This is a genomic window from Sandaracinobacteroides sp. A072 (assembly GCF_052616365.1).
This window is the reverse complement of sequence record NZ_JBQXGU010000001.1, coordinates 555,571-781,629: the sequence shown is the minus strand read 5'-3', so window position 1 is coordinate 781,629 and position 226,059 is coordinate 555,571. Positions and strand designations below refer to the sequence as shown.

The window sequence follows — 226,059 nt, the reverse complement described above, 5'->3', positions numbered from 1 at the left end:
GGGCTGATGACGCGCGGCAAGGCGCACGCCATCGCCGCGATCCACCATCACGACAGGGGGAATCTTGCTCATGCTTCCCTTCTAGCGTCAGGCGGGGGTTTGCGCGACCGCGCGACAGCGGTTATTTTGCCCGTATGATCGCGCGCGGCATGCTGGCGTTTCTGGCGCTTTTTGCCCTCCTTCTGGGCGGTGTTCACGCCCATGCCACGCCCATGATCTCGCCCATGGTCACACCCATGTCGCAGGCCGGGACCGCCACGGCACAGGCAGGCATGGACCACGCGGCCTGCCACGCGGCAGAGGCCGCCGCCACGGATACCGCAGATGGCGACAGCCGCCAGGGCTGCTGCCCGGATGGATGCAGCGGCCTTTGCGCCCCTGTCGCCGCCATTCCGCCCATGACGGCCGAAGAGCAATTTACCGCCATCCTCATGCCCCATGCCCGGATGGCGTCTTCCGGCATGCCGCTGGCTGCCCCCGAAGGGCCTGAGCGCCCCCCGAGACCCGAGGCCTGACCGCCGCCCGCATCGATGCGGGCAGGTTCCGGTTGGACCAGAGGATAATTTACCATGAAGATCATGCTGGCGGCGATGGCCGCCTTGCTGCTCCCGTGGGCAGGCGCCGGGGCACGCCCCGTCTCCTACCCGGGCGGCATGACCCTGATGCAGGAACTGGACCCGATGATGGCATCCGCCCTGCTGCACATATCCCCGACACGCCATTATTCGCTCGGCGGCCGCCTGCTGCGCATGCGCGAGGAAGGCTGGACACTGGCCGGCGCTCAGGCAACCTGGCTTGCCCGGCGCTGGAACATGCCGGCAGCGCAGGCCAACATCTACATTGCCGGTCTGGCTGGCGGGGCCTGGAAAGACGGCGGCGCCCTGCGGCCGGCAGGTTTCCTGGAAGCCCAGGCCGACTGGGAAAACCGGCGCCTGATGGTGATGGGCATGGCCCGTATCATCCATGCCGAAGGCATCAGCACCTCAGACATGCAGATGGCCCGGCTGGGCTTCGCCCCCTACGAAGGCGATTATGGCGACATGCACCTGTGGCTCTTCGCGCAGGTCCGCCGCCAGTCCTCCGGGCATGATGAAATCCAGCCAGCCGCTGTTGCCCGCATCTTCTACCGCACGCTTCTCGTCGAGGCAGGCGTCACCGACCGTGGCGGCCTCATCCTCAACAGCGTGTTTCGTTTCTGAAAGGATTTCCGATGAAAAAGCTTGTGATCGCCCTGTTGATCGCCCCCGCCCTCGCCATCGCCGCACCAGCCCTTTCGGCACCGGCCGCGCAGATGGTCACCGTGAAGGTGAGCGGGCTGGTGTGCGATTTCTGCGCACGCTCCGTGGAGGCAATGATGAAGAAGCGTGCCGATGTGGCCGGCGTCCATGTCGATCTCGACAAGGGGGAAGTGCATCTGTCCCTGAAGGAAGGCGCCGCCCTCGATGACGGGACGCTGACGAAGCTCATCACCGACAGCGGCTACACAGTCACCGCCATCGAGCGGGCGAAGCGGCCATGACAGGCGGCTTCTCCCCGCGCGACACGCTGGCGCCGACCCTCAGCCTGTTCGCCAGCCTGTCCACGCTGCTGTGCTGCGCTCTGCCCGCCCTTCTCGTCACGCTGGGCCTCGGCGCAGTGCTGGCCGGGCTGGTCTCGGCCGCGCCCTGGCTGGTGGAGCTGAGCCGCCACAAGGTCTGGCTCTTCACCGGATCAGGCCTTCTGCTTCTGGGCGCCTTCCTGGTGCAGCGGCGTGCGGCAAGGCTTCCCTGCCCGGCAGACCCTGCCAGGGCGGCCGCCTGCCAGCGGCTTCGGGCGCTTTCAGCCGTGACGATGGGGCTTTCGGCCGCCATCTGGGTGATCGGCTTCTTCTTTGCCTTTCTCGCCGCCGACCTCCTTCTATAAGGGCGGCATGATTCGCGACCCCCTCGAAGCATTGCGTTCTCTGTTCGGCTTCGAGGGGTTCCGCGGCCCGCAGGCAGAGGTGATCGCCGACGTGATGGCGGGCCGTGACGTCGCGCTGGTGATGCCGACAGGGGCCGGCAAGTCGCTCTGCTACCAGATCCCGGCCATCTGCCGCCCCGGTTGCGGCATTGTCGTGTCGCCGCTCATCGCCCTGATGGCGGATCAGGTGCGCGCCCTTTCGCTTGCCGGGGTGCGCGCGGCAGCGCTGAACAGCCAGTCCGGAGACAGCACGGAAACCGTCCGCGCCTTTCGTGCCGGCGAGCTCGACCTTCTTTATGTCGCGCCCGAGCGGGCGGCGATGGAGGTCTTTCGCGCACTGGTGCGGCAGGCGCCCGTCAGCATCGTCGCGATCGACGAGGCGCATTGCGTCAGCCAGTGGGGCCATGATTTCCGCCCCGATTACCGCCGCCTGAAGGATCTGGCCGACCTGCTGCCCGGCGTGCCGCGTATGGCGCTGACAGCGACAGCCGACGCCATGACCCGGGCCGACATCTGCGACCAGCTCGGCATTTCGCCCGAAAGGCTGAAGGTCGCCGGCTTCGACCGGCCCAACATCCGCTATGGCGCGGAAGGCAAGCGTCGCCCGGCCGAGCAGGTGACGGCCTTCGTCAAGGCGCAGGGGCCCGTTGCCGGCATCGTCTATTGCCAGACCCGCGCCGAAACCGAGCGCATGGCTGCTCATCTCGAAGCCGCCGGCTGCCCTGCGCTTGTCTATCATGCCGGGCTTCCGGGCGAGACGCGGGCCGAAAACCAGAAGCGCTTCCAGCGCGCCGAACATGCCGTGATGTGCGCGACGGTCGCCTTCGGCATGGGGATCGACAAGCCCGACATCCGTTTTGTCGCCCACCTCGGCCTGCCGAAATCGATCGAGGCCTATTATCAGGAAACCGGCCGCGCCGGGCGTGACGGCCAGCCCGCCGAAGCCCGTCTCTTCTGGGGCCCGCAGGATGTGACGCTCGCCCGCCAGCGGATCAACGAGGGCGAAGCCGACGAGACGCGCAAGGCGCATGAGCTGCGGCAGCTGGCAAAGATGGCCGCCTGGGCGGAAACGCTCGGATGCCGCCGCGTGCCGCTGCTCAGCCATTTCGGGGAAGGAGACCCGAAGCCCTGCGGCAATTGCGACAACTGCCTCGAACCGCCGGCAACGCTCGACGTGACGGAAGAGGCGCGCAAGCTGCTGTCGGCTGTCTATCGCACCGGCCAGATGTTCGGCCTGCAGTATGTGGCGAAAGTGCTGCGCGGCGTGCCGGATGACCGCATCGGGCAATTAGGCCATGACAGGTTGGGTGTCTTCGGCATCGGCACGGGCCTTGCGGACAGCCAGTGGATGAAGCTGGGCAGGCTGCTGGAAGCCCATGGGGCGCTGGCGCGCGACCTGGGCCATGGCGGCCTGCGGCTGACGGCGGAAGCGCGGCCGATCCTGCGCGGCGAGGAACCGGTGCATGTGCGCGCGGCCGACTGGGCACCCGAGCGCCGCCGCCGCGCCGCCACCGCCGAGACCACCGAAAGCCTGCCGCCTGAGGACAAGGCGCTGTTCGAGGCGCTGCGCGGCTGGCGCCGGAAACTGGCCGACCAGGAGGATGTGCCGGCCTTCGTGGTGCTGAACGATGCAACCCTGCGCGCCATCGCCGCCCGCCGCCCGGCAGACAGGGCCGCCCTGCGCGACGTGCCCGGGATCGGCGCCGTGAAGATCGAGCGCTTCGGTGACGCCATCCTCGACCTGGTGGAGGCCGCAGGCTGAGCGAACAGGGAGGCCTGCTTCCCTATGGAAGCAGGCCTCGTTCAGTTCTTCATGACAGCATTTCGGGAATGAATCAGGCGATGGCGTGCCGGCGACGGCGCAAGCCGGCCCCCACCATTCCGAAACCTGCAATCATCATGGCCCAGGTCGCTGGCTCAGGAATGCCGGGTGTGGCCTGCCCACGCACAACCCAGGTTTCGGCAAGCGGGTCGGATCCGTTGGACGTGATGCCATACCCATAATCGAACAGATATCCCGATGGCTGAACGCCAACGACCGGGCTGTTCGGATAGTCCGGATCTCCATAGTCGCAGTGGCTGTGAACCGTACTGAACCAGGCCGACGCGCATTTGAAGCTGTCGGCGGTTCCGAAGTCGAACACTGTCGGACGCGCGAGGAACTCGTCATAGGTCGGGAAGCGCCAGCCCTGAGTGGACTGGTAGGTCATGTCCACGACACCACAGGAATCGCCATAGGCGGCGCAAGGCGCGGCCCAGGCCCAGTCAAGCCCGCCGAAGCTGATGTAATTGTCCTCCGGCACCGGCGCATTGATGAGCGCATGTGCTGGAACTGCGGCTGTGGCAGCAGCAAGGGCAGCGGCTGCAAGCAGAAGATGCGTTTTCATTCTGTCACCCTTTCCATCACTCAGGGTGTGGCCCGGGCTGAGCCGCACGGCAATTGCCATGCATCAAACATGCCAATTCAAGCACAGGCATAAGTCGCTGCAATGGAATGGAAAGGGCAGGTGTGAGAAACTGCCTTTGTAAGCTCCACCGACATGACCAGCCATGTACGCCGTAAATACTGGCGACAATGCTGACGACACTCCCGGCGACAATGCCGGCGGGGGGGATTCGACACCCCGGCCACAGCGTAAGGTTGCCGGGATACCGGGCAGGGCTTCTGTTGCCGCCGATGGCCTAGCGGCGGCGCTTGCCTTTTTCCTCGTCGAACAACTGGGCAAGCTGGTCGACGATAGCGCCGCCAAGCTGCTCGGCATCCATGATGGTGACGGCGCGCCGGTAATAGCGGGTCACGTCATGGCCGATGCCTATGGCGATCAGCTCGACCGGGCTTTTCGTTTCGATGCCATCGATCACCTGGCGCAGATGGCGTTCGAGATAATTGCCGCTGTTGACCGAGAGCGTGCTGTCGTCGACGGGAGCGCCATCCGAAATCACCATCAGGATGCGCCGGTCCTCCGGTCGGGCCAGCAGGCGGTTATGTGCCCAGAGCAGCGCTTCGCCGTCTATGTTTTCCTTCAGCAGCCCTTCGCGCATCATCAGGCCAAGGTTGCGCCGGGCGCGCCGCCACGGGGCATCGGCCTGCTTGTAGATGATGTGCCGCAGGTCGTTCAGGCGACCGGGCTTTGCCGGCCTGCCATTCGCCAGCCATTTTTCCCGTGACTGGCCGCCCTTCCAGGCACGGGTGGTGAAGCCCAGAATCTCCGTCTTCACGGCGCAGCGTTCCAGCGTGCGGGCGAGAATGTCAGCCGAAATGGCGGCGATCGAAATGGGCCGGCCGCGCATCGAGCCGCTGTTGTCGATCAGAAGCGTCACGACTGTGTCGCGGAACTCGGTGTCGCGTTCGAACTTGTAGCTGAGCGCATGTTCGGGGCTGATGACAACACGCGTGAGGCGTGCGGTATCGAGCAGGCCCTCCTCCAGATCGAAGTCCCAGCTTCGGCTCTGCTGCGCCATCAGGCGGCGCTGCAACCGGTTGGCCAGCTTGGTGACAGCCCCCTGCAGGCTGACGAGCTGCTGGTCGAGATAGCCACGCAACCGTGTCAGTTCCTCGGCGTCGCAGAGTTCCTCCGCCGTGATCACCTCGTCGAACTCGGTCGTCCAGGCCTTGTAGGCGAAATCCTGCGGCAGCTTCGATTCCGGCAGATTGGGCCGCCAGGGCATCATGCCCTCGTCGCCCTCGTCCCCCAGCCCGTCGTCGGATTCCATTTCGGACTCCGTCTCGACTTCGCGTGTCTCGCTGTCGGATTCGCTTCCTTCCTGCTCCTCCGTCCGGGTCTCGGAGGAATCCGTGGCGCTGGATGCGTCGCTGTCGTCGCTGCTTTGGCTGTCGCCCTTCTGCTCCTCTTCGCCCTCCTCGCCCTCGGGTTCCTGCTCTTCCTCGGCGGGATTGTCGGGGTTGTCGGCAAGGCCGAGGTCATGAAGCACGCGGACGAAGGCGTCGGCAAAGGCCTGCTGGTCGTCGGATGCGCCGGCAAGCGCATCGAGATGGGGGCCGGCCACCTCCTCGATCTGCTCGCGCACCATGTCCACGCCGGCCTTTGCCGAAGACGGCGGCGACTCGCCCGTCAGCCGCTCGCGCACCAGCAGGCCGACAGCAGTTGCCATCGGCACTTCCTCGGGCGTGCGGGCGCGGGCGATCGGGTCCGTGCGCATGCGCATCTCGAGCATGCGGCCAAGGTTGATGGCGACACCGGCCATATCACGGCCGCCAACCGCCTCGATCCGCGCCTGTTCGGCGGCGTTCAGCATTTCGCGTGCAAGGCCCGGGCCGACGGCGACCGACGCATGGGCGGCAGGGTCGTGCAGGCGGCGGCGAAGGGCGAAGCTGTCGGCCCAGCCACGGGCCTCGGCGGCCTGCTCGGCCGTCAGGGCGCGGCTGGGCTGGGGCACGCGCGCCTGGTCGCCATGGCAACTGGGTTTGTCGGCCGTGTAGGCCAGTTCGAACTCGGGCCGGCGGCCGAGCGCGCGCATGCTGGCTGCCAGAGCCTGGCGGAAATCCTCGATCGGATTGGGTTCAGACATGGCCAAGCCTTAGCGCAGGGAAGCCCATGCTTGCACCAAGCATTTTTGACGCTTCCCCGCGTCGGGCGAATGGCGTGAAGCACAGGCGGGAAAGACGCCCCCGCAGAACGCGGCGCTCCGCCACCGGGCAAGCCGGGGCCATCAGCGCCCCGGCACAGGTATCGGGACGCTCAGCGAGACTCGTCAGCGCGACTCGTCGGAGGAAGCTGGCGCCGGCTTCGTGATCGCGGCGGGCGCATCCTGTGCGGCATGGGCCGGGCTGTTGCCTGCCGTGGCGGCAACCGAGATGGCGAGAACGGAACCCGTCAGCAGCGTGCAGATGTTGATGGTCATGCGAACCCTTCCTGCAGATTGTTCATTCTGTTCTGCAATGTCTTTGTTTTTTGCATTTTTTATGTTCGTTAACAGCTCAGGCCAACACTCTTGTTCAATGCCCCTCAATTTTATGAGGTGCCGTAGCCCATTCGCCACAGGCCGCAAAGCCGCTAGCACGGAAACGGGAGACGAAAGGCCGCACCAGCAAGGGGGGGGAGCCGGATGCCCGCCGGAAAGACAAGCATGACCATGGGTGACAAACGCCCCGGCGTCGCAGCAAGGACCGCGAGGCCAGTCCTGCGACTCGCCCTTCTTCTTGTGCTGCTGCTGGTGCTGGCAGCCCTTGCCGCATGGTGGCACCTGGGCCGCAGCCTGCCCCTGCTGGAAGGCGAACTGGGCATGGCCGGGCTTTCGGCCCCTGCCAGAATATCCCGCGATTCCAATGGTGTCGTCACCATAGAGGCGCGGAACCGCGCCGATGCCGCGCGGGCGCTCGGCTTTGTGCACGGGCAGGAACGGCTGTTCCAGATGGACACGCTGCGACGGCTGGCCGCCGGCGAACTTTCGGAGCTGATGGGCGATACGACCGCCGATATCGACCGGCGCGTGCGGCTGCACCGCTTCCGTGCAAGGGCGCGCGCCATGGTGGCGGCCATGCCGGCAGAGGACCGGGCACTGCTCGACAGCTATGTGGCGGGCGTGAACCAGGGCCGCGCGGCGCTTGGTGCCCTGCCCTATGAATATCTCCTCCTCCGCGCCCGGCCCGAAGCGTGGACAGCCGAAGACAGCATCCTCGCAGTCTTTGCCATGTATCTGAATCTGCAACCGGCAACGCCGCAACGCGAACTGGATCGCGCCCGCGCGGCAAAGGCGCTTGGGGATGGCATGGCGGCCTTCCTCTACCCCGTGACCACCGGGCTGGACGCCCCCATTGACGGCAGCCGGCTCAGCCCGCCGCCGCTTCCGGCGGCCGTGATGCCGATGGAAATGCCGCCTGCCACCGCTACGCCGCTCGATGTGCGGCTTCCCGAGGCCGTCGGCTCCAACAACTGGGCCGTCGGCGGCGCACTCACGGCAAGCGGCGCGGCCCTTGTCGCCAATGACATGCACCTCGGCCTCGACGTGCCGTCCATCTGGTTCCGCGCCCGACTGATCGTGGGCAGCCGCGCCGGTGATGATGCCTTCATGGATGCCAGCGGCGTCACCCTGCCGGGCACGCCCTTCATCGTCACCGGATCAAACGGCCACATCGCCTGGGGCTATACCAACAGCTATATCGACACGTCGGACGCCGTGGTGATCGAATGGGTCGACAAGACCGCCGGCCTCTACCGCGTGCCTGGCGGCACCGCCCGCATCGAAAGCCTGGACGAGCGCCTGTGCATCCGGGATGCCTGCGAGATCCTGACGGTGCGGGAAACGATCTGGGGCCCGATCGTTGCCGAGGATGCATTTGGCCGCAGCATCGCCATGCGCTGGACGGCGCACCAGCCCGATGCCGTGCGCCTCGGCAGGGCGCTGGCGCTGGAACGGGCGCGCAGCGTTGCCGAAGCCATTGCCATCGCGCAGACATCGGCCATTCCGCAGCAGAACTTCACCGTCGGCGACGCCCTCGGCAACATCGGCTGGACCATCATCGGCCAGGTGCCGAAGCGCTATGGATTCGACGGGCAGCAGGCGGTGAGCTTCGCTGACGGCTCGAAGGGCTGGGATGGCCTGCTGACGCCGGCCGAAACGCCTGCCGTCATCAACCCTCCCGGCCACCGCATCTGGACCGCGAACAGCCGCGTGATGGGGGGCGAGGCCTTCGAAAGGCTTGGCGATGGCGGCTATGACAGCGGCGCCCGCGCCGGCCGCATCCGGGACCTGCTGATGGCCCGGGACCGTTTCGGCCCGGCCGATTTCCTCGTCATCCAGCTGGACGACAAATCCACCCGCAACATGTTCTGGCAGCAGCTTATGCTGGCCGAGCTTCGCAAGCGTCCGGCAGATTCACGCCTTTCGGCGATGCTCGCCCCTGTCGCGGCCTGGGGCGAACATGCCCGCCCGGATTCCACCGGATACAGGATGGTGCAGCATTTCCGGCAGACACTGGTGGAAGGGCTTTACGAGGCATGGCTCGGCCTGCCGCCCGAAGGTACGGGCCGGAAGACATGGGCTCCGTCCCAGGCGGAAGGCCCGGCGCGCCGCCTGCTGACGGAACGCCCGGCCGCCCTGATCCCGCCCGGACATGCCGGCTGGGATGACTATATCGAAAAGGCGCTGCTGAAGGTTGCCGAAGACATCGCGCGCGAGGCTGGCGGCGACCCCGCACGCTATCGCTGGGGCGATGTGGCGGTGGCGGGCGTTTCCCACCCGCTGGCAAGGGCGATCAGGCCGCTCGGCTGGCTGGTAAACCCGAAGGAACGGGAAGTGCCTGGAGACCGGACGACGGTGCGCGCGCAGGCGCCTGGCTTCGGTGCGTCCGAGCGCTTCGCCGTATCGCCCGGGCGGGAAGCCGAAGGGCTGTTCCACATGCCCGGGGGCCAGGCATCCAACCCGCGCGCGCCCTATTATCTGGCTGGCCACGCGGAATGGGTCGAAGGCCGCGCAACGCCCTTCCTGCCCGGGCCGGCACGCTGGACGCTGGACCTGAAACCCGCCGCGGGCGCACCTGCGCCGCGCGGCTAAGCTGCGGCCCTATTTGCGGGCGCGGGAGACGACGCTTTCGGGCAGTTCCTCGCCGAAGACGCGCTGGTAATATTCGGCGACGATGCCACGCTCGGCCTCGTCGCAGCGGTTCAAGAAGCTGACCCGGAAGGCGAAGCCGACATTCTTGAAGATGTCGGCGTTCTGCGCCCATGTAAGGACCGTGCGCGGCGACATGACAGTGGAGATGTCGCCGGCAATGAAGCCCTGGCGGGTCATGTCGGCCACCTTCACCATGTTGGCGATGATCTTCTGGCCCTGCTCGGTCTGGAAGGCCGGGGATTTCTTCAGGATGATCCCCGTTTCCGTTTCGGCCGGCAGATAGTTCAGCGTGACCACGATGTTCCAGCGGTCCATCTGGCCCTGGTTGATCTGCTGGGTGCCGTGATAGAGGCCGGAGGTATCCCCGAGGCCGACCGTGTTGGCCGTGGCGAACAGCCGGAAATATTTGTTCGGGCGGATGACGCGGTTCTGGTCGAGGAGGGTCAGCTTGCCCTCCACTTCCAGCACGCGCTGGATGACGAACATCACGTCCGGCCGGCCGGCGTCATATTCGTCGAACACCAGGGCGGTTGGAGTCTGCAGCGCCCAGGGCAGGATGCCTTCGCGGAATTCCGTTACCTGCTTGCCGTCGCGCAGGACGATGGCGTCCTTGCCGATGAGGTCGATGCGGCTGATGTGGCTGTCGAGGTTGATGCGGATGCACGGCCAGTTGAGGCGTGCGGCCACCTGCTCGATGTGGGTGGATTTTCCCGTGCCGTGATAGCCCTGCACCATCACGCGGCGGTTATAGGCGAAGCCTGCAAGGATCGCGAGCGTGGTGTCCGGATCGAACATGTAGTTCGGATCTAGGTCGGGCACGCGCTCGTCCGCCTCGGAGAAGGCGGGAACCTTCATGTCGACGTCGACGCCGAAGATCTCGCGGGCGTCGACCATCAGGTCGGGCTCGGTCATCTTCATGGGCGGGTGGCGATCGGTATCGGCGGACAGGTTGAGAGAAGTCATGCCAGCATCGCTAGCGCCATGCACGCCGGTATCGCAAGTGCCAAAGCAACGCAGAGGGCCTCATCCTTGCGGGAGGGTCCGGCCATCAGGAACAGTCATTGCTGGCCTTCGCCATGATCGCGCCGGCGATGGTTAACTTGCCGGCCCCGCGCGTCCACGTGTCGGGAATCTTTACAGGTGCGATGATGAGTGAAATCGCAAGTCATTGATATTCAGGAACATGTCGATTTGGCATGGGATTTGCATGAGCTTCTCACGCAACGCCTGAGTTGCTTGTGGAGGTTTATATGATCCGTACCCTGAAACTGGCGGCCGCAGCCGCCGTCCTGTCCGCCGGCCTGATGGCCGCCCCCGCGAGCGCGATGACGACCATCACCTTCGCGCAATTCTTCCAGGCTCCCGGTGGCGAGCTTCATCCGTTCAACCACGTCGGTGGCGACGGTGGCGCAACGCTGAACGCCGAATTGCCGACCGTCTTCGCCGTCCTCGATTTTGGTCCGCTCGGTATCTATTCGGCCGATCTCACGCTGAACGCGTCCTCGTCCGGCCAGGTCATCGACACCGGCCCGCAGTTCGAACAGACCGGCTGGAGCGGCGTTCTCAACTTCACCGATGGCGCCATCAACGTACTGACGGTGAACTTCACCAGCGGCGTGCTCAACGTCAGCAAGGATCCGCAGAACCAGTCGGCGAGCCTCGTCGTCTCGGGCCTGTGCGGCAGCTCGCTCTGCTACTCGTCCGACGTTCTGGCGGTTGCCGACCTCGTCGTGAACAACTTCGCCCTCAGCTTCTCCGGCGTCGAGAACTACACCGACGTCGGCGGCAACTGGATGGCGGCTGGCACCGGCACCTTCGCCGGCGCCGTTCCCGAGCCCCAGACCTGGGCGCTCCTGATCGCCGGTTTCGGCATGGTCGGCTTCGTTGCCCGCCGTCGCCGCATGTCGGTCGTCAGCGCCTGACACCCCGGGGGTTCGGATTACCGGACATGAGCTGCCGGGCCTCGAAAGGGGCCCGGCAGTTTTTTTGCGCATCACGAACACCGGCCTGAACAGGCTGCGGGCTTGCAAGCCCGGCGCCGCCGCGCAACAGATGCGCCATGCAACTTTCCGATTGCCATAATGTGTCGGACTTCCGGGCGCTCGCCCGCAAGCGGCTGCCCTACCCCGTGTTCCACTATATCGACGGCGCCGCCGACGACGAGATCACAAAGGGGCGAAACAGCACAGCTTTTGACAGCTGCGACCTCGTGCCGAATGTGCTGGCGGGCGTGGCGGATGTCGACATGTCCACCACCATCATGGGCAAGCGGGTGTCGATGCCGCTTTTCCTGTCGCCCACGGCGCTTCAACGCCTGTTCCACTGGGAAGGCGAGCGTGCCGTCGGTCGCGCCGCCTCGGCCTTCAACACTTGGTTCGGCATTTCCAGCCTCGCCACCGTCAGCCTCGAGGAAATCGGGGCAACGGTCACGGCGCCGAAAATGTTCCAGCTTTATGTCCACAAGGACGAGGGGCTGAACCGGGAGCTTATCAGCCGCGCCCGTGATTCCGGTTTCGATGCCCTGACGCTGACGGTCGATACCATCGTCGGCGGCAACCGGGAGCGCTGCCTCAGAACCGGCTTCACCTCGCCGCCGAAGGTCACGCCCAGGAATGCGCTGAGCTATGCCGCCCATCCCGGATGGACCCTCAACTATCTCTTCCGGGAATCCTTCTCGCTTCCCAACCTCGCCGGCCATCTGGCCGAAGGCTCGCGCGTGGCGATGAGCGTGGGGGACTATTTCACGAAGATGCTCGACCAGTCGCTCGACTGGAAGCGCGCCGAGGCAATCCGCGCCGCCTGGGGGGACCGGCCCTTCTGCCTGAAGGGTGTGATGAGCGTCGACGACGCCCGGCGGGCGATCGACATCGGGGCAAGCGCCATCATGGTCTCGAACCATGGTGGTCGCCAGCTCGATGGCAGCCGCGCGCCCTTCGACCAGCTGACGGAAATCGTGGATGCAGTCGGCGACCGGATCGAGGTGATCTGCGACGGCGGCGTCAGGCGTGGCACCCATGTGCTGAAGGCCCTTGCGGCCGGCGCGACGGCCTGTTCGGGTGGCCGGCTTTATCTCTATGCACTGGCGGCAGCCGGCGAAGCAGGGGTGCACCGCATCCTTTCCCGCCTGCGTGACGAGATCGAGCGCGACATGAAGCTGATGGGCGTGACAAGACCGGACCAGCTCGACCGCTCGCACCTTCGCTGGCGCTGAGGCGCGCCGGCCAGGCCCGGCTCCCGATGCTCAGCCGTTGCGGGCGAAGGTTTCGCTGGCCGTCAGATGGGCGTGCGCTTCCGTCAGCGCGTGAAAGCGCGCCTCATGCTCCCGGCTTCCCATGTTGGCATCGGGGTGGTAGCGGCGGGCCAGCTGGCGGAACTTCGCCTTCACCTCGGCCATGGTCGCGGTTTCGGGCAGCCCCAGCCTGGACAGGGCCTGCCGGTCGGCGCGGCTGAGGCGGCTGGCGGGCGGCCCGCCAGCCATTCCGGCGCGCCAGCGCAGAACGCCCAGCGCATCGACCACCCTGTCCGGCCCCGCGCCATCGCGGCCGAAGGCGTTGTGGGCAAAGGCGCGGGTTTCCCTGTCCCAGTTGGGATAAGGGGTCTGCGCCTGCCAGATGCTGTCCTCGTCCATGCCCTCGAAATAGTTCCAGCGGCTGTTGAACGCGCGCACATGCTCGAGGCAGAAATATTGCCACCGGGGCGGTCCGGACGGATCGGCATAGGCACTGCCCGGCTTGTGCAGGGGCGCGCGATAATCGCCGGGCTGGTCGCAACCGGGATGCGCGCAGCTGTGCCCGCCCGGAAACGCGCCGCCTCTTGCCTTCATGCCTGTCCTTTCCCTCTGATGGTGATTGATGATGGTGGTTGGCCGGATGATCCGCGCGGGGTTACATGCCCGCAGGAGTGCCCCATATAATGCGGGTTCGCCGGAATTGGAGCGGCAGGACGGGAGCTGGGCATGGGCGTGGTGAAAGACGAGATCGAATTGCGACTTCGCGAGAATTTCCACCCGCTGAAGCTGGTGGTCAACGACGACAGCGAAAAGCATCGCGGCCATTCCGGCCACGACCCGCGCGGCGAAAGCCATTTTTCCGTGGAAATCGTGAGCGAGGTCTTCCGCGGGATGAACCGGGTCATGCGGCAGCGCGCCGTGAACCGCGCGCTCGCAGACCTTCTTGAAGAGCGCGTGCATGCACTGGCGCTGAAGGCCAGCGCGCCGGAGGATAATGGCTGACCTTTTCGCCGAGACCGAAGCCCCGCCCGAACGGGCGCGCGCACCGCTGGCCGAACGCCTGCGCCCCGCCAGCCTCGACGAAGTGGTTGGCCAGCCGCAGCTGATGGGGCCGGATGGCGCCCTTCGGCGCATGCTGGCGTCTGGCCGGCTTCCCAGCCTGATCTTCTGGGGCCCGCCCGGCACCGGCAAGACAACCATCGCCCGCCTGCTGGCCGAAGCCGCGGGCTATCGGTTCGTCGGTGTCTCGGCGGTGATGACCTCGACGGCCGATCTGAAGCAGATCTTCGCCGCCGCGCGCGCCGCACGGGAGCGCACGCTGCTGTTCGTGGACGAGATCCACCGCTTCAACCGCAGCCAGCAGGACGCCTTCCTCGCCCCCATGGAGGATGGAACCATAACGCTGGTCGGCGCGACGACGGAAAACCCGAGCTTCGAGCTGAATGCCGCCATCCTCAGCCGCGCGCAGGTGCTGGTGCTGAACCGGCTGGACGAAACCGCCCTCGATGCGCTGCTGGCCCGCGCCGAGGCGGCCGAAGGCAGGCCGCTGCCGCTGGACCCGGATGCCCGTGCAGCCCTGCTGGCCGGCGCCGATGGCGATGGCCGCTACCTGCTGGGGCAGGCCGAAACCCTGTTCGCCCTGCCCCAGGCCAGTGATCGGCCGGAATGCATGGATCGTGCCGCCATGGCGGCCGTCCTGCAGCGGCGCGTTCCCGTCTATGACAAGGACCGGGACGGTCATTACGACCTCATCTCGGCGCTGCACAAATCATTGCGCGGCTCCGATCCTGATGCTGCCCTCTACTGGCTCACACGGATGCTGGTCGCTGGCGAGGAGCCGCTTTATCTGTTGCGGAGGATGGTGCGCTTCGCCAGCGAGGACATCGGGCTGGCCGATCCGCAGGCGCTGACCATCACGCTGGCTGCAAAGGACGCCTATGATTTCCTCGGCAGCCCGGAAGGCGAACTGGCGATCGTCGAAGCCTGTCTCTATCTTGCCACGGCCCCGAAATCGAATGCGGCCTATGTGGCGGCGAAGCGGGCGATGAAGGCGGCGCGCGAAAGCGGCTCGCTGCCGCCGCCCAGGCATATCGTGAACGCGCCCACGCGGCTGATGAAGGACCTGGGGCATGGCAAGGGCTATGCCTATGACCATGACGCCCCCGATGGTTTTTCAGGCCAGGATTACTGGCCCGAAGCCATGGGCCGCCGGCGATTCTACGAACCGACGGGCCGCGGGCGCGAGCGCGCGATCGCCGAGCGCCTGGCCGAGTGGGAGCGTCTGCGCGCCGAGCGCCGGAGATAGACGGCATGAGAGGGAATGAAGGCGGGCGGCCCGGAATGTGCCTGGGTGCATGCCTGTGAATAGCATGCCGGGCCGCCCGCCCTCTGTTCCGCTGGCAGCGCCTCCGACGGGGGAGGCAGAGGCACCGCCTTGGAATGCGGGGGGAAAACAGCGCTTGCGGCAAAAGGTTCCTGCCTTCGCCACTTATGTCGCCATCGACTGGTCGGGCGCGCGCGGTTGCCGCCACCCGGGCATCGCCGTGGCCATGGCCGAAGCCGCCGGCGGCGCGCCCCGCCTGCTGCCACCGCCCGATCCGCGCGGCTGGGCGCGCGCCGCAATGCCCGCCCTGCTGGCCGGCATTGGCGGGCCCCTCATGGTCGGCTTCGACTTTTCCTTCGCGCCGCCCTTCGTGAAGCGCGGCGCTTATCTGCCTGGCATGGAAACCGCGACACATGGGCCGGGCTTCTGGGCCTTTCTCGATGCGCAATGCCCGGACGAGGATCTGGGGGCCGCAAGTTTCACGCAAGGCGTGGCGCGCCCGCATTTCTGGCTGGGCGCGTCGGACGGGCCGAAACGGGATTTCCTCCATTTCCGCGCCTGCGAGGAGGCGTTCAACGCCGCCGGGGGCGGCAAGGCCTCTACCCTGTTCGACTGTGTCGGCGCGGCGCAGGTAGCCAAGGCGAGCCTTTCTGGCATGCGGCTGCTGCACCGCCTGCGCGGCGATTACGCAATCTGGCCCTTCGATCCGCCGGCCGAGCGCATGGTGGTGGAAATCTATACCCGCGCCATGCTGCGCCATGCCGGCGGCCGGGGCCTCAAGATCCGGGATCGCGCGGGGCTCGACGCCGCCCTCCTGGCCTTCGGCAGCCCGCCCTGGCCGGAAGAGCGGCTTCCAGACGATCATGGAACGGATGCCGTGGTGGCGGCGGCCGCCTTGCGGGCCATGGCGCCCGACCCGCGCTGGTGGTCGCCGCCGGGTCTTTCCCCGCTTGTCGCCAGCACGGAAGGCTGGACGTTTGGCATTGGCTGACGGGCAGGCTATGGGCCAGCCGTGAACGCATATCTTCTCGTCGGCATTGGCGGGGCCTTCGGGGCCATGGCGCGCCTGGGCGTTGGCCAGCTCGTGGCGGCCCTCGGCCTTGCCACCCGGCCCTTTCCCATGGCGACATTCGCCGCGAACCTCGCGGGCGGGCTGCTGATGGGCCTGCTGGCAGGCTGGCTTGCCCAGAGGGCCGGGGGAGCACAGGAAAGCCTCAGGCTGTTCCTGGGCGTGGGGATTCTCGGCGGCTTCACCACCTTTTCCACCTTCTCTCTGGAACTGGTGATGATGCTGCAAAGAGGCGCATTTTCTCTGGCCGCACTCTATGCGGCCCTATCCGTGGCATGCGCCACCCTCGCCCTCGGGGCCGGGCTGTGGCTTGCAAGGGGCATCTGGTGAGCCGTGAATATCGCATAGACGCCGAAGACGACGGCATAAGGGTGGACCGCTGGTTCAAGCGCCACCAGCCCGACGTGAGCTTCAACCAGGTGAGCCGCTGGGCCCGCACCGGGCAGCTCCGGCTGGATGGCGCCCGCGTCGGGCCGGGGGACCGGCTGGCCGAAGGGCAGACCCTGCGCGTGCCCCCAGTGGAACCGGCGGCCCTCATGGCGGCGAAGCCCCAGCGCGAGCGCCGGCCGCTGTCGGCCGATGAAATCGATTTCGCGCAGAGCCTCGTCATCCACAAGTCGCGGCACGCGATCGTCATCAACAAGCCGCCCGGCCTTGCCACGCAGGGCGGAACCGGCACGACAGCCCATGTCGATGGCCTGCTGGATGCGCTGCAATATGAAGCCGAAGCGCGGCCGAAGCTGGTGCACCGGCTGGACAAGGACACATCCGGTGTTCTGCTGCTGGCGCGCACGGCGCGGGCGGCGGCCTTTTTCGGCAAATGCTTCGCCACGCGCGACACGCGCAAGATCTACTGGGCCGTCACCGCCGGCTGCCCCCGGCTGGACGATGCGCTGATCGACCTTCCGCTTGCCAAGCAGCCCGGCACCGGCGGGGAAAAGATGCATGTGGATGAAACCGCCGGGCAGGTGGCGAAATCGCGCTTCCGCGTGATCGACCGGGCCGGCGACCGCGCCGCCTTCGTGGAAATGCAGCCGCTCACGGGGCGCACCCACCAGCTGCGCGTGCATGCGGCCGCCACCGGCACGCCGATCGTGGGCGATGGCAAATATGGCGGCGCCGAGGCTTTCCTTACAGGCGGCATTTCCAGAAAGCTCCACCTGCATGCCCGCAGGCTGGTGATCGCCCTGCCCGATGGCGGCAAGCTGGACGTGACGGCGGACCTGCCGCAGCACATGGCGGACACGCTGGCGACACTGGGCTTTTCCCCCGCCGATGCCGACCTGCCGGAACCTGTGGCCCCGGCCGGCCCGCCGCCCAAAAAGCGGCGCACATCCTCCGCCACGAGCGGCAACCGCCGCGGCGAACGGAGGAGCCGCAGCAAGTGAAGCTTGCGGTCTTCGATTGTGACGGCACGCTGGTGGACAGCCAGGCGAACATCCTGCGCGCCATGCACGACAGCTTCAGCCGCTTTGCCCTGCCGGATCCCGACCCGCATGCCGTGAGGCGAATCGTCGGCCTGAGCCTGGTGGAAGCGATGCAGGCGCTTCTGCCCGAGGCCGACGCCGAGCTCCACGCCCGCCTGGCCGAGGATTACAAGCTCGCCTTCCAGCGGCTGCGCGCCAACCGCCGGCTCGATCCGGAACCGATGTTCCCCGGCGTCAGGGATTTGCTTCTCGAGCTTGAGGCAGAGGGCTGGATGCTGGCCGTGGCCACCGGGAAAAGCGATCGCGGCCTGCGGCTGTGCCTTGAGCATCACGGCATCTTCGACCGCTTCGTCAGCCTGCAGACGGCGGACCGCCATCCCTCGAAACCGCATCCCTCGATGCTTCTGGCGGCGCTTGCCGAATCCGGTGTCGAAGCCGAACGCGCCGCCATCATCGGCGACACGGTGTTCGATATCGGCATGGGCGTCGCGGCCGACGTGCGCGCGATCGGGGTCGACTGGGGCTATCACGAGGCGGAGGAACTGCACGGGGCAGGCGCCGCCGGCGTGGCGCGCGATGCCGCGCACCTGAAGGCGCTGCTGGATGGCTGAGCGCGACCCGGCGGAAGCCCGGCTCTGGGCGCTGACGGGCTTGCGGCTCCTCGGCTTTCTTATTGTTGTCGGCGGCCTGGGGCTGGCAGGCACGGCGGGCGGCAAGGGTGTGTGGGCGGTGGCCGGCCTGGCGCTGATGGCGGCAGGTGCTGCGCTGCTGCTGCTGGGGCCGCGCGCGCTGGCACGAAAATGGCGGCAGTGAAATGGCGGCAGTGAGGTGGCGGCAATGAAACGCTTCTGGAAAGAGGCCCGGGCACAGGCAGGCGGGGAAGGCTTCACCGTCTCCCTCGATGGCAGGCCCATTCGAACCCCGGGGCGCCAGCTGCTGACGCTGCCCACGCAAGCCCTTGCCGAAGCCGTGGCCGGTGAATGGCAGGCCGTGGAGAAAGCGGTGACGCCGGCAGCCGTGCCGCTGACAGGCCTTGCCAATGCCGCGATCGACATCATCACCCCCGACACCGCCGCTTTCGCCGCCGGCCTGGCGCGCTATGCCGAAAGCGACATGCTCTGTTATCGCGCCGAAAGCCCTGTGCTGCTGGTGGACCGGCAGGCCGCCAGCTGGGACCCGCTGCTGGACTGGGCCGCGCGCCGGTTCGACCTGCGCTTCGCCGTGACGGCGGGGATCATGCATGTGCCCCAGCCGGCCGAAACGCTCGACCGCATCGGCAAGGCCTATGCCGGGCGCAGCGCCTTCGAACTGGCCGCGCTGTCACCGCTCACCACCCTGACCGGTTCGGCCATCCTGCCGCTGGCACTGGCCGAGGACGCAATCGACCCGGACCGGGCCTGGGCTGCGGCCCTGCTCGACGAACTGTGGCAGGCCGAGCAATGGGGCGAGGATGCCGAGGCGGGCCGCGGCCGTGACGACCGGCGGCGAAACTTCGATGCAGCGCTCGGCTTTCTGTCTGCGCTGAGAATGGACTGAAGACGCGCTGATGCAGGCGCAAGGCAGGTTTCAGGGCCGGACCCCATCATTCTTGCGGATGACAGGGGCGTGACAGGATGGCAGCGACGGGCTAGTCGCCTTGGCGCGAGGGGTCTTGCGGCCCTTGTCATCATGCTTCGGCCAGACGGCCATTGAGGGGATCGGTGAATGCTGAAAGTGCTTGAAGAGCTTGAACGGCGGCGTGCGCAGGCACGCCTCGGCGGCGGCGAAGCCCGGATCGCGGCCCAGCACGCAAAGGGAAGGCTGACGGCGCGCGAGCGTCTTGACATCCTGCTCGACGAAGGCTCGTTCGAGGAACTCGACATGTATGTCGAGCACAACTGCACAGACTTCGGCATGGAATCCCAGAAGATCGCCGGCGACGGCGTCGTCACCGGCTCCGGCACCATCAACGGCCGACTGGTCTTCGTGTTCAGCCAGGACTTCACCGTCTTCGGCGGCTCGCTTTCCGAGCGCCACGCCCAGAAGATCTGCAAGATCATGGACATGGCCATGAAGGTCGGGGCGCCGGTCATCGGCCTCAACGATTCTGGCGGCGCCCGCATCCAGGAAGGCGTGGCCAGCCTCGCGGGCTATGCCGAGGTGTTCCAGCGCAACGTTCTGGCCTCGGGCGTCGTCCCGCAGCTTTCGCTCATCATGGGGCCCTGCGCCGGTGGCGCGGTCTATTCCCCGGCCATGACGGACTTCATCTTCATGGTGAAGGACAGCTCCTACATGTTCGTGACCGGGCCCGACGTCGTGAAGACGGTGACGAACGAAGTCGTCACACAGGAAGAGCTGGGCGGCGCCATCACCCACTCCACCAAGTCGGGCGTCTCGGACCTCGCCATGGAAGACGATGTCGACGCCCTGCTCCGCGCGCGGGACTTCTTCGACTATCTGCCCCTCAACAACCGCACGGGCGCGCCGCACCGCGAATCGACCGACCCGTTCGACCGCGAGATCCCTTCGCTCGACACGCTCGTGCCGGCATCGGCCACCAAGCCCTATGACATGAAGGAGCTGATCGCGAAGGTCGCCGACGACGGCGAATTCTTCGAGCTGCAGCCGACCCATGCCGCCAACATCATCATCGGCTTCGCGCGCATCGAGGGGCATACGGTGGGCATCGTCGCCAACCAGCCGATGGTTCTGGCCGGCGTGCTCGACATCAACTCTTCCAAGAAGGCCGGGCGCTTCGTCCGCTTCTGCGATGCCTTCTCGATTCCGATCGTCACGTTCGTCGACGTGCCCGGCTTCCTTCCGGGCGTGGCGCAGGAACATAATGGCATCATCAAGCATGGCGCCAAGCTGCTCTTCGCCTATGCCGAGGCAACCGTGCCGAAGATCACCGTGATCACCCGCAAGGCCTATGGCGGCGCCTATGACGTGATGAGCTCCAAGCATCTGCGCGGCGACCTCAACTATGCCTGGCCAACCGCCGAAATCGCGGTGATGGGCGCCAAGGGCGCGGTGGAGATCATCTTCCGCAAGGACATCGGCGACGCCGAGAAGATCGCCGAGCGCACGAAGGAATATGAAGCCCGCTTCGCCAACCCGTTCGTGGCGGCCAGCATGGGCTTCATCGACGAGGTGATCATGCCGCACGCGACTCGCAGGCGGATCGCCCTTGGCCTGCGCAAGCTGCGCACCAAGACACTCGAAAACCCCTGGAAGAAGCACGACAACATCCCGCTCTGAGCAGGGCTTTCGAAACCGGGCTTCGGAACCGGACGAAATGAAAAAGGCGCGGCAGGCCCCCTGCCGCGCCTTTTATCGTATCCGCTGCTTGTGATGCGCATGAGGTGCACGCGTCGCACGCGTGGCGCATTGCCACGCACGGGAAACGGAGCCTTGCGCCGCGCACGGCGGGTTGCCACCTCCCGGCCATGAACGCAAAAGACAGGATCGTGGTGCTGGGCGCTGGCGGCGGCATCGGTCGCGCGCTGGCAGACCATGCCGAGGCGCTCGGGGCGGAGGTTATCCGCCTCTCGCGCCCGGATACCGACGTGAAGGACATGGAGGACGAGGCGCGCTTCGCCCGCGCAGCCGACGCCGCCGGAGACGGGCTTTCCCATGTCATCGTGGCGAGCGGCCTGCTGCATCACGGCCAGTCCGGGCCGGAGCGGGACTGGCGGCAGATCGATCCCGCCTGGATGCTGGAGAATTTCCGGGTGAACAGCGTGCTCCCGGCGCTGGCCGCAAAGCATTTCCTCCCGCGTCTGCGCCGGGATGCGCCATCCGTCTTCGCGGTCCTCACGGCCCGCGTCGGCTCCATCGCCGACAACAGGCTGGGCGGCTGGTACAGCTATCGCATGTCGAAGGCGGCGGCCAATCAGCTGGTGCGAACGGCGGCCATCGAACTGCGGCGCAAGAACCCCGAAGCCATCACCATCGCCCTTCACCCCGGCACGGTGGACACGGGCCTGTCCGGCCCCTTCCAGCGCAATCTGCGACCGGGCCAGCTGATGACGGCCGGGGACAGCGCCGCCCGGCTCTGGCAGGTGATGGAGGGGCTGACGCCGGCGGACAGTGGCGGCTTCCGCGCCTGGGATGGCGAAACCATCGCCTGGTAGGCCCGGATTCCGCCTGTCTTGCGCCCGTCTTAAGCCAGGCTTCATGTTCATGGCGTGTTTCGGGCGCGTTGCTGCCCCTTTCCGGTCGCAATCGCCCCCTAGCTCATGGGGCAGGATGCGCAACGACTCTCCACATGATGGCCTGAAGGCACGGCGGGACCGGCTTGCGGCGGCGGTGAAGCTGCCGCCTGCGGCACGGCGGCTGCTGTCGCTTGGCCTGTCGGCGGCCATCCTCGCCTATCTCGGGCATGCCGTCGCCGGGATCGGCTGGCGCGAAGTGCTCGACGTGCTGCCGGCCAATCCCCTTTTCTACCTGCTGGTCGGCATGTCCTACATGGCGACCCCGGTGACCGAGTTCATCATCTTCCGTCGCTGGTGGCCGCTGATGCCGCGCGCGCTCGCCATATTTTCCAAGAAGCGGGTGCTCAACGAGGCCGTGTTCGGCTATTCCGGCGATGCCTATCTCTTCATGTGGGCCCGCAACACGCTGGGTGGGCACAAGCTGCAGCCGCCCCCGCTCGCGGCCGTGAAGGATGTGGCGATCACCTCGGCCCTTGCCGGCAATGCGGCGACGCTCTTGATGCTGGCGCTCGCGCTCGGCATGGGCGGCGGCCCGGCGGTGGAACAGGCCTTCACCGGCAACGCCATGCGCTCGGTGGGGCTGGGCTTTGCCTTCGTCATTTCGGTCAGCCTCGGCATATTGCTGTTCAGCCGCAAGGTCATGAGCCTGTCCCGGCGCGAGAACAGCATTCTCTTCCTGCTGCACAGTGCCCGGTTGCTGATCGGCTCGGCCCTGCTGCTGCTGGCCTGGATCGTGGCGCTGCCCGAAGTGGCGGTCGGCACGTGGATCGTGCTGGGGGCTCTCAGGATGGTCGTCACACGCCTGCCCTTCCTGCCGAACAAGGAGCTCCTGTTCGCTGCCATCGGCGTCAGCCTGACTGGCGCTGCCGCGCCCGAAGTCGCGGCCCTGATGGCGGCGGCAGGCGCCCTGCACATGAGCGGCCATGTGCTTTCCTATCTGGGGGCTTCAATCATCGAAAGCCGGGGCGCCACCGTTGCCCGTGCCGGGCTGGGCGGCGAACCGGCCGCAAGGAGTGCCTGATGCTTAAGAAATCCGCTCTCACCCTGATGCTGCTGCCGCTGCTGGGCGCCGCCGCCCATGCCGGTGCGCTTGGCCCGGATGCCGCTGCCTGCAGCGCCGGTTCGGCAAAGGATGCCGTTCTGCTGACCGTCGATGGTTTCAGGAACCGCGAAGGGACACTGCGCGTCGAACTCTGGCCCGGGACCGAGGCCGACTTCCTGCGCAACCATCATGAACTGGTAGCCGAGGGCAAGGCCTATCATCGCGTGACCGTACCGGTGCCGCAAAGCGGGCCCGCCCAGGTCTGCGTGCCGCTGCCGGGGCCGGGCACCTATGCGCTGGGCGCCTTTCACTCGCCATCGGGCGTGCGGAAATTCAACTGGCGCCGCGATGGCGCAACCTTCACCCGCAACCCCCGCGTCGGGCTTTCGAAGCCCAAGGTGGAGGATGTGGCCGTCACCTACGGGCATGGCGTCAGCAAGGATTCGGTGACGCTCAACTACCTGCGCGGGCTCGCCTTCCGGCCGATCCCGAAGGACAGGCTGGACAGCAACAACCGGGACTAGGGGGCAGGCTTCACATGCATATCGTCGATGTCGCCGAATTTTACGCACCGCTTGGCGGCGGCGTGAAGACCTATATCGATGCCAAGCTCGCCTTCGCACACCAGAATGGCGTGAAGGTCAGCGTGATTGCCCCCGGCCCTGAAGACCGGGTGGAAAGCCGCGACGGCGGACAGGTCATCTATGTGAAGGCGCCGGCGATCCCCGTGGATACGCGCTACCACATCTTCTGGAACGCGGCGCCCGTCCACCGCCTGCTCGATGAGCTGAAACCCGACGTGGTGGAGGCATCCTCCCCCTTCCGCGGGGCATGGATCGTGGCCAACTGGAAGGGCCATTCCGCCCGCCGTGCGCACAGGGCGCTTTTCATGCACGCCGATCCGGTGGCCGCCCACCTCCAGGTCTGGACCCAGAGCATCATGAAGGCGGACACGGTGGACAAGGCCGCCTTCTGGTACTGGCGCTATCTCGCCCGCACCGCCCGGGCCTATGACAGCGTGATCGTCGGCTCCCGCTGGTTCGGCCAGCGAATCCAGCGCCATGGCGGCATCGCGTCCGAACTGGTGCCGCTGGGCGTCGACACGGATCTTTTCCACCCACGGCGGCGCGACAATGCGCTGCGCCGGCAGATGCTGGCTGATTTCGGCCTGCCGCCATCGGCCACCCTGCTGGTGGGCGTGGGCCGCCACCATCATGAAAAGCAGTGGCCAGTCGTGTTCGAGGCCGTGGGCGCCGTGCGCGACCAGAATGTCGCCATGATCCAGATCGGCAACGGCTTCGCCAACGAGCGCGTGACCCGCGCCGCCGAGGCCGCCGGGAACATCCGGCTGCTTGGCCATATCGGCGACCGCGAGCAACTCGCCCGCATCCTCGCCTCCTCTGACGCGATGATCCACGGCAGCAGGGCCGAAACATTCGGCCTCGTCGCATCCGAGGGACTGGCATCGGGCATTCCGCTCATCCTGCCCTCTGAAGGTGGCTGCACCGATGCTGCGGAACCGGCCTGGTCCGAGCTATACGAACCGGGCAATCCGGCGGCCGCGCGCGATGCCATCCACCGCCTGCTGAACCGGGATTCCGATGCGCTGCGGGTGGCGGCCATGGGTGCGCGTCACACCCACATCTCGACACCGTCCCAGCATTTCGAGCGGCTGTTCAGCCTCTACCGCGATGCCGCGCCACCACTGATGTCGCCCGCGCCCGCCAGCCAGCCGGAAACCGGCATGGGCCGGGTAGCAGCGGCCGCCTGAGCAACAGGGCGGGGCGCATGCCCCTGCCCTGCCGCCGGGCGATGCCGGCAAAACCGCTATTCGGCGGCTTCGGCCAGCGGCAGCGCTTTTACCGGGGCAGCGGGCGGAACAGTCGCCGTGACGGGCCCCGGCTTGCGGAACTGCAGCACGCCATCGTCGAGCGGAGCGTGGCGGATGCTCTTCCTGTCACGCAGATAATCCTGTGTATCGCGCCAGGGGTCCGTCGAGGACTGTCGCGGCAGCACATCCTTCGCCCGCTGCACATAGCCCGAGGTCAGGAGCAGCGGTTCGTCCTCCACGGCCACCGTGCGCACCGGCACGGCCACGGGGGTATCGCGGCTGTCCATCTCCTTCAGCAGGCGGCAGGCATATTCGCAGGTCAGATCGGCCCGCAGGGTCCAGGAAGCATTGAAATAGCCAAAGACGTACAGGAGGTTCGGCACCCCCTCCAGCATCATGCCGCGATAGACATAGCGTTCATTGGGTTCAACCTTCACGCCATCGACGGAAATGCCGGCGCCACCCAGCATCTGCATCCTGAGGCCCGTGGCCTTGACGATGATGTCGGCATCCAGCCGCTCGCCGGATTTCAGCACGATCCCGGCTTCGTCCAGATGGCCGACATGGTCGGTCACGACAGAAGCCCGCCCGGCCTTCAGGGCATCGAAGAAATCGCTGTCGGGCACGAGGCAGAGGCGCTGCTCCCAGACATTGTAGCGGGGCTGGAAATGCGCCTTCACCGTCTCTTCCGGCAGTTCCTTCAAAAGCATCTTCGTCAGCCGGGCATTCACTGTCTCAGGCCGCGTCCGCGCCCGCTTGAACACCAGATTCTGCATCACGACGTTGCGGAAACGGATGAGATTGTAGGCCATCATCGGCGGCAGGATCCGCCGCAGCGCATTGGCGAGCCTGTCTTCGGCCGGCCGTGACACCATCCATGTGGGCGAGCGCTGCAGCATGGTGACATGGGCCGCCTCGCGGGCGATGTTGGGCACGATGGTAACGGCCGTCGCCCCCGAGCCGATCACGACCACGCGCTTGCCGCGATAATCGAGATCCTGCGGCCAGTGCTGGGCGTGGAAGATGCGCCCGGCGAACCGCTCCTCGCCATCCAGATGCGGGTTGTGCGGATTGTCATAGCTGTAATAGCCGGCCGCCATCAGCAGCATCCGGGCGGAAAAGCGGCGCGCGCCATCGGGTGTATCGGCCGTCACGGTCCAGCGGGCGGTGGTGCTGTCGAAGCTGGCATCCACCACCTTGTGGCGAAAGCGGATGTGCTGCTCGATCCCGCCTTCGCGCGCGGTGTCACGCACATAGCGCAGGATGTTGGGCCCGTCGGCAATCGCCTTCTGTTCCGTCCATGGGCGGAAATTATAGCCCAGGGTGAACATGTCGCTGTCGGACCGGATTCCGGGATAGCGGAACAGATCCCAGGTGCCGCCGATCGCCTCGCGCGCTTCGAGGATGGCGTAGCGCTTGCCGGGGCATTTATCCTGCAGGTGCCATGCGGCGCCGATGCCCGAAAGCCCCGCCCCCACGATGAGGACGTCCAGTTCTTCCATTCCCAACCTCCCGATGGCGTGTTCGCCTTGCGGATACTCTGTCATGCGGAGTTCTGCTCCGCAAGTTTGGAGGAAGCGGCAGGCCAGAACGTCAGGGTCAGCCAAGATGCGAAAGGAAGCCCTCGGCCGGGGGGTGCTGGAAGGCGTGCGCGGGGGCGCCTTCCAGCCATGGCGCATGATCGGCGGCCGACAGCACGACCGGCATCGCCCTGGCATGGACGGGGGCGACCAGCCGGTCCGGCGCGCAGGTCAGGAAGGCGAAACGCGGCAGATCCTCGCCGGGCACGGGCCGCAGCAGCCCCGCAAAGGCGAAGGGCGCGCCATCGGCCCTGCCGAACCAGTGCCTCACCTTGCGGCCCGTTGCGGGGTCGGGCTGGTCTGTCCATTCGGCAAAGGCCGTTGCCGGCACAAGGCAGCGAAGCCCGGGCTTTGCCAGTGCGGCGCGCCAGAAGGGGCTATCCAGGTTACGGATATTGACCACCGGCCGTTTCCCCGCCGCCGGCGGCGGCACGCCCCAGCGCGCCGGGCAGAGGGTGCGCCCGCTGCCGGATATCCGAACGACAGGCGCGACACTGTCGGGAAAGGCGCTGGCCGTCGGTTGCAAGCCTTCCTCCGCTTTTGCGCCGAAGGTGGCAGCAATGTCGGCGAGGCTGCCATCCAGCCGGTAGTTGGTGCACATGGCTCCTTCTCCCTGCCCACGATTCCGGCCAGCAACCCGGCCGCGATTCCGGCCCTAGCGCGCGTTGAAGCTGATGCTGATCCTGTCGGCGCGGGCGGACGATGGCATCACCTCGTGCCGCAGCCAGCTTTCCCACAGGAACAGCGTGCCGGGCGCCGGGCGGGCATAGACGAAGGGCCGGGCCGCCTCGGGCGCGTCAGGCGTGCGGGTGGGGGCCGCCATCATCATCGGCAACCGCGGATCCTCGAGCTTCAGGGCGCCTGCCCCGTCCGGCACCTCCACATAAAGCGTGCCGGAAATGATGCTGTGCGGGTGGATGTGGCCGCTGTGCCCGCCGCCGGGCTTCAGCAGATTGACCCACAAGCTGTCGATCTTCGGCGCACGGCCGCCAAGATCCATGTGGGCGCCAGCCGCGAAGGCGAGAAGATGCGGCCGCAGCCTCCGCACAAGGGCGGAAAAGGCCGGATCGCGGGCCGGCAGATCATCGAGGGAGGCATAGCTTGTATAGCCCCGGTAGCCATTGGCCCGGCACCAGCGCCGCCCGGCGCCATCATCCTGCGCCAGCATGCGGACGCTGTGCGCCAGTTCGGCAAGCAGATCCCCGTCATCCAGCTGCGCCTCGTAGAAGGGCGTGGCGAAGAGCTGGCGCATGCCGGACGGGAGGCCCGGTTCCGGAACCAGTGAAGGGGAAGAGGATTGCGGTGCCATGCCGCCTTCAATCACGCTGCCGGGCAGGGCGCAAGGCACGCTGCTGACACGGATGGCGGGACGAGGGAATTCCGCACTGGCTCCCCGGGTAGGATTCGAACCTACGACCGTCCGATTAACAGTCGGATGCTCTACCGCTGAGCTACCGAGGAATGCCGGTGCGGAGGGCGCGCCATAATGCAGGCTTTTGGGGAAGGCAAGCCCTCTTCTGCCATTAGTGCAGGGGATGAGGGCGTGGGCATGAGGGCGTGGGCTTGCGGTTCGGGGGCTATCCGGCGGTCTTGCGGGTGGATGCCGTGGCCTGCGTGATGTCCGCCGAATCGTCCGGGCCTGTGCGCGGGCCTGTGCGCATATCGGTGCGCGGGCCGGCCACATGGCGGCGCTGTCCGCCATGCCTCATTACCTTGGCAGGGAAAGGCCTGCTTCGCCCCCGGAAACCCAGAATCCTGTTGGAACGTGGCGAAGCCGGGCATAGATGACCGGACGAGCACCTGCAAAAGGACGTAACATATCATGGCTACGGCCACACGCCTGCCGGACGAAGCCGGCGCAACACTACAAGCCGCCGCACCGGAATCGGTCGTGGTGCGATTTGCCGGGGATTCCGGCGACGGCATGCAGCTGACCGGTGGCCAGTTCACCCTCTCGACTGCCCTTGCCGGCAATGATCTCGCCACCTTCCCCGACTTCCCGGCCGAGATCCGCGCCCCGCAAGGCACGTTGTTCGGCGTGTCGGCCTTCCAGATCAATTTCGGCTCCGGCCGCATCGACACCGCGGGCGATGCGCCCGACGTGCTGGTCGCCATGAACCCGGCCGCGCTGAAGGTGAACCTGCCCGACCTCAGGGCCGGCGGCCTCATCATCGCCGACAGCGGCGAATTCGGCGATCGCAACCTGAAGAAGGCGCATTACGAGACGAACCCGCTGGAGGATGGCAGCCTTGCCGCCTACCAGCTCCTGGCGTTCGACATCTCGAAGCAGACGCTCGAATCGGTGAAAGCCTTCGGCCTTGGCAACAAGGATGCGCTGCGCTGCAAGAACATGTGGACTCTGGGCCTCGCGCTCTGGATGTTCGGCCGCCCGCGCGCGCCCATCATCGACTGGCTCTCGCAGAAGTTCGCCAGAAGCGAAGTGCTGCGCGACGCCAACATCGCCGCCCTCAACGCCGGCCATGCCTTTGGCGAGACGGCCGAACTTTCCGGGCCGCTGAAGCAGTTCCGCCTGAGCCCGGCCGAGGCCGAGCCCGGCCTCTACCGCACCGTCACCGGCGCCGATGCACTTTCGCTGGGCCTTGTGGCGGGCGCCAAGCTTTCGGGCCTGCCGATGTTCTTCGGCGGTTATCCGATCACCCCGGCCTCGGCCATCCTCCACTCGCTCGCACGGCTGCGCGAATTCAATGTCACGACCTTCCAGGCGGAGGACGAGATCGCGGCAATCTGCTCGGCGATCGGGGCGGCCTATGCCGGCAATCTGGCGGTCACCTCCTCGTCCGGCCCCGGCATCGCGCTCAAGACCGAGGCGATGGGCCTTGCCACGATGACCGAGCTGCCGCTGGTGATCGTGAACTCCCAGCGCGGTGGTCCGTCCACCGGCCTGCCCACCAAGACCGAACAGTCCGATCTTTATCAGGCAGTCTACGGCCGCAACGGCGATACGCCGATCCCGGTGATCTCCGCGCGCAGCCCGTCGGACTGTTTCGACGTCGCGATCGAGGCCTGCCGCCTCGCCCTGGCCTTCATGACCCCGGTGATCCTGCTGACCGACGGCTATATCGCCAATGCGGCAGAGCCCTGGAAGGTGCCCGACGCCGAGGCTTACGAGCCCTTCCCGGTGACCTTCCACGAGGCGATTCCGGAATCGGGCAAGCTCAACCCCTATCTGCGCGACCCAGAGACACTGAAGCGCGTGTGGGTGAAGCCGGGCACGCCGGGGCTGATGCACCGCATCGGCGGGATCGAGAAGAATTACGATACCGGCAACCTCGACTATTCGGCCGCCAACCACCAGAAGATGACGGATACGCGCAAGGCCAAGATCGACGGCATCGCGCGCTACATTCCGGCACAGACGGTGGAAACAGGGCCGGACAAGGGTCCGCTCGTCGTCGTCGGCTGGGGTTCCACCTATGGCCCGATCCGCCAGGCGGTGGAGCTTGTGCGCGCCAGGGGGCATGATGTCGCCCATATCCATATCCGCCATATCTGGCCTTTACCGGCCAACCTCGGCGACCTGCTGAAGGGCTATGACCGGATCTTGGTGCCCGAGATGAACACCGGCCAGCTGAAGACGCTGCTGCGCGACCAGTTCCTGGTTGATGCCCGGCCGCTCAACAAGGTTTCCGGCCAGCCCTTCCGCATCGCGGAAATCGAAGCCGCCATCCTGGGGATGCTGCAATGAACGAGATCACGAAGATCACACCCGCCACCAAGCCCGATGACTGGGCAACGGACCAGGAAGTGCGCTGGTGCCCCGGCTGCGGGGACTATGCCATTCTGAAGGCCGTGCAGCGCACCATGCCACAGCTTGGCGCCAAGCCTGAAAACACGGTTTTCATCTCGGGCATCGGCTGCTCCAGCCGCTTTCCCTATTATATGGAAACCTACGGCTTCCACACCATCCACGGCCGCGCGCCGGCTGTCGCCACGGGCGTGAAGCTGGCCAACCCCGAGCTCGATGTCTGGCTGGTGACAGGGGACGGCGATGGCCTGTCCATCGGTGGCAACCACCTGATGCACCTGCTGCGGCGCAACCTCGATTGCCAGGTGCTGCTGTTCAACAACGAGATCTACGGCCTGACCAAGGGGCAATATTCGCCCACCTCGCGCACCGGCACCCATTCGCCCTCATCACCGGCCGGCTCGGTCGAGCGGCCGGTTTCCCCCTGCGCCTTCGCGCTGGGCGTGAGCGCACGCTTCATCGCCCGCACGATCGACACGGCGCAGAAGCAGATGCCCGAGGTGCTGAAGCGCGCCTATGAGCACAAGGGCGCCAGCTTCGTGGAAATCTACCAGAACTGCGTCGTCTATAATGATGGTGCTTTCGAAGCCTTCACCGAGAAGAAATCCGCCCCCCTCAGCCAGATCTGGCTGGAGCATGGAAAGCCCATGCTGTTCGCCAATGGCACCAAGGGGCTGAAGCTCGACCGCGACCGCCTTCAGCTCGAAGTGATCGACGTGGTGGATGGCGACACCAGCGACGTGCTTGTCCATGACGAGACGAACAGGGCGATTGCCGCCATGCTGGTGGACATGCCCTTCCCGCAGTTCCCGGTGGCGCAGGGCGTCATCTATTGCGACCCGGCCCCCAGCTTCGACCAGGTGATGGAAGCCCAGGGGGAAAAGCTGAGCGCCGGCAAGGTTGCCGACCTCAATGCACTTCTGCGCCGTGGCCAGAGCTGGGAAGTGAAGCCGCAAGGCTGACAGCCCGGCCGGCGTGGCACTGGCCGAAGGGCTGAATGCAGGCTGCAGGCAGGGGAAACGGGGCGTTCATGACGTAAAGCCCATCATGAGGCTGTCATGCACGCCCTGAACCCTTCCGGTGCCCCTGGCGCAAGCCATGTGGCCGCAGATCGCCGCATTGCCGCAGAGCCCGAAGCCCTGCTCGCCGTTCGCGCCGGCAGCGGCGATGCACAGGCCTTCCGCGATCTGGCGCGCCTTGTCGCGCGCCCTGCCCTTGGCCTTGCCATCCGCATCCTCGGCGATCACGCGGCCGCGGAAGACGCGGTGCAGGACGCCCTGTCGAAACTGTGGCGCGAAGCCCATCGCTTTGATCCGTCGCGCGGCAGCTTCGGCGGCTGGTGGCGGAGCATGCTCGTGAACAGCGCACTCGACAGCCGCCGCAGGTTGCGCCCCGCCCTGAGCCGCACCGAAAGCCTCGATACGGCCATCGGCCTTGCCGATGGTGCGCCCTCCCCCGCCGATGCCGCGCAGTCGGCCGAAATCGCCGCGCGGGTGCAGGCCGCAACCGAAAGCCTGCCACCCCGCCAGCGGGCGGCGCTCTCGCTTTTCCATGGCGACGGCTTCAGAATGGCCGAAATCGCCGCGATGCTGGAGACGAGCGAAAAGGCCGTCGAAGGCCTGCTGCTGCGTGCCCGCGCCACCCTCAGAACGCAACTGCTTGACCTGAAGGACGAGCTGGAATGACCAGGCCACGCCCCTTTCCCATGGACCATGACGCAAGCCTTGATCGCGCCCTCAGCACCTGGGCGCGGCATGATGCGGGGGATGAGGCCGCCCTCATGCGTATACTCTCCCATGCAGATGCAATCGCCCAGACGAAACCGGCTCCTGCCCGCCACGCCCCGGCCGAACCGGGACAGGGCGGGCCACGCCGGGCTTTCTGGATGCTGGGCGGCGCGGTGGCGGCTTCCGTCGCCATTGCAGCCCTGCTGGCGCCTTCCCCCCGGCTGGCGTCGCCCATGGCGGGAACCGGCGCACTGGATGCGCAAGGCCTGTTGATGCTGGCCGAGGCAGACGCCGATTCAGGCCTTGCCTTTGCCCTGCTCTACACCCCGACCATCGAAGAGGAGTACCAGCTTTGAAAACCCTTATCCTTGCAGCCGCGGCGCTTATTGCCGCTCCCGCCATCGCCCAGACTGCCCCCGCCCAGACTGCACCATCCGCGACTCCGCAGGCGCAGAACGAAACCCAGGCCCAGCAACCGCGCATGAAGCGCATGGAAGCCGGCCGCATGAAGCACCGCCGCGGGCCGATGTTCGAGAATGTCTCGGCCGAAGGACGGGAAATCCTGTTCGCCGCCATGCGGAAGGACATGGGCGAGCATCGCGCGGAGATGCGCGCTGCCCGCGATCGCATCAACAGCCTCGTCGGCGCGGAAAAGCTCGATGTGGCTGCCCTGAAGAAGGCGATGGACGCCGAGCGCAAGCTGGTGGACGCCCATCATGCCAGGCGCCAGACGGCCATGCTGGAGGCCTTCCAGAAACTTTCCCCGGCTGACCGCAAGGCCTTCGCCGAGGATGCCGGCAAGAGCCGCGCCCGCGTGGAAGCCCGCACCAAGGAATGGCGCGAGCGCGCCGAGCAGCGGCGCGAGCGCATGCGCACGCAGGCGCCGCCCGTGACCAGCTGAGCTGCGGTTCTGCAGCAGGAATGGAAAGGGGGCCTCGCGGCCCCCTTTCTTTTTCCGACCCTGAAAATCCCCGGCTCAGAAGCGGACGCCGGCCGTGACGGCCACGGTGCGCGGCGGTCCATAATAGCCGATGACGGAATTGCCGAAGAGCGCGCCCGGGAAATTATAGCCACCCACGCGATAGCGCTCGTCGGTCAGGTTGCGGCCATGCACCCCGATCGAGAAGCGGTCATCGCCCGAAACCCAGTTGACCGAGGCATCGACCAGAACGGTCGCCGGCTGGTCGAGAAGCGGTGTCGGGATCTCGAACATCGCCTGCTCGGCCCTGAGGGCAACCGCCGGCGTGACGGAAAGGCGGCCGCCGGCAAGGTCTGCCGACCAGGTGGCCGACACATTGGCGACGAATTCGGGCGTGTTCTGGAAGACCCGCTGGTCGGCGACATCGACAGGAACCGTCCCGCCCTGGATGAAGGTCAGGAACTCCTTGTAGTCCGCCGAGGTGTAGCCGAACATCGCCGTGAACTGCAGATTGTCGGTCGGAACCGCGCGCATTTCCACTTCGAGGCCATAGATCACCGCCTTGCCGGCATTGTCCACGAAGCTCGCGATGCCGCCGAACTGGTCGGGCACCTGCACCGTCACCTGCTGGTCCTTGTAGTCGGAATAGAAGCCGGCGATGTTGAGGAACAGGGTGCGGTCGAGGAACGCGCCCTTCAGGCCCAGTTCCCAGCTGTCGATCGTCTCGGGCTGATAGCCATTGACGGTGGTGGGGGTCAGGATGGCGTCTCCGCGCATGTCGAACCCGCCCGACTTGAAGCCCCGGCCCCAGCTTGCATAGAGGTTGAGGTCGCTGTTCGGCTGGTAGCTGATGGCGACGCGCGGGGTGAATTTCTCGAAGCTGGCGCTGTTGGTGTAATCCGAGCGCAGGAGGCCCGGAATGGCGTCCGGGTTGCCGAATTCCGGCGAGCGGATGCCGGTGAAATTCTGCCGGTAGACGCTGCCGCGCTTGTCGTCCTTCGTCCAGCGCAGGCCTGCCGAAAGCTTCAGCTGATCCGTCAGGCTGTAGGAAAAGTCACCGAAGACGGCGATGGATTCGGTCTTCACCGTACCCGATGTCAGCGTCGTCAGATTGGCGAGGCCAAGCACCGTATCGAATGCGCCCGAGGCCTTGCCATCGAGGTAGAAGGCCCCCAGCACGCCCTGGAAACGCTCGGCCTCGACCAGCAGCTGGACTTCCTGGGTGAACTGCCAGTCCTTGTAATAGGCCGGCACGTCGAGAACGGGGCCGGGCGTGTTGTCGAAATCGATCAGCGTGTCGGAGCTGCCATCGCGATAGGCCGTCACCGACTTCAGGGTCAGCACGTCGTTCAGGCCGAACTCGCCCGTCAGGCTGATGCCCTGGGTGACAACCTTGTTGTCATCCCCGATGCCGGCGCGGGTATCATAGACGCTGTCGGTCGGCTCGAAATCGGGCAGGCCGAGGTTCCCGAGGATGCGGCTGCCATGGCGCGGGTTGGAGCGGTCTTCGGTACGGTCGGCGGCGATGCGCACGAAGATGTCGTCACCGGGTGTGAATTCGGCCGAGATGCGGCCCGCCAGCACGTCCTTGTCATAATGTTCGGCGCCCGTCGTCAGGTTCTGGCCATAGCCGTCGCGCTGCAGCCAGGCGACGGCGCCGCCGATGGCGAAGCTGTCGCCCATGGGGATGTTCAGGCTGCCGACGAGATCGATCTGATTGTAGCTGCCATAGGTGGCCCGGACCGAGCCGCCGAGCTCGTTGCCGAGCCGGCGGGTGACATATTTCACCGCGCCGCCGATGGTGTTGCGGCCATAGAGGGTGCCCTGCGGCCCGCGCAGGATTTCCACCCGCTCGATATCGAAGATGTCGAGGACGGCGCCCTGCGGACGGGCGACATAGACATCATCGATGTAAAGGCCGACACCCGGCTCGAAGCCCCACAGCGGGTCCTGCTGACCAACGCCGCGGATGAAGGCGATGAGGGTGGAGTTGGAGCCGCGCGCCACCTGCAGCGTGAGGTTGGGCGTCTGGCGCTGCAGGGCGGTGATGTCGGGCGCGCCCTGTGCTTCCAGCGTATCGCCGGTGATGGCCGTGACAGCGACCGGCACCTCGATCAGGCTTTCCGAACGGCGGCGGGCCGTGACAATGATGTCCCCGTCCGTCACGGTTTCGGCCGTGGTGGCCCGGGGTGTCTGGTCCTGGGCGAAGGCGGGGGCGGCCAGCGCCGTCGCCAGCGCAAACATGGAAAGGGTGCGAAGGGCGTGCATCTCGGTATCTCTCCCAAGGGGGCCTGTTCCGGCCTTGCGATATGGTTGGAATCATGACTAGTGAAACCTGAATCGCCTTTCAACTTCAAAACAGGTCGCGGAGAGTGGCAACGTGAATGACAGGCCAGCTGATGCAGAAGCGCCACAGTCGGAGGTGGCGCGCACGCCCCGCACGGCGCGTGGCCGCAAGACCCTGCGCGCCCTGCTGGATGCAGCGGCGGAGGAATTCGGCGCCAAGGGCTTTCACGCCACCGGCATCACCGACATCACGCGCCGCGCCGGGGTCGCGCTGGGCAGTTTCTACACCTATTTCCCCAGCAAGGAGGACATCTTCCGCGCCCTTGTGACGGACATGTCCGCCCAGGTCCGCGAAGCTGTCGGCCCGCATGTGAAGGCAGCGCCCGGCGCCCTCGAGGGTGAGCGTGAGGCGCTGGCCGCCTTCCTCCGCTTCGTGTCACGCCAGCAGCTCATCTACCGCATCATCGACGAAGCCGAATTCGTCGCGCCCGATGCCTATGCCGAACATTATCGCAGCACCGCCGCCCGCATTGCCGAACGGCTGCAGGCGGGCGCGGCGCGCGGCGAGCTGCGCGAGGACGTGGGCGAGGCCGAGGCCTGGGCCATTGTCGGCATGAACGTGTTTCTGGGGCTTCGCTACGGCGTATGGGAAAAGGACGCCGATCTCGACGGAATCATCGACCGGGCGAACCGCCTGCTCGCCGACGGGCTGCGCCGCCGCGACGGGGACTGAGCCGGAAGGCATGGCTGCCCGGCAGGCTGGGCGGGATGCGGGAAGCATCGCCCATGTCGTGGATGGCGATCAGGAAGGGCGCGACCAGCTGCGGCCCCAGCCCGACCCTGTCGGGCACAGGGCCGGAGGCCCGTTTATGCGCTCAAGGTCTCGGGGGTGCGGATCAGGAAGCGTTGCAGCGCCGCACGCAGGGCGTTCGACAGCGGGATGGAGCCAGTGGGCGTGGCCTGGACGAAGGTGGTCGTGCAGATGCCCACGCACTGCCCATCCTGGAAAAGCGCCTGACCAAGATCATAGGACGCCGTGCCAATCCGCAGGATGCCGGTGCAGACTTCCACCACATCGCGGTGAAACACTTCGCGCAGATAGGTCACGCGGCTGTCGGCGGTGACGATGCGGGACAGGTCATCTTGCCCGAGGCTGCTGAAGATATGGCGTGAAAAGCGCGCGCGCGCTTCATCGTAATAGCCGGCCACGGCGATGTTGTTGATGTGCCGCAGATGGTCCTCGTCGGAATAACGGGTCTGGATTTCGCAGCTGTGCGGATGGATTGCGCGGTCCTGCCGCCAGATGGGGGGCTTCATCGGTCGCCTGTCTCGCCTCTGTTCCTGTGCCGGAGCCACAAGCATGGCCAAGTCGTGGCCACGGTCGCTCCCGAACCGGACTAGTCCCGCCCCGGCCCCGCCTCAATGTCAAATATGGCAGTGTCTGCCGGTCGGCGGCGAGCCGGCGCCAGACGCCCCGTCACTCCCACTCCATAATTGAGATATTTTTTATCCATATAAATCAATTACTTATTAGGCCTAAATTTCAGTGTGTAACATATGTGTAAGACGCTTAAACCAAAGTATCTGTAAATTTTATGTTTTTTCAAAGAGCCCAATCCTGCAACCTTACACGCTGTGCAACCAGCGAACTACTCAAGTGCAGTAGCTCAAAAACCTCAAAATATCTCAATCTGACAGTCACTTATGGGTGCACCATAGACCGAATTATTGCAGTGCGCCAGTTCAATGATCTTGAGCCGCTTCGAATTTTGTGAAACTTTTTCGCGGCCTTGGATGGCTCGTGCAAGAACCATGTCGTGAGCGCACACGAGCCACGGACATAGGACCTGATTGGCGTCAAATCTGCATTTACAGCGGCGAGCAGGCTGGTTGTGCCGTGGGCCCGCTACGTGAGTAGCGGGCAATGGGTGCGGGCGCTGTACGCCGCTTAAAATCGCAGGCTACTGCGCCAGCCTATTGAGCCGTTATCAGCTTGCGTCCGCAACAACACGCCGTTTCCTTCGACGGGTCATATGCGGCTTCAGGTCCGCGTAGGAAATGCCATAGCTCTTGGCCAAATCGACGATCTGCTTGATGGCATCGGCCTGCTCAGCCTGCTTGGCAGCTTCAATCTGCTTTTCCAGCTCGGCTTTCTTGGCCATCAGCTCAGCAAGTTTGCTCATCTTGAGTTCCTTAAGGTGTTGTGGATTTGGACCTGACCATTCCCATTGTATTGTCGGGTGCTGATATGGACAATGACCTTGAGGCCTGTGCACGAAAGGATGCAGGGCCCAGCGTCATTTGCGCGGATTATATTTGCCCTGCGGCTTCGCGTAGACGGGGAATTTGCCGCGAGCGAGATGGTAAATCAGACGGCACGCCCCATCGAAATGCCCGGACATGAAGTCGGAAATGTCGTCTGGTGTCAGATATTTCAAAGACCGTGGCAAAATCAGGTCGTCATGTATGGCGCTAAAAATCTTCCCAAAGCTATCCGTCAATGGCGCTTTCATCACTGCATCGTAGACGACAAGCTTGTTGTACAAACCTTCAAGGTCATAACGCCGGGTGGCTAGTTCGTACTTCCGACGCATATCAGGACGGCGGTCATAATAGGTTAGCCGAGCGATTTTAAACGCCTCTTCGGCCTGCTTAAGCATATAAGGCAAATTGCCATCAAACGGAAAGAAGAAGGCCATGCCGTCCTTGAGGTCGGCAATCTGCTCTCGGTTCAGGTTTGTTGTCGGCTGCGCTTCAGTCTCAAACATATCACTGAAGAGCCAGCGACCTTTACGCTTCCACCAATCCTCGAAGCCCTCCCCTGATACGATGTCAAAATCGATGAGGATTTCCGCTGCATTTGGGGACGGCGCTGCCTTGGCTGCACTGCGATGGCGGACATACAGGATGTGGAAGTGATACCAGTAGTAATAGATGTTTCCTGAGTAAGGTTCACCGCTTGGCGCATTCGCCAATGGCTTGTTGTTGCCCGGCCTCCCTGGATCAGTTTTGCCGATGTCAAAGGGGGTAATATACTGACAGCAAAAGTTTTTATCGTCGAGCACCTTACGTCACTCCCTCTGACTTGCTCCATTACCCCCCGTTGTGGGATTTGCCCATGAGCCGGGGTTAGGATTGTTTCCCAACCTCAAGTCACTCCCATAGATGGCCTCCCCGTCAGCTCAAGCAAAGCTGATGCGTGATCTCAAGGACACGCTTTCTGACGAAGGGAAACTCATCATGAATATCGCAACTGAAACCACGACTTTCGCACTTCCGAAGCCTCCCACTGTTGATGACATGGAGGGCTTCATTGGCGAGGCCAAGCGTGAATATGCAAACCAGAAGAGCAGCGCAATGAGGTCCGCGGCCTATGCGTACCTGACGTGGCACTGGGGGGCGTCGGAACACGCCGAGCCGGAAATGCGCCTGTGGCTGTCTGAGCAGATCGACAAGGCAAACAAGGGCATCGAAAAGTTCAACAGCGATGTCGACAACGATAAGCGCCGCGCCAAAGAGCTTGCCGCGAACAAGATCAACGAGAACCTCTCTGACGAGGAAAAGGCCCGCCTCACTGCACTGCACAAGCGTACTTCTGCGCAGTGGGCACAGGCCAAGCAGGTCAAGATCGATGCCCGTGCGGGTGCCAGCAAGTTCACCTGCGTGGTCAAATATGTCTTCGGCTTTGTGAAGCCTTCGGATGCCAGCCTCGTGTCGCGCTATGCGAAGGTGCTGGAATACATTGAGCAGCACAAGGACCAGCTGGCAGGTGCGTTCACTGTGGATGCCATCGTTGACCTGCTCGATGACGCAGGTGGTTTCGAGGCCGCACTCGACAAGGTGCGCAACCCCGAAGCTGCCAACGATGACAAGGTGCGTGCCGCCACCCTGACCAAGATCAAGGAAGCAGTGGATCGCGTCGATGATGGCACCGAGCTTGCCATCAAGGCCAAGTATGAAACGGGCGGTTATGTCTTCCTTGTCGGACGTTCGACTGCAACGGGCGTGACTGTCTGCGGCCAACTTGCGATCAGCAATGACAATGAGGCCGAGGAGCTGCTGTTCAAGATCGACGAGGATGTCATCGGGTCGGCGGAACCCACCGTGGACTTCATGGCCCGCGTGGTCAGCATCGGTGAGCTGGTGCGCGAAGGCCGCGAGGGCAACGTCACCAAGGACGGCACCAACGCTGGCGAGAAGCACAAGGTCACGCGGACCTATTCTCTGACCAACTTCGGCGGCAAGCCGAACATGGTTGTGTCGGCGCGGTATGGCGAGGCTTCTGCCGTTGTGCATGCCTCGCCCAAGGCGGACATTGTCGTCGGTACGGTCGAAGAGGGTCAGGGCTTGCTGCTTGACCCTGAAACGTCCTCCAAGGCGACCAAGCTGTTCAGCAATGCCGCTCGCCGCCTGCTGATGAAGGTCAATGTCGGACCGGGCGATCCTGATGCGCCTGTGCAATGGGAAGTGGTCACTGACCTCGACGGTGACGAGGAAACGACCACGTTCGCATGGAAGTCGATGTACCACCAGATGCACTGTCCGATCGACATGCGCCGCTTTGAACACAACAGCACGATCTCGTTGACCCACGCCGACCTGCGTCAGGTTTACACCGACTATCTGCACGAGTGGCTGGGGACCAAGAAGGATGACAAGAAGGTCGGGAAGCCGCTGACGGTTGCCTTCGACGGCATCAACTTCGCGGTGGGTCACGAAGCGTTCGGGCACAAGTCCTACGCTTTCGGCAACAAGCAGGAAGCATCCGTCGCGCTCCAGATGCGTCCGCGCGATGTGGTAGACCTGTTCCGCAAGCTCGTCGAACTCAACGTGTCGCATGTGTCGCTGCAGGGCGACACTGATGGCATGCTGGCAGCGAGCTGGGGGGACGATGTGGGCGACTACATCATCTACCTTCCCACCATCGACAAGCGCGGCGGTCTCGACCGCACCTGCCTCGGGCAGATGAAGCCCAAGAAGTAAGCGTCTGGCATCTGCGAGGTGGCCGCGCTGTCACCTCGCAAGCCAAAAACATCTCAAGCAACTCAAAATCTGGAGAAATTCAATGGAAGCGATTTTCCACAAGGGCGAAGCTGTGTCTTATCCCAAGGTGCCCAACCACATCGTCAATGATCCCACGCCAAAGGATCAGGCAATCTACATTCCTTCGATCTCGCCGGGCTTTGCCATGGCCGTGCATGAGGGGAAGTGGCGTAATCTTCCCAACGGCGTGGTGCCCAAGGACCTCAATTTCCTCGATCCCAGCAACAAGCTCCTGCGCCTCAGCCATGCCATGACTTCTGCTGGTCAGGCACTGAACCAGACCAAACCCTGCATTGTCTCTACGCGGGATCGCGCTGCTACCCTGATCGTGGGTGATAGCGGCGGGTTCCAGATTGCCTCGGGACGCCTGTTCGTCGCTGGTGATGGCGATCGCCTGCGCATTCTTCGCTGGCTGGAAAACAATGCCGACGTGGCCATGACCCTCGACGTGCCGACCGGTCCCGTGGCGAAGAACCCTCATCTCTATCGCTACAAGACGGTGCAGGATTGTCTCGCAGACACGCTTGAGCACCTCACGTACTTCGCCGCTAACCGTAAGAATCCGCACACTCGCTTCCTGAATGTGTTGCAGGGGAACACGCCCGCCGAGGCGGATGCATGGTACGATGCGGTCAAGGTCTTCGAGTTTGAAGGCTGGGCGCTGGCTGGTTTCCTGCGCCACGATTTCTACGAGGTGTGCCGCCGCATTCTCATCATGGCCGACGAAGGCCAGCTCGATGACAAGAGCTGGATCCACATCCTTGGCACCTGCGAACTCGACACCGCCGTGTTGCTCACGGCATTGCAGCGTTCCATCAACCGGCACATCAACCCGAACCTGCGCATTAGCTACGATACCAGCAGCCCGTTCCGGATGCTGGCATACAATTCGGTCTACACGCTGCCGCAGTTCACCACGAAGACGATGACGATGGGCGCGAAGTTTGCGCCTGATGACACCTGCTTCATCAGCTCTCAGGTGCGCTGGCCGTGGCCTAGCCCGATTGGTGATCGCATGGTCATGGGCGACTTCTGTGTTCCCGGCCATCGTCACACCCGGCACTACCGTGATCACCTCAGCGAAACGCTGGCAGCGCATCACAATCTCGGTGCACTGTGCTGGGGGATTGCCACGGCAAACCGTGTGTTCGATGCGGAATGCCTGAACCACGACCACACCATTGCGCTTCCGGTTGGTGCCGCAGCCGAGGCCATTGAGAAGGTCATTGCTTCCGGGTCGATGCAAACGCTTTCCGGTTTTGCCGGGACGTTCGCCAACCTCCGTCACGGCAAGCTGCCCGACAGCGGTGATGAGGACCGCGCCTACTGAACCATAACATAACAACCTAGCTGCACGGTCTTTGCCAACGTGCAGCCACCTCGATGGCATGGTGCTTTGTTACCTTTGGCACCATGCCATCTTTTTTCACTGCACAATTCACTGTCTGGAATGACTTGGCTATCGTACCCCATGCGTGGCGATTACAATGGGGGGACTGAAGTGAGACTGAGCAAGCAACCGTATCCGATTACGACGCTAAACGGGCTCAGGAACGCAATTGACCCTACGCCGGACTATCAGCGACCGCCCGCGTGGAACCTCAAGCAGAAGCAGCTTCTCATCGACTCAATTCTTCGCGGCTATGACGTGCCAAAGATGTACTGGCACCGCCTACCGAAGGGCGAAGGGTTCAAGTTTGCAGTGATCGATGGTCAGCAGCGTCTCCGAACCATATGGGAATTCTGCGCCAACGAGTTCGCCCTCGCCAAGAATGCAGACCCGATTGATGGTGAGGCCGTCGCTGGCAAACGCTATTCCGATCTCGACATCGACCTCATGTCGAAGTTCGACATCTATCCCATCGACATCGTGATCGTTGAAGAAGCCGTCCAAAACGAGGACGAGGACGAAATCCGCGACATGTTCCTGCGGTTGCAGAACGGCACGACGCTAAAGGCGCAGGAAAAGCGCAACGCCATGCCGGGACAGATGCGCGATTTCGTCAAGGAGCTGGCCAAGCACCCATTCTTTGAGAGCTGCAAATTCAGCAATTCACGCTTCACGTTCGATCACATCGCAGCGCAGATGGTGTGTCTGGAGGAAGCTGGCGGTCCTGCAAACGTCAGGGACAGCGACCTCAACCGCCTCTACGCTGAGAACGGCCATTTCGATGTAAATGGGAAGCTGGCCAAGAAAGTCCGCCGCGTTCTCGACTATCTCAAGCGATCCTTCCCGGAAAAGACGCCCGAGCTGGAACGCTACAATGCGATCACACTCTACTGCCTCGCCTCGACGTTGTTGGAAGGCTATGTCCATCAAGGCACCGAACCGCAGCTGGCCCAATGGTTCATCAGCTTCGAGACAGAGCGGCGTCAGCAGAATGAGCTGGATGAAGAGCAGCGTGACCCGCAGTTGATCGAATATCTGCGCCTGACGAGCTATTCCACCGACACTGCCGAATCCATCAGAGGGCGGCTTGAGCTCATGGAGAAGCTGTTCTTCCTCGCCTACCCCGAGATCGAACCGCTCGACACATCGCGAATTTTCACGCCGGAACAGCGGCTGGCCATCTTCCGAAAGGATAACGGCCACTGTCAGCTCAAGATTGCCTGCAACGGCGACAAGCTGAGCTGGGGTGAATGGCACGCGGATCACATCGTGCCTCATTCCAAGGGCGGCAAAACCACCGTGGCCAATGGTCAGGCTGCCTGCCCGGCGTGCAACCTCGCGAAGAGCAACAAGACCTGAGCGCAGCCCTATTGAAGGGGCGCACTCGCTCGTAGGTGATGCCATTTTTCTTGGGTGTCTCAAGGTGACTTGACCTCGGAAGGCTACCGAAGGACAAGCCTTCTATGGACAAGAAAGCCCTCTCTGAGCGTGATATTTGCACGAAATTCATCACGCCTGCCGTAAAAAAGGCTGGCTGGGATGAAATGACCCAGATCAGAGAAGAAGTGAGCTTTACCAAGGGCCGCATTATTGTGCGCGGCAAGATGGTCAGCCGGGGACAAGGCAAGCGGGCCGACTACATCCTCTACTATAAGCCCAATATTCCCCTCGCTCTAATCGAAGCCAAGGACAACACGCAGGCCATTGGCGCAGGGATGCAGCAAGGGCTGGAATACGCTGCGACGCTGGACATTCCCTTCGTGTTCTCGTCAAACGGTGACGGATTCGTGTTTCACGACCGGACTGGCAATGCGGCCACTGTCGAAACGACGCTGAGCCTCGATGATTTCCCGTCACCGGATGAGCTGTGGCGACGTTATGCCGAAGCCAAAGGACTGACCGCTGAGGCGGAAGAGATCGTCCTCGAAGACTATTACGATGACGGCAGCGGTAAGACCCCGCGCTACTATCAGGTCAATGCGGTCAACGCTGCAATGGAGGCGATTGCCAAGGGGCAAAACCGCATTCTGCTCGTCATGGCCACGGGCACGGGCAAGACATACACCTCGTTCCAGATCATCTGGCGGCTGTGGAAGGGCGGGCACAAGAAGCGCATCCTATTCCTCGCAGACCGGAACGTGCTGGTCGATCAGACCATGGTCAACGACTTCCGGCCCTTTGGTCCAGCCATGGCCAAGCTGTCCGCTAACTCCAAAACCATCGAACGCGACGATGGCAGCAAGATCGAGCTGCCCACTGCCGTAGACAAAAAGCGCCGTGTCGATACGGCCTATGAGGTCTATCTCGGGCTTTACCAGTCGCTGACTGGCCCCGAGGAGCGTCAGAAGCTCTACAAGGAATTCTCACCGGGCTTCTTCGACCTCATTGTGATCGACGAATGCCACCGTGGCAGCGCCGCCGAGGACAGTGCGTGGCGTGAAATCTTGGAACATTTCTCGGACGCAACGCAGATCGGTCTGACTGCCACGCCCAAGGAAACCGAGTACGCCTCCAACATCGCCTACTTTGGTGCGCCGGTATACTCCTACACGTTGAAGCAGGGCATTCGCGACGGCTTCCTCGCACCCTACAAGGTCATCAAGGTGCACATCGACCGCGACGTTCAAGGCTACCGCCCTGAGAAAGGGCAGGTGGATCGCGATGGCAATGAGATCGAAGATCGCATCTATAATGCCAAGGACTTCGACCGGAATTTGGTGCTGGACGACCGCACCAAGCTCGTTGCCAAGAAGGTCACTGAGTTTCTCAAGGAAAGTGGCGACCGCTATCAGAAGACCATTATCTTCTGCGTGGATCAGGAGCATGCTGCACGGATGCGGCAGGCGTTGATCAATGAGAACGCCGACCTTGTTGCTGAGAACCACCGATACGTCATGCGCATCACGGGCAATGACAAGGAAGGGCTGGATCAGCTGGGCAACTTCATCGATCCCGAGGTTCGCTACCCCGTGCTCGTCACCACCTCCCGGCTACTCTCAACCGGCGTCGATGCACAGACCTGCCGTTTGATCGTGCTGGATCGCGAAGTGGGCTCGATGACCGAGTTCAAGCAGATCGTCGGTCGTGGCACCCGTGTTCACGAGGACACCCGCAAGTTCTTCTTCACACTCATGGATTTCCGAGGGGCGACCAACCACTTTGCCGACCCAGATTTCGACGGCGAGCCAGTGCAAATCTACGAACCGGGCGGCGATGATCCGATTACGCCACCGGATAACGAGCCCGTCATCGACGACGATGGCAATGAGCAGGCCGATAAGCCCGGCGAAGGTGAAACTGTCATCGATGATGGCGGCAGCACGGACATCAACATCGGCGATGATGGCGGCAAGAAAGGCAAAATCTACGTCGACGGTGTTCCCGTGGTCATCGTCGCCGAGCGGATTGAGTACCTCGACGAGAACGGCAAGCTGGTCACGGAAAGCCTGAGGGACTTCACGAAAAAGGCGCTGCGCAAGCACTTCGCTAGCCTCGATGAGTTCCTCAAGCGTTGGAATTCCACGGAGCGCAAGCAGGCTATCATCGATGAACTGGCAGCCGAGGGTTTGTCGCTCGACGTAATCGCCACCGAGCTTGGCAAAGACCTCGATCCCTTCGATGTCGTTTGCCACATTGCCTTCGACCGCAAGCCGTTGACCCGGCAGGAACGGGCGGCAGAGGTCAAGAAACGCGACGTTTTCGGGAAGTACGGGGATCAGGCACGAGCTGTGCTCGATGCGCTGCTAACCAAGTATGCGGATGAAGGCATGCTTAACCTCGATGACGCCAATGTGCTGCGCATTCCGCCGTTGAACGAGCTGGGCACGCCAGTACAGCTCATCAAAGCCTTCGGAGGCAAGGCTGGCTTTGAAGATGCCGTCCACGCTCTCCAGAACGAACTTTATCAGGCAGTCGCGTAGCATGGAGAAGATCGGCAGCCAATCGATCTGGTCGTTTTTTGACGCCAATCCAACGTCGCGGCCCGCCTCAAACCACGCAATCAGGGGTGGGGGCGGACATCCGGTGAACTCCTATTTGGAGCTAGCACGCAAGGTCGCAGAGCTACAGTTTCTCAATCGAGACCATGTGCTGCTTTTTAGGGGGCAGTCCAAGGATCACCTGACCACCAAAGGCAACAGTATGCTGAAGGCGAGCATCTTCCGACATGAGGGGAAGAAGGTTCCGTCAAGGGCGGTGTTAGAGCGACGGTTCGCCACTCTCCTGTGTGCTGAGAAGCTGCTCGTCGAAGCCTATGGCACAGCTAAGCTTAAGGGGCTCGAAAGGCTCCGTCGGCAACGTTTGATCCGGTGGTCGATCCTCCAGCATTATGAAATCTGCAAAACGCCGCTTCTGGATGTCACTCATTCGCTACGAGTGGCCTCGTCTTTCGCGACTGATGGGAATGATGGCGATGAGGCCTACCTCTATGCTTTTGGCGTTCCAAACTTGAGCGGCGCTATCACCGCGAGCTCAGAGGCAGGATTGCAGATTGTCAGGCTTTCAAGCGCCTGCCCTCCGGATGCTGTGCGGCCACATATCCAAGAGGGCTATCTCGTGGGGGAGTACCCTGAGATCCCTGATTATGAGCAGCAGAGCCACTACCAATTCCATGAGATGGATTTCGGAAGGCGTTTGGTCGCCAAGTTTCGCTTCAATCCGAAGTCATTTTGGGCGTCAGAGCACCATCAGCCAGCACCTCATGATGCTCTTTATCCGAGTGCACAGGACCCTCTACTTGAGATTGCACAACAGATAATCGCCACTCTCAACAAGGAAGTCGCATAACCAATGTCAGTCCGTACCCTCGTCAAATCCATTCAGGACATCATGCGCAAGGACAGCGGCGTCGATGGTGATGCCCAGCGCATCAGTCAGCTCTGCTGGCTGTTTTTCCTGAAGATCATCGACGATCAGGACCAAGAGCTGGAATTGATGCGCGAGGGCTATCGCTCACCCATCCCAGAGCAGTTTCAATGGCGCACATGGGCCGCTGACCCTGAAGGTTTGACCGGCGATGCCCTGCTGGCCTTCGTCAATGAAGAGCTGTTTCCCGCCCTCAAAGCCCTGCCCGTCACTGCGCAGCCTGGGGATCGTCGCCGCGTGGTGCGCGATGTGTTCGAGGACGCCTACAACTACATGAAATCCGGGCATCTGCTGCGGCAGGTGGTCAACAAGATCAACGACATCGACTTCAACAATCTCACCGAACGCCAGCACTTTGGCGACGTTTACGAGCACCTGCTCAACGATCTGCAATCGGCGGGCAATGCCGGGGAATACTACACACCCCGTGCTGTCACGGCGTTCATGGTGGATCGCATCGATCCGCGTCCCGGCGAGATCATCTTCGATCCGTCTTGCGGCACAGGCGGCATGCTGACCTGCGCCATGAAGCATATGCGGGATCGCTATGTGAAGCGGCCTGAGGACGAGGCGCTGATGCAGCAATCATTCCGGGCGGTGGAGAAAAAGCCGCTGCCGCACATGCTTTGCGTCACCAATATGCTGCTGCACGGCATCGAAGACCCAAGCTTCGTGCGTCACGACAATACGCTGGCCCGCCCCTACATCAGCTGGGAGCAGAAGGATCGCGTCGATGTCATCATCACCAACCCGCCCTTTGGCGGCAAGGAAGAGGATGGCATTGAAAGCAACTTCCCTGCGCATTTCCGCACCCGCGAAACCGCAGACCTGTTCCTAGCCCTGTTCATTCGCCTGTTACGCGATGGCGGTGTAGCTGCCGTGGTTCTCCCCGATGGCACCCTGTTTGGCGAAGGCGTGAAGACCAGGCTCAAGGAGCATCTGCTCGAAGAGTGCAATCTCCACACCATCGTTCGCCTGCCCAACAGTGTGTTCAAACCCTATGCCTCCATCGGCACTAACCTGCTGTTCTTTGAGAAGGGGCAGCCGACCAAGGAAGTTTGGTACTACGAGCATCAGGTTCCGGCAGGGCAGAAGGCCTATTCGATGACCAAGCCAATCCGGTTTGAGCATTTCCAGAGCTGCATTGACTGGTGGGGCGGCGCAGCTCGTGCAGGGCGCGAAGAAGGCCCGCAGGCTTGGAAAGTGACCATCGATGAGGTGAAGGCTCGCGGCTACAACCTTGACATCAAGAACCCACATAGCGTTGCAGCCGACCACGGCGACCCGGCTGAACTACTTGAGGCACTCAATCGAGCCGAGACGAAAACGGTGGAACTGCGCGATCAGCTCAAAGCCATTTTGGCCGAGGCGCTTGCACGATGAACGCTGCGCTATTGCTGGAACACTATGCGCAGATTGCCGATGCGCCCGATGCCATTGCGCGGCTGCGCCGGTTCATTCTGGACCTCGCAGTGCGCGGGAAGCTGGTTGAGCAAGACCCGAACGATGAGCCTGCATCGGAGCTGTTGAAGCGGATCGCAGCCGAACGGGCGCGGCTTGTGAAGGTCGGAGAAGCGCAGAAAGGCAAAGACCTATCTCCAGCTGCTGAGGATGCAGAATTCGATCTGCCACAATCATGGAATTGGGCCCGGCTTGGCTCGATCACATCATATATTCAGCGTGGAAAATCACCGACATATGCAGAGATCGACGGACTGCCGGTCGTTTCGCAGAAATGCGTCCAGTGGAGCGGCCTGAACCTTGGCGCAGCGCGGTTGATCACCAGGCAGTCTTTGGAGAAGTACGAGAAAATCCGTTTTCTCCAAGATGGCGATCTTCTGTGGAACTCTACAGGCACAGGCACCATCGGACGGATTATCCGGATCGAGAACGTTCCGGATAATTTAGTCTGCGACAGCCACGTTACAGTCGTGCGGTGCCTATGTGTTCTCTCCGAGTATATTCGCATATGGCTCCGCTCTGACCACGTCTATGGCGTCATTGAGGATCGCGCAGCCGGGTCCACCAATCAGGTCGAACTGACGGCCCAAATGGCGACGAACCAAGTCGTCCCCATTCCACCTCTTGCGGAACAGCATAGGATTGTTGCCAAAGTCGATGAGCTGATGGCGCTGTGCGATCAGCTTGAGATTGCACAGACGGAGCGTGAAACGGGCCGAGACAAGCTCACGCTGTCCACCTTCGCCAAGCTCAACGAACCCGATCCCGAAACCTTCGCCAACGATGCCCGCTTTGCGCTCGAACATCTTGAGCCACTCACGAAACGCACGGATCAGATCACGCAACTTAGGCAGACGATTCTGAACCTTGCTGTGCGGGGGAAGCTCGTTGAGCAAGACCCGAATGAGCTACCCTTATCGATTGATCTTGTGGCCAAAATTGATGAAGCCCCATGTGAACTTCCTCCTTCGTGGCAATGGGTACATTTCTCGGATGTCGCGAGCTTCGAAAACGGCGACAGAAGTAGCAAATATCCGAATCGGTCCGAATACGTTTCTGCTGGCGTGCCTTGGATAAACACAGGCCACATAAATCCGGATGGTTCGCTGTGCGCGGCGACAATGAATTACATCACGGAGGCAAAGTTCCGATCGCTTGGTGGCGGAAAGATCCGTCCTGGTGATCTCCTGTACTGCCTACGAGGTGCGACATTCGGCAAGACAGCATACGTCGAGCCTTACGAGGAAGGTGCAATCGCCTCATCCTTGATGATCATTAGGCCTTCGCCATTCCTTAATAAGCGATATGCATATTCCTACCTCACCTCGCCCCTTGGGCGACAGCAACTGAAGAGGTTTGACAATGGAACCGCGCAACCCAATCTTTCTTCGGCAAGTGTCAAACGCTACCTGATTCCCCTGCCGCCCCTCGCTGAACAGCACCGCATCGTGGCTAAAGTCGATGAGCTTATGGCGCTATGCGATCAGCTTGAGGCCAGCCTCGTCGAAGGTGAGCAGACCCGCTCCAAGCTGTTGGAAGCTGTGCTGCACGAGGCTTTGGAAGCGGCCTAATAAGGGAGCGTTTTCGCTTGCCCACTCCTAAGTACATGCTGCTCGTTTCAAAATCGCGAGCAGCCTGCCTGTCAGCTATCGAAACATACAATCGCGCCTCATCGCTTTACCGTGAGGAGACGTTTGCGATTCTTATGATTAACGCTTGGGAGCTTCTTCTCAAGGCCCGGATTATGCGGGAAAATGGTGGCAAGGTCAGTTCGCTTCATGAGTTTAAGCCGCGAAAGAGGAAGGATGGAAGCCCAAGCAAATTTCGGGAGGTGAAGCTCACTCGCTCGGGTGCTCCCATGACGATAGGCTTAGAGCGTTGCTGCAACCTCGTGGCCAGCTTTCCTCAAGACAAAATTGATAAGCACTGCATAGCTAATATCGAAGCGTTGTTGGAAATCCGTGACAGTGCAACACACTTCATTGCGACTGACGCCCTTTTACGTAAGGCGCTGACTGAAATTTCTTTAGCTTCGGTCAAAAATTATGTTACCGCAGCGCAGAAATGGTTCAGCGTCAGCTTTTCAGATCTGAACATTGCATCGATCCCTATATCTTTCGACCTTGACCAAAGAGAGGTTGAGGCGATTGCCAAAAAGTCTCCCGATGCAGTTGTGAAATTTCTTGCCCACATGCAGAAAGTGGATGCGTCTTTGGTCAAAGGGCCATCTGACTTTAACTTCACGGTCCGCGTCGATTTTGACCTAATCAAGAAGAAAGATGGGGCTGCTTTGCAGGCTTCAATCGTTCGTTCTGACGCTGACATTACGGTGGCGATTGAAGGGGACAAAGTGCCTCCCGGATTCAGTTGGACCTATGACGATCTAGTTGCAAAGCTCAAAGAGCGATACGACGACTTCAAGCAAAACACGAAATTCCATAATCTTATGAAGCCAATCAAATTAGATAAAAAACTGCATTATGAGAGATACCTCGATCCGGAACGGAAAAAGGGCGGAAAAAAGTCATTTTTCAATCCAAATGCAATCAAGGAGTTTGACGCCCATTATCAGCGAAAGGGCGCAACGTTGTTCGACCCTGAAAATGCGATCATATAGCATCTCTTACCCAGCGTTGGCCGCGTTCCTCAGCTGCTCATCCGACACCGCGCAATAAATGGCAGTAGTTTGAATGGATGAGTGCCCCATGAGCTGCTGGATCGTAGCCATGCCAATGCCCAGCTCATTCTTCCTCGTGGCAAACGTACGCCGCCCTGCGTGACTGCTCGTATCAATGCCCGCTGCGCGGTAGATGGATTTGAGCCTCATCGACAGCGTGACGGTGCACATGTGCCGCCCAGTGCGAGAGCTGGCGATCAAGGGCGCTGCATCAGCCAATTTTTGTGAGTTACTCAAGAAAACGGTCAAAATCTTGCGCAGCTCGTCGCCGACAAATACCCGCCGTGACCGATTGCCCTTGGTCTGGTGCTTGGCGAGGTGAATGATGTCCACTGCCCGGCCATCCAAGCCCCGCACATCGCCAATGGTAAGTGCGGCAATTTCACCCACTCGCATGCCGCCCATGATGCTCAGTGCCAATGCCAGCTTGTCGCGCTGTCCGTGACTGCCTGTTTCCGCAATGCGCAGCACACGACGCACCTCGTCCTTGGTGAGTACCTTTGCCTTTGCCATTGGAACCGCCTCTTGATGAACTTTTCTGCTGCGATCAGCATATTTTCATCAAAGGGACGTTCCTACCGAAAGGGGATCGGTGGAGACCTGTTCGATTTCAGTGGGATAACCGTGATCGGTGAACTTTTATGTATTTCTTCATCATTCTGACGGGATTGCCGAAGGGCACCCGGTCAAACGTCTGGCATCGATGCGGCCAGCTCGACCTGCGCCACTTTAAGGATTCCCTTGTGCCCAGAATCAAAGCTATAGAGGTATCGGCCTCATGTGAGATGGCTGAACTTTCGGCGGATGCATTTTGAATGAGCAAGGGGCTCAAAGCGACAGTCAACCCGAGCGTCCTGGTCTGGGCGCGGAAGACCGCAAGCTACACTGTGCAATCAGCTGCTGAGAAACTCGGCTACGACGAAGGCCGGATTGTTGGTTGGGAGCAAGGAACAGAGCAGCCGTCAATCCCACAGCTGCGCAAGCTTGCAGACCTATACAAGCGCCCCCTCGCTGTAATGTACCTTCCCGAACCTCCCATGACATTTCAAGCGATGCATGACTTTCGCAGACTGCCGGAGTCGGGGCATAGGGATTTTTCTCCCGGCTTGGCGCTTGAGATACGGACAGCCCAGCAACGACGCCAACTAGCCTTAGAGCTCTACGCCGAAGACGGGGAAGGCTTCGCAACATTCAATTTAAGTGCGTCCCTCAAATCCTCCACAGAAGCCATTGGTGAGAGCATCCGCAAAGCACTCGCAGTCTCACTCAGCGATCAAGCTAAGTGGAAAGATCCCCGTGTCGCCTTTCACGCTTGGCGATCTAAGATTGAAGAGCTTGGCGTCCTCGTCTTTCAGGCATCAAGAATCGACAGTGAGGAAGCATCTGGTTTCGCATTTTACGCGGAGCAGCTGCCGTTCATTGTCGTGAACAGGAAGGATGTTTGGGGAAGGCGGGTCTTTAGCCTGTTCCATGAACTGGCGCATCTAGCACTGCATAGAAGCGGTGTCTCTGATCTTGATTCTAGCGGAATACGTCATGCGTCTGATCAGCGAATAGAAGCGTATTGCAATCAAGTTGCCGCATCGGTTTTGATGCCTAAGAGCTCTTTTTTGTCTGAACCGATAATCGCCAACGGAGATGCTGATCGTCGAGATTGGTCTGACGCCGACATCGAAAATCTCGCTAAGACATATTCGGTTTCGCGTGAAGCAGTTGTTAGGCGGTTGCTTACATTTGGCCGAACGACTGAAGCGTTTTATATTCAGAAGCGGGCTGAGTATGCTCGCGAATATGCCGCTCTGAGGAGAAGGCAAAGGGAGCTACCCGAAAAGAAGCCAATTCCACGAAACATGCCTAGAGAGACAGTTAACGATGCGGGGAGACCACTCGTAATGAAGCTTCTTTCCCACTACCATTCAGAACGCCTTAGTTTGTCGGAACTGTCGGGTTATCTGGGAGTGAAGACGAAGCATATTGCCGGAATTGAGCAAGCTCTAGGACTCGCATGACGGGAGGAAATCGCGTGTACTGCATTGACACCAGCTCCCTATTACACGCTTGGCAACGAGCCTATCCTCCTCGACGATTCCCGGGTCTCTGGGCACAGTTTGATGCCTTGATCGACGCTGGTCGTCTAGTTGCTTCTCTTGAGGTTTTTCATGAACTTCAGAAAAAAGACGATGACGTTGGAAAATGGGCAAAGGAGCGCAAGGAATCACTCTTTCGCGATATCGATCAGGATATTCAAGATAATGTCGTAAGCATCATGACCAGCTACCCTAAGCTAGTTGACACGAGCACAGGAAAGTCTGGTGCGGACCCGTTTGTTATAGCCCTTGCAAAATGCCCGCCTCCAAGTGTTGTCGTTACGCAGGAAGGTTTTGGGTCGGCAAAAACCCCAAAGATACCTTTTGTTTGCCAACAGGAGGGTCTCAAATGCATCAACCTCCTTCAGATGATCGATCATGAAGATTGGGTGTTTTAAGCCTGATATTTTTCGTACATCTCGGCGTGTCAGATTGTGGGCTATGAGCAAACTTCCGCTACGCAGTAGCGTTCATTGAGATGCTCAAGCAGTAAGCCCTCTGCCTCTCGTAATGCACATAGTTGCACAATGTCTAACGCGGCTTCACGCTCTTTTTGTAAGCGGATGGAGCGAAGGCAATTGATCGCACCCGTTATGGAAAAGTCGCGCTTCATGTGCGCTTGATATGCGGACCAGTTCGGGTTCTTGCCCACATACTCCCGGCTGAACGCCTGTCGTGTCGTTGTAAGCTTGGCATTGCGCAATATGAGATAGATGTGATCGATGAGTGATGTTTTCATATCCATATTTATATGGACGACGCTGCATAACGCTTAGGGAGCGCGGAGAAGCGTGAACTCTATGTGATCGCGCTGTGAATATGCGTGGCTATCAAATGGGGAAAGCTGATTGGCTGCGGTGAAGGCACTGTGGCCTATGGTGGATCATTGTGCGCTATATGTAAGCTTCAATGTATTATCAGCGTGAGCGCATTGTGATGTTCAATGTGTGATTAATATGTGCTCATTGTGGTTCTATGTGTTTGATATGTAGGGAGTGTGTTGTTGTTTATTGTATAACGAGGATAGGCGGTGGAAATGCCCACAACCTACCTTCAATGCCAACGATGTAAGCCATAACAATGTGCCATGATGATGCCTTTTGAGAGCCGTATGCCTCGCACTTCGACCCCTAACCGTTGCTGTGTTCGAACCTGATAATGTGCCTTAAAGGATGCCTATGCGGTGCCTGAGAGAGCCTTGATGAATGTGCCTAAGTTTTTTGGGAGAGAAATTGCCTGAGTGATGCCATTGAGTTTGCCATGCGCTGTCCACGCTCACGGTCTTTGTTCGCTTGAGCCCGCTGGCGTTCGTTGAATTTGTGACGGATCAGAACCGAATGAACTGGAACATTGTCCAACGCAGCCTCGAACAAATCATCGGTTAGGTGATTTGCGATACGCTGGGCCTGAGCATCATTGCAGAATGAGGCATAAGCTTCGGGATCATCGTTGTGGTGATCGCAGTTGATGACAATGCTATCATCTCGAAAGCACCACATCTCCTTGGTGACATATTCCGCTATGGCCTGCTTGTCGTGAATTGGTGTGATCCAGTTGGATTTCAGGTCAGCGGTGTCATCATCGAGCGTATTCCACAGTACATTCAGGATAGCTGAGAATACCACAGGATCGATCATCGACTGCGCTACGAAGTGCACGTGGATGCACTTTTGGCTTTTGCCGAATTCCAGAAAGCAGAGCCGATTTATGCCATAGCCTTTGTCGGCTGCTCGGCCAAAGAACACGCGGTCGGCCTTGTGAAAGAATGCAGCGAACAGCTTCATGGCCTTCTCGGGGCAGATGCGCTCGCCATCCTTGAAGGCCAGCACACCGGTCACGTCATATGGACCTTTGACGATCTTCTTGATTGAGTTTTCGGCGATCTTCTTGCCCCAATTCATATCTGCATATCCCTTTGCAGATATTTATCCTTTGGCGGCAAATCCGGCCTATTTTCTGGCTCGGTTTGGGTGAAAAATCTTGCCTTTGGGTAAAACCAATCAGGCCGATAAAATTCATTCAGGGCTCGATTTTAACACGTTACGGTCTGCAAGCCACGCGAGCTACCGAAAGGTATATGCGCTGGCAAAAAACCTGCTGCGCAATTTTCAGCACATGCGGAGAACCGCACCACGCCTGATCTTATCTAACGCCACCGTCTGTGCGCTATGCGGCATCAAGATGGGATTATCGTGAGTGGCTCAATACTCCTCGGCCAGCATGATTGTCAGTACGCGGCAGGTGACAGCTGGATCGCTGGCGTCGGGCGAGTGCATGAGCAGGTCGACATCGTAATAGTCGAACTTCCAGAACACCGTCTGGCCTTCATGCTCGATGCTGCCGAAGTCGTGCTCGCCGTAGGGATCGTTGCGCTCGGTGAATTCGTTGAAAGCACGAACCTTGGCGTAGAGGCCATCGAGATCGTCCATGGCTGCAATGCCCTTGGTGATAACGACACGGCAGCCAATGAACGATGTGCGGGCAGCGTCATTGAGCTCGGCAATGTGTGCCACTGTCATCAGCTGGCCCGCGTGTAGTGAAGAACCTGCCCGCGCCCAAATTGGGCCTCACCGATCAGCTTGGCAGCGTAGTCGCTTTCGGCTGTGACGATGATGCGGGTCGTGGTTCCGTTGCTCAGGCGCACGAGCAAGCGATACCGCTTCATTGCCGTGCCTCCCGTTGGCGCTTGCGTTCGGCTTCCACGAATTCGGGCTTCCGCCGTGCCATAAAGATGATGCAGCCAACGCCGTGGAGGCTTTCGCAATACTGCCTTGCCTCCTCCTCGGTGTAAGCATCGACGACCACCGTATCGGTTCCTGTGGGCCGTACGCGGACCCATGCTCGGTATTGATCCATTGCCGTTACCCCTTCTTGCGTTCGGCAACGGCGGCCATTGCAGCATCAAGCTCACCGGCTTTGGCGGCAGCGGCAAAGGCCGTGAGCACGGCGGCCACTTCGTCCAGCTTGTTGACGAACACGGCGTTGTTGGTGGCGTTGAGCAGCAAGGGTCGGGCGCCGTATCGGCACTGCACATAGAAGCCACCATCCTGCGCAATCCACCATGGCCGCACTGCCTTGGCAGCTTTGCCTTCGGCCTTGGCTGGAATGGTGAAGGTTTCACCCTTGATGGCTGCTGCAAGCACCAGCTTCTGCTGCTCGATGGCTGCCGTGATTTTCTCACGGCGTCGTTGAATGGGATCGACCGGAGGCGCTTTGGCCAGCGTCTTGAACGTGAACTTGGAAAGCGATGACATTTCCGTGCCTTTCATCGTTGTTGATGAAGGCAGCGTAATGTCGGTCGGAATGGCCTTCCTACCGAAAATGGCTGAAAATCAGGCCTCTCATGGCCATTTTCTTGATTGTCCCAAGATGAATTGGCCCGCCAATGGGATGCAGGATCGGTAGAAAAATGCTGGTTTTCACGGTCAAAGCATGGGGCTCAACAAGAGCCCGCCCATTAGCGAGAGAGGCATAGCTGCAATGGTTAGCCCGTGCGGCGCTGCTGAGCTTTGCGCTGAGCCTCACGTTCCCGCGCCATGCGCTGTACGTCTTTCTCCCGCTTCAAAGCGGCTCGGCCATTTTCGACGTTCCGCTTGAGCGCAGCGATCCGGGCTTGTGCCGGGTTCAGGGGTTTGGTTGGCTTGATGGTTGAGAATTCGAAGAAGCGCATACAGCTATATTTAGCCTTGTTGCTACTCTTGCCTGCCAAAGCCGCGCTGGACGTCTACAAGGCCCGCAAAACGCAGATTTGACGCCATCTTGAGTGGCTCAAGCTGCCGGTCAGGTCGTAACGATCACGCCGTCCTTCGACACGAAATAGCCCGCCAGCGCATTCGAGATCATGATCTCTGTGTCGATGTGGAAGTATGTGCGCTCGATCTGCGTGACGCTGGTTCCGCACATTTTGGCGACATTGCCGTAGCTCAGGCCTGATTTGATGCGGTCTGTGATGAAATAATGCCGGAAGCTGTAGGGCACGAGATTGCGTTTCTCGTGATCTTTGACCTCGGCTTTCTTCAAGGCCCACGCGAAAGTTTCAAGGATGTCGTGCTCCTTGATCATGGCCTTGCCGTCGCGGCTGAAAATCAGGCAGTCTGACAGCTTCTGTTTGCCCATGAGGGGCTTCATGGCCTTGAGCAGGTTGTCGAACAGCTCGTCATCTTGGACGTAGAAAACACGCCGCTTGCGGACCTTGGATGTTTCCGCACGAACGGTAATGGCAACGACAGGGATTTCCTCTTCGTCGTCACCTTCACCCTTGACCACGGTGTCAAAGCGTATGTCACCCCACGTTAGCTGCCGTTGCTCGCCAGTGCGCAAACCGGTTATCGAAGCCACCATGAGATAGTATGCGGTGATGAACCGGGTGAGGTTGCGCTTGTTCTTGAGGTCTTTTGCTACCTCGGTCGCCTCATTGAAGAGCGCCTTTCGTAGGTTTGTGACCTCTTCCGGCGTGAACGTTGCGCGGCGAATGGCCTCTTCGTCGTTGTAAATGCGCGGCAGCTTTTTGAAGTCGAATTCGCGGATGGTGACTTCGTTGCGCTTGTACAGCCATTCCATCATGGCATTGATCGAGCTTTGCTCGTTCTTGATGGTGGACAGGCTGGCGCCGCCCTTGCCGTTCTCTTCTGACCGATGGTGGTAATAGTTTTCGCAATCGGTGCGCTCCAGCTCCTTGAGCTTGGTCTTCGCGCCGATGAAGTTTAGCCAGTGATTGAGGTGGAGGCGGATCGTGCCATAGCGGCCCTTGACGATCAGGCCCGCATCCACATCCTTCTTGCGTTGCTCAAGATACATGTCGACGCCTTGCTGCGCCGTCAGAGAGAAGTAGGTTTTGCCAGCAGTTTGGTTGGCTTTGATCTGGTGGAAAACGTCTTTGCCTTTGGCGATGGCCGCATCACGGTTTCGAGTGCGCAGGCTGACACGTGCGTACTTGTTTTCGCGTTCCAGCCACATTCGGAAGTGCCAGAATTCGCCGCGCTTCTGGATCAGGGCCTCGTCAAAAATGACGACTTCATCGTCTGAAAAGTGCTTCTTTTTCAGGCCCATACACTGCCCCCGTCTGCATGCCCCTTACGGGGTGCGAACACTATGGTCAGTAGCAGTTTCGCACCTGCGCAAGGTTTTGCGTAACATTGTTACCGTGGGGGCTGAAAATCAACAACAATATTTTAAGCGTGAAACTTTTGTGTAAGTTTTTTATTGTTATTTTTCAAAAGGATATAGGATAAAACCTACTCCCACTCTATTGTAAACAAGACATTTTTATCTTTTATATTCAATGGCTTATTTTCCTGCTAATTGGTAATACCATGAAAAATACCATGCTCAGAAAAGGCTTAACAATATTTTGAAAAATTGCCTACTGAGCGCTGCCGCACAGCTCCATAGGCCGCTTTCCTGGCTTTGCTTCCAGATGTATGCTCTTCTGCTCCTGCAGCTAATGGATCACCGCAAACAGGTTACTCGCCTGGGGATTCCCTTTCGACCCGAGCATCCGTATGAGACTCATGCTCGATTATTATTATTATAGAAGCCCCCATGAATAAATCGCTCATCATTTTCGGCATCGTCAACATAACCTCGGACAGTTTCTCCGATGGAGGCCGGTATCTGGCGCCAGACGCAGCCATTGCGCAGGCGCGTAAGCTGATGGCCGAGGGGGCAGATGTGATCGACCTCGGTCCGGCATCCAGCAATCCCGACGCCGCGCCTGTTTCGTCCGACACAGAAATCGCGCGTATCGCGCCGGTGCTGGACGCGCTCAAGGCAGATGGCATTCCCGTCTCGCTCGACAGTTATCAACCCGCGACGCAAGCCTATGCCTTGTCGCGTGGTGTGGCCTATCTCAATGATATTCGCGGTTTTCCAGACGCTGCGTTCTATCCGCAATTGGCGAAATCATCTGCCAAACTCGTCGTTATGCATTCGGTGCAAGACGGGCAGGCAGATCGGCGCGAGGCACCCGCTGGCGACATCATGGATCACATTGCGGCGTTCTTTGACGCGCGCATCGCGGCGCTGACGGGTGCCGGTATCAAACGCAACCGCCTTGTCCTTGATCCCGGCATGGGGTTTTTTCTGGGGGCTGCTCCCGAAACCTCGCTCTCGGTGCTGGCGCGGTTCGATGAATTGCGGCTGCGCTTCGATTTGCCGGTGCTTCTGTCTGTTTCGCGCAAATCCTTTCTGCGCGCGCTCACAGGCCGTGGTCCGGGGGATGTCGGGGCCGCGACACTCGCTGCAGAGCTTGCCGCCGCCGCAGGTGGAGCTGACTTCATCCGCACACACGAGCCGCGCCCCTTGCGCGACGGGCTGGCGGTATTGGCGGCGCTGAAAGAAACCGCAAGAATTCGTTAACTGCACATTCGGGATATTTCTCTATATTCGCGGTTCAGCAGGCATGTCCCCTTTGAGGGCGACCCGACGACAGGATAATCGACCTTATGGTGCGCAAATATTTCGGCACAGACGGTATTCGTGGCAAAGCCAACGAAGGCGCGATGACGGCGGAAACCGCCTTGCGCGTCGGCATGGCGGCTGGCCGTGTCTTTCGTCGCGGTGACCACCGCCATCGTGTCGTGATCGGCAAGGATACGCGCCTGTCGGGCTATATGCTTGAACCCGCGCTCACAGCCGGTTTCACCTCGATGGGCATGGACGTATTCCTTTTTGGCCCGCTGCCGACAACGTATAGGAAGAATAAACGCCCTTTTCACCCAAGTCCAACAGCTTTGGACCGCAGTTGACTCTTTCGACACCCCTGCGATGCAACCCAATCCGGCTGACGGGGAGCCAGCAACGCTGAAAATTTACCCTCCTCTTTCCCACTAGCGGCTCCTTTTCCGACAACCAGCACGGCGGATCCCTGCCGCGGCGCTGTGAACGCAGCATTTTGATTGGTATCGTTGGCCTTCAGGCTCGTCAGTCAAACAGACCCAGGAGCAGCTCAGCCGGTGGCGCCCGGCTTTCGGGTAACGCCCTGGTCCCGCTGGTTTCGGCTTTGTGCTTCAGGTGATCAAGGATCTGCTTGATCACTATAGGGTCTTCAATGCAGGCGATGACTTTCATGGCGCCGCCGCAGCCGCTGCAGGTCTCGATGTCGATATTGAAAACACGCTTGAGCCGTTGCGCCCATGTCATCGACGCTCGCCGTTGTGCTGGTGTTGCCGGTTCATCAGCCACCCTGACCTTGTTGCCCCTGCCCCGTTTTGCCGGCGTGACCAACGCCCGGTGCCGACTGTTGGGTGCGAACACCCCGTGGAAGCGGGTTAGGTTGACTCTGGGCTTCGGTACCAGGGCGGCCAGCCTTGCAATGAAATCCAATGGTTCGAAAATGACGTGCGTGGTGCCGTCCCGGTACGGCGTCTTGAGCTGGTAGCGCACGTTGCCGCCTCGTGTTAACGACAGCCGCTTCTCGGATACCGCCGGGCGGCTGATGTACCGGCACAGCCGTTCGAGCTTCTTGCGTTCATCGGCCCTGGCCGCCACGCCGGCGTGCAGGCTGGACCCGGCTACCTTGCCAATCCCGTCACCGAACGGATCACCACTGGTCGGCAGAGTTTGCAAAGTGAACACCTTTCGCCCCGCCTGTGAACCGACAGCGATACGGTAAGTGATCGAGTGCCCCAGCAGGGGTGTCATCGGGTCGTCATCCACCGCATCCGAGGCCAGATAGCTGTTTTCGACATCCCGTTCCAGCAGGCCTTGCCGTTCCAGATAGCGACCCACCCGGTGGGCGATGGTGTGCGTCAGCTGGGTGAGCTCTGGGCTGGTCGGCGCCTTGACCCAGCGGAAACGCGCTGAGCCGTGGGATTGCTCGACATACACACCGTCGAGAAACAGCATGTGGAAGTGAACATTCAGATTGAGCGCCGATCCAAAACGCTGGATCAGGGTGACCGCGCCCGTCTTGGCCACTTGGTGGGTATGGCCCGCTTTCTTGACCAGGTGCGTGGCAATGACGCGGTAAACGATGCCCAGCACCCACCCCATGATCTCGGGCCGGCTGGCAAACAGGAAACGCAGCTGAAACGGGAAGCTCAACACCCACTGACGCATGGGTTGTTCAGGCAGTACTTCATCAACCAGCAAGGCGGCACTTTCGGCCATCCGCCGCGCCCCACAGCTCGGGCAGAAACCGCGACGCTTACAGCTGAAAGCGACCAGGTGCTCGGCGTGGCAAGACTCGCAGCGAACCCGTAGAAAGCCATGCTCCAGCCGCCCGCATTGGAGAAATTCTTCAAATTCCCGTTGCACATAGCCCGGCAATTCCTTTCCCTGCTCTGCCATAAGCGCAGCGAATGCCGGGTAATACTCGTCAACGATCTGATAGAGAAGGGTTTGCTCGGGTCGGTGGCTCTGGTAACGACCAGTATCCCGATCCCGGCTGGCCGTCCTGGCCGCCACATGAGGCATGTTCCGCGTCCTTGCAATACTGTGTTTACATACAGTCTATCGCTTAGCGGAAAGTTCTTTTACCCTCAGCCGAAATGCCTGCCGTTGCTAGACATTGCCAGCCAGTGCCCGTCACTCCCACTCGATCGTGCCGGGCGGCTTCGAGGTAAAGTCATAGACGACTCGGTTGATGCCCTTCACCTCGTTGACGATGCGGGTCGCAACGCGGGCGAGGAAGGCTGGCTCGAAGGGGTAGATGTCAGCCGTCATGCCGTCGACCGAGGTCACGGCGCGCAGGGCGCAGACCTTGTCGTAGGTGCGGCCGTCGCCCATGACGCCAACTGTGCGCACAGGCAGCAGCACGGCGAAGGCCTGCCAGATCTCGTCATAGAGGCCGGCGGCGCGGATTTCCTCAAGGTAGATGGCGTCGGCCTGGCGAAGCACGTCGCAGGCTTCGCGGGTCACTTCGCCGGGAATACGGATGGCAAGGCCCGGGCCGGGGAAGGGATGGCGGCCGACGAAGGCGTCGGGCAGGCCCAGTTCGCGGCCAAGGGCGCGCACCTCATCCTTGAACAGCTCGCGCAGCGGCTCCACCAGTTCCATGTCCATGCGCTCGGGCAGGCCGCCGACATTGTGGTGCGACTTGATCGTCACGCTCGGCCCGCCGGTGAAGCTCACGCTTTCGATCACGTCCGGGTAGAGCGTGCCCTGGGCCAGGAACTTAGCGCCGCCGATCGTCTTCGCTTCGGCTTCGAACACGTCGATGAAGGTCTTGCCGATGAACTTGCGCTTGGCCTCCGGGTCGGTCACGCCGGCAAGGCCACCCAGGAAGGTGTCGCTGGCGTCCACGGCGACGAGAGGGATGTTGTAGTGATCGCGGAAGAGCGTGACGACCTGCTCTGCCTCGTTGAGGCGCATCAGGCCGTGATCCACGAACACGCAGGTCAGCTGGTCGCCGATGGCCTCGTGGATGAGGACAGCCGCAACCGCAGAATCGACCCCGCCGGACAGGCCGCAGATCACCTTGCCCTGCCCCACCTGGCGGCGGATTTCCGCGATCTTCGTTTCACGGAAGCTCGCCATGCTCCATACCGGCCTCGCTCCGGCAACGCGCAGCACGAAATTCTCGATCAGCGCCCGTCCATCGGGCGTGTGCACCACTTCGGGGTGGAATTGCACGCCATAGATGCGCCGGGCTTCGTTGGCGATGAAGGCGAACGGTGCGCCCTCGGAGCGCGCGACGACGTCGAAACCCTCGGGCAGGCTTTCCACCCGGTCGCCATGGCTCATCCACACCAGATGGCGGCTGCCATGCGCCCACACGCCCTCGAACAGGCCGCAGGGCGCAACGACATCGACCTCGGCGCGACCGAATTCGCGCGTCGTGCCCGGCAGGACCCGGCCGCCCAGCGCCTGCACCAGCGCCTGCTGGCCATAGCAGATGCCGAGCACGGGAACGCCCGCTTCCAGCACCTGAGGGGGAAGCGCCGGGCTTGTCGCCTCCGTGACGCTGGCCGGCCCGCCAGAAAGGATGATCCCCTTCGGCGAAAGCCGCTCAAGGGCGGCTGCGGCGCCGTGGAAGGGCACGACCTCGCAATAGACATGGGCCTCGCGCACCCGGCGGGCGATCAGCTGCGTGACCTGGCTGCCGAAGTCGAGGATAAGGATGGTGTTGGCGCTGGCTTCTGCGGAAACGGACATGCCGCGCCCTTACGCCATTCCCCCGCCCTCGGCTAGAGTGGTGAAGGCGTCTGGCGCGGGATCAGCATCACCAGCCTTCATTGGCCAGGATCGTCTCCAGCTTGCGCCGCCAGCCCTCGGGCAGTTCGCGCGGGCGGCGGCTCTGCCGGTCGACATAGACATGCACGAAGAAGCCCTGGGCCGCCGGATCGGCGGCGCCCTCGGTGAACAGCCCGATCTCGTAGCGCACCGAACTGCGCCCGATGCGGCTGACGGCGATTCCCGCCTGGACTTCGGCCGGAAAGGAAACCGGCCGCGCATAGGTGCACCCTGTCTCGACGACGAGGCCGATCAGCTCGCCATGCTCCATGTCGAGCATCCCCTGCTCGACCAGCCAGGCGTTCACGGCCGTATCGAACCAGCTGTAATAGACCACATTGTTCACATGGCCGTAGATGTCATTGTCCATCCAGCGGGTGGAGATGGGGCGCCAGGCGCGATAGTGGCGGCGCCCGCGCAACGGGGTGCGTTCGATCATGCGGCAATTCCCTGCCATGCCCGTTCATAAAGGCCGAGCGCATCGGCCTCGGCAATGGGAACGGGGTTGTTGATGAGAAGGCGCTGCTGCTTCATCGCCTCGGCGGCAAGAAGCGGCAACTGGTTGTGGCCGATGCCGACTGCGGCGAGATCGAGCGGCAGGCCGGTTTCGCGCATCATATGGTCAAGTGCCGCAATGAAGCCCGTAGCGCCGCCTTCAACCCCGATTGCCGCACCAAGTTCGGCATAAAGGCCCGATGCGCCGGGCAGGTTGTGATGCAGGACCTGCCGCAGCATCAGGGCGTTGGAATGGCCGTGCGGCACATGGAAATGCCCGCCGAGCGGATAGGCCAGGGCATGCACGCCGCCCACCGGCGCATTGGCAAAGGCAACGCCGGCAAGATGGCTGCCCAGCAGCATTGCCTCGCGCGCGGCGAGGTTGTCAGGCTCGTTGCAGGCTGTCAGCAGATTGGCCGACAGCAGCCGCAGGGCTTCACGCGCCAGCGCATCGGACAAAGGGTTCTTCAGCCGCGCCGATGTATAGGCCTCGATGGCGTGAACCATCGCATCGATGCCGGTGGCGGCCGTGACATGACGCGGAAGCCCCGTGGTGAGCCCGGCATCGAGAAGCGAGACATCGGCAAGCAGGACAGGCGAGACGACGCCCTTCTTCTCGCTGCCGCCGACCGTGACGATGGAGATGGGCGTTGCCTCTGAACCGGTGCCGGCGGTTGTCGGCACCAGCAGCAGCGGCAGGCGCGGCCCGCGCGCCATGTCGACGCCATAGATGGTATCTAGGCTTTCCTCGCCGCCCAGAAGGCAGGCGGCAAGCTTTGCAACGTCCATGGGCGAGCCGCCACCGAAGCCGATGACGCCGGTAACGCCGGCTGCCCTGCCCGCCTCGACCGCCGCCATGATCGTGGCGGCTGACGGGTCGGCCTCCACCGCATCGAAGATCACAAGCTCATGGCCGGCCTTGCGGAGCGCCGCCAGTGCGGAACGCGGAAGCCCGAGGCCCAGAAGGGCGGAATCGGTGACAAACAGCAAGGGGCCTTCCGGCGCATGATCCGCCAGCTGTGCCGCAACCCCAGCCCCCGCAATGACACGCGGCCCGTAGGTGAAGGTGAAGGACATGGGTGCAGGCGGCATCGGCAGGGCTCCCTCGGCGTTGCGGACATGGGTCTGGCCCATGCCAGGCCAGAGTGCCTTACAGCCTGTCGCGATGCTTTCGAAGCCCCCCGCGACCGATAGCGCAGACCCGGCGCCAGGAAAAAACCCTCCCCGCCTGAGCGGAGAGGGCTTTCCAATGCAATCGCTGTCCCGGCCGGAGACCGGGACAAACCTGACGATCAGGCTTCGGTCTCGGCCGCTTCGACCGGGCCGGAATCCTGGCCCTTGGCCGACACGTCGCGGTCGACAAACTCGATCACGGCCATGGGCGCCTGATCGGAGGCACGGAAGCCAGCCTTCAGCACGCGGACATATCCGCCCGGACGATCAGCGTAGCGCGGTGCGATAACGTCGAACAGCTTCTGGATCTGCGTGTCGTCCTGCAGGCGGGCAATGGCGAGGCGACGGTTGGAAAGGCCGCCCTTCTTTGCCAGAGTCACCAGCTTCTCGACATAGGGACGCAGCTCCTTTGCCTTGGGAAGCGTGGTGATGATCTGCTCATGCTTGATCAGCGAGGCAGACATGTTCTTCAGCATCGCGATGCGGTGCTCGGTGGTACGGCCGAGCTTGCGATGGGCAATCCTGTGACGCATTTCTTCTTCTCCGGTTCGTACGGGGGCCGTGCAAGGTACCCCGGTCCACGCTCCTTTGGCCCGGAGCGCTTCGGGCATGCGATGAAAGCCTGGGCCGCCGCCTCCACATCCGTGGCAGGCAGCGGCCCGGAAAAGGCCTTAGAATTCCTGTTCCAGCTTCTTCGCCAGTTCCTCGATGTTTTCCGGTGGCCATCCGGGGATGTCCATGCCGAGGCGCAGGCCCATCGAGGCAAGCACTTCCTTGATTTCATTCAGCGACTTGCGACCGAAGTTCGGAGTGCGGAGCATTTCCGGTTCCGACTTCTGGACGAGATCGCCAATGTAGATGATGTTGTCGTTCTTCAGGCAATTGGCCGACCGCACGGACAGTTCGAGTTCGTCCACCTTCTTCAGAAGGTTGCGGTTCATCATGATGTCGCCGGGCTCTTCCTCGGCTTCGCCGACAACCGGAGCCGGTGCGGCCGGGCGAGCTGCAGGTTCCTCGAAGTTGATGAAGAGCTGAAGCTGGTCCTGCAGGATGCGCGCGGCATAGGCCACGGCATCTTCAGGATTGACCGAGCCGTCCGTCTCGACCGTCAGGGTCAGCTTGTCATAGTCAAGGTCCTGACCGACGCGGGTCGGCTCGACCTTGTAGGCCACCTGGCGCACCGGCGAGAAGATCGCGTCAACCGGAATCAGCCCGATCGGTGCATCGGCCGGGCGGTTCTGGGCTGCGGGCACATAACCCTTGCCGGTCTGGACCGTCAGCTCCATGTTGAAGGTCGCGTCTTCGTCGAGGGTGCAGATCACCATCTCAGGATTGGAGATCTCGATGTCCCCAGTGACTGCGATCTGTCCTGCAGTGACTTCCCCGGGGCCGGTGGCAGACAGCTGCAGACGCTTGGGCTGGTCGCCCTGCATCTTCACAACCACCTGCTTTACGTTGAGCACGATGTCGGTCACATCCTCCCGGACACCGGGAAGGGACGAAAATTCATGCAGCGCGCTGTCGATCTTGATGGCGGTGACAGCAGCACCCTGAAGGCTCGAAAGCAGAACACGCCGGAGCGCATTGCCCAGCGTGAGACCGAACCCGCGCTCGAGCGGTTCGGCAACGAAGACCTTCTTCGAACGCCCGCCGGATTTCACCTCCAGCGCGTTCGGCTTTTTCAGTTCCTGCCAGTTCTTCGCATAGGCTGCTGACACGCTTGTTCACCTTCGGCTTGGCGGCGGACCCCCCGTCGGGAGCCGCCGCACTTGATTTCATTCCGTGTCGCGCGCGTTACGCGCTTGCCGGGCCGACAGCTTGCGCCACCGGCCCGCTCATGCCCGTCGTCAGACCCGGCGCCGCTTCGGCGGACGCACCCCGTTGTGCGGGATGGACGTGACATCGCGGATGGACGTGATCTGGAAACCGACTGCCTGCAGGGCGCGCAGAGCCGATTCACGGCCGGAACCCGGCCCCTTCACCTCGACTTCGAGGGTCCGCACGCCATGTTCGGCGGCCTTCTTGCCGGCGTCTTCCGCAGCAACCTGAGCTGCATAGGGAGTGGACTTGCGGCTGCCCTTGAAACCCATGGTGCCGGCAGACGACCATGCAATGGCATTGCCCTGCGCGTCGGTGATGGTGATCATGGTGTTGTTGAAGCTGGCATTCACATGCGCGACGCCAGCGGTGATGTTCTTGCGCTCGCGGCGCTTCAACCGTTCGGGTGCGCGTGCCATTACTTCTTCTTCCCTGCGATCGGCTTGGCCTTGCCCTTGCGGGTGCGGGCGTTGGTGTGGGTGCGCTGACCGCGGACCGGGAGGCCCTTGCGGTGGCGAAGACCACGGTAGCAGGCGAGGTCCATGAGGCGCTTGATGCTCATCGCCGTTTCGCGGCGAAGGTCACCTTCGACGACATAGCCGGCATCGATGGCCTCGCGGATCTGCAGCACCTCGGCGTCGGTCAGGTCCTGCACCCGACGCTCGGGCGCAAAGCCCAGCTTCTGGGTGATTTCCCGGGCGCGGGTACGGCCGATGCCGTGAATATAGGTGAGCGCGATTTCAACGCGCTTGTTGGTGGGGATGTTCACCCCTGCAATACGTGCCACAAACTACTCCTGCTCCACGGGGGGCCTTGGGCCGGGCACCCCATCTCCTTGCGTCGCCTTGTTTCCGGATGGCAGGCAAGAATCACCGGACGAGACCAGTGAAAATTGCAGACCACTCGGGAATCGGAATGCGCGCTACTATCGGCGACTACCGGCCTTGTCAAGGCAGGAGCGCCTGAAGCGCCCTGCCCCTGATGGATGCATCTACCCGGGTGCCGATGAAAAGCGCCGTCCCGGATTCCGCCGCCAGACTGGCTGGCAAACACCCCGGATCAATGCTGCCCGAGAATATCCGAAATGGCTTCGGCAACATGCTCCATGCTCGCCATGCCATCGACCCGCCGGACTATGCCACGCGCGTCGAAGATGGGAAGGATGGGCGCCGTCTTGCCGCGATATTCGGCCATGCGGGTTCGCACCGTGTCTTCATTGTCATCGGGGCGGCGCTTGAAATCCGTCGATCCGCAGGCGTCGCAGACGCCGGAGCGCGCGGGCAACTTGTGACGGTCGTGATAACCGGCGCCACATTGGGCACAGGAAAAGCGGCCCGTGATACGATCGACGAGGGCGTCCTCGTCGACAGCCAGTTCGATCACATGATCCAGCGTACGCCCGCGCTCGGCAAGGAGGCGGTCAAGGCTCACGGCCTGCTCGGCCGTGCGCGGATATCCATCGAAGATGACGCCAGTCGAAAGCGGAATCCGGTCCAGCGCCTCGCCGATGAGGCCGGACACGATTTCATCCGAAATGAGTTCGCCCCTGTCCATGACTAGCCTGGCTTCGCGACCCAGGGGCGTATCCGCCTTTACCGCCGCGCGCAGCATGTCGCCTGTCGAAAGCTGGACCATGCCTCGCTCTTCGACAAGGCGTGCCGCCTGCGTGCCCTTGCCGGCGCCCGGAGGGCCAAGGAGAATGATGTTGAGGCCGTGCGAACCCTTGCCGGCTTGTGCTTCAGTGCTCAACGACGTCCTCCCCTGAGCTTCGCCTTCTTGATCAGGCCTTCATACTGGTGTGCAAGCATATGCCCCTGGATCTGGGCAACCGTGTCCATCGTGACGTTCACGACAATGAGAAGCGACGTGCCGCCGAGATAGAAAGGAACGGCCATCTGGCTGATCAGAAACTCCGGCAGAAGGCAGACGAGCGTCAGATAGGCCGCTCCAACGACCGTGATCCGGGTAAGCACGAAATCGAGATAGGTCGCCGTCTTCTCACCGGGGCGGATGCCCGGAACGAAGCCGCCATATTTCTTCAGATTGTCAGCCGTCTCGTCGGGGTTGAACACAACGGCGGTGTAGAAGAAGCTGAAGAAGATGATGCCGGCTGCATAAAGCAGCATGTAAAGCGGCGCGCCATGCTGAAGCGAGGTGGTGACGGTGATAAGCCAGTCAGGCCCGCCCTCCTGGCCCATGAACTGCGCAATGGTCAGCGGCAACAGAAGAAGCGAGGACGCGAAGATCGGCGGGATGACGCCCGAGGTGTTGATCTTCAGCGGCAGGTGCGAGCTGTCGCCCTGGAACATCCGGCTCCCGACCTGACGCTTGGGATACTGGATGGGAATCCGGCGCTGCGCGCGCTCCATCAGGCAGATGAAAGCGACGACTGCCAGCGCGAGCGCGAGGATGGTGATGATGAAGCCGATGGAAATCGCCCCCGTGCGACCCTGCTCGAAAAGACCGCCGATCGCAGTCGGGAGCTGGGCGACGATACCGGCCATGATGATGAGCGAAATGCCATTGCCAATTCCGCGGCTGGTGATCTGCTCACCCAGCCACATCAGGAACATGGTGCCGCCCAGAAGCGTGATGATGGTGCTGATGCGGAAGAACCAGCCCGGATCGATCACAGCAGAGGTGGCATCCCCGGCGCCCCAGCTTTCGAGGCCGACGGCAATGCCATAGCCCTGGAAGATGGTGAGGACGACGGTGCCGAAGCGGGTGTACTGGTTCAGCTTCTTGCGCCCACTCTCGCCTTCCTTCTTCAGCGCTTTCCATGGCTCGTAGATGGAGCCCATGAGCTGCACCACGATAGAGGCCGTGATGTAGGGCATGATGCCGAGCGCGATGATCGACATGCGCTCGAGTGCGCCACCCGAGAACATGTTGAAGAAGTCGAGCATGCCGCCGGCCGTCCGGTTGAACAGCTGGTCGAGCGCAATCGGGTCGATGCCCGGAATCGGCACGAACGAACAGAGCCGGAAGACAATGAGAGCGCCAATGGTGAACCACAGGCGCTTCTTGAGTTCGGTCGCCTTGGAAAAATTGGCGAAGCTCAGATTCTGGGCAAGCGTATCGGAGGCCGTTGCCATCTCGTCATCCTAAACATGGGTCGCGGCGGAAATGCCCTGGGGGGCTGCAACCCTTGAAGGGGCCGATTTAGGCTGGGGCCCCGGAAATGGGAAGCCCGCAAGATGCAGCCAGGGCCACATCATGCGGGCTCCGGAAGCCAGGATCAGTCCTTGGCCGCAGTCTTTGCGGGAACGGTGACCGAGCCACCAGCAGCTTCCACGGCCGCGCGGGCAGCCTTGGTCACGCCGGCAACGGTCAGGTTCAGCTTGACGCTGAGTTCGCCCTTGCCAAGCAGGCGGACACCGTCGCGCGGCTGGGTGACAAGGCCGGCAGCCTGAAGCGCTGCAACGTCGAGACTGGCGCCAGCGTCGATCTTGCCGGCATCGACAGCGCGCTGCAGCGCGCCGATGTTGACTTCGCTGTACTCGGCACGGTTCGGCTTGTTGAAGCCGCGCTTGGGAAGGCGCATGTGAAGGGGCATCTGGCCGCCCTCAAAGCCCTTGATGGCGACACCCGAACGGCTCTTCTGGCCCTTCTGGCCACGACCGGCAGTCTTGCCGAGCCCGGAGCCGATGCCACGACCGACGCGGACACTGTCCTTGCGTGCGCCGGCATTGTCCCTGATTTCATTAAGCTTCATAGCACTCGCTTTCGCTGTTTTCGCGCTGGAGGAAGTGGAAGACCTCAGTCTTCCACCTTCACCATATGCCGCACCTTTGCAATCATTCCACGAACTTCCGGGGTATCCTGAAGCTCGCGGGTGCGATGCATCTTGTTGAGGCCGAGCCCGATTAGGGTGGCCCGCTGGTCCTGGGTGCGGCGGATCGGAGAGCCGGTCTGCGTCACCTTGATGGTCTTAACCTCAGCCATTGGTCACTCTCCTCAGGCGACTTGCGCGTCGGCGTCGGCCTGGGCCTGCGCGTGGCTGATGTCGCCACGGCGGGCCAGCAGGTCGGCAACTTTCTTGCCACGCCGCTGGGCAACCGAGCGCGGACTCGTCTGGCCTTCGAGCGCTGCGAAGGTCGCACGCACCATGTTGTAGGGGTTGTTGGAACCGGTGGACTTGGACACGACGTCCGCGATGCCCAGCGATTCGAAAACGGCGCGCATGGGACCACCGGCGATGATGCCGGTACCGGCCGTCGCCGAGCGCACATGCACCTTGCCAGCGCCGAAATGGCCATAGCCATCATGGTGCAGGGTGCGGCCCTCACGCAGCGCAACGCGGATCATGGCCTTCTTCGCAGCAGCCGTCGCCTTGGAAATGGCTTCCGGCACTTCGCGGGCCTTCCCGTGGCCAAAGCCGACGCGGCCCTTGCCGTCACCGACGACCACCAGAGCCGCAAAGCCGAAGCGCTTTCCGCCCTTCACCGTCTTGGAGACGCGGTTGATGTGGACGAGCTTTTCGATCAGCTCCTGGCCATCATCGCCCTCGGTTGCACGCGGGTCACGGCGGCGACGGTCGCCATCGCGACCACCACGTTCACCACCACGACCACGACCAGGGCCACGGCCACGGCGTTCGCCATCGCGGCCACGGCGTTCTTCGGTGGTTCCTTCGGCGGCAGGCGCCTGGATTTGGTTCGTTTCGTCGGTCATCTCAGAACTCCAGTCCGCCCTCGCGGGCAGCATCCGCCAGCGCCTTAACCCGGCCGTGGAAGATGAAGCCACCACGATCGAACACAACCTTGCCGACACCGGCAGCCTTGGCGCGCTCGGCCAGAAGCTTGCCGATGGCGGCAGCGGCCGCGACAGTGGCGCCCGAACCCTCGAAATCCTTTTCAAGGGTGGAGGCCGATGCCAGCGTGCGTCCGGCATTGTCGTCGATGACCTGCGCATAGATATGCTGCTGGGAACGATGCACCGAAAGGCGCGGACGCCCGGCGGACTTGGAAAGAAGCGCAGTCCGCACGCGGCGGCGACGGGCCTCGAAGGGGGAGAGATGCTTCACCATTACTTCTTCTTCCCTTCCTTGCGGAAGATGAATTCGCCGCGATACTTGATACCCTTGCCCTTGTAGGGTTCGGGCTTGCGCCAGCGACGGATCTCGGCAGCGACCTGGCCAACCTTCTGTCGATCGGATCCGGAAATCTCGACAGTCGTCTGGTCGGGCGTCTTGATCGTGATGCCGGCCGGGATGGGATACTCGACGTCATGGCTGAAACCGAGCTGCAGCTTCAGGGTCGAACCCTGGACTGAAGCACGATAGCCGACGCCGGTGATTTCCAGCACCTTCGTGAATCCATCGGAAACGCCGACGACCAGGTTCGAGACCATGGTGCGCTGCATGCCCCAGAAGGCACGTGCGCGCTTGGTTTCGTTGGCAGGATTCACACGGATTTCCTGGCCTTCGATCTCATAGCTGATATCGTTGACGAGCGGCATCGAGAGCGAACCCTTCGGGCCCTTCACCTCGATGATGCCTTCGTTGATGGCTGCGGACACGCCGGCAGGCATCATGACGGGCTTCTTTCCAATCCGCGACATATCAGAACACCTGGCAGAGAACTTCGCCGCCGACGTTCTCGACGCGGGCTTCCGCGTCGGAGAGAACGCCCTTGGGCGTGGAAACGATGGTGATTCCGAGGCCGTTCTTTACGCGGGGCAGGGACTGCGCACCGGCATAGACACGGCGGCCGGGCTTGGACACACGCGAAACGTGCTGAATGGCCGGCTGACCTTCGAAATATTTCAGTTCGATGCGGATGGTCGGCGTGGGGCCGCCCGTCTCTTCCTTGCTGTAGCCACGAATATAGCCTTCGCGCTGCAGAACATCGAGAACGTTGGCCCGCAGGCGGGACGCAGGCGTAAGCACGCTGTCCTTCCTGGCGGACTGGCCGTTGCGGATACGGGTAAGCATGTCACCCAGGGGATCGGTCATGTTCATGTGCGGCGGCCCTTACCAGCTCGACTTGGTGACGCCGGGGATAAGGCCTTTGTTGGCCAGTTCCCGAAGCATCACGCGCGACAGCTTGAACTTGCGATAATAGCCACGCGAGCGGCCAGTCAGTTCGCAGCGGTTCCGAACGCGCGTCGGATTTGCATTGCGCGGAAGTTCCGCCATCTTTAGGCGAGCCATAAGGCGCTCGCCCTCGTCGCGGCTCTCGTCATTCGCGATAGCCTTCAGCTTCTCGAATTTCGCCGCATACTGCTTCACCAGCGCCTTGCGCCGTTCGTTCTTGTTCACAGAACTCAGTTTCGCCATGACTTAAGTTCCTTGTCCGCTCAGGCCGCAGCCTGCTGGCGCGCTTCCGCGTCGCCAATGAAGGGCATGCCGAAGTGGCGCAGAAGCGCGCGCGCCTCGTCGTCCGTCTTCGCCGTGGTGGTGATGATGATGTCCATGCCGCGGATCTTGTCGATCTTGTCGTAGCTGATCTCGGGGAAGACAATCTGCTCTTTCAGACCCATGGCATAGTTTCCACGGCCGTCGAAGCTCTTCGGGTTAACGCCCCGGAAGTCCTTCACGCGCGGCAGGGCGATCGTGATGAGACGGTCGAGGAATTCATACATGCGGTCACGGCGCAGGGTCACCTTGCAGCCAATGGGCATGCCTTCGCGAAGCTTGAACTGCGCGATGGATTTCTTGGCCTTGGTGACCACAGGCTTCTGGCCGGCGATAGCCATCATCTCGGCAAGCGCGACTTCCACCTTCTTCTTGTCCTGGGTGGCTTCACCGACACCCATGTTGATCACGACCTTCTCGATCCTGGGGACCTGCATCGGGTTTGCATACCCGAATTCGGAGGTCATCGCAGCCTTGACGCTCTCTTCATAGAGTGTCTGCATGCGGGGCTTCACGCGTTCGTTAGCCATTGAGCACCTCGCCCGAGCCCTTCAGGACCCGCACCTTCTTGCCGTCGCGCACCTCAAAACCGACACGGGCGGCCTTGCCCGTCTGCGGATCCTTGATGGCCACGTTTGAAACATGAATCGGCGCCTCGCGCCGCTTGATACCGCCTTCCGGGTCCGACTGGCTCGGCTTGGTGTGACGGGCAATCATGTTGATGCCCGAGACGATCACCTTCCCATCCTTCGGCATGGAACGCAGCACTTCGCCTTCGCGGCCCTTGTCCTTGCCGGCAAGAACCACAACGCGGTCACCCTTGCGGATTTTCGCCATCGACATGTCAGAGAACCTCCGGCGCCAGGCTGATGATCTTCATATGGCCGGTCGAGCGCAGTTCGCGGACAACAGGGCCAAAAATACGGGTGCCGATTGGCTCCTCGTTCTTGTTGATGAGAACAGCAGCATTACCATCGAAACGGATCACCGAACCGTCAGCGCGGCGTATGTCCTTGGCGGTGCGAACGACGACAGCGCGGTGCACGTCGCCCTTCTTGACGCGGCCACGCGGGGATGCCTCCTTGACGGAAACAACAATCACGTCACCCACACCGGCAAAGCGACGCTTGGAGCCGCCGAGCACCTTGATGCACATCACGCGCTTGGCGCCCGAATTGTCGGCGACATCCAGATTTGTCTGCATCTGGATCATGTCAGCTCACCTTTTCCAGCACACGCCAGGTCTTCAGCTTGGAGACAGGCGCACATTCCTCGATCCGCACGACATCGCCTTCCTTCACGGAATTGGCTTCATCATGGGCATGATATTTCTTCGAGCGGCGGATGATCTTGCCGTAGAGGGGGTGCGGAACCTTCCGCTCCACGAGCACGACCACCGTCTTGTCGGTCTTGTCGGAGACCACGGTCCCCTGAAGCACGCGCTTGGGCATGGGGCCTCCTTAAGCCTGCGTGGCCTGGGCCTTGGCCCGGGCATTCTGTTCGGTCTGGATGCGGGCGATGGCACGACGCACCTCGCGCACGCGGGTTGCCTTCTCGAGCTGCTGCGTAGCGGCCTGGAAGCGAAGGTTGAGCTGCTCGCGCTTCAGCGCCTGCAGGTCATTCGCAAGGTCTGCGTCGGAGCGGGCCTTGTAATCAGTCTTGGCCATTGGCTCAGCCTTCCTTCTGCTCACCCAGTCGGGTGACCATCTTCACTTTGATGGGGAGCTTGGCTGCAGCACGCTCGAAGGCACCGGCAGCAATTTCATGGCTCACACCGTCAATCTCGAACATGATCCGGCCCGGCTTCACGCGGGCGGCCCAGAATTCGGGCGACCCCTTGCCGGAGCCCATGCGGACTTCGGCGGGCTTGCTCGAAACAGGAACGTCCGGGAAGATCCGGATCCAGAGGCGTCCCTGACGCTTCATGTAGCGGGTGATCGCGCGACGGGCGCTTTCGATCTGGCGGGCAGTGATCCGTTCGGGCGCAAGGGCCTTCAGGCCATAGGCGCCAAAATTCAACTGGGTGCCGCCCTTGGCATCCCCATGGATACGGCCCTTGAAGGCCTTGCGGAACTTGGTCCGTTTCGGTTGCAGCATCTTGTCTCGCCTTCAGACAGGGATTGGCCCCCCGATAAGGCGACGCGTGTATCGCGTCGCTTATCGGGCGGGGCGCACTCCCGACGTTTGGGATTCCATCATGAGCCGGTCCTGGGCCATCGGGTCGTGGCCGAGGATCTCACCCTTGAAGATCCAGACCTTGACACCGCTGACACCATAGGCGGTGTGCGCCTGGGCCTCTGCATAGTCGACATTGGCACGCAGGGTGTGCAGCGGCACACGACCTTCGCGGTACCACTCGATACGCGCAATCTCCGCCCCGCCCAGACGGCCGGAACAGGTGATCTTGATCCCCTCTGCGCCGAGCCGAAGCGCCGATTGAACGGCACGCTTCATGGCACGACGGAAGGCAACGCGACGCTCAAGCTGGTCAGCCACACTCTGTGCAACAAGCTTGGCATCGATTTCAGGCTTGCGGATCTCGACGATGTTGAGCGAAACTTCGCTCTTGGTCATCTTCTGGATCTGCTTCTTCAGCTTGTCGATATCGGCGCCCTTCTTGCCGATGATCACGCCGGGGCGTGCGGCATAGACACTGACGCGGGCAAGCTTAGCCGGCCGCTCGATGACAACCTTGGAAATCGCAGCCTGTGGGTGGGCCTTCTGGATGAACTGCCGGATCTTCAGATCCTCAAGCAGGAGGCGGCCATATTCATCGCCAGTCGCATACCAGCGCGAATCCCAGGTACGGTTGATCTGCAGCCTGAGGCCGATGGGTGAAGTCTTCTGACCCATGTTACTCGCCTGCCTCCTGGTTGATGTCACGCTCCTGCACAATGATGCGCAGGCGGCTGAACGGCTTGATGATGCGGCTGGAGCGACCACGGGCACGGGTCGCGAAGCGTTTCATGGTGATCGCCTTGCCGACGCTGGCTTCCTTAACCCACAGACGGTCCACGTCAAGGTTATGGTTGTTTTCAGCATTGGCAATTGCGGACTGAAGGCACTTCTTCACGTCCACGGCCATAGCCTTGCGGGAGAAGGCGAGCGCGGTGATGGCTTCCTCGGCCTTCTTGCCGCGGATCAGACCGGCGACGAGGTTCAGCTTGTAAGGCGAACCGCGAACGGTGGTCGCGACAGCGAGCGCTTCACGCTCGCCAACCTTGCGACCTGCTTGGGGTTTCGACATCGAGCTTACCTCTTCGACTTCTTGTCGGCAGCGTGGCCGGGGAAAGTGCGCGTGGGCGCGAACTCGCCGAGCTTCATGCCAACCATCTCTTCGGAAACGGAGACGGGGACGAACTTTCTGCCGTTGTACACGTTGAACGTATGACCAACGAACTGGGGGAGGATGGTGGAGCGGCGCGACCAGGTCTTGATCGGACCCTTGGCTCCGGATTCCACCTTCTTCAGCAGGTGCAGGTCGACGAACGGACCCTTCCAGACGGAACGTGCCATCGCTTACCTCTTCTTCTTCGCGTGGCGGGAACGGATGATCATGTTGTCCGTCGCCTTGTTCGAGCGGGTCTTCGCCCCCTTGGTCGGCTTGCCCCACGGCGTGACCGGATGACGGCCACCCGAGGTCCGGCCTTCACCACCGCCATGCGGGTGGTCAACCGGGTTCTTCGCAACACCACGGGTCAGCGGGCGAACGCCGAGCCAGCGCTTGCGACCAGCCTTGGCAAGCGTCTGGTTGCTGTTGTCCGGGTTCGAGACGGCACCAACGGTCGCCATGCACTCGGCGCGAACATACCGCTGCTCACCGGAGTTGAGGCGGATGATGACCATGCCACGGTCGCGGCCGACAACCTGAATGAAGGTCCCGGCAGCGCGGGCCAGCTGACCGCCCTTGCCGGGCTTCAGCTCGACATTGTGCACGATGGTGCCAACCGGCATCTGGCCGATTTCCATGGCATTACCGGGCTTTACGTCGGTCTTCTTGCCAGCGACGACGCTGTCGCCGGGGGCAAGACGCTGCGGAGCCAGGATGTAGGCCTGATTACCGTCAGGATAGGTGATCAGCGCGATGAAGGCGGAACGGTTCGGGTCATACTCGAGGCGCTCGACCGTGGCGGGAACGTCCCAGGTGCGCCGTTTGAAGTCGACGATCCGGTACTTCTGCTTGTGGCCGCCACCGATGCCGCGAGCAGTCGCATGGCCCATGTTGTTGCGGCCACCGGACTTGCTCTTGCCTTCGGTCAGCGCCTTGACAGGCTTGCCCTTCCAGAGCGCCGAGCGGTCGACGAGCACAAGCCCACGCCGGGCCGGGCTCGTCGGGTTGTAGGTTTTCAGTGCCATGGCGCTCAGATCCCCGTCGTCACATCGATCGACTGGCCTTCGGCCAGAGTCACGATTGCCTTCTTGGCGTCAGAACGGCGATAGGGCTTGCCACGCCAGCGCTTGGTCTTGCCCTTCTGGACGAGGGTGTTCACAGCCGTCACCTTGACGTTGAACAGCGCCTCGACCGCCGCCTTGATTTCCGGCTTCGAAGCGGTCTTGGCCACTTCGAAAACCAGCTGGTTATATTCACCGACCATGGTCGACTTCTCGGTGATGATGGGCTTCACCACCACGTCAAAGTGCTTCAGGTCGATCGCTTCGGGGGCCTTAGCCATTGAAACGCGCCTCCAGGCTTTCGACCGCGGCGCGCGTCAGCACCAGATGGTCATGGTTCAGGATGTCATAGACATTCGCACCGACAGCCGGCAGCACATCCACCTTGTGGAGATTGCGGCTGGCAAGCGCGAAGTTTACGTCGACGGCGGAACCATCGATGAAAAGGCCGCTGGAGACGCCAAGCTTGGCAAGGCTGTCCTTGAGCGATTTCGTCTTGGCAGCATCGAGCGCCAGATTGTCGAGGACGAGCAACTTGCCGTCACGGGCCTTGGCGCTCAGCGCGATCTTCAGGCCCAGCGCACGAACCTTCTTGTTCAGGCTGGGGTTGAAGTCACGAACGCGCGGACCGTGAGCCTTGCCGCCACCGATGAACTGCGGCGCAGCACGGTTGCCGTGACGGGCGGTGCCACCACCCTTCTGGCGACCAAACTTCTTGCCCGTACGCGAAACGTCCGAACGCTCCTTGGCGGCGCGGGCGGTGCCGCGGCGCTTCTCGAGTTGCCAGGTAACAACGCGGTGCAGGATATCGGCGCGCGGATCGAGATCAAAGATCTCGGGGTTGAGCGTCAGTTCGCCAGCGTCCGAGGCTGAGAGTGTCTTGACCTGAACCTTCATCACGCTTGCTCCTCAGCCGGGGTTTCGACGGCCGGAGCCTCGGCGGCAGGCGTTTCGGCGACAGCAGACCTGATTGCGGCGGGATAGGGCACATCAGCCGGGCGGGCGACCTTTACGGAGTCGCGCACGAGCAGCCAGCCACCCTTGGAACCGGGGACGGAACCACGAACGAAAAGCAGGTCGCGCTCAGGATCGGTCATCACGATCTCGAGATTCTGCTGGGTGCGGTTACGATCACCCATGTGACCGGCCATCTTCTTGTTCTTGAAGACCTTGCCCGGATCCTGGCGCTGACCGGTCGAACCATGCGAACGGTGCGAAACCGAAACACCGTGGGTGGCACGAAGACCTCCGAAGCCCCAGCGCTTCATGGCGCCAGCAAAGCCCTTGCCCTGCGTCGCACCCGTCACGTCGACAAGCTGGCCAACGAGGAAGTGATCGGCGCCGATACGGGCGCCGACATCAACGAGCGCATCCTCGGCAACGGAAAATTCAGCAAGTATGGCCTTGGGCTCGACTTCAGCCTTGGCGAAGTGGCCACGCTCGGGCTTGGTAAGGTTCTTGGCCTTGGCGCTGCCGGAGCCGAGCTGAACTGCGACATAACCGTCGCGATCAGCCGTCTTCTGGGCAACAACCTGGCAATTCTCGAGGGCCAGGACCGTGACGGGCACATGGACCCCATCCTCACGGAAAAGACGGGTCATGCCCATCTTCCTGGCGATTACGCCGGTTCGCATTTCCATTCCTTCAACAGAGGCCCCGTCGAACAACAATTGCCGTTCTCAGGGGCTTGCCACGACATTCGCGGAAATCAGCCCTGGAGCTTGATTTCCACATCCACACCCGCCGCAAGGTCGAGCTTCATCAGAGCATCGACGGTTTGCGGCGTCGGCTTCACGATATCGAGAAGCCTCTTGTACGTCCTGACTTCGAACTGCTCCCGCGACTTCTTGTCGACGTGCGGCGAGCGGTTCACAGTGAATTTTTCGATCCGGGTCGGAAGCGGAATCGGACCGCGCACATCAGCGCCCGTGCGCTTGGCGGTATCGGCAATTTCACCGGTCGCCGCGTCGAGCACACGGTGATCGAATGCCTTCAGCCTGATGCGGATATTCTGCGTTTCCATCTGGTCCAACTTCTTCCCTGGCGGCGCTGAGAGCCCCGCTTGTTCCGGTCTCGACAGTTCAAAAAACATCCCGCCCGGCCAGCGACGAATCACCGGCCGGGCGGGAGTGGTGCCTTACTACTTAATGATCGACGCGACAACCCCTGCGCCGACGGTCCGGCCACCTTCGCGGATGGCGAAGCGCAGGCCCTGGTCCATGGCGATCGGTGCGATCAGCTTCACACCGAGCGTGACGTTGTCGCCAGGCATGACCATCTCCGTGCCTTCCGGCAGTTCGACAGTGCCGGTGACGTCCGTGGTACGGAAGTAGAACTGCGGACGGTAGTTGGCGAAGAACGGCGTATGACGGCCACCTTCATCCTTCGACAGCACGTAGACTTCGGCCTTGAACTCGGTGTGCGGCTTGATCGAGCCGGGCTTGCAAAGCACCTGGCCGCGCTCGACGTCTTCACGCTTCGTGCCGCGCAGCAGGGCGCCGATGTTGTCGCCGGCCTGACCCTGATCAAGCAGCTTGCGGAACATTTCGACGCCGGTGCAGACAGTCTTCACCGTGTCCTTGATGCCGACGATCTCGACTTCCTCGCCAACCTTGATGATGCCGGTCTCGACACGGCCGGTAACGACGGTGCCGCGGCCCGAGATCGAGAACACGTCTTCGATCGGCATCAGGAACGGCTTGTCGAGCGGGCGCTCCGGCTGCGGGATGTACTCGTCCACGGCCTTCATCAGCTCGAGGACGGCGTCGCGGCCGATTTCCGGGTTCTTGTCTTCCAGAGCCATCAGGGCCGAACCCTTGATGATCGGAATGTCATCGCCCGGGAATTCATACTTCGACAGCAGTTCGCGGATTTCAAGCTCGACGAGTTCGAGGATTTCCGGGTCATCGACCTGGTCGACCTTGTTCATGAACACGACGAGAGCCGGCACGCCGACCTGACGGGCAAGCAGGATGTGCTCGCGGGTCTGCGGCATCGGGCCGTCGGTCGCGGACACGACGAGGATTGCACCGTCCATCTGCGCGGCACCGGTGATCATGTTCTTCACATAGTCGGCGTGGCCGGGGCAGTCGACGTGCGCATAGTGGCGCTGGTCGGTTTCATACTCGACGTGCGACGTCGAGATGGTGATGCCGCGCTCACGCTCTTCCGGGGCCTTGTCGATGTTCGCATAGTCAACGAACGTGGCGCCGCCGGTTTCAGCCAGCACCTTGGTGATGGCCGCCGTCAGCGAGGTCTTGCCATGGTCGACGTGACCGATGGTGCCGATGTTGCAGTGCGGTTTGTTCCGCTCAAACTTCGCCTTCGCCATTTTGGTTCCTCTTTGCGTTTCCAGGTTTTGCTTGTGTTGCAGCCAAAGCTCAGGCGAGCTTCGCCTTCACTTCTTCGGCCACGTTCGCAGGCACTTCGTCATAGTGGCTGAACTGCATCGTATACTGTGCCCTGCCCTGCGTCATGGAGCGGAGCTGGTTCACATAACCGAACATGTTCGCCAGCGGCACCATGGCTTCGATCACCTGCGCGTTGCCGCGGGTGTCGGTGCCCTGGATCTGGCCACGGCGACTGTTCAGGTCGCCGATGCAATCACCCATGTAATCCTCGGGGGTGACAACCTCGACCTTCATGATCGGCTCGAGCAGCTTGATGCCAGCCTTGGTGGCAGCTTCGCGCATCGCGCCACGGCCGGTGATTTCGAACGCCAGGGCCGAGGAGTCGACGTCGTGATAGGCGCCGTCAACGAGCGTTGCGGTGAAGTCGATGATCGGGAAGCCGATCATGGAGCCGCTGTCCGCGACTTCCCTGATACCCTTCTCGACGGCGGGGATATATTCCTTGGGAACGTTTCCACCCTTTACTTCGTCGACAAAGACGACGCCCGAGCCCCGTTCACCGGGTTCCACCACGATCTTGATACGGCCGAACTGACCCGAGCCGCCCGACTGCTTCTTGTGGGTGTAATCGACCTCGACCTTGCGGGCGAGCGATTCACGGTAAGCCACCTGCGGCGCGCCGACATTGGCCTCGACCTTGAACTCGCGCTTCATGCGATCGACAAGGATTTCAAGGTGAAGTTCACCCATGCCCTTGATGATCGTCTGGCCGCTCTCGATGTCGGAGTTGACCCGGAAGGATGGATCCTCCTGCGCCAGACGGTTCAGAGCGATGCCCATCTTTTCCTGGTCGGCCTTGGTCTTCGGCTCGACAGCCACTTCGATCACGGGCTCGGGGAATTCCATCCGCTCGAGAATGATCGGCTTCATCGGCGTGCAGAGCGTGTCGCCGGTGGTCGTGTCCTTCAGGCCGACCAGCGCGACAATATCGCCGGCATAGGCTTCCTTGATGTCTTCGCGGTTGTTCGCATGCATGAGCAGCATGCGGCCGATCTTCTCGCGCTTGTCCTTCACGGAGTTGAGCACGCTCGTGCCCGCCTCGAGCTTGCCCGAATAGATGCGGGCGAAGGTCAGCGTTCCGACGAAGGGGTCGGTCATGATCTTGAACGCAAGCGCCGAGAAAGGCGCTTCGTCGCTCGTCTCGCGGCTGTCGACTTCCTCGGTGTCGGGCTTGATGCCCTGGACCGGCGGAATGTCGAGCGGGCTCGGCAGATAGTCGATGACTGCATCGAGGAGCGGCTGAACGCCCTTGTTCTTGAACGAGGAGCCGCAGAGCACCGGCACGAAGTCGAACGCAAGCGTTCCCTTGCGGATCAGCCTCTTCAGCGTGTCGACATCCGGCTCCTGGCCTTCAAGATAGGCCTCCATGACGGCCTCGTCCTGCTCGACGGCGAGTTCGATGAGCTCGCTGCGGGCAGCAGCGGCCTCGTCCTTCATGTCCTCGGGAATGTCGCGATATTCGAACTTGGCACCAAGGGATTCCTCGAGCCAGATGATCGCGCGGTTGTGGACAAGGTCCACCATGCCCTTGAAGTCGCTCTCGATGCCGACGGGCAGGTAGAGGACGGCCGGGCGGGCGCCGAGACGGTCCTTGATCATCTGGACACAGCGACCGAAGTTCGCGCCGGTGCGGTCAAGCTTGTTGACGTAGCACATGCGCGGAACCTTGTACTTGTCCGCCTGGCGCCACACGGTCTCGGACTGCGGCTCGACGCCGGCAACGCCATCGAAGCAGGTGATGGCGCCATCGAGAACGCGCAGCGAGCGCTCCACCTCGATGGTGAAGTCCACGTGACCGGGCGTATCGATGATGTTGATCCGGTGGTCATTCCAGAAACAGGTCGTCGCAGCGGAGGTAATGGTGATGCCCCGCTCCTGCTCCTGCTCCATCCAGTCCATCGTCGCCGTGCCTTCATGCGTTTCGCCGATCTTGTAGGACTTGCCGGTGTAATAGAGGATCCGCTCGGTCGTGGTCGTCTTGCCGGCATCGATGTGCGCCATGATGCCGATATTGCGATACTTTTCGAGCGGGTTAGAGCGGGGCATGTTATACTCCGAGAGCTGTGCTTCGGTTGACTGGTCGTGCTTCTCGCGCTGTCGCCGTTACCAGCGATAGTGCGAGAATGCGCGGTTGGCTTCGGCCATCTTGTGCGTATCTTCCCGCTTCTTCACTGCGGAGCCGCGATTGTTCGCCGCCTCCATCAGTTCGGCGGACAGACGGGCCGACATGGTCTTCTCGGGCCGGTTGCGGGCCGATGCGATCAGCCAGCGGATGGCAAGCGCCTGCGCACGCTCGGGGCGGACTTCGACGGGCACCTGGTAGGTGGCGCCACCGACCCGGCGGGACCGGACTTCGACGAGCGGACGCACGTTCGCAAGGGCTTCATGGAAGACGCCGAGCGGCTCACGCTTGGCGCGGGCCTCGATGGTGTCGAGGGCGGAATAGACGATCGTTTCGGCGACCGACTTCTTCCCCTGATACATCACGAGGTTCATGAATTTGGTGAGCACCTGATCGCCGAAACGGGGATCGGGCAGGATTTCGCGCTTTTCGGGGCGACGACGACGGGACATGGTTCTGGCCTCCCCTTACTTCGGACGCTTCGCGCCGTACTTCGAGCGCGATTGCTTACGGTTCTTGACACCCTGCGTATCGAGGACGCCGCGCAGCACGTGATAGCGCACGCCGGGCAAATCCTTCACGCGGCCGCCGCGAATCAGCACGACCGAGTGCTCCTGCAGGTTATGGCCTTCACCGGGGATGTAGCCGATCACCTCGAAGCCGTTGGTAAGACGGATCTTGGCGACCTTGCGGAGCGCCGAGTTCGGCTTCTTCGGGGTGGTGGTGTACACGCGGGTGCACACGCCGCGCTTCTGCGGGCATGCTTCCATCGCAGGCACCTTGTTGCGCGCCTTCTGTGGCTCGCGGCCCTTGCGAATCAATTGGTTGATCGTCGGCATACGGTGTTCGCATCTTCCTGCTGTTCGACACTGCCGTACCGGCACTGCCTACTCCAGAACCCTTCCGCCCCTGGTCGCCAGCCTTGCGGGCAGCATGTCCACGGCATAAGCGCGAGCGAGCCCGCAATCGGGCTCCCACGCGCACGGATGGGTCTGTCGTTCCTTTGTTCACCCGCCCCGCGTGATCAGCCGGCATGACCGGAAAGCACCCGGGAGCGAGCGCGGCCCATACCCCCGGCACGATAGCGCGTCAACAGGCTTCGCACCGGCGCAAAGCTCGTGCATGAGTGTTCTGCATGTCTTCAAAGCCTCACAGAAGCGCCCGGATCGCGCGCGAAGCCATCACCGGCAAGGAAGTATCCCGCCACGCGCTCGTGCACCTCGGGTCGCTTCGCCCCGCCATTGCCGACATGATCCGGAACGATCATCCCGGCCTGGCCGACGACGCGCTCATCGCCTTGCAGACAGTCAACCGCTATCGGGGCCGATATGTCGAGCAGCTGTTGCGGACGGAGCGTGGCGCCTTCAGCGAACTGGACGCCGAAATCGTGCGCGCCATCGCAGACCAGGAGATGATGGTCGAAAATGTTGAGAAGGATTATGCGCGAACGCTGTCCCTGGGCGACCATGCGGCTGACCTGCTTGCCCGCTTCGGCGGCAGCTGGGCTTTCCTCATTACCTTCGCGGCCTTCATCACCTTCTGGATGATCCTCAATCATGCCGGCGGCAAGGAGGCCTATGATCCGTTCCCGTTCATTCTCCTCAACCTCCTGCTGTCGACACTGGCGGCCGTGCAGGCACCCATCATCATGATGAGCCAGCGCCGGCAGGAAGAACGGGACCGCATGCGGGCGCGCAGCGATTATCAGGTCAACCTGAAGGCCGAGCTCGAAATCCGCATGCTGCACGAAAAGATCGATCATCTCATCCAGCGCGAATGGGACCGTCTGGCAGAAGCGCGCTCCGTCCAGATGGAACTGCTGGATGCAATCGAGAAACGGCCCGGGCAGACATGAACCCGCGAGAAACGGCCCGGGCAGACATGAACCCGGGTCTGGCCCGCCCTATCTTGCCAGGCCTTGCGCGAATCAGCGCCGGTCAACCACCAGTGCGCCACCTTTCAGAACAGCCCGCGCCCGTTCGAGCGCAGTGACATCGGCAAGCGGATCCCCCTCGACCGCCACCATGTCGGCAAGGCGGCCCGGTGCGATTGCCCCGAGATCCTTCTCGCGGTTCAGCGCCTCGGCCGCCGTGCTCGTGGCAGCGCGCAGCGCCTGCAGCGGGCTCATGCCGTAGCGCACCATGACCGCAAACTGGCGCACTGCCTGGTCGTGCGGCATGACGCCGGCATCCGATCCGAACAGCATCTTCACGCCGGCGGCGCTGGCCTTGCGGAATCCTTCGCGCTGCACATCGGCCACTTCGCGGTCCTTGCGCAGATTATCCTCCAGAACGCCGTTCCGCGCGCCTTCTGCCTGCGTGTAATCGGTGTTGTAGATGTCCATTGAAAGATAGGTGCCATTGACCTTCGCCAGGCGGATGCCCTCGTCGTCGATCAGACTGGCATGCTCGATCGTGGTGATCCCGGCGCGAATGGCCGCCTTGATACCGGAAGCGCCATGGGCATGGGCCGCGCTGCGCAGGCCCCACATCCGCGCCTCGTCGGCGATGGCCTTCAGCTCTTCCTCGCGCAATTGCTGCTGGCCGACTTCGGTGTTGCGGCTGAACACCCCGCCCGTCGCACAGACCTTGATGACCTCCGCCCCATATTTGCGGATCTCGCGAACCTTCGCGCGCAATGCCTCGACACCATCAGCCACCCCGCGCGACCGGGCGTTGAAACTGGGCGGCAGGAAAGTGCTGTCACAATGCCCGCCTGTCGCGCCGAGCGAATAGGCCCCCGGCACGATCCGCGGACCCCGGATGCGGCCATCCTCGATCGCCTGCTTCAGCGCCACGTCGTCGAAATTCTCCGAACCGACGTTGCGAACCGTGGTGAAGCCCGTTTCCAGCATCCTGCCGGCGTTTGCGGCCCCGACGAGGGTCCAGTAATTGTCCGTCCGGACAAAGGCCTCCATCGGCGGCATCGCCGGGTCCGTCGTCAGGTGGACATGCATGTCGATGAAGCCGGGCACCAGGGTCAGGCCCTGCAGGTCGATGTGGCCGCCATCGGGCAATGTCACATCCGCCTGCGTTCCAACCCTGGTGATGCGGCCATCCTCGACAAGGATGGCCGGTTTTTCCACCATGCGCCCGCCCAGCACGTCGACCATGCGGTCGGCGGTGATCAGCACGCTCTCCGCCGCGACAGGGGCGGAGACAATGAGTGCTGCGATGATCAGGGCTGGTTTCACGGGCAAGGCCTTCCTACTGCTGACGGCCCCGGGCCTGCACCGCTTCGCGCCGCCGTGCAACCTCGTCCGGCGTGACGGCGCTGTTGGCGCTGGCAGACCGCTCCGTCTCGAGCGCCAGGGCGGCTCCGAAATTCGTCGCGAAACCGTCGTCGATCAGCTTCTTGTAGGCAGCGGAGAAACCGGGATCGATGGTCGCCATGTCGGCCGCGAGCCTGCGGGCGCTTTCGAGAAGCTCACCGGCCGGCACCACCCGGTTCACCAGCCCCCAGGCCTCTGCCGTCCTGGCGTCGAGGAAATTGCCCGAAAGCGAAAGCTCCTTGGCGCGATTGATGCCGATCAGCCGGCTCAGCTTCTGCGAAAGCCCCCAACCCGGCATGATCCCGACACGGGCGTGCGTATCGGCAAAGCGGGCGTTCTCCGATGCGATAAGCACGTCGCAGGCCAGCGCCACTTCGAAGCCGCCGGTGATGGCGACACCATTGATCGCGCCGATGACGGGCTTGCGGCACTGCTCGATGGCCTTGACCGGGTTGGCAAGCGGCGTCGTGCCCGTGGCATCGCCCATGGCCGTGGCATCCGAGCCCAGTTCCTTCAGGTCCAGCCCGGCGGTGAAGGCGCGTTCGCCAGCCCCTGTAAGGATGACGACGCGGACAGCATCATCCTCGTCCATGCGCTTCATCACATCGGCCAGTTCCGCGCGCAGCGCCTTTGACAGCGCGTTCATCGCGTCGGGCCGGTTGAGCGTGACGGTGGCGATCCCTTCAGAAACCGCGACTTCGACCAGTGCCATCTGTTCCTCCCTCATGTGCCTGCCGGTAGCCGGCTGCGAAAATGCTTGCGTGGCATGCCTGCCCTGCCTGCCCCCATAGGCCGGCGGCGGGCGGCTTGCACCCTCTTCCTCTGATTGGGGGAAAGCTGCACTCCCCTCTTTCCCGCCAAGCGCATCTGGCGCATTGTCGGTTGCATGTCAGCCACATCTCTTCTGCTCGCGCTTGCCGCATTGAATGGCCTCATGGCCGTGGGCTTCGGCGCCTTCGGGGCGCATGGCCTTGCCGATGCGCAGGCCCGGGCATGGGTCGAGACAGGCGCACAGTTCCAGCTGCCGCATGCAGCCGCGCTGCTCGCGCTCGTTGCGCTGGGCGGTGGAAAGCCCATGCGCCCCTTGATGGCGGCGGGCGGCTGGGCGCTCGGCCTTGGCAGCCTCGCTTTCGCGGGTGCGCTCTACGCGCTGGCCCTCGGCCTGCCGCGTGGTCTTGCCGCCGTGGCGCCGCTGGGCGGCACGGCGATGATGCTGGGCTGGCTCGCCCTTCTCTTCACCGTCATCCGCAAGAGCTGACAGGATTCTCTGAAAGGCGCTTCCGCCGGCACGGGGGCCGGCGGGATGCATGGGCCTCAGCCCGGCCTCAGCCGTTCAGGCCGTGGCAGTGCTTGAACCGGCTGCCGGAGCCGCAGGGGCACTGGGCGTTGCGCGGAACGCTGCGCTGCCAGGTCTCGGGATCCTCGGCCACGAAATCCGGACCGAACTGACCGGCGACGGCACGTGCCGATTCCACCTCGTCCGGGGAAAGCGGATCCCCCATGGCGAAGATGCCGGGTGCTGCCGGCGTGCCGATCCCGAAACCGGGAAGCGGCTGGATCCTGTTTTCCGGCTGTTCCGAAGGAAGCGGTCCCCCTTCCAGCTTCAGGAAATCCGGAAGGTCGGGCATGGGCATGGGTTCGGGCATGCGGAATTCGGCAAAGGCCAGCATCCGAGTCACATCCTCGCGCACCAGCCGCAGCATCCGCTCGAAAAGCTGGAAGGCCTCGGCCTTGTATTCGTTCAGCGGCTGCTTCTGGGCATAGGCGCGCAGGTGCACGACCTGGCGCAGCGCATCGAGCGTCGCCAGATGCTCCTTCCAGTGATGGTCGAGGCTTTGCAGAAGGAAGTTCTTTTCCATCTGCACCCAGTTTTCTTCCGGAATGCCCTTCTGCTTGCCGTCCATCTTCTCGTCGACAAGCGCGACGAGACGATCGACGAAGATTTCCTGATCGACCGCTTCTTCCTTCACCCAGTCGGCCAGCGGCACCTCCAGGTTGAGGGTGGTGGCAATTTCCATGCCCATGCCCTCGATGTCCCACTGCTCGGGATAGGTTCCGGGCGGGGCGAAGCGTTCGACAATGTCCTCGACGGTATCGCGGCGGAACTCGACCACGATATCGGAGACCTTTTCGGCATCCATGACGTCGGCGCGCTGCTCATAGACGACCTTGCGCTGGTCGTTCATGACATCGTCATACTGCAGCAGCTGCTTGCGGATGTCGTAGTTGCGGGCTTCCACCTTCTTCTGGGCGGTCTCGATGGCCTTCGAGATCCAGGGGTGGACGATGGCCTCTCCATCCTCGAGGCCGGAATGCATCACGCGGTGCAGCAGGTTCTGCTGGCCGAAGATCCGCAGCAGGTCGTCGTCGAGGCTGAGATAGAAGCGGCTGAGACCCGGGTCGCCCTGCCGGCCGGACCGGCCGCGCAGCTGGTTGTCGATCCGCCGGCTCTCGTGCCGCTCGGTGCCAAGCACGAACAGGCCGCCCGCCTCGCGCACCTTCTCGCGTTCGGCCTGCACCTCGGCCCTGATGGCGGCGATGCGCCGGTCACGCTCGGGGCCTTCGGGCACGCCCGAAAGCTCGTCCTCGATACGGAATTCGACATTGCCGCCAAGCTGGATGTCCGTGCCGCGGCCGGCCATGTTGGTGGCGATGGTCACGGCGCCAAGCCGCCCCGCCTGGGCCACGATATGGGCTTCCTGCTCGTGGTAGCGGGCGTTCAGAACCGAATGCTTCACCCCTTCCCTGGTCAGGAAGTTTGAAAGCGCCTCGGACTTCTCGATCGACACCGTGCCCACGAGCACCGGCTGGCCATTGGCCGCCGCTGCGCCGATCGCCTTGACGATGGCGGCGAACTTGTCGGCTTCGTTCTTGTAGAACTGGTCCTGATCATCCTTGCGCTGCACCGGAAGGTTGGTGGGAATTTCCACCACGTTCAGCTTGTAGATGTCGAAGAATTCGCCGGCTTCCGTCGAAGCCGTGCCCGTCATGCCCGAAAGTTTCGGGTAGAGGCGGAAATAATTCTGGAAGGTGATGGAAGCCAGTGTCTGGTTCTCGGGCTGGATGTCCACCCCCTCCTTGGCTTCCACCGCCTGGTGCAGGCCATCCGACCAGCGGCGACCTTCCATCATGCGCCCGGTGAACTCGTCGATGATGACGACCTTGCCATCGCGCACGATATAGTCGGTATCACGACGGAACATCATGTTGGCGCGCAGGGCCTGGTTCAGGTGGTGGACCACCTGCGTGTTCTCGAAGTCATAGAGATTGGCGCCCTCGAGCAGCCCTGCCGTTTCCAGCGCGCGCTCGGCAAATTCGGTGCCATCTTCCGTCAGGATCACGGATTTCGCCTTCTCATCCCGCTCATAATGGTCGGGCTGGAAGGTCTTCACGATCCTGTCGACCAGGATGTAGAGTTCGCTCTTGTCGTCGGTCGGGCCGGAAATGATGAGGGGGGTGCGCGCCTCGTCGATCAGGATCGAGTCCACCTCGTCGACGATGGCGTGGTTGAAGGCGCGCTGCACCATCTGCGAGCGCTCATACTTCATGTTGTCGCGCAGATAGTCGAAGCCGAATTCATTGTTGGTGCCGTAGGTGATGTCGGCGGCATAGGCATCGCGGCGCTGGATGTCGTGCAGGTTGGGCACGATGACGCCCACGGTCAGCCCCAGCCAGCGATAGAGCTGGCCCATCCATTCGGCATCGCGGCTGGCGAGATAGTCGTTCACAGTCACGACATGGACGCCCTTGCCGGGAAGGGCGTTGAGATAGGTGGCCAGCGTCGCGACGAGCGTCTTGCCTTCGCCGGTGCGCATTTCGGCGATTTCGCCGCGGTGCAGGACGATGCCGCCGATAAGCTGCACATCGAAGTGGCGCATGCCGAGAACCCGCTTCGAGGCCTCGCGCACGGTGGCGAAGGCTTCGGGCAGAAGCGCGTCCAGCTTTTCGCCATTGGCCAGCCTCTCGCGGAACAGGCGCGTCTGGTCCTGCAGCTCAGAATCCGAAAGGGCTTCGTATTTTGGCTCCAGCGCGTTGATCTGGCGGATGAGCGGCTGAAGAGACTTCACATACCGGTCGTTGGATGAACCGAAAATGGCCTTGGCGACCTTGTTCAAGCCGAGCATTGAGTGCCTTCACGAAAACCGGGCGGAAGGAAGGTTTCCCCGCCATCATGACCGCCGGGACATAGGAACCAGCCCGTTCGAAGTCAATCAAGGCGACACGCCCGAACCCTGATCCGCCGCCCTCTCGCACAGGGGAAAAAGGATGTTTAAGGAGTGTTGCGAACCACAGCCAGAGGCCCGATGACACACGCGATCTCCCCCCTTGCCCGCCCCTTCCCCGAGATGCCCGAAATCCCCGGCTGCCGCCGGGGAACGGCGACGGCCGGATACAAGCCCTGGGCGCGTGCCGATGTCACGCTCCTCGTCTTTGATCCGGGCACGACGGTCGCCGGGGTCACGACCCGCTCGAAATGCGCCTCGCCGGAAGTGGAGCTGTGCCGCCGCCATCTGCCGCGCGGGCAGGCGCGTGCACTGGTGGTGAACGCCGGCAACAGCAATGCCTTCACCGGCGCTGCGGGGGCCGAAGCGAACCGGCGGCAGGTGGCCGAGGTTGCGCGCCTCGTCGGCTGCACGGCGGAAGAGGTGTTCGCCAGCTCCACCGGTGTCATCGGCGTGCCGCTTCCGGCCGACAAGGCCGAAGCCGGCGCACGGGCGGCCCATGCCGCGCTCGGCACGGCAAGCTGGCTCGACGTTACACAGGCCATCGGCACGACCGACACCTTCCCCAAGGCCGCCTTCCGCGAAGCGATGCTTGGCGAAACCCGCGTCCGCCTTGCCGGCTTCATCAAGGGATCGGGGATGATCGCCCCCGACATGGCGACCATGCTGGGCTATGTGGTGACGGATGCCGCCATCGCCGCGCCGCTGCTGCAGCAGATGCTGGCCGATGCCAATGGCCGCACATTTTCCTGCATCACCGTCGATGGCGACACCTCCACCTCGGACACGGTGCTCGCCTTCGCGACAGGGGCGGCCGGAAACACGAGGCTGGAATCGATGGAGGATGCAGGCGCCCAGGCCCTTGTCGCGGCGCTCGAGGATCTCTGCCGCGAACTCGCCCAGCTTGTCGTGCGCGACGGCGAAGGCGCCAGCCGTTTCATCGAAGTCCGCGTCTCGGGCGCGGCATCCGACGAAAGCGCCCGGCGCATCGCCATGTCCATCGCCAATTCGCCACTGGTAAAGACCGCGATCGCCGGCGGCGACGCCAACTGGGGCCGGGTGGTGATGGCCGTGGGCAAGGCTGGCGAACCGGCCGAGCGCGACCGCCTGTCGATCCGCTTCGGCGGCATCGAGGTGGCGGCGAACGGCATGGTGCTGGCCGGCTATGACGAAGCGCCCGTGGCGGCCCATCTTGCCGGCCAGGACGTGGACATCGCGGTGGACCTGAAGCTGGGCGACGGGCGGGCGACCGTCTGGACCTGCGACCTCACCCACGGCTACATCTCGATCAACGCCGACTACCGCAGCTGACAGGGTCAGGCTGAAGGGCCGCAGCCGCGCCCGGCAGCGTCGGGAAAGCTCATGCCGCAAGGAAAAGGGGCCGCCCGGCCATGGCTGGGCGACCCCTTCCTTTTGCAGCTCTTGCCGGCGCGGTTCAGGCGCTGACGAGAGCCCGGCGACGGCGCGCCGCCATGCCGATGACACCGAAGCCCATGATCATCATCGCCCAGCTGGCCGGTTCCGGCACGGCGCCGGCACGCAGCAGGAACAGCTGGCCGCCCTCGACGAGCGCGCCATTGCCCAGCTTGATGCTGTGGGCCTGCACATCGCCGAGGAAGGCGGTGCCGGCGTCAAGGCCGAGAAGGGCCGAGATGTCGACGATACCGGAATTCTCCCAGTCGCCCACGTCCAGCGGATCGCTGTCCACCTGTCCTGCCGGAACGGCGGTACGGTCGATCGTGGCGACACGGGTCACCGAACCGTCGAGCCCGACTTCCAGCAGGCTGGATTCATTCGGGTTGATGCTGGCGACAGATGCCCAGTCCGCGGAACGGTCTTCCTGCACCATGATCTTGTCAGCGCCCGCCCAGTCCAGGTTGTCGGGGCTGCGCAGGGCATAGGTCGGGTCCGTATTGCCATTGTAGACAATGGTTGTCTGGCCGGACACGGGGTTGCCTTCCGCGTCGAAATCGAAGGCAATGGTGTAGAGCGTGCCCCAGGTATCGGCGCCATCCGCGAAGCTGGAGAGGCCGGTCGACGCGAAGGCGATCAGCTGGCCGTTCTCCGGATTGACGGCCACGTCTTCCGGACGGGAGAAGAGGAAGGCGCCCTTTTCGGCGGCTTCCGCCTTCAGCGTCGCCTGATCGGCGAAGCCCTGCGCATCATAGCCCGGCTCGCCGGCCTTGGAGGCATCGCGGACGGTCAGTTCGACCCAGGTTCCGCCGCGCGTGTCACCATTGGCGCCGTTGAACGTGCGGGGGTCCGCATCACCCGCATCGGACTTCCAGGCGTAGAGCTTGCCGCCGACAAGGCCGTTACGCTCCAGGATGCCGCCATTGGTCTGCTTTTCACCGACATAGAGATAGAGCGGCGCGGCCGAGCCACGGCACGGCATGCATCGTGCCGGTTTCCGGATCGAGCGCGAAAGCCGAGCCATTCGACGTTTCCTCGCCCGAAAGATAGAGACGGTCGGTGAGGCCGCGACCCTGACCGAACTGATGGCGCTCCACCAGCACGGACGAGCACAGGCGATTGAGACCGCCGCCGATCTGGGCCGAATCGGTCACTTCGGTTCCGAAGCGGTCGATGATGCTGCTGATGGCCTGTCCGGCATTGACGACACCGAGCGTCTTCTTGTCGATGTCGAAATAGGAAACCCGTGCCCCGGTCAGGCTGGTGCCGTTCGAAAGGCTGTAGGCATAGCCGCGCGAACCGGCGAGTTCATGGTTCACGAAGGCCCGGATGGTTTTGCCATCGAGGCTGTAGGCGCCGATGCCATCCATGATTCCGACCGGCTGATAACCGTTTGGCAGGGTTTCGCCGACGGTCACGAGACCGGTTATCGTCCAGCCGGATTCGACCTTCATCTGCGCCGGCTCAGGCGTGAAATAGGGAAGGAAGGAAGCAGCCTGCGCCGAGGCGGAAGCTGCGACAAGGGTAGTTGCAACGAGAAGTCTTGAACGCATCATGGTTTTGTCCCCTCTGTTTGGGTGAGGGGACAAATGCCATCCGGTCAATGACACTTCCGGGATGGACTCATTAATGAAAGTTTAAATTATTTTGTTAATCATGTTGCAAATTTATCAATGCATTTCAGCAGGTATCCCGCAAGCAAATTTGGGTCCAGGCTGAAAAACTATCCGAAAGGCTGCCCGCATGATCATCCTGCACCACTATCCCATGTCGCCCTGGGCGGAAGTGATCCGCCTCGCCCTTGGCCTCAAGGGCCTCGAATGGGGGTCGGTCATCATTCCGTCGATGCTGCCCAAGCCGCGCCTTGCGGTGCTGACCGGCGGATATGCCCGCACGCCGGTGCTCCAGATCGGCGCCGACATCTTCTGTGACACGACCGCCATCATAGACGCGATCGAGGCCGCAAGCCCCGAGCCATCGCTGTTTCCGGCGCCTGCCGGCAAGCTGCACCGCCTGCTGGCGGCCCAGGCGCAAGGCCCTGTCTTCTTCGGCGCCGTGGGCGCGGCGCTGGGCGACATGCCGGTCGAGGGGATGGAGGATTTCTGGAAGGATCGCGAAAGCCGCTTCGGCATGAAGCCCGAGGCGCTGAAGACCATGGTGCCCCACCTGAAGGCCCAGTTCCACGCCCATCTGGCCAATCTCGATGCCGCCCTCTCCGATGGCCGCGCCTTCCTCGGCGGGGACAGGCCAGGCCATGGCGACCTGGCGCAATATCAGCTCGTCTGGTTCCAGGGCCTGTCGACCGGCGGCGATGTGTCGGCGATCGGGAAGCGGCACGCGCATGTCGGCCAGTGGGTGGCCCGCGTCGCCGCCATCGGCCATGGCGCCCCACGGGAAATGGATGCGGAAGCCGCCATCGCAGCGGCAAAAGCCGCAACGCCCGACATGGGCGAAGCAGTGGATCCGGCCAGCGGCTTCACGGCGGGGCAGGCTGTGGCCGTCTCGCAGGAAGGGTGCCAGGACGCGCCAGTCTCAGGCCGCCTCCTCAGGCTGGACGACCGGCACATCGCCATCAGGCGTAATGACCTGGAAACAGGCGATGTCGTGGTGCATTTCCCGCGCACCGGGCAGATCCTGCGGCCTGCCTGAAGCCCACGCACCCACGCATTCTGGGTTGTGAAGCCCCCGCCCCGCCTTGCGGCGGGGCGGCACCGGGCCCTCAGCGGATCAGGCGATCGCGCCTTCGATCCATTTCTTCAGGTTGCTCTTCGGCTCGGCGCCAAGCTTGGTATCCACAAGCGCGCCGGCGCGGAACAGCATCATGGTGGGAATGGAGCGGACATTGAACTTGCCGGCCCATTCGGGTTCATCGTCGATATTGATCTTGGCAATGACGACCTTGCCGGAAAGCTCGTCGGAAATCTCTTCGAGCGCCGGGCCGATCATGCGGCACGGGCCGCACCATTCCGCCCAGAAATCCACTACGACCGGCAGGTCGCTCTTCAGCACGTCGGTTTCGAACGACGCATCGGTCACTTTGACGGTAGCCATGGTATCTCCTTGCTATCCTCGAAGAGATAGCCCCCCGCGTCCATCAATCAAGCGGCAACAGGCCCTCCAGCCCCGCCGCCTTCAAAATGAAGAGGCGCGGCCCGGCGGTGTAGAGCAGCTGCGCCTCCACCCGCCGGCCGGGAAAGGCCTGGCGCAAGACGGCGCAATAAGCCGCCATCTGCCGCCGGTAGGCAAGGGGCACCGCATTCTCATCCGCCGGAACCGACAACCCCGTCTTGAAATCTAGGACCAGGATCCGGTCATCCTCGACCAGCAGCCGGTCGACCGTGCCGGCGATCACCTGATCCCCGACGAGCCCGGCAACGGGCGCCTCGGCCAGCGATCGCGGCCCGAACAGCGGCTGCAGCGCCGGCATGGAAAGGATCACCTGCGCCTCGGCAAACATGGCGGCCGCTTCGGCTGCCGTGGCGCCCTGCCCTTGCAGCCAGCCCAGGGCAACGGCCTCGCGCCGATCGGGCGCAACATCGGGCAGGCGCTCGAAAAGCCTGTGCAAGAGCCGCCCGCGCCGCGCCGCATCCCTGAGCGCCGGAGTCGCCGGGCCAGTGGCCGGCGCGTCCGGCATGGCCGAAGGGGTGAGCGGGCGCGGCGGACGGGCAGGCGGCGGGGCCGGCGTGACCACGACATCATCGCGTATGGCGTGGCCGCTGCCTTCGGCCCGCACATCGGCCAGGGTGGGGTCGCGTGGCGCAGTCCATTCGCCGCGCCGGATGCGCAGCGCCGTGCCCCATTCCGCCCAGGCCGCGCAGCCGGCAGGCTCCGCGCCCGGCAGGCTGTCGAACAATGGCCGCAGCCGGCCGTACCAGCTTTCGTCCTTGTCGGTGCCAAGCACCGTTGCCCCCCGTGGGCCGACAGCACCGCCGATGTAGAGATGATCGGCAGCCCGGGTCAGCGCCACATAGAGCAGGCGCAGATCCTCCTCGGCGGCACGGGCGTCGCGCCTGTCGCGCAGGGCGATGAGGGCCTCGGGCATGTCGGCCGTGCGGGCGTGGAACAGGGGCACATCCCCGGAAGCGCCGGGCAGCCGCACGGGCAGCCAGCCCTCGCGGCTCTTCTGCCGCTGGTGGGCGGTATCGGCCAGAACCACCACCGGAGCTTCCAGCCCCTTGGCGCCATGAACCGTCATCAGCCGCACCTTGTCTGAAGGGCCGTCGGCATCACGCTTCACGTCCGAACCGTCAGCCTCCACCCAGGCCAGGAATGCAGCGAGCGAAGGCGGGTGCCGCACTTCATAGGCAAGCGCCTGCGAAAGCAGTTCGTCTATCGGGTCACCGGCTTCCGGGCCAAGCCGTTCCAGAAGCCGCCGACGCCCGCGGATGGGGCCGGACAATATGGTGTCGAGAAAATCATAAGGCCCGGCCGTATCCGCCAGCGCCAGCACCGTGTTGAGCAGCGCGCGCGCTTCGGCGGCCGCGCCGCCACCGGCCGCCGCGCGGCCCAGCGCCGCCCACAGGTCGGCCGGACGGTTGCCTGACAGGGCGCGCACCGCCTCATGGGTCCAGCCTAGGAAGGGGGAAACCAGAAGGCAGGCAAGGTTCAGGTCATCTTCCGGCTGCACCGCAAAGCGCACCAGGGCCAGCAGGTCGAGCACGGCATAGGGCTCGGTCAGCAACAGCCGGTCCACCCCGGCAACAGGCACGCCCTCGCCATGCAGCGCCGCGACCAGCCCGCCCATCAGCTGGCTGCGCTTGCGCACCAGCACCAATATGTCGCCGGCATTGGCATGGCGGCCATGGGCAGGCAGCCACAGCCTCTCGGGGTTGCCCGGCTCCAGCCATGCAGCGATCTGGCTGGCCAGCACCCGCGCCATGCGCCGGTCGGCGGCCTCGGTGCCGGAATCGCCGGCGTCTTCTGCGTCATCGCCTGCGGCTTCGCCATCATCGCCCCCGGCTTCCGTTTCGGGCGGCGTCAGCGCCGGCCACAGCACCACTTCGCCCGGCGCTTCGGCGCGGCTGCTCAGATGCGGCGCCTGTGCGCCCGTCATGCCAAGGGCTGCGGGCGTCACGGCGTCGATGAAGGCATTGACGAAATCGAGAACCGCCGGGCCGGAACGGAAGGAGCGGTCAAGCGGGACCAGGGCCAGCGGGCTGCCGGCGGCCTCGGCCAGCGGCACGATCCGCTTCGCCTCGGCTTCGAACAATTCCGGGTCGGTGCCCTGGAACCCATAGATCGCCTGCTTGTGGTCGCCCACCACGAACAGGCTGCGATGGCGTTCGCTGGCGCTGTCGAAATAGTCTTCCACCAGCCGGCCGATGATGGCCCACTGGCGGGCGTTGGTATCCTGCGCCTCGTCCACCAGCACATGGTCGAACCGGCTGTCGAGCTTCCAGCCGACATAGTTGGGCAGCCCTGCCGGCCCCAGCAGCCGGGCGGTGCGGGCGATCATGTCGTCATAATCGATGGCGACCGCCGCGCGCTTCAACCGCTGGTAGCGCGCCACCACCCGCGCCCCGCCCCGAAGCGCCCGCGCCCCGATATCCGCCGCCAGCAGCCGCCGTTCGGCATCCTCGATGGCCAGCACATGCGCCACCGCCGCATCGAGAAGGCCCTGAAGCGCTGGGTCCTTCTTCACCGCATGGCCATGCTTCAGCGGAGCGCCATCCTTCTTCAGCACAACGCCGCGCGCCATGTCCCATGCGTCGATACGCTGCCGGGCATCGGCCTTCAGCCAGGTGCGGGCCGCATCCGCAATGGCAAGGCCCGTTTTTGCCCCCCAGTGTTCCATGGCCTCGGCAATGCCGGCAAGCAGCGGGTCAAGCGGGCCGCCGGGCGCAGCGCCATCGCGACGCGCATCCCCCGGCATGGCATCGGGCGGCACGCCAAGGAACTGGCGCACGGCAAGGGCAATACCCGGTTCGGCGGGAAGGGCTTCCATTCCCTCGGCATGGGCGATCATGCAGCCCAGCGCCTGCATCACTCCGCCCTCCCCCTTCATCACGGAAAGCTCGGCCAGATCCTCGAGCCAGGCCACATCGCCCGCGCGCTGCGCCTCGGTGATGGCCTCGGCCAGCGCCTGCTGGCGAAGCTGGCGGCTGTCGCGCTCGTCAAGCGCGGTGAAGCCCGGCGGCAGGCCGGCTTCCAGCGGGAAGGCTGCGAGAAGCCCCTGGGCAAAGGCATGGATGGTCTGCACCTTCAGGCCGCCGGGCACATCGAGCGCAAGCGCGAAAAGCGACCGGGCACGGCCCAGCATCTGCGGTGAGGGAGCGCAGCCAAGCGCTTCAAGCTCCGCTGCAAGGGCTGCATCATCCAGTGTCATCCAGCCGCCAAGGCGCGCCGTCACCCGGTTCTGCATTTCGGCGGCGGCCGCCCGCGTGTAGGTCAGCGCCAGGATCCTGTCGGGTGCGGCGCCTGCCAGCATCAGGCGCAGCATGCGGTCGGTCAGCACCTGTGTCTTGCCCGTCCCGGCGGAAGCGGACACCCAGACATGGCGGCCCGGGTCGGCTGCCAGAAGCTGGTCGGGCGTGCGCCGGAGCGGCCCCTTTCGGACAGGGCTGGCCCCGGCGTTGCGGGTAGCGGCCCCGCTCACCGGCCCAGCCATTCCGCGACACGGGCGAGAAGATCATAATCGCCCCAGTTGCGCGCCTGCGCCATGTTGAGCTTCGCCTCGAAGGGCCGGTCACCCAGGAGATAGCTGCCGGCAAGCGCACGCCAGTCCGCGACGGCTTCGGCGATGTGCGCCTCAACATCCGCGGGCCTGGCCCGCTTGCCCAGCGCCGGCCTGACTTCACCAGGGGACTGGCCGCCCGAAAGCTTCAGATAGAGCAGGTCCGTCACCTTGCCCGGTGGCACGCCCGGAAAGGCGCCCGCTTCGGCCATGGCGGCCAGAAGCGCCAGCTGCGTCTGCCACAGCGTCTTCACATCGGCGATGCCCGGCACGCCGCCCGTCTTGTAATCGACAATGCGCAGGCCTTCGTCAGCGGAATCGATGCGATCAGCCCTGCCGTTCAGGGTCACGCCCCGCCATTCCATCACGCCGCTTTCCTCCCACGCCAGCGGAGTCCAGATGTCATCCTCCCGCAGGCGGTCGAGCACGAAGCGCACCATCCGCATCACGCGCGGGCGCCACAGGGCGGCAAGATCGGGCCGGTCGCCCAGCTTCGCCAGTTCCGCATCCACCAGCCCATCGAGGGCGGCGATGTCGCTGTGGCCTTCCTTCAGCCAGCGTTCCAGAATGTCGTGCACCACCCGCCCGCGCTCGCCCGCCGTCGGCTCGGCATCGCGCGGGTCCAGCTGCCTGAGCTTGAGCATGTGGCGGGCGTAAAAGCTGAAGGGGTCGGCCTTCAGCGTCGCCACTTCGGTCACGCTCATCCGGCGCGGGCGCTGGCTGGCGGGGGGCGCGGGGGCCGGGCGGTCGATGAGGACAGGCCTTTCCGGGCGGTCAAGCTCCCGCGCGGCGGAAAGCAGCCCGCGCCCGCGCGGTGAAAGCCTGCCTTCATCGGGCAGGCCGCCGGCAGCGGCAGCAAGCCGCTGCCAGAAGCGCGAGGGGACGGATGGCGCCCCGCCTTCCCGCGCCGACCGGGTGAGAAGCACCTCGGGCGCGCCGAGGCCCATGGCGAAGTCATGCGCCTGCATGCCCGTGCGGCGGGCAAGGCCGGGCAGGCCGAGCACGCGGCGGATTGCGGGCGCCAGAAACGGATCGGGTGCCGGAACGCCGGGCCACACCTGCTCGTTCAGCCCGCCCATGACAATCAGATCCGCCGTCTGCAGCCGCGCCTCCAGTGGCCCCCAGATGGACAGTTGCGGATGGCGGCGCCAGCGCGGCCGCACGCTCTGGCCCGCCATCAGGCCCTGCACAAGGGCTGCGGCATCCTCCGGCCGCACGGACAGGCGCGAAAGATCGGGCCGCGATTCCTCCAGCGCATCGAACAGCCCGGAAAGCGCGGCGCCAGCCTCCCCCTGCCACAAGGCGGGGCCGGCAAGGCGTTCAGCCACTGCACGCAGACAGTCCATGAGGGCGGCCGCATTGCCGGGCAGCGGCTCCAGCGGGGCCAGAAGCGGCCTTGCCTCCTCCTCCCACCAGGCAGCGATTGCCTTCAGCTCTGAAGATGCAAGTCCGGAAGACGCAAGCCGGGCCGATACACCGGCCAGCCCCGGCGCCGGCCGCAGCCCGCGCAGGGCCTTCCTGTCAAGCGCGCGCACATGGTTGAGCCAGCCAAGCCGGCCGTCGCCTGTCATGGCGAGCGGATGCTGCAGGGCCGCCAGCAGGCGAACGGGGGCAAAGGCCTCTCCTGCAGCAGCCGCCAGCGCAACAAGGAAGCTGCCCGGCCAGGTCGCGGCAAGCGGCTCACCTGCGCTGTCGTCGATATCGATGCCGAAGCGGCGCAACTGCACCACCACCCGCCGCGCGAGTGTCCTGTCCGGTGTCACCAGCGCGCCGGTCGCGCCTTCGCGCTCCACCAGCTTGCGCAGGGCAAGGGCGATCACCAGCGCTTCTTCGGCCGGATGGGCTGCTTCCACCATGCGCAGGCCGGAAAGCGCCTCGGCCTCTGGCGCGGCCAGCCGCGCGCCGCTCAGCGCGGGGGGGTGCATGGCCAGCGAGACAAGCGCTGCCCGCGCCGGCGGGCTGCCGGAATGGCCGGGCGCTACATGGGGCCAGGGCCGCGCTTCCGCCAGCGCCAGCCCGCAGGCATGGATCAGGCCCAGCATTCCATATTGGGGGTGGGTTTCCAGCCCCTCGCGGATATGGCTTGCCACTTCTTCGTCGAGCGCAAGGTCAAGCCCGGGCAGCAGCAGCAGGCTGCCCGGCATGCGCACCACCACACGCGCCAGCCGGGCGACAGCTGGCGGCGCGCTGGCGAAGCCCGCCATCACCACCCCGTGCGGCGGCGGAGAGGCAGCCCAGCGCGCGGCAAGCGCATCGAGCATCCGGTTGCGCCGGGCGGCAGGATCCAGAAGGCCGCGCGCCTCCAGCACCTCGGGCCAGGCGCGGTAGAGGGTTTCAAGGATGCGGGCATTGACCTCCCAATGCGCCTGCAACGCTCCTTCGGGCGCAGCCTCGGCCAGCTCGGCGGCAGAGCGCCCCTCGATCTCAAGTGTGTCGAGCGCCGAGGCCAGCTGGGCGGCAAGCGCCAGCGCCTCGGGGCTTTGCAGCTGCCGCGCCGAGGACAATATGGCCGCCAGAGCCACCTGCCGGGCAAGAACCGGCATGTCAGGCCGTCCGGCGGCTGGCCCTTCCAGCGTTTCGGCGAAACTGCCCGTGGCGAAGGCGTCCCCGGCCATCTCGTCGAGGTCACCGGCCGGGGCCATGCGCGGAAGCAGCAGCGCCTTCCCGGCCGACTGGCGGACAAAGGCGTCGGAAAGCGCCCGCACCGCCCGGCGGCTGGGCAGGATGACCAGCATGCGCGCCAGATCGAGCGGATCGGCATGGCGCGCCAGAAGGCCGGCGGCGAGATCGTCGGCAAACGGCCGCCAGGCCGCTATGGTGAACAGCCCGACCCGAGGGTCAGAGCCACTCAAGCAGCATCTCCGTCTGCTTCACGGCGGCGGCGGTGCCCACATCGAACCACAGGCCCTGATGCACCACCCCATAAAGCCGGCCTTCGGCGGCGGCCTTGTCCCACAGGCGGTTCATCGAAAAGGGGGTGGGCGTCTCGCCCTCGAAGAGCCGCTTCGACAGCATCTGCAGGCCGGTGAAGACGAAGGGGGCAACCCGGCCCGGCCGGCGGCGGATGAGCCTTCCTGCCGGGTCCATGTGGAAATCGCCCTGGCCCTGATGGCAATTGGCGCGCGCCAGCGGAATCATCAGCAGCAGCGCGTCCATTTCGTCCGGGTTCCAGCGGCCGGCCAACAGCTCCACCGCGCCCACCGGCCCGTCGATCCAGATGTTGTCGGCGTTGATGGCAAGGAAGGGGTCCGCGTCGATCAGCGGCAGCGCCCGGGTGATTCCGCCGCCGGTTTCCAGAAGCTCGGCGCGCTCATCGGAAATGCGGATGTCGAGCCCTGAGGGCCTCGCCGCCAGATGCGCCTCCAGCCTGTCGGCCATATAATGCACATTCACCACGGCCTGCCGGACTCCGCCGGCGCGCAGCGTGTCGAGCGCACGATCGAGCAGCGTGCGCCCCGCCACCTGCACGAGCGGCTTTGGCCGGGTGGCGGTCAGCGGCCGCATCCGCCGGCCGAGGCCGGCTGCCAGCACCATCGCGGCGGACGGCGCTTCTGACCTGACGCTGCCGCTCATCGCCCTGCCCCTTCCATGCACCAGCCGGCCCGCCGCTCCTGCGGCACATGCGCGTCGAACCAGGCCTTCACGGGCGCAAGCGCCGGGTGGGCGAAATTGCGGTCGAGATAGGCCCACACACGCGGCAGCCGCTCGACATAGCCGGCGCGGCCATCACGATCGCGCAGGCGGACGAAGACGCCCAGGATCTTCACGTTGCGCTGGGCGCCAAGCACTTCATAGGCGGTGCGGAAGGCCGCCCGGTCATCGACACCGCCATCCAGCATATACTGGTCCAGCATCTGCTTCTCGATCCGGGGGGACACGTCCCGCCGGGCATCCTGCAGCAATGAGACAAGATCATAGGCCCGGTGGCCCGCCAGCGCGTCCTGGAAATCCAGAAGGCCAAGCCCCCGGATGCCCGGCCTGCCGGGCAGCAGCATCAGATTGTCCGCATGATAGTCGCGCAAGGTGACGACGGGCGCCCTGTCCGTCTCTGCCAGCACATCGGCCCATGCCTTGTCCCAGGCGGCCAGATAGGCGTTCTCGTCGATGTCCAGCCCGGCCGCCCGGCCATACCATTCGGCAAAGACCATCACCTCGCGCGCAAGGGTTGCACGGTCATAGGGCTCAAGCTCCAGCGGCGGCGGCAGGCGGTGCAGTTCGTTCAGCAGGCGCACGGCCAGCCCATAGACAGCATCCTCGCGGCCCGGCTCCGCCTTCAGCACCGGGCCGACGAGATCGTCGCCGAAATCCTCGATCAGCAGAAAGCCCGCCTCGAGATCCCCGGCGAGGATGCGCGGCGCTGAAAAGCCGGCCCCCACCAGAAGATCGGCAATGCGGATGAAGGGGCGCACATCCTCATGCGCGGGCGGCGCATCCATCAGCACCGCCTGCCTGCCACGATCATTCACGCGGAAATAGCGTCGGAAGCTGGCGTCGCCCGCCAGCGGGGCGATGTCGGCTGCACCCCAGCCATGGCGCGCCAGAAAGTCCCTGGCGCCGTCACGCACCTGCATTGTCACTCATCTCCGGCAGGGCCGGAGACAATCAGGAGGCGTTGCCCGGCCACCGGCCTTTCCAAGCCGGGGATGCATGGGAAGTCAAGCGGCGGTCTGGCCCGCCAGCGCCATCCAGCCTGATCCAGAGGCGTTCCGGCCAGAAGGCCGCGCCGAGGCGTTCCGGCCATTCGACCAGCAGCGCGCCATCAGCCAGCCAGTCATCAAGGCCAAGCGCCTCCACCTCCGATGGCCGTTCAAGCCGGTAGAGATCGGCATGGGCGACCGGAACATCGAGATCGGGATAGGTCTGCACAAGGGTGAAGCTGGGGCTGGGCACTTCGCCGCGATGGCCCAGCGCCTCGAGGATGGCACGGGCCAGGGTGGTCTTTCCAGCACCGAGGTCACCGGAAAGCGCCACCACGTCGCCGGGGGCAAGCAGTGCGGCGATGCGGGCGCCCAGCGCCCGCATGCCGGCTTCGTCCAGCGTCTGGGCCAGTGTCTGGGCCAGCCCTGTCTCCACGCGAGGTCCATTCTCCACGCGCCGTCCGCCCTCAGTAGCGGTAATGCTCGGGCTTGAACGGCCCTTCGGGCGCGACGCCGATATAGGCCGCCTGGTGCGGGGCCAGCTTCGTCAGCTTCACGCCAAGCTTCTCGAGGTGCAGGGCCGCCACCTTCTCGTCGAGATGCTTGGGCAGCACATGCACCCTGTTGTCATAGCTGGCGCCATTGGCCCACAGCTCGATCTGGGCCAGCACCTGGTTGGTGAAGGAGGCGCTCATCACGAAGCTGGGGTGGCCGGTTGCGCAGCCCAGGTTCACCAGCCGCCCCTTGGCCAGCACGATCAGGCGCTTGCCATCGGGGAAAACCACTTCGTCCACCTGCGGCTTCACCTCTTCCCAGGGGAAGTTCGAAAGCGCGCCGATCTGGATCTCGGCATCGAAGTGGCCGATGTTGCAGACGATGGCCCGGTCCTTCATCGCCCGCATGTGGTCGATGGTGATGACATCGGTGTTGCCCGTCGCCGTCACGAAGATGTCGGCCTGGGGGGCCGCCTCGTCCATGGTGACGACCTGATAGCCTTCCATCGCCGCCTGCAGGGCGCAGATCGGGTCCACTTCGGTCACGAGAACCCGGGCGCCGCCGTTGCGCAGCGATGCAGCCGAGCCCTTGCCCACATCCCCGAAGCCGGCGACCACGGCGACCTTGCCGGCCAGCATCACGTCGGTCGCGCGGCGGATGCCATCGACCAGCGATTCCTTGCAGCCATAGAGATTGTCGAACTTCGACTTGGTGACGCTGTCGTTCACGTTGATCGCCGGGAAGGGCAGATGGCCACGGCCGGCGATTTCATAGAGGCGGTGAACGCCGGTGGTGGTTTCTTCCGAGACGCCCTTGATCGAGGCCTGGGTCTTCAGGAAAAAGCCCGGCGTCGCCGCCGCCCGCTCGCGGATCATGCGGAAATATTCCACTTCCTCCTCGTTGGCGGGCTCGGGCAGGGGTTCGCCGGCTTCGAAACGGGCGCCCTTCAGGATGTACATGGTGGCGTCGCCGCCATCGTCGAGGATCATGTTCGCGCTATGGTCGCCCCACTGGAAGATGGCGTCGACGAACTGCCAATATTCGCGCAGGCTCTCGCCCTTGTGCGCAAAAACGGGGATTCCAGCAGCCGCGATGGCGGCAGCTGCATGATCCTGGGTGGAGAAGATGTTGCACGAGGACCAGCGCACCTCGGCGCCCAGCGCCGTCAGCGTCTCGATGAGGACGGCGGTCTGGATCGTCATGTGCAGGCAGCCGGCAATGCGCGCGCCGCTCAGCGGCTTAGCCGCGCCGAATTCGGCGCGCAGCGCCATCAGGCCCGGCATCTCGGTTTCGGCAATGGCGATTTCCTTGCGCCCCCAGCCCGAAAGCGAAAGGTCGGCGACTGCGAAATCATTGAAGGCTGGCGTCTGGCTGTCGGCCACGGGGCATGCTCCGGATCTTTGGAAAATATGCCGTCCAATACCCTTCGCCGCCATCAGTTGCAAGTTTCTTTAAGTCTTTATGTGACGCCCTGTCCTGCCCCGCCGCCTTTGGCAAAAGCCGGGAAAGCCGCTAGCAGCACGTCGCGATGCCGCCCGATTTCGACCCTTTGGCCCCCTTTGCCCTGCTGTGGGATGATGCGGCGCGCGCAGGCCGCCTCTTCACCGCCCCGCACGCGCTGATCGAAACCGCCGACATCGCGGCCGGGCTGGCCGCCATGCGCGCCGCCGTCGCATCCGGCGACTGGCTGGCCGGCGGCCTCTCCTACGAAGCGGGCCACGCACTGGAACCGCGCCTTGCCGGCAAGGCGCACGGCACGGCCCGGCTCTGGTTCGGCCGTTTCGGCAGGCCCGCCATGCTCACGGCGACAGACGTGGCGTCGATCCTCGAAACGCACTGCGCCCCGGCCATGACCGGCCCCGTAGAGCCGCTGGTCGCGCCTGCGGATTTCATCGCCGCCGTCGGCAAGGCGCAGGCGCTGATCGCCGCCGGAGACATATATCAGGCCAACCTGACCTTCCGGGCGATCGTGCCGTTTCGCGGCCACCCCGTGGCCCTGTTCGCGCGGCTTTTCCGGCCGGGCGCAGCCCCCCATGCGGCGCTGGTCCACCTTGGCGGCGGCCGCTGGTGGCTCAGCCTGTCGCCGGAGCTGTTTTTCCGGCTGGAAGGCGGGCAGCTCACGGCACGTCCGATGAAGGGCACCGCTCCGCGCGGCGTCAATGCCGGGGCGGACGATGCAGCGGCGCGCGCCCTTGCGGAAGACCCGAAGAACAGGGCCGAAAATCTGATGATCACGGATCTGCTGCGCAACGATCTGGCGCGGATCGCCATGCCCGGCAGCGTGCGTGTGCCCCGGCTTTTCGCCATCGAACGCTACCCCTCCATCCTGCAGATGACTTCGACGGTCACGGCAAGGATCGCGCCCGGCCGGGATGCCACCGATGCGCTGGCCGCGCTTTTTCCCTGCGGCTCGGTCACGGGCGCACCGAAGATCCGGGCGATGGAGGTGATCGTGGCGCTGGAAGAGAGCCCACGCGGCATCTATTGCGGCAGCATCGGCTGGATGGCGCCCGATGGCGATGCGGGCTTCAATGTCGCCATCCGCACGCTCGAGATCGAAGGGGGCAGCGCCCGCCTCGGCCTCGGCGCCGGAATCGTCTCCGACAGCGACCCGATGGCGGAATGGCAGGAATGCCTCGCCAAGGCGCGCTTTCTCGAAGCCTCCGCCCCCCGCACCCTGATCGAGACGATGCGGCTGGACGCTGATGGCGCCATCCCGCGCCTGCGCCAGCATCTCGACCGCCTCGACGCCTCGGCCCGGCGCTTCGGCTTTCCCTTCGACCGGCAGGCGACAGCCGCCAGGCTCGCCGGGCTGCGGCCGGGTTCGGGCAGGCGTCTCAGGCTGCTGCTGTCGGCGGAAGGGCATATCGCGCTCCAGCTTTCCCCCTTGCCCACCCCCCTGGCCGGGCCGCGTGCCGGGCCGCGTGCCGGGCCTCTGCGGGTGGCGCTTGCCCCGCTTCCCGTTTCCGCCGATGACTGGCGCCTGCGGCACAAGACCAGCGATCGCGCCTTTTACGATGAAGCCCGCCGGGCCAGTGGCGCCGGCGAAGTGCTGTTTGTCGGCCCGGACGGGCTGCTGACCGAGGGAAGCTTCACCAGCCTCTTCCTAGAGCGGGATGGCAGGCTGCTGACGCCGCCTTTGCGCCTTGGCCTGCTGCCGGGCGCGCTGCGGGCAGAGCTTCTGGAAAACGGCCGGGCCATGGAAGCGGAATTGCGGCCAGCCGATCTCGCCGGGGGTTTTCTTGTCGGCAATTCCCTGCGCGGCCTGATGCCGGCCCTGCTCGCCGGTGCTTGAAGTCGGGCGCTGGCGCTTCTATCCGGGCCGGCGAACAAACCGGAAGGTCCGAACATGTCCCTGCTCTCTGCCGCGATCAACCGCATCCAGCCCAGCCCCACCATCGCCGTCACCAACAAGGCAGCCGAGCTGAAAGCCGCCGGGCGCGACATCATCGCCCTTGGCGCCGGCGAGCCGGATTTCGACACGCCCGATTTCGTGAAGGAGGCCGCGATCGAGGCCATACGCATGGGCAAGACGAAATACACCGCCGTGGACGGCACGCCGGAACTCAAGGCCGCCATCCGCGAGAAGTTCCGCCGCGACAACGGGCTGGACTATGCGCTGGATGAAATCAGCGTCAACGTCGGCGGCAAGCAGACCATCTTCAACGCCATGGTGGCAACACTGGACCCGGGCGACGAGGTGGTGATTCCGGCGCCCTACTGGGTTTCCTACCCCGACATCGTGCAGTTTTGCGGCGCAACGCCGGTCATCGTGCCCTGCCCCATCGGCCAGGGCTTCAAGATGCTGCCCGAACAGCTGGATGCCGCCATCACGCCGCGCACCAAATGGGTGTTCCTGAACTCGCCATCCAATCCAAGCGGCGCGGCCTATACGGTGGAAGAGCTGAAGGCGCTGGCCGACGTGCTGCTCAGGCACCCCCATGTCTGGGTGATGACGGACGACATGTACGAGCATGTCGTGTTCGATGATTTCCGCTTCGCGTCCATCGCCGCTGTCGAGCCGCGCCTTCATGATCGCACCCTGACGGTGAACGGCGCGTCCAAGGCCTATGCCATGACCGGCTGGCGGATCGGCTTTGCGGGCGGCCCGCGCGCCCTCATCAAGGCGATGGCCAAGATCCAGTCGCAGTCCACCTCCAACCCCTGCTCGATCGCGCAGGCAGCGGCGACGGCGGCGCTCAATGGCCCGCAGGGCTTCCTGAAGGAACGCGCCGCCGTGTTCCAGCAGCGCCGCGACCTCGTCGTCTCGATGCTGAACCAGGCGCAGGGCCTCAGCTGCCCCACGCCCGAAGGCGCCTTCTACGTCTATCCGGATTGCTCAGGCCTCATCGGCAAGACGACGCCGCAGGGTCAGCTGCTGTCGAACGACGAGGATGTGGCTGCCTATCTGCTGGAATCCGAAGGGGTTGCCGTCGTGCACGGCGCGGCCTTCGGCCTCTCGCCTGCCTTCCGCATCAGCTACGCTACCGCGACAGACGTGCTGGAGGAAGCCTGCCGCCGCATCCAGCGCGCCTGCGCCGCCCTCATCTGACGGGCAAGCCTGGCAGGCTGGAAAAATGACAGGCCCGGTGCGCGGATGATCGCGCACCGGGCCTTGTTTTTTAATCGGGCCTTTTTCTAGCGCGTGCCGCCGAACATCTGCCGCCCGGCAAGGTCGAGCATGACCTCCTCGCTGCCGCCGCCGATCGCGTTCACTCGCACTTCGCGGTAGATGCGCTCCACCTTGCTGCCCCGGATGTAGGAAGCGCCGCCCAGCACCTGCGCCGCCTCGCGGGCGACGGCTTCCAGAGTCCGGGTCGCCTGCACCTTCAGCATGGCATAGCTGGCCGGTTCGCCGGTGCCTTCGCGGTGCTGGTGGGCCAGCAGGTCGACCCAGGCCTGGGTCGCATCGATCTGCCGCACCAGATCGGCCAGCTTGATCCGGATCGACTGGTGGCCGATCAGGGGCTTGCCGAAGGTCTGCCGCTCCAGCGCCCAGTCCACCGCTTCCTGCAACGCCACGCGCGCCATCGCCATGCAGCCATGGGCCATGCCCAGCCGCTCGGAGTTGAAGTTGCGCATGATGCCGAGGAAACCGCCATTTTCCGGCCCGATCAGATTCTCGGCAGGCACTTCCACATCCTGAAAGTGGATGGCGGCGGTATCGGAACAGTGCCAGCCCATCTTCTCCAGCGGCGTGCGCGAGACACCCGGACGGTCCGACTCGATCAGCAGCAACGAAATGCCGCCCATGCCGGGCCCGCCGGTGCGCACGGCAACCGTCATGTAGTCGGCGCGCATGCCCGAGGTGATGAACATCTTGGAGCCATTGACCACATAATGGCCGCCCTTGCGCTGGGCGTGGGTGCGCAGCGCCGCCACATCCGATCCGCCGCCCGGTTCGGTGATGCACAGGCTGATGATCTTCTCGCCCGAAAGCACCTCGGGCGCGATCCGCTGCTTCATCGCCTCGGAGCCCATGGCAAGGATGGGCGGCAGGCCGATTCCATGCGTCATCAGCGAAGCGCCAAGCCCGCCGGCGCCCGGCGCCGCCATCTCTTCGGACTGGGTGAGCGAATGGAAGATGTCAAAGCCTTCGGAATGGCCGCCATAGGCTTCGGGGTAGCCCAGCCCTAGGACGCCCGCCTTCGCCGCCTTCACATGCAGCTCGCGCGGCAGCATTCCGTCGCGTTCCCACTGGTCGATGTAGGGGTTCACTTCCGTCTCGATGAAGCGCCTGACCGATTGTGCCACTGCTTCATGTGTTTCGTCATAGAAAGGCGAGCGCGCGCGCCAGCGATCGAAAAGCCGCATTCCATCCATGTTGCATACTCCCTTTCGCACAGGCTAGCAGTTGGCAAACAGAAGGACAGGCTGATGAAATTCCTAATGCTTGCCACAGCGCTCATGGCGTCCCCGCTGCTCGCGGCCGAAGCCGCAAAGCCGCCATTCCAGGCCGCCGACATCTACAGCCTGTCGATGGTGACGAACCCAGTCGTCTCACCGGACGGCCGGCGGGTTCTGTTCACCCGCACGGCCTTCGACGAAGGCAGCGACCGCGCCCTTGGCGAACTGTGGCTCGCCTATGTCGACACGGAAGGCCGGGTGATTGACCGGCGGCTGCTGGTGGCGCGCGACGTGACGCCGGGCGGGGCCAGCTTCTCGCCCGATGGCCGCCGCATCGCCTATCTGGCGCGGCACCTGGGCAAGCCGCACATCCATGTCATGGATCTTGCCGAAGCCGTGGGCCGCCCAATAACGGGCGGGGAAACGATGCCCGGCGCGCCGCACTGGTCGCCCGATGGCGGGCGCGTCGCCTTCGTCGGCCGCGTGGCGGCAAAGCCCGCTTCCATCCCCGGCCTGCCGGAACGCCCCAAGGGCGCGGAAACGGGCGCGGAAACGGGCGTGGAAACGGCCCCTGAGCCCAGGATCATTTCCGATCTTTTCTGGCGCGCGGATGGCCGGGGGGAAATCAAGCCCGGATTCGACCATCTTTTCGTCACCGATGTCACAAGCGGCAAGACTGTCCAGCTGACCGAGGGCGAAACCGACCGGGTCAACGCCGGCGGCGCGCTCGCCTGGACCCCGGATGGTAGCGGAATCGTCGCTGCCTTCACGCCGGACCGGGTGAACGGCCCGCGCGAGACCGATCTCTGGCTCTACACGGCATCAAGGCCCGAAAAGGGCAAGGCGCCGGCGCCCCGCCAGCTCACCAGCCGGCCGGGCAGCGAATATGATCCCGAAATCTCGCCCGATGGCCGGACCATCGCCTTCCTCGGCACGGAAGCCGGCAGCGGCTTCTACGACATGCCCGACCTGTGGACGATGCCACTTTCCGGCGGCGACATCCGCAGGCTGACAACCACGCTCGACCGCCCCGTGGCCGATCTGTCCTGGCGGGCAGACAGCCAGGCCATTCACATCCTCTACCATGACCAGGGCGTCACGCGGGTCGGCGCGATCGACGCCACGACCGGCGAAAACCGGGTCATCGTGCCGCTGGTCGGTGGCACGCGCCTCTACCTGCCGTCGGCCGGCGGCCAGTTCTCCGAAGCGGGCGGCACCTTCGCCTATACATCGGCCTTCACCGACAGGCCGGCCGGGCTGGGCGTCAGCCTTGGCGCTGCCGAAACAGGCCAGGTGGATTTCAACAGCCGCTGGGCGGAAAGCCGCAAGGCCGCGCGCATCGAGGAGGTGAATGTGGCGAGCCGGGCCGGCGGCCTGCCGGTTCAGGGCTGGATCGCCTATCCACCGGATTTCGACCCGAAGAAGCGCTATCCGCTGATCCTCGACATCCATGGCGGCCCCAACACCGATTACGGGCCCTTCTTCTCCGTCACCCACAGCCTCTATGCCGCTGCCGGCCATATCGTGCTCTTCACCAACCCGCGCGGCAGCATCGGCTATGGAAACGCCTTCGCCAACGCCATCACCAACGCCTATCCCGGCGAAGATCATGACGACCTGATGACCATGGTCGATGCGGTGGCGAAGCGGCCTTATGTCGATCAGCGCAACCTCTTCATCGGTGGCGGCTCGGGCGGTGGCGTGCTGACGCTGTGGGCGATCGGCAAGGAGCCGGAGAAGTTCCGCGCCGCCGTTGCCCTGCGCCCGGTGGTGGACTGGACCGACCAGGTGACGACAAGCGACGGCACCGCCTTCTTCATGAAGCACTGGATGGGCGCGACCCCCTGGGAAAAGCCCGAGCTCTATTTCCAGCGCTCCCCCTTCAGCCTTGCGGGCAGCATCAAGACCCCGACGCTGCTGATCACGGGCGAACAGGATCATCGCACCCCGATCAGCCAGACCGAGCAGATGTTCGGCGCGCTGAAGCTGCGCGGGGTGGATACGCAGATGGTTCGCCTGCCCGGGGCTGGCCATGGCATGGGGCGGCCCAGCCAGTGGCTGCAATCCATCCTGGCGCCGATCGACTGGTTCGAACGCTACAGGAGCCGCTGAGGCGGTGTGACAAACGCCCCCCTGCCCGCGCATGACGCGGCGGGCAGGGGGCCAGGTTTCTCAATCCTTCAGGCGCTTTGCATATTTCTGCATGAACTTCCGCACCTTGGGGCTGACGACGGCGGTGCAATAGGGGTTCTGGTCACCGACGCGGTCGAAATATTCCTGATGCTCCTGCTCGGCCTGCCACCAGGGGGCGGCCGGCTCGATCGTGGTGACGATGGGCGCTGCCCAATCCGCCTGGGCACGGGCGATGGCGGCCTTTGCCTCCGCCGCCTGCGCGGGCGATTGGGGGAAGATGGCCGATCGATATTGCGGGCCGATGTCATTGCCCTGCCGGTTCAGCTGGGTCGGGTCATGGGTGGCCAGAAAGATGTCCAGTAGATCGGCATAGCTTATCTTGGCCGGATCAAAGCGGATCTTGACCGCCTCGGCATGGCCCGTCTCCCCGGTGCAGACCTGCCTGTAACTCGGGCGCTCGACATGGCCGCCCGTATAGCCGCTTTCCACCGAGGCAACCCCTTGAAGCCTGTCGAAGATTGCCTCGGTGCACCAGAAACAGCCACCCGCGAGGATCGCTGTCTCGAGCCGGGCGTCACCCGGCGTATCAGGCGTATCGGTCATCATCTGTCCTCGTCCAATCCGGTCCAGTCTCGTCGCAGGAATCCGGCCTCGCCGCAATTGGGGCTGGCAGGCGCTCGAACCTTGCGTTAGGAAAAATTGTTAACGCGGCTGAAAGGCCAGAACAAATGAACATTTGCGCTATGCGGACGGGGCACGCCATGCACGCGGCATTTCGCCGCGCCCACGCATTTGCATTCAGGTCACAGTCTTTTGAGAAGAGTCTTCTGGACACAGACTTCTGGCAATCTCATGGCTGCAATGACCAACTCTGATATGCGACGCAGGCGCTTGCCATGACCGAAAGCAGATCCGGCGTCTTCGCCAAGGTGCAGACCTTCGTGCGCGACGTGAAAGGCGCGCGCAGCCTGGAGGAAATCCAGGAGATGCTGTCCCATGCCACGCGCGAGTTTGCCTTCGATCATTTCGCCCTTGCCCAGCGCAACGGCATGCAATTGCGCAACACCCCCATCCAGTTGACCGACTATCCCGATGACTGGGTCGGCCTTTTGCGCAGCAGCGGCTTCTGGGCTGATGATCCGGTGCTGATGGCAAGCCAGCGCAGCGTCGCACCCTTCGCCTGGGCAGACCTTGACGACATCATCGACCTGACCCCCAAGCAGCAGAGCTACATGCGCGTCGCGGCCCGGCAGGGCCTGCTGAACGGCTGGACGGTGCCGATCCACATTCCCGGCGAGGCAACCGGCCTCTGCTCCTTCGTCGTCTCCAGTGATCGCGCGCTGCCGCGCCACAGCCTGCCGGCGGCGCAGTATCTGGCCTGCTTCGCCTTCGAGGCCGCACGCCGGCTCGCGAACCGCAACGAGCCGCCGCAACCCCGGCTCACCAAGCGGCAGCTGGAATGCGTGGTGCTGGCGGCGCGCGGCAAGTCCGACTGGGTTGCCGGGCAGATCCTCGGCCTCGCCCCTGATACGGTGCACAAATATCTCGAACAGGCAAAAGCCCGCTTCGGTGTTTCCAGCCGTACGGAGCTTGTCGTCCGCGCTCTCTACAACGGCCAGCTGTCCTTCGGCGACCTTCTCGGCTGAAACCGGCCTGCGCCCGCAGCCCTTCACACTGCGCATCTGCACGCCACTCAGGCTCTCGTCATAAAGAAAGGGGCCGGCGGATCGCTCCGCCGGCCCCGATCATTTCACGCTGGCAGCTGTCAGGCCGAGACGCTGGTCTGGCGCTGGCGACGCATGGCGCCACCCACCAGGCCGAAGCCCATGATCAGCATCGCCCAGGTGGCCGGCTCGGGAACCGCACCATTGGGCACCATGGAACTGCGGATGAAGTCCTCGTGGATGTACACGGGCACATAGCCGCTGAACTCGCCCCAGCTGGTGTTGAGACCGGCGAGATAGTCACCAAAGCCCGTACCGAAGCTCAGGCCATAGCTGTTCACCGAGGAAACCATGCCGTTGATGAAGCCCGGGCCGCCCGAGTCACCACCGGCGATGGCAACTTCCATGGCGCCAACGCCAGTCTGGCAGAAGCCGTTTCCGCCACCGACAGCCTGCGCGATGAGGCAGGCTGCGTCATTGGCCGAAGAGCCGCTGTCGAAATCCGAGACATAGGAATATTCGATTTCGGCGAAGCCGAAGAAGTTTTCGCCCGAGCCGTCACGGTCGGTGAAGAAGCCGCCGAAAGCGGAATTGCCCCAGGCATAATCATAGATGTTGTCGCCCTGACGCAGGCGGTTCGTGCCGAGGTTGGCGCCAACGGCGCCGCCGGTGTCGGAACGACGGCCGTAACCGGCCACATTGAATTCCTCGCCGGTCAGGTTGCCGGTGTAGAGGTCGAAGGCGGTCGCCCAGTCAGGGGCTTTTTCGGCAAGGCGCAGAACGGCGATGTCATTCTGGTCGATCACTTCGCCGGTGTAGCCGGAATTCACGAAATACTGGCTCACCTCGATCGGGGTGGCCGCCGGGTTGAAGGCAACGGTGATGTCGTCACCGGTGCCGTTGAACCAGGCCGTCGTCTTCAGCGGGTTGGCAGTGCCGGCGCCATCGGAAACGCAGTGTGCAGCCGTCAGGATCGACATGCGGTCCGGCAGAAGCGTGCCGGAGCAGATGAAGGAACCGCCCGCATAATCCATGATGAGCGAGACGACGCCGTTCGACTGGGCGGCGGACGGCAGGTAGATCGGGTTGCCGCCATTGGCGACGATATCGGTGGAGGTCATGCCGACGATGCGGCTTTGTGCCTGCCAGCTCAGCCCCTTGGCCGAACCGGACGTGGCCTTGATCGATGCATCGGCCGCAGCCGGGAATGCCAGCTGCGCAACCGCGGCCAGCCCGAGGATGGTAAGTTTCTTCATGGGAATGCCCCCTGTCAGATGTTGCCCCTAACCAGCGGAGTCGCCCGCTGATCGTGAAATATTATGACACTGAAAGGGCATTGGCAATCTGGCATGTCAGCTGCCATGGTTAACGCAAGGCGGGCCATGGTGTCGCAGCCGGCACAGCCTGCGCTGCCTGCATGGGAGGGCACGGCACACGACTGCCACGCCCGTGCACGCGGCGCGTGCCCGCCACAGTCAACGCCAGGAACCGGAAAAGGCCGGGCTAGCGGCCCGCCTTGTCCCCCTGCCAGGCAAGCACCGGCTGGCGCGCGGCGCGCGTTTCATCGAGGCGGCTGCGCGGCGCATGGTGCGGGGCGCCCGTGAAGCGGGCGGCATCGCCCGCCTTCGCAGCGCCGGCCAGCGCGCGCATCGTTTCGATGAACTGGTCCAGCCTTTGCCGGCCTTCGGTTTCGGTCGGCTCGATCAGCATCGCCCCATGGACGACCAGCGGGAAATACATGGTCATCGGGTGATAGCCCTCGTCGATCAGCGCCTTGGCGAAATCGAGGGTGGTGACGCCCGTGTCCTTCAGGAAAGCGTCATCGAACAGCGCCTCGTGCATGCACGGCCCGGTATCGGCGAACGGGGCGGACATCACATCCTCCAGCGCGCGCAGCACATAATTGGCGTTCAGCACGGCATCTTCCGCCACCTGCCGCAGGCCATCGCCTCCATGGCTCAGGATATAGGCGAGCGCGCGGACGAACATGCCCATCTGCCCGTGAAAGGCGGACATGCGGCCGAAGCTGTCGGCATGGGCTTCCTCGCGGGCGGTTTCCTCCTCCACAAGGTGGAAGCGTCCATTCTCCTCCACCACGAAGGGAAGCGGCGCATAGGGCGCGAGCCGCGCGGAAAAGACCACCGGGCCGGAACCGGGTCCGCCGCCGCCATGCGGTGTGGAAAAGGTCTTGTGCAGGTTGATGTGCATGGCGTCCACGCCCAGGTCGCCCGGCCGCACCCGGCCCACGATCGCATTGAAGTTGGCGCCGTCGCAATAGACATAGGCCCCGGCTGCATGGACAGCATCGGCGATGCGCTTCAGGTCCGGTTCGAACAGGCCGCAGGTGTTGGGGTTGGTGATCATCACCGCCGCCACATCCGGGCCAAGCCGCGCGATCAGCGCCGCGCAGTCCACCCGGCCGCGGCTGTCGGCGGGAATGTCCTCCACCGCATAGCCGCAGAAGGCCGCCGTCGCCGGGTTGGTGCCATGGGCCGATTCCGGCACCAGCACCACGCGCCGGGCATCGCCGCGTGCTTCGTGCGCGGCACGAATCGCGAGCATGCCGCACAGTTCGCCATGGGCGCCCGCCTTGGGCGACATGGACACGGCCGGCATGTTGGTCAGCGCCTTCAGCCAGCCGGCCAGCCGGTGGATCAGTTCCAGCGCCCCCTGCACCGTATCCTGCGGCTGCAGGGGGTGAATATCGGCAAAGCCGGGCAGCCGGGCGAGCTTCTCGTTGAGGCGCGGGTTGTGCTTCATGGTGCACGACCCGAGGGGGAACAGCCCCATGTCGATGCCGTAATTCTGGCGCGACAGGCGGGTATAGTGGCGCACCGCCTCCCCTTCGGAAAGGCCGGGAAGCCCGATGGGGGATGTCCGCTCCAGCCCGCCGAGGCGGGAGGCATGATCGGGCACCGGCTCCAGATCGACGCCCGAAACGTCCATGCCGCCGCATTCGAAGATCAGCGGCTCGTCGAGCATCAGGGCGCGGTTGCCGCTGAAGGTCTGGGCGGCATGCGGGACAGCGGCGGTGTCTGAGGGAGCGGACGGGCGGCCCTGGCTGTTCATGCTCATTGGCTGACGACCTCGGTGATGGCGCGCACCAGCGCGTCGATGTCGGCGGGAGAAACGGTTTCGGTGGCGGCAACCAGCAGCACATGCTCGAAATCGGGCCTGCCCGGGTAAAGCCGCGCGAGCGATACGCCGCCCAGCACGCCCATTTCCGCCATGTCGCGCACGGCCTGCCGCGCCGGAATGGGCAGGCGGATGGCAAACTCGTTGAAGAAGCGGCCTGTCAGCAGCTCGACGCCGGGAAGGGTCGCAAGTCTGTCCGCCGCCTGGACGGCGCGGGCATGGTTCAGCCGGGCCAGATGCGTCAGCCCCGCCTGGCCGAGAAGGGTCATGTGGATGCTGAAGGCCAGCGCCATCAGCCCGCTGTTCGTGCAGATGTTGCTCGTCGCCTTCTCGCGGCGGATATGCTGCTCGCGGGTGGAGAGCGTGAGCACATAGCCGCGGCGGCCATCGGCATCGACCGTTTCGCCGCACAGCCGACCGGGCATCTGCCGGACATGGCGGGCATTGCAGGCGAAAAGCCCGAGATGCGGCCCGCCGAACTGCAGGCCGACCCCGAGCGACTGGCCTTCGCCCACCACGATATCCGCCCCCATTTCGCCGGGCGAGCGGATGGCGCCGAGGGAGACGACCTCCGTCACGACGACGATGAGCAGCGCGCCCTTCGCATGGACGGCCTCGGCCAGCGCCGAGAGATCGGCCACATGGCCGAAGACATTGGGATTCTGCACCACCACGGCCGAGGTATCCGCATCGAGAGCATCGATCAACGCGGCGATGTCATCGCCGGGGCGGCCGTCGGCAAGCTGGGGGCTTCCTGTCTCCAGCCTGTCTCCGGTGAAGCGGCAGAGAGTCTGGGCCACCTTCACATAATGGGGGTGAACGCCGGCCGAGATCAGCGTCTTGCCGCGCCGCGTGATGCGCCGGGCCATGAAGATCGCCTCGGTCATCGCCGTCGAGCCATCATACATGGAGGCATTGGCGACATCCATGCCGGTCAGCCGCGCCACCTGGGTCTGGAACTCGAACAGATACTGCAGCGTGCCCTGCGCGATTTCCGGCTGATAGGGCGTGTAGCTGGTCAGGAACTCGCCGCGCTGGATCAGATGGTCGACCGAGGCCGGCACATGGTGGCGATAGGCGCCCGCCCCCAGGAAAAAGGGATGCTCGCCCGCAGCCATGTTGCGCCTGGCCAGCGTCACGAGATCACGCTCGACCAGCATTTCCGGCTGGTGGCCCGGCAGGCCGGGGATCGGGCCGGAAAGCCGTGCTTCCTCCGGCACGTCGACGAAGAGGTCATCGATGCTGTCGGCGCCGATGCTGGAGAGCATCGCCTGCCGGTCCTCGGGTGTCAGTGGAAGATAGCGCATCCCGGTTCCTCGATCAGCTGGCCTGCGAAGCAGGCGTCAGAGCGTGGCGACGAAGGCCTTGTAGGCGGCCTCGTCCATCAGCCCTTCCAGTTCGGCAGCGCTCGACAGGGTGAGGCGGAAGAACCAGCCATCGCCCTCGGGCGCGGAATTCACGAGCGACGGGTCATCGGTGAGCGCGCCATTGGCTTCGGTGACCGTGCCAGAGACGGGCGCATAGACTTCGCTCGCGGCCTTCACGGATTCGACGACAGCAGCTTCCTTGCCGGCTTCCAGCTGGCGGCCGGATTCGGGGAGTTCCACGAACACCACGTCCCCCAGCTGCCCCTGGGCATAATCGGTGACGCCGACGGTGGCGGTCGTTCCGTCCACCTCGATCCACTCATGATCCTTGGTATAGTAGCGCATCCCGGTCTCCTCGGCTTTCCTGCTGCTAGCGGGCGTAGTTCTTCTGCCAGAAGGGCATGGGCACGACGGTCGCGGCGATCCGCCGCCCGCGCACCTCGATCTCGAGGGCGGTTCCATCGCCGGCATGGGCGGCGGCCACATAGCCCATGGCGACAGGCGCCTCCACCGACGGGCCGAACCCGCCGGAGGTGACGCGGCCGACCTCGCTGTCCCCGGCAAAGACCGGCGCGCCCTCGCGCACCGGCTGGCGCCCTTCGGGCTTCAGCCCGACACGGCGGCGCGCCGGGCCATCCAGCAATTGGCCAAGCACGCGGGGTGCACCCGGAAAGCCGCCTTCCGCCTTGCGGCGCTTGGAGATGGCGAAGGCAAGCCCGGCTTCCACCGGGGTCGTCGTGCGGTCGAGATCATGGCCATGAAGCGGCAGGCCGGCCTCCAGCCGCAGCGAATCCCGCGCGCCAAGGCCGGCGGGCTTCACCCGCGCATCGGCCAGCAGTGCATCGGCAAAGGCGACAGCGGCAACCGGCAGGGAAATTTCGTAGCCATCCTCGCCCGTATAGCCGGACCGGCTGACCCACAGCGGCACGCCATTCCAGGAAAAGCTGCCCGCGCGCATGAACTTCAGCGCCGAAACACCCGGCACCAGCGCTTCCAGAACGGCTTCCGCATCCGGCCCCTGAAGCGCCAGCAAGGCGAGATCGGTGCGGTGGACCAGCCGGACCGCATCGGGCAGGCGCGCCCGCAGATGGGCGATGTCGTCCAGCTTGTTCGCGCCATTGACGACGAGGTAGAAATCCCCGGCGCGGCGCGTCACCATCAGGTCATCGATTATGCCGCCCGCATCATCGAGCAGCATGGAATAGCGCAGGGCATTTTCCCGCAGGCCGGTGAAATCGCCGGGCATCAGTGCTTCCAGCGCCACATCGGCACCGGCCCCGGATATGTCGATCTGGCCCATGTGCGAGACATCGAACAGCCCGGCATGGGCACGGGTCCAGCGATGCTCGGCCATCACGCCATCGGCATATTGCACGGGCATGGCATAGCCCGCGAAGGGAACCATGCGCCCGCCCAGCCGTTCGTGCAGGCTGGCGAAAGGAAGCTGTTTCAGTTCCGGCTGGTGGCTGTCGGCCATGCGCAGTCCTTCGTGACCACGGATCGGCCCCATGCCGTCCGCCCGCCCCCGCCTGTCACGAGACCTGAGAGCTTTCGCCTGCCCTTCCGGGCCGGCTTACCCCTTCGGTGGCGCCCCTGAAGAGCGCGCTTTCCAGACTGCCGTATCACGAGGATGCGCCGCTGCGGTCCTTTGGCCTGAGAGATTCCGGGGGCGGTTGCTCCTTCGGCGGCATGGAAAACGGCCGGGGCCGTTCTTCATGCACTCTCCCGCAGCGCCGCCGCTGGCCAAGGCCATGCGCCGACCTGATCGCAATGGCCGAGCCATGCGATTCGGTCAATCGGCAACAGATGGGCGACGATCGATGGCCGACAACAATTGGACGCCAACCGGCGGTCGCCAGCGGGCGGGTCAGTCGACGGTGCGCTCGATGGCCTTGCCGACGGACTTGATGTCCCGGCCGACGCCACGCGTCGTGTTGCAGGCCGTCAGGACGATGGCCGGAAGCAGGATAGCGGCAAGCGCGATTGCGCGTTTCGACGTGGGTGTCATGGCGCTGAATCTAGGCTCGCCGGCACGCGCGGACAAGTGGCCGGAAAACAGGCCCCGCATAGCCCTGTCCCGCCACTGCCCCAGCCCGGCGCCGAAACCGGTCAGCCTTCCGCCATGCGCACCACGGCCTTGCCGGTTAGCCTGCCCTCTTCCATGGCGCGGAAGGCATCGGGCGCGCGTTCGAACGGCACTTCGAGGCCGATGACAGGCCGGAATTTTCCCTCGCGCGCCAGCCGGTCGATCTCGTGCATGGCACGGCGGCCCAGTTCGGGCTCCTGCCGGCCCGCTTCGCCGGCGCGCACGCCGATGATCTCGATCCCGCGAATGAGCGCCTGATTCAGCCCCACCCTGACCGGCGGCCCTGCGACGAAACCGATGATGAGATAGCGACCGCCCCAGCGCAGGCTCTGCAGGCCCGGCATCACGGCCGCGCCGCCCACAGGGTCGAACAGCACGTCCACCTGCCCTTTCACGCTGGAAAGATCCGGCTTTTCCCGGTCGAGAAGAACAAGATCCCCGGCGCCCGCTGCCCGCGCGGCTTCGAGTTTCTCGGCGCTGGAGGCCGCCGCCGTAACCCGCGCGCCAAGCGCCCGGGCCATGGATACGGCCGCAAGCCCCATGCCGCCGCCGGCGCCCAGCACCAGCACATGCTCGCCCGGCTGCAGCCTGCCGCGAACGGCAAGCGCCACCCAGGCTGTCAGCGCGCCCGTGGTGAAGCCGGCCGCCTCGCTGTCGGACAGGGCATCGGGCACGTCGCGCAGCGATGCCAGCGGAAGCGTCACTTCGTCCGCCAGCAGGCCGGTGCGCCCGCCCACCAGCATGCGATGGCCCAGAAGATCGCCGCTGACGCCCTCGCCCACCGCTAGGATCCGGCCCACGCCCTCCATGCCGGGCGTGAAGGGAAGCTGCGGGCGATACTGGTAGCCGCCCGAAAGCATCAGCAGATCCGGATAGTTGAGGCCGGCCGCAATCATGCCCACCCGCGCCTCGCCGGGGCCGGGCGCCCGGGCATCGGGCACATCCCGCCGCTCGAGGGCGGCAATTCCGTCCAGGCGTTCGACAATCCAGGCGCGCATCTTTCTCTCCCTTTTGGGCGTTGTGCCCCGGCTGCGGCTCATGTCAACTCCGCACCAACGGAGGAGGAGACTGACATGCTGTCGTTCGGCGAACTGCTGAAAACGCTGGGGCCGCGCCTCGGAAACGCGCCCGCACTCATCCACGGGGAGGAAAGGCTCGACTGGGCCAGCTTCGACCGCAAGACCAACGCGCTGGCCGCCGCCTTTCTGGCCGCCGGCGCCCGGCCCGGGGACCGGGTCGCGCATCTGATGCGCAACTCGCCGGCCTATCTTCTCACCACCGTGGCCGCCTTCAAGGCGCGCATGGTGCATGTGAACGTGAACTACCGCTACACCGGCGAGGAACTGCACTATATCTTCGACAACAGCGACGCGACCGTGATCGTCTTCGATGACGAGTTCGCCGACGTGCTGGACGGGCTGCGCCACCGGCTGCCGCATGTGAAGCTGTGGCTGAAGGTGGGCGGCGCGCCGGTAGACTGGGCGGCGGATTTCCATGCCGTGGCCGATGGCAGCGGCTCGCCCGATGTGGCGGGCTACAGCCCCGAGGACCGGCTTTTCATCTACACGGGCGGCACGACCGGCATGCCCAAGGGCGTGATCTGGGAACATGGCGCCCTGTGGGTCGCGATGGGCGGCGGCGCGCAGCTTCCGGGCATGCCCGGCCCCGAAAGCATGGAAGAGCATGTGGCCGCCGTGCTCGAAAACCCCGAAAGGCGCCGCCTGCTGGCGCTTCCGCCGCTGATGCACGGCACCGGGCTGCTCACGGCCATCTACACGCTGGGCATGGGCGGCACCGTCATCACCGCCACGGCGCGCAGCTTCGATGCCGAGGAAGCGCTGAAGCTGAGCGAGGCGCATGACCCGCATGTGACCGTGATCGTGGGCGACGCCTTTGCCCGGCCGATGCTGCGCGCGATCGAAGCCGGGCGCGGCTCGCTGGGCAACACGATGATGATGGTGTCCTCGGGCACCATGTGGTCGCCCGAGGTGAAGGCGGCGCTGCTGCGCCACTGCCCCACCATGGTCTGCCTCGATTCCTATGGCTCGTCCGAGGGGCTGGGCTATGGCCTGTCCACCTCCACGGCCGAAGCGCCCGACGCCCCCACACGCTTCATCAGCGACCCGGACACGCTGCTGGTGGACGAGGATCTGAAACCCATCAGGGAAGCCGGCAAGCCCGGCCGTGTCGCGCGTGCCGGGCCGGTGCCGCTCGGCTACTGGAAGGATCCGGAAAAGAGCGCCAAGACCTTCGTGACGGTCGAGGGGCGGCGCTGCACCATGCCCGGCGACTGGGGCGTGCTGGACGAGGATGGCGCGCTCATCCTGCTGGGCCGAGGCAGCCAGTGCATCAACAGCGGCGGCGAAAAGATCTTCCCCGAAGAAGTGGAAGAAGCGCTGAAAACCCACCCGCTGGTCGAGGATGCGCTGGTCTTCGGCGTGCCCGACGAGAAATGGGGCCAGGCCGTGACCGCCGTTGCCGAAACGCTCGGCCCCGTGACGGAGGATGAGCTGATCGCTCATGTGAAGGCGAGCCTTGCCCCCTACAAGGCGCCGAAGCAGGTGGTGCAGGTGAAGAAGGTGCCACGCGGCCCCAATGGCAAGGCCGATTATGAAGCCGCGCGCGCCATCGCGCGGGAGATGCTGGACGAAGCGGTGGCATGACCGGCTGAAAGGCAGCTCCCGGGCGGAATGGCGGATTTCAGGCCGCCACGCCCGGCTGTCTGCCAGACGTGCTGGTCAGGCGGCCGGAAGGCGGATCGCAAAGACAGAGCCGCGGCCCAGCTCCGAGCGGGCGAAGGCTTCGCCCCGGTGCCGCTCGACCACGGCCTTCACGAACGCCAGGCCAAGGCCGGCGCCGGGCGCCGCCGAGGCCGCGGGCGCGCCTTCGTGCGGCGCCAGCCGGCGGAAGGGCTCGAACAGGCGCGGCAGGTCCTCGGCGGAAATGCCGCGTCCCTCATCCTCCACTTCCAGCAGTTGCGTATCGCCTTCCTGCAAGACCCGCACTTCCACGCGTGTGCGCTCGTCGCTGTACTTGATGGCGTTGCCGATGAGGTTCGTGACGGCGCGGGTCAGCAGGGCGCGGTCGCCGGTCACCAGCACCTCATCCTCGGGCACATTGCTCAGGATGCGGATCCGCTTGGCATCCGCCAGCGGCCAGAGATCGTCGGCCGCGTCAAGCACGGCATCCGAAAGATTGAAGGTCTCGACCACATAGCGGCCACTTTCGGCGCGGGCGAGGTGGACGAAATCGTCCGCCAGGCTCAGCGTCTGGTGGGCATAGCGCTCCAGCCGGCGGGTGACATCGGGCGGAATCTTGCGCCCCTCGGCTTCCAGCACAGCCAGGATGGAGGCCTGCGGCGCGCGCATGTCATGCGTGAGCAGGCGAAGCGCATCTTCCCGCTGGCGTTCCGAGGCCCGCAGCGCCGTGATGTCGGCAAAGCGACCGATCCAGCCAAGCGGGCGCTGCGCGGCATCGGTGAACAGCGCCAGGCGGATTTCCAGCGACGTGCCATCGGCAAGACGCGTCTCATACCCCTCGCCGTCGGGTGTCCGCATTGCGCTAACGGCTTCCATAAGCTCCACGGCGCGCGGGTCCGGCAGGCGCGGATCCGGATCGAGGCTTGCGAACACCTGTTTCAGCGATGTGCCGATGAGCGGCCGCCCCACCCGTTTCTCGAACAGCGCATCGGCCGCATCATTGGCGATCAGCACCTGGCCATCCAGATCGGTGACGAGCGCGGCGTCCGGCAGGTTGTCGAGCGACTGGGCAATGAAAAGCCTGAGATCGCGCACGTCGTTGATGGCTTCGTGCATCAGGATGATCTGCCGCTCGACCGGATCGCCGGCCAGATCATGCCGCTTGCGAGGCAAGACGGCCTGTTCGGCCCGCAGTTCGCGCAGTTCGGACACCATGTAGCGGCTGGCCAGATCCAGCCTGCGCCACCCCCACAGCGGATAGATGAGGCCAACCGCGATGAGCGCCAGTGCCGGCGGCAGCCAGACACGGAAAAACGCCAGCGACACCAAGGTAATGACAAAAATACCGGCGCCAAGCGCCACGCCCACCCAGAGGTTGATGCGCGGCCCCAGGAACAGAAGGCTCAGCATGAGCAGCCAGACCGGCGTGAGCGAATAGACTTGCCAGATCCAGGGCGCAACGGGATGGATGGCCCGGTCCGCCAGCAGCGTGTCCAGATGATTGGCATGCAGCTCGACACCGGCCATGGTCTCGCGCGTGCCGGACATCGGGGTCGAGAAACGATCCCCCATGCCCGAAGCCGTGGCGCCCACCAGGATGATGCGGTCCTTCAGCAGGTCGGCCGGGAACTGCCCCGAAAGCACATCCGCGAAGCTGAGCTGCGGATAGGTGCCCGACGGGCCGGCGAAGGCGATGAGGTCGCGGCGCGCGGCATAGACCGGGCCATCAGGGTCGGGCGTCTCGGCCGTGAGCAGCGCCTCATCGCCGCGGGCCAATGCAACGATGGCTTCCACCATGTGCAGGTTCCGGCGGCCTTCCGCATCCGTCAGCAGGTCGATCCCGCGCACCACACCGTCCCGGTCTGGCCGCGTGACGACATGGCCCGTCGTGCGCGCCGCCGTGCCGATCGGATCGACCGGCGGAATGCGCATGGAAGGCGCGCCATTGGGGCCGGGGATTTCAAGGATGGCGGGAAGCACCACCCGGCCATTGCGCGCGATCGCTTCGGCAAGGCGCGCATCCGCGCCAGGCTGGGCCGAAGGCTCCGGGAAGAGCACGTCGTAACCGATGGCTGCCGGCCGGGCCTCCGTCAACGTCTCGATCAGCCGTGCGTGAACATCGCGCGACCAAGGCCAGCGGCCCAGTTCGGCAAGGCTCCGGTTGTCGATCGCCACGACCAGCACCTCCTGGCTGGGGCGCGGCCGGTTGAGGCGCAGAACGAAATCATAGAAGAGGTTGTCGGCCCTGACAGGCGGGGCGACATAGCTGATGCCGAGGATGGCAAGCGTCGCCATGATGAGCACCGCCCACCATTCGACAAGCATGCGACGGCTTCGAAAGCTGAACTCCGCGCCTTCGCGGCCCATGGCCGGCCCTTTGACGGATGGCGCGGGCACGAGAAAGGATCTGGGGTTCCGGCGCCCGTGGCTCAACTGACCGAAGCAGCCCCGAAGACCGACGCAAGGCCAGAAGCCATCGCGCAAGCGCCGTCCGGCCGGGACTGTCCCCGTCCGGCAAGACCGGTTGCCGGCTTGGCTGACCGCGCGATTCCGGAACGGCGTCGGCGCATCAGGAAGCCCACCAGGCCGAAGCCGGTGATCAGCATAAGCCAGGTCTGCGGCTCGGGAATGGCTGCCGGAACCGCGCCCTGCCCGCCGCCTGGAAGCCCGCCCGGCAGGCCGCCGGACGTGCCGCCACCGGGAACGGCGGGGCTGCCGTCACCCGGCACATCGGGTACTGGCGCCGGATTTTCGGGAATGACAGTGACGCCTCCCGAAGAGCCGTCATCGTCGCCTGGGCCACCACTGCTTCCGGTTTCGCCCGAACCGTCCGGTGTGGCGCCCGATCCCGCACTGCTGCCGCTACCGGCGCCGCCACCAGTTTCACCGGGCAGCGCCCCATCGGGAAGGTCGCTTCCGCCCCCGGCAGACCCGCCGCCGGTGCCGCCGCTGCCCGTGTCACCGCTTCCGGGTTCACCTGCACCGGAATTTCCTGCACCGGGCTCACCTGCACCGGGCTCACCTGCACCGGGCTCACCGGGCGTTGCTCCGGTTTCGCCGCTGGTTCCACCACGAACCCAGCCGCCGCCCGATCCGCCGCCCGATCCGCCACCGATCGGCACGAAGCTGGTGGAAGGCCTGGCGCCGGCGCTCACGCCGAAGGCGCTGAAGATCGAATCATCATAGGCCGACTGGTCCGGGCTGCCGAAGCCCACATCGCCCTCTGGCGGCAGGCCATCGTCCGCCCCGGCATACGCATCGGCCATCAGGAAGCTCACCGTGCGGACAGGCTCGTCAAACCAGTCTGCCGTCTCCGGCGTGTCGCGGGCAAGATCGTCCGGCCTTGCCTTTTCGCTCTTTTCGTCGTCGCCGTCCTCGCCCTCCTTTTCCGATTTTTCGGACATCGCGGCGGCGATGGCAGGATCGATGCGGCGCTCGAAGTTGAAGGCGGCCGGCTGACCCACAAGGCCCAGCGCATCGATGGCCGCGACACGCACATGCAGGTCGCCATCCTCGATGCCCTCGAACACGGCCTCGGTGCCCGTCACCTCGACTGCGGCGATCCTGTCCTCGAACCCGGCATCGGCCGCCAGCTCGACAAGGTAGCGCACGGCGCCCGGAACGGGCTTCAGCCTGAAGGTGACAGCGCCGTCGGTCTGGATCTTCTCCGGCTCTTCCATCGGTGGCGCCGGCAGCAGGCGCATGGCGCGGGAAAGGCCCGTGCCGGTTGCGATGTTGCCGAAACCGGCGCGCACCAGCGTTTCCATTCCGGCATTCCGGCCGGTGCGGGTCACGCCGACCTTGCCCTCGACCACGGCGGTCGCCGCCTTCATCTCCTCGGGCGTGTAGCTCACGCTGAACTGCGTGCCGCGCACAGCGGCAACCGCGACCGGCGTGGTGATCAGGAAGCGCGAGGCCGGGTTCGCCATCGGCGTCACCCTGGCTTCGGAGCGTCCGCGCTCCAGTGTGAAGCGCCTGTCGATCGAATCCGACATCGGCACCTGCCGCAGCCGCGTCAGCCGGATACGGCTGGAAGACGGCAGCGACACGCGGCTTTCATCAGGAAGCCCGAGCGTCAGGAACCCATTGGCTCCGGTCTCGACGAGATCGCCCTCGCCAAGGGTCATGCCCTGCGTGGCGATGCGGGTTTCACCGGCCGTCGTGATCCGCACCTCGCCGCGAAAGGCAATCAGCTCCGCCCGGATCGGGTTGGTGCGGATCCAGGAGGAGCGCAGCCGCAGCTGCGTGCCAGCCGGCAGCTTGTGCGGATCCTTGATGCGGTTGAGCGCCTGCGCCAGCCGCCAGTCTTCCGGGCGCACGAACCAGCGCTCGGCAAGACCGGGCAAGGTCTCGCCCGCCTTCACCCGATGGACGATGATCTCGTCCACGGCCTCCGCCTGCGCGCGCTGGCGCTGTTCATCGCGCGCGCCCGTGGGCAGCGCGGGCGCGGTGCCGGCGGCAAGCATCAGGAAAAGGGCTGGGGCGGACAGGCGCATCAGTCGTCAGCGTCCCCGGCTTCCTCTGTCCCGGCGCCGGTCGGCTCCAGCCGGTAGCCGTAGCTGTAGACAGGAAGGATGCGAAAGCCATTTTCCGCACGCAGCTTCAGCTTCGAGCGGATGCGCGAGACATGGGCATCGAGCGTGCGGGTTTCAGCCTCCGGGTTCTGGCCCCAGATCGCGCCCAGAAGATAGGAGCGCGACAGCGGCCGCGACATGTTCTCGAACAGCATCATGGCCAGCGCCATTTCCTTGGCGGTCAGCTTGACCGGCTCGCCACGCACCATCGCCGTCTCGGTCGGCACATCGAAGCTGTAGATGCCCCATTCGGCGCTGCTGCGCGCCGGCTTGTTGAGGTTGGCGCGCCTGAGCGTCGCATCCACACGGGCCATGAAGATGACGGGGTTGAGCGGCTTCACGATATAATCATCGGCGCCGGCCGCCAGGCCCTTCACCACATCCTCGTCATCGGACCGGCTGGTGATCATGAGCACCGGCAGGCTCGCATGCTGCCCGTCGCGGACATTCTCGAGCACCTCGATCCCGGACATGCCGGGCATGTTCCAGTCGATCACCAGAAGGTCGTAGGTATCCTGACGCAGCCGGTTGATGAGCGAGCGGCCCTGGTGGAACACCTCGCAATCATGCCCCGCATCCCCCAGAAGCTTGGAAACAAGCTCCGTCTGGGCCTTGTCGTCATCGAGAACTGCGCACCGCATCATTCGTGTCCTGTTATCAGCTTGCGACCATGTTTTTTGACCCAGCGGTGGGTAAGCCTGCCGGATTCGCCACATTCATGGTAAATAGCCGACATTGCGTATGACATCTGTAAACTTGTGTTTCAAATGTTGCAACAGGTTGCAAGATTGAAAAAAGAAAATGCCGCAAATTCCGGAAAAACCGAAGCTTTTCAGCAACAGTCATATCCGGTGCCAATATCGCCCCCATGGTAAATGCAGATTCACTCATTTTCGAGGCTGCCTGCGCCACCGCAATGGCGCATTCGGGGTTGCGCGCCATCGCGTGCTTGCGGATAAGAATCTTGCGGCACGGTCGTGGCACAAACATGGTGAAGCCATCGTCGCATTCGCATGCAAAGTGAAGCCACGGATCAGCTTGAACGTTTGCACAGGATCTGAACAAGGGGGAGTGCCTGACATGATTGTGAAGAATACGGCCACGCGTGCCTTTGCTTGCATGACCGCGCTGGCGGTGGTGATGGGCGGCCTTTCCGCGCCCGCCAGCGCCCAGTCGGGCGCCCGCAAGGAGCAGGTGAAGAAAACGGCCGAAATACCGAACTGCACCAAGCGTCTCGGCACGGTCGCCATCGTCGAGCCGGACAACAACTGGTGGTCCGCGCTCCAGCTCGGATCGCCGGAAGCCATCCTCAAGGTCTTCGTGATGAAGTCCGGCTGCTTCGGCCTCGTTGACCGGTCTCGTGGGCTGCAGAGCCGCAACATCGAGCGCGCGCTGGCCGATTCCGGCGAACTGCAGCGCGGCTCGAACATCGGCCGCGCCCAGGTGCGGGCGGCGGATTATTTCATCGTCCCCGATCTGGTGACGCGCAATTCCAACTCCGGCGGCGGCGGCTTCGGCGGCATGCTGGGCGGCATGCTGGGCGGCACACTCGGGGCCATCGCCGGCGGCATCAACATGAAGAAGAAGGAAGCCAACGTCACCCTGACCCTGGTGAACGCCCGCACCACCGAGCAGGAACGGCTTGTCGAAGGCTTTGCGAAAAAGCGCGACATCGGCTTCGGCGGCGGCGTGGGCTTCCTTGGCGGCGGCGGCATCGGCGGCGGCGGTGGCGGTGGCTATGAAAACACCGAAATCGGCCAGGTGATCGTGCTGGCCTATCTTGATGCCTACACCAACCTCGTGCGCGACCTTGGCGGCCTTCCCGAGGATGCGAGTGCCGCAGCGCCGCAGGCCGAATAGGCGGGCCGCATAGCCTCTGGACGACTCGGACAATGATGGCCCCGGACCAGCAGCATGGACTGCCATGGCCCGGGGCCTGCCTGCCGAAGCACCGTTTCCGGCGCGGGCGCGGCGTTCGGCCTGGCGGAAACTGGCCGGTTTCAGACAATCTGGCTGCATCAACCCCGCCGCAGGACAGAATCGAACGAAAAAGAGCCACCCCGGTGCGCCGGGCGATGTTTTGACGTTTGACGAAGCGCGAATCTGTTGAAATGAGGGATGCACTTGCCCGCCGGTCTCCGCCGGGCCGGGCAGTCGAACCAGTGTGGCCTCATCATGTCCGGGCCACCAGGGTGAAGGGAGAGGGAATAATAATGGCCGAAGCAAAAAAACCGAACGCCCTGCAGACCCCGCTGACCCCGTCGGCGGAACTCGCCGCCATCGTTGGATCGGCGCAGCTGGCGCGCGGTGAAGTGGTCAAGAAGGTCTGGGATTACATCAAGGCCAACAATCTGCAGGATCCGAAGGACAAGCGCCGCATCAACGCCGATGCGAAGCTGAAGCCCATCTTCGGCTGCGACAGCGTGACCATGTTCGAAATGAACAAGCATCTCGCCAAGCATCTCAAGTAGGTCCTGATCGGGCGCGCCACCCTGCGGGGTCGGCGCGCCCTTTCCGACCTTGCCCATGGCTGCACCCGTGCCAGCGTGAGAACGGGGCACAATCGAACAGCGTTTGAAGTACAGCTGAAAAGAAGGGCCGAGACGTCGGTCGCGCATGGGGCCTTCTGCGGACAGCCAGGATTCAGCGGCGCACAGCCATCGCCATGCCGCGCGCAACGGCCCTTTCCGGCAGGCAAGCCCCCCTGAACAGCATCGGCATTGCCCAGGGCGCCAGCCGTAGCAACATTCCGCGCAGGCCATCCGGCCGCGCCAGCGCGGCGCGCAGCCAGCCAGTCCGCAGCACCGGGCCGCGCACGTCGCGCCGCAACTGGGTCTGATAGGCATCACGGCCCAGCCCGCCCACTATGGCGGCAGTGGCCAGCCGCGCCGTGTGCAGCGCGAAGGATAGCCCATCCCCGCCAAGGGCCGGCAGCGCCCCCCAGCCTTGCGGCATCGCCAGATCGCCCAGCAGCCAGGCACCGGCCTGTTCGGTCGCCGCGCCCCCCCGCGCCGAGAAGGCAAGCGGCCTGTCAAGCAGGGGCGCCGCGCCTTCCAGCCTGCCGGCGAGATGCGGCAGGCTCTCCACCAGATGCGCCATCATCTGCCGGGCATCAGCCCCGAAACGGCGCCAGGTCGCGGCGTCCGCATGCACGCACAGGGTTGCCGCCTCGCGCTCGACCGGATGCAGCCGCGCCAGCCCGCCCGGAAAGGGCATGATGTCCATGTGGCCGGCGAGCGCCGCCCGCTGGGCAGGGGAAAGACGCAGCAGGGTCATGAAACCACCCGGCCCGCAGCCCCCGCCAATGCCTCCGCCAAAGCTCATGACAGGGGTTTGCCCGGCCACGTCCCGGCTTCCGGTTGCGAGCAGCAAATGTGCTGGCCGGATCGCTCCATGAGATTCGACCGCCACGCCGCCGGCGCCTATTTCGCGCAGGGCAACACCACGCCGCACATCCGCGCCGGCCTGCACAGCCGCATCAAGCAGGGCCGAGTCGAGCGTGCGGCGCGAAAGCGCAAAGGCCGTGTGGCCAAGCGGGGCGGACAGGGCCTCCGCAGCCGACACCAGACGGATACGCTCCACCGGCACTGCCCCCAGCGCCAGCGGGTCGGCGCCAAGGTCAGCCAGCAGGGTCATGGCCCCCGGCCCCATCAGGCCGCCGCAGGGCCGGTGCAGCGGCAGGCGGTCATGTTCCCACAGCCGCACCGGGCGGCCGGCGCGCGCAAGCCAGATGGCTGCAGCAGCACCGGCCGCGCCGCCTCCGGCCACCAGCGTTCCCGCATATTGCTCGGCAGTCATGCCGTTTCCAGGCCTCCCTTCGCGCGAGGGCTGCTGATGCCAGCCCCGCGGCACAGGGGCAATCCCGGCCCGTCGCCTGCGCGGGTGCGTTCAGCCGTCCGCCAGCGGGTGCAGCGCCGTCACCGTCTGCACCAGCCGCTGCGAATCCACATGGGTGTAGCGCTCGGTGGTGGAAATGTCGGCATGGCCAAGCAATGTCTGCAAGGCGCGCAGATCGGCGCCACCCGCCAGCATGTGGGTGGCAAAGGCGTGGCGCAGAACATGGGGGGACAGGCGCGCCGGATCGAGCCCGGCCTCGGCGGCAAGGCCCTTCACCAGCTGAAAGAGCCTGACCCGGCCCAGATGCCCCTTGCCCGACGGAAAGAGCCAGCGGCCCGATGGCGGCACTTGCGCCAGCTGGGCGCGCACTGCTTCGAGCGCGGCGGCCGAAATCGGGACCATGCGCTCCTTGTTGCCCTTGCCGGTGACGATGGCGAAGGGCTGCGGCGGCCGGATGGCATTGCGTGGCAACGAAACAAGCTCGCTGGCTCTCAGGCCGGAGCCATAAAGCAGCTCCATCAGCGCCTTCATCCGGATCATGGCCGGACCGGGCCGCTCGGCAAGCAGCCGGTCGAGCGTCTGGAAAAGCCTGTCCACATCGCCATGCGAAAGGGTCTTCGGCAAGGGCCGGCCCGGCTTCACGGCCGCAAGGCCCGCAGCCGGATTGTCCGGCCGGATCCCCTCGGCCACCAGAAAGGCGAAAAAGCGCCGCAGCGACGAGCGTTTGCGCGCCACGGACGCGGGCGCGAGATCCGCCCAGCCGGCGAAGAGCGATTCCAGCTGCCCGGCGGACGCATCGGCAAGCCCTCCGCCCAGATCGGCCGAGGCGCCGGAGAGATCCCGCCCATAGGCCGAAAGCGTGTTGGCGGCTGCACCCTGCTCGCCCGCCAGCATGTCGAGGAACAGGGCGATGGCCCGGGTGTCGGCCAGTTTCATGATATTCTGTGCCGGAAGGCCAGTTTCATGCCGCCCTGTACACCGTGGTCGGCTGGTCAGCCATTGAAATGGAGCTTCAGCCCCGGTTCCGGCCAGCGCGCCAGCGCCAGCCTGCCCGATGTGCTGAGGCAGACGGCGGCATCGCGCATGTCGGGGCCGCCGAATGCGATGTTGGTCGTCAGCATGTCGGGGAAGGTCACATAGTCGATCGCACCCGTTTCCGGGTCGATCACGCCGATGCCCGGCCTGTCCACCAGTGTCGCCTGCGCGATCTTGCCGGATGCCAGGACCGCCATTGAATCAAGGAGCACGCGGGCCGGAAAATCCCCCACGACCCGCCCCGGCACCGCCGAAAGCGGGGAGGGCGCCACGGTGCCTGGGCCGGTGATGTCGAAGGCAAGCACCGTGCCCACCTGCGTGAGGGCGGCATAGACGGTGCGGCCATCGGGCGAGAGCCCCACCCCGTTCATGTTCGGGCCATAGACGGCGCAGACGATGCCGGAGCCGTCCGGCTTCGCATAATAGAGGCCGCCATGATCGGTATGGTGCGGAAAATGCTTGCCGAGATCGGTGAACCAGAAACCGCCATCGCGGTCGAAGACGATGTCGTTCGGCCCGGAAAGCCGGTGGCCGTCGCATTCGGAATAGAGCCGCTCGACCTTGCCCGTGGACAGGTCGATCCGCTCGATGCGGCCGGTCTCGTAATCCTCGGGCGCAGCGCCGGGGATCAGCATGCCGTCGATCACGCCCCAGCGAAAGCCGCCATTGTTGCAGACATAGAGCGCGCCGTCAGGCCCGATGGCGGCGCCATTGGGGCCGCCGCCGGGCGTGGCGATCACCTGCTTCGCGCCATCGGGCTTCACGCGCGTGATGCGCCCCTCGGCGATCTCGCAGACGATGATCGAGCCATCCGCCATCATCACCGGCCCCTCGGGGAACCGGAGCCCCTCCGCCACGATCCGGAATTCCATGCATCGCCTCCCTGGCCATCTGTGCAAAGCGCCTGATGTTCGCCTGCATGGAACACCAAATATGGCCGGGCCGCAACAGGCTCATGGAACAGGATGAACAGGGGTGACAGAGGCCGCATTGTTCGCCTAATGTTCCTGAAGCCGGTGTGGCGGGCTGTGCCTGCCCCGCTACCGGCCCCCAATCGGTTTCCGGAGGTTCTGTTGGCGTTTGAAACTCTTCTGGCCATTGCCACGCTCGTCCTGGCGCTTGCGGCCGCCTGTTCGGGGCTTTTGCTTCTCTTCCGGCGCCCTGCCGCGCCCGGGATGCCGCCAGAGCTCTCCGCCCGCCTCTCGATGATCGAGGCCCGGCTCGACCAGAGCGCTCGCTCCGCGCAGGAGGAAACCCGCGCCACGCGCGCCGAACTGCGCGGCCAGATGGCAGACCAGTCCACCGCGCTCGACAGCCGCCTGCAGGCGCTCGAAACCCGGCTCCAGGGCTTTTCAAGGGATCAGGCCGAGCAGCTTTCGGGCCTCCGCCGGGAATCGCAGGAAGGGCGCAAGCAACTGGACGACACGGTGCAGGCGCTGTCGGCGCGCCTGTCCGAGGCGCATCGCAGCCAGCGCGAAGAGCTGGCGAAAAGCCTTGAGGGCGTCGCGGCCCGCGTGGAGGCGCTCACCCAGCAGAACAACCAGCGGCAGGAAGCCCTGCGCGAAACCGTAGCCCAGTCGCTCGACAAGGTGCGCGCCGACAATTCGGAAAAGCTGGAAAAGATGCGCGCCACCGTCGAGGAAAAGCTTCAGGGAACGCTGGAAAAGCGGCTGGGCGAATCCTTCCGCCAGGTGAGCGACCGGCTGGAGCAGGTGCACAAGGGGCTGGGCGAGATGCAGACGCTCGCCACCGGAGTCGGTGACCTGAAGCGCATCATGGGCAATGTGAAATCCCGTGGCGGCTGGGGCGAGGTGCAACTGGGCATGCTGCTGGAAGACATGCTGACCCCGGACCAGTTCGCGACCAATGTCCGCATCCGCCCCGATGCGAACGAGATCGTCGAATTCGCGGTGCGGCTTCCCGGCCGTGGCGACACGGACCAGCCGCTGTGGCTGCCGATCGATGCCAAGCTTCCGCACGAGGATTATGACCGCCTGATCGCCGCGCAGGAAGCCGGCCTGCAGGAAGATGCCGAGCGCGCGGCGCAGAATCTGGAGCGCGCCATCCGCAAGCAGGCGCAGACCATTTCCGACAAATATGTCCACCCGCCCTATTCGACCGATTTCGGCATCATGTACCTGCCCACCGAGGGGCTGTTCGCCGAAGTCGTGCGCCGCCCCGGCCTGCTGAGCGAACTGCAGGCAAGGCACCGCATCATGGTGCAGGGGCCGACGACGCTCGCCGCCCTGCTCACCAGCCTGCAGATGGGCTTCCGCACGCTTGCCATCGAGAAACGGTCGAGCGAGGTCTGGCAGATCCTGGCGGCAGCCAAGGCCGAGTTCCTGAAATATGGCGATGTCTGGGACAGGCTCGGCAAGCAGCTGGATACGGCCAAGCGCACGGTCGACGATGCCGGCCGGCGGACGCGCGCCATCGGCCGCAAGCTGCGCGACGTGGACACGCTGGCGGTGCAGGATGGCGCAACCCTGATCGACACGCTGATCGGCGCGGAAACGGAAGAAGCGGAGGCGCCGGCACAGGAGGCATGAGCGCACGGGAGTTGAACGCCCGCCCTCCCCTGCTATAGCCCGCGCGTGAAAGGGCCTGATACCAAGATGGCAATGCCAAGAACCGCCACCGTCACCCGCACCACCAGCGAGACCGACGTTCATGTCAGCGTCAATCTCGATGGCAGCGGCCGTCGCGCGATTTCAACCGGGATCGGTTTCTACGACCACATGCTGGAGCAGCTTGCCCGGCACGGCCTGTTCGATCTCGAGATCCGCACCAAGGGCGACCTCCACATCGATGCCCACCACACGGTGGAAGACACGGCGCTGGCGCTGGGCGAGGCCTTCAGCAAGGCTCTGGGCGACCGCGCCGGCATCACCCGCTACGGCCACGCCCTCGTGCCGATGGATGAAGCGCTCGTGCGTGTCGCCCTCGACATTTCCGGCCGGCCCTTCCTCGTCTGGAAGCTGGGCTTCACCCAGCCACGCCTGGGCGAAATGGACACCGAGCTTTTCTGGCACGTGTTCCACAGCTTCGCCCAGACGGCGGGCATCACCCTCCATGCCGAAGCGCTCTACGGCAGCAACAACCACCATATCGCCGAAGGGGCCTTCAAGGCGCTGGCACGGGCGCTGCGGCAGGCGGTCACCGTCGATCCGCGCCAGGCGGGCAGCATTCCCTCCACCAAGGGCAGCCTCGGAGGCTCCGGCCCGACGACGCTCGTCTGACCCGATGACGGTCGCTCTCATCGACTATGGCGCGGGCAATCTCCGCTCGGCCGCCAAGGCGCTCGAAGCCGCCGGCGCGACCGGCGTGACCGTGACAGCCGACCCCGCAGTCGTCAGCCGTGCAGGCCGCATCCTGCTTCCCGGCGTCGGCGCCTTCGGGGCATGCGCGTCTGCCCTGCGCGCCATTCCCGGCATGGAGGAAGCGCTCCACCGCAGCGTTCGCGAAGCGGGCGTGCCTTTCCTCGGCATCTGCGTCGGCATGCAGCTGATGGCAGCCGAGGGCGAGGAATTCGGCCGGCATGCCGGGCTGGGCTGGATACAAGGCACGGTCCGGCGCATGCAGCCCGGCGGCCTCAAGGTGCCCCAGATAGGCTGGAACGAGGTTCTCCCCGAAAGCGGGGCCCTCCCCGAAAGCGGGACCCTTGTCCGCCGCGGCTTCGCCTATTTCGTGCACAGCTATGCCATGCAGCCCGACAATATCGCCGACATCGCCGCCCGCTGCGACTATGGCGGCCCGGTCGTCGCAGCCGTCCAGCGCGCGAACATGCTGGGCGTGCAGTTCCACCCCGAGAAGAGCCAGGCCTATGGCCTAGACCTGCTGGCGCGCTGGCTCGCCTGGAAACCCTGAATGACCTTCACCCTCTATCCCGCCATCGACCTCAAGCAGGGCAAGGTCGTCCGCCTCGCCGAGGGGGACATGGACCGCGCCACCGTCTACGCCGAGGATCCGGCGGCCCAGGCCGCAGCCTTTGCCGAAGCCGGGGCCGGCTGGCTTCATGTCGTCGATCTCGATGGCGCCTTTGCCGGCGAAGCCCGCAACGCGTCGGCCGTCGAGGCCATTCTCGCTGCAACGACGGCGCGGGTGCAGATCGGCGGCGGCATCCGCACCATGGCCGCCATCGAGCGCTGGTTCCGCCTCGGCGTCGAGCGGGTGATCATCGGCACGGCAGCGCTCAGCGATCCCGCACTGGTGCGTGCGGCCGCGGCCGACCATCCCGACAGGATCGTCGTCGCCGTCGACGCCCGCGACGGCATGGTCGCAACACGCGGCTGGGCCGATGTTTCCGATGTGCCGGTCACCGACATGGGCCGTCGCTTCGAGGATGCAGGCGTTGCTGCCCTGCTCTTCACCGATGTCGGCCGCGACGGGCTGCTGAAGGGCGTCAATGTCGAGGCGACGGCAGCACTGGCACGCGCCGTCCGCCTTCCCGTCATCGCATCCGGCGGCCTTGCTGAACTGTCCGAAATCCGCACGCTGCGCACCAGGCATGGAATCGAGGGCGTCATCGCCGGGCGCTCCCTCTATGATGGCCGCATCGACCTCAAGGCCGCGCTGGAGGCCTGCCGGTGACACTCGCTGTCCGGGTCATTCCCTGTCTCGATGTCGCCAACGGGCGGGTCGTCAAGGGTGTGAACTTCGTCGGCCTGCGCGACGCGGGCGACCCGGTCGAGGCAGCGACCCGCTATGACGCCGAGGGCGCGGATGAACTGGTCTTCCTCGACATCACCGCCAGCCACGAGGATCGCGGAATCCTGCTCGACATCCTGGCCTCCACCGCCGAGCGCTGCTTCATGCCGCTGACGGTTGGCGGCGGCGTGCGCACTGCCGCCGACGTGCGCGCCCTGCTGAAGGCCGGGGCCGACAAGGTCTCGATCAACTCGGCCGCCGTCGCCCGGCCCGAGCTTGTTGGCGAACTGGCCCGCACCTTCGGGGAGCAGTGCATCACCGTTGCCATCGATGCCAAGGCGGTTGCACCCGGCCGGTGGGAGATTTTCACCCATGGCGGCCGCCGCGCCACCGGCATCGATGCCGTGGCCTTCGCGCAGCAGGTCGCAGCCCTTGGCGCCGGCGAAATCCTCCTCACCTCCATGGACCGGGACGGCACCCGCAGCGGCTATGACCTGCCTTTGCTGAAGGCCGTGTCGGCTGCGGTGCCGGTGCCCGTGGTCGCTTCGGGCGGGGTCGGCGGGGTGGAGGATCTTGTCGCCGGTGTCGTCGAGGGTGGCGCTTCGGCCGTTCTGGCCGCCAGCCTCTTCCATTTTGGCGAAGCCTCGGTCGCCGACGCCAAGCGCGCGCTCGCCGCAGCCGGCGTCATGGTGCGCCCGCCGCTGGAAAGCACAGCGCAGGGGAAGACCCGGATGAAGGCGCAGGAGAATCAGGCATGACGGACATTCTCGACCGCCTCGAAACCATGATCGCCGCCCGCAAGGCGGCAGGCCCCGATGCTTCGAGCTATGTTTCGAAGCAGCTTGGCAAGGGGCGGTTGAAACTGGCCGAAAAGCTTGGCGAGGAGGCCGTGGAAACGGTGATCGCGGCCGTCGCCCAGGATGATGCGGCGCTTACCGGCGAAGCAGCCGACCTCCTGTTCCACCTGCTTCTGGTCCTGGGGGAGCGCGGCATTTCGCTGGCTGCCGTCAGGGCCGAGCTTGAACGCCGCGAGGGGGTTTCGGGCATCGTGGAAAAGGCAAGGAGGAACGCATGAGCGTGAAGAATGGCGCACCCTATGACGAGGGCAACATCTTCGCCCGCATCCTGCGCGGCGAAATCCCGGCCAGGCCGGTCTATGAGGACGAGCATGCGTTCGCCTTCCACGACATCAACCCCCAGGCGCCTCATCATGTGCTCGTCATCCCCAAGGGGCCTTATGTGAGCATGGCTGATTTTACCGCCAACGCGCCCGATGCGCTTGTGGTCGGCTTCTGGCGCGCGGTCGGCAAGGTTGCGCGCGAACTGGGGCTGGAAGAGGATGGATACCGCATCCTCGCCAATGCCGGCACCAACGCCCATCAGGAAGTGCCGCATCTTCATGTGCACATCTTCGCCGGGCGACCGCTCGGTCCGATGCTGATGCAAGGCTGACACCTTTTAGCCAAAAAGCGACATGCGAGGCGGAATGCCGCCTCGCCCCTTCTTGACCATGGTGTGAAAGCACATCAGGGTCCGCCCACGAAACAAAGGGGGCCCTGCGCAAGGGTCAGGAGGATTTGATGCTTTTCTGGCGCGTGAAGCAACTTGATGAAATTCTCGCCACCGCCGAACGGAAATCGCTGACACGCACGCTCGGCGCCTTCCAGCTGACCATGCTGGGCATCGGCGCCATCATCGGAACCGGCATCTTCGTGCTGACGGCCGAGGCTGCCACAAAGGCGGGCCCGGCGATGATGATCAGCTTCGTGATCGCGGCAACGGTCTGCGGTCTGGCGGCGCTCTGCTATTCCGAGATGGCGTCGATGGTGCCCGTCTCCGGCTCTGCCTATACCTACAGCTACGCCACCATGGGCGAACTTGTCGCGTGGGTCGTCGGCTGGGCGCTGGTGCTTGAATATGCGATTGCCGCCGCCGCCGTCTCCGTCGGCTGGTCCGGCTACATGGTGGCGCTCATACGCGAGATATTCGGCACGACATTGCCACAGGAACTGGCGCACGGCCCGTTTGACCGGACACCCGGAATCATCAACCTGCCAGCCATGCTGATCGCCCTCGTCGTCATGCTGCTGCTGATCCGGGGCACCAAGGAAAGCGCGCGCTTCAACAGCTTCCTCGTGGTGATCAAGGTGGCGGCGCTGTTCCTGTTCATCGCGCTCGCCATTCCCGCCATGACAGCTGAAAATTTCCAGCCCTTCATGCCCAATGGCTTCTTCGCCAAGACGGTGGTCGACCCGATTTCGAACAACATGGTGACCGTGGGCGTCGCGGCGGCGGCTGCCTCCATCTTCTTCGCCTATGTCGGCTTCGATGCCGTCTCGACAGCCGCCGAGGAAACGATCAACCCGCAGCGGAACATCCCGATAGGCCTGATCGGCAGCCTCGCCTTCTGCACCATCATCTACATCCTCGTCGCAGCCGGCGCCACGGGCGCCGTCGGCGCCCAGCCCGGCGGAGAACTCGCCCGTTCGAGCGAGGCGCTCGCCTATGTGCTGCGGGAAATCGGCCATGGCTGGGCCGGCAAGCTGGTCGCCATCGCAGCCGGCATCGCCCTGCCCTCGGTCATCCTCATGATGATCTTCGGCCAGACCCGCATCTTCTTCACCATGAGCCGCGACGGCCTGCTGCCGGGCGTCTTCTCGAAGCTGCATCCGAAATATGGCACGCCGCATGTGGTGACGATCTGCACAGGCCTGTTCGTCGCCCTGTTCGCCGCCCTCTTCCCGGTGGGCCAGCTGGCCGACATCTCCAACTCGGGCACGCTCTTCGCCTTCGCGCTGGTGGCCATCAGCGTCATGGTGCTGCGGCGCACCCAGCCGAACCGGACACGCCATTTCCGCACCCCCTTCGTGTGGCTGACGGCCCCGGTCGCGGCTGCTGGCTGCGTGTTCCTGTTCTTCCAGCTCTCGGGCTATACGGAACTCATGTTCCTGGCCTGGGCGCTCATCGGTCTCGTGGTCTATTTCTTCTACGGCTACCGCAAGAGCCATGTGGCCAACCCACATCTTGCCGGGAATGACTGACACTTCATCTTGAACCTGACGGGCGGACGTGCCATATGCTGCGACGCAGCGATGGCCTCCGCCCGTCAAGGCTTCCCCAGGGAACCCGCGGGCGTGTGAGGAGCCCAGTCGCCGGGGCGCGTGAACGTATCGGCCCTTTCCGGAACAGGCGATATCAGCCGTTCCGGTCAGGATCCGAACCGACCCCGGGTTTAACGCTGCACCCCCTGACGACATTCCTGCCACGCGGGGTGTCTGGCCGGTTGGCGCTCGGGAATGCCCGAGGCGCTCGCCAGACGATGTGAAAGTTCAACGTGACATCATTCGAATCCCTGGGTCTTGCCCAGCCGCTCACCATGGCCCTGTCCGAAGAAGGCTATGAAACGCCGACTCCGATCCAGCTGCAGGCCATTCCCCCCGCGCTCGAAGGCAAGGACATCCTCGGCATCGCGCAGACGGGCACCGGCAAGACGGCCGCCTTCGCCCTGCCCATCCTCCACTATCTCGAGCGCAACAAGGCGCCCCGGCGCAAGCTTGCGCCGCGCGTTCTCGTGCTTGCCCCCACGCGGGAACTGGCAACCCAGATCGCCGAGAGCTTCCGCACCTATGCCCGCTTCCTGAAGATGACGGTGCAGACCGTTTTCGGCGGCGTGCCCATTCCGCGCCAGGAACGCCAGCTGTCCTCGGGTGTCGATGTTCTCGTCGCCACGCCGGGCCGTCTTCTCGACCTGGTGGACCGCCGCTCGCTGCTTCTGGACCAGGTGGAAGTCCTGGTGCTCGACGAAGCCGACCAGATGCTCGACCTGGGCTTCATCCACGCGCTGAAGCGGGTTGCCCAGATCCTGCCGCGCCAGCGCCAGAGCCTGTTCTTCTCGGCCACCATGCCGAAGAGCATCGCCGATCTCGCCGACCGCTTCCTGAAGGATCCGGTGAAGGTTGCAGTCGCCCCTGTCGCCACCACGGCAGAGCGCGTGACCCAGCATGTGACCTTCCTCAACCAGGCCGAAAAACAGGCCCTGCTCACACTGACACTGAAGAAGCCCGAGTTTGCAAAGTGCATCGTCTTCACGCGCACCAAGCACGGGGCCGACAGGGTTGTCCGCCATCTTACGGGCGCAGGCGTTCCGGCTGCCGCAATCCATGGCAACAAGAGCCAGCCGCAGCGCGAGCGGGCGCTTGACGCCTTCCGCCGCGGCGAAATCGGCGTGCTGGTCGCAACCGACATCGCAGCGCGCGGAATCGACATCGATGCCGTGAGCCATGTGATCAACTTCGAGCTGCCGAACGTGCCGGAACAATATGTGCACCGCATCGGCCGCACGGCCCGTGCCGGCATGGAGGGCGTGGCGCTGAGCTTCTGCGCGCCGGACGAAAAGGGCTATCTGAAGGACATCGAAAAGCTGACCCGCCAGAAGCTGCTGGTCGAGCCGCTGCCCGAGAATTTCCTGAAGGAAGCCGCACGCCTGCCCAAGCCGGTGCCGGTCGGTCCCGGAGAGGAACATCAGGAACATGCCCGTCGCGGCGAAGTCGGCACCCACAAGGCCGCTCCGCGCCGCTTCGGCGAAAGGCCGCGTGCCGATGCCGGGCGGGCCGAGACCGGCCGCTTTGATGCCGTGCGTAGTGAACCTGCCCGCGACGATGCCGCCCGGGGCCCAAGGCGCGCTGGCGGCAGGCCGGGCGGTCCGGGTCGGCCCGGTGGGCCGGGTCGCCCGCGTCGCAGCGGCGGCGGCAGCGGCGGCAGGCCGGCACGCGCCGGCGCCTGATGGGAAAATGACGTGGCCGGGCCGGGGCATCGACCCCGGCCCGGCCCGCCGGATCAGAAGCTGAAGCGCGCGGCCAGCCTTATGTCGCGCCCGGGCAGTGGCGCCACATCCTTCAGGAAGCTCGTGTGCCGCCTGGCCTCGACATCGAAGATGTTGTTGGCCGAAAGGATCAGCGCCGTCGGGTTTGACCGCCCGAAAGGCCGCCAGCTGACCGAGGCATTCACCAGCGTATGTGCCGGCGTTGCCGTCTCGAGCGCCGCCAGACGCGTTGCCTTCGTCACATGCTCCACTTCCAGCCGCCCACCGACAGCGCTGGCAGAGGCTTCCACGCCGCCCAGGAACCTGAGCGGCGGGATGCGGGGCGCATGGCCGAGGCCGCCCAGCAGATCGGCACGGACGAAATCGGCAAGGCCCGTCACCTCGATGCTGGTATCGCCCAGCTGCGCGACGGTGACGGCGGCTTCCGCCTCGAAGCCCCAGTGGCGCGCGCCTGCCTGGCCATAGGCGAAGACGGGCAGCTCATCCTCCTCGGCGCCGGTCGGCGCCAGATAGATGAAATCCGAGAAGCGGCTGAAGAAGCCCGACAGTTCCAGCCGCCAGCCATCTCCACGCCCGCGCAGCAGCACTTCGCCGCCAACAGACCGCTCGGTATCAAGCCCCGTATCGCCGATCTCGTATGTGGCAGTGGCGGCATGGGCCCCGTTTGCGAACAGTTCCTCGGCGGCCGGTGCGCGTTCCGTCCGGGCAATACTTGCCGCCAGGCGCCAGCCGTCGGCCAGCGCAAGGGACAGGCCGGCTGATGCCGAAAGGGAATCGAAGCTGCGCGCGATGCCAAGCGGTGCGGAACGGACGTCGCTGCGCTCGTAGCGGCCGCCAAGCTCGACCGTCACAGCCCCCAGATCGATGCTTTGCAGGGTGAACAGGCCAAGCTGTTCGGTCGTGTTGCGCGGGATATAGGCTTCGGCGCCGATCGCTTCGAACCGGCGTGAGAGAATCTGCGCCCCGCTCGCCCCCTTCCAGCCATCGTGTTCGGCCTGCACCAGTTCCAGCCGGGCTTCGAGCGCGCGGTTCAGGAAGGTCGTTCCGATGGAGCCGTCCTCCTCCACCTCGTCGTGGCGGTAATCGGCATGACCGAAGCGGAAGGCGAGCCGCTCGAACCGGCCGCCAATCGGAACCTCCGCGCGGGCATCGATGCGTGTCTGGCGCATGTCCAGCCGGATATTCTCGTGCGAATGGCCGGCGTGATCGTCATGGCCGTCATGATCGTGCCCGTCATGCTCTTCGTCATGTGCATGATCGCCGAGATCGAGGCGGCCGGGCACGCCATAATTGCTTTCCAGCCGGCTCACGGAAATGCCGAAGCTGCCGCCGGCGCCGATCCAGCTGATGCCGGCGGCCACTTCATGGCTGCGTGTATCGGTGTTCGCAATGCGGCCACGCTCAAGCGCCTCTTCGGCCACCTCCCCGCCTTCTTCTGCCGCCGCCTCGCGCAGGGCGCTTGAAAAGATGTAGCCGCCTGTCCGGTAGTCCCCCGTCTTCAGATAGCTGCCATCGGCATGCACGACGAGGCCGGTCTCGCCCAGCGGCACGTCCAGCGTGGCGGCCGCGCCCCGCTCCTTCGCGGCGGAGCCGAGCGTACCGCTGGCCTCGATATGGAAGGGCTCGTCCGGGATGTGGCGCGCAATGCGCCGGTCGGTCACGTTCACAACCCCGCCGATGGCGGACGAACCGAACAGCAGGCTGGCCGGCCCCCGCACCACTTCCACCCGGTCGGCAGTGAGCGGGTTGATGGCAACCGCATGATCGACCGAGGTGTTCGAAACATCGAAGCTGCCGATGCCATCGGTCAGCACGCGCACCCGCTCGGCATCGAGGCCGCGCAGCACGGGCCGCGAACTGCCCGGCCCGAACCAGGTGGCGGAAACGCCCGGCATCCGGGCGAGCGTCTCGCCGATGGTCGGCCGCGTCTCGCGGGCGAGCTGTTCCCCGTCGAGCACGCTGGCAGCCGTCGTCAGCGACAGGCGGTCCCGCTCGAAGGGGGCTGTCACGATGATGTCCCGCCCGATTTCGCGGTGCGGATCCTGCGGGGCCTCCCCGGCCATCAGGGCCGTGTGCGAAAGGCCGCAGGAAAGCAGGATCAGGGAGAAACGCAGCGAGGTAGCAGACATGCAGGGCTCCGGCAGATGAATCCGGACTACGCTCTAAATGATATAATATATCAAGACAAGAGGATGCCTGCCCGGTCTTGCGTGCAGGCCCGCCTCAGCTGCCGGTGCGGGCGCGATAGGCCTCGCGCATCTGGTCCAGCGGCACAAGGCCATCCCGCTTTTCCACATGCCAGAAGGTCCAGCCATTGCAGCTTGGCAGCCCCTGCACCGCCGCGCCCAGCTGGTGGATCGAGCCGGAGCGCCCGCCTTCCAGCGCCAGCGAGCCATCGGGCCGCACGCGCGCCTTGTGCCGGCGCTGACGGTCGACAAGCATGGCGCCCGGCCGCAGCAGGCCCGTTTCCACAAGCGCGCCGAAGGGAACCCGCGGCTTCTCGCGCGCCTGGCCGGTGATCACCCGGTCTTCGGGCGGCAACGGCACGACGCTTGCAATGCGCGCCTCGGCCACTGCGGCATAGCCCGGTTCGCGCTCGATCCCGATGAACTGGCGGCCGAGCCGGCGGGCAACGGCCCCCGTCGTGCCGGAGCCGAAGAAGGGGTCGAGCACAAGGTCGTCTTCGCGGCTGGTGGCAAGCAGGATGCGATGGAGTAGCGCCTCGGGCTTCTGGGTGGGGTGCGCCTTCACGCCATCCACCTTCACCCGCTCCGTGCCGGAACAGATGGGCATCACCCAGTCGGACCGCATCTGCAGATCCTCGTTGAGCACCTTCATCGCCTTGTAGTTGAAGGTGGGCCGGGCCTGCGGCGACCTGGCCGCCCAGATCAGTGTTTCATGGGCGTTGGTGAAGCGCGTGCCCTTGAAATTGGGCATGGGGTTCGACTTGCGCCACACGATGTCGTTCATGATCCAGAAGCCCAGATCCTGCAGGATCGAGCCGACCCGGAAGATGTTGTGATAGGTGCCGATCACCCACAGGCCGGCATCGGGCTTCATCACCCGCCGCGCCTCGGCCAGCCAGGCGCGGGTGAAGGCGTCATATTGCGCGAAACTGTCGAACCGGTCCCAGGCATCGGTCACGGCATCGACCTGGCTTCCATCGGGGCGGCGCAGGTCACCGCCCAGTTGCAGATTATAGGGCGGATCGGCGAAGACGAGATCGACGCTTTCGTCCGGCATGCGTGCCATTTCGGCGATGCTGTCGCCAATGATGATCTGGTCGGTCTTCACCCTGAACCCCTTGTCGAACATGTCGTCCTGTATTGGGGCCAGACTGGAGGCTGGGAGATTCCATCGTCAAGTCATGGATTTATGACGCAAGATTGAGTCCGGGACTCGGGTTAACCACAAACCACAAGGTCTTGAGTCCGCCACGGCGGCCAACCCACCACCACTTGCGCTGTTGCCGAAAAGACTCAGCCGAGGAGTTTCGCAACCGGCGCGAAGGAACGGCGATGATGCGGGGAGACGCCGGCCCGCGCGAGCCCGGCCTGATGCTCGGCCGTGCCATAGCCCTTGTTCCGCGCCCAGCCATAGGCGGGATAGGCGCAATCCAGCTCCGTCATCAGCCGGTCGCGGGCCACTTTGGCGGCAATGGCGGCTGCCGAAATGGAGGCAACGCTGCTGTCGCCCCTGACAATGGCGCGCGCCGGAAAATCAATCCCCGGCAAGGCGTTGCCATCCACCAGCACCATTATGGGCGGGCCGGCCTGCAGGGCCAGTGCCTCGACCGCGCGGCGCATTGCCAGAAACGTCGCGGCGCGGATGTTGAGCCGGTCGATTTCCTCCACCGAGGCCTCGGCGATCGCGACACGATCGAGCCCGGCGGCGATTCGTTCGCGCCGCGCAGCACTCAGCGCCTTCGAATCGGCGAGGCCTTCGGGAATGCGCTCCGGGTCGAGGCAGCAGGCAGCCGCGACCACCGGCCCGGCCCATGGCCCGCGCCCCACTTCATCCACCCCGAAGACAAGGCCCCCGAACCCGGCCTCGATGCCCCACTTCAGCCCCATCAGAGCAGCGCGAAATTATGCCCCAGCGGGCCATGCCCGGCGCCAAGCCCGGGGGCCGCGCGCAGGGCTGCCTGCACATAGGCGCGCGCCTTTTCCACCGCCTCGGCCAGCGGCAGGCCGGCGGCAAGCCCGGTGGCGACAGCGCTTGCCAGCGTGCAGCCGGTGCCATGCGTGTGGCGCGTTTCGTGGCGCGGGCTCTCGAAGCGCTGCTGGGCATTGTGCGTTACCAGCCAGTCGACAACCGTGTCGCCCTCGAGATGGCCGCCCTTCGCCAGAACGGCCGCCGGGCCTAGGCCCAGAAGCTCCTGCGCGACGAGCAGCAGGTCAGCCTCGTCCGCGATCTCGCTGCCCACCAGCGCTTCCAGTTCCGGCACATTGGGCGTGACAAGCCGTGCCTTCGGCAACAGCAGGCGCACCAGTGCCTCGACCGCATCGGGCGCCAGTAGGGCCGCCCCGCCCTTGGCCACCATTACCGGATCGACGAGGATCGGAACCGTCACGCCATCAAGTGCCTGCGCCACGGCAACAATGGTTTCGGCATCGCCCAGCATGCCGATCTTGATGCAATCGGCCCCGATGTCATCCAGCACGGCCCTGATCTGGGCGCCCACGATCCCGGGCGGAACCGGATGGATGGCGCTGACGCCCAGCGTGTTCTGCACGGTCACGGCAGTCACGGCGGTCATTGCATAGCCGCCCAGCATCGTCACCGTCTTGATATCGGCCTGGATTCCGGCGCCGCCGCCGGAATCCGAACCGGCAATGATGAGGACGCGCGGAATCGTCATGCCGCCTCCACGGCGGCACAGACGGCGGCAACGGCCATTTGCACGAGCGCCTCGTCCTCGGCCTCGGCCATCACGCGGATGAGCGGCTCGGTGCCGGACTTGCGCACCAGCAGCCGGCCGCGCCCGGCCAGCATGGCCTCGGCATCCGCCAGGGCCGCCTTCACGCCGGCGGCGTCCAGCACGGCCGGATCCTTGCGCACATTCTGCAGAAGCTGCGGCCAGGGCGTGAAGCGGGACAGCACCGCGCTCGCCGGGCGACCATCCTCCACCAGAACCGAAAGGATCTGGAGCGCAGCCAGCAGCCCGTCGCCGGTCGTTGCATGGTCGGCCAGGATGATGTGGCCGGACTGTTCGCCGCCCAGGTTGCAGCCATGGCGGCGCATTGCCTCCAGCACGTGCCGGTCGCCGACGGGGGTGCGCAGAAGCTTCAGCCCCATGGCCTCGACATGGCGTTCCAGCCCCATGTTGGACATGACGGTCGCCACCAGCGCCCCGCCCCTGAGGCGGCCGCTTGCCAGTTGCGCGGTCGTGATGAGCGCCATGAGCTGGTCGCCATCGATCACCCGGCCAGTCTCGTCGACGACGATCAGCCTGTCGGCGTCGCCGTCGAGCGCCAGGCCGATATGGGCGCCCGTCTCGCGGACGCGCCGGGCCATGGCCTCCGGATGGGTCGAGCCGACACCGTCGTTGATGTTGGTGCCATCGGGTTCCACGCCGATGGGGATGATGTCGGCGCCCAGCTCCCACAGCGCTTCGGGCGCGACACGATAGGCAGCGCCATTGGCGCAATCGAGCACGATCTTCAGCCCGTCGAGGCGCTTGTCATCCGGAAAGCTCGACTTGACGGCATGGATGTAGCGGCCGCGCGCATCGTCGATCCGGCGGGCGCGGCCGATGGCGGCGCCGGCGGCCAGCGGCACGCCCTTTTCCAGGAGCGCCTCGATCGCTTCCTCCTGCGCGTCCGTCAGCTTGAAGCCATCCGGCCCGAACAGCTTGATGCCATTGTCGAGATAGGGGTTGTGGCTGGCCGACAGCATGACACCGATGTCGGCACGCATTTCGCGGGTGAGCATGGCAACCGCAGGGGTCGGCATCGGCCCCACCTGCACCACATCCATGCCGACAGACGTGAAACCGGCTGTCAGCGCCTGTTCCAGCATGTAGCCCGACAGGCGCGTGTCCTTGCCGATCAGCACGCGGTGCTTGTGTGTCCCGCGCAGGAACAGCGTGCCCGCCGCCTGCCCCACCTTCATCGCCAGTTCCGGGGTCATCTTCGGCCCGTTGGCCATGCCCCTGATCCCGTCCGTTCCGAAATAGCGCTTTGCCACCGTACCCCTCTTGTCTCTATGCGGTCGCTTCGGTCATGGCCTGATCCTTGGCGCGGCTTCCCGCGCGAAGCAAGCTGGCGCGGCTGGCCCAGCGAGGCAAGCTGGCGCGGCCAGCCGCGCGCCGGAAGGAGTGAACGCTGAGGTGACAACGGAATCCCTTCTTCTGCTGCTCGGCGCGGGGCTGTGGGCAGGCGTGCAGAATGCGCTGGCCGGCGGTGGCAGCTTCCTGACCCTGCCCGCCCTGATGCTGGCGGGCCTCGATGCGCGCGCGGCCAACATCACCTCCACCGTGGCGCTGTTCCCGGCGCAAGTGACGATGGGGCTGGTCAACCGCCGCATGGTGGCGGGCATCGGCGGCCTCAGCTTCCGCACGCTCTTCTGGCTCAGCCTTGCCGGCGGTGGGGTGGGCGCGCTGCTGCTGCTGCTCACCCCGTCAGACATCTTCCGCCAGATGCTGCCATGGCTGGTGCTGGTGGCCACACTGCTGTTCGCGCGTGGCGCCTTCGGCGGCCGGATCGAGATGCGCGGCCTGTCGAAAGGCCGCACCGTCTTCGGGCAGGTGCTGGTTGCCATCTACGGCGGCTATTTCGGCGGCGGCATCGGCTTTCTGATGCTGGCGCTTTTCACCCTGGCCGGCACGGCCCTGAAAGAGGCGCAGGCCAACAAGAATGCGCTTGCCGCCGTGATGAACCTTTCGGCAACCATCGTCTTCGCCGTTTCGGGCGAGGTGGAATGGCTGTCGGCCGCCGTGCTGAGCGGCGGGGCCATCGCCGGCGGCTGGCTGGGCGCCCATGCCATCCGCCATGTGCCGGACCGCCCGCTGAAGGTCGCGGTGGTGCTGATCGGCCTCACGCTGGCCGCCGGTCTCTTCTGGAAGGGTTGACGGAACGGCCTTCACGGCCTTTGAGAGCCGTTGTGAAAGGGGATGTCATGGGTTTCGACAAGTCCAAGCTGCCAAGCCGCCATGTGAGCGTGGGCCCGGAAAAGGCGCCGCACCGCTCCTATTATTACGCCATGGGCATGACGGAGGAGGAAATCGCCCGCCCCTTCGTGGCCGTGGCATCGGCCGGCAATGATTCGGCCCCGTGCAACACCACGCTCGACATGCAGGCGGACATCTGCCGCGAAGGCGTGGTGGAAGGCGGCGGCACGCCCCGCCGCTTCAACACCATCACCGTGACCGACGGCATCGCCATGGGCCACCAGGGCATGAAATCCTCGCTCGTCTCGCGCGAGGTGATCGCGGATTCGATCGAGCTGTCGGTGCGCGGCCACTGCTATGACGCGCTCGTCGGCTTCGCCGGCTGCGACAAGTCGCTTCCGGGCATGATGATGGCGATGCTCCGCCTCAACGTGCCGTCCGTCTTCGTCTATGGCGGCTCGATCCTGCCCGGCCAGTTCCACGGCAAGGACGTGACCGTCCTCGACGTGTTCGAGGCCGTCGGCCAGTATGAGGCGGGAAGCTGCCCGCTGCAGGAACTGATCGCTCTGGAAAAAGTGGCCTGCCCCGGGGATGGCGCGTGCGGCGGGCAGTTCACCGCCAACACCATGGCCTGCGTGGGCGAAGCGATCGGCCTGTCGCTGCCCAACAGCAACATGGCGCCAGCCCCCTATGAAAGCCGCGCCGACATCGCGCGCGACGCCGGCCGCGCCGTCATGCGCCTTCTTGAGCGGAACATCCGCCCGCGCGACATCTGCACCCGCAAGGCCTTCGAGAATGCCGCACGCGTCGTCGCGGCGACTGGCGGTTCCACCAACGCGGCCCTTCACCTGCCTGCCATGGCAAATGAAGCCGGGATCGAATTCACCCTGTTCGACGTGGCCGAAATCTTCCGCACCACGCCCTACATCGCCGACCTGAAGCCCGGCGGCCGCTATGTCGCGAAGGACATGCACGCCGCCGGCGGCATCTACATGGCGATGAAGACGCTGCTCGAAGGTGGCTTCCTCCATGGAGACTGCATGACGGTGACGGGCCGGACTCTGGCCGAGAACATCGCCGACATCCGCTGGAACGACGCACAGGATGTGATCCGCCCGGTCACCAACCCGATCACGCCCACGGGTGGCGTGGTGGGCCTGAAGGGCAGCCTTGCGCCTGATGGCGCCATCGTGAAGGTGGCCGGCATGGAGCGGCTGCTGTTCGAAGGCCCGGCCCGCGTGTTCGACTGCGAGGAGGATTGCTTCAGGGCTGTCTCCGAGCGCGCCTATCGCGAAGGCGAGGTGCTCATCATCCGCTATGAGGGGCCGAAGGGTGGCCCCGGGATGCGCGAGATGCTGGCGACGACCGCCGCCCTCTACGGGCAGGGCATGGGCGACAAGGTCGCGCTCATCACCGATGGGCGCTTCTCGGGCGCGACTCGCGGCTTCTGCATCGGCCATGTCGGGCCGGAAGCCGCCGAAGGCGGGCCGATCGCCATGATCGAGAATGGCGACATGATCCGCATCGATGCAGCCGCCGGCACCATCGACCTGCTGGTCGATGACGCCGTGCTTGCCGGGCGCCGGGCAAAATGGCAGCCGCGGGTCAATGACTATCAGTCGGGCGCGCTCTACCGCTATGCCCAGACGGTCGGCCCGGCTTCACTCGGGGCGGTCACACACCCCGGCGCCAGGGCCGAACGGCACGTCTACGCCGATATCTGACCGGTCACGGGCGGAACGGCCCCGCCGTTCCGCCCGGCACCGCCGTTATCGGCGCCATCAGCCTCGGCGATATCGGCCAGCGCATCACTGACAGTCGCCCGGAAATGCGGGCGGTGTGTCCTTATGCCGGCCTTCAGCAGCGCCCGGCGAACGGCAGGGTTTGCGCTGGCCACCCAGAAGCCCAGCCCCTTGGCGCGGGCGCGGGCAGCGGCATCCACCAGCGTGCGCGCGCCGGTTGAATCAAGGAAGGGCACGGCGCCCAGATCGAGCACCAGCGGATGGCCCCGCGCCGGCGCTGCATCGAGAACGGCGCCGATGGCGCTCGCCACCCCGAAGAACAGCGCGCCCTCCATCCGATAGACGGGAACGCCCGCACCCGGCTCATAGGGCTGGCGCCCGGGACGCGCGCTGTCGGCAACATCGAAGGTCAGCACATCCTGCGCCACACCCCCGGCTTCGGCCATGCGGATGATGAACAATATACCGCCCAGCGCCACGCCAGCCGTGATGCCGATCGTCAGATCCTCGAAGATGGTGAGCAGGAAGGTCGTCAGCAGCACCAGCGCATCCCCGCGCGAACTGGCGAGCAGGCGGCCGAATTCATGGCGTTCTGCCATGTTCCAGGCAACGACCAGCAACAGCCCGGCAAGGGCAGCCAGCGGCACCAGCCCCAGAAGCGGCGCAGCAACAAGGATGAACAGGCCAAGGAACAGGGCGTGGAGGATCCCCGCGACCGGACCATGCGCCCCTGCCCTGACATTGGTGGCCGTGCGCGCGATGGTGCCTGTCACCACCATGCCGCCAGTGAAGGCGGAACCGATGTTGGCGACCCCTTGCGCCACCAGTTCGCTGTTGGACCGGTGCCGGCGCCCGGTCATCCCGTCCGCCACCACGGCCGACAGCAGGGATTCGATGGCCCCCAGAAGCGCAAAGGTGAAGGCGGTGGGCAGCAGGTCCAGCACCAGCGCCAGGGTGACAGGCGGCATGCTGAAGGACGGAAGCGCCGCCGGAACGCCGCCGAACCGGCTTTCGATCGTCTCGACCTGAAATCCCGCCAGTTGGACAAGGGCGGAAACCAGCACCAGCGCGATCAGATAATGCGGCCAGTTCGGCCGCAGCTTCTTCATTCCGGCAATCAGGATGATGACTGCAAGGGCGACCGCCACGGCCAGCGGGTTGAGGCCGGGGGCAGCCGCCCAGAGGGCTTGCACCTTGGGCAGCAGGGCTGGCGGATCCCCGCCGGGCATCGCCAGGCCCAGCATGTCCTTCATCTGGCTGGCTGCGATCAGCAATGCGATGCCAGCCGTGAAGCCGACGGTGACGGGATAGGGAATGAAGCGGATATAGGTGCCCAGCCGCAGGAAGCCGCCTACCAGCAGGATCACGCCCGCCATGGCGGTTGCCAGCAGCATGCCGCCCGGCCCATGGGTTGCAACCGTCGTCGCGACCAGCACGATGAAGGCGCCGGCCGGCCCGCCGATCTGGAAGCGGCTGCCCCCCAGCGCCGAAACGATGAACCCGCCCACCATGGCGGCGAACAGGCCATGGGAAGGCGGCAGGCCCGAGGCGATCGCGATCGCCATGGACAGCGGCAGCGCGACGATGGCGACAGTCAGCCCGGCAATTGCGTCGCGCCGCAGTTCCGCCAGGCCATAGCCCTCGCGCAGCACGGTCACGAGCTTGGGCGTGAAAAGCGCCCTCAGCGAATTGTCCTGCCCGCCATGGTCCCGCCCGGTCATGCCGGCTGCCCCTGCTCCGGCCCTCTCAGCCGCACGCCGCGCCCCGCGCCCGTGCTGGGCGCGCCCTCGCCGATCAGCTCCACCCCCGCGCGCTCCAGGGCTTCCACGACCTTCATCAGGCTGTCCACCTGCCCGCGCACCTGCCCGTCCGAGGCCTCCATGCGCTGGATGGTGGCGAGCGAAATGCCCGAAAGCTCGGCCAGCTGCCGCTGCTCGACGCCGAGAAGTGCGCGCGCGGCGCGCATCTGTGCTGCTGTAATCATACGTCAGTTATAATAATTGATGTATGAAACATCAATAGGCGCGTTTCAGGCCCCTGTCCGGCTGCGCCTTCCCGCCATCAGGATCAGTGCGATGACCCCCACCGCCCCCAGGCTCAGCAAGCTGTTGGCCGGGTCTTCCCACGCCACCGCCGCAAGCAACAGCGAATTGCCGATGAGCGCCATCACCGCCGGCAGCGGGTAGAGGGGCATGCGGAATGGGCGCTTCATGTCGGGCGCTGTCCGCCGCAGCCTGACAAGGGTGAGGATGAGGGAAATCTCGATCAGGATACGCAGCGGGGTGTTGAGGGCGACGAGCGCCAGATAGGCCCCCGATGCCGCCAGCCCCACCGCGCCGGCCGCCGTCAGCAGCAGGGCAAGGCGCGGGCTGCCCGATGGGGAAACCCGCGCCAGCGCTGCCGGCAGGGCGCCATCGCGGGCCATGGCGAAAACCCCGCGGCTGTGGGTCATCAGCCTGAGATTGACGCTCGCCGCGACGGAAAGCACCCCGAACAGGGCAACCGCGATACCGCCATTGTCCCCCAGCAGCTTGCCGGCGCCTTCGGCCAGCGGAATGGGCGAAGCCGCCATCTCCTCCACCCCCAGCACGCGCAGCAGCGCGATGTTGATGAGGACATAGAGCGCCGTGACGATGGCAAGCCCCCCGAACACCGAGCGCGCGACATTGCGCTCGGGCCGCTCCATCTCCTCCCCGACATAGATGGGCGTCTGGTAGCCGGTATAGCTGTTGTGGACGGCCCGCATGGCGATCGCCATGGCCGCAAGGCCCATGGCAAGGCCCGGTGCGCCCTGCTGCGGCTCTGGCGGAACGGCCGGCGCCAGCAGCAGAACAAGCAGGATCGCAGCCAGCGCCAACCCCTTCAGGCCGCAGAACAGGGTCTGCGAAACGCCGTTCACGCGCGCGCCCGACCAGTTCAGGATGAAAGCCGCCAGCACCAGCGCCACGGCAAGCAGGCCCAGCGGCCTGTCGGTGAAAAAGCCCGCCCGCTGCAGAAATTCGGCAAAGGCGACCGACAGGAAGGCAAGTGTGGACATGCCGTTGAACCAGTCGGCCCAGCCGACGAGCGCGCCGGCGCGCGGGCCGAGCCCGTGGCTGACCAGGGCATAGGGCCCGCCGGCGCGTGGCAGGCTGGCGCCCAGCTCCACCACCGTGAAGGCATTGACGGCGGCCATGATGCCGCCTGCGACCCAGATGCTGATGATGAGGACAGGATCGATGGCGGCGCCGGCCACGACCCCCGGCTGGCGCAGGATGCCGGCGCCGATGACGCCGCCGGCAACAGTGGCGAGGCCGAAGCCCAGCCCGAGGATGCGCAGAAGCTGGCCGGCCGGGCGGCCGTGCCCGTCAGCCGCCGCGGGCAATTTCGGCCGCGCGCAGGATGGCGGCCTCCACCCGGATATAGGTGCCGCAGCGGCAGATGTTGCCGATGGCCGTGCGGATATCCTCCCGGCTGGGCGAAGGCCTGTCCTTCAGCAGGGCGGCTGCCGCCATGATCATGCCGGACTGGCAGAAGCCGCACTGGGGCACCTGCAATTCGATCCAGGCCTGTTGCAGGGGGTGCGACCTGTCGTCCGAAAGCCCCTCGATGGTGGTGACGAACGTGCCCTCGATGTCGCCGATCGGCACCTGGCAGGACCGCACGGGCGCGCCATCAAGATGCACCGTACAGGCGCCGCACAGCCCGGCGCCACAGCCGAACTTGGTGCCCGTGAGGTTGGAGGCCTCGCGCAGGGCCCACAGAAGGGGCGTGTCGGGCGCGAGCTGATAGTCTGTCGGGTTGCCGTTGACGGTGAAGCGGGTCATGCCATGCGGATAGACGTTTGCGGCAAGAGAGGGAAGCGCGACACATGGACCGGACAACATTCACCTACGACGTGGAAGACGGCATCGCCCACATCCGGCTGAACCGGCCGGCTGCTTTCAACACCATGAACGGCGCCTTCTGGGCGGAATTCCCCGCAGCCTTCGACGAAATCGCAGCCGACATGCGCGTTCGCGCCGTCCTCATCTCTTCGACAGGGCGGCATTTCTCTGCCGGCCTCGACCTGAAGTGGGCCGCCGAAAGCCAGGGCAGGGCGCACGCCGATCCCGGCCGGGCGCGCGAAAGCTTCCGCCGCCATGTCAAGGACATGCAGCAGTGTTTCGAAGCCATCGACCAGTGCCGGGTGCCCGTGATCGCGGCCATTCAGGGCGGCTGCATCGGCGGCGGACTCGATCTCGTCAGCGCCTGTGACCTGAGGGTGGGCACCGCCGACTGCTTTTTCACCATACAGGAAGTCAATGTCGGCATCGTCGCCGATGTGGGCACGCTGCAGCGCCTTCCCTATCTTTTGCCACAGGGGCTGGTGCGGGAGCTCGCCTACACCGGTCGCCGCTGGGCCGCGAAGGAAGCGCTGGCGCAAGGCTTCCTGAACCAGCTGCACGACACCCATGAGGACGCCGTGGCGGCGGGACTTGCCCTGGCACGCGAAATCGCCGCGAAAAGCCCGCTTGTCATCACCGGCATCAAGCAGGTGCTGAACGCCGGGCGGGACATGACCATCGCCCAGGGCCTCGACTATGTTGCGGTCTGGAATGCCGGCATGCTGCAGGGCGAGGACAGCAGCCGCGCCATCGCGGCCCAGCTGAACAAGGGGCAGGCCAGCTATGGCGACCTGGCGCCCTGAACGTCGGCCCGAACCACGGCCTGGATGGGGGCCAGAACCCTAGCCTGAACGGCGGTGTTTTTTGCCGGACGTCAGTGCACGTCGGCAAAGGCCATTGTCAACGCCAAGGCAAAAAGGCCAAATCATGAGCGCCATCAATCACAAAGGGGCCGATTGCCTGCCCTGACGGAATGGCCTCCAAGGACCGGCGCTTTGGCGTCCCCTGTGTCGCAGAGTGCGTCAAACGCTTGTCCACCGGGCCACCCTCCGTTATGGCCCCATCAAATTCACGCGAATCCCGGGATCAGAGCAATGGGAATAAAAATGGGTTTGGCGTCAGGCCTGAAGGGCATCGCGGTCGCGGCCGCCCTGTCTCTGGCTGGCGCCGGCATCGCGCAGGAAGCGGCAACAGCCGCTGAAACGGCGGCTCCTGCGGCCGCACCCGCCATCACGCCTGAAGCGCCGCCGGCGCCGCAGGATGTCGCCGTGGCATCCGCCGCGGCGGATGCAGCCCTTCCGGCCGATGCGGGCTACACCCGCATGAAGCCGACAGACGGCATCGGCCAGCCGGTGCCCGAAGGCATTGCCATCCAGGAGCAGGTCACCCCGATCGGCCTCGAGGCAAAGGCGCTGCTCGAAGGCATTCTGAACCCGGTCATCGGCATCATCTCGGTCTTCGTGCTGGGCCTCCTCATCTGGGTGATCCTGCGCTACCGGGCGGCCGCCAACCCGGTCCCCTCCACGACGACCCACCACTTCGGCCTGGAAGTCGTCTGGACGCTGATCCCGGCGCTCATCCTTCTGGTCATCGCCTTCCCCAGCTTCCGGCTGCTGGCGAACCAGTACAACCCGCCCAAGGCGGACCTTACGGTCAAGGTGACAGGCTACCAGTGGTACTGGGGCTATGAATATCCCGACTATGGCGACATCAGCTTCGACTCCCTGCCGCTGAGCAAGGAAGATGCCGAGGCGGAAGGCGTGCCCTACCTGCTCGATGTCGACAACCGCCTGGTCGTGCCCGCCGGCAAGACCGTGAAGGTTCTGATCACCGCCGCCGACGTGATCCACAGCTTCGCCGTGCCCAGCTTCTGGGTGAAGATGGATGCCGTCCCCGGCCGGATCAACGAAACCTGGTTCAAGGTCGACCGCCCCGGCGTCTACTATGGCCAGTGCTCCGAACTGTGCGGCACCAAGCATGGCTTCATGCCCATCGCCGTCGAAGTCCTCCCCGAGGAAGATTTCCGGCGCTGGGTCCGCATGAAGCAGGCCGCCGACGGCATCGAGCCGACCGGCCCGGGCATTGCGCCGGCCGTCGTCGAGGCAGCCGCCGAAGCCGCTGCCGTGACCCCCTCCTCCGAAGCGCCGGCAGCCGAAGCTGCCGCGCAGGCTGCCTGAAAAGGATAGACCCTATGGCATCCTCCGCCGACACAACCCACCTCCAGCCGCACGCCGAGGCCCATGGTCACGACGACCATGATCATGTCCCCGGTTTCTTCGCGCGCTGGTTCCTGTCCACCAACCACAAGGACATCGGCACGATGTACCTGATCTTCGCGATCTTCGCGGGGATCATCGGTGGCGCGCTTTCCGGCTTCATGCGCTGGGAACTTGCGAACCCCGGCATGCAGGTCCTGCCCTGGTTCACCGACGGCAACATCGACGCCGCCTACCACCTGTGGAACGTCTTCATCACCGGCCATGGCATGATCATGGTCTTCTTCATGGTGATGCCCGCCCTCATCGGCGGCTTCGGCAACTGGTTCGTGCCGATCATGATCGGCGCGCCCGACATGGCCTTCCCGCGCCTCAACAACATCAGCCTCTGGCTCACCACCACTGCCTTCGTGCTGCTGGTGCTGTCGATGTTCGTTCCCGGCGCGCCCGGCTTCGATGGCGCCGGCACCGGCTGGACGGTCTATCCGCCGCTGTCCACCTCGGGCCACCCCGGGCCGGCAGTCGATCTCGCGATCTTCTCGCTGCACCTCGCCGGTGCCTCGTCGATCCTGGGGGCGATCAACTTCATCACCACCATCTTCAACATGCGCGCTCCGGGCATGACGCTCCACAAGATGCCGCTGTTCGTGTGGTCGATCCTCGTCACCGCCTTCCTGCTGCTGCTGTCCCTGCCCGTCCTGGCCGGCGCCATCACCATGCTGCTGACGGACCGCAACTTCGGCACCACCTTCTTCGACCCCGCCGGCGGCGGTGACCCGGTTCTCTACCAGCACCTCTTCTGGTTCTTCGGCCACCCCGAAGTCTACATCATGATCCTGCCGGCCTTCGGCATTGTCAGCCACATCATCTCCACCTTCAGCCGCAAGCCCGTCTTCGGCTATCTGGGCATGGCCTATGCCATGGTCGCCATCGGCTTCGTCGGCTTCATCGTGTGGGCCCACCACATGTTCACCGCCGGCCTCAGCGTGAACACCAAGATGTACTTCACCGCCGCCACGATGATCATCGCAGTGCCGACCGGCATCAAGATCTTCTCGTGGATCGCCACCATGTGGGGCGGCCGGATGACCTTCCCCACACCGATGCTCTGGGCGCTGGGCTTCATCTTCATGTTCACGGTCGGTGGCGTCACCGGTGTCGTTCTCTCGAACGGCGGCCTCGACACCTACATGCACGACACCTACTATGTCGTTGCCCACTTCCATTACGTGCTGTCGCTGGGCGCCACCTTCGGCCTCTTCGCCGGCTTCTACTACTGGTACGGCAAGATGTTCGGCCGCGAGTACAACGAGCTTCTCGGCAAGCTGCACTTCTGGCTGTTCTTCATCGGCACGAACGTGGTCTTCTTCCCCATGCACTTCCTGGGGCAGGACGGCATGCCGCGCCGCATTCCGGATTATCCGGAAGCCTATGCCTACTGGAACAACATCGCGTCCTGGGGCTATCTGATCATGCTTGCCGGCATGGCGGTATTCTTCCTGAACGTCCTCATCTCGGCGTTCGCCGGCCGCAAGGCTGCGGCCAACCCGTGGGGCGAAGGCGCGACCACGCTGGAGTGGACCCTGTCCTCTCCGCCGCCCTTCCACCAGTTCGAGACGATTCCGGATCTCCGGAACGTCAAGGGCGCCCATTGAGGGCCTGATGGCGAACCATCCCATCGAAACCGTTGAAGGGAGGGCGCCATCGGGCGCCCTTCCGCCATTGGGAGGGGACGAAGGCGGCCGCCTGCCGCCTTCCGCCCTTTCGACCGCGGAATGGCGGGACTATTGGGCGCTTCTGAAGCCCCGGGTGATGACCCTTGTCGTCTTTACCGGGCTCTGCGGGCTTCTGGCGGCTCCGGGAAGCATTTCGCCCTTCCTCGGCTTTGTCGCGATCCTGTGCATCGCTGTCGGCGCGGGTGCCGCGGCCGCCTTCAACCAGTGGTGGGAAGCGGACATCGACGCCGTGATGAAGCGGACGGCTGACCGCCCGCTGCCCGCCGGCCGGCTCGGCCGGGACGAGGCGCTCGGCTTCGCGATCATCCTGTCGGTTGCATCCGTCGTCACCATGGGCTTCGCAACCAACTGGATGGCGGCTGGCTGGCTGCTCTTCTCCATCTTCTTCTACGCCGTCATCTACACCATCTGGCTGAAGCCGCGCACGCCGCAGAACATCGTCATCGGCGGTGCGGCCGGCGCCTTCCCGCCCATCATCGGCTGGGCTGCGGTCACGGGCGATGTCAGCGCGCTTCCACTGCTGCTGTTCGCGACCGTCTTCGCCTGGACGCCGCCGCACTTCTGGGCCCTCGCCCTCTTCGTGCGGATGGATTATGAGCGCGCCGGCATACCCATGCTTCCGGTCACCCATGGCGTCAGGGAAACGCGGCGCCAGATTCTCGTCTATGCGCTGATCCTCGCCGCCGTTTCGGTCGCACCCTGGGCGCTTGGCCTCGTCGGGCCGGTCTATGGCCTGCCGGTCACCGCGCTTGGCGTCATCTTCATTGCCCTTTCGGCGCGCGTGTTCCGCAACCGGGCCGATGCCCCCGAAGGCATGGGCCCCGAAAAGGCGCTGTTCAAATTCTCCCTCCTTTACCTTGCGCTGGTCTTCGCGGCGCTGGTCGCAGACAGGATGATCCCGGCATGAACTGGACCCCAGAGGAAGAGGCCGCCTATGTCGCTCGCCGTCGCAGGCGGAACATCGTGATCGGGATCGTGCTCGCGGCCTTCGCGGCACTTTTCTACGGCATAACCGTCTCGAGGATGATGTGATGTCCACAGTCGCCGGCAATCCACGGAATCATCTGCGCACCGCTCTGCTCGCGCTTTCCATTGCGGCAGGCATGGGCGGGCTCGCCTATGCTTCCGTGCCGCTCTACCGCATCTTCTGCCAGGTGACCGGTTTTGGCGGCACCACGATGAAGGCGGACGAAGCCGCCGTGCCGAGCGCCGAACAAGTGGCGGCGCTGGGCGGCAAGATGGTCGAGGTGCGATTCGACGGCAATGTCCGCGGCATTTCCTGGGAATTCGCGCCGACGACCCGCACCGTGCAGGTCAAGATCGGCGAGCAGAACCTCGCCTATTATCGCGCGAAGAACCTGTCGGATGTGCCGGTCACGGGAACCGCAACTTTCAACGTCAGCCCGGCTGCGGCCGGGGCCTATTTCAACAAGATCCAGTGCTTCTGCTTCAACGAGCAGACGCTGCAGCCGGGGCAGGAAGTGGAAATGCCGGTGGTCTATTTCGTTGACCCGGCGATTCTCGATGATCCGGATGCCCGCAACATCAAGGAAATCACCCTTTCCTACACCTTCTTCCCCGTCGAGGCGCCGACGCGCGCGCCCGGAATCTATGCAACGGGGAAAGCCGAAATTCCTGCACGCGGGGCATGACAGCTTGCCCGGCCCGCATGTGCGGGTTAGGGCGTTCACAAACAAGAAACAGGTGAGACCATGGCTTCAGGGAAAACCCACGACTTTCACATCCTGCCACCCAGCCCCTGGCCACTCATGGGGGCCGTCACCGCCATGGTGATGCTCGGCGGCGCAGTCTTCTGGTGGCATGATGCAGCCTGGGGCAAATGGGTCTCGGCGCTCGGCCTTATCGGTGTGCTGGCGACCTTCTTCTTCTGGTTCTCCGACATCCGCGACGAAGCCAATGCCGGGGACCACACCCCCGTGGTGCAGCTGCACCACCGCTATGGCATGATCCTGTTCATCGCTTCCGAAGTGATGTTCTTCGTTGCCTGGTTCTGGGCCTATTTCGCAGCCGCGCTCTATCCCAGCGGTGCGGAAGCGGTTGGCGGCGTCTGGCCGCCGCAGGGCATCGAACCACTCGACCCCTTCGTCTATCCGCTTCTCAACACCCTGATCCTGCTGCTTTCAGGCACCACCATCACCTGGGCGCACCACGCGCTGATCCATGGTGACCGCAAGGGGTTCAAGAACGGCCTGTGGGTCACGGTGATCCTCGGCGTGCTGTTCAGCCTGCTGCAGGCCTATGAATACAGCCACGCCACCTTCGGCTTCTCGGGCAACATCTATGGCGCCACCTTCTACATGGCCACCGGCTTCCACGGCTTTCACGTGATCGTCGGCACCATCTTCCTCGCCGTCTGCCTGTGGCGCGCCTATCTCGGCGATTTCACGCCCAAGCAGCATTTCGGCTTCGAGGCTGCCGCCTGGTACTGGCACTTCGTGGACGTGGTCTGGCTGTTCCTGTTCCTGTCCATCTACATCTGGGGCTCCAATTTCGGGGCTGCCGTGGTTGGGCACTGAGACTGACAAGAGGCTCGCGATGAAAGCCCCGGTGCGAAAGCGCCGGGGCTTTCCGCTTGTGCCTACCCTGATGGTTCTTCTGGCGCTGCCGCTGCTCTTCAGCTTCGGCTTCTGGCAGCTGGAACGAAAGGCCTGGAAGGAAGCGCTGCTCGACGATCTCCGCCGCAATGCCGAAGCGCCCGTCGTGGCGATTGCGGATGGCCGCATCCCGGATGATTTCCAGTTCCGCAGCGTCCGCATGGGCGTTCGTTGCGCGGAACAGCAGCCGCTGGTGAAGGCCGGTCGCAACACCGGGGGGCAAAGCGGCTATTCGGTCTTTCTCGATTGCGCGGCAGCTGACACGCCCATCCGGCTCAACATCGGCTGGGGCCCGCGCAGCGACAGCTGGAAGGACGCGCGCCTTCCCGGCCCCGAAGCCGGCGCAATCCCCGTGGAAGGCGTGCTTGTCGAGGCCGGGGGCAGCGGCCCGCAATGGACCCTGGTCACGCGCGACGCGCCCGCACCGCTGAAGCCAAGCGCACCGCCGACAACGGAAACGCTGCCCAACAACCATCTGTCCTACGCGATCCAGTGGTTCAGCTTCGCCGCGATTCTCGCCACCATCTACCTCCTCTACCTGCGCCGCTGGCGACAGGCCGGGCGCGCACGGCTTGCGCCGGGGGATGGGCAGGTCTAGTCGGCAGGCCGTCATGGATTATCTGAGCACAAGGGGCACTGCGCCCACACTCGACTTCCGGGGTGTCACCCTGGCCGGCCTCGCATCCGACGGGGGGCTTTATGTCCCGCGTTCCTGGCCGCGCTTCTCCCCGGCCGACATCGAGGCGATGGCCGACACCAGCTACGCCGAAACCGCCTTCCGCGTGATGCGCCCGTTCGTCGAGGGCTGCCTGAGCGACGAGGCCCTGCACCGGCTGATCGATGACGCCTATGGCGATTTCGGCCATGCCGCCGTCACGCCGCTGGTCCAGCTCGACAGCCGGCACTGGCTGCTGGAACTGTTCCACGGGCCGACGCTTGCGTTCAAAGATGTCGCGCTCCAGCTTCTGGGCGGGCTGTTCGGCCATTTCCTCGGCAAGGACGAGCGGATCACCATAGTCGGCGCGACCAGCGGTGATACCGGATCGGCCGCGATCGAGGCGGTCGCCGGGCGGCCGGGCATCACCATCTTCATGCTCCATCCCGCCGGCCGGGTTTCGGATGTGCAGCGCCGGCAGATGACCACCGTGCTGGCCGGCAATGTGCACAACATCGCCGTCGACGGCAGCTTCGATGACTGCCAGGCGCTGGTGAAGCGGCTGTTCAATGATGCGCCCTTCCGTGCCGAACAGTCGCTGTCGGCGGTCAACTCGATCAACTGGGCGCGCCTGCTTGCCCAGATTGTCTATTATTTCCATGCCGGCGCCCGGCTTGGCGCACCGCACCGCAAGGTCAGCTTCTCGGTGCCCACCGGCAATTTCGGCGATGTGTTCGCCGGCTATGCCGCCGCCCGCATGGGGCTGCCGGTGGGCCGGCTGCTCGTCGCCACCAACGTCAACGACATTCTTGCCCGCGCCCTGAATGCCGGCGACTACAGTGTCGGCAGCGTCACGCCGACGGCAACCCCCTCGATGGACATCCAGGTTTCCAGTAATTTCGAACGGCTTCTGTTCGATCTGCACGGCCGCGACGGCGCGGCGCTGGCCGACACCATGCGCCATTTCGAGGAAACGGGCCGCATGGCGCTGAGCGATGCACAGCGCGCGGAAGCCGCATCGCTTTTCCTTGCCGAACGGGTGGACGAGACCCGGATGATGCAGACCCTTGCCTGGGCCCATTCGGAATGCGGCGAGGTGATCGACCCGCACACCGCCATCGGCCTGGGCGCAGCACGCGCGCGCGAACAGGATCTGCAAGGCCCCATCGTCACCCTTGCCACGGCGCATCCGGCAAAATTCCCCGATGCCGTCGAGCGGGCATGCGGCATCCGCCCGCCCCTGCCGCGCCGCGTGCAGCACCTGTTCGACCGTGAAGAGCGCTACGATCACCTCGCAGCCGATGCCGAAGCGCTCAAGGCCTATATCCGGGAGCGGACATGACGCCGGAAATCAGCCGGCTTTCCAATGGACTGAGGATCGCGACCCTTGCCATGCCGGGGCTGGAAACAGCCGCGGTGGCGCTCAACGCCGATGTCGGCGCGCGGCACGAGCGCGAAGACGAGAACGGGCTCGCCCACCTGTTCGAGCATATGGTGTTCAAGGGCACGCACAACCGTTCGGCGCGCGCCATCGCCGAACATATCGAGGATGTCGGCGGCAGCCTCAATGCCTGGACGTCCCGCGATTCGACCGTGTTCCACGCCCGCGTGCTGGCCGGTGACCTGCCGCTGGCTGTCGAGCTTCTCGCCGACCTTCTGATGAACCCGCGCTTCGATGCCGAGGATCTGGTGAAGGAACGCGAGGTGGTCCTGTCGGAAATCGGGGAAGCGCTCGATACGCCCGACGATCTCGTCTTCGACCATCTCCAGGCCATCGCCTATCCGGGCCAGGCACTCGGCCTGCCCATCCTCGGCACGCCCGAAAGCCTTGCGCGGCTGGATTGCACGGCCCTCGTCGACTGGCGGGACCGGCAGTATCGCGGCGAGGGGCTGGTGCTGTCAGCCGCCGGCAAGGTGGATCATGACCGCCTCGTCCGGCAGGCGGAGGCTCTCTTCGGAACGCTTCCGGCCAGGCGCGCGGAAAGCCACCCTCCTGCCCGCTGGCACGGCGGGGTGCGCGGGGATGGCAAGCGCGGCGAGCAGCTGCACCTTGCCCTCGGGTTCGAAGGACCACCCGTGCTGGCGCCAGGCTATCATGCCGCCCAGCTCTTCGCGACGGCCCTGGGTGGCGGCATGTCCTCCCGGCTGTTCCAGGAACTTCGTGAAGAACGCGGCCTTGCCTATTCCGTCTCGGCTTTCCATGTGCCGCATGCCGACACGGGCGTTTTCAGCCTCTATTGCGCCACGCGGCCCAAGGATGCGCCGGCAGCGCTTGAACTGGCCCGCAAGGTGGCCGCGGATACGGCCGCAGGCCTTACCCCGGAAGAGCTTGCGCGCGCCCGTGCACAGATCAAGGCCGGGCTGCTGATGGGGCTGGAAGGCTGTTTCGGGCAGGCCGAATGGATGGGGCGGAGCCTTCTGACCCATGGGCGCATACTTGCCCCCGCCGAAGCCATTGCCGCGCTCGACGCGGCATCGCTTGATGATGTGCGCATGGCTGGCGCCCGGCTGCTGTCCGGCCCGCTGGCGCTGGCGGCCGTGGGGCCGGGCGCGGGGAAGCTTTCAGCCTGATGTCCGCAGCCAACGCCACGCCGCAGCTTGAAACGCTCGTCGCCGAGCCGACATCCGATTTCGCGCTCATCGACAGCGGGCACGGCCGCAAGCTGGAACGCTGCGGCCCCTATCGCTTCATCCGCCCGGAGCCGCAGGCCATGTGGGCGCCGGAGAATATGGACTGGGAGGCGGATGGCGAATTCGTCGGCGGTTCCGACGAGGAGGGCGGCGGGCGCTGGCGGCTTTCACCCAAAGTTCCCCAGGCCTGGCCCATCAGCCAGGCAGGCGTTTCCCTCCACGCCCAGTGCACGCCCTTCCGGCACCTTGGCTTCTTTCCCGACATGGCGCCCCACTGGCAGGCGCTGGCCGAAGTCTCGCCGGATGCCGATGTGCTCAACCTCTTCGGCTATACCGGCGTTGCCTCCCTCGTGGCGGCGGCGGCCGGCGCGCGGGTGGTGCATGTGGATGCCAGCCGCAAGGCCGTGGAGCAGGCAAAGGCCAATGCCCGGTTGTCCGGCCTTGCCGACCGGCCCATTCGCTGGCTGACCGAGGATGCGCGGAAATTCGTTGCACGCGAAGTCCGCCGCGGACGCCGCTATGACGCCATCCTCCTCGATCCGCCCAAGTTCGGGCGCGGGCCGGATGGCGAAGTCTGGGACCTGACCCGCGACCTGCCCGGCCTTCTGGCAGATTGCGTGCAGCTTCTGGATGGCAACAGCCGCCTTCTCATCCTCACCACCTATGCCGTCAGGCTTTCGGCCCTCGCCCTCGACGGGCTGCTGAAACCGCTGACAACGCATCTGCCCGGAAGCGTGCACAGTGGCGAGATGAGCCTGCGCGAGGAAGCCCGCGGCACGCTCCTGCCCACCGCCATCTTCACCCGCTGGTTGAACGCGCCCGCCGGCTAGCGGCAAGTCGCGGGCGCACGCCCACCGCCGGGACTCGCCCGCGCCCTGCCGCCGTGGCATAGAAATCACTCCGCAACCGGAGTATCCGATGCCGAAACGCAGTTTCTGTCTTCCCATGCTCGCCGCCCTGCTTGCTGCAGCCGTTCCCGCAGGGGCGCAGGTCCGCGTGATCACCAGCACGCCGCATGCCGCAAATCCCCTCGATGCGCCGGACATTCCCGACCCGATCCTCGATGTCGCGCCGCCTTCGATCACCCTGCTTCAGGTGCCTGGCGTCAGCCATGGCGACGAAGGCTACCGCCCCGAAGTCGGCCAGCCCGGCAAGGATGTGATCTGGGTGCCAACGCCCGACAGCCTCGTGAAGGCGATGCTGACGGTGGCGCAGGTAAAGCCGACGGACCAGGTCGTCGACCTCGGCTCCGGAGACGGGCGTATCCCGATCGCGGCGGCGCGCGATTTCGGGGCACGCGCCCGGGGCATTGAATATAATGCGGAAATGGTCGCCCTTGCCAGGCGCAACGCCATCCGCGCCGGCGTCGCAGACAAGGTGAGCTTCCTCAACGCCGACATCTTCCAAACGGATTTCAGCGACGCCACCGTCGTCACCATGTATCTGCTGCCAAGCCTGAACCTGAAGCTGCGCGAGACATTGCTCAGGATGCGGCCAGGCACGCGAATCGTCAGCAACGCCTTTTCGCTGGGAGAATGGGAGCCAGAGCGAACGATCACGACAGATGACGCGACGGGCTATTTCTGGATCGTCCCCGCAAATGCTGCCGGCCGCTGGGCCTTCGAGCTTGGGGCCGAGCGCTTTGCCGCCGAACTGGGGCAGCAATACCAGATGCTGACGGGCGCACGCGGCACCATGGTCCGTGAGGGCCGCCTGCGCGGCACCGCCATCCGCCTCACCCTGGCCGACGGGCGCGTGCTGGAGGGACAGGTGCGGGGCGATGAAATGAGCGGGCCCGGCTGGGAGGCCCAGAGGATCAGGCCAGCGGGTTGAGCACGCCAGGCCGCAGCCTTTCCCCGGCCGATGTCGCGCTGCTGACGATCGGGATTGTCGTCGGCGCGGGCATTTTCCGTGTCCCTGCCGAAATCGCAGCCGCCGCACCGGACAGCCTTGCGGTGCTCGCCCTGTGGGCCATCGGCGGGCTGGCGGCGCTTGCCGGCGCCCTCAGCTATGCCGAACTGTCCAGCCGCTTCCCATCCATCGGCGGGGAATATCATTTCCTGCGGCTTGCATGGGGGGCGCGCCTGTCCGCCCTGTTCATCTGGGCGCGCGTGGCCGTGATGCAGACGGGCGCGATTGCTACCGTTGCCTTCGTCGCCGGCGATCATGTCGCGGCGATCTGGCCTGCCGGCCCCGCGCCAGCGGTCTGGGCCGGGCTTTCCGTCCTTCTGGTGACAGCCGCCAACCTGGCCGGCCTGTCTGTCGGCAGGGCCGGGCAGCGGGTGATGGTGGTGGCTGTGCTGGCGAGCCTCGCGCTGGTGATCCTGTCAGCCTTTTTGGTGCCGCAGGCCTCGGTTGCCGCAACGGGAGACGCGCCACGCGGCTTCGGGATCGGGCTGGCAATGGTGTTCGTGATGCTGGCCTATGGCGGCTGGAACGAGGCAGCCTATCTGTCAGCCGAGGTGAAGGGCGGGCAAAATGCGATCGTGCGGGCCATTCTGGGCGGGCTTGTGCTTGTCATCCTCATCTATCTGGGCGTGAACGCTGCGCTACTCTGGAGCTTCGGGCGCGAGGGGCTGGCCGCGACCCCGGCGCCGGCAGCGGCCCTGGTCGCGGCGGCCTTCGGCCCGGCCATCGGCGCGGCGCTGGGCGGGGCGGTGATCCTCGCATCGCTTTCCACCATGAACGCAACCGTCATCACCGGCGCACGCGCCATGTGCGCCCTCGGCCAGGACATGGGTGGCACCACAGGCCGCGCCTTTCCGGGCCTCGCCGCGATCGGCCGCTGGGATGCCGTACGCTCGGTTCCGCGTGCCGCACTTCTGGTGCAGGGTGCGGTTGCGCTGGCGCTGGTGGGCTATGGCGCCACTGCGCGCGACGGTTTTGCGGCCATGGTTGCCTTTGGCGCGCCGCCCTTCTGGCTTTTCCTGTCGCTGACGGCGCTGGCGATCTTTCGCCTGCGCCGCACCCATCCGGATCAGCCGGGCTTTTCCGTGCCGCTCTATCCGCTCGTCCCGCTCATCTTCCTTGCGGCCTCGCTTGCCATGCTGTGGTCGGCGCTGGGCCATGCCGCCTTCATGCTGGGCGCCAGCGAAGAGGGCGAACTGGCGGGCGTGCTGGGGCTGGCCATATTGCTGGCGGGTGTGCCGCTAGTCTGGCGCGCCCGCTGATCGCGGGCAACGCCGGGTTTCAGCCCGCCGCCTGAATCCGCTTCAGCTGCGCCATGCGGTCACGGAAGCGGGAAAGCTCGGCGCCTGTCAGCTGCGAGCCGGAATGGAATTTGGCCGAGCGCGGATCGACGGCCTTGCCATTCTGCCACACTTCATAATGGAGGTGCGGGCCGGTCGACAGGCCGGTGGAGCCAACCTCACCCACCTTGACGCCCTGCTCCACCCGCTGGCCTTTCTTCACATGGATGCGGTGCATGTGGGCATAGCGGGTGCGAAGCCCCCTGCCATGATCGATGACAACAAGATTGCCATAGCCGCCGCCCCAGCCGGCCTGCACGACCGTGCCGGCGGCCGATGCGATCACCGGCGTTCCGGTGCGGGCGGCGAAATCCAGCCCCTGGTGCATGCGGGAATAGCCTAGAATGGGGTGGAAGCGCATGCCGAAGCCCGAGGAGGTGCGCGCGCCGACCACGGGCGTCCGCATCAGGCCGCGTTCGGCGCTTTCGCCATTGGCGCGGAAGAACTTGCCCCGCGGCCCCCAGCGCATGAGGGAAATGTCTTCCTTGCCCTTGCGCAAGCCAGCATAGAGCAGCTGGCCCATCTGTGTTTCGCCGGTTTCGGCGCGCCGGTGCTCGACGATGATCTCGAAGCGGTTCTGGCCGCGCATATCGCGCTGGAAATCGAGCACATGGCTCATCTGCCGCACATATTCATTGATGATGTTGGCAGGCAGGCCGGCAGCGCGCGCCGCACGCTGAAGCGACCGGCCGACTTCGCCCGTGACGCGCAGCGGCGTTTCATCCACCTTGATCGGAATGCGCTTCAGCCGCAGCGCCCCGTCCGGCCCGCGCGAAACCTCGACCTTGAGATCGAAGGCGGCGCGGAATTTCAGATCCTGCAGCGGCCGGGGCATGGATTTCGATTCCCGCCGTCCCAGCACAATGTCGAGCCGCGTTCCGGGTGACAAGCCGCTGCTGTTCACCACCCCGGCCAGAAGCTGGCCCAGGGCATCGAGATCCTCGCGGCCGACACCTGCGCGGCGAAGGGCCGCCTGCAGGCCACCCGAGCCGACGCGCGCATCAAGTTCGACGCGCGGGCGTTCGGGCGCTTCGGACAGGGGCCGCGCCAGCGTCGTCGGCGCCAGCCTGCGCCCCATGCTGCTGCCTTCGGCAAGCGGTGTAATGCCCAGAAGCCGCGCTTCTTCGGCAACTGCCGGCGAGCGTTTGGGCGGCACCGCGCCGATGATGGGGGGAACATTGAGGCCGATGGCCAGAACGGCGCCGCACAGGGCGCCAAGCGTTGCAAGGCCGCGCCACCAGGGTCCGGACCCGATGCCTTCGCCCAGATCGACGACAAGACCATCTTCGACGATTCCGGCGGCATGGCGGGCAATGACATCGGCCGCGCGCGGCAGGCTCGCCTTCAGGGCGAGGATCCTGGCAGCGCCGGCGCCACCCCGAACAGTCGGGGAGGCCTTCCCGACAAGGAAATCAGCAGCCGTCGCCATGGCTACCCCCGATTGCCTGCGACCCGGACATCCACGGCCCGAATGGCCGCAGAATGAAGCCGTTCGGCCTGTTGTCGGTTACGACCATCACCGTGGAATACGACCCCGTCTGACCTTGTTTTCGGGCGAACTTCCCGCTTTCGGTCCGTTCTTCCACAACAGACTGGTTCCGGAAGACAGCCCCGGGTTCAGGCCCGGACAGGATAAGCTCTTGGGCAGAAACCTTGAATCATGTCACTTCGAGGGTCAATGCCAGCCCTTGCGGCAAGCGGCGGCGGCTGCGACGAAACGCCCCCGGCAGACGACCAAAGGATGATCCCCAAGGGAACATCCGGAATGGGGCAAGGCCCACCCCTCCGGGCGGGAATGGGCAGTTCCGCGTGACCAGTTCCCCATACTCTTCCCCATGCTCAGGGGCGACTTCAGGGGCGACATGCTGTCACAAAACCATCTCTTGCCCCCGGCAAGGAGCCATGCCACAAAATGTGGGACTGGAGATGATGGGAGAAGCGTTCATGCGCATCCATCCTGCCGATCCGGGCCTGCACGGGTCCATGGGCCTTCCGCCCGGCCCCGCGGCCGCCTTTTCCTTCCATGCCGTCGTGTGTTGCCCTTGCGGTAGCGCCCCGGCCTCCCGATCTTCAGCCCTGATGGACCACCATGGCACCCCGGCCCCGGCGGCAGGCCTGATCCGTTGACGGGCCTGTCCGCCCAGCTCACCGCCGTCCTCGGGCCGACCAACACCGGCAAGACGCATCTCGCGGTCGAGCGGATGTGCGCCCATGCCGGCGGCATGATGGGTTTCCCCCTCCGGCTGCTGGCGCGGGAGGTCTATGACCGCGTCGTGGCGATGAAGGGCGCACCGCAGGTCGCCCTCGTCACGGGGGAAGAGCGGATCATCCCGCCGGGCGCGCGCTATTTCCTGTGCACGGCCGAATCCATGGTGACCGACCGCGCCTTCCCCTTCATCGCCATCGATGAAGGGCAGATGGGCGCCGACCCCGAGCGCGGCCACGTCTTCACCAACGCCATGCTGCACCTGCGCGGCACGGCCGAAACCATGATCCTGGGGGCCGAAACGCTCAGGCCCGTCATAAGGCGCCTGCTGCCCGATGCGCACATCATCGCGAGGCCGCGTTTCTCGAAGCTCGAATGGGTGGAGCCGCGCAAGCTGTCGCGCCTGCCGGCGCGCTCGGCCATCGTGGCCTTCACGGCGCAGGACGTCTATGCGCTGGCCGAGATGCTGCGCCGCCAGAAAGGCGGGGCGGCCGTGGTCATGGGCGGCCTTTCGCCGCGAACGCGCAACGCCCAGGTCGAGCTCTACCAGTCGGGCGAGGTGGACTATCTGGTTGCCACCGACGCGATCGGCATGGGGCTCAACATGGATATCGCCCATGTCGCCTTCGCCTCGCTGTCGAAATTCGACGGCCGCCGGCACCGCCGCCTGCGGCCGGCTGAAATGGCCCAGATCGCGGGCCGGGCAGGCCGCCACCAGCGCGACGGCAGCTTCGGCACCCTGCTCTTCGGCCGCAACGAGGAAAGCGCCAGCCCTGAGCTGACCGAGGCCGAGATCGCAGCGATCGAGGGGCATGAATTCCCGCCCCTGAAGGGCCTTGTCTGGCGCAATGCCCGGCTGGACTTTTCCTCGCTGCACAGGCTCGTCATGAGCCTGGAGGCCCAGCCGTCGTCTCCCGAACTGTGGCGCGGCGACGACGCCATCGACCTGCAGGTGCTGAAGATCCTGGCTGGCGAGCCATGGGTGATGGAACGCGCGCAGGGCCGGCCAGCGCTGATGCGGCTGTGGGCTGCCTGCGGCCTGCCCGATTACCGCCGCACCGGGCCGGAAGCGCATGCCCGGCTCGCGGGCCGCATGTTCCGCCACCTGTCCGAGGGGACGGGCCGCCTGCCGCCGGAATGGATCCGCTCGGAGCTTTCGGCGCTGGACAATGTGGCGGGCGACATCGCCACCCTGTCTGACAGGATCGCCGCCGCCCGCACCTGGACCTATGTGACCCACCGCCCCGACTGGCTGGCCGACGCCCCCGGCTGGGCGGAACGTGCGCGCCAGGTTGAAGACAGGCTTTCGGATGCGCTGCACCAGCGGCTCACCCAGCGCTTCGTCGACCGGCGGACATCCGTGCTGCTGAAGGACCTGAAGCTGCGCGACCGCGCCGCGCGCGTCGAAGTGGACCCGGATGGCACGGTTGTGGTGGATGGCGCCATCATCGGCACGCTTTCGGGCTTCGCCTTCCTGCCGGACCCGGCAGCGCGCGCAGGGGAAAAGAAGATGCTGCTGGCGGCCGCCGAACGGCGGCTTGCCGAAGAGCTGGCGCGCCGGGCAAAGGCGCTGGCGGCTGCTGAAGATGCGGATTTCGCGCTGGACTTCGATGGCGGCATGCCGCCCCGCCTGTTGTGGTGCGGCACGCGCGTGGCTGCACTGAGGCCCGGCAAGGACACGCTGAACCCGAGGGTGGAGCTGGACCGCAGCCTCGACACGCTGGACAGGGCCGCGCGGGCGGCCGTTCTTGCCCGCCTGGAAAACTGGGTGGCGGCAACGAAGGCGCGGCATCTTTCCGGCCTGACCCGGCTGGAAGCCCTGAAGCCCGAACTCAGCCCGGCAGCGCGCGGCATAGTCGTGCAGCTGACAGAAACCATGGGCGCCCTGCCGCGCGAAACGCTGGCGCCGCTGATCGCCGACATCACCCGCGACGACAGGCGCGCACTGGCGAAGGCCGGCGTCAGGCTGGGTGTCACCCATGTGTTCGTGAGCGATGCGCTGCGGCCTGAGGCGACGCGCTGGCGGCTGGCCCTGTGGGGCGTGGCCAGCAGGGCGCCGGCCATGCCACCCCCGCCGCGCCCCGGCCTCACTTCGGTCAAGGTGAACGACGCGATGCCGCCGGGCTTTCTGGCAGTTGCCGGTTTCTGGGCGCTCGGAGATTTCGCCGTCAGGGTCGACATGGCGGACAAGGTGGCGCGCGCCGTTCACGCCCAGCGGCTCGCCGAAAAGGCCGGCGGCGGCATCCGCCCCGATCCGGCCCTGATGTCGAGCCTCGGGCTTTCGCCCATCCAGTTCGCACGGCTGATGCAGGCGCTTGGCTTCCGCGACACGCGGCAGCAGGGCTTTGCCTTCCAGCCCGCAACCAGACGAAAAACGCGCCGCAAGGCGGAAGGCAAGGCACCGTCCGCCACGGCGGCCCTTCCCTTCGCCAAACTCGGCGAACTGCTCGGAGGCTGACGCTTGGTCCACGAACGCGGCATGCGGCTCGACAAATGGCTCTGGTTCTCGCGGCTTTCGCCAAGCCGCTCGGCAGCCCAGGCGCTCTGCGAAAGCCGGAGGCTGCGACTGGACGGGCGGGTGATCGAGCGAAGCTGCACCACGGTGCGACCGGGCGCCGTGCTCTCCTTTCCGCGCGGGGATCAGGTAGTGGCCGTTCGGGTGGAGACGATGGCGGAACGGCGCGGCCCGGCGCCAGAAGCCCGAAGCCTCTATACGCCCCTTCTGCCCATGCCGCAGGCGCGGGCCGCGGATGCCGCCGTGCCGGGCAAGGGTGAGCAGGCGATGCAGCCTGCCTGAATGTGGGGGCTTTCCCCTCCCCTGTTCCGCCCCCCATTGACGCTCGCCCGCCGCGCACGCTAGCGCTTTCAGGGTGTGCGCTCCGGCGCAGGGACAATTTCCTAATCGAGGGACATGACGATGACCTATGTGGTGACCGAAGCCTGCATCAAGTGCAAATACATGGACTGTGTGGAGGTCTGCCCGGTCGACTGTTTCTACGAGGGCGAGAACATGCTCGTCATCAACCCGAACGAATGCATCGACTGCGGCGTGTGCGAACCGGAATGCCCGGCCGAAGCCATCGTGCCCGATACCGAGCCCAATCTCGACAAATGGGTCGAGCTGAACGCCAAGTACAGCGCGGAATGGCCGAACATCACGGTGAAGGGCGATACGCCCGCCGACGCCGACGCGTGGAAGGACAAGGACAACAAGTTCGAGGAGCATTTCTCGCCGGAGCCTGGCCAGGGCAGCTGACGGCGGGCAACGTCATCCTGACCTGTGACTGATACCCTGACCCGGGACAAGGAGCCTTGAGATGAGCGAGACCAAGCCTGACATCCGTGAAGCCGTCGGCGTTTTCCAATCCGCCGAAGCACTCGAGGCAGCGATCGAGGACCTCCAGTCCAATGGCTTCGACCGGGCGGAAATCAGCCTTCTGGGTGCCGACAAGGCGCTCGAGACCAAGCTCGGCCACCGCTATGCCCGGGTGAAGTCCGAAGAGGATGACGTCAACGCGCCGCGCACGGCCTGGATCTCGACGGAATCCACCGGCGATGCCGAAGGCGCACTGATGGGCGGCCTGATGTACATCGGCGCGACCGCCGCCATGGCGGCGGTCTTCGCCACCGGTGGCGCGGCGGCGGCGGCCCTTGCAGCCGGCCTTGCCGGCGGCGGGGCGGGCGGCCTCATCGGCAGCGTCTTTGCGTCCATCGTCGGCAACAACCGCGCCAAGGCGATCGAGGAACAGCTCGAAGCCGGCGGCCTTCTCCTGTGGGTCCGCACCTGGACTCCGGAGGATGAAGCGAAGGCAACCGACAGCCTGAAGCGGCACGGCGCCGAGGACGTGCATGTCCACAGCTTTCCGCCCAACGACTGATTGCGGCATATCCTGACGGTCACGGGTGGCCATGCCGCCCGCGCCCGTCAGGCGCCCGGCAACGACAGGGCCATTACGGTCAGCAGGCCGGCCGATACAGGCAATACCAGCGTTCGGGCGGATGCCCGCATGGCGGTGGGCGCAAGATGCTTTACAGCCACCCAGATGAGGGCGCCGCCGGTCAAGGCCAGCGGCGCCGAAGCTGATTGCGCGCTCCCCGGCCCGACAAGCGGCCAGGCCAGCAGGAAACCGAGGGGCGTTGTGATGGCGGCGGCGAGGGTTGCCCGCAAGGCAGCCGCGTGCGCCGAATGGCCCGCCTGGATCATGAGGGCCATGGTCACCAGCCCTTCCGGGAATTCATGCAGCACCATGCCAGCGGCCATCATGGCCCCGAGATAGGGGCTTGCGGCAAAGCCCGTCGCCATCATCATTCCATCGAGCAGGGAATGAAGGCCAATTCCAAGCAAAGGCGCCAGACCTGCTGCCATGCGCGCACTTGCAGGCCTGTCGCGTACATGCCCGGAAAGCAGCCGGCCCAGAAGCGCCATGGCCAGATAGCCACCGACCGCCAGAGCCCCGACAACCGGAAGCGAATAGCCGCCAGACGCCATGGCTTTCGGCAGGACATGGATAAGGGCGGCAGTGATCAGGACGGTCGCCGCATAGGCCGCGAACAGCGGGAGCTGACGACGGACACGCACCTCATGCAGACGCATGGCGAGGATGCCGCCAAGCGTGGCAACAGCAGCCATCAGGCTGAAAATCAGGCCCGGCAGGAAACCGGCCCCCATCAGGCCATATCCTCCGGCTGTCTGCAGACGTCGCGGGGGTGCGGGAACCGGATGTCCGTCATCCTGGCATGCATAAACAGAAAAGCGCGCGCTGACGGGCGGGGGCGCTCAGCGGATGCCGAGCGCCTTTTTCACATCGCGCCAGTCCACCAGCTTGTAATTCTGCTGCTTGGCGTCGCTGTCGCAGACGGCATCGGAAGGGTCTTCATGCCCGTCGCCATCGCAATGATCGTGCACGGCGATGGCACCTTCCGGATAGGTGCCGATCGGCCCTGACCAAGCGCTGAGACCATCCGTCTGGGTGACCGGGTCGATGCCGCCGCCGCCGACACGGAAACGGCCGATGAAATCATGCGCGCCGCCGGCAATGTCCCAGACTGCAAAGGCGCTGTCGCCCTGGCTGGACGCGATGAGGAAAGTGCGGCCAGCATCGCGCATCAGCGTCAGCCCCTCGACATCCGCAACCATGATGCGCCCATCCACGCCGGCGATGGAACGCGGCGCTTCCGCCGGGCGGCGCAGGGACATCTGCCAGATGCCCCTGTCTTCCTCGCCGACATAGAGGTCGCCTGTCTCGTCGTTCACGACACAACCTTCGGTCTGGCTGCGCAGCTTCCAGCTGTGGCGAAGCTGCATGGCGGGCTTGCCGTCGGCACCGGGCGCGATGGCAAAGGCCAGAACCGCGCCCTTCTTGTTGTTGGGAATGACGAGCGTTTCGCCATCCACCTGCCCCATGCAGAAGCCATAGGGCTCGCCGAACTGCCGCGGTGTCGGCAGATGACCCCAGCGCTCGACCTTCAGGGTTTCCGGGTCGAGCAGCCAGGTCATGATGCCGAATTTTGCCCTTTCGGTCGCCGCCACCAGAACCATCGGCCGCCCGTCCAGCATGATCGGGCGCAGGTCCACATTGTTCATCGGGCCATCGGCAAGGAACTGCCGCACCGCGCCATCCATGCCGTGCACATAAAGGCCGATGGACTTGTCGGTGCCGATGAACAGCGCGCGGGACGGATCTTCCGGGTGGCGCCACAGTACCGGGTCATCCGCATCGACCTTCGGATTGTCGGCGACGCGGGTTTCCAGGACGGCGGCAACCCAGGGCGCCTCGACAGGCGGCAACGCCGCCGTCCGGGGTGCAGCCTGAGGGACCGCACAGCCGGCGACAAGGGCAAGGGCAGCAAGAAGTGGCGCGCGCATCAGAAGCTCGCCTTCACGCCGAACTTGCCGGTCAGCTTATATTCTTCATATTGCAGCAGGCGGTTGCGGCCCGGACCCTTCTGATAGGCCGTGTATTTGGCGTTGTTCAGGTTCACCAGTTCGGCGAAGAGCTGGATGCCATCCGTCACCTTGTATTTCGCCGACAGGTCGACCTGGAAATGGGATTTCACCCAGCGGTCGCGCTCGGCTTCGCTGCCCAGTTCATCCAGATAGCCATCGCGGAAAGCGCCGGCCACGCGGAAGGAGAAGCCGCCCCGGTCATAGCCGAGCACGGCGTTGAAGGTGTGCTTCGAAGCGGCCGGCAGCGGAATGCTGCGCGTTCCAGTCTCGAAGGGAACATCGCCCTTCGCATCGGTGAAGGTGTAGTTCAGGTTCACCAGCAGCCCGTCGAAGGGCGCGGGCAGGCCCGTCAGGGCATGGCTGTAGCTGGCTTCGAAGCCGAAGACTTCTGCCTTGTCGCCGTTCAGCGGGATGATCGCCTCATTGTAGGGAATGCCGGCGAAGCTGCCGTCCAGGAATTCGACATCGACGATGAAGTCCTTGATGGACTTGTAGAAGACGCCGCCCTGCACGACCGCCTTGGGGGCGAAATAATATTCGAGCGTGGCGTCGAAGTTCCAGGCCCGGTAGGGCTTGAGGTCCGGGTTGCCGAACTGGCCGCTGCGGAAATTGTCCTCGTCTTCCTCGATGACGAAGCGCGGCGCGAGCTTGCCGAAACCGGGGCGCATGAGGGACCGGAACGCACCCACGCGCGCCACCACATCGTCGGACAGGTTCGCCCGCACATTGAGGCTCGGCAGCCAGTCGGTATAGCCCTTGCGCAGGCGCACACTGTCGATGAAGAGGGTGTCATCCCCCAGTTCGACACCGCCCACGATCGCACCTTCCTCGACGAGATCGAGCCGGTTGCCCGAAAGCAGCGTATCGGTGCGCTCGACGCGAAGGCCGCCGATGATGCGGACGCTGCTGCTGTCGTAGCGGCCCTGCAGATAGGCCGCGAGCACATCCTCCTCGGCGCGGTAATTCTCTGCGTTGGACGCGAAATCACTGTCGAGGCTGTTGCGCTCGAAATTGGCGTAGCCGTTGGTGTCGAGGAAGGCGCGCACCTTCGACAGATCGGCCACCGGCCCCATGTCGGCCAGGCCGTAGCTTTGCGTGCCGAGCACGTCGGCAAGGCTGAAGTCGCCGTCATAGCCATCATAGATGTCGATGACGAAATCCTGCCGCTTTTCGCGCAGACGGGCCTTGCCGCCGAACTTCAGCTCGAATTCGCCCTGGTCGAGCGAGAAGGCGCGCGCGATGTCGGTGCGGAAGCTCCACTCCTTGTCCTTGGCGTCCTCGCGCGTCGTGCGCTCCAGCAGGCTCAGGCTGTAGCGCGACGGATCGAGGAAATTGGCTTCGCCGAAACCGATGGAATAGCCGGGGCGCACCATGTCGGAATAGTCGAAGCTCACCCCGAGCGCGCCGGGCGACTGGAAGCGCTGGCGGAAGCGGATCGGGTCAATGGAGCCGTTTTCCTGCTGGTCGGCATAGGACCAGGCCGCCGAATAATCGAGGGTCCAGGGGCCGATTTCGGTCTTGCCGCCGGCCGAGATCGTGGCGATCGACTGGACTTCGCGCCGGTCCTTCAGGTCGCGGCGGACTTCGATGCGGCCATCCGCGGAATCGAAGGTGGCGGTCGTGTCGGTGCCGGCTGCCGGTTCCTCGTTCATGCCGAAGATCAGCCGCCGGCGCAGCTCGGTATCGTTGAACTTGCTGTAGAGACCGCGCACGAACAGGGTCGTCGTATCCCCGGCGCGGACATCGAGACCGAGGTTGCCGCCCCAGCGGATGCGGGTGACATCATAATCCCGATATTCGACATCCTCGGCATAGGCGAGGCCGTCGTCCGTCTGGCTCCAGCCGTCCATCTCGATATTGTCCGTCGAGAATTTCCGGCGGTTCCAGCTGAAGCCGCCGGACAGGCCGAGATTCTCGCCCAGGCGCTGCGAGAAATCGACGCCGAACTTGGGCGACCATTCTTCCGATAGCTGGTTGTAGCTGCCTTCGGCGCTCAGCGTCAGGAAGCCGGTCTTGCGGTCGAAGGCGCTGGTGGTGCGGATGTCGAGCGAGCCGCCGATGGTGTCGGCATCCATGTCGGGCGTCAGCGACTTCCGGATCTCGATCGATTCGATCAGCTCGGACGGGACGACATCGAGCGCGACCTGACGGTCCGCTCCACCCGTCGCCAGCACGCGGTTGCCGTTGATCGACGCGGAGTTCAGCTCGGGGCTGAGGCCGCGCACGGAAACGAAGCGGCCTTCACCCTGGTCGTTCAGCACATTGATGCCGGGCGCCCGGCGCAGTGATTCCGCCACATTCTGATCGGGGAACTGGCCGATGGCGTCGCGCGTCAGAACCGTCGTCACCGTATCGGACGAACGCTGGCGGGCGATGGCGGACAGGAGCGTCGCCTGCTGGCCGAGAACGAGGATGTTCTCGATCGCCGTGCCTTCGGCGGACATGGCGAAAGCAATCTGCACGACGCCATCGTCACCGACCGTCACGCTCTGCGTCTGCTCGGTGGCGCCGGCAAAACGGGCGACGACATCATAGGTGCCCGCCTGGAGATCGGAGAAGCGGAACCGGCCGGCATTGTCGGCCGTCGCCGTGCGCCCGAGCGAGGGGATCAGCAGTTCGGCGCCCTGAAGCGGGCGGACGCCGCTGGAATCGGCAACCACACCCGTGATGGTGGACGCCATGGCCGCCGATGCGATGAAGCTGGTGCCCATGAGCAGGACGCCGACGCGAAACAGTCTGTTCATTTTCTTTTCCCTGAACCAAGTCCGGCGTTCCCTTGCAGGCCATCCGTGACGGTTGCGCAAAAGTCCGGTGACGGTTCGATGAAAGACTGGTGACATCAATGTTGCACCGGCACCGCCAGAACCCGCACGGGCAGGAAAGGGAAGGCAGGAAAGGGCCGCAATGACTTGACGCTGGCGGCCATGAAGGCAGGGTGCCATCAGCAATCATCATGACGGGGCAGGCAATGGAGACTGACACGGCCAGGGAAAGGCCAGCCGACGCCAGGGGCGGCCGGCTGCAACGAATCTTTCCCGTGCTGGACTGGGGCCGGCACTATGGCACCGGCACCTTCACCAATGATCTGGTGGCAGCCGCCATCGTCACCATCATGCTCATTCCGCAAAGCCTCGCCTATGCGATGCTGGCCGGCCTGCCGCCGGAAGTGGGCCTTTATGCATCGATCCTGCCGCTCGTCGCCTATGCGATCTTCGGCACCAGCCGCGCACTGGCGGTGGGGCCAGTCGCCGTCGTCTCGCTGATGACGGCGGCCGCCGCCGGCAGCGTCGCCCAGCAGGGCACGCCCGAATATCTCGTCGCCGCCATCGCGCTGGCGCTGCTGTCGGGCCTGATGCTGCTGGTGATGGGCTTTCTGCGGCTGGGTTTCCTTGCCAACCTGCTGTCTCACCCGGTCGTTTCCGGCTTCATCACGGCAAGCGGCCTCATCATCGCCATCAGCCAGGCGAAGTCCATTCTGGGCATTTCAGGCAGCGGCGATGCGCTGCCCGAACTTCTGACCACCCTTGCCCGCAACATCGGCGACACGAACTGGCCGACGCTCGTCATCGGCGTGCTTTCGACCGCCTTTCTCTTCTGGGTGCGCAAGGGGCTGAAGCCTTTGCTGATGCGCCTCGGCATGGCGGCGCGCCCGGCCGATCTCACGGCCAAGGCCGGCCCCATCCTTGCCGTCTTTGCATCGTCGCTCGCCGTCGTGCTGCTCGACCTTGAGGCAAAGGGCGTGAAGACGGTGGGCTCGATCCCGCAGAGCCTGCCCCCCTTCGCCGTGCCGGACATCGACCCCGCCCTCTGGGAAAAGCTGTGGGTGCCGGCCCTGCTGCTCAGCGTGATCGGCTTCGTCGAATCCGTGTCCGTCGGGCAGACTCTGGCAGCCAAGAAGCGGCAGCGCATAGAGCCGGATCAGGAACTTGTGGCCCTTGGCGCATCGAACGTCGCCTCGGCCTTTTCGGGCGGCTATCCCGTGACCGGCGGCTTTGCCCGCTCAGTCGTGAACTATGACGCCGGGGCCGAAACGCCGGCGGCCGGCGCCTTCACGGCTGTCGGGCTGGTGATGGCCTCGCTGTTCCTCACGCCCTATCTCGCCTCGCTTCCCATCGCGACGCTGGCCGCCACCATCATCGTCGCCGTTCTCAGCCTTGTCGATCTGCACACGCCGCGGCTGGTCTGGCGCTATTCCCGCATGGATTTCGCCGCCATGGCCGCCACCATCGGCATCACGCTTCTGGCCGGGGTGGAACCGGGGGTTATCGCGGGCGTCGTCGTCAGCCTCGCGCTCTTCCTGTGGCGCTCCGCCCGGCCGCATGCCGCCGTGGTGGGCCGGGTGCCCGGCACCGAGCATTTCCGCAACGTCAAGCGCCACAAGGTGCTGACCGATCCGCGCATCCTCACCATCCGGGTGGACGAATCCCTCAGCTATCTGAATGCCCGCTGGCTCGAGGATTATGTGATGGCGGAAGTGGCCAGCCACCCCGAACTTCGCCACCTCGTCCTCATGAGCTCGGCCGTGAACGCAATCGATGCCTCCGCCCTCGAAAGCCTGGAAGCGATCAACCACCGCCTCGCGGATGCCGGTGTCACCTTCCATCTTTCGGAAGTGAAAGGCCCGGTGATGGATGCGCTGCATCGTTGCCACTTCCTCGAACAGCTGACAGGCGAAGTCTTCCTGTCGCAGAACGACGCCTTCTCGAGCCTGCTCGAACGTGCCGAGGCCGAGGCGACGCCGGCCCCCCGGCCGGACCTGTGGCTGGCGCGGGGCCTGATCTGAGGCATCTTTCCGCACGCAGCTACGGCAACGGAAAAGGCCCGGCCCCTTTCGGAACCGGGCCTTCTATATCCGCCGGCAATCGCCTCAGGCGAGGTCGAACCGGTCCGCGTTCATCACCTTCGTCCAGGCGGCGATGAAGTCCTGCACGAACTTCTCGCGGCTGTCGTCCTGGGCATAGACTTCGGCATAGGAGCGCAGGATCGAATTGGAGCCGAAGACAAGGTCGACCCGCGTTGCCGTCCACTTCACGGCATCGGTCTTGCGGTCGCGGATCTCGTAGAGATTCCCGCCAGTGGGCACCCAGCGCCATGCCATGTCGGTCAGGTTGACGAAGAAATCATTGGTGAGCGTGCCGGGGCGGTCGGTGAAGACTCCGTGCCGCGTGCCGCCATGGTTGGTGCCAAGGACACGCATGCCGCCGACAAGCACGGTCATTTCCTTCGCCGTCAGGCCCATGAGCTGCGTGCGGTCGAGGAGCATTTCCTCGGGCGTGACGACATAATCCCGCTTCTGCCAGTTGCGGTAGCCATCGGCCAGCGGCTCCAGCGGCTCGAAGGAGTCCGCATCCGTCATGGCGTCGGTTGCGTCTCCGCGGCCGGGGGCAAAGGGCACGGTCACGTCATGGCCCGCAACCTTCGCCGCCTGCTCGATCCCGACATTGCCAGCGAGCACGATGACATCGGCGATGCTCGCCCCGGTTTCGGCAGCAATGCCTTCCAGCACGCCAAGCACACGCGACAGGCGGGCCGGCTCATTGCCTTCCCAGTCCTTTTGCGGGGCAAGGCGGATGCGCGCGCCATTGGCGCCACCCCGCATGTCGGAGCCGCGGAAGGTGCGCGCGCTGTCCCAGGCGGTCGAGACCATCTCGGCGATGGCAAGGCCGCTGGCCGCGATGCGCGCCTTCACGCCATCCACGTCATAGCCGGTGGGGCCGGCGGGCACGGGATCCTGCCAGACGAGATCTTCGGCCGGGACGTCAGGGCCGACATAGCGCGTCTTCGGACCCATGTCGCGGTGGGTCAGCTTGAACCAGGCGCGGGCGAACACCTCCGAGAAATAGGCCGGATCCTTGTGGAAACGCTCGGAGATGGCGCGATAGGCAGGGTCCATCTTCATCGCCATGTCCGCATCGGTCATGATCGGATTGTGGCGGATCGAAGGATTCTCGGCATCGACGGGCTTGTCCTCCTCGCGGATGGAGACAGGCTCCCACTGCCAGGCGCCGGCGGGGCTCTTCTTCAGTTCCCACTCATGGTTCAGCAGCATGTCGAAATAGCCATTGTCCCAGCGGGTCGGGTGCGTAGTCCATGCCCCCTCGATCCCGCTGGTGACCGTGTTGCTGCCAATGCCGCGCGCCTTGTGATTCATCCAGCCAAGGCCCTGCTCCTCGAGGTCGGTGCCTTCGGGGGCCGGACCCAGCAGGGCGGCATCGCCATTGCCATGGCATTTACCGACCGTGTGGCCACCGGCGGTGAGCGCCACGGTTTCCTCGTCGTTCATGGCCATGCGGGCAAAGGTGATCCGCACGTCATGGGCGGTCTTCAGCGGGTCGGGCTTGCCGTCGACGCCTTCCGGGTTGACGTAGATGAGACCCATCATCACCGCAGCCAGCGGGTTTTCGAGATCGCGCTCGCCGGAATAGCGGCTGTTCTCGCTGCCGCTGGGGGCGAGCCACTCCTTCTCGGAGCCCCAGTAGATGTCCTTTTCCGGGTGCCAGATGTCTTCGCGGCCAAAGGCGAAGCCATAGCTTTTCAGCCCCATGGATTCATAGGCGATGGTGCCAGCGAGGATGATCAGGTCGGCCCAGCTGATGCGGTTGCCGTATTTCTTCTTGATCGGCCACAGAAGCCGGCGCGCCTTGTCGAGATTGGCATTATCCGGCCAGGAACTGATCGGCGCGAAGCGCTGGTTGCCGGTGCCGCCGCCACCACGGCCATCCGCGATTCGGTAGGTGCCGGCCGAATGCCAGGCCATGCGGATCATCAGGCCGCCATAATGGCCCCAGTCGGCAGGCCACCAGTCCTGGCTGTCGGTCATCAGGGCGCGCAGGTCACGCTTCAGCCCTTCGACATCGAGCGTCTTCAGCGCCTCGCGATAGTTGAAATCCGGCCCGAGCGGATTGGTCTTGCTGTCATGCTGGTGCAGGATGTCGAGATTCAGCGCCTTGGGCCACCAGTGCATCTGATCCGATCCCATGCTGGTGCTTCCGCCATGCGCGACCGGGCATTTTCCGGATTGCTGCGTCATCTGTCGTCATCTCCCGCCAAAATCATTCCAGAAGTCTGCGACCGGCTGGCCGCTTCCGGAGCCAGTCTAGGCACAGGGCGGTTACAGTCCAGCGAAACAGGCCGAAGACTTTGATCGACTGACCCGATGGGCAAGCCTGTGGAGAAGGCGCGGAATGGCGGGACAGGCGAAGAGTGGACGAAGCCTGACACCCCGCGCCACCCGGTGAGGGCCGGGAACATCCAGCGGAATGTTCGGGGGAGAGACTGGAGCGGGCGAAGGGATTCGAACCCTCGACTTCAACCTTGGCAAGGTTGCGCTCTACCCCTGAGCTACGCCCGCTCGCTGGTGAGACCAGCCCTGAAATCCCGTTTCCGGGGCTCCGTGGCCGGAGAGCATCTCGTCGCGGTCTTGCCGCGTCGGGGGGCGTTAGACGAGTCGCGCCGGGGTTGCAAGCCCCTTCCATCATGAAGCGATGCACCCCATATGCATTTTACGATTTTTCCACCCGACGGAGACAAAATTGGCCAGCCTTTCCATGTCCGCCGACGAGCGCGCCGCGATCGAAGCCTTTCGCCGTGACGCCATCGAAGCCTCGATCGACAAGCTTGTCCTTGTCCGCTTCACCGCCGACTGGTGCGGCCCGTGCAAGCAGCTCGGACCGCTGATCGACAAGCTGGTGTCCGAAGCCGGGCCGCGCGTGGCGCAGGTGGTGGTGGATGTGGACCGGCAGCCCCTGATCGCCTCGCAGTTTCGCGTGCAATCGGTGCCCACGGTCTATGCGATGGTCGGCGGGCAGCCGGTCGATGGCTTCGTCGGCGCCAAGACAGAGCGTGAAATCAAGGGCTTCATCGAGAAGCTGGTCGCCACCCTCCCGCCCGAGGAAGGCGAGGACAATCTCGACGCCATCGTCGAGGCCGCCAATGCCCTGCTCGCCGCCGGAGAAACGGATCAGGCAGCCCAGGCCTTTGCGGCGCTGGCACGTGAAGCGCCCGAACGCGCCGACGTGATCGCGGGGCTTGCCCGCGCGCTCATCGCCCGTGGCGATCTCGATGGTGCTGAAGCAGCCCTCGGCACGCTCGCGGACGACAGCAAGGACCAGTCCCTCATCCAGGCCCGCGCGGCGCTGGATCTGGCCCGGGCGGCAGCCCCCGCTGGCGAGCTTGCCGAACTCGAATCGCGGATCGCCGCCGACCCGGCCGACCATGAAGCCCGGCTGGCGCTTGCCAACGCCCTTTTCGCGGCGGGCAAGCAGGATCTGGCGGCAGAACAGCTTCTCGGCTCGATCGCCATCGACCGGGACTGGAACGAAGGCGCGGCGCGCGCCCAGCTTCTGAAGTTCATCGATGCCGTCGGCTTCGGCGACCCCTGGTCGATCGGTATACGCCGCAGGCTTTCGTCGATCCTGTTCGCATGATTCAGCCGCCCGTCAGCATGGCCGAACTTCCGGGGCGGGTCCGCCTGTTCCCGCTTTCGGGCACGATCCTGCTGCCGCGCGCGGTCCTGCCGCTCAACATCTTCGAGCCGCGTTACCTGGCCATGGTGCGCGACGCCATGGCCGGTGACCGCCTGATCGGCATGGTGCAGCCTGTCACCGGCCTGCCCGAAAAGCGGCCGGAGCTTTACGATGTCGGCAGCATCGGCCGGATCACCCAGTTTTCCGAGACCGGCGACGGGCGCTACCTGATCTCGCTGACAGGAATAGCCCGCTTCCGGATCGTCGGGGAATTGCCGGTCACCACGCCCTACCGCCAGGCAGAGGTGGATCATGCCGCCTTCGCAGCCGACTGGGAACCTGCTGCCCCGCTTGCCGCCCCGGCGCGCGCCGCGCTCGAACAGGCGCTGCGCGACTATCTCGACAGGCTGGACCTTTCGGCGGACTGGGATGCCGTGAAATCGGCCGATGACGAAAGCCTCGTCAACACGCTGAGCCTTGTCTGCCCCTTCCAGCCAGCCGAAAGGCAGGCGCTGCTGGAAGCCCCGGCCCTTGCCGATCGCACCGAAACCCTGACCACCCTGATGCAGTTTGCACCCGGCCCCGATCAGGATGAAACGCTGCAATGACAGGCACGCAACAGCCCGATCCGACAATGCTGGCGCTGCTGTTGTGCCCGGTGTCGCGCGGCCCCCTCACCTTCCTGCCGCAGGAGGGGGTTTTCGTTTCCGTGCACGCGGGCCTTGCCTATCCGCTAAAAGAGGGCGTGCCCGTTCTTCTGGCGGAAGCAGCCATGCCCTGGCCGCCCGCCCGGCAGGAAGCCGGCAGGCCTGCCTAGCCCAGTTCCCCGCGCAGCAGCGGCGGCAGATCTCCTGCTTCGCCGCGCGCGATCTTCATGAAGGCCCGGCGCAACGATGGCAGCCGGTTGACGGCTGCAAGGCCGGTGGTGCGGATGGCCTGTGCCGCGCGGCCGGGAATGCCGAACAGGCGGGCAAGGCCATCAGTGGCGAAGGCGGTAGTGAAATTGTCGGCGCGCCGCCAGCGCTCGTAGCGCCGGGCAACATCGGGGTGGCCGAGGTCGAGGCCGATCCGGGCAGAGGATGACAGCACTTCGGCAAGCGCCGCGACATCGCGCAGGCCCATGTTGAGCCCCTGCCCGGCAATCGGGTGGATGCCGTGCGCTGCATCCCCGACAAGGATCAGCCGTTCCGCCCAATAGCGTTCCGAATGATGCAGCCCCAGCGGATAGCTCTGCGCGGGCGCGATCAGCTCCAGCTTGCCGAGAAAGCCGCCCATGCGCTTTTCCGCCTCATGCGCGAGGGCGCGCGCAGACAGCGCCATGACGCCCGCCGCATCCGCGTTGCGCACCGTCCACACCAGCGCCGAGCGATGGCGGCCATCGGGCAGGTCGGTCATGGGAAGCTGGGCGAAGGGGCCATCCGAATAGAAGAGTTCGGACGCGACATTGTCATGCGGCCGTTCGTGCGAAAGCATCGTCACGATGGCGGTGCCGTCATATTGCCAGCGGGCGCCTCTTATGCCGGCCTGCCGCCGCAACATGCTCTGCCGCCCGTCGCAGGCGAGGATCACGGGGGCATGAAGCCGGCGCCCGTCTTCCAGAAGGACAGACGCGCGGTCCGCGCCACGCTCCACGCTTGCGATGCTGGCCGGGGCGAACAGCTGGATGCGGCTTTCGGCGCGCAGCTTTTCCAGAAGCCCGCCGCGCAGCGCCCGGTTTTCCAGCATGATGCCCAGCGGCTCGGCCGGTTCGGCCTCGGCGCTGTCGAAGTGCAGATGGCGGGGCGAAAGCCCGTCCGTCACGCGGATGGCGCGTATGGGGCAGCCCTGCTGGTCAAGCAGGTCGCCCAGCCCCAGCGCCCGCAGCATCCGCGCGGTGGACGAGGCTATGGCCGAGGCGCGACCGTCGAATGCCGGCGCCATGTGCGCATCCGGGTCGGCGCGTTCGATCACGGCGACGTCGAGATCATGCGCGGCCAGGGCCAGAGCGAGGGCAAGGCCGACAAGGCCCCCTCCCACGATCAGGGCATCATGGCTGGCGTCTTCGGGCCTGTCCTTTTCAGGGCGGGTCTCAGGGCTTGCGTCGGGCTTGCTGGTCATCCCTTCCTGATAGACCGCCAGGGCGGCTTGCCCAAGTGCTTCCGCGCGGCTGCGACGACAGAGGGCAAGCCCAAATTTCAGGCAGCCGCGCCGGCCGCCCTCAAAATCTGCCCCCTTTTCAGGCAGGCACTCAATGGTGCCACGCGCCCGCCCCCTGCTCTCAAGGTTGGCACGAAACTTGAATAGGATGTTTCCGGGTGCCAACCGGCTCCTGTGCTCGCTTCGAGGCCTCTGGTCTCATTCCCTTCATGGCCCGGACAAACCCTGTCCGGGCCATTTTTTTGCCTGCCTCTGCGCAAGGCGGAAAAATCGCCCGCCACAGGGCGCGGAAGCCTGCGGCACATATCAGGAACATGCGCTTGACCTGCCCTGCCCTGAAAAGGCATTGGTGCATGAAGCCCGGCCCAGCGGCCCGGCATTGCCCGCATGGCGCGCGAAACGGAGGATCCGGTGGCGACATCCACGCAATCGCTGATGGACGCGGCGCCCTGGCGGCGCGCCGAGGGCGGCCATGAAGGCGGGCGCACCGGCCGCGCCCTGCGCCTTGCCGGCCGCATGCTGCTCGGGCTCTTCCTCTTCGGCCTTGGGCTGCTGCTTGCCGGCGCGCTCATCAGCCACCGTCCTGAGGATCCCTCCTTCAACAGCGTCACCGAAGCCGCCCCTGCAAACCTCGCGGGAAGCGTCGGCGCCCATGTCTCCGATCTGCTGCTTCAGGGCTTCGGCCTTGCCGCCGTCCTGTCCGTGCCGATCTTCCTTGTCTGGGGGGTGCGCATTCTGTCGGGCTGGCCCGTCCGGCAGCCCCGTGCCGCCCTTCTGCGCACGGCGGGGGCGATCATCATCGCCGCCATTGCCCTGGGGCTCGCCTGGCCGGCGCCCATCGGCGCGCTCGATGCGGGCGCGGGCGGCGTTGTCGGCCATGCCGCCGCAAAGGCGATGGCGGCCCTGCCGTGGCCCGAAGGCTTCGACCCGGCTTTCGCCAGCCTCGGCGCCGCGCTTGTCTTCGGCCTGGGCGCCATCGCCCTGTTCATATGGGGGCTGGGGCCCGACCGGGCAGAACTTGCAGCCTTCGCCCGCCTGACCGGCTGGAGCAGAAGCGGCCCTGAACGCGCTGACCGGGGAAGCGCGGATCGGGAAGAAGCCGCCTCCACGGACGATGCTGGTGGCCGCGACCGGGAAAGCGAACGCGCCATCGCGCGCCCCACGGATGGCAAGGCCCGGCGCAACCCGCCGCCACCGCCAGAAGCGGAAGCGACGACACGGCGGATCATCGGCCCGGCGCCGCGCCCGCAGCCCACGCGCGAGCGGCCCGACCGGCAGCCTGCCCTGCAACTGGGTGACAGGCCCGACCTGCCGCCACTCGATCTTCTGAACCCGCCCCCGCGCCAGAGCGAGGCCCGGCTTGACGAGGCGGCGCTGGAGCAGAATGCGCGGCTGCTCGAATCGGTGCTCGAGGATTTCAGCGTGAAGGGCCGGATTGTCGGGCTGGCGCAGGGACCTGTCGTCACGCTCTACGAGCTTGAGCCGGCACCGGGCATCAAGGCCAGCCGGGTCATCGGCCTCGCCGACGACATCGCCCGTTCCATGTCGGCCGTTTCGGCGCGCGTCGCCGTCATTCCCGGGCGCAATGTCATCGGGATCGAGCTGCCCAACATGAAGCGGGAAATGGTCTCGCTGTCCGAACTGCTCGCCTCCGAAAGCTTCCAGGCGTCATCCGGCACGCTGCCGATGATTCTCGGCAAGGACATTTCCGGAAGCCCCGTTGTCGCCGATCTCGCGCCCATGCCGCACCTGCTGATTGCCGGCACCACCGGATCGGGCAAGTCGGTCGGGCTCAACGCGATGATCCTGTCGCTGCTCTACCGGCTTCGCCCGGACCAGTGCCGCATGATCATGATCGATCCGAAGATGCTGGAACTCAGCGTCTATGACGACATTCCCCATCTGCTCGCCCCGGTGGTGACAGACCCGCCAAAGGCGATCCGCGCGCTCAAATGGGCGGTGGAGCAGATGGAGGAACGCTATCGCAACATGGCGCACATCAATGTGCGCTCGCTGTCAGGCTACAATGAGCGGGTGCGCGAGGCGCTGAAATCGGGCAAGCCCTTCACCAAGCGGGTCCAGACCGGCTGGGACGAGGAAGGCAAGCCCGTCTTCGAGGATGTGACCCTTCCGCTCGAACCGCTGCCGCTGATCGTGGTTGTTGTCGACGAACTGGCCGACCTGATGATGACGGCCGGCAAGGAAGTGGAATTCCTGATCCAGCGCCTCGCCCAGAAGGCGCGCGCGGCCGGCATCCATCTCATCATGGCGACCCAGCGCCCGTCGGTCGATGTCATCACCGGGGTCATCAAGGCCAATCTGCCCACGCGGATCAGCTTCCAGGTGACGAGCAAGATCGACAGCCGCACCATCCTGGGCGAAATGGGCGCCGAGCAGCTGCTGGGCAAGGGCGACATGCTCTACATGCCGGGCGGCAAGCAGGTCCTGCGCGTGCACGGCCCTTTCGTCTCCGACGAGGAGGTGGAGGCCGTGGCGAAGCACTGGAAGGCGCAGGGCAGGCCCGACTATATCTCGAGCGTGACGGAAGAGCCGGAAGGCGGGGACGGCTTCGAATCGATCGGCATGCCGAAAACCGGCGGCAAGGCCGGCGCCGCATCGGGCGACGGGGATCTTCTCACCCAGGCGATCCAGATCGTCGCCACCTCGCGCAAGGCCACCATCTCCTATCTGCAGCGCAGCCTGCGGATCGGCTATAATTCCGCCGCCAGGCTGATCGAGCAGATGGAGGAAATGGGCCTTGTCTCCTCCCCCGATCATGTCGGCCGCCGCGAAGTGCTGATGGACGAGGCCGGCAACCGCATGTAACCCTGTGGCGAGCCTGTGGCGGGCAGCCACCCGCCCCGGCGGGCGGCGCATGGTGCCGCAGCCGCATTGCGCCAAAGCGGGCTGAAGCGCATCTTCAGGCCATGAACCCCTTGCGCTCCCGCATAGCCAGTGAAGTGCGGCGCATGTTCGCCGCCCCCGGTGGCAGGCCGGCCGTGGTTCCGGCCCCGCCGGATCAGCGGCTTCTGCCGCAAGGCTCTGTCTCCTTCGATGTGCATGCGGATGTCACCACCATGATGATCGGCGGCATTTCGGCCCTGCTGCTGCAGATGCTGCACCCCGCAGCCCTTGCCGGTGTCTGGGATTTTTCCAACTTCCGCAATGACATGGCAGGTCGCCTGCAGCGAACGGCTGCCTTCATCGCGGACACCAGCTTCGCCAGCGCCAGCGATGCCGATGCCGCCATCGCACGGGTCAGGCGCATTCACGCGAAGGTGCGCGGCACGCTGCCGGATGGCTGCCACTACCATGCGGACGATCCCCGCCTGCTTGCCTTTGTCGGTGTGACAGAGGCATTGTCCTTCCTTGCGGCATGGAGGCGCTATCGCGAGCCAGCCATGCGCCTGCACCGGCAGGACCGCTACATCGCCGAGCAGGCGCTCATTGCCGAACGATTGGGGGCAGCGCCAATGCCGCGCACCCGCCGGGCGGCCGAAGCGCTGCTCGCCACCTGCCGGCAGGATCTGAAAGCTGATGCCCGCACCCGCGAGGTTGCCGGCCTGATCCTCTCGGCCCGGCCGTCCGCGCAGGGTTTCACCATTCCGCGGCGGCTGATGCGGGATGCGGCGATCGACCTTCTGCCTCCATGGGCAAGACAGATGCACGGGCTGACCGGGCAAGGCCTTCCCGCGCCTGTCATCCATGCCGGCGCATCGGGCCTTTCGGCGCTGCTGAACTGGGCTCTTGCGCCGGGGCGCGCGCCGGCAGAGCGGACTGGCAAGGAGGGCTGAGCCGGCCCTGCCCGGCTTGCACAGCGCCAGCATTCACCCCAGAGACAGGGCATGTTTGCTTTCATCCCTGCCATGGACAAGACACGCGCATGACCAGCGCGCTCGCCACCCTTCTCGGCGGTATCGGCCTCTTCCTTCTCGGCATGACAATGCTGACGGACGGGCTGAAGGTCACGGCCGGTCCCGCGCTTCGCACCCTGCTCGAGCGCTGGACCCGTTCGGCACCCCGCGGCCTTCTGGCCGGCATTCTGATCACCGCGCTTGTCCAGTCGTCCAGCGCCGTCACGGTGGCGATCGTGGGCTTCGTGAATGCCGGCCTCCTCAGCCTGTCTCAGGCGATCTGGGTGGTCTTCGGCGCCAATATCGGCACCACCATGACAGCCTGGCTCGTGGCGATGGTGGGGGTAAAGCTGGACGTGGGTGCACTTGCCCTGCCGATGCTGGGGGCTGGCATGCTTCTTTCCATGGTGGCCAGCCAACGCGAACGGCTGGCCGGTTTCGGCCGCGCAATTACCGGCTTCGGCCTTTTCTTCCTGGGCATTGCCCTGCTGCAGGGAGGCTTCGCCGGAATCACGGAGCATGTAGCGCTTCCATCGCACTGGGGCAACGGCCCGCTGGCGCTTCTGGCCTTTGCCGGCATCGGCGTAATCCTCACCACCATCACCCAGTCCTCGAGCGCGGCAGTCGCCATCACGCTGACAGCTGCCAGCGCCGGAAGCATAACCCTGCTGCCGGCCGCCGCCGTGGTGATCGGCACCAACATCGGCACCACATCGACCAGCCTGTTCGCCGTAATCCGTGCGACACCGGCGGCACGGCGCGTGGCGCTCGCCCATGTCGTCTTCAACCTGATGACAGGCGCCGTCGCGCTCCTGATGCTGCCATGGATTCTCGAAATATCCCTGTGGATTTCGGGCACGTTCCTGCACAATCCCCTGCCGGCAACGGTGCTGGCCGTGCTTCACACCCTGTTCAACCTGCTGGGCGTCCTGCTCATCTACCCGCTGGCGCCCCGGCTCACGCACTGGCTCTCCGGGCTTTTCGTCCAGCCGGACGAGGATGCATCCCGCCCCAGATATCTCGACCGCACGCTGGCCGAAGTTCCGGCGCTGGCGCGTCGCGGCCTCCTGCTCGAGGTTGCGCGCATGGCGGGCCTGCTGTTCGGCCCTGCGCGGGAAAAGGTGGCCGACAGTGGCACGCCGGACATGGCGGTGCGCCATGAAGCCCTGCTGGAACTTGGCCGCGCGATCCGCGCCTTCATCGCCGATGTTACAACGCGACGCCTGCCGGAAGAGGATGTGGGCGCGCTTGCCGACGGCCTGCGCGCCATCCAGCATCTGGAAGATGGCGCGGAGGCAGCGCGCCTGATCAACCCGGTTCACCGCCGCGATGGCGGAAGCCCCGCCCTGTGGGCCGCCCTTTCCGATCAGGCCCTGTCTGCGCTCGAACTGCTGCCGGGCGGCCCCGCCTATGCCGATGCAATCATCGAGCGGCGGACGCGTCTGGAAGATGCCTATGAGGCCCTGAAAGCCGACCTGCTGCAAGCCGCCGCGCGCGGCGCGATCACCCCGGATGCACTCGACAAGGCACTGGGCGAGGCGCAGGCCATCCGCAGCGTGGCCCGTTCCGGCCTGAAGGCCCAGCGCCGTTTCCTGCGCTGGGTGCCCGACGGTGAAATTGCCACCCTCGCCTGAGCTGCGGCAACAAAAAAGGGGGCCGGTCGCCCGGCCCCCCGATCTTCGCTGAACGCCACCCTTACATGTTGGGGTAATTGGGGCCCCCGCCGCCTTCCGGCGACACCCAGTTGATGTTCTGGGTCGGGTCCTTGATGTCGCAGGTCTTGCAGTGGACGCAGTTCTGCGCGTTGATCTGCAGCCTCGGCTCACCTTCTTCCTTGCCGACGATCTCATAGACGCCAGCCGGGCAGTAGCGCTGCGCCGGCTCGTCATAGAGCGGCAGGTTGATCCGCGTCGGGACGGTCGGATCCTTCAGGGTCAGGTGGATCGGCTGGTCTTCCTCATGGTTGGTGTTGGAAAGGAAGACGCTCGACAGCTTGTCGAAGCTGATCACGCCATCGGGCCTGGGGTATTCGATCGGGTGGCAATGCTCCTTGCGCCACAGCTGCTCATGATCGGGCTTGTGGCCCAGGGTGAAGGGCATGCGGATGCCAAGCGATTCCGCCCACATGGTGGCGCCTGCCAGCGCCGTGCCCACGGTCCCGCCCAGCTTCGCCACCAGCGGCTCGGTGTTGCGCACCATGCGCAGCTCCTTTTCCACCCAGCTCGACTGATAGGCATCCGCATAGGCGGTGAGCTCGTCAGACTGGCGCTGGCTGGCAATCGCATCGACCGCAGCTTCGGCTGCCATCATGCCCGTCTTCATGGCGGTGTGGCTGCCCTTGATGCGCGGCACGTTCACGAAACCGGCCGAGCAGCCGATCAGCGCGCCGCCCGGGAAGGTCAGCTTCGGAACCGACTGCCAGCCGCCCTCGTTGATGGCGCGCGCGCCATAGGCGACGCGGCGGCCGCCTTCCAGCACGGCGCGGATGGCCGGGTGGGTCTTCCAGCGCTGCATTTCATCGAACGGCGAAAGATGCGGGTTGCGGTAGGACAGCGCCACCACGAAGCCCAGCGCGACCTGGTTGTTGGCCTGGTGATAGAGGAAGCCGCCGCCCCAGGCATCGGAAAGTGGCCAGCCCTGGGTGTGGATGACCCGGCCAGGCACATGCTTTTCGGGGTCGATGTCCCACAGTTCCTTGATGCCGATGCCATAGACCTGGGGCTGGCTGTCGGCGGCGAGATCGAAGCGCCTGATGAGCTGCTTGGAAAGATGCCCCCGCACGCCTTCGGCAAAGAAGGTGTATTTGGCGTGCAGTTCGAGGCCCGGCTGATAGTTGGGGCCATGGCTGCCATCGCGCTGGACGCCCATGTCGCCGGTTGCCACGCCCTTCACGCTGCCGTCATCGTTGAAGAGAACCTCGGCAGCCGGGAAGCCGGGGAAGATCTCGACACCCAGCGCCTCGGCCTGGCCCGCCAGCCAGCGGCACATGTTGCCGAGGCTGCCGGTATAGGTGCCGGCGTTGTTCATGAAGGTGGGCATGATGAAATGCGGGAAGTCGTATTTCTTCCCCCTGGTCAGCACCCAGTGATGGTTTTCGGTCACGGGAACCTCGGCCATGGGGCAGCCCTGCTCGCGCCAGTCCGGGATCAGCTCGTCCATCGCCTTGGGGTCGAAAACGGCGCCCGAAAGAATATGCGCACCCACTTCGGAGCCCTTTTCGAGCACGCAGACGCTGAGGTCGACCCCCTTCGCATTGGCCACCTGCTTGGCGCGGATGGCCGCCGAAAGTCCCGCCGGGCCAGCGCCCACGATCACCAGATCATAGGGCATCGCTTCGCGTGTCGTCATTCCTGTCGCCTTTTCGGTTCTCGGATGGGCGGCGCCGCCCCCCCTATACTGCCTTGCTGTTCGATGAGCCTCTATTCATCGCAGAGCAGCCGGTTTTCAACCGGAAATGCTGCAGCGCCGTCCTGCCTGCCCTTGACCGATGCGTCCAGCCTGCCAAAAGTCGCGCCCCATGCACAAGGGTCAGCACGCAGCGAACCGGCCGGGCCTTCCGGAAGGGGCGGTATCGGCCCTGCTGGACTGGTGGGCGCTTTCCGGCGCCGGCCTGCCCGTGGCAGATGCGCCGCGCCCATGGCTTGCCGCCAGCGCGGAAACAGCGCCTGCACAGGATCCTCAGCCAGTCAAACCGATAGTCAAACCGGCCACGCGCGAGAATGTTCCAGCACCCCGGGAAGCGGCGCGGGCGGCCCCAGCAGGCGGCGCGCGGCGTCGGATCCCTGCCGAGGCGCTGGCAGGCGCCACCAGCCTCGATGCGCTGAAGGCGCTGGTCGAGGCCCATGCCCCCGGCGCCCCCTTTGCCGACGGCAACCCGTCTTCCGGCCTGATGCTGCTGGGCGAAGCGCCTTCGCCCGAAGACCTGCGCACCGGCCGCCCCTTCACCGGCCCGGCCGGCCACTTCCTAGACAGGATGCTTGCATCCGTCGGGCTGGACCGCAGCCGCTGCTACATCGGCCTCGTCTGCCCGCTGAACCCCCTGCCCGGCACGCCGCAGCCCGATTCCATTGCCGAACAGCTGCCGCTGCTGAAGGCCCATGTGCGGCTGGCCGCGCCACGGCTCTTGCTGCTGATGGGCAAGGTGCCGGCACACGCCCTCACCGGCGAGCGCCGGCCCATCGGCCAGCTGCGCGGCCAATGGCTGGAGGCCGATTGCAGCGCCGGACCCGATTCCACGCCCGTGCCGGCCCTGGCCACCTGGAACCCGGCCTATCTGCTGCGCGCGCCCGAAGCCAAGGCCAGCGCCTGGGCTGATCTTCTGACCCTCAAACGGAGACTGCTGCAATGAAGCGCCTTCGTGCCCTTGCGCTGGCCTGCTGCGCCCTGCCGCTTGCCATGGCGGCCACGCCCACACTCGCCAGCAGCGGGAATGGTGCACCGGCCCGGCCGCTTGCCTCGCCCTTCACCGCGGCGGAACGGGCCGTTCCGGCCCAGCTTTCCGCCGCCCAGCGCCAGCAGTATCGCCAGATCTTCGCCGCGATCGAGGCCGGCCGGGTCAGTGCCGCGCGCGCTGCGCTCGACGCCATGGCGCCCGGCCCCCTGCATGCCGTGGCGGAAGGGCAGATCCTTGCCGCCCAGGGCCCATCGGCAGGGCTGACACGGCTGGTCGCGTGGCTCGAAGCCAACCCCGATTCACCGCAGGCGCCGGCCATCGCCGCCCATGCCCGCAAGGCCGGGGCCACGGTCTTGCCGCCCCTTGCCCGCACCAAGCGGCTTACCCCCGTGCGCCTGACCCCGGGCCCTGGGCCGCGCAGCGCCCGTCCGTCTTCGCCCGTCGACGAAGCCTTCGCGCGCGAGGCGCGAAGCCTGATCGATGCAAACACCCCCGGAGAAGTCGAATCGCTGGCATCGCGCCTCGGGTCTGGCCTTTCTGCGGAGGTCCGCAGCGAATGGCTGCAACGTGCCGCTTGGGATGCCTATCTCGATCTTGACGACCGGCTGGCAAAACGCCTCGGCGCACTGGCGGCCGAGGGCGCGAGCGACTGGGCCGCGTTCGGCCACTGGGTCGCGGGGCTGGCCAGCTTCCGGATGGATGACTGCGACACGGCCGCACGCCATTTCGATGCCGCCGGGCAGATCTATGTCGCCCCGGCCGACCTGCGCTCGGCAGCCGCCTTCTGGGCGGCGCGCAGCCATGTGCGCTGCGGCCGGCCACAGCTTTCGGCGGACCGGCTGCAAGCCGCCATCGCGCGCGAGAAGGACGGTTTCTACGGCCTGCTGGCGGCGCGAACCCTTGGCCTCGAACCGGAATTCGACTGGCGCGAACCGGATTTCATCCAGGCGGACTGGACGACACTGAAAGGTCATGCCGGCGCACAGCGCGCCGTGGCACTGATGGAATCCGGCCAGCCCGGCCTTGCCGACCGCGAGCTTCGCCACCTGGCCGCCGCCACCGCGAACGAGACCTATGAACCCATATTGCGGCTGGCAGCGCGGCTGAACCTGCCGGCGACGCAATATTGGCTGGCGCAGAACCCGCCGCCGGGCATGATGCCGCCCATGTCCGCCCGCTTCCCGACCCCGGACTGGAAGCCGCTGAAAGGCTGGCGGGTGAACCGCAGCCTTGTCTTTGCCCACGCCCTGCAGGAATCGAAATTCATCAACCGGGCGCGGTCCGGTGTCGGCGCGCAGGGTCTGATGCAGATCATGCCCGGCACCGCACGGGACCTCGCGCGCGCGCTTGAAATCGAGCATGACGAGGCCCTGCTCGCAGACCCCAGCTTCAACGTGGAGTTCGGGCAGAGCTACCTCGAACAACTGCGCGACAGCGCCCACACAGGCGGCCTGCTGCCCAAGGTGGTGGCTGCCTATAACGCCGGGCCGGGGTCTGTGCGGAACTGGAACAATGGCGGGCTGAAGGACAATGGCGATGTTCTGCTCTTCATCGAGAGCATCCCCTTCCGCGAGACGCGCCATTATGTCGAAGTGGTTCTGCGCAATTACTGGCTCTACGAACTGAAGCAGGAAGCCGCCCTTGGCCGGCCGACACCCGGCAGCCGGAGCATCGCCATGGTGGCTGCCGGCCAGTGGCCGCGCTTCCCAGAAGCCGACTGAGGCGTCCGGTGCCGATCGACGAAAGCCGCCCCTTCCGCCCGGTGCGTATCGCCGTGCTGACCATATCCGACACGCGCACCCTGGCCGATGACCGCAGCGGCGAGACGCTTGCCGCCCGCGTGGAGGCGGCCGGGCATGTGCTGGCGGACAGGCGCATCGTGAAGGACGAGACAGACACGATCATCGAGACCATGGCCGGTTGGGTGGATGACCCGCATGTCGACTGCATCATCTCGACCGGGGGCACCGGCATCACTGGCCGGGACGTGACCCCGGAAGCCGTGGAAGCCCTGTGCGACAAGCTCATTCCGGGCTTCGGCGAGCTGTTCCGCATGCTGAGCTACCAGTCGATCGGCACCTCCACCATGCAGTCGCGCGCCCTGGGCGGGATTGCACGCGGCACCTTCATCTTCGCCCTGCCCGGCAGCACCGGCGCGGTGAAGGATGGGTGGGACGGCATCCTTTCGTTGCAACTCGACAATCGGCACACGCCCTGCAATCTTGTGGAACTGATGCCAAGGCTCACGGAAAGATAGATTTCAGGATTGTAATATTGTATTGCGGTCCTGAAACGAATCGGCGAACGAGAGCCATCCGGGGAGTTGCGTCTTGGGCTATATCGACCTCAATCTCTTCCCCATCCTGATTGCAACGCTGGCCGGGCTCATGATCGGGCTGGGCTATTATCTGACGGCCGAACCGGCCCGACGGCCGCCCCTCGACTTCCTCATCCTCACCGCCATCGCCGAATTCTGGATGGCCTGCATCCTCGCCGGGGCGCTGATCCTTGCGCCGAAGCAGACCGATGCCTGGGTGATGGCCATCGGCAGCGCCGTCATCATCTGGATCGGCTTCATCGTGCCGGTTCTGCTGATCACGCTGCGATTCCGCGAGCATCCCGGCCCCATGGCCGCGGCAGACAGCCTGCACTGGCTGGTGGTGCTGCTCGCCCAGGCCAGTGTCATGCAATATCTGGGGCTGATCGCACCGCCCGCTTGATTGCGCGTTCCTGTTATGTTCTCATCCGGCCATGGACGAGCCGGATGCGATTCGCGCCTTGGCACCGCAGGCGCGGGGCCGCGGCGCCACCGACAACAGGACAAGCCGGCGCTTCGGCCTGCCAGCCCGCGAAGCCGATGGCGACTGGCTCGATGCCGCCCTGTCAGGAGATAGCCTGCCACCGCTTCGCACCACCGTCACCGAACTCAGGCCGCGCACGATCCTCAGTTTCAACGATTCGCCCGATATCCCGTTCGACCGTTCGCTCAACGCCTATGCCGGCTGTGAACATGGCTGCATCTACTGCTTCGCCCGGCCGGGCCATGCCTTTCATGATCTTTCGCCGGGCCTCGATTTCGAAAGCCGGCTCTTCGCCAAGCCGGATGCCCCCGCCCTTCTGCGCGCCGAACTGTCACGCCGCACCTATTTGCCAAGGGTGCTCGCCATGGGCACCAACACCGATCCTTACCAGCCGGTCGAGCGCCATTACCGGATCACGCGGCAGGTGCTGGAAATCTGCCTCGATGCCCGCCACCCCGTCAGCATCACCACCAAGTCTGACCGGGTGCTCGATGATCTGCCGCTGCTGAAGGCGCTGGCGGCGCAGGGTCTCGTTTCAGTGATGCTCTCCGTCACCACGCTGCAAGCCGCACTTGCCCGCGCGATGGAGCCGCGGGCCGCCGCCCCCCACAGACGGCTGCACGCCATCCGGGTGCTGGCGCAGGCAGGCGTTCCGGCCATTGTCTCGGCTTCGCCGATGATCCCGGGCCTCAATGATCATGAGCTGGAAGCGATCCTGGAGGCCGCCGCCGCCGCCGGTGCGCGCGGGGCCTATTGCCAGCCGCTGCGCCTGCCGCACGAGGTGGCCGGCCTGTTCGATGCCTGGCTGCAGACCCATGCCCCCCATAGGCGCGGCAAGGTGCTGAACGCTGTCAGGGCGTTGCGTGGCGGGCGGCTGAACGACCCGCGCTTCGGCAGCCGCATGCGGGGCGAAGGGGAATGGGCGCGCCTGCTCGCACGGCGACATGCCGCCACCTGCAGGCGGCTTGGGCTGGACCGCCCGCCTGCCCTGCGGTGCGACCTCTTCCGCAAACCCGCCGACCCTGCCCAGCCGGATCTCTTTGCCTGAACAGGCCAGCCTGCCCCAGCAGGGCAGACGCCGGCCTCAGACGAAGGCGTCGCCGACGAAGGGGTTGGTCTTTCTTTCCTGCCCGAAGGTGGAAACGGGGCCATGGCCGGGCACAAAGACGGTATCATTGCCCAGCGGCCACAGCTTTCCGGTGATGCTGTTCACCAGCGCCTGGAAATCCCCCTTGGGGAAATCGGTGCGCCCGACCGACCCCTGGAACAGCACATCGCCGACGATGGCGAGGTTGGACGGGGCATGGTGGAAGACCACATGGCCCGGCGTGTGGCCAGGGCAATGATAAACATCGAGTTCAAGGTCGCCCACCCGCACCTTGTCGCCATCGTGCAGCCAGCGGTCCGGCGTGAAGGCGGTGGCGCCGGCAATGCCGTATTTGGCCCCGGTCTCAGGGTTCATGTCGATCCAGAACTTGTCCTCGGGGTGCGGCCCCTCGATCGGCACGCCCAGCCTTTCAGCCAGCACGCCCGTCAGGCCGCAATGGTCGATGTGGCCGTGGGTCACGAGCAGCTTCTCGATGGTCACGCCCTGCTCGGCCGCCACCTTCAGCAGATGGTCGATATCCCCGCCGGGGTCGACAAAGGCGCCCTTCATGGTGGCGGTGCACCACAACAGGGTGCAATTCTGCTGCAACGGCGTGACGGGAACGATCACCGCCTTCATCGGGGGAGTAGCCATGGCACAGGGAAGTGCCAGCCGCCGCGCGCCAGGGCAAGCCCCGCAATGCCGCAATGCCGCAATGCCGAAAGGGCCGGCCGGTTGCCGCAGACCCCGCGCGGTGCCACATGGCATGGCATGAGCCCGCCACATGCCCACACCGACGGCCAGCCCCAGGGCGATGCCGATTTCGCGACGCTGAAGCGCTTCCTGCCCTATCTGTGGCCGGCCGGGCGCCCGGCCCTGAAGGCGCGCGTGGTCATGGCCCTGATGCTGGTGCTGGTGGCCAAGGCGGTGCTGCTGGTCATGCCCTTCGCCTACAAGGGTGTGATCGACCGCATGGCGGCCGGCCCTGCCGGAAGCACCGTCGCTGACGATGTGCTGTGGCTGGTGGTGGCGCTGGTCTGGGCCTATGCTGCCGCGCGCTTCGGCGCTGTCCTGTTCGACAATCTGCGCAACGCCATCTTCGAGCGCGTCGGCCAGGAGGCCACGCGGGAGCTTGCCGTCGAACTGTTCCGGCACCTCCACCGGCTGCCGCTGAAATTCCACCTCGAGCGCAAGACAGGCTCTCTCACGCGCACGATCGAGCGGGGCACCAAGTCGATCGACATGATGCTCTACCTGCTGCTGTTCAACCTTGCGCCGGTCATCATCGAACTGACTGCGGTGCTGGTCATCTTCGGCACCCGCCTCGGCATGGAGCTGGTGCTGGGCACGCTGGTGATGGTGATTGCCTACAGCTGGTTCACCTTTGCCATCACCCGCTGGCGCACGGCGCTCAGGCGGCGCACGGTCGAGCTCGACAACCAGGTTTCGGCCCGCGCCGTGGACAGCCTGCTGAACTATGAGACCGTCAAATATTTCAACGCCGAGGAACTCGAAGCGCATCGCTACCAGACGGCAGCGTCCAACTATGCCGAAGCCGCCATCCGCTCCGAATCCTCGCTCGCATGGCTCAACATCGGGCAGTCGGTCATCACCAACCTGATGATGGGGGCGGCCATGGCCTATACCGTCTGGGGCTGGTCCGAGGGGCGCTTCACGCCGGGCGACGTGGTTCTGGTGAACACGCTGCTGGCGCAGATGTTCCGCCCACTCGACATGCTGGGCATGGTCTATCGCGAAGTGAAACAGGGCCTGATCGACATGGAATCCATGTTCCGCCTGATCGACACGCCGCCCGCCATCATCGACCGGCCCGGCGCGCGCCCGCTCAGTGTTTCAGGTGGCAGCATCCGCTTCGAGGACGTGCATTTCGCCTATGAACCGCGCCGCCCCATATTGAAGGGCGTGAGCTTCGAGGCTCCGGCTGGCAGCCGGATCGCCATCGTAGGGCCTTCGGGCGCGGGAAAATCGACGATCGGGCGTATCCTGTTCCGCTTTTACGACATTGCATCGGGCCGGGTGACGATCGACGGCCAGGACATCCGCGACGTGACACAGGACAGCCTGCGCGCCGCCATCGGAATCGTGCCGCAGGATACGGTGCTCTTCAACGACAGCATCCTCTTCAACATCGGCTATGGTTGCGACGGCGCCAGCCGCGCGGAGATCGAGGCCGCCGCCCGGCAGGCCCAGATCCATGACTTCGTGACCCGCCTGCCCGATGGCTATGACACGGTCGTTGGCGAACGTGGCCTGAAGCTTTCCGGCGGGGAAAAGCAGCGCGTGGCCATTGCCCGCACGCTTCTCAAGAACCCGCCGATCCTGCTGCTGGACGAAGCGACCAGCGCGCTCGACAGCGCGACCGAAGCCGGGATCCAGGATGCGCTGGACCTGGTGGGCCGGGGCCGGACGACGCTGGTGATCGCGCACAGGCTTTCGACCATCGTCGATGCGGATTCCATTCTGGTGATGATGGATGGCCGGATCGTCGAACGCGGCCGCCATTCCGAACTGCTGGCGGCAGGTGGCGTCTATGCCGATCTTTGGGCCATGCAGGCTTCGGAAGAGGAACCGGACCGGGATGCCGGCCTGATGAGGGCCTGATAAGTCTTGGGGGGGCGGCCTAGAGCCCGACGGCCATTGCGATCGCCGCAGGCGTGGCGCCCGTGACCATGACGAGCGCGAAACCGGCCACGAAACCGATGCTGACGGCCATCAGGAAGCTCCGCTTGGTGGACATGGCGGCATTCATGTTCAAACCCTTCTGCCTTGCGTCCTGCATCCTCCACTGCACGACAGACACTGCAACCAAATGACATTAACGCCCATTTGCAAAGTCACGGATTGTAACATCAAAGGCTTCAGGGCCTTGCCCTGAAGCCAGGTGCTGCGTGCGGGGGTTCGGAGAGGCGTTCTGGCAGGCGTTCAGGCAGAGCTTGCCCGGGGCGAATCGGGCTTCAGCCGGCGCGCATCACATGGACCGGCCCCTCGGCGCGGCCGTGGACGAACTGGTCCACATAGGCATTGCCGCTCGAATCGAGCCTTTCCACAGGCCCTTGCCAGATGATCCTGCCATCCTGGATCATCGCCACACGGTCGGCGATCTTGCGCACCGAGGCCATGTCATGGGTGATGGTGATGGCCGTCGCGCCCAGCGCCGAGACCTGTCGGCGGATGAGATCGTTGATCACGTCGGCACGGATGGGGTCGAGGCCGGTCGTCGGCTCGTCGAAAAAAAGGATCTCGGGCCGGGCGGCGATGGCGCGGGCCAGCGCCACCCGCTTCATCATCCCGCCCGAAAGCTCCGAAGGCCTGAGATCGGCGACACGCGCTTCGAGGCCCACTTCGGCCAGCACCTCCACGGCGCGCGCATGCATCCGCTTCGCATCGCCGCCGCGCCCGCGCGACAGGGCAAAGGTGATGTTGCGCCAGACAGGCAGGGAATCGAACAGGGCGCCACCCTGGAACAGCATGCCGAAGCGGGCGCGCGCTTCCTCCAGCGCCCTTCCCTTCAGGCCGGCTAGCTCCTGTCCATCCAGCAGGATCGAGCCGCTGTCGGGCTGGATGAGGCCAAGCACGCATTTCAGCGTGACCGACTTGCCGCTGCCCGATCCGCCGATGATGACAAGCGATTCGCCCCGCGCCACCGCAAGATCGACTCCATCAAGCACCTGCTTGGACCCGAAGGCCTTCCTGAGGCCGCTGATCTTCAGCCGCTCCGTCATGCGCCGAAGACCAGAACGGTGATGGCGAGGTTGAAGACGAGGATCATCACGAAGGCGGCGACGACGGCATTGGTGGTGGCGCGCCCGACGCCGGCTGCCCCACCGGACGAGCGGAAGCCATGGTAGCAGCCGGCAAGCGCCAGGACGAAGCCGAACACCGCCGCCTTCACCAGCGACGACATGACATCATCGGCTTCGAGGTAGCGGCGCGTGGTGGCGAGATAGGTTGCGCCATTGAAGCCCAGCCGCGAAACGCTGAGGGCATAGCCGCCCATCACGCCGATGATGTTGGCCACCAGCACCAGAAGCGGCAGCATCAGGGTGGAGGCGAGGATGCGCGGCACGATCAGGTAGCGCCACGGGTCCGTCCGCAGCGTGACCATGGCGTCGAGCTGTTCGGTGACGCGCATTGTCGCCAGTTCGGCTGCCATTGCGGATGAAACGCGGCCCGCAACCATCAGGCCCGCCAGCACCGGCCCCAGTTCGCGCACGATGCCGATGACAGTGACGGCGGGAACCGTGGATTCCGCCGAAAAGCGCTGGCCGCCCACATAGATCTGCTGGGCAAGCGCCGCGCCGGTGAACAGCGCCGTCAGCCCGACGACGGGAAGCGAGAACCAGCCGATCAGCGCCATCTGCTCCAGAAGCCGGACGGGATACCAGGGCGGGGTCACGGCCTTCAGCAGGGCCTGGCCCGCGAATTTCGCCAGCCGGCCGATCACGCCCAGAAGGTCGAGCACGAAGCGCCCGAGGGCGATCAGGAGCTTTAACGGGGCGAGGGCGAAAGACATGCGCATCGCTGGTAGCCGGGCGCGGGGGCCGAGGGCAAGCCGCGAAGGGCTTTCAGCTTTCGGGGCCGAGGCCGGGATCGAGATCGCGCGGGCGGATGAAGCGTTCGAGACGCGCGCCGCCCTCGTCCGTTTCGGCCCAATGATCGACCGGCAGCGCAATGGTGGCAAAGCTCGCGGTCGGAAATTTTTCCTCCGCCTCCCGCCGCAGCGGCGTATCCTCGCCCCTGGTCGAAAGCAGCAGCAGATCCTCGAGGCCGGGGTTGTGGCCGATGAGGAGGAGGTGGCCGACATCGTCCGGCGTCTCGCGCAGCAGATCGAAGAGCGTTGCAGCCGAGGCCATGTAGATGCGCCTGTCCCACTGGGGCGCCAGCTTCGCGCCATAGCCCGCCTCGACCCCTTCGATCGTCTGCCGGATCCTGAGCGCCGGGGATGCAATCACATGGTCGAAGACGAGGCCATTGTCCTTCAGCCATTGCCCCATCCGCCGCGCGGCGCGGTGGCCGCGGCCATTGAGCGGACGGTCGTAATCCCGCTCGACAGGATCGTCCCAGCTCGACTTGGCATGGCGCAGCAGGCTCAGAAGCTTCATGGCCGGGTCAGGTCTCCTCTCCCTGCACCCTCTCCTAGAGTCGGGGCCGGGCCGGCGCAATCCCTGCCCAGAAAGGCGCGGACGTCGCCCGCCACCTCTGCGAGCGGTGCACGCCGGACCGGCACGTCGGGCGGAAAGGCGGACAGAAGCCGCGACGGAACCGCAGCGCCCAGCAGAACGAAGGCGCCCCTGTCGTCGGCGGAACGGATCAGCCGGCCGAAGGCCTGGTTCAGCCGCTTCCTGACCAGTTCGTCTTCATGCGCCGACCCGCCGAAGGCTGCGCGCCGGGCCAGATCGAGGATGCTGGGCCGCGACCATGGCACGCCCTCGAAAATGATGAGCCGGAGCGAATCGCCGGGCACGTCGACGCCATCGCGCAGCGCGTCCGTTCCGAACAGGGTCGCGCGCGGATCGGCGCGGAAAAGATCAACGAGGGTGCCGGTATCCACGGCATCGACATGCTGGGCAAAAAGCGGCAGCCCGGCGCGGGCAAGCCTGTCAGCCAGCCGGGCATGAACCGCGCGCAGCCGCGCAATGGCGGTGAAAAGCCCCAGCGTGCCGCCGCCTGCCGCCTCGATCAGCTGCGCATAGGCATGGGCAAGTGCGGCATTGTCGTGCCGGGCGACGTCGTTTGCAATGAAGATCCGCGCCTGTTCGGCGTAGCGGAAAGGGCTTTTCACGCGGATGAGGGCGGGCGCCACCTGCAGATGTGCAGCGCCGGCCGCGGCTTCCGGCGGCTTCCCGAGGGTGGCCGATGTCACCACCACGCCATGGGCCGGCGCCAGCACCGCGCCCGCCAGCGGCTTCAGCGGGTCGAGCCAGTGCCGTCTGATCCCGCAGTCGATCTCCCGCCCTTCGGCGCGGACAAGGGTGAACCAGTCGACGAAATCCGGCTCCGGCTCACCCGCCACGCGGGCCAGAAGCCGCTGCCATGCCCCCAGCAGGTCCAGCCTGAGGGAAAGCCCCTCGGCCGCCGCCGCCAGCCGCGCGAAGCCGGGCTGGTCCAGCCAGCCGGGCCGCTCGTCGGCCAGGGCAACGAGCCGCTGGCGCAGGGCGACCATCGCCTTGCCCAGCCGCCCCAGCGCCGCTGCCGCCGCATCCACCGCTTCGGGCAGACCGGGCGACAGGGCGGCAATGCCGGCTTCCAGGCTGAATCCGCGATCCTCGTCATTGGCAACGGTGAGGACATGGGTGCGGATGGCCGCGATCAGCGCTTCCAGCGGCCCTTCGGGCGTTCCCGCCGACACGCGCGACAGCCATTCGGCCGATGGCAGCAGGCGCGCCGCTTCCAGCACCTCTTCCAGCGCTTCGCCGCCCGGCGCGTCATAGCTGGTCACGTCCATCAGCCGGGCCGCCAGACCACGCCTGCGGCCGCTGCGCCGGCCCTGCCGGTCAGGCCCCAGAAGCCAGCGGCGCAATTCGATCGCCTCGCCGCCCGTCAGCGCGATGGCGAACGCGCTGTCGGCGGCGGCATGAAGATGATGGCCTTCATCGAAGACCAGCCGCGACAGGCCCTGCCCTTCGGCCCGGGCGCGCACGGCATTGGCCATCACCAGCGCGTGATTGGCGATCACCAGCTGCGCCTGCTGCCCGGCGCGGACGCTGCGCTCGATGAAGCAGCGGCGGTAATGCGGGCATGCCGCATGGATGCATTCGCCCCGGCGGTCGGTCAGCCCGGCAAGGCCGGTCGCGCGGCGGAACAGGCCCGGCAGCCAGCCCGGCAGATCGCCGCCCACCATGTCGCCATCGGCGGTGAAGCGCGCCCAGCGGGCGGCAAGCTCGGCCAGCAGTGCATGGCGCCCCTGAAAGCTGCCCTGAAGCGCATCCTCGAGGTTCAGGAGGCAGAGATAATTTTCCCGCCCCTTGCGCACCACCACCTGCCCGGCCCGCACCAGGCCGGGCAGGCTGCGCGCCGTCTCGGCCTTCAGCTGCCGCTGCAGGGCGCGGGTATAGGTCGACAGCCAGACCATGCCGCCGGTGCGGGCGGCATAAAGGCTGGCCGGCGCCAGATAGCCGAGCGTCTTGCCAATCCCCGTTCCGGCCTCGGCCACGACAAGATTGGGGCCGTCCCGGCTCTTGCGCGGCTGAAAGGCGGCAAGGGTGGCGCAGGCGAAGGCCTTCTGCCCCGCGCGCGGTTCGCGCCTGTCCCCGGCAAGGCGGGTGAGCGTTTCCAGCACCTCGGCTTCTTCCAGCGTCACCGTGCGCGGAGCCGGGCGCGGCGGGGAATCGGCCCATTCCGGCAGCGCCTCGAACAATGGCGGCGCACGGTCGGCGGCGGGCAGCCATTCGGCCACCAGTGGCGCCCATGGCCAGCCATGGCGCGCAAGGCGGGCGTGGCTTTCGCGCGCGCCGGCTGCTTCCTTCCAGCCGGGCTTTCGCATGGCGGCCAGAAGCATGGCCGCGGCATGTTGCAGGAAGACCGGCTCCTCATGATCGGCCGCGGGGGCCGGCATGCCCAGCACATCGGCAAGCCCGCGCGCCGAAGGCACGAGAAAGCGCGCCGGATGAATGAAGGCGAACAGTTCGAGAAGGTCGAGCCCGGTTGCTTCGGCAAGCCCCAGCCGGGCGGCAAGCTGCGGCCCGTTCAGGAACAGGTGCGGCGTATCGGCCATCCGCCTGAGCGCCTCGGCGCGGGAGACGGCGCCGCCGGTTCCGGCATGATCGGCGCGCCACAGGCCGGCATGGCTGGCGGCCAGCGCAGGCACGGAAAGGCGCGGCGGGCTTGCAGCTTCAGCCCCATGTGGCAAAGAGCCCGTCATGTTCACCGGCCTCAAGACCCTCAGCCCCGAAGATTTGCAAGCCCTCGCCGAGGAAGCGAAGGTCTCGAAGGCATGGCCCTTCGAGGAAGCCCGCAAGATCGTCGCCCGCTACCCCGGGGGCTTCCCGGCCCATGGCGTGCTGTTCGAAACCGGATATGGCCCCTCGGGCCTGCCGCACATCGGCACCTTTGGCGAAGTGGTGCGCACCACCATGGTGCGCCGCGCCTTCGAGCTTCTGTGCCCCGGGGTGCCGACACGGCTGATCGCCTTTTCGGACGACATGGACGGCATGCGCAAGGTGCCGCCGCATCTGCCCAACCAGCAGCTGCTGAAACAGGCGCTCAACAAGCCCCTGACCGACGTGCCAGACCCGTTCGGCACGCATGACAGCTTCGGCGCGCACAACAACGCCCGGCTGTGCGGCTTTCTCGACCAGTTCGGCTTCGACTATGAGTTCCTCAGTTCGACGCAATGCTACCGCTCGGGTCGGTTCGATGCGACGCTGATGGCCGTGCTTGCCAATTATGACGCCATCATGGGCGTGGTTCTGCCAACGCTGGGCGCCGAGCGCCGCGCCACCTATTCGCCCTTCCTGCCCATCTGCCCGCGCACCGGCCAGGTGCTGCAGGTGCCGGTGATCGCCCGCGACGAGGCGGCCGGCACCATCTGCTATCTCGATCCGGAAACGGAAGAGGAAGTGACGGTTCCCGTGACCGGCGGCCATTGCAAGCTGCAGTGGAAGGTGGACTGGGCGATGCGCTGGGTGGCGCTGGGCGTCGATTATGAAATGGCGGGCAAGGATCTCATCGATTCGGTCAGCCTGTCCTCGAAGATCGCGCGCATCCTCGGCGCCCGCCCGCCCGAGGGCTTCAACTACGAGCTGTTCCTGGATGGCGAAGGCGCCAAGATCTCCAAGACGAAGGGCAATGGCCTCACCATCGAGGAATGGCTGCGCTACGCGCCGCCCGAAAGCCTTGCCTTCTACATGTTCCAGCAGCCGCGCGCGGCGAAGAAGCTCTATCTTGGCGTCATTCCCAAGGCGATGGACGAATATTTCCAGTTCGTCGCCGCCTTCCCGCGCCAGAGCGCCAAGGAAAGGCTAGGGAATCCGAGCTTCCATGTGCATGGCGGACCGCCGCCCGCCTATGCGCCGCCGGTGAGCTTCGCGCTGCTGCTGAACCTCGTTGCCGTATCGGGCGCGACGGATGCGCGGATGCTGGGGGCCTATCTGAAGCGCTACGCCCCCGACTGCGAGCCGGAAACCGATGCGAAGCTGCGGCAGATGATCGATGCCGCCATCGCCTTCCATGCCGATCATGTGGCCCCGACGCTGAAGCGCCGCGCCCCCGATGCACGCGAACGCGAGGCCCTGGCGGAACTGGAAGTGTGGCTGGGCGGCAACCCCGACGCCAGCGCCGAGGACATCCAGAACGAAGTCTATGAAATCGGCAAGCGTTACGCATTCGACCCGCTCAGGGCCTGGTTCCAGGCGCTTTACGAAATCCTGCTCGGAAGTTCGCAGGGGCCACGCATGGGCACCTTTTTTGCGCTCTACGGTATCGACAACAGCCGCCGCCTGATCGGCGAAGCGTTGGGGGAAGTGCACGGATGAGGGGCGCGGCGGCAGCAGGGCTCAGGCTGGCCGCCACCCCCGTCGCGCTGGCGCTCGGCCTCTTCATGCCCGGCGCAGCGGATGCGGGCGCGCTTCCTGCGGGCGGCGCCCTCGCGGCTGCACCCCAGTTCGGCCAGAATCAGGCTGGCCAGACACAATCCGGTCAGCCCCGGATCTGGAGACCCTGGGGCGGGTCCGGCAAGCCCGTCGCCAGCCAGAGCGCCACCGCCGCCGAGGCGTTCCGGCGCGGGCAATTCGGCGAAGCGGCCATTCTCGGCCGGCGCGAGGGGTCTGTCGCCGGGCTGATCGTTGCTGGTCGCGCAACGACCGCGCGCGCAGCCTTCGAAACGCGTGAGCGTACAGCCGCGCGCGATCTGCTGCGTGCGGCCGAAGCCGATTTCGACGCCGTGCTCGCCCGCGATCCCGACAACAGCGACGCCCTGCTGCACAAGGGCATCGCCCTCGCCATCCGCGCCAAGCTCGACAATTCCTCGAGCGCCGCGCGCGCCGCCCGGTCACATTTCCAGAAGGTGATCGCCGCGCGACCTTCGGATTCGCTCGCCATCGCCTGGCTGGGTGCGTGGCACGGCGATTGGACAGCCCGCATGGGCGCGCTGTTCGCGGCCACCAGCCTCGGCGCCAGGGCCAGCTACGCCCACAAGCATTTCGAGACGGCGATGGCGATGCCCAATGCCAGCCTGCAGGTGCCTGTTCTCTATGCCACCACCCTTCTGGCGCTTTCCCCCGGCAATGCGGAAAAGGCGCGCCAGCTTCTGGAAAAGGCCGTGCGTCAGCCCCCGCGCGACGGAGTCGAGCGGCTGATGCGCGACAATGCCCGCGCCATCCTGCTGATGCTGCAGCGAAACGATGTGCAGCGCGCGCGGGATACGGCGCGCCGGCTGGCGCCGGTGGGCATGGTCAGCTGATCGCGGGATCGCTCACGCGCCCTCCTGCAAGCGCCGCCGCGTCAGATGCCCTGCATGTTGGCATGGCCGGGCGGCAGCCGAACTTCCAGCGTTTCGAGCGTGTCGCTCAGCAGGATCTGGCAGGACAACCGTGAAGTCGGCGCCACATGCGGGGTGAAATCCAGCATGTCCTCCTCATGCGCGCCGGGCGGCGGCAGGCGTCGGAAATCCTCAGGCGACAAAATGACATGGCAGGTCGAGCAGGCCATCGCCCCCTCGCATGTGCCCTCCAGCGGAAGGCCGAGGGCCTGCGCCACCTCCAGAAGCCGCTGGCCGGCCTTTGCCTCCACTTCGGCGGCCAGGCTGCCATCGGGGTTCAGGAACCGCACGCGTGTCATCGGGCACCTCCCAGGCGGCGCACGGCCGCTACCAGCGCATCGAGCGCCATTTCAAGTTCATCTTCGCTCATGCGCGCCGTCCAGCCGAGGCGCACGGTCTGGCGCACGGCCGCCGGCTCCAGCCCCAGGGCTGCCAGCACATGGCTCGGCCGGCCGGCGCCGCTGCTGCAGGCCGCGCCGGATGACAAGGCAATCCCCGGAAGGGCTGCAATCACGCGGCCAGCATCGACTCCGGGAAAGGTGACGGAGAGATTACCCGGCCAGCGCTCCGCGCCTTCCGGATCCGGCCCGTTTATCCGGTGCGGCACGGCATGCAGGCGGGACAGCGCGATGGGCATCATGGCCTTCAGCCGGTCATGGTCGGCGTCCATCCGCCCCGCCGCCAGCACCGCCGCCGCCCCGAAGCCGGCGGCAAGCGCCGGGCTCTGGGTACCTGAACGCAGGCCGCCTTCCTGCCCGCCGCCATCCAGCAGCGCGGCAAGGCGAAGCCCCGGGCGCACCCACAGGGCGCCAATTCCCTTGGGGCCATGCATCTTGTGGCCGGAAAGGCTGACAAGATCGGCTTCGAGGCCGGAGCCCAGCCGGCAATCGATCTTGCCGAACCCCTGGGCGGCATCGCAGTGGAACAGCGCGCCTGCCTTGCGGGCAAGCGCCGCCAGCCGCGCCGTGGGCCAGATGGCCCCGATCTCGTTGTTGACCCGCATCGCCGACAGAAGCGCCACATCCGGCCCCAGCGCTTCCGCCACCTGCGCCAGATCCGGCAGGCCATCGGCGCGGACGGGCAGGATGCTGACAGGCACGCCCAGCCGTTCGAGGTGGCGCGCCGTTTCCAGCACGCAGCTGTGCTCGGTGACGAAGGTGACGAGGCGGCGGCGCGGGCCTTCGGCTTCGGCCAGCACACCCTTCAGCGCAAGATTGTTCGCTTCCGTGGCGCCAGAGGTAAAGATGAGCCCCTCGGGCGCTGCACCCAGAAGGGCCGCCACCTGCACCCGCGCCGCTTCCAGCGCCGCCTTGGCCTGCCGGCCGCCACGATGGGCGCTGTGCGGGTTCCAGTGGCGGCTTTCGAGCCAGGGCAGCATGGCGGCAAGCGCTTCGGGCGCCAGCGCGGTCGTTGCCTGCGCGTCGAGGTCGACCACTTCAGGCTGCATGGCGGGACCGGGCCGCAAGCGGCAGCCATGCTTTCAGGAACCGCTCGATATCGGCCTCTGTCGTCGACCAGCCGATCGAGATGCGCAGCGATTCACGCGCTGCTTCCGCCTGCCCCATGGCTTCCAGCGTGGCCGATGGCTTCAGCGTGCCGGATGAACAGGCCGCCCCCTGGCTGACGGCAACGCCCGCCATGTCGAGCGCCATCAGCTGGGTCGATGCCGCCAGTCCGGGCAGGTGCAAAGAGGAAATGGTGGGAAGCCGGGGCGCCGCCGCCCCGTTGACACACGCGCCCGCAGCCGTTGCCGCTGCCTCCAGCCGGGCCTGAAGCGCTGCGGCACGGGCGGGAAACGCCGGATCGAAGGCATCGAGGGCGGCGGCGAAACCGATGATGCCCACTAGATTTTCCGTGCCGCCGCGCCAGCCCTGCTCCTGCCCGCCGCCGCGCTGGATGGCATGGAAGCTTTCCTTGCAGCGCACGACGAGCGCGCCGACCCCCGCCGGTCCGCCCAGCTTGTGGGCCGAAACGGCCATGAAGTCGGCGCCCGAAGGCAGGCGCATCTTGCCGGCCGACTGCACGCAATCGGCCACCAGCCGCCCGCCGGCCGCGTGCACGGCGTCCGCAATGGCGTCCATGTCCTGGATCACGCCTGTCTCGTTGTTGGCCTGCTGCACGGCCACCAGCGCGCCACCGGGCAGATTCGCGCCAGCGCTCAGGCACAGGCGCCCGTCGGCATCCACCGGGATGCGCCGGGCATCGGGCGCGGCTTCCAGGACAGCGGCATGTTCGGTCGCGCCGACAAGGCGGGCGGTCGCATCTGCCCCCTTGAGCGCAAGCGCCAGCGCTTCCGTTCCGCCGCTGGTGAAGATGATGGCATCGGGATCGACCCGGAAAAAGGCTGCGATCCGCTCGCGCGCGCCGTTCAGGGCCTGCCGCGCCGCCCGCCCCGGCCCATGGACAGAGGAAGGGTTGGCCCAGTCACCGGCCTCAAGCCGCGCGGCGGCATCCTGCATTGCCGCGCGGGCGGCCGGGTGAAGGGGCGCGGTCGCCGCCCAGTCGAGATAGGCGTAACGACTCATTACGTGCCTTCATGCTTGCTTGCATAAGCCATGGGGGGTTCCATATAGATGCACGGCCCCCATATTCCATGCCCGGCACGGTATCGGCCAGATGGCGCGCCGGCAACACCAACAAAATGCCGCCGGAAACCTTTTCCGCGACAGGACATGCAAGGGACGAACGTGCCGGAAGTCATTTTTCCAGGACCCGAAGGGCGCCTTCAGGGGCGCTATCAGCCGGCCGGCAAACCGCGCCCGCCGGTCGCCATCATCCTGCACCCCCACCCGCAGGGCGGCGGCACGATGAACAATGCCATAACGCTCGCCCTCTACCAGATGTTCGTGAAGCGCGGCTTTGCGACCCTCCGGTTCAATTTCCGTGGCGTCGGCCGGTCCGAAGGCACGTTCGACAATGGCATCGGCGAACTTTCGGATGCCGCCTCCGCCCTCGACTGGCTGCAGGCGATGAACCCCGAATCCTCGGGCACATGGGTTGCGGGCTACAGCTTCGGCGCCCTGATCGGCATGCAGCTTCTGATGCGCCGGCCCGAGGTCAAGGGCTTCATCTCGATCGCGCCGCCGGCCAACATGTATGATTTCGGCTTCCTTGCCCCCTGCCCGTCCTCGGGCGTGATCGTGCAGGGCACCGGAGACGAAGTGGTGACCGAACCCGCCGTCCAGAAGCTGGTGGACAAGCTGAAGACCCAGAAGCACATCACCATCGATTATGAAAAGATCGAGGGAGCGAACCATTTCTTCATCAACGAGATGGACGAGATGATGGGCCGGGTGGAGAATTACCTCGACACCCGCCTGATGAGCGGACGCTGAGAGGCGCACACCGCTGAAGCCGCGCCGGACCTTCGGAAAGGGCGCGGCGGCCTGAAACTCTCTGTCTTACGCAAAGGCGCGCCTGCGGGTGCGCCTTTTTCGTGCCGTCCCTCTGCCATGCCGGCATAGGGCACAAACTGCATCGGTCGCCACCAGACAGGTCGTGAAACAGCCAAGCATTACACAGTGTTGCGTGGCAATGCTTTGTCACGCTTGCCCCATGGCTGGCGGAAGGGGGTGCTGATATCAGGATTGCGGGTCCAAGAAACAGATCCTGAAGGGACGAACATGAAAAACAGATTTCTTCTCGGCGCACTCGCGCTCGGCCTCGCCGCCACTGCGCCTGCCAAGGCTCTCACCGCGGTAGATTTCAGCCAGCCGGCCGTAACGGGCGCCTCGTCGTTCACGCGCGGCTTCAGCTTCGAACTGACGCAATCGGTGCTGGTCGATTCCCTTGGCTGGTATGACCATAACCGCGACGGGCTGGCGAACAGCCACCAGATCGGCATCTGGGACAGCAATGGCAGTCTCGTGCTCGGCGGCACCGTTTCCGCCGGCACGGCTGGCGAACTGGATGGTTTCTTCCGCTACACGACCGCACTTTCCGGCAATGCCCAGCTTGCTGCAGGCACCTATGTCATCGGCGGCCTGTCCACTGCCAGCGATGTGCTTGTCTATGGCTTTTCGCCCAGCGCCATCCAGTTCGGTCCGGAACTTCAGTATCTTGCCAATGCCCGGAACAGCAACGCCATTTTCTCCCGCCCTGACCTCACGCAGAGCAATCTGGATATCGGCCTGTTCGGGCCGAACTTCCGCTACACGCTCTCGGGCGCCGTGCCCGAGCCTTCCACCTGGGCCATGCTGATCGTGGGCTTCGGCCTGATTGGCGGCGTTCTTCGCCAGAAAGGCGCGGCAGACGCGCGGCTTGGCGGCCGCTGAGGCCAGCAACGCCGGCCACCGGCACTGCCCGTGAAGCATCGAAAGCCCGGCCCTGGCCGGGCTTTCCCGTATCTGACCAGACCCGGCCGCTCCGGCATGATCGGCCGCAAAAAAGGGGACCGAGTATAACGACTTTTGTTGCAGTTTGATGACGTGCCGTTGACATGTTTGTTGCAGATGCATAGCTTCGTTGGCGAGGGAGAGACTTCTGGAGGCGTCAGGCGCACAGATACGCTGACGTGGAAGCAGAGGTGGTGACCCTTCGAACCCATCGAAGGAGACAGATGCCATGACCAAGACGATGATGATCCTGATCGCGGCCGCGCTGGCGACGCCGGCGATGGCTTCCGATGCGCAGATGGTCCGCTATGCGGATCTCAATCTCGAAAGCACGGAGGGCCGCGCCACGCTCGAGCGCCGTCTCGATCGCGCGGTTCGCAGCCTCTGCGCTGTCGACCCCGGTTTCCGCAGCAATTTCGTCAGCGAGGATGAAGCACGCTGCGTCTCGGCGACGCGCGCTTCGCTCTCGGGCAAGCTGGATCAGGCAATCACCGCCAGCCGCGCCAGCAACCTGCGCACCGCAGGCCTCTGATCCGAAGGCCCGTCAGCGGGCCTGATAATAGCTGAATGCACGGCGGGCCGTTCCGGTAGCGGCCCGCCCTTTTTTTCAGCCGGCCCACTGGATTGCGCAACCGGCTTGCAGCCGGCTTCAGGGCCGGGAGATGCGCCCCCCTGTCATCGGGCGGCCGACTCCTGTCGTTTCAGGCCAGCTGATCGGCAGGCCCTTCAGCACCCGCACCGCAAGCCAGGCGAAGGCTTCGGCCTCCATGGCATCGCCGCGCCAGCCATGGGCCTCCACCGGCTCCACCGGAATGCCGCATCGCCCGGCCATCATCCGCATCAGCACGGGGTTCCGGCGGCCGCCGCCTGTCACCAGCAGCCGGCCGAGCCGCACCGGCAGCCGGGCAAGGGCCAGGCGGATGGTTTCCGCGGTGAAGGCGGTCAGCGTCGCCGCCCCGTCCTCGGCGCTCAGCCCTTCCACATGGGCGATCGAAAAATCGCCCCGGTCCAGTGATTTCGGGCCAATTGCCTCGAAATAGCCCGTTGCCGCCATGCGGGCGACCAGCGCCTCATGCACCCGGCCCGCCGCCGCCATGGCGCCATCGGCATCATAATGGCCGCGCCCGTGGCGGGCGGCCCAGTCATCGATGAGGCCATTGCCCGGCCCGGTATCGAAGGCGCCCCAGCCTGTGTCGGAAAACCAGGTGAGATTGCCAACGCCCCCCAGGTTCAGAACGCCCATCGGCCGGGAAAGGCCCGAAGACAGCGCGCGATGATAACCGGGGGCCAGTGGCGCCCCCTCTCCGCCGGCCGCAACATCCGCGCTGCGGAAATCATGCGCGACCATGCGCCCGGTCAGCCGGGCCAGCAGGTCCGCGTCGCCGATCTGCCATGTGAAGGGGGCGGGGTGGCCGCTCGATGGCGGACGGTGGGCGACTGTCTGTCCGTGAAAGCCGATGAGACTTGCCGAATCCCCGCCCGGCAGCAACGCCACCGCCTCGGCATGGGCAAGGGTGAGCACATGTTCGGCTTCGGCGATGAGCGGGTCGGGTCCGGGGCGGGGCAAGGTCAGCGCATGGGCGGCGGCCCGGCGGATCAGGGCGCGTTCGGCATCGGTCCAGGGGCGCTCGGCGAAGGAAAGGGGGCGCACATGCCCTTCCCCGTCGGTCTCGATGAGGGCCGCGTCGACCGCGTCGACCGAAGTTCCGGACATCAGCCCGACAACGAGATGCTTTTCAGCTGCCATGCCAGCCCTTACAGCGTTCCCCGTCATGACCTACAAGTCCCAATATCTGCAGACGCTCGCCGCGCGCGGCTACATCCACCAGCTGACCGACGCCGAGGCGATCGACCAGCGTGCCATGAAGCCCGGGCTCATGGCCTATGTCGGCTTCGATCTCACCGGGCCGTCGCTTCATGTCGGGCATCTGATGTCGATCATGATGCTGCGCCGGCTGCAGCAGCATGGCGGCAAGCCCATCGCGCTGATGGGGGGCGGCACCACCAAGGTGGGCGACCCTTCCGGCAAGGACACGGCGCGCCAGCTGCTCGACGATGCCGCCATCGCCGCCAACAAGGCCTCCATCCGCCGCGTTTTCGAACGTTTCCTGCGCTTCGATGACAGCCCCACGGGCGCCATCATGCTCGACAATGCCGAATGGCTGGACCAGCTGAAATATATCGAGTTCCTGCGCGACTATGGCCGGCATTTCTCGGTCAACCGCATGCTCACCATGGATTCGGTGCGCCTGCGGCTGGAACGCGAACAGCCGCTGTCCTTCCTTGAATTCAACTACATGGTCCTCCAGGCCTATGATTTCGTCGAGCTGCACCGCCGCTACGGCTGCGTGATGCAGATGGGCGGCTCGGACCAGTGGGGCAACATCATCCAGGGGGTCGATCTGGGCCGGCGCGTGCTGGGAGCCGAACTCTACGGCCTGACAACGCCGCTGATCACCAACGCCGACGGTTCGAAGATGGGCAAGACCGCCGCCGGCGCCGTCTGGCTCAACGCCGACATGCTGCCCGACTGGGATTACTGGCAGTTCTGGCGCAATGTCGATGACCGCGACGTGGGCAAGTTCCTGCGCCTGTTCACCGACATGCCTGACGACGAAATCACCCGGCTGGAAGCACTGGAAGGCGCGGACATCAACAGCGCCAAGGTGGCGCTGGCCAATGCCGCGACCGCTTTGTGCCGGGGCGAGGATGCCGCCCGCACGGCCGAGGAAACGGCGCGCGCCACCTTTGCCGAAGGCGGCGCCGGCGGATCGCTGCCGCAGGCCGCCCTCGCCTTTCCGGCGCCGCTCGTCGATGCGCTGGTTGCAACCGGGCTTGCCGCATCCAAGGGCGAAGCGCGGCGCAAGATCGGCGAAAAGGCCGTGCGCGTGGATGGCGAGGTGGTGGCCGATGCCGCGCACATGATCGCCGGCCCGGCGAAACTGTCGCTTGGCCGCAAGCGCCACGCCCTGGTTGTCAGCACTTGATCCTTCGCGCCTGAAACAGGCTCAACCGCCACGCAGCGTGGCGACGGCGGCATCCTTCTCGAACAGATAGAGAAGGAGCCGCGCCGCCGCGCCGCGCTGGCCTTCCAGCCCGCCATCGCGTGACATCAGCAGCCGCGCGTCGGCATCGGCAGCCGGCAGCAGTCGCTCCACCTGTTCGGGCGTCGCCACCTGGAAACCCTGGTCGCCTGACTGGCGCGTGCCAAGCAGTTCGCCAGCGCCACGCAGCCTGAGATCGGCCTCCGCGATCACGAATCCGTCGTCGGTCGCGCGCATCATCTTCAGCCGCTCGCGCGCAGCGGCAGACAGCTTTTCCCCGCGCAAGAGCAGGCAGACGGATTTCGCCGTGCCCCGGCCGACCCGGCCACGCAGCTGGTGCAACTGGGCAAGGCCGAATCGCTCGGCCGCCTCGATCAGCATCAGGCTGGCGTTGGGCACATCCACCCCCACCTCGATCACCGTCGTGGCAACCAGAAGCTTCGCCTCGCCGCGCTGGAAGCGGGCCATTTCCGCATCGCGCGCGGGGCCGGGCAGCTTGCCATGCACCAGCGCCACCGTATCGCCGAAGCGGGCCTTCAGCATCGCCGCCCGGGCCACCGCCGGGGCAGCCGCGTCCGGCTCGGCCTCGTCTTCCGCCCCGGCATCGAGCAGCGGGCACACCCAATAGGCCTGCGCGCCGGTCGCCAGATGGCGCCCGAGCGCTTCGAGCACTTCCTCCAGACGGGCAAGCGGCACCACGCGCGTATCCACCGGCTGCCGGCCGGGCGGGCGTTCGGCCAGCCTGGAGACATCCATCTCGCCGAAATGGGCAAGCGCGAGCGAACGCGGAATGGGCGTGGCCGTCATCACCAGCAGATGCGGCGGGCGTTCGGCCTTGTCGGCAAGCATCATCCGCTGGGCGACACCGAAGCGGTGCTGCTCGTCCACCACGGCGAGGCCGAGGTCGCGATAGACCACGGCCTCCTGGAAGATGGCATGGGTGCCGACGAGAATGTCGATCTCGCCAGCCGCAAGCCGGTCGAGCAGGGCCTGACGCGTCTTTCCCTTGTCCCGCCCCGACAGGAATCCCAGCCGCACCGGCAGCCCGTCGAGCAGCTTTTCCAGAGTCGCATGATGCTGGCGGGCGAGAAGGTCCGTCGGGGCAAGCAAGGCCCCTTGCGTGCCGGCTTCCACCGCGATCAGCAGCGCCATCAGCGCCACGACCGTCTTGCCGCTGCCCACATCGCCCTGCAGCAGCCGCAGCATCGCGGCCGGGCGCGCCATGTCCCCGGCGATTTCGGCGACAGCCTGTGTCTGCGCACCCGTCAGCCGCCAGGGCAGGCCATCGAGAAGCGGCCGGGTCAGCCGCCCGTCCCCGGCGAGCGCACGCCCACGCGCACGCCGCCGCTTCGCCCTGACCAGCGCCCAGGCAAGCTGGCTGGCGAACAATTCGTCGTGGGCCAGCCGGTCACGGGCAAGGGCGCTGTCCTCCCGGCCATGGATCTGCGCCAGCGACTCGGCAAAGCCGGGCCAGCCATTCTTCGATAGCAGGCTCGGCTCGATCCATTCCGCCAGCGGCGGAACGCGCTCGAGCGCTGTGGCAACCAGGGTCGCGATGCGCCGGCTCGTCATGCCCTCGGTCAGCGGATAGACCGGCTCGGCCTCGGGCATGGCGCCTTTCGGAAGCTCGGGGTGGACCATCTGCCAGCGACCGTTCCACAGCTCGGCCTTGCCGGCCACAAGGACTGTCGCGCCAACCGGAAGCCGCTGGGCAAAGCCATGGGCGCGCGGCCCGAAGAAGGCGAGCATCAGGCTGCCGCCGGCATCGTCCTCGGCAAGGATGCGGAACGGCCCGCGCCCGCGCGATGGCTCATGCGCGATGACATGCACCCTGAGGGCGATGCGCGCACCCTCGACCGCCTGCGCCAGCGACGTGATGGCGCGGGTGTGGCGCCAGCCCGCCGGAAAGTGGAACAGAAGGTCGCGCACGCGGCTGATGTCCAGCCGCTCGAGCGCGCGCACGGCGGCTGGGCCGACACCGGGCAGGGATGCCGCAGCCGCAAACAGGGGGTTGAGCCGTTCCGGGCGCATGGCCTAGGGCTATGCCCAAGGACAGGGCGGCCCGCAATCAGGGGGGTGCGCCCCGATGCCCGTTGCTTAAACCCGATGCGGAGACCGGCATGCCCATCCCCGAAGTCGCGCGAAAGGCCACGCTGTGGCGCGCCCACCACCGCGGCACCAAGGAAGCCGACATGCTTGTCGGCGGTTTCGCCGACCGCTGGCTTGACGGCATGACGGATTCCGAATTCGCCTGGTTCACGGCCCTTCTCGAAGAGCAGGACGTGGACATCCTTGCCTGGGCCTTCGGCCGTGCCGAGCCGCCGCCCCACCTCGCCGGGGCGATGATGGAGCGGCTGCGCAAGCTCGATTACATCGGCCTCGTCGAACGCTAGGGGCCGGCATGCTTCCGATCGACGCGATTGCCGCCGCCCGCCAGGGCCTGCGGATCACGGGCGCGCCAGCCGGCCTGATGCCGCTGCTGATGGCGGGCCTGGCCCGCGCCGCCGGGCTGGATGGCGCCCGCGCGGTCCTTATTGCGGCGGATGAAGCCGCTGGCCGCGCCGTGGTCGAAGCCGCCCCCTTTTTCGCGCCCGATGTCCGCCCCATCTGGCTCCCGGCGTGGGACTGCCTGCCCTATGATCGCGCCTCGCCGGCGCAGAAGGTGCTGTCGGACCGGCTGGCGGCGCTGGCGGCGCTGGCCCGCCCGCCGCAAGGGGCGGAGCTTCTCGTCACCACCGTATCGGCCGCCACCCAGCGGCTGCTTCCGCCCGATCTTGTGCGGCAGTCCAGCCTCGAAATCCGCAAGGGCGCGCAGATCGGCCGGGACGCGCTGATCCAGACGCTGCAGCACGCCGGCTATACGCGGGTGGAATCCGTGGCCGACGCCGGCGATTTCGCGGTGCGCGGCGGCCTTGTCGATCTCGTGCCGCCCGCCCAGGATGCCGAGGGCCCGCCACGCGGCTACCGGCTGGACTTCTTCGGCGACGAAGTGGACGCCATCCGCGTCATCGATCCGCTGACACAGCTGACCACCGGCCGCAGCGACGGCTTCACCCTTCTGCCTGTTTCCGAACTGCTGCTGGATGACACGCGCATTCGCGCCTTCCGCGCCGGCTGGCTGGAACGATTCGGCGCCGATGCCACGGCGGACCCGCTCTATCAGGCTGCAAGCGAAGGCCGTCGCATGCCGGGCCTCGATCATTTCCTGCCGCTTTTCGAACCGGGCCTCGTGACCCTGTTCGACTGGCTGGGCAGCAATGACATGGTGGTGACAGACGGCAGCCACAAAAGCGCGGTGGACGCCCGCTACGAGGCCATCACCGATTATTACCAGAACCGGATTGCCGCCCTTTCCGGGCCTATGCGCGGCAAGAAGGGGCCAAAGCTCGGGGCGTCGCTCTATCGCCCGCTACAGCCTGAGGCCCTGTACCTGACAGCCGAGGATTATGCCGGGCGTCTCGCCGCGCACCGCGCGCACAGCTGCGCAGTCCTGCCGGGCGACCATGGGCAGGATGGCGCCGGGGTCGATCTGGGCGGGCTTCCGGCCCAGGATTTCACCGCCGCCCGCGTTGCCGCCGCGGCCGGCGGGCCGACGATCCACGCCGCAATCGTCGAACGGCTGGAAGCCGCCCGCGCCGAATCGCGAAAGCTGGTGCTGGCCGCCTATTCCGAAGGCTCGCGCGACAGGCTTTCGGGGCTTCTGGCCGAACATGGGGGCAAGGCCTTCGCCATGGCGGGCGGCTGGCAGGAAGCGCTGGGGCTGGCTGCCGGCGGGCAGGTGCCGATGGTCGTGCTGCCGCTCGATTCGGGCTTCCGCCACCCCGATGCCGAAGTCTGGACCGAGCAGGACATGCTGGGCGACCGGATGGTGCGCCGCCGCTCGGCGCGCAAGGCCGACGCCTTCCTGAAAGACCTCCAGACACTCGATCCCGGCGAACTCGTCGTCCACCAGGAGCATGGGATCGGCCGCTACCTCGGCCTGACACCCATCACCGTGGCCGGCGCCGCCCACGATACGGTGGCGCTGGAATATGCCGGCGGCGACAAGCTCTACGTGCCGGTCGAGAACCTCGACGTGCTCTCGCGCTACGGCTCGGAATCGGAAGGCGTGGCGCTCGACCGGCTGGGCGGCACGTCCTGGTCCCAGCGCAAGGCGCGGATGAAGGAGCGCATCCGCGAGATTGCCCATGAACTGCTGAAAACGGCTGCCCTGCGCGCCACCCGCCCGGCCGACGCCTTCGAGGTGGACCCCCAGGGCTATGCCGCCTTCGTCGACAAATTCCCCTGGGCCGAAACCGAGGACCAGCTGCGCGCCACGGCCGATGTGATCGAGGATCTGGCCGCTGGCCGGCCGATGGACCGGCTGGTGTGCGGCGATGTCGGCTTCGGCAAGACCGAAGTGGCCCTGCGCGCGGCCTATGTGGCGGCGGCATCCGGCTCGCAGGTGGCCGTCGTCTGCCCGACCACCCTTCTCGCCCGCCAGCATGCAGCGGGCTTCCGCGAGCGGTTCGAGGGTACGGGCCTGAAGGTTGCGGCCCTGTCGCGGCTGGTGTCCGCCGCCGAGGCGAAGGCCGCGCGCGAAGGGCTGAAGGACGGTTCGATCGACATTGTGGTCGGAACCCACGCCATCCTGTCGAAGAGCGTGGAATTCGCGCGCCTCGGGCTGGTGATCGTCGACGAGGAGCAGCGCTTCGGCGTCACCCACAAGGAGCGGCTGAAGGCGTTGCGCGCCGATGTCCATGTGCTGACACTGACGGCGACCCCCATCCCCCGCACGCTGCAGATGGCGCTTTCGGGCATCCGGGAGCTTTCCGTCATCGCGACGCCGCCGGTCGACAGGCTGGCCGTGCGCACCACGGTCGCCCCCTTCGATCCCGTCGTCGTGCACGAGGCGCTGCTGCGCGAGCATCACCGCGGCGGTCAGAGCTTCATCGTGGTGCCGCGCATTTCCGACATTCCCGACATCGAGGCGTGGCTGCGCGCGGAGGTGCCGGAGATCCGCTTCGTCACCGCCCATGGCCAGATGGCCGCCGGCGAGATCGAGGAGCGGATGACCGCCTTCTACGAACATCGCCACGACGTGCTGCTGGCGACGACCATCATCGAATCCGGCCTCGACATCCCCAGTGCCAACACGCTCATCGTCCACCGTGCCGACATGTTCGGCCTTGCCCAGCTCTACCAGCTGCGCGGGCGGGTGGGCCGCTCCAAGCGGCGGGCCTATGCGCTGTTCACGACAGACCCCGACGGCGCCATCACCGTGGCCGCCGAAAAACGGCTGCAGGTGCTCGCCGGCCTCGATTCGCTCGGCGCGGGCTTCGAGCTCGCCAGCCATGATCTCGACCAGCGCGGCGCCGGCAACCTGCTGGGCGACGAACAGTCGGGCCATATCCGCGAAGTCGGCTTTGAACTTTACCAGTCGATGCTGGAAGACGCGATCCTGGCCGCCAAGGCCGAGGCGCGCGGCCTGAAGCCGCCCGAGGATCCCTCAAGCCCGACCATATCGGTCGATGCGCCGGTCATGATCCCGGAAGACTATGTGCCCGACCTGGCGCTCAGGATGGCGCTCTACCGCCGGGTGGCGGACCTGAAGGACAAGGCCGGGATCGAGGCGCTGGCGGCCGAGATGATCGACCGCTTCGGCCCGCTTCCCGAGGCGGCTTCCAACCTGCTGAAGATCGTGGAAGCTCGGAACGCAGCCCGCAAGGCAGGGATCCAGAAGATCGAGGTGGGGCCCAAGGGCGCACTCGTCACCTTCGTGAACGACAGCTTCCCCAACCCGCTGGGCCTTGTCGAGTGGATCAACCGTCTGAAGGGGCAGGCAAGGCTCAGGCCAGACCAGAAGCTTTTCCTGGCACGGGATTTCGGCAATGGTCAGGCGCGCCTGTCCGGCGCCGTCTCGCTGGCGCGCGGGCTGGCCCAGGCGGCCATCCAGCAGACAGCAGGCGCCACGAAACCGGCTCCGCAGCCCACTCAGCCCCGGCGGCCGCCGACGCCGGCTGTCTTCCGCTCCAAGAAGCGTTGACAAGTTACAGCGATATCTTGGAAAAAAAGGTTAACATGCGAGTTGCAACCGAAGCCATAATGTAGCATCGGGAGTGCCATGTCATCCCGGTCCCGCATCAGCCCGGCTTCCCGGAGGCAGGCACCCGACAGAGTGCTTCCAAAGCAGCGCGGTCGCCCACGTGGCACCGACAACCCCTCTTCGGCCCGCATCCTCGAAGCCGCGCGCGAACAGTTCGCCATCCATGGCTATGCCGGGGCCAGCACGCGCATGATCACCGCGCGAGCCGGCGTGGACAACGCCATGGTGAGCCATGCCTTCGGGTCGAAAATGGGCCTGTGGCGGGCGGTGGTGGACGATATGACCGAAAAGGTCGGCCCGGTCCTCGAAAGCCTGAAAACGGAAGACGATATCGAACTGGCGATCCGGCGGATGATCGACATGATGTGCGACACGCCCTTCCTTGCCCACTTCGCCCTGACGGAGGCGATGCGCACGGGCGACCATGCCGATTATGTGTCGGAACGTCTGACGCCCCTGTTCCGGACCTATGTCGCGACCCTGTTCGCCAAAAGCGGGCGGCGCCCGGGGCAGGGCGCGCCCGAATTGATGGGCCTTGCCGTCTTCAGCGCCATAACGCTCTCGATCGCGGCGCGGCGGCGGCTCGTACGGCTGATGCCGCAACTGGAGGACGAAGAGCATTTCCGCGCCACGCTGAGCGCCTCGATGCTGGAACTCATGCTCTCGCCCGCCCCAGCGGACTGACGCAACCGGCGCCCGGCCAGATCCGGGCCGGTGCGGCGGCGCGGCCCTTCAGGAACCGCGCCCCGCGCGTCAATCAGCCCTTCCGGCTTTCGATCCAGCGGTCGATCTTCTGGTCCAGCACCTCCAGCGGCAGCGCACCGGACATCAGCACCTGCTCGTGGAAATCGCGGATGTCAAAGCGCTTGCCCAGCGCCTTTTCCGCCCGCTTGCGCGCGGCCTGGATCCTGAGGTCGCCCACCTTGTAGGCAAGCGCCTGGCCCGGCATCGCCACATAGCGGTCCACCTCGTTCACCACATCGGTTTCGCCCTGCGATGAATTGGCCAGCATATAGTCGATCGCCTGCTGCCTGCTCCAGCCCTTGTGGTGCAGGCCGGTATCCACCACCAGCCGCATGGCGCGCAGCATCTCGTCGTCGAGGCGGCCATAATATTGATAGGGGTCGGTGAACATGCCCAGTTCGCGGCCGAGGCTTTCGGCATAGAGCGCCCAGCCCTCGACAAAGGCGGTGTTGCCGCCAAAGCGCTGGAAGGCCGGCAGGGCCTCGTTTTCCTGTGCCAGCGCGATCTGGAAATGATGCCCCGGCGCACCCTCGTGCAGATAGAGGGTTTCCATTCCCGGCGTGGTTCGGCTGGGCAGGTCATAGGCGTTGAAATAGAAGATGCCCGGCCGCGCGCCATCGGGCGTGCCCGGCTGATAGGAACCTCCGGCCGCGTCCTTTTCCATGAAATCGGGATAGGGCCGTATTTCGAGCTTCGTCTTCGGCAGGGTGGAAAACAGCTTCGGCAGCGCCACGTCGACGCGCTTGCCGATGTCGTAATAGCCCTGCGTCAGCGCCTCGCGACTTTCCGGCTTGAACTTCGGGTCGGTGCGGATGTGCTCGAAAAAGGCCTTCAGGTCACCCTTGAAGCCGACCTCGCGCATCACGGCGCGCATTTCCCCGTGGATCCGGCGGACTTCGGACAGGCCGAGGTCGTGGATTTCATCCGGCGTCATCGCCGTCGTCGTCTGGCTGGCGACGAGGTGGCTGTACAACGCCGTCCCGCCCGGCATGGACAGAAGGCCCGGCTTCTCGTTCCCGCGCGCGGCGGCAAGATAGTCATCGCGCAGGAAGTCACGGATGCGGGCATAGGCCGGCAGCACCTTTTCTCCGACAGCGCGGGCATAGGCGTCCGTCAGGCGCGCGCGCTCCGCCTCGGGCACGGTGTCGGGAAAATTGCGCACCGGCATCATCAGCGGCATCTCCTCGACACCACCGGCCACGAAGCCGTCGAACTGGCGCAGCATCCGTTCGCTCACCAGCTTCGGCTGCACGACACCGGTGGCAAGGCCCTGGCGCAGACGCGCCAGAACGCCGTCGAGCGTGGCGACGAAACCGTCGAGCCGCTTCAGATTGTCCTCATAATCCTTCACCGTTCGGAAGGGCGCGGCCGACTTGCCGGAAAACAGCTCGGGCACGAAGATGTGCACGCCGTTGAAATGGTCGACCGGGCGGACGACGGTTGCCGCCATGATTTCGGGCGCATGGCCCTTCAGGTCCATCTCGCGCTGCCATTTGAAGACATCGTAGCTGATCCGCTCGCCATCGCTCAGCCGGTCGCGGTCGATGGCCGCCAGCGCCTTCAGGTCCGCCTTGATGGCGGCCTTTTCAGCCGCGAAATAGGCGTCGCTGATGTAATCGCCGAACTGGTCGGCATAGCGCATGTCACCACGGAACAGGGCGAACAGCGGGTTGCGCGCAAGCTGGGCTTCGTCGCTCTGGCGGAACAGCGCCGCAAGCTTCGCGGATTCGCTGGCGGCATCGGCTTGCGGCGCCGGTGCTGCGGCGGCCGGCGCGCCAGCCGGCGCGGGGCCATGGGCAAGCACCGGGGCGGCCAGCAGGGCAAGCACGAGAGCGCTTGCTGTCGTCATGATGGTCTTCGGCATCGTTATTCTCCCGATTTTTCCGTTTCCCGCATCCTTCGGCCATGCTGCCGCCTGCCGAAATCCTGCCCTCTGTCAGTCGTGTCTCAGTCGAGCGCCATGATGCGGCCAGAGGCCATCACGAAGCGCATCGCCTCCAGGCTGCGCGGATCGGTCAGCGGGTCGCCCGATACCGCGATGATGTCGGCCGACTTGCCCGGCGCGATGGTGCCGATCTCGTCCGACAGGCCGAGCATCTCGGCAGCGCCGGTGGTTGCCGAAACGAGGGCCGCACGCTGGGTCATGCCGCCCTTCTCCACCATCAGCGCGAATTCACCGGCGTTGCGGCCATGTTCGAACACGCCCGCATCGGTGCCGAAGGCAATGCGCACGCCCGATTTCAACGACGCCTGCACCTGCTTGCCCCACATCTCCAGCGTATCGCGCGCCTTCTTCTCCACGGGCGGGGTATAGACATCCTTGCCGACCCGGTCCTCCAGCCCCTGCAGGGCCATCAGGGTCGGAACCATCCAGGTGCCCTTCGCCTTCATCACGGCAAGGGTCTGCGGGCTGGAATAGGTGCCATGCTCGATGGTGGTCACGCCGGCTTCGGCGGCCCCCCTGATGCCATCATCGCCATGGGCATGGGCGGCCACCTTCAGCCCGAGCGCGCGCGCCGTATCGACGATGGAGGCCATTTCGGGCGACGTGAAGTGCATCCCCAGGCCGCGCGCCTGCTGGGAAAGCACACCGCCGGTCGCCGTGATCTTGATGACATCGGCGCCGCGCCGCGACGCCTCGCGCACGCGCGCCGCGCACTCGACAGGGCCGGTGCAGACATTTTCTTCCCCAAGCGCCGTCACGATGTCGGGGCGGAAGCCCGAAACATCGCCATGGCCGCCGATGATGGAGATGGCGGGGCCTGATGCGATGATGCGCGGGCCGGGCACATGGCCCCTGGCGATGGCGTCGCGAAGGGCAAAGGCGGAAAGCTTCGACGAGCCGAGATCGCGCACCGTGGTGAAGCCGGCCTTCACCGTGAGCAGCGCGTTCTTCGCGCCGACGAGCGACTGATATTCGCTGGTGTCGACCGCCTGCTGCCAGAAGGCGTCATCGGGATCGCCTGTCAGGTGAACATGCGAATCGATGAGACCCGGAAGAACGGTTGCCCCCGACAGATCGATCACGCGCGCGCCCGCGGGCGCAGGGGCGCCGGCCGGCAGGACCGCCTTGATGCGGCCGCCTTCCACCAGAATGGACGCCGGCCCCGAAGCGCCCTGGCGCGGATCGGCGATGAGCCGCCCGGCGCGGATCAGCACGGGGGCGTCCGCCGCAGACACGGCCTGCCCTGACACGGCCTGCGCGGCCTCGGCAGACGCCGCGCTGGACCAGAAGCCGGAAAGGATGCATGTGGCGGCAAAGCCTGCAAGCATGGCGCGGACTGGCATGAAGAGTGGACCTTTCGCTCGATGTGGCCGGCCTCCGGGGCCTTGCCCCGGATGGGTCCGCCTGCTCTAGCGAGCGGCCCGGCAGGTTGACAAGGCGGCGTGTGTGTCCTAGTGCGCGCGCTTTCCGCGGCAGCCCTCCGCCCATGGCGGGGCCGCCGTTTTCAATGTCTTTGGTGATGAGGACGTCTGACATGTTCGCGGTGGTGCGCACGGGTGGCAAGCAGTATCGGGTCGCGGCTGACGACCAGATCGTCGTCGAGAAGCTTGACGGCGAAGCCGGCAGCAAGGTGACGCTGGAAGACGTTCTGCTCGTCTCCGACGGCGGCGCCCTGAAGGATGCGGGCAAGGTGAAGGTGATGGCCGAGATCGTCGCCCAGAACCGTGGCGACAAGGTGATCATCTTCAAGAAGCGTCGCCGCCACAACTATC

Annotated in this window: 211 protein-coding genes, 2 tRNA genes, 4 pseudogenes and 2 riboswitches (2 of these 219 cut by a window edge); of the genes and pseudogenes, 101 read left to right on the top strand and 116 right to left on the bottom strand. The window is 65.2% G+C overall.

Features of this window, described 5'->3' with window-relative positions:
* Window positions 1-72, bottom strand: partial view of an alpha/beta fold hydrolase gene (locus tag ACUJ46_RS03815; protein WP_445389108.1) — the start only. 678 nt of this gene lie to the left of the window's left edge; the window shows 72 of its 750 coding nt (coding positions 1-72); it begins with the start codon at window positions 70-72; the stop codon falls past the left edge of the window.
* A 62-nt stretch (window positions 73-134) separates the two neighbouring features.
* On the opposite strand from ACUJ46_RS03815, the gene ACUJ46_RS03810 reads away from it, so the two are divergent.
* From ACUJ46_RS03810 to recQ, 5 genes are read left to right on the top strand one after another with little or no spacing between them, the layout of a single operon-like run.
* Window positions 135-515, top strand: a complete 381-nt coding sequence (locus ACUJ46_RS03810) for a hypothetical protein (RefSeq protein WP_445389107.1) — start codon at window positions 135-137, stop codon at window positions 513-515.
* A gap of 54 nt (window positions 516-569) precedes the next feature.
* Window positions 570-1,199: a hypothetical protein gene (locus ACUJ46_RS03805; RefSeq protein ID WP_445389106.1), complete on the top strand. Its 630-nt coding sequence runs from the start codon at window positions 570-572 to the stop codon at window positions 1,197-1,199.
* 11 nt (window positions 1,200-1,210) lie between these two features.
* Window positions 1,211-1,519, top strand: a complete 309-nt coding sequence (locus tag ACUJ46_RS03800) for a heavy-metal-associated domain-containing protein (RefSeq protein WP_445389105.1) — start codon at window positions 1,211-1,213, stop codon at window positions 1,517-1,519.
* The gene (locus ACUJ46_RS03795) at window positions 1,516-1,902 is read left to right on the top strand and encodes a hypothetical protein (RefSeq protein ID WP_445389104.1); all 387 of its coding nucleotides are present in this window, start codon (window positions 1,516-1,518) and stop codon (window positions 1,900-1,902) included. The genes ACUJ46_RS03800 and ACUJ46_RS03795 overlap by 4 nt, the downstream gene beginning before the upstream one ends.
* A 7-nt stretch (window positions 1,903-1,909) precedes the next feature.
* Window positions 1,910-3,703, top strand: coding sequence for a DNA helicase RecQ (recQ, locus tag ACUJ46_RS03790; protein WP_445389103.1), 1,794 nt, complete (start codon window positions 1,910-1,912; stop codon window positions 3,701-3,703).
* 73 nt (window positions 3,704-3,776) lie between these two features.
* Here recQ and ACUJ46_RS03785 read toward each other — a convergent pair.
* From ACUJ46_RS03785 to ACUJ46_RS03775, 3 genes and pseudogenes are all read right to left on the bottom strand, one after another.
* Window positions 3,777-3,869 (bottom strand): annotated as a pseudogene (locus tag ACUJ46_RS03785) (PEPxxWA-CTERM sorting domain-containing protein); the annotation flags it as partial.
* Window positions 3,870-4,623: 754 nt separating this feature from the next.
* Window positions 4,624-6,471: a cobaltochelatase subunit CobT gene (gene cobT, locus ACUJ46_RS03780; protein WP_445389102.1), complete on the bottom strand. Its 1,848-nt coding sequence runs from the start codon at window positions 6,469-6,471 to the stop codon at window positions 4,624-4,626.
* Window positions 6,472-6,654: 183 nt separating this feature from the next.
* Window positions 6,655-6,804 carry a hypothetical protein gene (locus ACUJ46_RS03775; RefSeq protein WP_445389101.1) on the bottom strand — a complete coding sequence of 50 codons (150 nt, stop codon included), beginning with the start codon at window positions 6,802-6,804 and terminating at the stop codon, window positions 6,655-6,657.
* 225 nt (window positions 6,805-7,029) lie between these two features.
* On the opposite strand from ACUJ46_RS03775, the gene ACUJ46_RS03770 reads away from it, so the two are divergent.
* Entirely contained in the window at window positions 7,030-9,456 is a 2,427-nt protein-coding gene (locus ACUJ46_RS03770) for a penicillin acylase family protein (protein WP_445389100.1), read from the top strand.
* Between the two features lie 9 nt (window positions 9,457-9,465).
* On the opposite strand, the gene cobS is transcribed toward ACUJ46_RS03770, so the two are convergent.
* Window positions 9,466-10,479, bottom strand: coding sequence for a cobaltochelatase subunit CobS (cobS, locus tag ACUJ46_RS03765; RefSeq protein WP_445389099.1), 1,014 nt, complete (start codon window positions 10,477-10,479; stop codon window positions 9,466-9,468).
* A 287-nt stretch (window positions 10,480-10,766) separates the two neighbouring features.
* On the opposite strand from cobS, the gene ACUJ46_RS03760 reads away from it, so the two are divergent.
* The gene (locus ACUJ46_RS03760) at window positions 10,767-11,438 is read left to right on the top strand and encodes a PEPxxWA-CTERM sorting domain-containing protein (protein ID WP_445389098.1); all 672 of its coding nucleotides are present in this window, start codon (window positions 10,767-10,769) and stop codon (window positions 11,436-11,438) included.
* 137 nt (window positions 11,439-11,575) lie between these two features.
* Complete coding sequence (locus tag ACUJ46_RS03755; protein WP_445389097.1) at window positions 11,576-12,727, top strand: alpha-hydroxy acid oxidase; 1,152 nt, start codon at window positions 11,576-11,578, stop codon at window positions 12,725-12,727.
* Between the two features lie 30 nt (window positions 12,728-12,757).
* Here ACUJ46_RS03755 and ACUJ46_RS03750 read toward each other — a convergent pair whose 3' ends face one another.
* Window positions 12,758-13,339 (bottom strand): J domain-containing protein, encoded by a 582-nt coding sequence (locus ACUJ46_RS03750; protein ID WP_445389096.1) that lies wholly within the window; start codon window positions 13,337-13,339, stop codon window positions 12,758-12,760.
* A 132-nt stretch (window positions 13,340-13,471) separates the two neighbouring features.
* Between ACUJ46_RS03750 and ACUJ46_RS03745 the strand changes: the two genes are divergently transcribed.
* The 13 genes from ACUJ46_RS03745 (at window position 13,472) to ACUJ46_RS03685 (ending at window position 24,570) form a co-directional block, all read left to right on the top strand.
* On the top strand, window positions 13,472-13,747 hold the full coding sequence (locus tag ACUJ46_RS03745) for a BolA family protein (RefSeq protein ID WP_445389095.1): 276 nt from the start codon (window positions 13,472-13,474) through the stop codon (window positions 13,745-13,747).
* On the top strand, window positions 13,740-15,050 hold the full coding sequence (locus tag ACUJ46_RS03740; protein WP_445389094.1) for a replication-associated recombination protein A: 1,311 nt from the start codon (window positions 13,740-13,742) through the stop codon (window positions 15,048-15,050). The genes ACUJ46_RS03745 and ACUJ46_RS03740 overlap by 8 nt, the downstream gene beginning before the upstream one ends.
* A 154-nt stretch (window positions 15,051-15,204) precedes the next feature.
* Entirely contained in the window at window positions 15,205-16,059 is an 855-nt protein-coding gene (locus ACUJ46_RS03735; RefSeq protein ID WP_445389093.1) for a hypothetical protein, read from the top strand.
* A 21-nt stretch (window positions 16,060-16,080) separates the two neighbouring features.
* Window positions 16,081-16,467: a fluoride efflux transporter CrcB gene (gene crcB / locus ACUJ46_RS03730; RefSeq protein WP_445389092.1), complete on the top strand. Its 387-nt coding sequence runs from the start codon at window positions 16,081-16,083 to the stop codon at window positions 16,465-16,467.
* The gene (locus ACUJ46_RS03725; protein WP_445389091.1) at window positions 16,413-17,525 is read left to right on the top strand and encodes an RluA family pseudouridine synthase; all 1,113 of its coding nucleotides are present in this window, start codon (window positions 16,413-16,415) and stop codon (window positions 17,523-17,525) included. Before crcB ends, ACUJ46_RS03725 begins: the two co-directional genes overlap by 55 nt.
* On the top strand, window positions 17,522-18,175 hold the full coding sequence (locus ACUJ46_RS03720; protein WP_445389090.1) for an HAD-IA family hydrolase: 654 nt from the start codon (window positions 17,522-17,524) through the stop codon (window positions 18,173-18,175). Before ACUJ46_RS03725 ends, ACUJ46_RS03720 begins: the two co-directional genes overlap by 4 nt.
* The gene (locus ACUJ46_RS03715) at window positions 18,168-18,377 is read left to right on the top strand and encodes a hypothetical protein (RefSeq protein WP_445389089.1); all 210 of its coding nucleotides are present in this window, start codon (window positions 18,168-18,170) and stop codon (window positions 18,375-18,377) included. The genes ACUJ46_RS03720 and ACUJ46_RS03715 overlap by 8 nt, the downstream gene beginning before the upstream one ends.
* Window positions 18,378-18,401: 24 nt before the next feature.
* Window positions 18,402-19,100, top strand: a complete 699-nt coding sequence (locus ACUJ46_RS03710) for an ATP12 family chaperone protein (protein WP_445389088.1) — start codon at window positions 18,402-18,404, stop codon at window positions 19,098-19,100.
* 168 nt (window positions 19,101-19,268) lie between these two features.
* On the top strand, window positions 19,269-20,801 hold the full coding sequence (locus ACUJ46_RS03705) for an acyl-CoA carboxylase subunit beta (protein ID WP_445389087.1): 1,533 nt from the start codon (window positions 19,269-19,271) through the stop codon (window positions 20,799-20,801).
* Window positions 20,802-20,989: 188 nt separating this feature from the next.
* Window positions 20,990-21,676, top strand: a complete 687-nt coding sequence (locus ACUJ46_RS03700; protein ID WP_445389086.1) for a short-chain dehydrogenase — start codon at window positions 20,990-20,992, stop codon at window positions 21,674-21,676.
* A gap of 115 nt (window positions 21,677-21,791) precedes the next feature.
* Window positions 21,792-22,778, top strand: coding sequence for a hypothetical protein (locus tag ACUJ46_RS03695; RefSeq protein ID WP_445389085.1), 987 nt, complete (start codon window positions 21,792-21,794; stop codon window positions 22,776-22,778).
* A complete protein-coding gene (locus ACUJ46_RS03690) occupies window positions 22,778-23,323 on the top strand; it encodes a DUF2141 domain-containing protein (RefSeq protein ID WP_445389084.1) in 546 nt (181 codons plus the stop codon). Before ACUJ46_RS03695 ends, ACUJ46_RS03690 begins: the two co-directional genes overlap by 1 nt.
* A 14-nt stretch (window positions 23,324-23,337) precedes the next feature.
* The gene (locus ACUJ46_RS03685; protein ID WP_445389083.1) at window positions 23,338-24,570 is read left to right on the top strand and encodes a glycosyltransferase; all 1,233 of its coding nucleotides are present in this window, start codon (window positions 23,338-23,340) and stop codon (window positions 24,568-24,570) included.
* Window positions 24,571-24,626: 56 nt separating this feature from the next.
* On the opposite strand, the gene ACUJ46_RS03680 is transcribed toward ACUJ46_RS03685, so the two are convergent.
* The 4 genes from ACUJ46_RS03680 to ACUJ46_RS03665 form a co-directional block, all read right to left on the bottom strand.
* Window positions 24,627-26,132: a flavin-containing monooxygenase gene (locus tag ACUJ46_RS03680; RefSeq protein ID WP_445389082.1), complete on the bottom strand. Its 1,506-nt coding sequence runs from the start codon at window positions 26,130-26,132 to the stop codon at window positions 24,627-24,629.
* Window positions 26,133-26,229: 97 nt separating this feature from the next.
* Window positions 26,230-26,811, bottom strand: a complete 582-nt coding sequence (locus tag ACUJ46_RS03675) for an SOS response-associated peptidase (protein ID WP_445389081.1) — start codon at window positions 26,809-26,811, stop codon at window positions 26,230-26,232.
* A 54-nt stretch (window positions 26,812-26,865) separates the two neighbouring features.
* Entirely contained in the window at window positions 26,866-27,519 is a 654-nt protein-coding gene (locus ACUJ46_RS03670; RefSeq protein WP_445389080.1) for a TIGR02466 family protein, read from the bottom strand.
* Window positions 27,520-27,596: 77 nt separating this feature from the next.
* Window positions 27,597-27,671 (bottom strand) — tRNA-Asn (locus tag ACUJ46_RS03665).
* Window positions 27,672-28,032: 361 nt separating this feature from the next.
* Here ACUJ46_RS03665 and ACUJ46_RS03660 point away from each other — a divergent pair.
* The 5 genes from ACUJ46_RS03660 (at window position 28,033) to ACUJ46_RS03640 (ending at window position 32,604) form a co-directional block, all read left to right on the top strand.
* Window positions 28,033-29,916 (top strand): 2-oxoacid:acceptor oxidoreductase subunit alpha, encoded by a 1,884-nt coding sequence (locus ACUJ46_RS03660; protein WP_445389079.1) that lies wholly within the window; start codon window positions 28,033-28,035, stop codon window positions 29,914-29,916.
* A complete protein-coding gene (locus ACUJ46_RS03655) occupies window positions 29,913-30,938 on the top strand; it encodes a 2-oxoacid:ferredoxin oxidoreductase subunit beta (protein WP_445389078.1) in 1,026 nt (341 codons plus the stop codon). The genes ACUJ46_RS03660 and ACUJ46_RS03655 overlap by 4 nt, the downstream gene beginning before the upstream one ends.
* 96 nt (window positions 30,939-31,034) lie before the next feature.
* Complete coding sequence (locus ACUJ46_RS03650) at window positions 31,035-31,661, top strand: RNA polymerase sigma factor (protein WP_445389077.1); 627 nt, start codon at window positions 31,035-31,037, stop codon at window positions 31,659-31,661.
* On the top strand, window positions 31,658-32,059 hold the full coding sequence (locus ACUJ46_RS03645; protein ID WP_445389076.1) for a hypothetical protein: 402 nt from the start codon (window positions 31,658-31,660) through the stop codon (window positions 32,057-32,059). Before ACUJ46_RS03650 ends, ACUJ46_RS03645 begins: the two co-directional genes overlap by 4 nt.
* A complete protein-coding gene (locus ACUJ46_RS03640; RefSeq protein ID WP_445389075.1) occupies window positions 32,056-32,604 on the top strand; it encodes a periplasmic heavy metal sensor in 549 nt (182 codons plus the stop codon). The genes ACUJ46_RS03645 and ACUJ46_RS03640 overlap by 4 nt, the downstream gene beginning before the upstream one ends.
* Window positions 32,605-32,679: 75 nt before the next feature.
* Here the strand turns inward: ACUJ46_RS03640 and ACUJ46_RS03635 are convergent, their stop codons facing one another.
* A complete protein-coding gene (locus ACUJ46_RS03635) occupies window positions 32,680-34,890 on the bottom strand; it encodes a TonB-dependent receptor (RefSeq protein WP_445389074.1) in 2,211 nt (736 codons plus the stop codon).
* A gap of 112 nt (window positions 34,891-35,002) precedes the next feature.
* Here ACUJ46_RS03635 and ACUJ46_RS03630 point away from each other — a divergent pair, with 112 nt between their 5' ends.
* The gene (locus tag ACUJ46_RS03630) at window positions 35,003-35,641 is read left to right on the top strand and encodes a TetR/AcrR family transcriptional regulator (protein WP_445389073.1); all 639 of its coding nucleotides are present in this window, start codon (window positions 35,003-35,005) and stop codon (window positions 35,639-35,641) included.
* A 134-nt stretch (window positions 35,642-35,775) separates the two neighbouring features.
* Here ACUJ46_RS03630 and ACUJ46_RS03625 read toward each other — a convergent pair whose 3' ends face one another.
* The 3 genes from ACUJ46_RS03625 to ACUJ46_RS03615 form a co-directional block, all read right to left on the bottom strand.
* Window positions 35,776-36,225 carry an acyl-CoA thioesterase gene (locus tag ACUJ46_RS03625; protein ID WP_445389072.1) on the bottom strand — a complete coding sequence of 150 codons (450 nt, stop codon included), beginning with the start codon at window positions 36,223-36,225 and terminating at the stop codon, window positions 35,776-35,778.
* A gap of 671 nt (window positions 36,226-36,896) precedes the next feature.
* Window positions 36,897-37,091, bottom strand: a complete 195-nt coding sequence (locus ACUJ46_RS03620; RefSeq protein WP_445389071.1) for a hypothetical protein — start codon at window positions 37,089-37,091, stop codon at window positions 36,897-36,899.
* A 114-nt stretch (window positions 37,092-37,205) separates the two neighbouring features.
* Entirely contained in the window at window positions 37,206-37,973 is a 768-nt protein-coding gene (locus ACUJ46_RS03615; RefSeq protein WP_445389070.1) for a hypothetical protein, read from the bottom strand.
* A 130-nt stretch (window positions 37,974-38,103) separates the two neighbouring features.
* Here ACUJ46_RS03615 and ACUJ46_RS03610 point away from each other — a divergent pair, with 130 nt between their 5' ends.
* From ACUJ46_RS03610 to ACUJ46_RS03575, 8 genes are all read left to right on the top strand, one after another.
* Entirely contained in the window at window positions 38,104-39,891 is a 1,788-nt protein-coding gene (locus ACUJ46_RS03610; protein WP_445389069.1) for a hypothetical protein, read from the top strand.
* An 82-nt stretch (window positions 39,892-39,973) separates the two neighbouring features.
* Window positions 39,974-41,281 (top strand): hypothetical protein, encoded by a 1,308-nt coding sequence (locus tag ACUJ46_RS03605; RefSeq protein WP_445389068.1) that lies wholly within the window; start codon window positions 39,974-39,976, stop codon window positions 41,279-41,281.
* Between the two features lie 141 nt (window positions 41,282-41,422).
* Entirely contained in the window at window positions 41,423-42,700 is a 1,278-nt protein-coding gene (locus ACUJ46_RS03600; protein WP_445389067.1) for an HNH endonuclease family protein, read from the top strand.
* A gap of 104 nt (window positions 42,701-42,804) precedes the next feature.
* On the top strand, window positions 42,805-45,261 hold the full coding sequence (gene hsdR / locus ACUJ46_RS03595) for an EcoAI/FtnUII family type I restriction enzme subunit R (RefSeq protein ID WP_445389066.1): 2,457 nt from the start codon (window positions 42,805-42,807) through the stop codon (window positions 45,259-45,261).
* Between the two features lies 1 nt (window position 45,262).
* Entirely contained in the window at window positions 45,263-46,126 is an 864-nt protein-coding gene (locus tag ACUJ46_RS03590; protein WP_445389065.1) for an FRG domain-containing protein, read from the top strand.
* A 3-nt stretch (window positions 46,127-46,129) separates the two neighbouring features.
* On the top strand, window positions 46,130-47,587 hold the full coding sequence (locus ACUJ46_RS03585) for an N-6 DNA methylase (protein WP_445389064.1): 1,458 nt from the start codon (window positions 46,130-46,132) through the stop codon (window positions 47,585-47,587).
* A complete protein-coding gene (locus ACUJ46_RS03580) occupies window positions 47,584-49,236 on the top strand; it encodes a restriction endonuclease subunit S (protein ID WP_445389063.1) in 1,653 nt (550 codons plus the stop codon). Before ACUJ46_RS03585 ends, ACUJ46_RS03580 begins: the two co-directional genes overlap by 4 nt.
* A gap of 35 nt (window positions 49,237-49,271) precedes the next feature.
* Entirely contained in the window at window positions 49,272-50,282 is a 1,011-nt protein-coding gene (locus ACUJ46_RS03575) for a DUF3644 domain-containing protein (RefSeq protein ID WP_445389062.1), read from the top strand.
* Window positions 50,283-50,288: 6 nt separating this feature from the next.
* Here the strand turns inward: ACUJ46_RS03575 and ACUJ46_RS03570 are convergent, their stop codons facing one another.
* Window positions 50,289-50,855, bottom strand: a complete 567-nt coding sequence (locus ACUJ46_RS03570) for a tyrosine-type recombinase/integrase (protein ID WP_445389061.1) — start codon at window positions 50,853-50,855, stop codon at window positions 50,289-50,291.
* Between the two features lie 302 nt (window positions 50,856-51,157).
* Between ACUJ46_RS03570 and ACUJ46_RS03565 the strand changes: the two genes are divergently transcribed.
* Window positions 51,158-52,351 (top strand): ImmA/IrrE family metallo-endopeptidase, encoded by a 1,194-nt coding sequence (locus ACUJ46_RS03565; RefSeq protein ID WP_445389060.1) that lies wholly within the window; start codon window positions 51,158-51,160, stop codon window positions 52,349-52,351.
* A gap of 14 nt (window positions 52,352-52,365) precedes the next feature.
* Window positions 52,366-52,827: a DUF4411 family protein gene (locus ACUJ46_RS03560; RefSeq protein WP_445389059.1), complete on the top strand. Its 462-nt coding sequence runs from the start codon at window positions 52,366-52,368 to the stop codon at window positions 52,825-52,827.
* Between the two features lie 41 nt (window positions 52,828-52,868).
* On the opposite strand, the gene ACUJ46_RS03555 is transcribed toward ACUJ46_RS03560, so the two are convergent.
* The 7 genes from ACUJ46_RS03555 to ACUJ46_RS03525 form a co-directional block, all read right to left on the bottom strand.
* On the bottom strand, window positions 52,869-53,168 hold the full coding sequence (locus tag ACUJ46_RS03555; protein WP_445389058.1) for a hypothetical protein: 300 nt from the start codon (window positions 53,166-53,168) through the stop codon (window positions 52,869-52,871).
* A 472-nt stretch (window positions 53,169-53,640) separates the two neighbouring features.
* Entirely contained in the window at window positions 53,641-54,330 is a 690-nt protein-coding gene (locus ACUJ46_RS03550; protein ID WP_445389057.1) for a hypothetical protein, read from the bottom strand.
* Window positions 54,331-54,630: 300 nt separating this feature from the next.
* Window positions 54,631-54,948 (bottom strand): DUF3768 domain-containing protein, encoded by a 318-nt coding sequence (locus ACUJ46_RS03545; RefSeq protein ID WP_017667301.1) that lies wholly within the window; start codon window positions 54,946-54,948, stop codon window positions 54,631-54,633.
* Entirely contained in the window at window positions 54,948-55,094 is a 147-nt protein-coding gene (locus tag ACUJ46_RS03540; protein WP_017667300.1) for a hypothetical protein, read from the bottom strand. The genes ACUJ46_RS03545 and ACUJ46_RS03540 overlap by 1 nt, the downstream gene beginning before the upstream one ends.
* A 196-nt stretch (window positions 55,095-55,290) precedes the next feature.
* Window positions 55,291-55,698, bottom strand: coding sequence for a hypothetical protein (locus tag ACUJ46_RS03535; RefSeq protein WP_445389056.1), 408 nt, complete (start codon window positions 55,696-55,698; stop codon window positions 55,291-55,293).
* A 215-nt stretch (window positions 55,699-55,913) separates the two neighbouring features.
* Window positions 55,914-56,099, bottom strand: a complete 186-nt coding sequence (locus ACUJ46_RS03530) for a hypothetical protein (protein WP_445389055.1) — start codon at window positions 56,097-56,099, stop codon at window positions 55,914-55,916.
* A gap of 110 nt (window positions 56,100-56,209) precedes the next feature.
* Complete coding sequence (locus ACUJ46_RS03525) at window positions 56,210-57,478, bottom strand: tyrosine-type recombinase/integrase (RefSeq protein WP_445389054.1); 1,269 nt, start codon at window positions 57,476-57,478, stop codon at window positions 56,210-56,212.
* Between the two features lie 492 nt (window positions 57,479-57,970).
* Between ACUJ46_RS03525 and sul2 the strand changes: the two genes are divergently transcribed.
* Both sul2 and ACUJ46_RS03515 read left to right on the top strand, forming a co-directional pair.
* Window positions 57,971-58,786 (top strand): sulfonamide-resistant dihydropteroate synthase Sul2, encoded by an 816-nt coding sequence (gene sul2, locus ACUJ46_RS03520; protein ID WP_001043260.1) that lies wholly within the window; start codon window positions 57,971-57,973, stop codon window positions 58,784-58,786.
* Window positions 58,787-58,872: 86 nt separating this feature from the next.
* Window positions 58,873-59,115 (top strand): annotated as a pseudogene (locus tag ACUJ46_RS03515) (phosphoglucosamine mutase); the annotation flags it as partial.
* Between the two features lie 235 nt (window positions 59,116-59,350).
* On the opposite strand, the gene ACUJ46_RS03510 reads toward ACUJ46_RS03515, so the two are convergent.
* The 35 genes from ACUJ46_RS03510 to rpsL all read right to left on the bottom strand — a co-directional run bounded on the left by ACUJ46_RS03510 (window position 59,351) and on the right by rpsL (window position 83,209).
* Window positions 59,351-60,844, bottom strand: a complete 1,494-nt coding sequence (locus ACUJ46_RS03510; RefSeq protein ID WP_001120888.1) for an IS91-like element ISCR2 family transposase — start codon at window positions 60,842-60,844, stop codon at window positions 59,351-59,353.
* A 111-nt stretch (window positions 60,845-60,955) separates the two neighbouring features.
* A complete protein-coding gene (gene guaA, locus ACUJ46_RS03505; RefSeq protein ID WP_445389053.1) occupies window positions 60,956-62,524 on the bottom strand; it encodes a glutamine-hydrolyzing GMP synthase in 1,569 nt (522 codons plus the stop codon).
* A 67-nt stretch (window positions 62,525-62,591) separates the two neighbouring features.
* Window positions 62,592-63,041: an acyl-CoA thioesterase gene (locus ACUJ46_RS03500; RefSeq protein WP_445389052.1), complete on the bottom strand. Its 450-nt coding sequence runs from the start codon at window positions 63,039-63,041 to the stop codon at window positions 62,592-62,594.
* Window positions 63,038-64,231, bottom strand: coding sequence for an iron-containing alcohol dehydrogenase (locus ACUJ46_RS03495; RefSeq protein ID WP_445389051.1), 1,194 nt, complete (start codon window positions 64,229-64,231; stop codon window positions 63,038-63,040). The genes ACUJ46_RS03500 and ACUJ46_RS03495 overlap by 4 nt, the downstream gene beginning before the upstream one ends.
* A 158-nt stretch (window positions 64,232-64,389) precedes the next feature.
* Entirely contained in the window at window positions 64,390-64,803 is a 414-nt protein-coding gene (rplQ, locus tag ACUJ46_RS03490) for a 50S ribosomal protein L17 (RefSeq protein ID WP_445389050.1), read from the bottom strand.
* Between the two features lie 138 nt (window positions 64,804-64,941).
* Window positions 64,942-65,988: a DNA-directed RNA polymerase subunit alpha gene (locus tag ACUJ46_RS03485; RefSeq protein ID WP_445389049.1), complete on the bottom strand. Its 1,047-nt coding sequence runs from the start codon at window positions 65,986-65,988 to the stop codon at window positions 64,942-64,944.
* A 129-nt stretch (window positions 65,989-66,117) separates the two neighbouring features.
* Entirely contained in the window at window positions 66,118-66,507 is a 390-nt protein-coding gene (gene rpsK, locus ACUJ46_RS03480; protein WP_199553356.1) for a 30S ribosomal protein S11, read from the bottom strand.
* Entirely contained in the window at window positions 66,507-66,875 is a 369-nt protein-coding gene (gene rpsM / locus ACUJ46_RS03475; RefSeq protein ID WP_445389048.1) for a 30S ribosomal protein S13, read from the bottom strand. The genes rpsK and rpsM overlap by 1 nt, the downstream gene beginning before the upstream one ends.
* A gap of 272 nt (window positions 66,876-67,147) precedes the next feature.
* Window positions 67,148-67,837 (bottom strand): adenylate kinase, encoded by a 690-nt coding sequence (locus ACUJ46_RS03470; protein WP_445389047.1) that lies wholly within the window; start codon window positions 67,835-67,837, stop codon window positions 67,148-67,150.
* Window positions 67,834-69,183 carry a preprotein translocase subunit SecY gene (secY, locus tag ACUJ46_RS03465; RefSeq protein ID WP_445389046.1) on the bottom strand — a complete coding sequence of 450 codons (1,350 nt, stop codon included), beginning with the start codon at window positions 69,181-69,183 and terminating at the stop codon, window positions 67,834-67,836. The genes ACUJ46_RS03470 and secY overlap by 4 nt, the downstream gene beginning before the upstream one ends.
* Before the next feature lie 143 nt (window positions 69,184-69,326).
* Window positions 69,327-69,803, bottom strand: coding sequence for a 50S ribosomal protein L15 (gene rplO, locus ACUJ46_RS03460; protein ID WP_445389045.1), 477 nt, complete (start codon window positions 69,801-69,803; stop codon window positions 69,327-69,329).
* Between the two features lie 44 nt (window positions 69,804-69,847).
* Window positions 69,848-70,033, bottom strand: coding sequence for a 50S ribosomal protein L30 (gene rpmD, locus ACUJ46_RS03455; RefSeq protein ID WP_445389044.1), 186 nt, complete (start codon window positions 70,031-70,033; stop codon window positions 69,848-69,850).
* A gap of 12 nt (window positions 70,034-70,045) precedes the next feature.
* Window positions 70,046-70,762 carry a 30S ribosomal protein S5 gene (rpsE, locus tag ACUJ46_RS03450; protein WP_445389043.1) on the bottom strand — a complete coding sequence of 239 codons (717 nt, stop codon included), beginning with the start codon at window positions 70,760-70,762 and terminating at the stop codon, window positions 70,046-70,048.
* A gap of 1 nt (window position 70,763) precedes the next feature.
* Window positions 70,764-71,117, bottom strand: coding sequence for a 50S ribosomal protein L18 (rplR, locus tag ACUJ46_RS03445; RefSeq protein WP_445389042.1), 354 nt, complete (start codon window positions 71,115-71,117; stop codon window positions 70,764-70,766).
* On the bottom strand, window positions 71,117-71,650 hold the full coding sequence (rplF, locus tag ACUJ46_RS03440; RefSeq protein ID WP_445389041.1) for a 50S ribosomal protein L6: 534 nt from the start codon (window positions 71,648-71,650) through the stop codon (window positions 71,117-71,119). The genes rplR and rplF overlap by 1 nt, the downstream gene beginning before the upstream one ends.
* A 1-nt stretch (window position 71,651) precedes the next feature.
* A complete protein-coding gene (gene rpsH, locus ACUJ46_RS03435; protein WP_445389040.1) occupies window positions 71,652-72,050 on the bottom strand; it encodes a 30S ribosomal protein S8 in 399 nt (132 codons plus the stop codon).
* A 12-nt stretch (window positions 72,051-72,062) separates the two neighbouring features.
* A complete protein-coding gene (gene rpsN / locus ACUJ46_RS03430; protein WP_445389039.1) occupies window positions 72,063-72,368 on the bottom strand; it encodes a 30S ribosomal protein S14 in 306 nt (101 codons plus the stop codon).
* A gap of 20 nt (window positions 72,369-72,388) precedes the next feature.
* The gene (gene rplE, locus ACUJ46_RS03425) at window positions 72,389-72,976 is read right to left on the bottom strand and encodes a 50S ribosomal protein L5 (protein WP_445389038.1); all 588 of its coding nucleotides are present in this window, start codon (window positions 72,974-72,976) and stop codon (window positions 72,389-72,391) included.
* On the bottom strand, window positions 72,969-73,289 hold the full coding sequence (rplX, locus tag ACUJ46_RS03420) for a 50S ribosomal protein L24 (RefSeq protein WP_445389037.1): 321 nt from the start codon (window positions 73,287-73,289) through the stop codon (window positions 72,969-72,971). The genes rplE and rplX overlap by 8 nt, the downstream gene beginning before the upstream one ends.
* A gap of 1 nt (window position 73,290) precedes the next feature.
* The gene (gene rplN / locus ACUJ46_RS03415) at window positions 73,291-73,659 is read right to left on the bottom strand and encodes a 50S ribosomal protein L14 (protein ID WP_445389036.1); all 369 of its coding nucleotides are present in this window, start codon (window positions 73,657-73,659) and stop codon (window positions 73,291-73,293) included.
* 1 nt (window position 73,660) lies between these two features.
* Window positions 73,661-73,897 carry a 30S ribosomal protein S17 gene (gene rpsQ / locus ACUJ46_RS03410; RefSeq protein WP_445389035.1) on the bottom strand — a complete coding sequence of 79 codons (237 nt, stop codon included), beginning with the start codon at window positions 73,895-73,897 and terminating at the stop codon, window positions 73,661-73,663.
* Between the two features lie 9 nt (window positions 73,898-73,906).
* Window positions 73,907-74,113, bottom strand: a complete 207-nt coding sequence (gene rpmC, locus ACUJ46_RS03405; RefSeq protein WP_445389034.1) for a 50S ribosomal protein L29 — start codon at window positions 74,111-74,113, stop codon at window positions 73,907-73,909.
* Between the two features lie 4 nt (window positions 74,114-74,117).
* On the bottom strand, window positions 74,118-74,543 hold the full coding sequence (rplP, locus tag ACUJ46_RS03400) for a 50S ribosomal protein L16 (protein ID WP_445389033.1): 426 nt from the start codon (window positions 74,541-74,543) through the stop codon (window positions 74,118-74,120).
* A 60-nt stretch (window positions 74,544-74,603) separates the two neighbouring features.
* On the bottom strand, window positions 74,604-75,299 hold the full coding sequence (rpsC, locus tag ACUJ46_RS03395) for a 30S ribosomal protein S3 (RefSeq protein ID WP_445389032.1): 696 nt from the start codon (window positions 75,297-75,299) through the stop codon (window positions 74,604-74,606).
* A 1-nt stretch (window position 75,300) separates the two neighbouring features.
* Complete coding sequence (rplV, locus tag ACUJ46_RS03390) at window positions 75,301-75,693, bottom strand: 50S ribosomal protein L22 (protein WP_445389031.1); 393 nt, start codon at window positions 75,691-75,693, stop codon at window positions 75,301-75,303.
* 5 nt (window positions 75,694-75,698) lie between these two features.
* Window positions 75,699-75,962, bottom strand: a complete 264-nt coding sequence (gene rpsS / locus ACUJ46_RS03385) for a 30S ribosomal protein S19 (protein WP_445389030.1) — start codon at window positions 75,960-75,962, stop codon at window positions 75,699-75,701.
* A gap of 3 nt (window positions 75,963-75,965) precedes the next feature.
* Window positions 75,966-76,802, bottom strand: coding sequence for a 50S ribosomal protein L2 (rplB, locus tag ACUJ46_RS03380; RefSeq protein ID WP_445389029.1), 837 nt, complete (start codon window positions 76,800-76,802; stop codon window positions 75,966-75,968).
* A gap of 5 nt (window positions 76,803-76,807) precedes the next feature.
* Window positions 76,808-77,119 carry a 50S ribosomal protein L23 gene (locus ACUJ46_RS03375; RefSeq protein WP_445389028.1) on the bottom strand — a complete coding sequence of 104 codons (312 nt, stop codon included), beginning with the start codon at window positions 77,117-77,119 and terminating at the stop codon, window positions 76,808-76,810.
* The gene (gene rplD / locus ACUJ46_RS03370) at window positions 77,112-77,735 is read right to left on the bottom strand and encodes a 50S ribosomal protein L4 (RefSeq protein WP_445389527.1); all 624 of its coding nucleotides are present in this window, start codon (window positions 77,733-77,735) and stop codon (window positions 77,112-77,114) included. Before rplD ends, ACUJ46_RS03375 begins: the two co-directional genes overlap by 8 nt.
* On the bottom strand, window positions 77,735-78,472 hold the full coding sequence (gene rplC / locus ACUJ46_RS03365; RefSeq protein ID WP_445389027.1) for a 50S ribosomal protein L3: 738 nt from the start codon (window positions 78,470-78,472) through the stop codon (window positions 77,735-77,737). The genes rplD and rplC overlap by 1 nt, the downstream gene beginning before the upstream one ends.
* Before the next feature lie 74 nt (window positions 78,473-78,546).
* Window positions 78,547-78,861: a 30S ribosomal protein S10 gene (gene rpsJ, locus ACUJ46_RS03360; protein WP_140927701.1), complete on the bottom strand. Its 315-nt coding sequence runs from the start codon at window positions 78,859-78,861 to the stop codon at window positions 78,547-78,549.
* A gap of 117 nt (window positions 78,862-78,978) precedes the next feature.
* Window positions 78,979-80,169: an elongation factor Tu gene (gene tuf, locus ACUJ46_RS03355; RefSeq protein WP_445389026.1), complete on the bottom strand. Its 1,191-nt coding sequence runs from the start codon at window positions 80,167-80,169 to the stop codon at window positions 78,979-78,981.
* A 49-nt stretch (window positions 80,170-80,218) separates the two neighbouring features.
* Window positions 80,219-82,294: an elongation factor G gene (fusA, locus tag ACUJ46_RS03350; protein WP_445389025.1), complete on the bottom strand. Its 2,076-nt coding sequence runs from the start codon at window positions 82,292-82,294 to the stop codon at window positions 80,219-80,221.
* Between the two features lie 57 nt (window positions 82,295-82,351).
* Window positions 82,352-82,822, bottom strand: coding sequence for a 30S ribosomal protein S7 (rpsG, locus tag ACUJ46_RS03345; RefSeq protein WP_445389024.1), 471 nt, complete (start codon window positions 82,820-82,822; stop codon window positions 82,352-82,354).
* A gap of 15 nt (window positions 82,823-82,837) precedes the next feature.
* Window positions 82,838-83,209 (bottom strand): 30S ribosomal protein S12, encoded by a 372-nt coding sequence (rpsL, locus tag ACUJ46_RS03340; protein WP_152577498.1) that lies wholly within the window; start codon window positions 83,207-83,209, stop codon window positions 82,838-82,840.
* Window positions 83,210-83,505: 296 nt separating this feature from the next.
* Here rpsL and ACUJ46_RS03335 point away from each other — a divergent pair, with 296 nt between their 5' ends.
* The gene (locus ACUJ46_RS03335) at window positions 83,506-84,225 is read left to right on the top strand and encodes a DUF1003 domain-containing protein (RefSeq protein ID WP_445389023.1); all 720 of its coding nucleotides are present in this window, start codon (window positions 83,506-83,508) and stop codon (window positions 84,223-84,225) included.
* A 72-nt stretch (window positions 84,226-84,297) separates the two neighbouring features.
* On the opposite strand, the gene ACUJ46_RS03330 is transcribed toward ACUJ46_RS03335, so the two are convergent.
* The gene (locus tag ACUJ46_RS03330) at window positions 84,298-85,563 is read right to left on the bottom strand and encodes a Xaa-Pro dipeptidase (RefSeq protein ID WP_445389022.1); all 1,266 of its coding nucleotides are present in this window, start codon (window positions 85,561-85,563) and stop codon (window positions 84,298-84,300) included.
* Between the two features lie 13 nt (window positions 85,564-85,576).
* Complete coding sequence (locus ACUJ46_RS03325; protein ID WP_445389021.1) at window positions 85,577-86,353, bottom strand: enoyl-CoA hydratase; 777 nt, start codon at window positions 86,351-86,353, stop codon at window positions 85,577-85,579.
* 174 nt (window positions 86,354-86,527) lie between these two features.
* Here ACUJ46_RS03325 and ACUJ46_RS03320 point away from each other — a divergent pair, with 174 nt between their 5' ends.
* Entirely contained in the window at window positions 86,528-86,899 is a 372-nt protein-coding gene (locus ACUJ46_RS03320) for a DUF423 domain-containing protein (protein WP_445389020.1), read from the top strand.
* A gap of 67 nt (window positions 86,900-86,966) precedes the next feature.
* On the opposite strand, the gene secA is transcribed toward ACUJ46_RS03320, so the two are convergent.
* A complete protein-coding gene (gene secA, locus ACUJ46_RS03315) occupies window positions 86,967-89,765 on the bottom strand; it encodes a preprotein translocase subunit SecA (RefSeq protein ID WP_445389019.1) in 2,799 nt (932 codons plus the stop codon).
* Between the two features lie 180 nt (window positions 89,766-89,945).
* Here secA and argJ point away from each other — a divergent pair, with 180 nt between their 5' ends.
* Window positions 89,946-91,175, top strand: a complete 1,230-nt coding sequence (argJ, locus tag ACUJ46_RS03310) for a bifunctional glutamate N-acetyltransferase/amino-acid acetyltransferase ArgJ (RefSeq protein ID WP_445389018.1) — start codon at window positions 89,946-89,948, stop codon at window positions 91,173-91,175.
* A 124-nt stretch (window positions 91,176-91,299) separates the two neighbouring features.
* Here the strand turns inward: argJ and ACUJ46_RS03305 are convergent, their stop codons facing one another.
* Window positions 91,300-92,259: a PEPxxWA-CTERM sorting domain-containing protein gene (locus tag ACUJ46_RS03305; protein WP_445389017.1), complete on the bottom strand. Its 960-nt coding sequence runs from the start codon at window positions 92,257-92,259 to the stop codon at window positions 91,300-91,302.
* Window positions 92,213-92,833 (bottom strand): hypothetical protein, encoded by a 621-nt coding sequence (locus tag ACUJ46_RS03300; protein ID WP_445389016.1) that lies wholly within the window; start codon window positions 92,831-92,833, stop codon window positions 92,213-92,215. The genes ACUJ46_RS03305 and ACUJ46_RS03300 overlap by 47 nt, the downstream gene beginning before the upstream one ends.
* A gap of 187 nt (window positions 92,834-93,020) precedes the next feature.
* On the opposite strand from ACUJ46_RS03300, the gene ACUJ46_RS03295 reads away from it, so the two are divergent.
* Complete coding sequence (locus ACUJ46_RS03295; RefSeq protein WP_445389015.1) at window positions 93,021-93,926, top strand: glutathione S-transferase family protein; 906 nt, start codon at window positions 93,021-93,023, stop codon at window positions 93,924-93,926.
* A gap of 78 nt (window positions 93,927-94,004) precedes the next feature.
* Here the strand turns inward: ACUJ46_RS03295 and trxA are convergent, their stop codons facing one another.
* Genes trxA through ahcY form a run of 7 tightly spaced genes read right to left on the bottom strand, consistent with a single transcriptional unit; the run spans window position 94,005 to window position 104,464 of the window.
* Complete coding sequence (gene trxA, locus ACUJ46_RS03290; RefSeq protein ID WP_445389014.1) at window positions 94,005-94,328, bottom strand: thioredoxin; 324 nt, start codon at window positions 94,326-94,328, stop codon at window positions 94,005-94,007.
* A 43-nt stretch (window positions 94,329-94,371) separates the two neighbouring features.
* Complete coding sequence (gene addA, locus ACUJ46_RS03285; RefSeq protein ID WP_445389013.1) at window positions 94,372-97,872, bottom strand: double-strand break repair helicase AddA; 3,501 nt, start codon at window positions 97,870-97,872, stop codon at window positions 94,372-94,374.
* The gene (gene addB, locus ACUJ46_RS03280) at window positions 97,869-100,802 is read right to left on the bottom strand and encodes a double-strand break repair protein AddB (protein ID WP_445389012.1); all 2,934 of its coding nucleotides are present in this window, start codon (window positions 100,800-100,802) and stop codon (window positions 97,869-97,871) included. Before addB ends, addA begins: the two co-directional genes overlap by 4 nt.
* Window positions 100,789-101,523 carry a nucleotidyltransferase family protein gene (locus tag ACUJ46_RS03275; RefSeq protein ID WP_445389011.1) on the bottom strand — a complete coding sequence of 245 codons (735 nt, stop codon included), beginning with the start codon at window positions 101,521-101,523 and terminating at the stop codon, window positions 100,789-100,791. The genes addB and ACUJ46_RS03275 overlap by 14 nt, the downstream gene beginning before the upstream one ends.
* Window positions 101,520-102,515 (bottom strand): aminoglycoside phosphotransferase family protein, encoded by a 996-nt coding sequence (locus ACUJ46_RS03270; RefSeq protein ID WP_445389010.1) that lies wholly within the window; start codon window positions 102,513-102,515, stop codon window positions 101,520-101,522. The genes ACUJ46_RS03275 and ACUJ46_RS03270 overlap by 4 nt, the downstream gene beginning before the upstream one ends.
* A gap of 37 nt (window positions 102,516-102,552) precedes the next feature.
* Complete coding sequence (gene tsaE / locus ACUJ46_RS03265; RefSeq protein WP_445389009.1) at window positions 102,553-103,041, bottom strand: tRNA (adenosine(37)-N6)-threonylcarbamoyltransferase complex ATPase subunit type 1 TsaE; 489 nt, start codon at window positions 103,039-103,041, stop codon at window positions 102,553-102,555.
* A 13-nt stretch (window positions 103,042-103,054) separates the two neighbouring features.
* The gene (gene ahcY, locus ACUJ46_RS03260; RefSeq protein ID WP_445389008.1) at window positions 103,055-104,464 is read right to left on the bottom strand and encodes an adenosylhomocysteinase; all 1,410 of its coding nucleotides are present in this window, start codon (window positions 104,462-104,464) and stop codon (window positions 103,055-103,057) included.
* A gap of 146 nt (window positions 104,465-104,610) precedes the next feature.
* Here ahcY and pabB point away from each other — a divergent pair, with 146 nt between their 5' ends.
* Together pabB and ACUJ46_RS03250 are read left to right on the top strand one after the other, a co-directional pair.
* Window positions 104,611-106,377: an aminodeoxychorismate synthase component I gene (gene pabB / locus ACUJ46_RS03255; RefSeq protein WP_445389007.1), complete on the top strand. Its 1,767-nt coding sequence runs from the start codon at window positions 104,611-104,613 to the stop codon at window positions 106,375-106,377.
* Between the two features lie 54 nt (window positions 106,378-106,431).
* Window positions 106,432-107,634, top strand: a complete 1,203-nt coding sequence (locus ACUJ46_RS03250) for a pyridoxal phosphate-dependent aminotransferase (protein WP_445389006.1) — start codon at window positions 106,432-106,434, stop codon at window positions 107,632-107,634.
* A gap of 86 nt (window positions 107,635-107,720) precedes the next feature.
* On the opposite strand, the gene ACUJ46_RS03245 is transcribed toward ACUJ46_RS03250, so the two are convergent.
* On the bottom strand, window positions 107,721-108,896 hold the full coding sequence (locus ACUJ46_RS03245; protein WP_445389005.1) for an acyl-CoA dehydrogenase family protein: 1,176 nt from the start codon (window positions 108,894-108,896) through the stop codon (window positions 107,721-107,723).
* A 63-nt stretch (window positions 108,897-108,959) separates the two neighbouring features.
* On the opposite strand from ACUJ46_RS03245, the gene ACUJ46_RS03240 reads away from it, so the two are divergent.
* Window positions 108,960-111,041 (top strand): S9 family peptidase, encoded by a 2,082-nt coding sequence (locus ACUJ46_RS03240; RefSeq protein WP_445389004.1) that lies wholly within the window; start codon window positions 108,960-108,962, stop codon window positions 111,039-111,041.
* A gap of 60 nt (window positions 111,042-111,101) precedes the next feature.
* On the opposite strand, the gene msrA is transcribed toward ACUJ46_RS03240, so the two are convergent.
* Window positions 111,102-111,665, bottom strand: coding sequence for a peptide-methionine (S)-S-oxide reductase MsrA (msrA, locus tag ACUJ46_RS03235; RefSeq protein ID WP_445389003.1), 564 nt, complete (start codon window positions 111,663-111,665; stop codon window positions 111,102-111,104).
* 293 nt (window positions 111,666-111,958) lie between these two features.
* Between msrA and ACUJ46_RS03230 the strand changes: the two genes are divergently transcribed.
* Window positions 111,959-112,708, top strand: a complete 750-nt coding sequence (locus ACUJ46_RS03230) for a helix-turn-helix transcriptional regulator (protein WP_445389002.1) — start codon at window positions 111,959-111,961, stop codon at window positions 112,706-112,708.
* 119 nt (window positions 112,709-112,827) lie between these two features.
* Here ACUJ46_RS03230 and ACUJ46_RS03225 read toward each other — a convergent pair.
* From ACUJ46_RS03225 to ACUJ46_RS03190, 8 genes and pseudogenes are all read right to left on the bottom strand, one after another.
* Window positions 112,828-112,926, bottom strand: a pseudogene (locus tag ACUJ46_RS03225) (PEPxxWA-CTERM sorting domain-containing protein); the annotation flags it as partial.
* Between the two features lie 477 nt (window positions 112,927-113,403).
* Window positions 113,404-113,760, bottom strand: a pseudogene (locus ACUJ46_RS03220) (trypsin-like serine peptidase); the annotation flags it as partial.
* Window positions 113,761-114,229: 469 nt separating this feature from the next.
* Window positions 114,230-115,801, bottom strand: a complete 1,572-nt coding sequence (gene gcvPB, locus ACUJ46_RS03215; protein ID WP_445389001.1) for an aminomethyl-transferring glycine dehydrogenase subunit GcvPB — start codon at window positions 115,799-115,801, stop codon at window positions 114,230-114,232.
* Window positions 115,798-117,168: an aminomethyl-transferring glycine dehydrogenase subunit GcvPA gene (gene gcvPA / locus ACUJ46_RS03210; protein ID WP_445389000.1), complete on the bottom strand. Its 1,371-nt coding sequence runs from the start codon at window positions 117,166-117,168 to the stop codon at window positions 115,798-115,800. The genes gcvPB and gcvPA overlap by 4 nt, the downstream gene beginning before the upstream one ends.
* Window positions 117,169-117,204: 36 nt before the next feature.
* The gene (gcvH, locus tag ACUJ46_RS03205) at window positions 117,205-117,573 is read right to left on the bottom strand and encodes a glycine cleavage system protein GcvH (protein WP_445388999.1); all 369 of its coding nucleotides are present in this window, start codon (window positions 117,571-117,573) and stop codon (window positions 117,205-117,207) included.
* A 25-nt stretch (window positions 117,574-117,598) separates the two neighbouring features.
* Complete coding sequence (gcvT, locus tag ACUJ46_RS03200) at window positions 117,599-118,705, bottom strand: glycine cleavage system aminomethyltransferase GcvT (RefSeq protein ID WP_445388998.1); 1,107 nt, start codon at window positions 118,703-118,705, stop codon at window positions 117,599-117,601.
* Window positions 118,706-118,747: 42 nt separating this feature from the next.
* Window positions 118,748-118,851: riboswitch (glycine riboswitch) on the bottom strand.
* Between the two features lie 8 nt (window positions 118,852-118,859).
* Window positions 118,860-118,966: riboswitch (glycine riboswitch) on the bottom strand.
* Between the two features lie 129 nt (window positions 118,967-119,095).
* Complete coding sequence (locus ACUJ46_RS03195) at window positions 119,096-119,236, bottom strand: entericidin A/B family lipoprotein (RefSeq protein WP_445388997.1); 141 nt, start codon at window positions 119,234-119,236, stop codon at window positions 119,096-119,098.
* A 101-nt stretch (window positions 119,237-119,337) separates the two neighbouring features.
* Window positions 119,338-120,312, bottom strand: coding sequence for an NADPH:quinone oxidoreductase family protein (locus tag ACUJ46_RS03190; RefSeq protein ID WP_445388996.1), 975 nt, complete (start codon window positions 120,310-120,312; stop codon window positions 119,338-119,340).
* Between the two features lie 75 nt (window positions 120,313-120,387).
* Between ACUJ46_RS03190 and ACUJ46_RS03185 the strand changes: the two genes are divergently transcribed.
* Window positions 120,388-121,977 (top strand): AMP-binding protein, encoded by a 1,590-nt coding sequence (locus ACUJ46_RS03185; RefSeq protein WP_445388995.1) that lies wholly within the window; start codon window positions 120,388-120,390, stop codon window positions 121,975-121,977.
* A 75-nt stretch (window positions 121,978-122,052) separates the two neighbouring features.
* Here ACUJ46_RS03185 and ACUJ46_RS03180 read toward each other — a convergent pair whose 3' ends face one another.
* The 4 genes from ACUJ46_RS03180 to ACUJ46_RS03165 all read right to left on the bottom strand — a co-directional run bounded on the left by ACUJ46_RS03180 (window position 122,053) and on the right by ACUJ46_RS03165 (window position 127,577).
* Complete coding sequence (locus ACUJ46_RS03180) at window positions 122,053-124,380, bottom strand: CHASE2 domain-containing protein (protein WP_445388994.1); 2,328 nt, start codon at window positions 124,378-124,380, stop codon at window positions 122,053-122,055.
* A 62-nt stretch (window positions 124,381-124,442) separates the two neighbouring features.
* Complete coding sequence (locus ACUJ46_RS03175; protein ID WP_445388993.1) at window positions 124,443-126,509, bottom strand: FecR domain-containing protein; 2,067 nt, start codon at window positions 126,507-126,509, stop codon at window positions 124,443-124,445.
* Entirely contained in the window at window positions 126,509-127,231 is a 723-nt protein-coding gene (locus ACUJ46_RS03170) for a response regulator transcription factor (RefSeq protein ID WP_445388992.1), read from the bottom strand. The genes ACUJ46_RS03175 and ACUJ46_RS03170 overlap by 1 nt, the downstream gene beginning before the upstream one ends.
* A gap of 13 nt (window positions 127,232-127,244) precedes the next feature.
* Entirely contained in the window at window positions 127,245-127,577 is a 333-nt protein-coding gene (locus tag ACUJ46_RS03165) for a hypothetical protein (RefSeq protein WP_445388991.1), read from the bottom strand.
* A gap of 129 nt (window positions 127,578-127,706) precedes the next feature.
* Between ACUJ46_RS03165 and ACUJ46_RS03160 the strand changes: the two genes are divergently transcribed.
* Together ACUJ46_RS03160 and ACUJ46_RS03155 are read left to right on the top strand one after the other, a co-directional pair.
* The gene (locus tag ACUJ46_RS03160) at window positions 127,707-128,447 is read left to right on the top strand and encodes a CsgG/HfaB family protein (RefSeq protein ID WP_445388990.1); all 741 of its coding nucleotides are present in this window, start codon (window positions 127,707-127,709) and stop codon (window positions 128,445-128,447) included.
* Between the two features lie 353 nt (window positions 128,448-128,800).
* Complete coding sequence (locus ACUJ46_RS03155) at window positions 128,801-129,058, top strand: SWIB/MDM2 domain-containing protein (RefSeq protein ID WP_445388989.1); 258 nt, start codon at window positions 128,801-128,803, stop codon at window positions 129,056-129,058.
* 172 nt (window positions 129,059-129,230) lie between these two features.
* On the opposite strand, the gene ACUJ46_RS03150 is transcribed toward ACUJ46_RS03155, so the two are convergent.
* The 3 genes from ACUJ46_RS03150 to ACUJ46_RS03140 form a co-directional block, all read right to left on the bottom strand.
* Window positions 129,231-130,385: an NAD(P)/FAD-dependent oxidoreductase gene (locus ACUJ46_RS03150; RefSeq protein WP_445388988.1), complete on the bottom strand. Its 1,155-nt coding sequence runs from the start codon at window positions 130,383-130,385 to the stop codon at window positions 129,231-129,233.
* Between the two features lie 90 nt (window positions 130,386-130,475).
* The gene (locus ACUJ46_RS03145) at window positions 130,476-131,360 is read right to left on the bottom strand and encodes a tyrosine-type recombinase/integrase (protein ID WP_445388987.1); all 885 of its coding nucleotides are present in this window, start codon (window positions 131,358-131,360) and stop codon (window positions 130,476-130,478) included.
* 56 nt (window positions 131,361-131,416) lie between these two features.
* Window positions 131,417-132,331 (bottom strand): SMP-30/gluconolactonase/LRE family protein, encoded by a 915-nt coding sequence (locus ACUJ46_RS03140; RefSeq protein ID WP_445388986.1) that lies wholly within the window; start codon window positions 132,329-132,331, stop codon window positions 131,417-131,419.
* A 201-nt stretch (window positions 132,332-132,532) separates the two neighbouring features.
* Between ACUJ46_RS03140 and rmuC the strand changes: the two genes are divergently transcribed.
* From rmuC to ACUJ46_RS03095, 9 genes are all read left to right on the top strand, one after another.
* Window positions 132,533-134,008: a DNA recombination protein RmuC gene (gene rmuC / locus ACUJ46_RS03135; protein WP_445388985.1), complete on the top strand. Its 1,476-nt coding sequence runs from the start codon at window positions 132,533-132,535 to the stop codon at window positions 134,006-134,008.
* A 72-nt stretch (window positions 134,009-134,080) separates the two neighbouring features.
* Window positions 134,081-134,698 (top strand): imidazoleglycerol-phosphate dehydratase HisB, encoded by a 618-nt coding sequence (gene hisB / locus ACUJ46_RS03130; RefSeq protein ID WP_445389526.1) that lies wholly within the window; start codon window positions 134,081-134,083, stop codon window positions 134,696-134,698.
* Between the two features lie 4 nt (window positions 134,699-134,702).
* Window positions 134,703-135,326: an imidazole glycerol phosphate synthase subunit HisH gene (gene hisH, locus ACUJ46_RS03125; protein ID WP_445388984.1), complete on the top strand. Its 624-nt coding sequence runs from the start codon at window positions 134,703-134,705 to the stop codon at window positions 135,324-135,326.
* The gene (hisA, locus tag ACUJ46_RS03120) at window positions 135,327-136,049 is read left to right on the top strand and encodes a 1-(5-phosphoribosyl)-5-[(5-phosphoribosylamino)methylideneamino]imidazole-4-carboxamide isomerase (RefSeq protein ID WP_445388983.1); all 723 of its coding nucleotides are present in this window, start codon (window positions 135,327-135,329) and stop codon (window positions 136,047-136,049) included. It abuts the gene before it with no gap.
* Entirely contained in the window at window positions 136,046-136,864 is an 819-nt protein-coding gene (gene hisF, locus ACUJ46_RS03115) for an imidazole glycerol phosphate synthase subunit HisF (protein WP_445388982.1), read from the top strand. The genes hisA and hisF overlap by 4 nt, the downstream gene beginning before the upstream one ends.
* A complete protein-coding gene (locus tag ACUJ46_RS03110) occupies window positions 136,861-137,181 on the top strand; it encodes a phosphoribosyl-ATP diphosphatase (RefSeq protein ID WP_445388981.1) in 321 nt (106 codons plus the stop codon). The genes hisF and ACUJ46_RS03110 overlap by 4 nt, the downstream gene beginning before the upstream one ends.
* Window positions 137,178-137,558: a histidine triad nucleotide-binding protein gene (locus ACUJ46_RS03105; protein WP_445388980.1), complete on the top strand. Its 381-nt coding sequence runs from the start codon at window positions 137,178-137,180 to the stop codon at window positions 137,556-137,558. Before ACUJ46_RS03110 ends, ACUJ46_RS03105 begins: the two co-directional genes overlap by 4 nt.
* A 128-nt stretch (window positions 137,559-137,686) precedes the next feature.
* Complete coding sequence (locus ACUJ46_RS03100) at window positions 137,687-139,147, top strand: amino acid permease (RefSeq protein ID WP_445388979.1); 1,461 nt, start codon at window positions 137,687-137,689, stop codon at window positions 139,145-139,147.
* Window positions 139,148-139,440: 293 nt separating this feature from the next.
* The gene (locus tag ACUJ46_RS03095; RefSeq protein WP_445388978.1) at window positions 139,441-140,889 is read left to right on the top strand and encodes a DEAD/DEAH box helicase; all 1,449 of its coding nucleotides are present in this window, start codon (window positions 139,441-139,443) and stop codon (window positions 140,887-140,889) included.
* 53 nt (window positions 140,890-140,942) lie between these two features.
* Here ACUJ46_RS03095 and ACUJ46_RS03090 read toward each other — a convergent pair whose 3' ends face one another.
* The 5 genes from ACUJ46_RS03090 to glmM all read right to left on the bottom strand — a co-directional run bounded on the left by ACUJ46_RS03090 (window position 140,943) and on the right by glmM (window position 147,117).
* Window positions 140,943-143,057 (bottom strand): TonB-dependent receptor, encoded by a 2,115-nt coding sequence (locus ACUJ46_RS03090; RefSeq protein WP_445388977.1) that lies wholly within the window; start codon window positions 143,055-143,057, stop codon window positions 140,943-140,945.
* A gap of 94 nt (window positions 143,058-143,151) precedes the next feature.
* Window positions 143,152-144,243: a site-specific DNA-methyltransferase gene (locus ACUJ46_RS03085; protein WP_445388976.1), complete on the bottom strand. Its 1,092-nt coding sequence runs from the start codon at window positions 144,241-144,243 to the stop codon at window positions 143,152-143,154.
* Between the two features lie 164 nt (window positions 144,244-144,407).
* A complete protein-coding gene (locus ACUJ46_RS03080) occupies window positions 144,408-145,001 on the bottom strand; it encodes a ribonuclease HII (RefSeq protein ID WP_445388975.1) in 594 nt (197 codons plus the stop codon).
* The gene (gene thiD, locus ACUJ46_RS03075) at window positions 145,001-145,789 is read right to left on the bottom strand and encodes a bifunctional hydroxymethylpyrimidine kinase/phosphomethylpyrimidine kinase (RefSeq protein ID WP_445388974.1); all 789 of its coding nucleotides are present in this window, start codon (window positions 145,787-145,789) and stop codon (window positions 145,001-145,003) included. The genes ACUJ46_RS03080 and thiD overlap by 1 nt, the downstream gene beginning before the upstream one ends.
* Window positions 145,786-147,117, bottom strand: coding sequence for a phosphoglucosamine mutase (gene glmM / locus ACUJ46_RS03070; protein WP_445388973.1), 1,332 nt, complete (start codon window positions 147,115-147,117; stop codon window positions 145,786-145,788). Before glmM ends, thiD begins: the two co-directional genes overlap by 4 nt.
* A gap of 142 nt (window positions 147,118-147,259) precedes the next feature.
* On the opposite strand from glmM, the gene ACUJ46_RS03065 reads away from it, so the two are divergent.
* Both ACUJ46_RS03065 and ilvD read left to right on the top strand, forming a co-directional pair.
* Window positions 147,260-148,000, top strand: coding sequence for a sulfite exporter TauE/SafE family protein (locus ACUJ46_RS03065; protein ID WP_445388972.1), 741 nt, complete (start codon window positions 147,260-147,262; stop codon window positions 147,998-148,000).
* 47 nt (window positions 148,001-148,047) lie between these two features.
* Window positions 148,048-149,763 (top strand): dihydroxy-acid dehydratase, encoded by a 1,716-nt coding sequence (gene ilvD / locus ACUJ46_RS03060; protein ID WP_445388971.1) that lies wholly within the window; start codon window positions 148,048-148,050, stop codon window positions 149,761-149,763.
* On the opposite strand, the gene ACUJ46_RS03055 is transcribed toward ilvD, so the two are convergent.
* From ACUJ46_RS03055 to ACUJ46_RS03040, 4 genes are read right to left on the bottom strand one after another with little or no spacing between them, the layout of a single operon-like run.
* Window positions 149,748-151,502, bottom strand: coding sequence for a SulP family inorganic anion transporter (locus ACUJ46_RS03055; protein WP_445388970.1), 1,755 nt, complete (start codon window positions 151,500-151,502; stop codon window positions 149,748-149,750). The genes ilvD and ACUJ46_RS03055 overlap by 16 nt on opposite strands.
* Window positions 151,499-151,765 (bottom strand): helix-turn-helix domain-containing protein, encoded by a 267-nt coding sequence (locus ACUJ46_RS03050; RefSeq protein ID WP_445388969.1) that lies wholly within the window; start codon window positions 151,763-151,765, stop codon window positions 151,499-151,501. Before ACUJ46_RS03050 ends, ACUJ46_RS03055 begins: the two co-directional genes overlap by 4 nt.
* Window positions 151,766-151,810: 45 nt before the next feature.
* A complete protein-coding gene (locus ACUJ46_RS03045) occupies window positions 151,811-153,145 on the bottom strand; it encodes an APC family permease (protein ID WP_445388968.1) in 1,335 nt (444 codons plus the stop codon).
* Window positions 153,129-153,587 carry a (2Fe-2S)-binding protein gene (locus ACUJ46_RS03040; RefSeq protein WP_445388967.1) on the bottom strand — a complete coding sequence of 153 codons (459 nt, stop codon included), beginning with the start codon at window positions 153,585-153,587 and terminating at the stop codon, window positions 153,129-153,131. The genes ACUJ46_RS03045 and ACUJ46_RS03040 overlap by 17 nt, the downstream gene beginning before the upstream one ends.
* Window positions 153,588-153,631: 44 nt before the next feature.
* On the opposite strand from ACUJ46_RS03040, the gene ACUJ46_RS03035 reads away from it, so the two are divergent.
* The 13 genes from ACUJ46_RS03035 (at window position 153,632) to ACUJ46_RS02975 (ending at window position 166,670) form a co-directional block, all read left to right on the top strand.
* A complete protein-coding gene (locus ACUJ46_RS03035) occupies window positions 153,632-154,450 on the top strand; it encodes a crotonase/enoyl-CoA hydratase family protein (RefSeq protein ID WP_445388966.1) in 819 nt (272 codons plus the stop codon).
* 303 nt (window positions 154,451-154,753) lie between these two features.
* Entirely contained in the window at window positions 154,754-155,824 is a 1,071-nt protein-coding gene (gene coxB / locus ACUJ46_RS03030) for a cytochrome c oxidase subunit II (RefSeq protein ID WP_445388965.1), read from the top strand.
* 14 nt (window positions 155,825-155,838) lie between these two features.
* Window positions 155,839-157,518 carry a cytochrome c oxidase subunit I gene (gene ctaD / locus ACUJ46_RS03025; protein ID WP_445388964.1) on the top strand — a complete coding sequence of 560 codons (1,680 nt, stop codon included), beginning with the start codon at window positions 155,839-155,841 and terminating at the stop codon, window positions 157,516-157,518.
* A gap of 7 nt (window positions 157,519-157,525) precedes the next feature.
* Entirely contained in the window at window positions 157,526-158,506 is a 981-nt protein-coding gene (locus tag ACUJ46_RS03020; protein WP_445388963.1) for a heme o synthase, read from the top strand.
* Window positions 158,503-158,631: a hypothetical protein gene (locus tag ACUJ46_RS03015; RefSeq protein WP_445388962.1), complete on the top strand. Its 129-nt coding sequence runs from the start codon at window positions 158,503-158,505 to the stop codon at window positions 158,629-158,631. The genes ACUJ46_RS03020 and ACUJ46_RS03015 overlap by 4 nt, the downstream gene beginning before the upstream one ends.
* Complete coding sequence (locus tag ACUJ46_RS03010; protein WP_445388961.1) at window positions 158,631-159,251, top strand: cytochrome c oxidase assembly protein; 621 nt, start codon at window positions 158,631-158,633, stop codon at window positions 159,249-159,251. The genes ACUJ46_RS03015 and ACUJ46_RS03010 overlap by 1 nt, the downstream gene beginning before the upstream one ends.
* 60 nt (window positions 159,252-159,311) lie before the next feature.
* Window positions 159,312-160,136, top strand: a complete 825-nt coding sequence (locus ACUJ46_RS03005; protein WP_445388960.1) for a cytochrome c oxidase subunit 3 — start codon at window positions 159,312-159,314, stop codon at window positions 160,134-160,136.
* A 70-nt stretch (window positions 160,137-160,206) separates the two neighbouring features.
* The gene (locus ACUJ46_RS03000) at window positions 160,207-160,812 is read left to right on the top strand and encodes an SURF1 family protein (RefSeq protein ID WP_445388959.1); all 606 of its coding nucleotides are present in this window, start codon (window positions 160,207-160,209) and stop codon (window positions 160,810-160,812) included.
* A gap of 13 nt (window positions 160,813-160,825) precedes the next feature.
* A complete protein-coding gene (gene thrC / locus ACUJ46_RS02995) occupies window positions 160,826-162,211 on the top strand; it encodes a threonine synthase (RefSeq protein WP_445388958.1) in 1,386 nt (461 codons plus the stop codon).
* A complete protein-coding gene (locus tag ACUJ46_RS02990; RefSeq protein ID WP_445388957.1) occupies window positions 162,208-163,440 on the top strand; it encodes a M16 family metallopeptidase in 1,233 nt (410 codons plus the stop codon). The genes thrC and ACUJ46_RS02990 overlap by 4 nt, the downstream gene beginning before the upstream one ends.
* Window positions 163,440-164,330, top strand: a complete 891-nt coding sequence (locus ACUJ46_RS02985; RefSeq protein WP_445388956.1) for a class I SAM-dependent methyltransferase — start codon at window positions 163,440-163,442, stop codon at window positions 164,328-164,330. The genes ACUJ46_RS02990 and ACUJ46_RS02985 overlap by 1 nt, the downstream gene beginning before the upstream one ends.
* Window positions 164,331-164,418: 88 nt before the next feature.
* Window positions 164,419-165,333 (top strand): class I SAM-dependent methyltransferase, encoded by a 915-nt coding sequence (locus ACUJ46_RS02980; protein ID WP_445388955.1) that lies wholly within the window; start codon window positions 164,419-164,421, stop codon window positions 165,331-165,333.
* The gene (locus ACUJ46_RS02975; protein ID WP_445388954.1) at window positions 165,330-166,670 is read left to right on the top strand and encodes an APC family permease; all 1,341 of its coding nucleotides are present in this window, start codon (window positions 165,330-165,332) and stop codon (window positions 166,668-166,670) included. The genes ACUJ46_RS02980 and ACUJ46_RS02975 overlap by 4 nt, the downstream gene beginning before the upstream one ends.
* Window positions 166,671-166,689: 19 nt before the next feature.
* Here the strand turns inward: ACUJ46_RS02975 and ACUJ46_RS02970 are convergent, their stop codons facing one another.
* On the bottom strand, window positions 166,690-168,177 hold the full coding sequence (locus tag ACUJ46_RS02970) for a peptidoglycan DD-metalloendopeptidase family protein (RefSeq protein WP_445388953.1): 1,488 nt from the start codon (window positions 168,175-168,177) through the stop codon (window positions 166,690-166,692).
* A 694-nt stretch (window positions 168,178-168,871) separates the two neighbouring features.
* Here ACUJ46_RS02970 and ACUJ46_RS02965 point away from each other — a divergent pair.
* The 4 genes from ACUJ46_RS02965 (at window position 168,872) to ACUJ46_RS02950 (ending at window position 172,832) form a co-directional block, all read left to right on the top strand.
* The gene (locus ACUJ46_RS02965; RefSeq protein WP_445388952.1) at window positions 168,872-171,412 is read left to right on the top strand and encodes a helicase-related protein; all 2,541 of its coding nucleotides are present in this window, start codon (window positions 168,872-168,874) and stop codon (window positions 171,410-171,412) included.
* A gap of 3 nt (window positions 171,413-171,415) precedes the next feature.
* Complete coding sequence (locus ACUJ46_RS02960; protein ID WP_445388951.1) at window positions 171,416-171,751, top strand: RNA-binding S4 domain-containing protein; 336 nt, start codon at window positions 171,416-171,418, stop codon at window positions 171,749-171,751.
* 120 nt (window positions 171,752-171,871) lie between these two features.
* The gene (gene fdxA, locus ACUJ46_RS02955) at window positions 171,872-172,210 is read left to right on the top strand and encodes a ferredoxin FdxA (protein ID WP_445389525.1); all 339 of its coding nucleotides are present in this window, start codon (window positions 171,872-171,874) and stop codon (window positions 172,208-172,210) included.
* A gap of 61 nt (window positions 172,211-172,271) precedes the next feature.
* Window positions 172,272-172,832: a hypothetical protein gene (locus ACUJ46_RS02950; protein WP_445388950.1), complete on the top strand. Its 561-nt coding sequence runs from the start codon at window positions 172,272-172,274 to the stop codon at window positions 172,830-172,832.
* 47 nt (window positions 172,833-172,879) lie between these two features.
* Here ACUJ46_RS02950 and ACUJ46_RS02945 read toward each other — a convergent pair whose 3' ends face one another.
* From ACUJ46_RS02945 to ACUJ46_RS02935, 3 genes are all read right to left on the bottom strand, one after another.
* Window positions 172,880-173,623: a ZIP family metal transporter gene (locus ACUJ46_RS02945; RefSeq protein ID WP_445388949.1), complete on the bottom strand. Its 744-nt coding sequence runs from the start codon at window positions 173,621-173,623 to the stop codon at window positions 172,880-172,882.
* A gap of 108 nt (window positions 173,624-173,731) precedes the next feature.
* Window positions 173,732-174,820 (bottom strand): phytase, encoded by a 1,089-nt coding sequence (locus ACUJ46_RS02940; RefSeq protein WP_445388948.1) that lies wholly within the window; start codon window positions 174,818-174,820, stop codon window positions 173,732-173,734.
* Window positions 174,820-177,645 carry a TonB-dependent receptor gene (locus tag ACUJ46_RS02935; protein WP_445388947.1) on the bottom strand — a complete coding sequence of 942 codons (2,826 nt, stop codon included), beginning with the start codon at window positions 177,643-177,645 and terminating at the stop codon, window positions 174,820-174,822. Before ACUJ46_RS02935 ends, ACUJ46_RS02940 begins: the two co-directional genes overlap by 1 nt.
* Window positions 177,646-177,869: 224 nt before the next feature.
* Between ACUJ46_RS02935 and ACUJ46_RS02930 the strand changes: the two genes are divergently transcribed.
* Window positions 177,870-179,684: a SulP family inorganic anion transporter gene (locus tag ACUJ46_RS02930; protein WP_445388946.1), complete on the top strand. Its 1,815-nt coding sequence runs from the start codon at window positions 177,870-177,872 to the stop codon at window positions 179,682-179,684.
* A gap of 84 nt (window positions 179,685-179,768) precedes the next feature.
* Here ACUJ46_RS02930 and katG read toward each other — a convergent pair whose 3' ends face one another.
* Together katG and ACUJ46_RS02920 are read right to left on the bottom strand one after the other, a co-directional pair.
* Entirely contained in the window at window positions 179,769-181,931 is a 2,163-nt protein-coding gene (gene katG / locus ACUJ46_RS02925; protein WP_445388945.1) for a catalase/peroxidase HPI, read from the bottom strand.
* A gap of 246 nt (window positions 181,932-182,177) precedes the next feature.
* Window positions 182,178-182,252 (bottom strand) — tRNA-Gly (locus ACUJ46_RS02920).
* A gap of 181 nt (window positions 182,253-182,433) precedes the next feature.
* On the opposite strand from ACUJ46_RS02920, the gene ACUJ46_RS02915 reads away from it, so the two are divergent.
* The 3 genes from ACUJ46_RS02915 to ACUJ46_RS02905 are packed head-to-tail and all read left to right on the top strand — an operon-like array spanning window position 182,434 to window position 184,183.
* On the top strand, window positions 182,434-183,327 hold the full coding sequence (locus ACUJ46_RS02915) for a tetratricopeptide repeat protein (protein WP_445388944.1): 894 nt from the start codon (window positions 182,434-182,436) through the stop codon (window positions 183,325-183,327).
* A 17-nt stretch (window positions 183,328-183,344) separates the two neighbouring features.
* Complete coding sequence (locus ACUJ46_RS02910) at window positions 183,345-183,974, top strand: LON peptidase substrate-binding domain-containing protein (protein ID WP_445388943.1); 630 nt, start codon at window positions 183,345-183,347, stop codon at window positions 183,972-183,974.
* A complete protein-coding gene (locus ACUJ46_RS02905) occupies window positions 183,971-184,183 on the top strand; it encodes a Trm112 family protein (protein WP_445388942.1) in 213 nt (70 codons plus the stop codon). Before ACUJ46_RS02910 ends, ACUJ46_RS02905 begins: the two co-directional genes overlap by 4 nt.
* Here the strand turns inward: ACUJ46_RS02905 and ACUJ46_RS02900 are convergent.
* Window positions 184,180-185,463 (bottom strand): FAD-dependent oxidoreductase, encoded by a 1,284-nt coding sequence (locus ACUJ46_RS02900; RefSeq protein ID WP_445388941.1) that lies wholly within the window; start codon window positions 185,461-185,463, stop codon window positions 184,180-184,182. The genes ACUJ46_RS02905 and ACUJ46_RS02900 overlap by 4 nt on opposite strands.
* 426 nt (window positions 185,464-185,889) lie before the next feature.
* Between ACUJ46_RS02900 and ACUJ46_RS02895 the strand changes: the two genes are divergently transcribed.
* From ACUJ46_RS02895 to ACUJ46_RS02885, 3 genes are all read left to right on the top strand, one after another.
* Entirely contained in the window at window positions 185,890-188,328 is a 2,439-nt protein-coding gene (locus ACUJ46_RS02895) for a DNA translocase FtsK 4TM domain-containing protein (protein ID WP_445388940.1), read from the top strand.
* 143 nt (window positions 188,329-188,471) lie between these two features.
* Window positions 188,472-189,296: an oxygenase MpaB family protein gene (locus ACUJ46_RS02890; RefSeq protein WP_445388939.1), complete on the top strand. Its 825-nt coding sequence runs from the start codon at window positions 188,472-188,474 to the stop codon at window positions 189,294-189,296.
* Window positions 189,297-189,385: 89 nt separating this feature from the next.
* Window positions 189,386-190,990: a Na/Pi cotransporter family protein gene (locus ACUJ46_RS02885; RefSeq protein WP_445388938.1), complete on the top strand. Its 1,605-nt coding sequence runs from the start codon at window positions 189,386-189,388 to the stop codon at window positions 190,988-190,990.
* A gap of 61 nt (window positions 190,991-191,051) precedes the next feature.
* Here ACUJ46_RS02885 and ACUJ46_RS02880 read toward each other — a convergent pair whose 3' ends face one another.
* Window positions 191,052-192,704 (bottom strand): electron transfer flavoprotein-ubiquinone oxidoreductase, encoded by a 1,653-nt coding sequence (locus ACUJ46_RS02880; protein ID WP_445388937.1) that lies wholly within the window; start codon window positions 192,702-192,704, stop codon window positions 191,052-191,054.
* A 169-nt stretch (window positions 192,705-192,873) separates the two neighbouring features.
* Here ACUJ46_RS02880 and ACUJ46_RS02875 point away from each other — a divergent pair, with 169 nt between their 5' ends.
* The 5 genes from ACUJ46_RS02875 (at window position 192,874) to ACUJ46_RS02855 (ending at window position 197,598) form a co-directional block, all read left to right on the top strand.
* The gene (locus tag ACUJ46_RS02875) at window positions 192,874-193,704 is read left to right on the top strand and encodes a uracil-DNA glycosylase (protein WP_445388936.1); all 831 of its coding nucleotides are present in this window, start codon (window positions 192,874-192,876) and stop codon (window positions 193,702-193,704) included.
* Entirely contained in the window at window positions 193,701-195,470 is a 1,770-nt protein-coding gene (locus ACUJ46_RS02870; RefSeq protein WP_445388935.1) for a lytic transglycosylase domain-containing protein, read from the top strand. The genes ACUJ46_RS02875 and ACUJ46_RS02870 overlap by 4 nt, the downstream gene beginning before the upstream one ends.
* Window positions 195,471-195,478: 8 nt before the next feature.
* Window positions 195,479-196,006 (top strand): molybdenum cofactor biosynthesis protein B, encoded by a 528-nt coding sequence (gene moaB / locus ACUJ46_RS02865; protein ID WP_445388934.1) that lies wholly within the window; start codon window positions 195,479-195,481, stop codon window positions 196,004-196,006.
* 73 nt (window positions 196,007-196,079) lie between these two features.
* A complete protein-coding gene (locus tag ACUJ46_RS02860) occupies window positions 196,080-196,469 on the top strand; it encodes a DUF1761 domain-containing protein (RefSeq protein WP_445388933.1) in 390 nt (129 codons plus the stop codon).
* A gap of 31 nt (window positions 196,470-196,500) precedes the next feature.
* Window positions 196,501-197,598: a PA0069 family radical SAM protein gene (locus tag ACUJ46_RS02855; RefSeq protein WP_445388932.1), complete on the top strand. Its 1,098-nt coding sequence runs from the start codon at window positions 196,501-196,503 to the stop codon at window positions 197,596-197,598.
* A gap of 36 nt (window positions 197,599-197,634) precedes the next feature.
* Here ACUJ46_RS02855 and ACUJ46_RS02850 read toward each other — a convergent pair whose 3' ends face one another.
* Window positions 197,635-198,291: an MBL fold metallo-hydrolase gene (locus ACUJ46_RS02850; protein ID WP_445388931.1), complete on the bottom strand. Its 657-nt coding sequence runs from the start codon at window positions 198,289-198,291 to the stop codon at window positions 197,635-197,637.
* A gap of 117 nt (window positions 198,292-198,408) precedes the next feature.
* On the opposite strand from ACUJ46_RS02850, the gene ACUJ46_RS02845 reads away from it, so the two are divergent.
* Window positions 198,409-200,259 (top strand): ABCB family ABC transporter ATP-binding protein/permease, encoded by a 1,851-nt coding sequence (locus ACUJ46_RS02845; protein WP_445388930.1) that lies wholly within the window; start codon window positions 198,409-198,411, stop codon window positions 200,257-200,259.
* 19 nt (window positions 200,260-200,278) lie between these two features.
* Here ACUJ46_RS02845 and ACUJ46_RS02840 read toward each other — a convergent pair whose 3' ends face one another.
* The 5 genes from ACUJ46_RS02840 to ACUJ46_RS02820 all read right to left on the bottom strand — a co-directional run bounded on the left by ACUJ46_RS02840 (window position 200,279) and on the right by ACUJ46_RS02820 (window position 205,519).
* Window positions 200,279-200,407, bottom strand: coding sequence for a hypothetical protein (locus ACUJ46_RS02840; protein ID WP_445388929.1), 129 nt, complete (start codon window positions 200,405-200,407; stop codon window positions 200,279-200,281).
* Window positions 200,408-200,612: 205 nt separating this feature from the next.
* Window positions 200,613-201,380, bottom strand: coding sequence for an ABC transporter ATP-binding protein (locus ACUJ46_RS02835; protein ID WP_445388928.1), 768 nt, complete (start codon window positions 201,378-201,380; stop codon window positions 200,613-200,615).
* On the bottom strand, window positions 201,377-202,171 hold the full coding sequence (locus ACUJ46_RS02830) for an MlaE family ABC transporter permease (protein ID WP_445388927.1): 795 nt from the start codon (window positions 202,169-202,171) through the stop codon (window positions 201,377-201,379). The genes ACUJ46_RS02835 and ACUJ46_RS02830 overlap by 4 nt, the downstream gene beginning before the upstream one ends.
* A 52-nt stretch (window positions 202,172-202,223) precedes the next feature.
* Window positions 202,224-202,760: a SixA phosphatase family protein gene (locus ACUJ46_RS02825; protein ID WP_445388926.1), complete on the bottom strand. Its 537-nt coding sequence runs from the start codon at window positions 202,758-202,760 to the stop codon at window positions 202,224-202,226.
* On the bottom strand, window positions 202,757-205,519 hold the full coding sequence (locus ACUJ46_RS02820) for an ATP-dependent DNA helicase (RefSeq protein ID WP_445388925.1): 2,763 nt from the start codon (window positions 205,517-205,519) through the stop codon (window positions 202,757-202,759). The genes ACUJ46_RS02825 and ACUJ46_RS02820 overlap by 4 nt, the downstream gene beginning before the upstream one ends.
* Here ACUJ46_RS02820 and ACUJ46_RS02815 point away from each other — a divergent pair.
* Window positions 205,518-207,131: a lysine--tRNA ligase gene (locus tag ACUJ46_RS02815; protein WP_445388924.1), complete on the top strand. Its 1,614-nt coding sequence runs from the start codon at window positions 205,518-205,520 to the stop codon at window positions 207,129-207,131. The genes ACUJ46_RS02820 and ACUJ46_RS02815 overlap by 2 nt on opposite strands.
* Window positions 207,128-208,057 (top strand): hypothetical protein, encoded by a 930-nt coding sequence (locus ACUJ46_RS02810; protein ID WP_445388923.1) that lies wholly within the window; start codon window positions 207,128-207,130, stop codon window positions 208,055-208,057. Before ACUJ46_RS02815 ends, ACUJ46_RS02810 begins: the two co-directional genes overlap by 4 nt.
* A gap of 41 nt (window positions 208,058-208,098) precedes the next feature.
* On the opposite strand, the gene ACUJ46_RS02805 is transcribed toward ACUJ46_RS02810, so the two are convergent.
* From ACUJ46_RS02805 to ACUJ46_RS02795, 3 genes are read right to left on the bottom strand one after another with little or no spacing between them, the layout of a single operon-like run.
* Window positions 208,099-208,434, bottom strand: coding sequence for a 2Fe-2S iron-sulfur cluster-binding protein (locus ACUJ46_RS02805; protein ID WP_445388922.1), 336 nt, complete (start codon window positions 208,432-208,434; stop codon window positions 208,099-208,101).
* Window positions 208,431-209,582, bottom strand: a complete 1,152-nt coding sequence (locus ACUJ46_RS02800) for a cysteine desulfurase family protein (RefSeq protein ID WP_445388921.1) — start codon at window positions 209,580-209,582, stop codon at window positions 208,431-208,433. The genes ACUJ46_RS02805 and ACUJ46_RS02800 overlap by 4 nt, the downstream gene beginning before the upstream one ends.
* The gene (locus tag ACUJ46_RS02795; protein WP_445388920.1) at window positions 209,572-210,660 is read right to left on the bottom strand and encodes a cysteine desulfurase family protein; all 1,089 of its coding nucleotides are present in this window, start codon (window positions 210,658-210,660) and stop codon (window positions 209,572-209,574) included. Before ACUJ46_RS02795 ends, ACUJ46_RS02800 begins: the two co-directional genes overlap by 11 nt.
* Before the next feature lie 162 nt (window positions 210,661-210,822).
* On the opposite strand from ACUJ46_RS02795, the gene ACUJ46_RS02790 reads away from it, so the two are divergent.
* The 3 genes from ACUJ46_RS02790 (at window position 210,823) to ACUJ46_RS02780 (ending at window position 213,001) form a co-directional block, all read left to right on the top strand.
* Window positions 210,823-211,470 carry an alpha/beta hydrolase gene (locus tag ACUJ46_RS02790; protein WP_445388919.1) on the top strand — a complete coding sequence of 216 codons (648 nt, stop codon included), beginning with the start codon at window positions 210,823-210,825 and terminating at the stop codon, window positions 211,468-211,470.
* A 288-nt stretch (window positions 211,471-211,758) separates the two neighbouring features.
* Complete coding sequence (locus ACUJ46_RS02785; protein ID WP_445388918.1) at window positions 211,759-212,409, top strand: PEPxxWA-CTERM sorting domain-containing protein; 651 nt, start codon at window positions 211,759-211,761, stop codon at window positions 212,407-212,409.
* A gap of 289 nt (window positions 212,410-212,698) precedes the next feature.
* Window positions 212,699-213,001, top strand: a complete 303-nt coding sequence (locus tag ACUJ46_RS02780; protein WP_445388917.1) for a UrcA family protein — start codon at window positions 212,699-212,701, stop codon at window positions 212,999-213,001.
* 117 nt (window positions 213,002-213,118) lie between these two features.
* On the opposite strand, the gene ACUJ46_RS02775 is transcribed toward ACUJ46_RS02780, so the two are convergent.
* The gene (locus tag ACUJ46_RS02775) at window positions 213,119-214,216 is read right to left on the bottom strand and encodes an anhydro-N-acetylmuramic acid kinase (RefSeq protein ID WP_445388916.1); all 1,098 of its coding nucleotides are present in this window, start codon (window positions 214,214-214,216) and stop codon (window positions 213,119-213,121) included.
* Between ACUJ46_RS02775 and tyrS the strand changes: the two genes are divergently transcribed.
* Window positions 214,215-215,456 carry a tyrosine--tRNA ligase gene (gene tyrS / locus ACUJ46_RS02770; RefSeq protein WP_445388915.1) on the top strand — a complete coding sequence of 414 codons (1,242 nt, stop codon included), beginning with the start codon at window positions 214,215-214,217 and terminating at the stop codon, window positions 215,454-215,456. The genes ACUJ46_RS02775 and tyrS overlap by 2 nt on opposite strands.
* Before the next feature lie 21 nt (window positions 215,457-215,477).
* On the opposite strand, the gene recG is transcribed toward tyrS, so the two are convergent.
* On the bottom strand, window positions 215,478-217,544 hold the full coding sequence (recG, locus tag ACUJ46_RS02765) for an ATP-dependent DNA helicase RecG (protein WP_445388914.1): 2,067 nt from the start codon (window positions 217,542-217,544) through the stop codon (window positions 215,478-215,480).
* 89 nt (window positions 217,545-217,633) lie between these two features.
* Here recG and ACUJ46_RS02760 point away from each other — a divergent pair, with 89 nt between their 5' ends.
* The 3 genes from ACUJ46_RS02760 to ACUJ46_RS02750 all read left to right on the top strand — a co-directional run bounded on the left by ACUJ46_RS02760 (window position 217,634) and on the right by ACUJ46_RS02750 (window position 222,282).
* Window positions 217,634-217,906, top strand: coding sequence for a succinate dehydrogenase assembly factor 2 (locus tag ACUJ46_RS02760; RefSeq protein ID WP_445388913.1), 273 nt, complete (start codon window positions 217,634-217,636; stop codon window positions 217,904-217,906).
* A gap of 8 nt (window positions 217,907-217,914) precedes the next feature.
* Window positions 217,915-221,538: a transcription-repair coupling factor gene (mfd, locus tag ACUJ46_RS02755; protein WP_445388912.1), complete on the top strand. Its 3,624-nt coding sequence runs from the start codon at window positions 217,915-217,917 to the stop codon at window positions 221,536-221,538.
* 132 nt (window positions 221,539-221,670) lie between these two features.
* On the top strand, window positions 221,671-222,282 hold the full coding sequence (locus ACUJ46_RS02750) for a TetR/AcrR family transcriptional regulator (RefSeq protein WP_445388911.1): 612 nt from the start codon (window positions 221,671-221,673) through the stop codon (window positions 222,280-222,282).
* 73 nt (window positions 222,283-222,355) lie between these two features.
* Here the strand turns inward: ACUJ46_RS02750 and ACUJ46_RS02745 are convergent, their stop codons facing one another.
* Together ACUJ46_RS02745 and ACUJ46_RS02740 are read right to left on the bottom strand one after the other, a co-directional pair.
* Window positions 222,356-224,206 carry a DUF885 domain-containing protein gene (locus tag ACUJ46_RS02745; protein ID WP_445388910.1) on the bottom strand — a complete coding sequence of 617 codons (1,851 nt, stop codon included), beginning with the start codon at window positions 224,204-224,206 and terminating at the stop codon, window positions 222,356-222,358.
* Window positions 224,207-224,289: 83 nt separating this feature from the next.
* Window positions 224,290-225,630 (bottom strand): amidohydrolase family protein, encoded by a 1,341-nt coding sequence (locus ACUJ46_RS02740; RefSeq protein ID WP_445388909.1) that lies wholly within the window; start codon window positions 225,628-225,630, stop codon window positions 224,290-224,292.
* A gap of 191 nt (window positions 225,631-225,821) precedes the next feature.
* Between ACUJ46_RS02740 and rplU the strand changes: the two genes are divergently transcribed.
* Window positions 225,822-226,059, top strand: the 5' portion of a protein-coding gene (rplU, locus tag ACUJ46_RS02735) for a 50S ribosomal protein L21 (RefSeq protein ID WP_445389524.1). It continues 59 nt past the right edge of the window; the window shows 238 of its 297 coding nt (coding positions 1-238); the start codon lies at window positions 225,822-225,824; the stop codon falls past the right edge of the window.

Coding starts and splice junctions, on each gene's coding strand:
- ACUJ46_RS03810 (WP_445389107.1), top strand. CDS start 135: ATGATCGCGCGCGGCATGCTGGCGTTTCTGGCGCTTTTTGCCCTCCTT.
- ACUJ46_RS03805 (WP_445389106.1), top strand. CDS start 570: ATGAAGATCATGCTGGCGGCGATGGCCGCCTTGCTGCTCCCGTGGGCA.
- ACUJ46_RS03800 (WP_445389105.1), top strand. CDS start 1,211: ATGAAAAAGCTTGTGATCGCCCTGTTGATCGCCCCCGCCCTCGCCATC.
- ACUJ46_RS03795 (WP_445389104.1), top strand. CDS start 1,516: ATGACAGGCGGCTTCTCCCCGCGCGACACGCTGGCGCCGACCCTCAGC.
- recQ (WP_445389103.1), top strand. CDS start 1,910: ATGATTCGCGACCCCCTCGAAGCATTGCGTTCTCTGTTCGGCTTCGAG.
- cobT (WP_445389102.1), bottom strand. CDS start 6,471: ATGTCTGAACCCAATCCGATCGAGGATTTCCGCCAGGCTCTGGCAGCC.
- ACUJ46_RS03775 (WP_445389101.1), bottom strand. CDS start 6,804: ATGACCATCAACATCTGCACGCTGCTGACGGGTTCCGTTCTCGCCATC.
- ACUJ46_RS03770 (WP_445389100.1), top strand. CDS start 7,030: ATGACCATGGGTGACAAACGCCCCGGCGTCGCAGCAAGGACCGCGAGG.
- cobS (WP_445389099.1), bottom strand. CDS start 10,479: ATGACTTCTCTCAACCTGTCCGCCGATACCGATCGCCACCCGCCCATG.
- ACUJ46_RS03760 (WP_445389098.1), top strand. CDS start 10,767: ATGATCCGTACCCTGAAACTGGCGGCCGCAGCCGCCGTCCTGTCCGCC.
- ACUJ46_RS03755 (WP_445389097.1), top strand. CDS start 11,576: ATGCAACTTTCCGATTGCCATAATGTGTCGGACTTCCGGGCGCTCGCC.
- ACUJ46_RS03750 (WP_445389096.1), bottom strand. CDS start 13,339: ATGAAGGCAAGAGGCGGCGCGTTTCCGGGCGGGCACAGCTGCGCGCAT.
- ACUJ46_RS03745 (WP_445389095.1), top strand. CDS start 13,472: ATGGGCGTGGTGAAAGACGAGATCGAATTGCGACTTCGCGAGAATTTC.
- ACUJ46_RS03740 (WP_445389094.1), top strand. CDS start 13,740: ATGGCTGACCTTTTCGCCGAGACCGAAGCCCCGCCCGAACGGGCGCGC.
- ACUJ46_RS03725 (WP_445389091.1), top strand. CDS start 16,413: ATGCGCCACCCTCGCCCTCGGGGCCGGGCTGTGGCTTGCAAGGGGCAT.
- ACUJ46_RS03715 (WP_445389089.1), top strand. CDS start 18,168: ATGGCTGAGCGCGACCCGGCGGAAGCCCGGCTCTGGGCGCTGACGGGC.
- ACUJ46_RS03710 (WP_445389088.1), top strand. CDS start 18,402: ATGAAACGCTTCTGGAAAGAGGCCCGGGCACAGGCAGGCGGGGAAGGC.
- ACUJ46_RS03705 (WP_445389087.1), top strand. CDS start 19,269: ATGCTGAAAGTGCTTGAAGAGCTTGAACGGCGGCGTGCGCAGGCACGC.
- ACUJ46_RS03700 (WP_445389086.1), top strand. CDS start 20,990: ATGAACGCAAAAGACAGGATCGTGGTGCTGGGCGCTGGCGGCGGCATC.
- ACUJ46_RS03695 (WP_445389085.1), top strand. CDS start 21,792: ATGCGCAACGACTCTCCACATGATGGCCTGAAGGCACGGCGGGACCGG.
- ACUJ46_RS03690 (WP_445389084.1), top strand. CDS start 22,778: ATGCTTAAGAAATCCGCTCTCACCCTGATGCTGCTGCCGCTGCTGGGC.
- ACUJ46_RS03685 (WP_445389083.1), top strand. CDS start 23,338: ATGCATATCGTCGATGTCGCCGAATTTTACGCACCGCTTGGCGGCGGC.
- ACUJ46_RS03680 (WP_445389082.1), bottom strand. CDS start 26,132: ATGGAAGAACTGGACGTCCTCATCGTGGGGGCGGGGCTTTCGGGCATC.
- ACUJ46_RS03675 (WP_445389081.1), bottom strand. CDS start 26,811: ATGTGCACCAACTACCGGCTGGATGGCAGCCTCGCCGACATTGCTGCC.
- ACUJ46_RS03670 (WP_445389080.1), bottom strand. CDS start 27,519: ATGGCACCGCAATCCTCTTCCCCTTCACTGGTTCCGGAACCGGGCCTC.
- ACUJ46_RS03660 (WP_445389079.1), top strand. CDS start 28,033: ATGGCTACGGCCACACGCCTGCCGGACGAAGCCGGCGCAACACTACAA.
- ACUJ46_RS03655 (WP_445389078.1), top strand. CDS start 29,913: ATGAACGAGATCACGAAGATCACACCCGCCACCAAGCCCGATGACTGG.
- ACUJ46_RS03650 (WP_445389077.1), top strand. CDS start 31,035: ATGCACGCCCTGAACCCTTCCGGTGCCCCTGGCGCAAGCCATGTGGCC.
- ACUJ46_RS03645 (WP_445389076.1), top strand. CDS start 31,658: ATGACCAGGCCACGCCCCTTTCCCATGGACCATGACGCAAGCCTTGAT.
- ACUJ46_RS03635 (WP_445389074.1), bottom strand. CDS start 34,890: ATGCACGCCCTTCGCACCCTTTCCATGTTTGCGCTGGCGACGGCGCTG.
- ACUJ46_RS03625 (WP_445389072.1), bottom strand. CDS start 36,225: ATGAAGCCCCCCATCTGGCGGCAGGACCGCGCAATCCATCCGCACAGC.
- ACUJ46_RS03620 (WP_445389071.1), bottom strand. CDS start 37,091: ATGAGCAAACTTGCTGAGCTGATGGCCAAGAAAGCCGAGCTGGAAAAG.
- ACUJ46_RS03610 (WP_445389069.1), top strand. CDS start 38,104: ATGCGTGATCTCAAGGACACGCTTTCTGACGAAGGGAAACTCATCATG.
- ACUJ46_RS03605 (WP_445389068.1), top strand. CDS start 39,974: ATGGAAGCGATTTTCCACAAGGGCGAAGCTGTGTCTTATCCCAAGGTG.
- ACUJ46_RS03600 (WP_445389067.1), top strand. CDS start 41,423: ATGCGTGGCGATTACAATGGGGGGACTGAAGTGAGACTGAGCAAGCAA.
- hsdR (WP_445389066.1), top strand. CDS start 42,805: ATGGACAAGAAAGCCCTCTCTGAGCGTGATATTTGCACGAAATTCATC.
- ACUJ46_RS03590 (WP_445389065.1), top strand. CDS start 45,263: ATGGAGAAGATCGGCAGCCAATCGATCTGGTCGTTTTTTGACGCCAAT.
- ACUJ46_RS03585 (WP_445389064.1), top strand. CDS start 46,130: ATGTCAGTCCGTACCCTCGTCAAATCCATTCAGGACATCATGCGCAAG.
- ACUJ46_RS03580 (WP_445389063.1), top strand. CDS start 47,584: ATGAACGCTGCGCTATTGCTGGAACACTATGCGCAGATTGCCGATGCG.
- ACUJ46_RS03575 (WP_445389062.1), top strand. CDS start 49,272: ATGCTGCTCGTTTCAAAATCGCGAGCAGCCTGCCTGTCAGCTATCGAA.
- ACUJ46_RS03570 (WP_445389061.1), bottom strand. CDS start 50,855: ATGGCAAAGGCAAAGGTACTCACCAAGGACGAGGTGCGTCGTGTGCTG.
- ACUJ46_RS03565 (WP_445389060.1), top strand. CDS start 51,158: ATGAGCAAGGGGCTCAAAGCGACAGTCAACCCGAGCGTCCTGGTCTGG.
- ACUJ46_RS03555 (WP_445389058.1), bottom strand. CDS start 53,168: ATGAAAACATCACTCATCGATCACATCTATCTCATATTGCGCAATGCC.
- ACUJ46_RS03550 (WP_445389057.1), bottom strand. CDS start 54,330: ATGAATTGGGGCAAGAAGATCGCCGAAAACTCAATCAAGAAGATCGTC.
- ACUJ46_RS03545 (WP_017667301.1), bottom strand. CDS start 54,948: ATGACAGTGGCACACATTGCCGAGCTCAATGACGCTGCCCGCACATCG.
- ACUJ46_RS03540 (WP_017667300.1), bottom strand. CDS start 55,094: ATGAAGCGGTATCGCTTGCTCGTGCGCCTGAGCAACGGAACCACGACC.
- ACUJ46_RS03535 (WP_445389056.1), bottom strand. CDS start 55,698: ATGAAAGGCACGGAAATGTCATCGCTTTCCAAGTTCACGTTCAAGACG.
- ACUJ46_RS03530 (WP_445389055.1), bottom strand. CDS start 56,099: ATGCGCTTCTTCGAATTCTCAACCATCAAGCCAACCAAACCCCTGAAC.
- ACUJ46_RS03525 (WP_445389054.1), bottom strand. CDS start 57,478: ATGGGCCTGAAAAAGAAGCACTTTTCAGACGATGAAGTCGTCATTTTT.
- sul2 (WP_001043260.1), top strand. CDS start 57,971: ATGAATAAATCGCTCATCATTTTCGGCATCGTCAACATAACCTCGGAC.
- ACUJ46_RS03510 (WP_001120888.1), bottom strand. CDS start 60,844: ATGCCTCATGTGGCGGCCAGGACGGCCAGCCGGGATCGGGATACTGGT.
- guaA (WP_445389053.1), bottom strand. CDS start 62,524: ATGTCCGTTTCCGCAGAAGCCAGCGCCAACACCATCCTTATCCTCGAC.
- ACUJ46_RS03500 (WP_445389052.1), bottom strand. CDS start 63,041: ATGATCGAACGCACCCCGTTGCGCGGGCGCCGCCACTATCGCGCCTGG.
- ACUJ46_RS03495 (WP_445389051.1), bottom strand. CDS start 64,231: ATGGGCCAGACCCATGTCCGCAACGCCGAGGGAGCCCTGCCGATGCCG.
- rplQ (WP_445389050.1), bottom strand. CDS start 64,803: ATGCGTCACAGGATTGCCCATCGCAAGCTCGGCCGTACCACCGAGCAC.
- rpsK (WP_199553356.1), bottom strand. CDS start 66,507: ATGGCACGCGCACCCGAACGGTTGAAGCGCCGCGAGCGCAAGAACATC.
- secY (WP_445389046.1), bottom strand. CDS start 69,183: ATGGCAACGGCCTCCGATACGCTTGCCCAGAATCTGAGCTTCGCCAAT.
- rplO (WP_445389045.1), bottom strand. CDS start 69,803: ATGAAGCTTAATGAAATCAGGGACAATGCCGGCGCACGCAAGGACAGT.
- rpmD (WP_445389044.1), bottom strand. CDS start 70,033: ATGGCTGAGGTTAAGACCATCAAGGTGACGCAGACCGGCTCTCCGATC.
- rpsE (WP_445389043.1), bottom strand. CDS start 70,762: ATGACCGACGAAACGAACCAAATCCAGGCGCCTGCCGCCGAAGGAACC.
- rplR (WP_445389042.1), bottom strand. CDS start 71,117: ATGGTGAAGCATCTCTCCCCCTTCGAGGCCCGTCGCCGCCGCGTGCGG.
- rplF (WP_445389041.1), bottom strand. CDS start 71,650: ATGTCGCGGATTGGAAAGAAGCCCGTCATGATGCCTGCCGGCGTGTCC.
- rpsH (WP_445389040.1), bottom strand. CDS start 72,050: ATGAACATGACCGATCCCCTGGGTGACATGCTTACCCGTATCCGCAAC.
- rpsN (WP_445389039.1), bottom strand. CDS start 72,368: ATGGCGAAACTGAGTTCTGTGAACAAGAACGAACGGCGCAAGGCGCTG.
- rplE (WP_445389038.1), bottom strand. CDS start 72,976: ATGGCTAACGAACGCGTGAAGCCCCGCATGCAGACACTCTATGAAGAG.
- rplX (WP_445389037.1), bottom strand. CDS start 73,289: ATGTCGATGGCGAAAATCCGCAAGGGTGACCGCGTTGTGGTTCTTGCC.
- rplN (WP_445389036.1), bottom strand. CDS start 73,659: ATGATCCAGATGCAGACAAATCTGGATGTCGCCGACAATTCGGGCGCC.
- rpsQ (WP_445389035.1), bottom strand. CDS start 73,897: ATGCCCAAGCGCGTGCTTCAGGGGACCGTGGTCTCCGACAAGACCGAC.
- rpmC (WP_445389034.1), bottom strand. CDS start 74,113: ATGGCCAAGACTGATTACAAGGCCCGCTCCGACGCAGACCTTGCGAAT.
- rplP (WP_445389033.1), bottom strand. CDS start 74,543: ATGCTGCAACCGAAACGGACCAAGTTCCGCAAGGCCTTCAAGGGCCGT.
- rpsC (WP_445389032.1), bottom strand. CDS start 75,299: ATGGGTCAGAAGACTTCACCCATCGGCCTCAGGCTGCAGATCAACCGT.
- rplV (WP_445389031.1), bottom strand. CDS start 75,693: ATGTCGAAACCCCAAGCAGGTCGCAAGGTTGGCGAGCGTGAAGCGCTC.
- rpsS (WP_445389030.1), bottom strand. CDS start 75,962: ATGGCACGTTCCGTCTGGAAGGGTCCGTTCGTCGACCTGCACCTGCTG.
- rplB (WP_445389029.1), bottom strand. CDS start 76,802: ATGGCACTGAAAACCTACAACCCGACGAGCCCGGCCCGGCGTGGGCTT.
- ACUJ46_RS03375 (WP_445389028.1), bottom strand. CDS start 77,119: ATGGCTAAGGCCCCCGAAGCGATCGACCTGAAGCACTTTGACGTGGTG.
- rplD (WP_445389527.1), bottom strand. CDS start 77,735: ATGAAGGTTCAGGTCAAGACACTCTCAGCCTCGGACGCTGGCGAACTG.
- rplC (WP_445389027.1), bottom strand. CDS start 78,472: ATGCGAACCGGCGTAATCGCCAGGAAGATGGGCATGACCCGTCTTTTC.
- rpsJ (WP_140927701.1), bottom strand. CDS start 78,861: ATGGAAACGCAGAATATCCGCATCAGGCTGAAGGCATTCGATCACCGT.
- tuf (WP_445389026.1), bottom strand. CDS start 80,169: ATGGCGAAGGCGAAGTTTGAGCGGAACAAACCGCACTGCAACATCGGC.
- fusA (WP_445389025.1), bottom strand. CDS start 82,294: ATGCCCCGCTCTAACCCGCTCGAAAAGTATCGCAATATCGGCATCATG.
- rpsG (WP_445389024.1), bottom strand. CDS start 82,822: ATGTCCCGTCGTCGTCGCCCCGAAAAGCGCGAAATCCTGCCCGATCCC.
- rpsL (WP_152577498.1), bottom strand. CDS start 83,209: ATGCCGACGATCAACCAATTGATTCGCAAGGGCCGCGAGCCACAGAAG.
- ACUJ46_RS03335 (WP_445389023.1), top strand. CDS start 83,506: ATGTCTTCAAAGCCTCACAGAAGCGCCCGGATCGCGCGCGAAGCCATC.
- ACUJ46_RS03325 (WP_445389021.1), bottom strand. CDS start 86,353: ATGGCACTGGTCGAAGTCGCGGTTTCTGAAGGGATCGCCACCGTCACG.
- ACUJ46_RS03320 (WP_445389020.1), top strand. CDS start 86,528: ATGTCAGCCACATCTCTTCTGCTCGCGCTTGCCGCATTGAATGGCCTC.
- secA (WP_445389019.1), bottom strand. CDS start 89,765: ATGCTCGGCTTGAACAAGGTCGCCAAGGCCATTTTCGGTTCATCCAAC.
- argJ (WP_445389018.1), top strand. CDS start 89,946: ATGACACACGCGATCTCCCCCCTTGCCCGCCCCTTCCCCGAGATGCCC.
- ACUJ46_RS03305 (WP_445389017.1), bottom strand. CDS start 92,259: ATGCCGTGCCGTGGCTCGGCCGCGCCGCTCTATCTCTATGTCGGTGAA.
- ACUJ46_RS03300 (WP_445389016.1), bottom strand. CDS start 92,833: ATGATGCGTTCAAGACTTCTCGTTGCAACTACCCTTGTCGCAGCTTCC.
- ACUJ46_RS03295 (WP_445389015.1), top strand. CDS start 93,021: ATGATCATCCTGCACCACTATCCCATGTCGCCCTGGGCGGAAGTGATC.
- trxA (WP_445389014.1), bottom strand. CDS start 94,328: ATGGCTACCGTCAAAGTGACCGATGCGTCGTTCGAAACCGACGTGCTG.
- ACUJ46_RS03275 (WP_445389011.1), bottom strand. CDS start 101,523: ATGAGCGGCAGCGTCAGGTCAGAAGCGCCGTCCGCCGCGATGGTGCTG.
- pabB (WP_445389007.1), top strand. CDS start 104,611: ATGCCGCCCGATTTCGACCCTTTGGCCCCCTTTGCCCTGCTGTGGGAT.
- ACUJ46_RS03250 (WP_445389006.1), top strand. CDS start 106,432: ATGTCCCTGCTCTCTGCCGCGATCAACCGCATCCAGCCCAGCCCCACC.
- ACUJ46_RS03245 (WP_445389005.1), bottom strand. CDS start 108,896: ATGCGGCTTTTCGATCGCTGGCGCGCGCGCTCGCCTTTCTATGACGAA.
- ACUJ46_RS03240 (WP_445389004.1), top strand. CDS start 108,960: ATGAAATTCCTAATGCTTGCCACAGCGCTCATGGCGTCCCCGCTGCTC.
- msrA (WP_445389003.1), bottom strand. CDS start 111,665: ATGACCGATACGCCTGATACGCCGGGTGACGCCCGGCTCGAGACAGCG.
- ACUJ46_RS03230 (WP_445389002.1), top strand. CDS start 111,959: ATGACCGAAAGCAGATCCGGCGTCTTCGCCAAGGTGCAGACCTTCGTG.
- gcvPB (WP_445389001.1), bottom strand. CDS start 115,801: ATGAGCATGAACAGCCAGGGCCGCCCGTCCGCTCCCTCAGACACCGCC.
- gcvPA (WP_445389000.1), bottom strand. CDS start 117,168: ATGCGCTATCTTCCACTGACACCCGAGGACCGGCAGGCGATGCTCTCC.
- gcvH (WP_445388999.1), bottom strand. CDS start 117,573: ATGCGCTACTATACCAAGGATCATGAGTGGATCGAGGTGGACGGAACG.
- gcvT (WP_445388998.1), bottom strand. CDS start 118,705: ATGGCCGACAGCCACCAGCCGGAACTGAAACAGCTTCCTTTCGCCAGC.
- ACUJ46_RS03195 (WP_445388997.1), bottom strand. CDS start 119,236: ATGACACCCACGTCGAAACGCGCAATCGCGCTTGCCGCTATCCTGCTT.
- ACUJ46_RS03190 (WP_445388996.1), bottom strand. CDS start 120,312: ATGCGCGCCTGGATTGTCGAACGCCTGGACGGAATTGCCGCCCTCGAG.
- ACUJ46_RS03185 (WP_445388995.1), top strand. CDS start 120,388: ATGCTGTCGTTCGGCGAACTGCTGAAAACGCTGGGGCCGCGCCTCGGA.
- ACUJ46_RS03180 (WP_445388994.1), bottom strand. CDS start 124,380: ATGGGCCGCGAAGGCGCGGAGTTCAGCTTTCGAAGCCGTCGCATGCTT.
- ACUJ46_RS03175 (WP_445388993.1), bottom strand. CDS start 126,509: ATGCGCCTGTCCGCCCCAGCCCTTTTCCTGATGCTTGCCGCCGGCACC.
- ACUJ46_RS03170 (WP_445388992.1), bottom strand. CDS start 127,231: ATGATGCGGTGCGCAGTTCTCGATGACGACAAGGCCCAGACGGAGCTT.
- ACUJ46_RS03165 (WP_445388991.1), bottom strand. CDS start 127,577: ATGTTTGTGCCACGACCGTGCCGCAAGATTCTTATCCGCAAGCACGCG.
- ACUJ46_RS03160 (WP_445388990.1), top strand. CDS start 127,707: ATGACCGCGCTGGCGGTGGTGATGGGCGGCCTTTCCGCGCCCGCCAGC.
- ACUJ46_RS03155 (WP_445388989.1), top strand. CDS start 128,801: ATGGCCGAAGCAAAAAAACCGAACGCCCTGCAGACCCCGCTGACCCCG.
- ACUJ46_RS03150 (WP_445388988.1), bottom strand. CDS start 130,385: ATGACTGCCGAGCAATATGCGGGAACGCTGGTGGCCGGAGGCGGCGCG.
- ACUJ46_RS03145 (WP_445388987.1), bottom strand. CDS start 131,360: ATGAAACTGGCCGACACCCGGGCCATCGCCCTGTTCCTCGACATGCTG.
- ACUJ46_RS03140 (WP_445388986.1), bottom strand. CDS start 132,331: ATGGAATTCCGGATCGTGGCGGAGGGGCTCCGGTTCCCCGAGGGGCCG.
- hisB (WP_445389526.1), top strand. CDS start 134,081: ATGCCAAGAACCGCCACCGTCACCCGCACCACCAGCGAGACCGACGTT.
- hisH (WP_445388984.1), top strand. CDS start 134,703: ATGACGGTCGCTCTCATCGACTATGGCGCGGGCAATCTCCGCTCGGCC.
- hisA (WP_445388983.1), top strand. CDS start 135,327: ATGACCTTCACCCTCTATCCCGCCATCGACCTCAAGCAGGGCAAGGTC.
- ACUJ46_RS03110 (WP_445388981.1), top strand. CDS start 136,861: ATGACGGACATTCTCGACCGCCTCGAAACCATGATCGCCGCCCGCAAG.
- ACUJ46_RS03105 (WP_445388980.1), top strand. CDS start 137,178: ATGAGCGTGAAGAATGGCGCACCCTATGACGAGGGCAACATCTTCGCC.
- ACUJ46_RS03100 (WP_445388979.1), top strand. CDS start 137,687: ATGCTTTTCTGGCGCGTGAAGCAACTTGATGAAATTCTCGCCACCGCC.
- ACUJ46_RS03090 (WP_445388977.1), bottom strand. CDS start 143,057: ATGTCTGCTACCTCGCTGCGTTTCTCCCTGATCCTGCTTTCCTGCGGC.
- ACUJ46_RS03085 (WP_445388976.1), bottom strand. CDS start 144,243: ATGTTCGACAAGGGGTTCAGGGTGAAGACCGACCAGATCATCATTGGC.
- ACUJ46_RS03080 (WP_445388975.1), bottom strand. CDS start 145,001: ATGGGGCTGAAGTGGGGCATCGAGGCCGGGTTCGGGGGCCTTGTCTTC.
- thiD (WP_445388974.1), bottom strand. CDS start 145,789: ATGACGATTCCGCGCGTCCTCATCATTGCCGGTTCGGATTCCGGCGGC.
- ilvD (WP_445388971.1), top strand. CDS start 148,048: ATGGGTTTCGACAAGTCCAAGCTGCCAAGCCGCCATGTGAGCGTGGGC.
- ACUJ46_RS03055 (WP_445388970.1), bottom strand. CDS start 151,502: ATGACCGGGCGGGACCATGGCGGGCAGGACAATTCGCTGAGGGCGCTT.
- ACUJ46_RS03050 (WP_445388969.1), bottom strand. CDS start 151,765: ATGATTACAGCAGCACAGATGCGCGCCGCGCGCGCACTTCTCGGCGTC.
- ACUJ46_RS03040 (WP_445388967.1), bottom strand. CDS start 153,587: ATGACCCGCTTCACCGTCAACGGCAACCCGACAGACTATCAGCTCGCG.
- ACUJ46_RS03035 (WP_445388966.1), top strand. CDS start 153,632: ATGGACCGGACAACATTCACCTACGACGTGGAAGACGGCATCGCCCAC.
- coxB (WP_445388965.1), top strand. CDS start 154,754: ATGGGTTTGGCGTCAGGCCTGAAGGGCATCGCGGTCGCGGCCGCCCTG.
- ctaD (WP_445388964.1), top strand. CDS start 155,839: ATGGCATCCTCCGCCGACACAACCCACCTCCAGCCGCACGCCGAGGCC.
- ACUJ46_RS03020 (WP_445388963.1), top strand. CDS start 157,526: ATGGCGAACCATCCCATCGAAACCGTTGAAGGGAGGGCGCCATCGGGC.
- ACUJ46_RS03015 (WP_445388962.1), top strand. CDS start 158,503: ATGAACTGGACCCCAGAGGAAGAGGCCGCCTATGTCGCTCGCCGTCGC.
- ACUJ46_RS03010 (WP_445388961.1), top strand. CDS start 158,631: ATGTCCACAGTCGCCGGCAATCCACGGAATCATCTGCGCACCGCTCTG.
- ACUJ46_RS03005 (WP_445388960.1), top strand. CDS start 159,312: ATGGCTTCAGGGAAAACCCACGACTTTCACATCCTGCCACCCAGCCCC.
- ACUJ46_RS03000 (WP_445388959.1), top strand. CDS start 160,207: ATGGTTCTTCTGGCGCTGCCGCTGCTCTTCAGCTTCGGCTTCTGGCAG.
- thrC (WP_445388958.1), top strand. CDS start 160,826: ATGGATTATCTGAGCACAAGGGGCACTGCGCCCACACTCGACTTCCGG.
- ACUJ46_RS02990 (WP_445388957.1), top strand. CDS start 162,208: ATGACGCCGGAAATCAGCCGGCTTTCCAATGGACTGAGGATCGCGACC.
- ACUJ46_RS02985 (WP_445388956.1), top strand. CDS start 163,440: ATGTCCGCAGCCAACGCCACGCCGCAGCTTGAAACGCTCGTCGCCGAG.
- ACUJ46_RS02980 (WP_445388955.1), top strand. CDS start 164,419: ATGCCGAAACGCAGTTTCTGTCTTCCCATGCTCGCCGCCCTGCTTGCT.
- ACUJ46_RS02970 (WP_445388953.1), bottom strand. CDS start 168,177: ATGGCGACGGCTGCTGATTTCCTTGTCGGGAAGGCCTCCCCGACTGTT.
- fdxA (WP_445389525.1), top strand. CDS start 171,872: ATGACCTATGTGGTGACCGAAGCCTGCATCAAGTGCAAATACATGGAC.
- ACUJ46_RS02950 (WP_445388950.1), top strand. CDS start 172,272: ATGAGCGAGACCAAGCCTGACATCCGTGAAGCCGTCGGCGTTTTCCAA.
- ACUJ46_RS02945 (WP_445388949.1), bottom strand. CDS start 173,623: ATGGGGGCCGGTTTCCTGCCGGGCCTGATTTTCAGCCTGATGGCTGCT.
- ACUJ46_RS02940 (WP_445388948.1), bottom strand. CDS start 174,820: ATGCGCGCGCCACTTCTTGCTGCCCTTGCCCTTGTCGCCGGCTGTGCG.
- ACUJ46_RS02935 (WP_445388947.1), bottom strand. CDS start 177,645: ATGAACAGACTGTTTCGCGTCGGCGTCCTGCTCATGGGCACCAGCTTC.
- ACUJ46_RS02930 (WP_445388946.1), top strand. CDS start 177,870: ATGGAGACTGACACGGCCAGGGAAAGGCCAGCCGACGCCAGGGGCGGC.
- katG (WP_445388945.1), bottom strand. CDS start 181,931: ATGACGCAGCAATCCGGAAAATGCCCGGTCGCGCATGGCGGAAGCACC.
- ACUJ46_RS02910 (WP_445388943.1), top strand. CDS start 183,345: ATGGCCGAACTTCCGGGGCGGGTCCGCCTGTTCCCGCTTTCGGGCACG.
- ACUJ46_RS02905 (WP_445388942.1), top strand. CDS start 183,971: ATGACAGGCACGCAACAGCCCGATCCGACAATGCTGGCGCTGCTGTTG.
- ACUJ46_RS02900 (WP_445388941.1), bottom strand. CDS start 185,463: ATGACCAGCAAGCCCGACGCAAGCCCTGAGACCCGCCCTGAAAAGGAC.
- ACUJ46_RS02895 (WP_445388940.1), top strand. CDS start 185,890: ATGGCGCGCGAAACGGAGGATCCGGTGGCGACATCCACGCAATCGCTG.
- ACUJ46_RS02890 (WP_445388939.1), top strand. CDS start 188,472: ATGTTCGCCGCCCCCGGTGGCAGGCCGGCCGTGGTTCCGGCCCCGCCG.
- ACUJ46_RS02885 (WP_445388938.1), top strand. CDS start 189,386: ATGACCAGCGCGCTCGCCACCCTTCTCGGCGGTATCGGCCTCTTCCTT.
- ACUJ46_RS02880 (WP_445388937.1), bottom strand. CDS start 192,704: ATGACGACACGCGAAGCGATGCCCTATGATCTGGTGATCGTGGGCGCT.
- ACUJ46_RS02875 (WP_445388936.1), top strand. CDS start 192,874: ATGCACAAGGGTCAGCACGCAGCGAACCGGCCGGGCCTTCCGGAAGGG.
- ACUJ46_RS02870 (WP_445388935.1), top strand. CDS start 193,701: ATGAAGCGCCTTCGTGCCCTTGCGCTGGCCTGCTGCGCCCTGCCGCTT.
- ACUJ46_RS02855 (WP_445388932.1), top strand. CDS start 196,501: ATGGACGAGCCGGATGCGATTCGCGCCTTGGCACCGCAGGCGCGGGGC.
- ACUJ46_RS02850 (WP_445388931.1), bottom strand. CDS start 198,291: ATGGCTACTCCCCCGATGAAGGCGGTGATCGTTCCCGTCACGCCGTTG.
- ACUJ46_RS02845 (WP_445388930.1), top strand. CDS start 198,409: ATGAGCCCGCCACATGCCCACACCGACGGCCAGCCCCAGGGCGATGCC.
- ACUJ46_RS02840 (WP_445388929.1), bottom strand. CDS start 200,407: ATGAATGCCGCCATGTCCACCAAGCGGAGCTTCCTGATGGCCGTCAGC.
- ACUJ46_RS02835 (WP_445388928.1), bottom strand. CDS start 201,380: ATGACGGAGCGGCTGAAGATCAGCGGCCTCAGGAAGGCCTTCGGGTCC.
- ACUJ46_RS02830 (WP_445388927.1), bottom strand. CDS start 202,171: ATGTCTTTCGCCCTCGCCCCGTTAAAGCTCCTGATCGCCCTCGGGCGC.
- ACUJ46_RS02825 (WP_445388926.1), bottom strand. CDS start 202,760: ATGAAGCTTCTGAGCCTGCTGCGCCATGCCAAGTCGAGCTGGGACGAT.
- ACUJ46_RS02815 (WP_445388924.1), top strand. CDS start 205,518: ATGTTCACCGGCCTCAAGACCCTCAGCCCCGAAGATTTGCAAGCCCTC.
- ACUJ46_RS02820 (WP_445388925.1), bottom strand. CDS start 205,519: ATGACGGGCTCTTTGCCACATGGGGCTGAAGCTGCAAGCCCGCCGCGC.
- ACUJ46_RS02810 (WP_445388923.1), top strand. CDS start 207,128: ATGAGGGGCGCGGCGGCAGCAGGGCTCAGGCTGGCCGCCACCCCCGTC.
- ACUJ46_RS02805 (WP_445388922.1), bottom strand. CDS start 208,434: ATGACACGCGTGCGGTTCCTGAACCCCGATGGCAGCCTGGCCGCCGAA.
- ACUJ46_RS02800 (WP_445388921.1), bottom strand. CDS start 209,582: ATGCAGCCTGAAGTGGTCGACCTCGACGCGCAGGCAACGACCGCGCTG.
- ACUJ46_RS02795 (WP_445388920.1), bottom strand. CDS start 210,660: ATGAGTCGTTACGCCTATCTCGACTGGGCGGCGACCGCGCCCCTTCAC.
- ACUJ46_RS02785 (WP_445388918.1), top strand. CDS start 211,759: ATGAAAAACAGATTTCTTCTCGGCGCACTCGCGCTCGGCCTCGCCGCC.
- ACUJ46_RS02780 (WP_445388917.1), top strand. CDS start 212,699: ATGACCAAGACGATGATGATCCTGATCGCGGCCGCGCTGGCGACGCCG.
- tyrS (WP_445388915.1), top strand. CDS start 214,215: ATGCCAGCCCTTACAGCGTTCCCCGTCATGACCTACAAGTCCCAATAT.
- ACUJ46_RS02775 (WP_445388916.1), bottom strand. CDS start 214,216: ATGGCAGCTGAAAAGCATCTCGTTGTCGGGCTGATGTCCGGAACTTCG.
- recG (WP_445388914.1), bottom strand. CDS start 217,544: ATGCGCCCGGAACGGCTCAACCCCCTGTTTGCGGCTGCGGCATCCCTG.
- ACUJ46_RS02760 (WP_445388913.1), top strand. CDS start 217,634: ATGCCCATCCCCGAAGTCGCGCGAAAGGCCACGCTGTGGCGCGCCCAC.
- mfd (WP_445388912.1), top strand. CDS start 217,915: ATGCTTCCGATCGACGCGATTGCCGCCGCCCGCCAGGGCCTGCGGATC.
- ACUJ46_RS02745 (WP_445388910.1), bottom strand. CDS start 224,206: ATGCCGAAGACCATCATGACGACAGCAAGCGCTCTCGTGCTTGCCCTG.
- ACUJ46_RS02740 (WP_445388909.1), bottom strand. CDS start 225,630: ATGCCAGTCCGCGCCATGCTTGCAGGCTTTGCCGCCACATGCATCCTT.